General features: G+C 40.6%; 217 protein-coding genes, 3 tRNA genes, 4 pseudogenes and 1 other annotated feature (2 of these 225 only partly in view). Of the genes and pseudogenes, 160 read left to right on the forward strand and 64 right to left on the reverse strand.

The window, feature by feature from the left end; translation table 11 throughout:
• Nucleotides 1–267, forward strand: the 3' portion of a protein-coding gene (gene rplT / locus AC4CS8_RS03820; RefSeq protein WP_024531755.1) for a 50S ribosomal protein L20. The gene continues 93 nt to the left of window position 1, outside the view; 267 of the gene's 360 nt are visible here — the last part of the coding sequence; its start codon lies off the left edge, out of view; it ends in the stop codon at nt 265–267.
• A 312-nt stretch (nt 268–579) separates the two neighbouring features.
• On the opposite strand, the gene AC4CS8_RS03825 is transcribed toward rplT, so the two are convergent.
• Entirely contained in the window at nt 580–2,751 is a 2,172-nt protein-coding gene (locus AC4CS8_RS03825; protein ID WP_493893621.1) for an LTA synthase family protein, read from the reverse strand.
• Nucleotides 2,752–2,872: 121 nt separating this feature from the next.
• On the opposite strand from AC4CS8_RS03825, the gene AC4CS8_RS03830 reads away from it, so the two are divergent.
• From AC4CS8_RS03830 to AC4CS8_RS03880, 11 genes are all read left to right on the forward strand, one after another.
• Nucleotides 2,873–4,036, forward strand: a complete 1,164-nt coding sequence (locus tag AC4CS8_RS03830; RefSeq protein ID WP_493893622.1) for a class I SAM-dependent rRNA methyltransferase — start codon at nt 2,873–2,875, stop codon at nt 4,034–4,036.
• Nucleotides 4,033–4,707, forward strand: coding sequence for a type I 3-dehydroquinate dehydratase (aroD, locus tag AC4CS8_RS03835; RefSeq protein WP_493893623.1), 675 nt, complete (start codon nt 4,033–4,035; stop codon nt 4,705–4,707). The genes AC4CS8_RS03830 and aroD overlap by 4 nt, the downstream gene beginning before the upstream one ends.
• A complete protein-coding gene (gene aroC, locus AC4CS8_RS03840; protein WP_493893624.1) occupies nt 4,708–5,874 on the forward strand; it encodes a chorismate synthase in 1,167 nt (388 codons plus the stop codon).
• 8 nt (nt 5,875–5,882) lie between these two features.
• Complete coding sequence (locus AC4CS8_RS03845; protein ID WP_493893625.1) at nt 5,883–6,986, forward strand: prephenate dehydrogenase; 1,104 nt, start codon at nt 5,883–5,885, stop codon at nt 6,984–6,986.
• 9 nt (nt 6,987–6,995) lie between these two features.
• Nucleotides 6,996–7,334 (forward strand): YlbF/YmcA family competence regulator, encoded by a 339-nt coding sequence (locus tag AC4CS8_RS03850; RefSeq protein WP_493893626.1) that lies wholly within the window; start codon nt 6,996–6,998, stop codon nt 7,332–7,334.
• Nucleotides 7,335–7,810: 476 nt separating this feature from the next.
• Nucleotides 7,811–8,773 (forward strand): ABC transporter substrate-binding protein, encoded by a 963-nt coding sequence (locus AC4CS8_RS03855; RefSeq protein WP_493893627.1) that lies wholly within the window; start codon nt 7,811–7,813, stop codon nt 8,771–8,773.
• Between the two features lie 16 nt (nt 8,774–8,789).
• Nucleotides 8,790–9,764 carry an ABC transporter substrate-binding protein gene (locus AC4CS8_RS03860; RefSeq protein WP_493893628.1) on the forward strand — a complete coding sequence of 325 codons (975 nt, stop codon included), beginning with the start codon at nt 8,790–8,792 and terminating at the stop codon, nt 9,762–9,764.
• Between the two features lie 11 nt (nt 9,765–9,775).
• Nucleotides 9,776–10,753 carry an ABC transporter substrate binding protein gene (locus tag AC4CS8_RS03865; protein WP_493893629.1) on the forward strand — a complete coding sequence of 326 codons (978 nt, stop codon included), beginning with the start codon at nt 9,776–9,778 and terminating at the stop codon, nt 10,751–10,753.
• Nucleotides 10,754–10,814: 61 nt separating this feature from the next.
• Nucleotides 10,815–11,708 carry an ABC transporter permease gene (locus AC4CS8_RS03870; protein ID WP_493893630.1) on the forward strand — a complete coding sequence of 298 codons (894 nt, stop codon included), beginning with the start codon at nt 10,815–10,817 and terminating at the stop codon, nt 11,706–11,708.
• Between the two features lie 12 nt (nt 11,709–11,720).
• A complete protein-coding gene (locus AC4CS8_RS03875; protein WP_493893631.1) occupies nt 11,721–12,521 on the forward strand; it encodes an ABC transporter ATP-binding protein in 801 nt (266 codons plus the stop codon).
• A gap of 89 nt (nt 12,522–12,610) precedes the next feature.
• Nucleotides 12,611–13,944 (forward strand): IS3 family transposase gene (locus tag AC4CS8_RS03880; RefSeq protein WP_493893632.1). Its coding sequence is split into 2 segments (ribosomal slippage): nt 12,611–13,043 and nt 13,043–13,944, totalling 1,335 coding nucleotides; the frame shifts between segments, so codons are not numbered across the junction.
• A 53-nt stretch (nt 13,945–13,997) separates the two neighbouring features.
• Here AC4CS8_RS03880 and aroB read toward each other — a convergent pair.
• The 4 genes from aroB to AC4CS8_RS03900 are packed head-to-tail and all read right to left on the reverse strand — an operon-like array spanning nt 13,998 to nt 18,045.
• Complete coding sequence (gene aroB / locus AC4CS8_RS03885) at nt 13,998–15,065, reverse strand: 3-dehydroquinate synthase (RefSeq protein WP_493893633.1); 1,068 nt, start codon at nt 15,063–15,065, stop codon at nt 13,998–14,000.
• Between the two features lie 12 nt (nt 15,066–15,077).
• Complete coding sequence (locus tag AC4CS8_RS03890; RefSeq protein ID WP_493893634.1) at nt 15,078–15,947, reverse strand: shikimate dehydrogenase; 870 nt, start codon at nt 15,945–15,947, stop codon at nt 15,078–15,080.
• Nucleotides 15,948–15,990: 43 nt separating this feature from the next.
• The gene (locus tag AC4CS8_RS03895) at nt 15,991–17,016 is read right to left on the reverse strand and encodes a 3-deoxy-7-phosphoheptulonate synthase (RefSeq protein WP_493893635.1); all 1,026 of its coding nucleotides are present in this window, start codon (nt 17,014–17,016) and stop codon (nt 15,991–15,993) included.
• A gap of 9 nt (nt 17,017–17,025) precedes the next feature.
• Nucleotides 17,026–18,045 (reverse strand): 3-deoxy-7-phosphoheptulonate synthase, encoded by a 1,020-nt coding sequence (locus AC4CS8_RS03900; protein WP_493893636.1) that lies wholly within the window; start codon nt 18,043–18,045, stop codon nt 17,026–17,028.
• A gap of 211 nt (nt 18,046–18,256) precedes the next feature.
• Between AC4CS8_RS03900 and aroA the strand changes: the two genes are divergently transcribed.
• The 8 genes from aroA to msr(D) all read left to right on the forward strand — a co-directional run bounded on the left by aroA (nt 18,257) and on the right by msr(D) (nt 27,187).
• On the forward strand, nt 18,257–19,540 hold the full coding sequence (gene aroA / locus AC4CS8_RS03905; protein ID WP_493893637.1) for a 3-phosphoshikimate 1-carboxyvinyltransferase: 1,284 nt from the start codon (nt 18,257–18,259) through the stop codon (nt 19,538–19,540).
• A 3-nt stretch (nt 19,541–19,543) separates the two neighbouring features.
• A complete protein-coding gene (locus AC4CS8_RS03910) occupies nt 19,544–20,035 on the forward strand; it encodes a shikimate kinase (protein ID WP_493893638.1) in 492 nt (163 codons plus the stop codon).
• Nucleotides 20,026–20,853 carry a prephenate dehydratase gene (gene pheA, locus AC4CS8_RS03915; protein WP_493893639.1) on the forward strand — a complete coding sequence of 276 codons (828 nt, stop codon included), beginning with the start codon at nt 20,026–20,028 and terminating at the stop codon, nt 20,851–20,853. The genes AC4CS8_RS03910 and pheA overlap by 10 nt, the downstream gene beginning before the upstream one ends.
• A gap of 15 nt (nt 20,854–20,868) precedes the next feature.
• Nucleotides 20,869–22,176 carry an LCP family protein gene (locus AC4CS8_RS03920; protein WP_493893640.1) on the forward strand — a complete coding sequence of 436 codons (1,308 nt, stop codon included), beginning with the start codon at nt 20,869–20,871 and terminating at the stop codon, nt 22,174–22,176.
• 65 nt (nt 22,177–22,241) lie between these two features.
• The gene (gene rlmD, locus AC4CS8_RS03925) at nt 22,242–23,597 is read left to right on the forward strand and encodes a 23S rRNA (uracil(1939)-C(5))-methyltransferase RlmD (RefSeq protein ID WP_493893641.1); all 1,356 of its coding nucleotides are present in this window, start codon (nt 22,242–22,244) and stop codon (nt 23,595–23,597) included.
• A gap of 391 nt (nt 23,598–23,988) precedes the next feature.
• Nucleotides 23,989–24,159 (forward strand): hypothetical protein, encoded by a 171-nt coding sequence (locus AC4CS8_RS03930; protein WP_002941306.1) that lies wholly within the window; start codon nt 23,989–23,991, stop codon nt 24,157–24,159.
• A gap of 227 nt (nt 24,160–24,386) precedes the next feature.
• Nucleotides 24,387–25,604, forward strand: a complete 1,218-nt coding sequence (mef(A), locus tag AC4CS8_RS03935) for a macrolide efflux MFS transporter Mef(A) (protein WP_493893642.1) — start codon at nt 24,387–24,389, stop codon at nt 25,602–25,604.
• A gap of 119 nt (nt 25,605–25,723) precedes the next feature.
• The gene (gene msr(D) / locus AC4CS8_RS03940) at nt 25,724–27,187 is read left to right on the forward strand and encodes an ABC-F type ribosomal protection protein Msr(D) (protein ID WP_044679108.1); all 1,464 of its coding nucleotides are present in this window, start codon (nt 25,724–25,726) and stop codon (nt 27,185–27,187) included.
• A gap of 117 nt (nt 27,188–27,304) precedes the next feature.
• Here the strand turns inward: msr(D) and AC4CS8_RS03945 are convergent, their stop codons facing one another.
• Together AC4CS8_RS03945 and AC4CS8_RS03950 are read right to left on the reverse strand one after the other, a co-directional pair.
• The gene (locus AC4CS8_RS03945; protein WP_222309124.1) at nt 27,305–27,604 is read right to left on the reverse strand and encodes a DUF5960 family protein; all 300 of its coding nucleotides are present in this window, start codon (nt 27,602–27,604) and stop codon (nt 27,305–27,307) included.
• Nucleotides 27,591–27,812: pseudogene (locus AC4CS8_RS03950) on the reverse strand (hypothetical protein); the annotation flags it as partial. The gene AC4CS8_RS03945 and the pseudogene AC4CS8_RS03950, both read right to left, overlap by 14 nt.
• A gap of 56 nt (nt 27,813–27,868) precedes the next feature.
• On the opposite strand from AC4CS8_RS03950, the gene AC4CS8_RS03955 reads away from it, so the two are divergent.
• Together AC4CS8_RS03955 and AC4CS8_RS03960 are read left to right on the forward strand one after the other, a co-directional pair.
• Nucleotides 27,869–28,996: a glycerate kinase family protein gene (locus tag AC4CS8_RS03955; RefSeq protein ID WP_493893643.1), complete on the forward strand. Its 1,128-nt coding sequence runs from the start codon at nt 27,869–27,871 to the stop codon at nt 28,994–28,996.
• The gene (locus AC4CS8_RS03960) at nt 28,987–29,214 is read left to right on the forward strand and encodes a hypothetical protein (RefSeq protein WP_493893644.1); all 228 of its coding nucleotides are present in this window, start codon (nt 28,987–28,989) and stop codon (nt 29,212–29,214) included. The genes AC4CS8_RS03955 and AC4CS8_RS03960 overlap by 10 nt, the downstream gene beginning before the upstream one ends.
• A gap of 9 nt (nt 29,215–29,223) precedes the next feature.
• Here the strand turns inward: AC4CS8_RS03960 and AC4CS8_RS03965 are convergent, their stop codons facing one another.
• Complete coding sequence (locus AC4CS8_RS03965; protein ID WP_493893645.1) at nt 29,224–29,673, reverse strand: DUF1694 domain-containing protein; 450 nt, start codon at nt 29,671–29,673, stop codon at nt 29,224–29,226.
• Between the two features lie 148 nt (nt 29,674–29,821).
• Here AC4CS8_RS03965 and eno point away from each other — a divergent pair, with 148 nt between their 5' ends.
• The 11 genes from eno (at nt 29,822) to AC4CS8_RS04020 (ending at nt 40,662) form a co-directional block, all read left to right on the forward strand.
• Nucleotides 29,822–31,129 (forward strand): surface-displayed alpha-enolase, encoded by a 1,308-nt coding sequence (gene eno, locus AC4CS8_RS03970; RefSeq protein ID WP_099871461.1) that lies wholly within the window; start codon nt 29,822–29,824, stop codon nt 31,127–31,129.
• A 488-nt stretch (nt 31,130–31,617) separates the two neighbouring features.
• Nucleotides 31,618–32,937: an MATE family efflux transporter gene (locus AC4CS8_RS03975; RefSeq protein ID WP_493893646.1), complete on the forward strand. Its 1,320-nt coding sequence runs from the start codon at nt 31,618–31,620 to the stop codon at nt 32,935–32,937.
• Between the two features lie 49 nt (nt 32,938–32,986).
• Nucleotides 32,987–33,364, forward strand: a complete 378-nt coding sequence (locus AC4CS8_RS03980; protein ID WP_493893647.1) for a RidA family protein — start codon at nt 32,987–32,989, stop codon at nt 33,362–33,364.
• A 21-nt stretch (nt 33,365–33,385) separates the two neighbouring features.
• Nucleotides 33,386–34,273: an RNase adapter RapZ gene (gene rapZ / locus AC4CS8_RS03985; protein WP_493893648.1), complete on the forward strand. Its 888-nt coding sequence runs from the start codon at nt 33,386–33,388 to the stop codon at nt 34,271–34,273.
• Nucleotides 34,270–35,244, forward strand: a complete 975-nt coding sequence (locus AC4CS8_RS03990; RefSeq protein WP_493893649.1) for a YvcK family protein — start codon at nt 34,270–34,272, stop codon at nt 35,242–35,244. Before rapZ ends, AC4CS8_RS03990 begins: the two co-directional genes overlap by 4 nt.
• Nucleotides 35,241–36,152, forward strand: coding sequence for a DNA-binding protein WhiA (gene whiA / locus AC4CS8_RS03995; protein ID WP_493893650.1), 912 nt, complete (start codon nt 35,241–35,243; stop codon nt 36,150–36,152). Before AC4CS8_RS03990 ends, whiA begins: the two co-directional genes overlap by 4 nt.
• Before the next feature lie 263 nt (nt 36,153–36,415).
• Nucleotides 36,416–36,763 (forward strand): 50S ribosomal protein L19, encoded by a 348-nt coding sequence (rplS, locus tag AC4CS8_RS04000; protein ID WP_024380029.1) that lies wholly within the window; start codon nt 36,416–36,418, stop codon nt 36,761–36,763.
• A gap of 176 nt (nt 36,764–36,939) precedes the next feature.
• Nucleotides 36,940–37,566: an endonuclease III gene (nth, locus tag AC4CS8_RS04005; protein WP_493893651.1), complete on the forward strand. Its 627-nt coding sequence runs from the start codon at nt 36,940–36,942 to the stop codon at nt 37,564–37,566.
• A 310-nt stretch (nt 37,567–37,876) separates the two neighbouring features.
• Nucleotides 37,877–38,860: a GMP reductase gene (guaC, locus tag AC4CS8_RS04010; protein ID WP_493893652.1), complete on the forward strand. Its 984-nt coding sequence runs from the start codon at nt 37,877–37,879 to the stop codon at nt 38,858–38,860.
• Nucleotides 38,861–38,954: 94 nt separating this feature from the next.
• Nucleotides 38,955–40,307 carry an MATE family efflux transporter gene (locus AC4CS8_RS04015; protein WP_493893653.1) on the forward strand — a complete coding sequence of 451 codons (1,353 nt, stop codon included), beginning with the start codon at nt 38,955–38,957 and terminating at the stop codon, nt 40,305–40,307.
• Complete coding sequence (locus tag AC4CS8_RS04020; RefSeq protein WP_493893654.1) at nt 40,297–40,662, forward strand: hypothetical protein; 366 nt, start codon at nt 40,297–40,299, stop codon at nt 40,660–40,662. The genes AC4CS8_RS04015 and AC4CS8_RS04020 overlap by 11 nt, the downstream gene beginning before the upstream one ends.
• Before the next feature lie 34 nt (nt 40,663–40,696).
• Here AC4CS8_RS04020 and AC4CS8_RS04025 read toward each other — a convergent pair whose 3' ends face one another.
• On the reverse strand, nt 40,697–40,879 hold the full coding sequence (locus AC4CS8_RS04025) for a 4-oxalocrotonate tautomerase (protein WP_493893655.1): 183 nt from the start codon (nt 40,877–40,879) through the stop codon (nt 40,697–40,699).
• Between the two features lie 127 nt (nt 40,880–41,006).
• On the opposite strand from AC4CS8_RS04025, the gene AC4CS8_RS04030 reads away from it, so the two are divergent.
• The 13 genes from AC4CS8_RS04030 (at nt 41,007) to AC4CS8_RS04090 (ending at nt 54,371) form a co-directional block, all read left to right on the forward strand.
• On the forward strand, nt 41,007–41,576 hold the full coding sequence (locus AC4CS8_RS04030) for a thymidine kinase (protein ID WP_493893656.1): 570 nt from the start codon (nt 41,007–41,009) through the stop codon (nt 41,574–41,576).
• Nucleotides 41,577–41,892: 316 nt separating this feature from the next.
• On the forward strand, nt 41,893–42,972 hold the full coding sequence (gene prfA, locus AC4CS8_RS04035) for a peptide chain release factor 1 (RefSeq protein ID WP_493893657.1): 1,080 nt from the start codon (nt 41,893–41,895) through the stop codon (nt 42,970–42,972).
• A complete protein-coding gene (gene prmC / locus AC4CS8_RS04040; RefSeq protein WP_493893658.1) occupies nt 42,972–43,805 on the forward strand; it encodes a peptide chain release factor N(5)-glutamine methyltransferase in 834 nt (277 codons plus the stop codon). The genes prfA and prmC overlap by 1 nt, the downstream gene beginning before the upstream one ends.
• On the forward strand, nt 43,792–44,400 hold the full coding sequence (locus tag AC4CS8_RS04045; RefSeq protein ID WP_493893659.1) for an L-threonylcarbamoyladenylate synthase: 609 nt from the start codon (nt 43,792–43,794) through the stop codon (nt 44,398–44,400). Before prmC ends, AC4CS8_RS04045 begins: the two co-directional genes overlap by 14 nt.
• Complete coding sequence (locus AC4CS8_RS04050; RefSeq protein WP_493893660.1) at nt 44,397–44,828, forward strand: GNAT family N-acetyltransferase; 432 nt, start codon at nt 44,397–44,399, stop codon at nt 44,826–44,828. The genes AC4CS8_RS04045 and AC4CS8_RS04050 overlap by 4 nt, the downstream gene beginning before the upstream one ends.
• Nucleotides 44,829–44,852: 24 nt before the next feature.
• On the forward strand, nt 44,853–46,109 hold the full coding sequence (glyA, locus tag AC4CS8_RS04055) for a serine hydroxymethyltransferase (protein WP_493893661.1): 1,257 nt from the start codon (nt 44,853–44,855) through the stop codon (nt 46,107–46,109).
• 1 nt (nt 46,110) lies between these two features.
• Nucleotides 46,111–47,085 (forward strand): nucleoid-associated protein, encoded by a 975-nt coding sequence (locus AC4CS8_RS04060; protein ID WP_493893662.1) that lies wholly within the window; start codon nt 46,111–46,113, stop codon nt 47,083–47,085.
• A 1-nt stretch (nt 47,086) separates the two neighbouring features.
• On the forward strand, nt 47,087–47,686 hold the full coding sequence (locus tag AC4CS8_RS04065; protein ID WP_493893663.1) for a lysozyme family protein: 600 nt from the start codon (nt 47,087–47,089) through the stop codon (nt 47,684–47,686).
• 72 nt (nt 47,687–47,758) lie between these two features.
• On the forward strand, nt 47,759–48,520 hold the full coding sequence (locus AC4CS8_RS04070; RefSeq protein WP_493893664.1) for an SDR family NAD(P)-dependent oxidoreductase: 762 nt from the start codon (nt 47,759–47,761) through the stop codon (nt 48,518–48,520).
• 15 nt (nt 48,521–48,535) lie between these two features.
• On the forward strand, nt 48,536–49,348 hold the full coding sequence (locus tag AC4CS8_RS04075) for a DUF6287 domain-containing protein (RefSeq protein WP_493893665.1): 813 nt from the start codon (nt 48,536–48,538) through the stop codon (nt 49,346–49,348).
• 204 nt (nt 49,349–49,552) lie between these two features.
• A complete protein-coding gene (locus AC4CS8_RS04080) occupies nt 49,553–49,915 on the forward strand; it encodes a hypothetical protein (protein WP_493893666.1) in 363 nt (120 codons plus the stop codon).
• Nucleotides 49,916–50,103: 188 nt separating this feature from the next.
• Nucleotides 50,104–53,850 carry a ZmpA/ZmpB/ZmpC family metallo-endopeptidase gene (locus AC4CS8_RS04085; protein ID WP_493893667.1) on the forward strand — a complete coding sequence of 1,249 codons (3,747 nt, stop codon included), beginning with the start codon at nt 50,104–50,106 and terminating at the stop codon, nt 53,848–53,850.
• Between the two features lie 92 nt (nt 53,851–53,942).
• Complete coding sequence (locus AC4CS8_RS04090; RefSeq protein WP_493893668.1) at nt 53,943–54,371, forward strand: hypothetical protein; 429 nt, start codon at nt 53,943–53,945, stop codon at nt 54,369–54,371.
• A 45-nt stretch (nt 54,372–54,416) separates the two neighbouring features.
• Here AC4CS8_RS04090 and AC4CS8_RS04095 read toward each other — a convergent pair whose 3' ends face one another.
• The gene (locus AC4CS8_RS04095) at nt 54,417–55,223 is read right to left on the reverse strand and encodes a glycerophosphodiester phosphodiesterase family protein (RefSeq protein WP_493893669.1); all 807 of its coding nucleotides are present in this window, start codon (nt 55,221–55,223) and stop codon (nt 54,417–54,419) included.
• A gap of 10 nt (nt 55,224–55,233) precedes the next feature.
• Nucleotides 55,234–56,460, reverse strand: a complete 1,227-nt coding sequence (locus tag AC4CS8_RS04100; RefSeq protein WP_493893670.1) for an MFS transporter — start codon at nt 56,458–56,460, stop codon at nt 55,234–55,236.
• A 158-nt stretch (nt 56,461–56,618) separates the two neighbouring features.
• Here AC4CS8_RS04100 and AC4CS8_RS04105 point away from each other — a divergent pair, with 158 nt between their 5' ends.
• A complete protein-coding gene (locus tag AC4CS8_RS04105; RefSeq protein WP_493893671.1) occupies nt 56,619–56,849 on the forward strand; it encodes a hypothetical protein in 231 nt (76 codons plus the stop codon).
• Nucleotides 56,850–57,438: 589 nt separating this feature from the next.
• Here AC4CS8_RS04105 and glgB read toward each other — a convergent pair.
• From glgB to AC4CS8_RS04130, 5 genes are all read right to left on the reverse strand, one after another.
• Nucleotides 57,439–59,277 (reverse strand): 1,4-alpha-glucan branching protein GlgB, encoded by a 1,839-nt coding sequence (glgB, locus tag AC4CS8_RS04110; RefSeq protein ID WP_493893672.1) that lies wholly within the window; start codon nt 59,275–59,277, stop codon nt 57,439–57,441.
• 68 nt (nt 59,278–59,345) lie between these two features.
• Complete coding sequence (glgA, locus tag AC4CS8_RS04115; protein ID WP_493893673.1) at nt 59,346–60,791, reverse strand: glycogen synthase GlgA; 1,446 nt, start codon at nt 60,789–60,791, stop codon at nt 59,346–59,348.
• A gap of 13 nt (nt 60,792–60,804) precedes the next feature.
• Nucleotides 60,805–61,920 carry a glucose-1-phosphate adenylyltransferase subunit GlgD gene (gene glgD, locus AC4CS8_RS04120; RefSeq protein ID WP_493893674.1) on the reverse strand — a complete coding sequence of 372 codons (1,116 nt, stop codon included), beginning with the start codon at nt 61,918–61,920 and terminating at the stop codon, nt 60,805–60,807.
• 12 nt (nt 61,921–61,932) lie between these two features.
• Entirely contained in the window at nt 61,933–63,060 is a 1,128-nt protein-coding gene (locus AC4CS8_RS04125; protein WP_493893675.1) for a glucose-1-phosphate adenylyltransferase, read from the reverse strand.
• A gap of 143 nt (nt 63,061–63,203) precedes the next feature.
• Nucleotides 63,204–64,112 (reverse strand): LysR family transcriptional regulator, encoded by a 909-nt coding sequence (locus tag AC4CS8_RS04130; protein ID WP_493893676.1) that lies wholly within the window; start codon nt 64,110–64,112, stop codon nt 63,204–63,206.
• Nucleotides 64,113–64,319: 207 nt separating this feature from the next.
• Between AC4CS8_RS04130 and AC4CS8_RS04135 the strand changes: the two genes are divergently transcribed.
• The 6 genes from AC4CS8_RS04135 to AC4CS8_RS04160 all read left to right on the forward strand — a co-directional run bounded on the left by AC4CS8_RS04135 (nt 64,320) and on the right by AC4CS8_RS04160 (nt 69,924).
• Nucleotides 64,320–65,093 (forward strand): dihydroorotate dehydrogenase electron transfer subunit, encoded by a 774-nt coding sequence (locus AC4CS8_RS04135; protein WP_493893677.1) that lies wholly within the window; start codon nt 64,320–64,322, stop codon nt 65,091–65,093.
• An 11-nt stretch (nt 65,094–65,104) separates the two neighbouring features.
• Entirely contained in the window at nt 65,105–66,055 is a 951-nt protein-coding gene (locus tag AC4CS8_RS04140) for a dihydroorotate dehydrogenase (protein ID WP_493893678.1), read from the forward strand.
• A 159-nt stretch (nt 66,056–66,214) separates the two neighbouring features.
• Nucleotides 66,215–66,910: an orotidine-5'-phosphate decarboxylase gene (pyrF, locus tag AC4CS8_RS04145; RefSeq protein WP_493893679.1), complete on the forward strand. Its 696-nt coding sequence runs from the start codon at nt 66,215–66,217 to the stop codon at nt 66,908–66,910.
• 202 nt (nt 66,911–67,112) lie between these two features.
• The gene (gene pyrE, locus AC4CS8_RS04150; RefSeq protein ID WP_493893680.1) at nt 67,113–67,742 is read left to right on the forward strand and encodes an orotate phosphoribosyltransferase; all 630 of its coding nucleotides are present in this window, start codon (nt 67,113–67,115) and stop codon (nt 67,740–67,742) included.
• A gap of 216 nt (nt 67,743–67,958) precedes the next feature.
• On the forward strand, nt 67,959–68,615 hold the full coding sequence (locus AC4CS8_RS04155; protein WP_493893681.1) for a uracil-DNA glycosylase: 657 nt from the start codon (nt 67,959–67,961) through the stop codon (nt 68,613–68,615).
• A gap of 40 nt (nt 68,616–68,655) precedes the next feature.
• Nucleotides 68,656–69,924, forward strand: a complete 1,269-nt coding sequence (locus AC4CS8_RS04160; protein WP_493893682.1) for a dihydroorotase — start codon at nt 68,656–68,658, stop codon at nt 69,922–69,924.
• Nucleotides 69,925–69,937: 13 nt separating this feature from the next.
• Here the strand turns inward: AC4CS8_RS04160 and plsY are convergent, their stop codons facing one another.
• Nucleotides 69,938–70,582, reverse strand: a complete 645-nt coding sequence (gene plsY / locus AC4CS8_RS04165) for a glycerol-3-phosphate 1-O-acyltransferase PlsY (protein WP_493893683.1) — start codon at nt 70,580–70,582, stop codon at nt 69,938–69,940.
• 141 nt (nt 70,583–70,723) lie between these two features.
• Between plsY and parE the strand changes: the two genes are divergently transcribed.
• From parE to AC4CS8_RS04195, 6 genes are all read left to right on the forward strand, one after another.
• On the forward strand, nt 70,724–72,673 hold the full coding sequence (gene parE, locus AC4CS8_RS04170) for a DNA topoisomerase IV subunit B (protein ID WP_493893684.1): 1,950 nt from the start codon (nt 70,724–70,726) through the stop codon (nt 72,671–72,673).
• Between the two features lie 22 nt (nt 72,674–72,695).
• Nucleotides 72,696–73,298: a protein adenylyltransferase Fic gene (fic, locus tag AC4CS8_RS04175; protein WP_493893685.1), complete on the forward strand. Its 603-nt coding sequence runs from the start codon at nt 72,696–72,698 to the stop codon at nt 73,296–73,298.
• A 32-nt stretch (nt 73,299–73,330) separates the two neighbouring features.
• Nucleotides 73,331–73,825, forward strand: a complete 495-nt coding sequence (locus AC4CS8_RS04180) for a YkvA family protein (protein ID WP_493893686.1) — start codon at nt 73,331–73,333, stop codon at nt 73,823–73,825.
• Nucleotides 73,826–73,946: 121 nt separating this feature from the next.
• A complete protein-coding gene (gene parC / locus AC4CS8_RS04185; protein ID WP_493893687.1) occupies nt 73,947–76,400 on the forward strand; it encodes a DNA topoisomerase IV subunit A in 2,454 nt (817 codons plus the stop codon).
• A 275-nt stretch (nt 76,401–76,675) separates the two neighbouring features.
• Nucleotides 76,676–77,992, forward strand: a complete 1,317-nt coding sequence (locus tag AC4CS8_RS04190; RefSeq protein WP_493893688.1) for a hypothetical protein — start codon at nt 76,676–76,678, stop codon at nt 77,990–77,992.
• Nucleotides 77,993–78,106: 114 nt separating this feature from the next.
• On the forward strand, nt 78,107–79,129 hold the full coding sequence (locus tag AC4CS8_RS04195; protein WP_493893689.1) for a branched-chain amino acid aminotransferase: 1,023 nt from the start codon (nt 78,107–78,109) through the stop codon (nt 79,127–79,129).
• A gap of 48 nt (nt 79,130–79,177) precedes the next feature.
• Here the strand turns inward: AC4CS8_RS04195 and AC4CS8_RS04200 are convergent, their stop codons facing one another.
• The gene (locus AC4CS8_RS04200; RefSeq protein ID WP_493893690.1) at nt 79,178–80,116 is read right to left on the reverse strand and encodes a glycosyltransferase family 2 protein; all 939 of its coding nucleotides are present in this window, start codon (nt 80,114–80,116) and stop codon (nt 79,178–79,180) included.
• Between the two features lie 121 nt (nt 80,117–80,237).
• Between AC4CS8_RS04200 and AC4CS8_RS04205 the strand changes: the two genes are divergently transcribed.
• Entirely contained in the window at nt 80,238–81,569 is a 1,332-nt protein-coding gene (locus AC4CS8_RS04205; protein WP_493893691.1) for a tyrosine-protein kinase domain-containing protein, read from the forward strand.
• Nucleotides 81,570–81,583: 14 nt separating this feature from the next.
• Nucleotides 81,584–82,810, forward strand: coding sequence for a hypothetical protein (locus AC4CS8_RS04210; RefSeq protein WP_493893692.1), 1,227 nt, complete (start codon nt 81,584–81,586; stop codon nt 82,808–82,810).
• Between the two features lie 91 nt (nt 82,811–82,901).
• Here the strand turns inward: AC4CS8_RS04210 and AC4CS8_RS04215 are convergent, their stop codons facing one another.
• Nucleotides 82,902–84,386: a lipopolysaccharide biosynthesis protein gene (locus AC4CS8_RS04215; RefSeq protein ID WP_493893693.1), complete on the reverse strand. Its 1,485-nt coding sequence runs from the start codon at nt 84,384–84,386 to the stop codon at nt 82,902–82,904.
• Between the two features lie 178 nt (nt 84,387–84,564).
• Nucleotides 84,565–85,470: a glycosyltransferase family 2 protein gene (locus AC4CS8_RS04220; protein WP_493893694.1), complete on the reverse strand. Its 906-nt coding sequence runs from the start codon at nt 85,468–85,470 to the stop codon at nt 84,565–84,567.
• Nucleotides 85,471–85,562: 92 nt separating this feature from the next.
• On the opposite strand from AC4CS8_RS04220, the gene AC4CS8_RS04225 reads away from it, so the two are divergent.
• The 21 genes from AC4CS8_RS04225 (at nt 85,563) to lepA (ending at nt 112,536) form a co-directional block, all read left to right on the forward strand.
• On the forward strand, nt 85,563–86,333 hold the full coding sequence (locus tag AC4CS8_RS04225; protein ID WP_493893695.1) for a glycosyltransferase family 2 protein: 771 nt from the start codon (nt 85,563–85,565) through the stop codon (nt 86,331–86,333).
• Nucleotides 86,334–86,342: 9 nt separating this feature from the next.
• Nucleotides 86,343–87,161, forward strand: a complete 819-nt coding sequence (locus tag AC4CS8_RS04230) for a glycosyltransferase family 2 protein (RefSeq protein WP_493893696.1) — start codon at nt 86,343–86,345, stop codon at nt 87,159–87,161.
• Between the two features lie 102 nt (nt 87,162–87,263).
• Complete coding sequence (locus AC4CS8_RS04235; RefSeq protein WP_493893697.1) at nt 87,264–88,343, forward strand: sugar transferase; 1,080 nt, start codon at nt 87,264–87,266, stop codon at nt 88,341–88,343.
• Nucleotides 88,324–88,647, forward strand: coding sequence for a sugar transferase (locus AC4CS8_RS04240; protein ID WP_493893698.1), 324 nt, complete (start codon nt 88,324–88,326; stop codon nt 88,645–88,647). Before AC4CS8_RS04235 ends, AC4CS8_RS04240 begins: the two co-directional genes overlap by 20 nt.
• A 262-nt stretch (nt 88,648–88,909) precedes the next feature.
• Nucleotides 88,910–89,143 (forward strand): DUF2969 domain-containing protein, encoded by a 234-nt coding sequence (locus tag AC4CS8_RS04245; protein ID WP_493893699.1) that lies wholly within the window; start codon nt 88,910–88,912, stop codon nt 89,141–89,143.
• Nucleotides 89,144–89,194: 51 nt separating this feature from the next.
• Nucleotides 89,195–89,275: transfer RNA gene (locus AC4CS8_RS04250), tRNA-Tyr, on the forward strand.
• Between the two features lie 138 nt (nt 89,276–89,413).
• Nucleotides 89,414–89,485 (forward strand) — tRNA-Gln (locus tag AC4CS8_RS04255).
• Between the two features lie 124 nt (nt 89,486–89,609).
• Nucleotides 89,610–90,815 (forward strand): 30S ribosomal protein S1, encoded by a 1,206-nt coding sequence (rpsA, locus tag AC4CS8_RS04260; RefSeq protein WP_493893700.1) that lies wholly within the window; start codon nt 89,610–89,612, stop codon nt 90,813–90,815.
• Between the two features lie 36 nt (nt 90,816–90,851).
• Nucleotides 90,852–90,923 (forward strand) — tRNA-Arg (locus AC4CS8_RS04265).
• A 231-nt stretch (nt 90,924–91,154) separates the two neighbouring features.
• Nucleotides 91,155–92,645 (forward strand): nucleotide sugar dehydrogenase, encoded by a 1,491-nt coding sequence (locus tag AC4CS8_RS04270; RefSeq protein WP_493893701.1) that lies wholly within the window; start codon nt 91,155–91,157, stop codon nt 92,643–92,645.
• Between the two features lie 36 nt (nt 92,646–92,681).
• Nucleotides 92,682–93,710: a threonine aldolase family protein gene (locus AC4CS8_RS04275; RefSeq protein ID WP_493893868.1), complete on the forward strand. Its 1,029-nt coding sequence runs from the start codon at nt 92,682–92,684 to the stop codon at nt 93,708–93,710.
• Between the two features lie 207 nt (nt 93,711–93,917).
• On the forward strand, nt 93,918–95,678 hold the full coding sequence (locus AC4CS8_RS04280) for a PTS mannitol transporter subunit IIBC (RefSeq protein WP_493893702.1): 1,761 nt from the start codon (nt 93,918–93,920) through the stop codon (nt 95,676–95,678).
• Nucleotides 95,679–95,707: 29 nt separating this feature from the next.
• Nucleotides 95,708–97,660 carry a BglG family transcription antiterminator gene (locus AC4CS8_RS04285; RefSeq protein ID WP_493893703.1) on the forward strand — a complete coding sequence of 651 codons (1,953 nt, stop codon included), beginning with the start codon at nt 95,708–95,710 and terminating at the stop codon, nt 97,658–97,660.
• A gap of 1 nt (nt 97,661) precedes the next feature.
• Nucleotides 97,662–98,099 carry a PTS mannitol transporter subunit IIA gene (locus AC4CS8_RS04290; protein ID WP_493893704.1) on the forward strand — a complete coding sequence of 146 codons (438 nt, stop codon included), beginning with the start codon at nt 97,662–97,664 and terminating at the stop codon, nt 98,097–98,099.
• Nucleotides 98,100–98,113: 14 nt separating this feature from the next.
• Complete coding sequence (locus AC4CS8_RS04295) at nt 98,114–99,250, forward strand: mannitol-1-phosphate 5-dehydrogenase (protein WP_493893705.1); 1,137 nt, start codon at nt 98,114–98,116, stop codon at nt 99,248–99,250.
• A 232-nt stretch (nt 99,251–99,482) separates the two neighbouring features.
• Nucleotides 99,483–100,850, forward strand: a complete 1,368-nt coding sequence (nox, locus tag AC4CS8_RS04300) for a H2O-forming NADH oxidase (protein ID WP_493893706.1) — start codon at nt 99,483–99,485, stop codon at nt 100,848–100,850.
• Nucleotides 100,851–100,978: 128 nt separating this feature from the next.
• Nucleotides 100,979–103,252: a DNA helicase PcrA gene (pcrA, locus tag AC4CS8_RS04305; RefSeq protein ID WP_493893707.1), complete on the forward strand. Its 2,274-nt coding sequence runs from the start codon at nt 100,979–100,981 to the stop codon at nt 103,250–103,252.
• Between the two features lie 92 nt (nt 103,253–103,344).
• Nucleotides 103,345–106,581, forward strand: coding sequence for an ATP-dependent nuclease subunit B (gene rexB / locus AC4CS8_RS04310; protein WP_493893708.1), 3,237 nt, complete (start codon nt 103,345–103,347; stop codon nt 106,579–106,581).
• Nucleotides 106,578–110,174: a helicase-exonuclease AddAB subunit AddA gene (gene addA / locus AC4CS8_RS04315; RefSeq protein ID WP_493893709.1), complete on the forward strand. Its 3,597-nt coding sequence runs from the start codon at nt 106,578–106,580 to the stop codon at nt 110,172–110,174. Before rexB ends, addA begins: the two co-directional genes overlap by 4 nt.
• Nucleotides 110,175–110,192: 18 nt before the next feature.
• On the forward strand, nt 110,193–110,603 hold the full coding sequence (ndk, locus tag AC4CS8_RS04320) for a nucleoside-diphosphate kinase (RefSeq protein ID WP_493893710.1): 411 nt from the start codon (nt 110,193–110,195) through the stop codon (nt 110,601–110,603).
• 100 nt (nt 110,604–110,703) lie between these two features.
• Nucleotides 110,704–112,536, forward strand: a complete 1,833-nt coding sequence (gene lepA / locus AC4CS8_RS04325) for a translation elongation factor 4 (RefSeq protein ID WP_493893711.1) — start codon at nt 110,704–110,706, stop codon at nt 112,534–112,536.
• 40 nt (nt 112,537–112,576) lie between these two features.
• On the opposite strand, the gene AC4CS8_RS04330 is transcribed toward lepA, so the two are convergent.
• From AC4CS8_RS04330 to AC4CS8_RS04340, 3 genes are read right to left on the reverse strand one after another with little or no spacing between them, the layout of a single operon-like run.
• Nucleotides 112,577–113,770 carry a cation diffusion facilitator family transporter gene (locus tag AC4CS8_RS04330; protein WP_493893712.1) on the reverse strand — a complete coding sequence of 398 codons (1,194 nt, stop codon included), beginning with the start codon at nt 113,768–113,770 and terminating at the stop codon, nt 112,577–112,579.
• Between the two features lie 55 nt (nt 113,771–113,825).
• Entirely contained in the window at nt 113,826–114,281 is a 456-nt protein-coding gene (locus AC4CS8_RS04335; protein WP_493893713.1) for a threonine/serine exporter family protein, read from the reverse strand.
• 3 nt (nt 114,282–114,284) lie between these two features.
• Nucleotides 114,285–115,043, reverse strand: coding sequence for a threonine/serine exporter family protein (locus AC4CS8_RS04340; RefSeq protein ID WP_493893714.1), 759 nt, complete (start codon nt 115,041–115,043; stop codon nt 114,285–114,287).
• A 154-nt stretch (nt 115,044–115,197) separates the two neighbouring features.
• On the opposite strand from AC4CS8_RS04340, the gene AC4CS8_RS04345 reads away from it, so the two are divergent.
• Entirely contained in the window at nt 115,198–115,635 is a 438-nt protein-coding gene (locus AC4CS8_RS04345; protein ID WP_493893715.1) for a MarR family winged helix-turn-helix transcriptional regulator, read from the forward strand.
• A gap of 14 nt (nt 115,636–115,649) precedes the next feature.
• A complete protein-coding gene (locus AC4CS8_RS04350) occupies nt 115,650–116,009 on the forward strand; it encodes a DUF1304 domain-containing protein (protein ID WP_493893716.1) in 360 nt (119 codons plus the stop codon).
• 37 nt (nt 116,010–116,046) lie between these two features.
• Here the strand turns inward: AC4CS8_RS04350 and pepT are convergent, their stop codons facing one another.
• Nucleotides 116,047–117,267 (reverse strand): peptidase T, encoded by a 1,221-nt coding sequence (gene pepT, locus AC4CS8_RS04355; protein WP_493893717.1) that lies wholly within the window; start codon nt 117,265–117,267, stop codon nt 116,047–116,049.
• A 26-nt stretch (nt 117,268–117,293) separates the two neighbouring features.
• On the reverse strand, nt 117,294–118,106 hold the full coding sequence (locus AC4CS8_RS04360; RefSeq protein ID WP_493893718.1) for a Cof-type HAD-IIB family hydrolase: 813 nt from the start codon (nt 118,104–118,106) through the stop codon (nt 117,294–117,296).
• A 98-nt stretch (nt 118,107–118,204) separates the two neighbouring features.
• Between AC4CS8_RS04360 and AC4CS8_RS04365 the strand changes: the two genes are divergently transcribed.
• From AC4CS8_RS04365 to AC4CS8_RS04435, 15 genes and pseudogenes are all read left to right on the forward strand, one after another.
• Nucleotides 118,205–118,987: a class I SAM-dependent methyltransferase gene (locus AC4CS8_RS04365; protein WP_493893719.1), complete on the forward strand. Its 783-nt coding sequence runs from the start codon at nt 118,205–118,207 to the stop codon at nt 118,985–118,987.
• Nucleotides 118,962–119,609: a pyroglutamyl-peptidase I gene (gene pcp / locus AC4CS8_RS04370; protein ID WP_493893720.1), complete on the forward strand. Its 648-nt coding sequence runs from the start codon at nt 118,962–118,964 to the stop codon at nt 119,607–119,609. The genes AC4CS8_RS04365 and pcp overlap by 26 nt, the downstream gene beginning before the upstream one ends.
• Nucleotides 119,610–119,637: 28 nt before the next feature.
• Nucleotides 119,638–119,904: a hypothetical protein gene (locus AC4CS8_RS04375; protein WP_493893721.1), complete on the forward strand. Its 267-nt coding sequence runs from the start codon at nt 119,638–119,640 to the stop codon at nt 119,902–119,904.
• 120 nt (nt 119,905–120,024) lie between these two features.
• Complete coding sequence (gene rpsP, locus AC4CS8_RS04380) at nt 120,025–120,297, forward strand: 30S ribosomal protein S16 (protein WP_493893722.1); 273 nt, start codon at nt 120,025–120,027, stop codon at nt 120,295–120,297.
• Between the two features lie 21 nt (nt 120,298–120,318).
• Nucleotides 120,319–120,561, forward strand: coding sequence for a KH domain-containing protein (locus tag AC4CS8_RS04385; RefSeq protein WP_222289627.1), 243 nt, complete (start codon nt 120,319–120,321; stop codon nt 120,559–120,561).
• 153 nt (nt 120,562–120,714) lie between these two features.
• Nucleotides 120,715–122,457, forward strand: a complete 1,743-nt coding sequence (locus AC4CS8_RS04390; protein WP_493893723.1) for an ABC transporter ATP-binding protein — start codon at nt 120,715–120,717, stop codon at nt 122,455–122,457.
• Between the two features lie 9 nt (nt 122,458–122,466).
• A complete protein-coding gene (locus AC4CS8_RS04395; protein ID WP_493893724.1) occupies nt 122,467–124,236 on the forward strand; it encodes an ABC transporter ATP-binding protein in 1,770 nt (589 codons plus the stop codon).
• Between the two features lie 91 nt (nt 124,237–124,327).
• Complete coding sequence (gene rimM / locus AC4CS8_RS04400) at nt 124,328–124,846, forward strand: ribosome maturation factor RimM (protein WP_493893725.1); 519 nt, start codon at nt 124,328–124,330, stop codon at nt 124,844–124,846.
• Nucleotides 124,836–125,561, forward strand: coding sequence for a tRNA (guanosine(37)-N1)-methyltransferase TrmD (gene trmD / locus AC4CS8_RS04405; RefSeq protein ID WP_493893869.1), 726 nt, complete (start codon nt 124,836–124,838; stop codon nt 125,559–125,561). The genes rimM and trmD overlap by 11 nt, the downstream gene beginning before the upstream one ends.
• Nucleotides 125,562–125,590: 29 nt before the next feature.
• Nucleotides 125,591–126,652, forward strand: coding sequence for a pyridoxal phosphate-dependent aminotransferase (locus AC4CS8_RS04410; RefSeq protein ID WP_493893726.1), 1,062 nt, complete (start codon nt 125,591–125,593; stop codon nt 126,650–126,652).
• Between the two features lie 101 nt (nt 126,653–126,753).
• The gene (locus tag AC4CS8_RS04415) at nt 126,754–127,503 is read left to right on the forward strand and encodes a DeoR/GlpR family DNA-binding transcription regulator (protein ID WP_493893727.1); all 750 of its coding nucleotides are present in this window, start codon (nt 126,754–126,756) and stop codon (nt 127,501–127,503) included.
• Nucleotides 127,500–128,411, forward strand: a complete 912-nt coding sequence (gene pfkB / locus AC4CS8_RS04420) for a 1-phosphofructokinase (protein ID WP_493893728.1) — start codon at nt 127,500–127,502, stop codon at nt 128,409–128,411. The genes AC4CS8_RS04415 and pfkB overlap by 4 nt, the downstream gene beginning before the upstream one ends.
• A pseudogene (locus AC4CS8_RS04425) lies at nt 128,408–130,373 on the forward strand (PTS fructose transporter subunit IIABC). The gene pfkB and the pseudogene AC4CS8_RS04425 overlap by 4 nt, the downstream one beginning before the upstream one ends.
• 108 nt (nt 130,374–130,481) lie before the next feature.
• A complete protein-coding gene (locus tag AC4CS8_RS04430; RefSeq protein WP_493893729.1) occupies nt 130,482–130,895 on the forward strand; it encodes a hypothetical protein in 414 nt (137 codons plus the stop codon).
• Nucleotides 130,896–130,902: 7 nt separating this feature from the next.
• Nucleotides 130,903–133,584: a leucine-rich repeat protein gene (locus AC4CS8_RS04435; RefSeq protein ID WP_493893730.1), complete on the forward strand. Its 2,682-nt coding sequence runs from the start codon at nt 130,903–130,905 to the stop codon at nt 133,582–133,584.
• Nucleotides 133,585–134,155: 571 nt separating this feature from the next.
• Here AC4CS8_RS04435 and AC4CS8_RS04440 read toward each other — a convergent pair.
• The gene (locus AC4CS8_RS04440) at nt 134,156–136,483 is read right to left on the reverse strand and encodes an N-6 DNA methylase (RefSeq protein WP_493893731.1); all 2,328 of its coding nucleotides are present in this window, start codon (nt 136,481–136,483) and stop codon (nt 134,156–134,158) included.
• Between the two features lie 291 nt (nt 136,484–136,774).
• Here AC4CS8_RS04440 and AC4CS8_RS04445 point away from each other — a divergent pair, with 291 nt between their 5' ends.
• From AC4CS8_RS04445 to AC4CS8_RS04460, 4 genes are read left to right on the forward strand one after another with little or no spacing between them, the layout of a single operon-like run.
• Entirely contained in the window at nt 136,775–137,692 is a 918-nt protein-coding gene (locus AC4CS8_RS04445; protein ID WP_493893732.1) for an IS1595 family transposase, read from the forward strand.
• Nucleotides 137,682–138,140, forward strand: a complete 459-nt coding sequence (locus AC4CS8_RS04450; RefSeq protein WP_172066362.1) for a hypothetical protein — start codon at nt 137,682–137,684, stop codon at nt 138,138–138,140. Before AC4CS8_RS04445 ends, AC4CS8_RS04450 begins: the two co-directional genes overlap by 11 nt.
• Complete coding sequence (locus AC4CS8_RS04455; protein ID WP_024385310.1) at nt 138,140–138,427, forward strand: hypothetical protein; 288 nt, start codon at nt 138,140–138,142, stop codon at nt 138,425–138,427. The genes AC4CS8_RS04450 and AC4CS8_RS04455 overlap by 1 nt, the downstream gene beginning before the upstream one ends.
• Nucleotides 138,420–138,968: a DUF6036 family nucleotidyltransferase gene (locus AC4CS8_RS04460; RefSeq protein ID WP_493893733.1), complete on the forward strand. Its 549-nt coding sequence runs from the start codon at nt 138,420–138,422 to the stop codon at nt 138,966–138,968. The genes AC4CS8_RS04455 and AC4CS8_RS04460 overlap by 8 nt, the downstream gene beginning before the upstream one ends.
• Before the next feature lie 468 nt (nt 138,969–139,436).
• On the opposite strand, the gene metF is transcribed toward AC4CS8_RS04460, so the two are convergent.
• Both metF and metE read right to left on the reverse strand, forming a co-directional pair.
• Nucleotides 139,437–140,297, reverse strand: coding sequence for a methylenetetrahydrofolate reductase [NAD(P)H] (metF, locus tag AC4CS8_RS04465; protein ID WP_493893734.1), 861 nt, complete (start codon nt 140,295–140,297; stop codon nt 139,437–139,439).
• A 3-nt stretch (nt 140,298–140,300) separates the two neighbouring features.
• A complete protein-coding gene (gene metE, locus AC4CS8_RS04470) occupies nt 140,301–142,550 on the reverse strand; it encodes a 5-methyltetrahydropteroyltriglutamate--homocysteine S-methyltransferase (protein ID WP_493893735.1) in 2,250 nt (749 codons plus the stop codon).
• Nucleotides 142,551–143,044: 494 nt separating this feature from the next.
• Between metE and AC4CS8_RS04475 the strand changes: the two genes are divergently transcribed.
• The 20 genes from AC4CS8_RS04475 (at nt 143,045) to AC4CS8_RS04570 (ending at nt 162,462) form a co-directional block, all read left to right on the forward strand.
• Nucleotides 143,045–143,419 (forward strand): DUF1149 family protein, encoded by a 375-nt coding sequence (locus tag AC4CS8_RS04475; protein WP_493893736.1) that lies wholly within the window; start codon nt 143,045–143,047, stop codon nt 143,417–143,419.
• A 1-nt stretch (nt 143,420) separates the two neighbouring features.
• Nucleotides 143,421–144,272 carry a DegV family protein gene (locus tag AC4CS8_RS04480; RefSeq protein WP_493893737.1) on the forward strand — a complete coding sequence of 284 codons (852 nt, stop codon included), beginning with the start codon at nt 143,421–143,423 and terminating at the stop codon, nt 144,270–144,272.
• A gap of 8 nt (nt 144,273–144,280) precedes the next feature.
• Nucleotides 144,281–145,048 (forward strand): 4-hydroxy-tetrahydrodipicolinate reductase, encoded by a 768-nt coding sequence (gene dapB, locus AC4CS8_RS04485; protein WP_493893738.1) that lies wholly within the window; start codon nt 144,281–144,283, stop codon nt 145,046–145,048.
• The gene (locus AC4CS8_RS04490) at nt 145,045–146,256 is read left to right on the forward strand and encodes a CCA tRNA nucleotidyltransferase (RefSeq protein WP_493893739.1); all 1,212 of its coding nucleotides are present in this window, start codon (nt 145,045–145,047) and stop codon (nt 146,254–146,256) included. The genes dapB and AC4CS8_RS04490 overlap by 4 nt, the downstream gene beginning before the upstream one ends.
• Nucleotides 146,249–148,117, forward strand: coding sequence for an ABC-F family ATP-binding cassette domain-containing protein (locus tag AC4CS8_RS04495; protein ID WP_493893740.1), 1,869 nt, complete (start codon nt 146,249–146,251; stop codon nt 148,115–148,117). Before AC4CS8_RS04490 ends, AC4CS8_RS04495 begins: the two co-directional genes overlap by 8 nt.
• Nucleotides 148,118–148,453 (forward strand): hypothetical protein, encoded by a 336-nt coding sequence (locus AC4CS8_RS04500; RefSeq protein ID WP_493893741.1) that lies wholly within the window; start codon nt 148,118–148,120, stop codon nt 148,451–148,453. It begins immediately after the preceding gene.
• 91 nt (nt 148,454–148,544) lie between these two features.
• Entirely contained in the window at nt 148,545–149,504 is a 960-nt protein-coding gene (locus tag AC4CS8_RS04505; RefSeq protein WP_493893742.1) for an ROK family glucokinase, read from the forward strand.
• A 181-nt stretch (nt 149,505–149,685) separates the two neighbouring features.
• Nucleotides 149,686–151,452: an LPXTG cell wall anchor domain-containing protein gene (locus AC4CS8_RS04510; RefSeq protein WP_493893743.1), complete on the forward strand. Its 1,767-nt coding sequence runs from the start codon at nt 149,686–149,688 to the stop codon at nt 151,450–151,452.
• Between the two features lie 129 nt (nt 151,453–151,581).
• The gene (locus tag AC4CS8_RS04515) at nt 151,582–152,976 is read left to right on the forward strand and encodes a glycosyltransferase (RefSeq protein WP_493893744.1); all 1,395 of its coding nucleotides are present in this window, start codon (nt 151,582–151,584) and stop codon (nt 152,974–152,976) included.
• 265 nt (nt 152,977–153,241) lie between these two features.
• Nucleotides 153,242–153,646, forward strand: a complete 405-nt coding sequence (spxA, locus tag AC4CS8_RS04520; protein ID WP_493893745.1) for a transcriptional regulator SpxA — start codon at nt 153,242–153,244, stop codon at nt 153,644–153,646.
• A gap of 5 nt (nt 153,647–153,651) precedes the next feature.
• Complete coding sequence (locus AC4CS8_RS04525; RefSeq protein WP_493893746.1) at nt 153,652–153,930, forward strand: UPF0223 family protein; 279 nt, start codon at nt 153,652–153,654, stop codon at nt 153,928–153,930.
• Nucleotides 153,920–154,678, forward strand: coding sequence for an inositol monophosphatase family protein (locus tag AC4CS8_RS04530; protein WP_493893747.1), 759 nt, complete (start codon nt 153,920–153,922; stop codon nt 154,676–154,678). The genes AC4CS8_RS04525 and AC4CS8_RS04530 overlap by 11 nt, the downstream gene beginning before the upstream one ends.
• Nucleotides 154,678–155,982 (forward strand): RsmB/NOP family class I SAM-dependent RNA methyltransferase, encoded by a 1,305-nt coding sequence (locus AC4CS8_RS04535; RefSeq protein WP_493893870.1) that lies wholly within the window; start codon nt 154,678–154,680, stop codon nt 155,980–155,982. The genes AC4CS8_RS04530 and AC4CS8_RS04535 overlap by 1 nt, the downstream gene beginning before the upstream one ends.
• A gap of 135 nt (nt 155,983–156,117) precedes the next feature.
• Complete coding sequence (locus tag AC4CS8_RS04540; protein WP_493893748.1) at nt 156,118–156,987, forward strand: phosphate ABC transporter substrate-binding protein PstS family protein; 870 nt, start codon at nt 156,118–156,120, stop codon at nt 156,985–156,987.
• Between the two features lie 2 nt (nt 156,988–156,989).
• On the forward strand, nt 156,990–157,907 hold the full coding sequence (gene pstC / locus AC4CS8_RS04545; protein ID WP_493893749.1) for a phosphate ABC transporter permease subunit PstC: 918 nt from the start codon (nt 156,990–156,992) through the stop codon (nt 157,905–157,907).
• Nucleotides 157,897–158,781 carry a phosphate ABC transporter permease PstA gene (gene pstA, locus AC4CS8_RS04550; protein WP_493893750.1) on the forward strand — a complete coding sequence of 295 codons (885 nt, stop codon included), beginning with the start codon at nt 157,897–157,899 and terminating at the stop codon, nt 158,779–158,781. Before pstC ends, pstA begins: the two co-directional genes overlap by 11 nt.
• A 25-nt stretch (nt 158,782–158,806) precedes the next feature.
• The gene (gene pstB, locus AC4CS8_RS04555) at nt 158,807–159,610 is read left to right on the forward strand and encodes a phosphate ABC transporter ATP-binding protein PstB (RefSeq protein ID WP_493893751.1); all 804 of its coding nucleotides are present in this window, start codon (nt 158,807–158,809) and stop codon (nt 159,608–159,610) included.
• An 11-nt stretch (nt 159,611–159,621) separates the two neighbouring features.
• On the forward strand, nt 159,622–160,380 hold the full coding sequence (gene pstB, locus AC4CS8_RS04560; protein ID WP_493893752.1) for a phosphate ABC transporter ATP-binding protein PstB: 759 nt from the start codon (nt 159,622–159,624) through the stop codon (nt 160,378–160,380).
• 27 nt (nt 160,381–160,407) lie between these two features.
• Entirely contained in the window at nt 160,408–161,064 is a 657-nt protein-coding gene (gene phoU, locus AC4CS8_RS04565; RefSeq protein ID WP_493893753.1) for a phosphate signaling complex protein PhoU, read from the forward strand.
• A 117-nt stretch (nt 161,065–161,181) separates the two neighbouring features.
• Nucleotides 161,182–162,462 carry an O-acetylhomoserine aminocarboxypropyltransferase/cysteine synthase family protein gene (locus AC4CS8_RS04570; protein WP_493893754.1) on the forward strand — a complete coding sequence of 427 codons (1,281 nt, stop codon included), beginning with the start codon at nt 161,182–161,184 and terminating at the stop codon, nt 162,460–162,462.
• Between the two features lie 51 nt (nt 162,463–162,513).
• Here the strand turns inward: AC4CS8_RS04570 and AC4CS8_RS04575 are convergent, their stop codons facing one another.
• Nucleotides 162,514–164,046 carry an ATP-binding cassette domain-containing protein gene (locus AC4CS8_RS04575; protein ID WP_493893755.1) on the reverse strand — a complete coding sequence of 511 codons (1,533 nt, stop codon included), beginning with the start codon at nt 164,044–164,046 and terminating at the stop codon, nt 162,514–162,516.
• 299 nt (nt 164,047–164,345) lie between these two features.
• Here AC4CS8_RS04575 and AC4CS8_RS04580 point away from each other — a divergent pair, with 299 nt between their 5' ends.
• The gene (locus tag AC4CS8_RS04580; protein WP_493893756.1) at nt 164,346–164,843 is read left to right on the forward strand and encodes a GNAT family N-acetyltransferase; all 498 of its coding nucleotides are present in this window, start codon (nt 164,346–164,348) and stop codon (nt 164,841–164,843) included.
• A 179-nt stretch (nt 164,844–165,022) separates the two neighbouring features.
• On the opposite strand, the gene AC4CS8_RS04585 is transcribed toward AC4CS8_RS04580, so the two are convergent.
• From AC4CS8_RS04585 to AC4CS8_RS04595, 3 genes are all read right to left on the reverse strand, one after another.
• The gene (locus AC4CS8_RS04585; RefSeq protein ID WP_493893757.1) at nt 165,023–165,556 is read right to left on the reverse strand and encodes an NAD(P)H-binding protein; all 534 of its coding nucleotides are present in this window, start codon (nt 165,554–165,556) and stop codon (nt 165,023–165,025) included.
• A 141-nt stretch (nt 165,557–165,697) separates the two neighbouring features.
• Nucleotides 165,698–166,438 (reverse strand): amino acid ABC transporter ATP-binding protein, encoded by a 741-nt coding sequence (locus AC4CS8_RS04590; RefSeq protein WP_493893758.1) that lies wholly within the window; start codon nt 166,436–166,438, stop codon nt 165,698–165,700.
• Entirely contained in the window at nt 166,438–168,633 is a 2,196-nt protein-coding gene (locus AC4CS8_RS04595) for an ABC transporter substrate-binding protein/permease (RefSeq protein ID WP_493893759.1), read from the reverse strand. The genes AC4CS8_RS04590 and AC4CS8_RS04595 overlap by 1 nt, the downstream gene beginning before the upstream one ends.
• Nucleotides 168,634–168,803: 170 nt before the next feature.
• Here AC4CS8_RS04595 and AC4CS8_RS04600 point away from each other — a divergent pair, with 170 nt between their 5' ends.
• The 12 genes from AC4CS8_RS04600 (at nt 168,804) to AC4CS8_RS04655 (ending at nt 179,861) form a co-directional block, all read left to right on the forward strand.
• The gene (locus tag AC4CS8_RS04600; protein ID WP_493893760.1) at nt 168,804–169,712 is read left to right on the forward strand and encodes a CPBP family intramembrane glutamic endopeptidase; all 909 of its coding nucleotides are present in this window, start codon (nt 168,804–168,806) and stop codon (nt 169,710–169,712) included.
• Nucleotides 169,713–169,772: 60 nt separating this feature from the next.
• Nucleotides 169,773–171,758: an excinuclease ABC subunit UvrB gene (gene uvrB / locus AC4CS8_RS04605; protein ID WP_493893761.1), complete on the forward strand. Its 1,986-nt coding sequence runs from the start codon at nt 169,773–169,775 to the stop codon at nt 171,756–171,758.
• 23 nt (nt 171,759–171,781) lie between these two features.
• Nucleotides 171,782–172,273, forward strand: a complete 492-nt coding sequence (locus AC4CS8_RS04610; RefSeq protein WP_493893762.1) for a GNAT family N-acetyltransferase — start codon at nt 171,782–171,784, stop codon at nt 172,271–172,273.
• On the forward strand, nt 172,270–173,001 hold the full coding sequence (locus AC4CS8_RS04615) for an elongation factor Tu (RefSeq protein ID WP_493893763.1): 732 nt from the start codon (nt 172,270–172,272) through the stop codon (nt 172,999–173,001). The genes AC4CS8_RS04610 and AC4CS8_RS04615 overlap by 4 nt, the downstream gene beginning before the upstream one ends.
• 9 nt (nt 173,002–173,010) lie before the next feature.
• The gene (locus AC4CS8_RS04620) at nt 173,011–173,478 is read left to right on the forward strand and encodes an 8-oxo-dGTP diphosphatase (protein WP_493893764.1); all 468 of its coding nucleotides are present in this window, start codon (nt 173,011–173,013) and stop codon (nt 173,476–173,478) included.
• A 204-nt stretch (nt 173,479–173,682) separates the two neighbouring features.
• Entirely contained in the window at nt 173,683–174,495 is an 813-nt protein-coding gene (locus AC4CS8_RS04625) for a transporter substrate-binding domain-containing protein (RefSeq protein ID WP_493893765.1), read from the forward strand.
• A 115-nt stretch (nt 174,496–174,610) separates the two neighbouring features.
• Entirely contained in the window at nt 174,611–175,426 is an 816-nt protein-coding gene (locus AC4CS8_RS04630) for an ABC transporter substrate-binding protein (protein ID WP_493893766.1), read from the forward strand.
• A gap of 505 nt (nt 175,427–175,931) precedes the next feature.
• Entirely contained in the window at nt 175,932–176,063 is a 132-nt protein-coding gene (locus tag AC4CS8_RS04635) for a hypothetical protein (protein ID WP_493893767.1), read from the forward strand.
• Nucleotides 176,056–176,523 (forward strand): alpha/beta hydrolase, encoded by a 468-nt coding sequence (locus tag AC4CS8_RS04640; RefSeq protein WP_493893768.1) that lies wholly within the window; start codon nt 176,056–176,058, stop codon nt 176,521–176,523. The genes AC4CS8_RS04635 and AC4CS8_RS04640 overlap by 8 nt, the downstream gene beginning before the upstream one ends.
• 716 nt (nt 176,524–177,239) lie before the next feature.
• Entirely contained in the window at nt 177,240–178,091 is an 852-nt protein-coding gene (gene ylqF / locus AC4CS8_RS04645; protein ID WP_493893769.1) for a ribosome biogenesis GTPase YlqF, read from the forward strand.
• On the forward strand, nt 178,078–178,854 hold the full coding sequence (gene rnhB / locus AC4CS8_RS04650) for a ribonuclease HII (RefSeq protein WP_493893770.1): 777 nt from the start codon (nt 178,078–178,080) through the stop codon (nt 178,852–178,854). The genes ylqF and rnhB overlap by 14 nt, the downstream gene beginning before the upstream one ends.
• Nucleotides 178,854–179,861, forward strand: coding sequence for a YdcF family protein (locus AC4CS8_RS04655; protein WP_493893771.1), 1,008 nt, complete (start codon nt 178,854–178,856; stop codon nt 179,859–179,861). The genes rnhB and AC4CS8_RS04655 overlap by 1 nt, the downstream gene beginning before the upstream one ends.
• Nucleotides 179,862–179,882: 21 nt before the next feature.
• On the opposite strand, the gene trhA is transcribed toward AC4CS8_RS04655, so the two are convergent.
• Both trhA and AC4CS8_RS04665 read right to left on the reverse strand, forming a co-directional pair.
• Nucleotides 179,883–180,548 carry a PAQR family membrane homeostasis protein TrhA gene (gene trhA / locus AC4CS8_RS04660; protein WP_493893772.1) on the reverse strand — a complete coding sequence of 222 codons (666 nt, stop codon included), beginning with the start codon at nt 180,546–180,548 and terminating at the stop codon, nt 179,883–179,885.
• Nucleotides 180,538–180,984 carry a DUF1836 domain-containing protein gene (locus AC4CS8_RS04665; protein ID WP_493893773.1) on the reverse strand — a complete coding sequence of 149 codons (447 nt, stop codon included), beginning with the start codon at nt 180,982–180,984 and terminating at the stop codon, nt 180,538–180,540. The genes trhA and AC4CS8_RS04665 overlap by 11 nt, the downstream gene beginning before the upstream one ends.
• Nucleotides 180,985–181,223: 239 nt before the next feature.
• Here AC4CS8_RS04665 and AC4CS8_RS04670 point away from each other — a divergent pair, with 239 nt between their 5' ends.
• From AC4CS8_RS04670 to AC4CS8_RS04770, 21 genes are all read left to right on the forward strand, one after another.
• Nucleotides 181,224–181,796 carry a sugar O-acetyltransferase gene (locus AC4CS8_RS04670; RefSeq protein ID WP_493893774.1) on the forward strand — a complete coding sequence of 191 codons (573 nt, stop codon included), beginning with the start codon at nt 181,224–181,226 and terminating at the stop codon, nt 181,794–181,796.
• The gene (locus AC4CS8_RS04675; protein WP_493893775.1) at nt 181,780–182,733 is read left to right on the forward strand and encodes an ROK family protein; all 954 of its coding nucleotides are present in this window, start codon (nt 181,780–181,782) and stop codon (nt 182,731–182,733) included. Before AC4CS8_RS04670 ends, AC4CS8_RS04675 begins: the two co-directional genes overlap by 17 nt.
• Before the next feature lie 48 nt (nt 182,734–182,781).
• Nucleotides 182,782–183,624 carry a DNA-processing protein DprA gene (dprA, locus tag AC4CS8_RS04680; RefSeq protein ID WP_493893776.1) on the forward strand — a complete coding sequence of 281 codons (843 nt, stop codon included), beginning with the start codon at nt 182,782–182,784 and terminating at the stop codon, nt 183,622–183,624.
• Between the two features lie 110 nt (nt 183,625–183,734).
• A complete protein-coding gene (topA, locus tag AC4CS8_RS04685; protein WP_493893777.1) occupies nt 183,735–185,831 on the forward strand; it encodes a type I DNA topoisomerase in 2,097 nt (698 codons plus the stop codon).
• Nucleotides 185,832–186,005: 174 nt separating this feature from the next.
• Nucleotides 186,006–186,758: an HAD family hydrolase gene (locus AC4CS8_RS04690; protein WP_493893778.1), complete on the forward strand. Its 753-nt coding sequence runs from the start codon at nt 186,006–186,008 to the stop codon at nt 186,756–186,758.
• A gap of 168 nt (nt 186,759–186,926) precedes the next feature.
• The gene (trmFO, locus tag AC4CS8_RS04695) at nt 186,927–188,261 is read left to right on the forward strand and encodes a methylenetetrahydrofolate--tRNA-(uracil(54)-C(5))-methyltransferase (FADH(2)-oxidizing) TrmFO (RefSeq protein WP_493893779.1); all 1,335 of its coding nucleotides are present in this window, start codon (nt 186,927–186,929) and stop codon (nt 188,259–188,261) included.
• 118 nt (nt 188,262–188,379) lie between these two features.
• A complete protein-coding gene (gene relB / locus AC4CS8_RS04700; RefSeq protein WP_493893780.1) occupies nt 188,380–188,613 on the forward strand; it encodes a type II toxin-antitoxin system RelB family antitoxin in 234 nt (77 codons plus the stop codon).
• A complete protein-coding gene (locus AC4CS8_RS04705) occupies nt 188,606–188,884 on the forward strand; it encodes a type II toxin-antitoxin system RelE family toxin (protein ID WP_493893781.1) in 279 nt (92 codons plus the stop codon). The genes relB (AC4CS8_RS04700) and AC4CS8_RS04705 overlap by 8 nt, the downstream gene beginning before the upstream one ends.
• A 73-nt stretch (nt 188,885–188,957) precedes the next feature.
• Nucleotides 188,958–189,995 (forward strand): DNA glycosylase AlkZ-like family protein, encoded by a 1,038-nt coding sequence (locus AC4CS8_RS04710; RefSeq protein WP_493893782.1) that lies wholly within the window; start codon nt 188,958–188,960, stop codon nt 189,993–189,995.
• 81 nt (nt 189,996–190,076) lie between these two features.
• Entirely contained in the window at nt 190,077–190,901 is an 825-nt protein-coding gene (locus tag AC4CS8_RS04715) for an alpha/beta hydrolase (RefSeq protein ID WP_493893783.1), read from the forward strand.
• Between the two features lie 28 nt (nt 190,902–190,929).
• Nucleotides 190,930–191,676 (forward strand): esterase family protein, encoded by a 747-nt coding sequence (locus tag AC4CS8_RS04720; RefSeq protein WP_024376612.1) that lies wholly within the window; start codon nt 190,930–190,932, stop codon nt 191,674–191,676.
• Between the two features lie 19 nt (nt 191,677–191,695).
• A complete protein-coding gene (locus AC4CS8_RS04725; RefSeq protein WP_493893784.1) occupies nt 191,696–192,862 on the forward strand; it encodes an ATP-grasp domain-containing protein in 1,167 nt (388 codons plus the stop codon).
• 137 nt (nt 192,863–192,999) lie between these two features.
• Nucleotides 193,000–193,140: a hypothetical protein gene (locus tag AC4CS8_RS04730; RefSeq protein WP_493893785.1), complete on the forward strand. Its 141-nt coding sequence runs from the start codon at nt 193,000–193,002 to the stop codon at nt 193,138–193,140.
• A 12-nt stretch (nt 193,141–193,152) separates the two neighbouring features.
• Nucleotides 193,153–193,536, forward strand: coding sequence for a NisI/SpaI family lantibiotic immunity lipoprotein (locus AC4CS8_RS04735; protein ID WP_493893786.1), 384 nt, complete (start codon nt 193,153–193,155; stop codon nt 193,534–193,536).
• 16 nt (nt 193,537–193,552) lie between these two features.
• On the forward strand, nt 193,553–194,305 hold the full coding sequence (locus AC4CS8_RS04740; RefSeq protein ID WP_493893787.1) for an ABC transporter ATP-binding protein: 753 nt from the start codon (nt 193,553–193,555) through the stop codon (nt 194,303–194,305).
• Entirely contained in the window at nt 194,306–196,276 is a 1,971-nt protein-coding gene (locus AC4CS8_RS04745) for an FtsX-like permease family protein (protein WP_493893788.1), read from the forward strand.
• A gap of 91 nt (nt 196,277–196,367) precedes the next feature.
• On the forward strand, nt 196,368–196,607 hold the full coding sequence (gene relB, locus AC4CS8_RS04750; RefSeq protein ID WP_015646833.1) for a type II toxin-antitoxin system RelB family antitoxin: 240 nt from the start codon (nt 196,368–196,370) through the stop codon (nt 196,605–196,607).
• Between the two features lie 40 nt (nt 196,608–196,647).
• Entirely contained in the window at nt 196,648–196,863 is a 216-nt protein-coding gene (locus tag AC4CS8_RS04755) for a type II toxin-antitoxin system RelE family toxin (RefSeq protein ID WP_371314982.1), read from the forward strand.
• 32 nt (nt 196,864–196,895) lie between these two features.
• Nucleotides 196,896–197,570, forward strand: coding sequence for a DNA-binding response regulator (locus tag AC4CS8_RS04760; RefSeq protein ID WP_493893789.1), 675 nt, complete (start codon nt 196,896–196,898; stop codon nt 197,568–197,570).
• Nucleotides 197,567–198,508: a sensor histidine kinase gene (locus tag AC4CS8_RS04765; RefSeq protein ID WP_493893790.1), complete on the forward strand. Its 942-nt coding sequence runs from the start codon at nt 197,567–197,569 to the stop codon at nt 198,506–198,508. The genes AC4CS8_RS04760 and AC4CS8_RS04765 overlap by 4 nt, the downstream gene beginning before the upstream one ends.
• Nucleotides 198,509–198,584: 76 nt before the next feature.
• Nucleotides 198,585–200,093 (forward strand): phosphohexomutase domain-containing protein, encoded by a 1,509-nt coding sequence (locus tag AC4CS8_RS04770; RefSeq protein ID WP_493893791.1) that lies wholly within the window; start codon nt 198,585–198,587, stop codon nt 200,091–200,093.
• Nucleotides 200,094–200,160: 67 nt separating this feature from the next.
• Here the strand turns inward: AC4CS8_RS04770 and xerS are convergent, their stop codons facing one another.
• Entirely contained in the window at nt 200,161–201,231 is a 1,071-nt protein-coding gene (gene xerS / locus AC4CS8_RS04775; RefSeq protein WP_493893792.1) for a tyrosine recombinase XerS, read from the reverse strand.
• 149 nt (nt 201,232–201,380) lie between these two features.
• Between xerS and AC4CS8_RS04780 the strand changes: the two genes are divergently transcribed.
• Nucleotides 201,381–201,815 (forward strand): GNAT family N-acetyltransferase, encoded by a 435-nt coding sequence (locus AC4CS8_RS04780; protein WP_493893793.1) that lies wholly within the window; start codon nt 201,381–201,383, stop codon nt 201,813–201,815.
• A gap of 48 nt (nt 201,816–201,863) precedes the next feature.
• Here AC4CS8_RS04780 and AC4CS8_RS04785 read toward each other — a convergent pair.
• The 5 genes and pseudogenes from AC4CS8_RS04785 to AC4CS8_RS04805 all read right to left on the reverse strand — a co-directional run bounded on the left by AC4CS8_RS04785 (nt 201,864) and on the right by AC4CS8_RS04805 (nt 206,116).
• A pseudogene (locus AC4CS8_RS04785) lies at nt 201,864–202,617 on the reverse strand (DUF3307 domain-containing protein).
• Nucleotides 202,614–203,300, reverse strand: a complete 687-nt coding sequence (locus tag AC4CS8_RS04790) for a SatD family protein (RefSeq protein WP_493893794.1) — start codon at nt 203,298–203,300, stop codon at nt 202,614–202,616. Before AC4CS8_RS04790 ends, AC4CS8_RS04785 begins: the two are co-directional and overlap by 4 nt.
• A 148-nt stretch (nt 203,301–203,448) precedes the next feature.
• On the reverse strand, nt 203,449–204,987 hold the full coding sequence (ffh, locus tag AC4CS8_RS04795; protein WP_493893795.1) for a signal recognition particle protein: 1,539 nt from the start codon (nt 204,985–204,987) through the stop codon (nt 203,449–203,451).
• 11 nt (nt 204,988–204,998) lie between these two features.
• Complete coding sequence (locus tag AC4CS8_RS04800) at nt 204,999–205,331, reverse strand: putative DNA-binding protein (protein WP_493893796.1); 333 nt, start codon at nt 205,329–205,331, stop codon at nt 204,999–205,001.
• 86 nt (nt 205,332–205,417) lie between these two features.
• Nucleotides 205,418–206,116 (reverse strand): GntR family transcriptional regulator, encoded by a 699-nt coding sequence (locus AC4CS8_RS04805; RefSeq protein ID WP_493893797.1) that lies wholly within the window; start codon nt 206,114–206,116, stop codon nt 205,418–205,420.
• Nucleotides 206,117–206,390: 274 nt separating this feature from the next.
• Here AC4CS8_RS04805 and guaA point away from each other — a divergent pair, with 274 nt between their 5' ends.
• Together guaA and AC4CS8_RS04815 are read left to right on the forward strand one after the other, a co-directional pair.
• On the forward strand, nt 206,391–207,941 hold the full coding sequence (guaA, locus tag AC4CS8_RS04810; protein ID WP_493893798.1) for a glutamine-hydrolyzing GMP synthase: 1,551 nt from the start codon (nt 206,391–206,393) through the stop codon (nt 207,939–207,941).
• Between the two features lie 184 nt (nt 207,942–208,125).
• Nucleotides 208,126–208,868: pseudogene (locus tag AC4CS8_RS04815) on the forward strand (nucleotidyl transferase AbiEii/AbiGii toxin family protein); the annotation flags it as partial.
• 167 nt (nt 208,869–209,035) lie between these two features.
• Here AC4CS8_RS04815 and rplL read toward each other — a convergent pair.
• The 24 genes from rplL to AC4CS8_RS04935 all read right to left on the reverse strand — a co-directional run.
• Nucleotides 209,036–209,404 carry a 50S ribosomal protein L7/L12 gene (gene rplL, locus AC4CS8_RS04820; protein WP_222289773.1) on the reverse strand — a complete coding sequence of 123 codons (369 nt, stop codon included), beginning with the start codon at nt 209,402–209,404 and terminating at the stop codon, nt 209,036–209,038.
• Between the two features lie 67 nt (nt 209,405–209,471).
• The gene (gene rplJ, locus AC4CS8_RS04825) at nt 209,472–209,969 is read right to left on the reverse strand and encodes a 50S ribosomal protein L10 (RefSeq protein WP_493893799.1); all 498 of its coding nucleotides are present in this window, start codon (nt 209,967–209,969) and stop codon (nt 209,472–209,474) included.
• Nucleotides 209,970–209,996: 27 nt separating this feature from the next.
• Nucleotides 209,997–210,132: a sequence feature (ribosomal protein L10 leader region), on the reverse strand.
• 475 nt (nt 210,133–210,607) lie between these two features.
• Nucleotides 210,608–211,195, reverse strand: coding sequence for a ribosome biogenesis GTP-binding protein YihA/YsxC (gene yihA, locus AC4CS8_RS04830; protein ID WP_493893800.1), 588 nt, complete (start codon nt 211,193–211,195; stop codon nt 210,608–210,610).
• A gap of 60 nt (nt 211,196–211,255) precedes the next feature.
• On the reverse strand, nt 211,256–212,482 hold the full coding sequence (gene clpX, locus AC4CS8_RS04835) for an ATP-dependent Clp protease ATP-binding subunit ClpX (RefSeq protein WP_493893801.1): 1,227 nt from the start codon (nt 212,480–212,482) through the stop codon (nt 211,256–211,258).
• Between the two features lie 197 nt (nt 212,483–212,679).
• Entirely contained in the window at nt 212,680–213,192 is a 513-nt protein-coding gene (locus AC4CS8_RS04840; RefSeq protein WP_493893802.1) for a dihydrofolate reductase, read from the reverse strand.
• A 458-nt stretch (nt 213,193–213,650) separates the two neighbouring features.
• A complete protein-coding gene (locus AC4CS8_RS04845) occupies nt 213,651–214,490 on the reverse strand; it encodes a thymidylate synthase (protein ID WP_493893803.1) in 840 nt (279 codons plus the stop codon).
• Nucleotides 214,491–214,692: 202 nt separating this feature from the next.
• The gene (locus AC4CS8_RS04850) at nt 214,693–215,421 is read right to left on the reverse strand and encodes an ion channel (protein WP_493893804.1); all 729 of its coding nucleotides are present in this window, start codon (nt 215,419–215,421) and stop codon (nt 214,693–214,695) included.
• Entirely contained in the window at nt 215,414–216,337 is a 924-nt protein-coding gene (locus AC4CS8_RS04855) for a bifunctional riboflavin kinase/FAD synthetase (protein WP_493893805.1), read from the reverse strand. Before AC4CS8_RS04855 ends, AC4CS8_RS04850 begins: the two co-directional genes overlap by 8 nt.
• Nucleotides 216,338–216,359: 22 nt before the next feature.
• On the reverse strand, nt 216,360–217,238 hold the full coding sequence (gene truB / locus AC4CS8_RS04860; protein WP_493893806.1) for a tRNA pseudouridine(55) synthase TruB: 879 nt from the start codon (nt 217,236–217,238) through the stop codon (nt 216,360–216,362).
• 54 nt (nt 217,239–217,292) lie between these two features.
• Nucleotides 217,293–217,790, reverse strand: coding sequence for a YkgJ family cysteine cluster protein (locus tag AC4CS8_RS04865; protein WP_493893807.1), 498 nt, complete (start codon nt 217,788–217,790; stop codon nt 217,293–217,295).
• A gap of 201 nt (nt 217,791–217,991) precedes the next feature.
• Nucleotides 217,992–218,153 carry a hypothetical protein gene (locus AC4CS8_RS04870; protein WP_493893808.1) on the reverse strand — a complete coding sequence of 54 codons (162 nt, stop codon included), beginning with the start codon at nt 218,151–218,153 and terminating at the stop codon, nt 217,992–217,994.
• Nucleotides 218,154–218,720: 567 nt separating this feature from the next.
• Nucleotides 218,721–220,034: a GTPase ObgE gene (obgE, locus tag AC4CS8_RS04875; protein WP_493893809.1), complete on the reverse strand. Its 1,314-nt coding sequence runs from the start codon at nt 220,032–220,034 to the stop codon at nt 218,721–218,723.
• Between the two features lie 41 nt (nt 220,035–220,075).
• A complete protein-coding gene (locus AC4CS8_RS04880; protein WP_493893810.1) occupies nt 220,076–220,204 on the reverse strand; it encodes a DUF4044 domain-containing protein in 129 nt (42 codons plus the stop codon).
• 327 nt (nt 220,205–220,531) lie between these two features.
• Nucleotides 220,532–222,304 carry an excinuclease ABC subunit UvrC gene (uvrC, locus tag AC4CS8_RS04885; protein ID WP_493893811.1) on the reverse strand — a complete coding sequence of 591 codons (1,773 nt, stop codon included), beginning with the start codon at nt 222,302–222,304 and terminating at the stop codon, nt 220,532–220,534.
• A 54-nt stretch (nt 222,305–222,358) separates the two neighbouring features.
• Complete coding sequence (locus tag AC4CS8_RS04890; protein ID WP_493893812.1) at nt 222,359–222,805, reverse strand: VOC family protein; 447 nt, start codon at nt 222,803–222,805, stop codon at nt 222,359–222,361.
• 121 nt (nt 222,806–222,926) lie between these two features.
• Nucleotides 222,927–223,667: an LD-carboxypeptidase LdcB/DacB gene (ldcB, locus tag AC4CS8_RS04895; RefSeq protein ID WP_493893813.1), complete on the reverse strand. Its 741-nt coding sequence runs from the start codon at nt 223,665–223,667 to the stop codon at nt 222,927–222,929.
• 9 nt (nt 223,668–223,676) lie between these two features.
• Complete coding sequence (locus AC4CS8_RS04900; RefSeq protein WP_493893814.1) at nt 223,677–225,314, reverse strand: TcaA second domain-containing protein; 1,638 nt, start codon at nt 225,312–225,314, stop codon at nt 223,677–223,679.
• Between the two features lie 9 nt (nt 225,315–225,323).
• Nucleotides 225,324–226,547, reverse strand: a complete 1,224-nt coding sequence (locus AC4CS8_RS04905; RefSeq protein ID WP_493893815.1) for a hypothetical protein — start codon at nt 226,545–226,547, stop codon at nt 225,324–225,326.
• 188 nt (nt 226,548–226,735) lie between these two features.
• Nucleotides 226,736–227,500, reverse strand: a complete 765-nt coding sequence (locus AC4CS8_RS04910; protein WP_493893816.1) for a CPBP family intramembrane glutamic endopeptidase — start codon at nt 227,498–227,500, stop codon at nt 226,736–226,738.
• A gap of 103 nt (nt 227,501–227,603) precedes the next feature.
• Complete coding sequence (gene pynA, locus AC4CS8_RS04915) at nt 227,604–228,293, reverse strand: pyrimidine 5'-nucleotidase PynA (protein ID WP_493893817.1); 690 nt, start codon at nt 228,291–228,293, stop codon at nt 227,604–227,606.
• A 215-nt stretch (nt 228,294–228,508) separates the two neighbouring features.
• A complete protein-coding gene (locus tag AC4CS8_RS04920) occupies nt 228,509–228,967 on the reverse strand; it encodes a pyridoxamine 5'-phosphate oxidase family protein (RefSeq protein ID WP_493893818.1) in 459 nt (152 codons plus the stop codon).
• Between the two features lie 113 nt (nt 228,968–229,080).
• The gene (locus tag AC4CS8_RS04925; RefSeq protein ID WP_493893819.1) at nt 229,081–230,406 is read right to left on the reverse strand and encodes a DUF438 domain-containing protein; all 1,326 of its coding nucleotides are present in this window, start codon (nt 230,404–230,406) and stop codon (nt 229,081–229,083) included.
• On the reverse strand, nt 230,403–230,636 hold the full coding sequence (locus AC4CS8_RS04930) for a DUF1858 domain-containing protein (RefSeq protein ID WP_493893820.1): 234 nt from the start codon (nt 230,634–230,636) through the stop codon (nt 230,403–230,405). Before AC4CS8_RS04930 ends, AC4CS8_RS04925 begins: the two co-directional genes overlap by 4 nt.
• A 1-nt stretch (nt 230,637) precedes the next feature.
• Nucleotides 230,638–230,686 carry the 3' end of a DUF2130 domain-containing protein gene (locus AC4CS8_RS04935; protein ID WP_493893821.1) on the reverse strand. 1,205 nt of this gene lie beyond the right edge of the window, so the window shows 49 of its 1,254 coding nt (coding positions 1,206–1,254); the start codon falls outside the window, past its right edge; it ends in the stop codon at nt 230,638–230,640.

Raw genomic sequence — 230,686 nt, forward strand, 5'->3', positions numbered from 1 at the left:
TTCCGCACTGCGAAAGAACAAGTAATGAACTCTTACTACTATGCATACCGTGACCGTCGTCAGAAAAAACGTGATTTCCGTAAATTGTGGATCACTCGTATCAACGCGGCTGCTCGCATGAACGGTTTGTCATACTCACAATTGATGCACGGTTTGAAATTGGCAGAAATTGAAGTAAACCGTAAAATGCTTGCTGACTTGGCAGTAAACGATGCTGCAGCATTCACAGCACTTGCTGACGCAGCAAAAGCAAAATTAGGTAAATAAAAAGGTCCGGGGGACCTTTTTATCATGAGCCTGACAACAAAAAAGCGAATTAAGGTCCGGGGGACCTTTTTATCATGAGCCTGACAACAAAAAAGCGAATTAAGGTCCGGGGGACCTTTTTATCATGAGCTAAAAATTTGACAGCGAATCATGGTCTATCGACTGTTTAAGCCCTCGATTTTTAAATCTAGGCGCGAGAAAAAACTTGTGTCCAGTTTTTTATGTTTGGAAAAACTATTAGACTGGAGAATTGTATAAATAAAAACAAACAGATGTAGAGAATTTCTCTATATCTGTTTGTTTTGAGAAAGATTATTTTTTATTAGATGATGTACTGGTTGAAGTCGAGCTGGAAGTTGAGGTTGAAGAAGTCGAACTACCGTGTAATTCTAAGTAACTTGGAGCCTTGAATAGGTCCACGGTAGATGTATTTCCGTTCTGGCTGTATAGACTGGTTGATTTATCACCTAATTCTTTTTCAATTGTTAACTCTTGGTCTAGGGCATCGAGATACGAGAATTGGCTAGTATCCAGTTTATCAAGTCCGTTGTTTAGGAAGCGTAACAAGTCACCTGTTTGAACAGCATCACTAGCTGCCAGTTGTGCTGCTACAACTTCTTTAATTTTTTCAATTTCTTCCTGGGTTGTTTCATCAGGGTTCGTAATTTCTTCACCTGTCTCTGTAAAGTAAAGTTTTCCGCCGTAGCTAGTATATTTTGGAGTAATGAAGCTACCAGCTGTTCGAAGAGCTACAATTTGACTGTTATCTGGAGAGAGGAGATCCTGTCCTACTTGAATGTAGTTATCTGGTTTTATCCCTAATAGGTGTTCGAGTGTAGGGAGGGCATCGATTTCTCCTCCGAAAGTATCCCAAATTCCCCCATTGGTCATCCCGGGAATGACAATCATGTATGGAATGCGTTGGAGCATGGCATTATCAAAGTCTGACCAGGTTTGCGGGTCTTTGTTTAGTAAAGGAGCGAGATCTGGATTGCGAGAATTAGAGATACCATAGTGGTCTCCATATAGAATAATAATAGAATTTTCATAAAGACCAGTCGCTTTCAAGTAATCAAAGAAGGATTTGATAGATGAGTCAAGGTAGTTGGCAGTGGCAAAGTAACCATTTATAGTCTCGTCATCAGTATTGGCCAAAGGAAATCCTTTTTCATCCCCAATCAGACTAGTTGTATAGGGATAATGATTAGAAACAGTAATGAATTTTGCATAGAAAGGCTGTTGCATATGCTCTAAATATTGTATAGAATCTGCGAACATAATTTTGTCATTGAGGCCATATTGGAAGGAATTTTCCTCTGTGGCTTTAGAGAAATATGATTGGTCGAAGAAGTAGTTGTAGCCCCATTGCATGTAGGTGTTATTTCGATTCCAGAAACTAGCGGAGTTTCCATGGAAAACGGCTGAAGTATATCCTCCATTTTGCGAAAGAATGTAAGGAGCTGCTTGTTGCGTATTGGTTCCACCGTATTGAACCATGAAGGATCCTTGATTGAGTCCGAATAATGAAGTTTCAATCATAGTCTCTGCATCAGAAGTTTTACCAGCTTTTACTTGGTTAAAGATATTTGAAAAAGCTAGCGTAGAGTTAGAATGATATAGTGAATTGAGGAAAGGAGTAACCTCATAATCTACACCATCTACATTGAGTTTATAGTCAATAATAAATTGTTGCAGACTCTCTAAATGGATGTAGATCACATTACGTCCTTTTGCGATTCCAAAGTACTGGTCGTTTGGGACGGCATAGTGAGAAGAAACGTATTCTTGAACAGGAGCTAAATCTGTTGCACTTGCTTCAGATCGATCTTTGTGAGCGGAGTAGGTCTGAGTGGCATTGTAACCCAGAAAAGCAGGTAGGCCTAATGCTCTAACAATGTAAGTGTTTGAGAACCCACGAGATAGTAATTCCGGTCGATCAATTTCTGCAAGGAAAAGATTTGCAGAAAAAAGCATCACAGATAGAGCAGAGATAGCAAAGCTGGCACGCTTATTAAAAGGTCTGTTATCAAGAATAAATTTTTTACGTGCGATGAGGACAAACAAGAATATAAAGTCCAAGAAATAGACAATATCCCCAATACGAAAGAGCTTGAGAGCAGCCTCGCCCAATCCTGCGGATACACTGGAAGAAGCCATCATAGTTGAAATAGAGATATAATCTGAAAATTCCCGATAATAAACGGCGTTAGAGAAAAGCCAAGCAAAAAGTAAGAGGTAGATTGTATTTGCCAGTCCGTAAAAAATTTTTGTATTCTTGGCATAGAGAGCTAGTCCTATCAAGAATAGTCCCAAAGGAATAGGATTAATAATGACGATAAAATTTTGGTAGAATCCTTTTGTATCTAGATTGAAATCTATTAAGTAGGCCCACATTGTTTTTAGCCAGTAGCTGGTAAGGAGAAATAGGATAAATCCTAACCTTGTATTGATTCCTTTTAGGAAGGAGTATTTCAATTTTTCCACAAGTAAAACCTCATACTGTCTCTATTCAATAAATTTTAATCCATTATATCACATTTTCAAAATATACTTGTAGTGTAGCCGTTTTTTTGTGATAAAGCATGATTTTTGATATAATGATGCTATGAAGCAACTAGTCTTGAATTACTCTGCGGAGAAAAAGTTACAAAAAGGAATACAAGTTCTTGATGGTAAAGATTTTCCTGCTCACTTAGACTTAGATGAAGAAGTTATTCTTCGTTCTCAATCTGGTATTTTTTTAGGAAAAGCTTATTTATCCAAACAAAACAAGGGAATTGGCTGGTGTTATAGTCGGCATGAAGTAAGTTTAAATGAGAGTTTCTTTGTAGATTTATTTCAAAAGGCGAAGCAAAAACGTTCTGTTTTTCAGACTTCTGAATTGACAACAGCTTATCGGGTTTTTAATCAAGATGGTGATGGCTTTGGCGGTTTGACTGTAGATCTTTATAATGACTATGCACTTTTTTCTTGGTATAATTCCTATATTTACACCTTAAAGCCCCTAATTGTAGCTGCTTTCGGTCAGGTCTATCCAGAGATTGCTGGTGGTTATGAGAAGATTCGTTTCACTGGATTGGACTTTGACTCAGCACATTTATTTGGTCAGGAAGCACCAGAAGTATTTACTATTCGGGAAAATGGTGTCCAGTATCAAGTCTTTCTCGATGACGGATTAATGACCGGGATTTTTCTTGATCAGCATGATGTCAGAGGAACTTTGGTAGATGGTCTTGTAGCTGGGAAAAGCCTGCTCAATATGTTTTCCTACACTGCTGCGTTCTCTATAGCAGCAGCTATGGGTGGCGCACGAGAAACGACTTCTGTTGATTTGGCCAAGCGATCACGAGAATTGTCGCAAGCTCATTTTAAGGTGAATGGAGTAGAATGTGATACGCATCAGTTTGTAGTCATGGATGTTTTTGACTACTTTAAATATGCTAAGCGTAAGGGCTTATCCTATGATATTATCGTACTTGATCCTCCTAGTTTTGCTCGTAATAAAAAACAAACTTTTTCTGTTGCTAAAGATTATCATAAACTGATTGCACAATCTTTGGAAATTTTGAATCCAAGAGGTATCATCATTGCATCAACTAATGCAGCTAATCTTTCGTTGGACAGATTCAAAAAAGAGATTGAAAAAGGATTTGCTGGTTGCAAGCACCGCTATGTGAAAACTTATCGTTTACCCAGCGATTTTGTAATTAATAAATATGATGAAAGTAGTAATTACCTTAAGGTCTTTACAATACAGGTAGAAAAATGAAAATTGTAGTTCCAATCATGCCTAAATCAATAGAAGAAGTTGCAGCTATCGATTTAGAGCGCTTAGAAGACGCAGATATTATTGAGTGGCGAGCAGATTATCTCCCTAAGGAAGAGATTTTGACAGTCGCTCCAGCAGTATTTGAAAAATTTGTCGGGCGAGAAATTGTCTTTACAATCCGAACGCGTAAAGAAGGAGGAGAAATTGAATTAACTGACGAAGAATACGTCAAAATTATCAAGGAAGTCGCGACGTTGTATCAGCCAGATTACATCGATTTTGAATACTTTTCACATCAAGCTGTTTTTGAGGAAATGTTGGATTTTCCAAACTTAGTTCTCAGCTATCATAACTTTGAGGAAACACCAGAGAATTTTATGGAAATTATGTCTGAGTTAACCAGCTTGTCTCCTGCAGTGGTAAAAATGGCAGTGATGGCAAATACCGAGCAGGATGCATTGGATGTTATGAACTATACACGAGGTTTTAAAACTTTAAATGCAGAGCAAACTTTTGCAACTATGTCCATGGGAAAAATTGGCATGCTGTCCCGTATAGCAGGTATGGTCACAGGATCTTGTTGGACCTTTGCTAGTCTGGATGAAGCCAGTGCACCGGGACAAATTTCGCTTGCCAATACCCGTAAATTTTTAGATATTTTGGAGAAATAAATGAGATATTTAACAGCAGGCGAGTCCCATGGGCCTCGTCTTACTGCAATAATTGAAGGTGTCCCAGCAGGCCTTCCTCTAACTGCTGAGGATATCAATGCTGACCTCAAGCGTCGTCAAGGTGGTTATGGGCGAGGCGCTCGTATGCAGATTGAAACAGATCAGGTTGAGATTACCGCTGGGGTTCGTCATGGTAAAACGACAGGAGCGCCTATCACTCTGAATGTGACCAATAAAGATCACAAAAAATGGTTGGAGATTATGGCTGTTGAGGACATTGATCCTAAACTTAAGACCAAGCGGAAAATTACCCATCCTCGTCCAGGACACGCTGATTTGGTGGGAGGTATGAAGTATCGATTTGACGACTTACGCAATTCCTTAGAGCGTTCTAGTGCGCGTGAAACAACCATGCGGGTTGCTGTTGGTGCGGTTGCTAAACGTATTTTAGCAGAGCTAGATATCGAGATTGCCAATCACGTTGTGGTCTTTGGTGGTAAAGAAATTGATGTACCAGAAGGATTGACCGTGGCAGAAATCCGTGAACGTGCTGCCCAGTCAGAAGTATCCATCGTCAATCAGGAGCGTGAAGAAGAAATCAAAGCCTATATTGATCAAATTAAGCGTGATGGTGACACCATTGGTGGTGTGGTAGAAACTATCGTTGGAGGAGTTCCAGTTGGTCTAGGTTCTTATGTCCAATGGGATAAAAAGCTAGATGCTAAGTTGGCCCAAGCTGTTGTTTCTATCAATGCTTTCAAGGGTGTTGAATTTGGAGTTGGGTTCCAAGCTGGTTATCTCAAGGGAAGCCAGGTTATGGATGAGATTATTTGGTCGAAAGAAGATGGATATACTCGTCGCACCAATAACCTAGGTGGATTTGAAGGTGGGATGACCAATGGTGAACCTATTGTGGTTCGTGGTGTCATGAAGCCTATTCCAACTCTTTATAAGCCTTTGATGTCTGTTGATATTGAGACTCATGAACCTTATAAAGCGACAGTAGAGCGCTCGGATCCGACTGCTTTACCAGCTGCTGGTGTGGTGATGGAATCAGTTGTGGCAACAGTTCTTGCGACAGAAATTTTGGAGAAATTCTCTTCTGATAACATGGAAGAATTAAAGGTAGCAGTAGCCAGCCACCGTGACTATGTAAAGAATTTTTAGGAGTCTAGATGACAAAGACGATATATATTGCAGGTCTAGGCTTGATAGGCTCCTCCTTGGCTTTGGGCATTCGGAGAGATCATCCAGATTATCGGATTTTAGGGTATAATCGTGGAGAAGAATCGCGACGAATTGCCTTGGAACAGGGAATTGTCGATCAAGTAACAGATTGCTTTTCAGATTTTGCAGGTCAGGCAGATGTAATTTTCCTCTGTGTTCCAATCAAACAGACGATTTCCTTCATTGAGGAACTGGCTCATCTTGACTTGAAAGACAAGGTCTTAGTGACCGATGCCGGCTCTACAAAGTCTGAGATTGTTGCAGCAGCAGAAAAGTATCTTGCGAAAAAAAGTGTAAACTTTATCGGCAGTCATCCCATGGCCGGTAGTCATAAATCAGGCGCGATCGCAGCGGATGTAAATCTCTTTGAGAATGCCTACTTTATTTTCACACCAAGTATATTAACACAGAAAGATGCAATTCCACGCTTGACAGATTTATTGTCAGGTCTTCATGCTCGCTTTATTGAGGTTGATGCTGTGGAGCATGATCGTGTGACTAGTCAGGTATCTCACTTTCCTCATATCTTAGCTTCTAGTCTGATGAATCAAGCTGGTAGCTATGCCATGGACCACCCTCTGACAAATAACTTTGCAGCTGGAGGTTTTCGTGACATGACACGTATTGCAGAGAGTGAGCCAGGAATGTGGACCAGTATCCTTATGACCAATCGTGAAACCATTTTGGAGCGTTTGGAAGAGTTTAAAGGTCGTTTGGATCAGGTTGCTCAGCTCATGCGCGATGCGGATGAAGATGCGATTTGGAAGTTTTTTGATCAGGGACGACGGACACGTAAAGAAATGGAAATCCATAAGCGTGCAGGTGTTGATTCCTTCTACGACATTTTCATTAACGTACCAGACCAAGAGGATACAATTCTCAAAATCTTGGAAATCCTCCGAGGAATCTCTGTGGTCAACGTCCGTATTAATGAGGAAAATCGTGAAGACATCCACGGTATTTTACAAATTACGTTAAAAAATAAAGAAGATCAGCTAGCAGCTTTTGAACGAATTAGCCAAAAGACCAGCTACCCTGTCTTCATAGAATAGGAGAATGCTATGTCAACAAATATCTATGATATCGCCAATCAATTGGAGCGTGCGATTCGAAACTTGCCTGAATACAAGGCAGTAGAAGCTGTCAAGGTTTCCATTGATGCTAATTCTGAAGCTAAGGAAATCTTAGAAAGCTACGTGGCCTTCCAAAAAGAAATTCAAGCCCAGCTACAAGCTGGCGAGATTCCAGGAGAAGATGTACAGAAGAAGATGTTGGATTTCAATAAGCAGGTACAAGCCAACTCACTTTTAACAGAATACTTCAGCAAGCAACAACAGTTAGGAACCTACGTAGCAGATTTGGAACGAATTATTTTCCAGCCCTTGAACGAATTATTGTAGAAAAGTGGCCGAAAGGCTACTTTTTTCAATGGAAAATCACAGTATTTTCAAAAAAGTTGAAAAAATCTGACAATTTATCTATAAAAGTTCTTGACAAACTCATTAAAAAGTTTTATTATTTTAACTAACCTAAAGAAATGAGAAACGGAGACACAGTATGTTGTTGACTTGTCAAATACAATCAGCTAATCATTTGTATTTCTACGGCTACTTTAGATAGTGTTTGTAGACATTGGAAACATGGATGCAAACACGGGAACGTAATGTTTGTATCTATGTGGCTGTAGTTGTTTTGACATTGCCTGCATAGATGACATATCTAGACAGGCCAACAAGATACTCTGTTTTTAATTTACAGTGAAATGGGACCCGTTTAGATATAGCTAAACAGGTCCCGTTTTTGTTTCTTGGATCCCATTCGAGTGTTAGACGAGAATGACATCATTTCTAATCTATATGGTAAAAGGAGATGAAATATGGGGTTTAGGAATATTCTTGTAGGGTCTGTCGCATTTTTATCGGCAGTTACGTTGGTGGCTTGTGGTTCAAACTCGTCAGAATCAGAATCAGTTAAAGTGGGGATTATTCAATATGCTGAACATGATGCTTTAACAGCATCACGAGAAGGCTTTATTGAAGCACTGGCAGAAGCTGGTTATATTGAAGGAGAGAATTTAACGATTGATTATCAGAATGCGCAAGGAGATCAAGCTAATCTTCAGACAATGGTAACTCAATTTGTTGGAGAAAATAATTTGAACTATGCGATTGCTACGCCAGCTGCTCAGGCTCTTCTCAATGTCGATTCAGAAACGCCTGCGGTGTTTGCGGCTGTTGCTGCACCTGTTGAAGCAGGAATAGTTGAATCTTTTGAAAGTCCCGGGGGTAATATCACTGGAGCTAGTAATGTATCGAATACTGCGGAACAGATTGAGATGTTGCTAAAAGTTGTTCCAGATGCTGAAAAAGTTGGTATTTTCTATAATTCAAGTGAGGTCAACTCGGAAATTCAAGCTCAGCGAGCAATCAAGGCCTTGGAAGAAAAAGGTGTTACACCAGTTGTTAAAACAGTTACCTCTACCAACGATGTGCAACAAGTCATGACTTCTCTAGCAAGTCAGGTGGATGCCGTTTATTTTCCGACAGATAATACGGTTTCATCAACAGCAGCAACGATTGAGGAGGTGTTGAAAGAGGCGAAAGTTCCTGCGATTGGCTCAGATAAGGCTATTTTAGATGCTGTTCTCTTTACTTATAGCGTTGATTATCATGCACTTGGGAAACAGGCCGGCAATTTAGCAGTTAAGATTTTAGAGGGGGCAGATCCATCAGATCTACCTGTTGAGACACCAGCCGAAGCTTCGATTGCAATCAACGAAGAAACGGCAGGGATTCTTGGTATAGATGTTTCAAGTATTGAAACAGTAATAAGTGAATAATAATTAGGAGAAGAATATGTTTACAAAAAAATGGTTTAAAAAAGTGTCCATATTTTCAGCACTGGTAACCCTAACGGTTGCAGGTTTAGCAGCTTGTAGTTCCAGTTCATCTAGTTCAGACTCTGTTCGCTTGGGGATTATCCAGTATGCTGAACATGATGCATTGTCAGCATCACGGGAGGGCTTTTTGGAAGCTTTAGCCGAAGCGGGTTATGTTGAAGGTGAAAATTTGACAGTTGATTATCAGAATGCTCAAGGAGATCAAGCAAACTTGCAAACAATGGTTGATCAGCTAGCTGGTGAAAATGACATTAACTTTGCTATTGCAACACCTGCAGCTCAGGCGCTTTTAGGTGTAGATGCGGAAACGCCATCTGTTTTTACCGCAGTTACGGATCCAGTTGAAGCAGGTTTGGTCGCTTCTTTAGAAGTTCCTGGTGGCAACATGACAGGTTCCATTGATGCGACAGATGTAGAAGGTCAAATCGAGATGTTGTTGAAGGTTGTACCAGATGCTAAAACAGTTGGAATTTTCTACAACTCAAGCGAGGTCAACTCAGAAGTGCAAGCCAAGACAGCTCAAACAGCCTTGGAAGCAGCTGGTGTGAAAGTAGTTGTTAAGACCGTTACCTCTACCAATGATGTGCAACAGGTTATGACTTCCTTAGCAGGTCAGGTGGATGCCATTTACCTACCGACAGATAATACCGTTGCCTCGACAGCTTCAACAATCGGAGAAATTCTCTTGGAAGCAAAAGTTCCAGCAATGGCAAGTGATGAAGCTGTGTTGGATGCGGCCCTCTTCACCTACGGTGTTGACTACAAGGCAATTGGCAAACAAGCAGGTGAATTAGCTGTTCAAATCTTAGAAGGAGCAGACCCTGCAGAATTGGCAGTTGAAAAACCTGAAACAGCAGCGATTGCTGTCAATGAAGAAATGGCAGCAGCTCTAGGAATTGATCCTGAAACCATTAAAGCATTAGCAGAATAAAGGAGATTACTATGTATTCGTATAAAAAATTAGTGAAAAAAATAGCGGGAATTTCTCTTGTGGGCTTGAGTGCAATTGCTTTGGCAGCGTGCTCATCTAGTAGCACTGGTTCAGATGATACTGTTAAGGTAGGAATTTTACAGTATATGGAACATGATTCCTTAACAGCGGCACGCGAAGGCTTTATAGCAGAGTTGGAAGCCAATGGTTATACAGAAGGCGACAAGATTACCTTGGATTATCAAAATGCTCAGGGAGATCAAGCCAACTTACAGACTATTTCAGAGCAGTTGGTGGGAGATAACGATATTATTCTTGCTATTGCGACTCCTGCTGCTCAGAGTTTAGCAACTGTTTCGACGGAAACTCCAGTCCTTTTCACTGCAGTGACTGATCCACTGTCAGCTGACTTGGTAGAAACTATCGAAAAGCCAGGCGGTTTGTTGACAGGAACATCAGACCAAGCACCAATTGACAAACAGGTTGAGCTTCTTGGACAAGCAGTCCCAGATGCTAAGACAGTTGGGATTCTTTACACAACGAGTGAACGCAATTCAGAAGTACAAGTAGAAGAAGCACAGGAATTGCTTGAAAAAGCGGGCTATAAAGTTATTTTGAAAGGTATTTCATCAACAAACGAAGTACAGGATGCCGCAACTAGCTTGATGAAAGATGTTGATGCAGTCTTTGTTCCAACAGATAATACGGTAGCTTCAACGATGACAATGATTGGTGAATTGTCTGTTCAGTACAAGGTACCTGTTATCGGTGGTTCAACGGATATGGTGGATCAAGGTGGTCTCTTAACTTACGGAACCAACTATGAGGCACTTGGTCGTCAGACTGCAAAAATGGCCATTAAGATTATTGAAGGTGCAGATCCAGCTGAAGTTGCTGTTGAATATCCAGAGACAGTTGAATTGCATGTGAATACAGATATGGCAGAAAAATTGGGCATTGATGTTTCAAACTTGACCGTATCAGAATAATTTTAAGTCAAAACAAGTCTTAACAAGATCCAAACGTTAGGACTTCAAAAGGAGAAAAATCGTGGATCTTATTTTATCAAGTATTTCGCAGGGACTGCTGTGGTCCATTATGGCCATTGGGGTTTACCTGACATTTCGTATTTTAGATATTGCAGATTTGACAGCAGAGGGAGCTTATCCCCTCGGTGCTGCTATCTGTGCAACAGGGATTGTCAATGGAATCAATCCACTCTTAGCAACACTTTTGGCTTTTGGTGGTGGTATGTTAGCAGGTTTGGTGTCAGGCCTTTTGCATACCAAGATGAAAATTCCCGCACTGTTGACTGGTATTGTCACCTTGACGGGGCTATACTCAATTAACCTGAAGGTATTGGGAAAAGCTAACGTTGCTTTACTCAAGCAAGAAACCTTAGTAACTCAGTTGCAGGAGTTTGGCTTGTCCAAAACAAATGCAGCTCTGGTGATTGGTACTATCTTTGTTATTGTGGTTATTATCCTCTTGACCCTCTTGCTCAATACCCAGGTTGGTTTGGCCCTTCGTTCAACAGGGGACAATATTCCCATGAGTGAGGCCAATGGCATCAACGTGGACCGCATGAAGATTTACGGCTATATGTTGTCAAACGGTCTGATCGCCCTCTGTGGAGCTCTCTTGACCCAGAACAACGGCTATGCGGACCTCAACTCTGGTACAGGAACCATTGTTATCGGTTTGGCATCTGTGATCATTGCAGAGGTGATCCTGCGAAACTTGAAAATTGGACAACGCTTGGCTTCCGTGGTACTTGGTGCGGTCATCTACCGCTTGATTATCCTGACCATTTTGGAAATTCCAGGTATGGATGCTGACCTTGTGAAACTCTTCTCAGCTATTCTCTTGGCTGTTGTACTCTTTGTACCTGAATTGCAGAAGAAGTTGAAGATTCGTCGTCCCAAATTGACAGATGCAGCCTAGAAGGAGGACAAGATGACAAGTATTTTATCGATTAAAGATGTCCATAAGACTTTTGAGGCTGGGACAATCAATGAAAACCACGTCTTGCGTGGCATGAACCTAGACGTTGCAGAAGGCGACTTCATCTCCATTATCGGAGGAAATGGTGCCGGCAAGTCAACCTTGATGAACACCTTGGCAGGTACCCTGACGGTTGACCAGGGAGACATTTTACTGGAAGGCAAATCCATTAAATCCGTACCGGCTGCTAAGCGTGCCAAGTACATCAGTCGGGTCTTCCAAGATCCTAAAATGGGAACTGCCTCACGCTTGAGTATCGAAGAAAATATGGCTATTGCCTACCGTCGTGGTCTTTCACGTGGCTTGAGTTGGGGTGTTAAGGACAGCGAACGCAAGATTTTCCAAGAATCCTTGAAAGAACTTGGGCTGGGTCTTGAAAATCGGATGAAGGTGGATACCCAGTTCCTATCAGGAGGACAACGCCAGGCCCTGACCTTGCTTATGGCTTCCTTGGTCAAACCAAAGGTGCTCCTCTTGGACGAGCATACAGCGGCTCTTGACCCTAAAACCAGTGATATGGTCATGGAACTGACTAAGAAAATCGTCGAAAGTCACCAGTTGACTGCCTTGATGATTACACACAATATGGAAAATGCTATCCAGTACGGCAACCGTCTGGTCATGCTCCACCGTGGACAAATCGTTGTCGACGTCCGTGGGGAAGAAAAGAAAGACCTGACGGTGCAAGACTTAATGGACCTTTTCCACAAAAACAGCGGAGAAACACTCATCGATGATGAATTGATGTTGTAATGAATGAACAACAAAAAGACTAAGGGATCACGCTGAACCGCACCCCAAAAGTTAGAATGAAAAAATCTAACTTATGGGGTGCTATTTTTATGAAATTAAGTTATGAAGACAAAGTCCAAATTTATGAGTTACGGCAAAATGGTAACTCCCTCAATTCCTTATCAAAACAGTTTACTATTGCAGAATCTGTTATCCAATATATGGTTAGACTGATTGATCGGTATGGAATAAACATTGTCAAGAAAGGTAAGAACACCTATTATCCTCCAGAACTAAAGCAGGAGATGATTGACAAAGTACTTCTTGATAAGCAGTCAGTTCTCTCCGTCTCGCTTGACTATGCTCTTCCAAATTGGATAGCACAATACAAGAAAAACGGGTATACTATTGTTGAGAAAACAAGAGGGAGGCCACCAAAGATGGGGCGTAAACCAAAGAAAAACTGGGAAGAGATGACGGAGTTAGAGCGACTTCAGGAGGAAAATGAATGCTTACGCACTGAGGTGGCTTACCTAAAAAAGTTGAGGGAGCTTCGTTTAAGGGACGAAGCCAGAGAGCAAGAAAGGCTCAAACAGTTAGAGAGATGGTCGCAGAAGGATTCCGACTAGATATACTGCTGAATATTTCTCAATTAGTTCCCTCCACCTATTACTATCATGTCAACCAACTGGATAAACCCGATAAAGATAAGGAGCTAAAGGTTGAAATTCAAGCTATTTATGATGAACATAAGGGAAACTATGGTTACCGTCGTATTCACCTTGAGTTAAGAAATCGTGGATTTTCTGTCAACCACAAGAAAGTACAGCGGCTGATGAAAGACTTAGGATTGGCTGCTCGTATCCGTAAGCGCAAGAAACACAAGTCCTACAAGGGGGAAGTGGGAAAGAAAGCTCCAAATCTGATTAGGGGATCCTTTGAAGGAACTAAACCTTTTGAGAAGTGTTATACAGATGTGACCGAATTTGCCTTGCCTAATTATTCTGAAAAACTCTATTTGTCGCCTGTTCTGGATGGCTATAATAGCGAAATTGTTGATTTTACCTTGTCACGTTCTCCCAACCTCGTACAAGTCAAGACTATGCTTGAGAAGGCCTTTCCTGAGGAAACTTACCCAACTACCATTCTCCATAGTGACCAAGGTTGGCAATACCAACATGAAGTCTATCATCATTTTCTTGCCAGCAAAGGCATACGTCCTTCCATGTCTCGCAAGGGAACTAGCACGGATAACGGAATGATGGAGTCCTTCTTTGGCGTCTTGAAAACAGAAATGTTTTACGGATTTGAGAAGAATTTCAAGTCTCTGGATCAACTGGAACAAGCTATCACTGATTATATTTTTTTCTACAATAATAAACGCATTAAAGCAAAGCTAAAAGGACTTAGTCCTGTACAGTACAGAACCAAATCCTTTCAATAATATTTTTTGTCTAACTTTTTGGGGTCAGTACACGCAAACCCTCAGTCTTTTTGTTATTTTTCTAGGTAGTCCAGCATTTCTTCTATTGGAATTTGGTGGATAGCAGCCTGTCCTAATTGAGGGACGATGACAAGTTTGATGGTCTTGCCTCGTGCTTTTTTATCATGAGTTAGGGCTGCATAGAGTTCTTCCTTATTCCAAGATTCATGAACAGTTGGTAGTCCGAATTTTTCACACATGGCGACAATCTTTTCAGTTATTCCAGCTGGCATCAGGCCTTTCTTTTCGGCAATCCGTGAAATCTGTACCATGCCGATTGCTACAGCCTCACCGTGCATGACTTGACCGTAGCCAGCGGTAGCTTCGATGGCATGACCGATCGTATGGCCAAAGTTGAGATAGAGGCGGACTCCGTTATCGAGCTCGTCTTCAACGACTACCTTGCGTTTGACTTCGCAGGAGTGGTAGATGATGTAGTCAGCATTTTCTAGAATGCTCTCGATAGAACCATCTAGTTGGTCTAGGGTTTCCCAGAGTTCAACATCATCAATGAGACCGTATTTAACAACCTCGCCCATTCCTTCAATCAGTTCTCGTTTGCCAAGAGTTTTGAGGGTATCTGGATCAATGAGTACTCCGTCTGGTTGACAGAAGGTACCTACCATATTTTTAGCAAATGGAGTGTTCACGCCAGTTTTTCCACCGATAGAAGAATCGACCTGGGCTGTGAGACTGGTAGGAACTTGGAGGAAGTGGATGCCACGCATATAGGTGGATGCTACGAAACCAGCCAAATCTCCTACCACCCCGCCGCCGAGGGCGATAATGCCGTCACTTCGGGTCATACCATTTTTTACCAGGAATTCATAGGCCTGGTTGACAGTGTCTAGATTTTTTGAAGCTTCACCTTCTGGAAACTCGAAAACAATGGTCTCAAAACCGGCTTGCTCTAGGCTGGATGTGACAGTAGTGAGATAGAGGGAGGCGACATGGTCGTCGGTTATAATGGCAATTTTTTGAGGTTGCCAAAGTTGACTGACCCAGCTTCCGATGGTTGCTAGGCTTCCTTTTTCAATGAGAATATCATATGGATTATGGGGAAGGTTGACGCGTAGTTTCATCCTTGTTCCTCTCTATCTAATCTTGTATTTTTCTACCAATTTGTCCCAAATCATGTCTGTTGGCATCTCTTTTCCAGTCCAGGATTTGAAAGCTTCTGCGGCTTGAAATAATAACATTCCTAAACCGTTGATGGTTGGATTGCCTTGTGACTGGGCTAGTTTCAACAATGGTGTTTCAAAGGGTTGGTAAATGACATCAGCCACCAGCATATTCTCAGGAAATTGGGCGGTGGAGTGGATTGGTAGTGTTTTTCCGTCCATGCCGACACTGGTTCCATTGACCAAGAGTTCAGAACGACGGATGTGTTCTTGTAGTAGTTGTGCATCTTCAATGGGGAGGACTTGGATGGGAGTAGCAGTTGCCTGAGAAATCCTATGAGCAGTCGCTTGGTGTCTTTCTAAACTTTGGCTGCGACTGAAAATGATAATCTCTTTTGCTCCACTTAAGGCTGCTTGAGCGATAATAGCAGTAGAAGCTCCTCCAGCACCAAGAATGGTCAGTGTCTTGTTCTGCACTTGAAAGGACGCCAGCTTTTCCAAACTCTTGAAAAATCCCATACCGTCAGTATTGTGTCCGACCAATTGACCGTTCTGATGGATAACTGTATTGACTGCTCCAATCAGGTCAGCTACTGGTGTAAGGTCATCAAGGAAGGGGATAACAGCCTGTTTGTAGGGCATGGAGAGATTGATTCCAAACATGTCGTAGCGTTTGATATTCTCAAGTGTGACAGCCAAGTCTTCCTCAGGAATTTCCCAAGCCAGATAGACACCATTTACTCCTGTTTCTTCAAAGGCTAGATTATGAATGAAGGGGGAAATAGAATGTTTAATAGGCTTGGCGACTACGGCGGCAAGGCGGGTATGTCCGTCAATATTCATTTACTTCCTCCAATTCTTATCTTCTTTGATTTGCTGAGTAGCTTTATAGGGTCTGGTGGATTTCGCGGATAAGGGCTTCTGTTTTGTCCCAGCCCAAGCATGGATCGGTGATGGATTTCCCAAATACCTCAGGGCTATCTTGACGACCGTCTTCTAAGTAGGACTCAATCATAAATCCACGAACAGACTTGCGAATGGCTTCGTTCCAGTCTCGGTTAATTAAGGTTTGGCGGACGATGCGAATTTGTTCCAGATAGTTTTTTCCAGAATTGTCATGGTTGGTATCAATCACGATAAAGGGATGTTTCAGGCCAAATTGCTCGTATTGCTTGATAGTTTTCAAAAGAATATCATAGTAGTAGTTTGGCTCGTAGCTTCCTTGCTCTGTATTGGCACCACGTAAGATCGCATGGGCCAAAGGATTTCCGTCAGTATCGACTTCGGCGTCACGGTAGATAAAATTCTGCTTGTTTTGTGCGGCGTAAATGGCATTGAACATGACAGTTAGGTTGCCTGAAGTAGGGTTTTTCATCCCTGTCGGCATATCAATACCAGATGCAACGAAACGGTGTTCTTGGTCTTCAACAGAACGGGCTCCAATGGCATGATAAGATACCAAGTCTTCTACCAGAGGGTAGTTGGCAGAGTAGAGCATTTCATCTGCGGTGGTCAAGCCAGTTTCTGTAATGACACGGTAGTGCAGGTTCCGAACAGCAGCGATTCCGTTGATGAGGTCTGGTAGTTTAGAAGTATCTGGCTGATGAACCAGGCCCTTATAGCCTTCTCCGTTGGTGCGGGGTTTGGCTGTATAAACCCGCATGACCATGAAGATTTTGTCTTTGACTTCTTCTTGAAGCTTGGACAAACGGTTTGCGTATTCCAAAACAGCCTCTTCGTTATCAGAAGAGCAGGGGCCAATGACCAAGAGTAGTCGGTCATCTTCACCTCGAATAATGCCTTTCAATTCTTCATCACGCTGATTTTTTGCGGCTAGGAACTCCCCTTCTAACTTGGAGAGTTCTTTTACTTTCTCAATATCTAAACTGGTGCTTCGCTTGTGGATTCCCATAATCTTGTCCTATCTATTGTACATTTCTCGGATGAGTTCTTGCGTTTTTTCCCAACCCAAACATGGATCCGTAATGGATTTTCCATAAATATCTGGATTGTCTTGACGGCCGTCTTCGATGTAGGATTCAATCATAAATCCGCGAACATATTTGCGGATCGATTCATTCCAATCGCGGTTAATCAAGGTTTGGCGAACGATGCGGATTTGTTCTAGGTAGTTTTTCCCAGAGTTATCATGGTTGGTATCAATGATAATGAATGGATTTTTCAAGCCAAATTGATCGTAGAGGTCAATGGTTTCCAACAGATTATCATAGTAGTAGTTTGGTAGGTATTTTCCGTTTTCATTGACTGCACCACGCAGGATAACATGGGCCAGGGGGTTGCCAGATGTCTCAACCTCAGCATTATTGAAGAGAAAGGACTGTTTCTTCTGAGCAGCAAAAATTCCATTGAACATGACTTTTAGGTTGCCTGAAGTAGGGTTTTTCAAGCCTGTTGGGACATCGATACCAGAGGCTACAAAGCGGTGCTGCTGGTTTTCAACAGAGCGAGCTCCCACTGCGATGTAGGAAACCAAGTCATCAACAAGAGGCAGGTTTTCTGGATAGAGCATTTCGTCTGCAGTCGTCAAGCCAGTTTCCGTAATGACGCGGTAGTGCAAATTACGTACAGCCTTGATACCGTTAATCAAGCTTGGTGCGGCATCTGTATCTGGTTGGTGCATGAGGCCCTTGTAGCCGTCACCATTGGTGCGTGGTTTTGCAGTATAGACTCGCATAACCATAAAAATCTTATCCTTTACTTCCTCTTGGAGTTTAGCTAAGCGGTGGGCATAGTCCAAGACAGCCTCTTCATTATCAGAAGAGCAAGGCCCAATCACTAGAAGTAGCCGGTCATCTTCTCCTCTCAGAATTGCTTCAAGCTCACGGTCACGGGCTTCCTTTTTAGCAAGGGTTTCAGGGGACAGTTTTGAATGTTCTCTCACTTGATTGATGTCAATTTTTTCACTAATAGGTGTAAACACGGGAAAATCTCCTTATTTCTTCATAATTCCTTCAATTATATCATGATTCTAGCTAGATTGAAACTCTTAGTTGGGTATTTAGAGTAAATTTACAGTAAATTCTGACTATTTTGCGGAATACGTCTTGGTTTCTATCAGGAATTGTCATACAAATCTGAAAATTCCTTGAAAATATGGTAGAATAGAGACAAGACTGTTTTGAGGTAAGGCTATGCAATTAAGAACAAATGTAAATAAATTAAGCGGAATAATTCGCGTTCCAGGTGATAAGTCAATCAGTCACCGTTCCATTATCTTTGGCTCCTTGGCCAAGGGGGTGACCCGCGTCCATGATATCTTGCGTGGGGAGGATGTCTTGTCCACCATGCAGGTCTTTCGTGATCTGGGTGTCACTATCGAGGACAAGGGCGATGTGGTGGAGGTCCACGGTGTTGGTTTTGAGGGCTTACAGGCTCCCAAAAATCACTTGGACATGGGTAACTCAGGCACCTCTATTCGCTTGATTTCTGGCGTTTTGGCAGGTCAGGATTTTGAAGCGACCATGTTTGGTGATGATTCGCTTTCTAAGCGGCCTATGGACCGAGTGACCATTCCGCTACAAGAAATGGGTGTCGAAATCGCTGGACAGACCGAGCGTGATTTGCCACCTCTGGTCATCAAGGGCAGCAAGAAGTTACAAGCAATCCATTACCAACTGCCTGTCGCATCTGCCCAAGTCAAGTCTGCTCTGCTATTTGCAGCCTTACAGGCTGAAGGGGAAAGTGTCATCGTCGAGAAAGAGTTGACCCGCAACCACACGGAAGATATGATTGTCCAGTTTGGCGGGGAGTTGACGGTCAATGGCAAGGAAATCCGTATCCAAGGTGGCCAGGAATTTACAGCTCAGGAGATTACGGTGCCGGGCGATATTTCCAGTGCGGCCTTTTGGCTGGTCGCTGGTCTGGTGGTGCCGAATTCTACGATTGTTCTGGAGAATGTCGGCATCAATGAAACGCGGACTGGGATTTTGGATGTGATTAAAGCTATGGGAGGCAAGATTAGCCTGTCTCATGTGGATGAGCTGGCCAAATCTGCGACCATTACGGTGGAAACGTCAGACTTGCAAGGGACCGAGATTGCAGGTGATTTGATTCCACGCTTGATTGACGAATTGCCAATCATTGCCCTCCTAGCCACTCAGGCTAATGGTACAACGGTCATTCGGGATGCGGAGGAGCTGAAAGTCAAGGAAACCGATCGTATTCAAGTGGTGGCCGACGCCCTCAATAGCATGGGAGCAAACATTGAGCCGATCGCAGACGGTATGATTATCCATGGAAAAACTAACTTACACGGTGCGACTGTCAACACCTTTGGCGACCACCGGATTGGCATGATGACAGCTATTGCGGCCCTCTTGGCAGAGAGTGGCGAGGTTGTCTTGGAACGGGCTGAAGCGATCAATACTAGCTACCCAGCCTTCTTTGACCATTTGAACAGTTTGATAGAGGAGTAGCAAGTGGGAATCATCTTATTGGGATTTATGGGGGCTGGCAAGACAACGGTTGCCCGCTGTTTGAATAAGCCACTTTACGATATGGACACCATTATCGAGAAAAAAATCGGTGTGTCCATTTCAGACTTTTTTGCTCAAGAAGGAGAGCCAGCCTTTCGCAAGTTGGAATCGGAAACCTTGGAGGAACTCTTAGGTTTGGAAGGTGATATTGTCATCTCAACAGGTGGCGGTGTTGTGATTTCAGAGAAGAATAGAGAACTCCTGCGGGCCAATCGTAAGTACAATGTCCTTTTGGCAGCTTCTTTTGATGTGGTCTATGAGCGGATTCAGAAGGACAGCCAATCCCAACGTCCCCTCTTTCTTCGTACCTCCAGGGAAGAATTTCAAGCCATGTATAAAGAACGGATGAATCTTTACCAAGGGCTAGCGGATCTGGTGGTGAACACTGACAACCGAAGCCCAGAAGAAATAGCAAGGATTATCAAATGTATGTAGCTTATTTGGGGCCACGCGGGTCCTTTACGCATCAAGTAGCCCAGCAGGCTTTTCCGACCGAAGACTTGTTGGCTTTCACAACCATTACCGAGGTTATCAAGGCCTATGAGGCAGGACAAGTAGACTATGCTGTTATCCCTGTGGAAAATTCCATCGAAGGTAGTGTCCACGAGACTATTGATTACCTCTTTCATCAGGCGGAAATCCATGCGGTTGCGGAGGTTGTTCAACCCATTGCTCAACAACTTTTAGCAACGAGTGCAGACAAGTCAATCGAAGTTATCTATTCGCACCCGCAAGCCATTGCCCAAGGTAAGAAATACGTTCAGGAGCATTATCCGCAGGCAAGCTTAGAAATGACAGCCAGTACTGCCTACGCGGCACGTTTTGTAGCGGAACATCCAGAGAAACCATACGCAGCCATTGCTCCCCAAGCAGCAGCAGAGGAATATGGATTGGAAGTTATTGCCAAGGATATTCAGGAAATTAGCCAGAATTTTACTAGGTTTTGGCTCTTAGGTCACCAAGCTCCTACTCTTCAACTGATAGAAAAAGAGAGAAAGGTTTCCTTGGCCTTGACCTTGCCAGATAATCTCCCTGGTGCCTTGTACAAGGCAATGTCTGTCTTTGCTTGGCGCGGCATTGACTTAACCAAGATTGAAAGCCGTCCACTCAAAACAGCATTAGGAGAGTATTTCTTCATTATTGATGCAGAGAATCAACGAGCTGAACTGCTCAGCTTTGCCTTACAAGAATTGACAAGTCTCGGAATTTCTTATAAAATTTTAGGGGACTACTTGGTCTATCAAGCTGGGTAAAGTAAGGAAAGAATTATGACGAGAAATAGTGAAAACCTCAATCATCATGAGGAATTACGATTAGATTATCTCCGGAAGAACATTCACTATTTGAATGATAAGGAAAAAAGAGAATTAGAATATCTAGAATATAAGGCTAGTTATGCAGCAGATATGGAAGAAGTTTCTCAAAATCAGCCTAATATTCAAGAAGAACAAGAACATGTTTATTTTGAGGATGCGGCTGTCCCGGACTGGGAAGAAGAATTGCTTTTACCACCGTATCCGAAGGAAAGTCGAAGAAAGAAAAAGCAGAGACAGAAATCATTTGTGGCCCCTGCTTTACCGAAGACGAAACCAAAGCGGCCTAAAAAACGGTTTAGGTTTCTTAAGCGAATTTTCTGGATTTTACTCATTTCAATCATACTTTTTATTGGTTCACTTGGATTTATGTTCTATAAGGGATATTCCAGTGTTTCAGATCATCCTAAAGCTGAACTATTCAATGGAGAGGCGACTTCAGATGGTATCAATATCTTGATTTTGGGAACCGATGGCCGAGTTGGAGAAACTTCTGAAATGACTCGAACCGATTCTATTATGGTCTTAAATGTGAATAATAGTGACAATAAAGTCAAAATGGTCAGCTTTATGCGAGATACCTTGATTGATATAGGTGGCTATGATTACAAGCTCAATACAGCCTATACCTTTGGAGAGCAGAATAATGGTCAAGGTGCTGAAAATGTTCGTCAGGTTCTAAAGGAGAATTTCGATATAGATATTCAATATTATGCTATGATTGACTTTTCTACCTTTGCAACAGCGATTGATACTCTCTTTCCGAATGGCGTAACAATTGATGCTCAGTTTTCGACTATAGACGGAATGACCGTTAGCTCGGTTGAAGTTCCAGATGATTTAAATATGGAAAATGGGGTTGTACCGAATCAAACAATCTCCGTTGGTTTACAACAAATGGATGGTCGTACCTTGTTAAACTATGCTCGTTTTCGTAAGGATGATGAAGGTGATTATGGTCGTACGAAACGTCAACAGCAAGTTATGGCAGCGATTTTTACGCAGATTAAAGATCCGACTAAACTTTTTACAGGATCAGAAGCAGCAGGAAAAGTTTATGCTCTCACTTCTACGAATGTTCCGGGTAGCTTTTTGATGACTAATGGAATTTTTGTAGCAATGGATGGAGCAAATGGGGTTGAACGTGCCACCGTTCCAGAAAATGGAGACTGGGTTGATGAATACGATATTTATGGCGGTTCGGGTCTAAAGATTGATTTTGAGAAATACAAGCAACGCTTGGCTGAGCTAGGTTTCAGGTAGGAAATATGATATACTAGAAAGTGACTTCGGTCACTTTTTTAGTGGCCAAAATAGAAAGTAGAACTATGTTAAAGAAAAATGATATTGTTGAAGTAGAAATTGTAGACCTGACTCATGAAGGACAGGGAGTGGCAAAGTTAGACGGTTTTGTCTTTTTTGTAGATAATGCCCTTCCGGGTGAGAGGATTTCGATGCGTATTCTAAAGCTTAAGAAAAACATTGGGTTTGGTAAGGTGGAGGAATGGCAGCGCTTTTCACCAGACCGTAACCAAAATCTTGATTTGACTTACTTACGGACGGGTATTGCAGATTTGGGGCATTTAACCTATCCAGCTCAGTTGGAATTCAAGAAAAAGCAAGTCGAAACTTGTCTGCGAAAGATTGCTGGTTTGACAGATATAACAGTTGCAGATACGATTGGAATGGGCAATCCTCTTGCATATCGTAATAAGGCTGCTGTTCCAGTTCGTCGTGTCAATGGTCAGTTAGAAACAGGTTTTTTCCGTAAAAATTCACATGATTTAGTTCCGATTGAAGATTTTTATATCCAACACAAAGAAATTGATGCCTTGATCCTTGCAACTCGTGACCTGTTGAGAAAATTAGACTTGAAGCCTTACGATGAAAAAGAACAAACAGGGCTTATCAGAAATATTGTTGTCCGTCGTGGTCACTATTCAGGTCAATTGATGTTGATTCTCGTAACAACTAGACCTAAGATTTTCCGTGTTGAAACTCTGATTGAACGTTTGACAAATCAATTTCCAAATCTTGTTTCTATCATACAGAACATAAATGACCAGAATACCAATGCGATTTTTGGGCAAGAATTCCGTCTTTTGTATGGTAGTGAAACCATTGTGGATACCATGCTAGGTAACGAATTTGAGATTTCAGCTCCGTCGTTCTATCAAGTCAATACGGAAATGGCAGAAAAGCTTTACCAAACGGCTATTGATTTCGCGGCTTTATCATCAGAGGATGTTGTAATTGATGCCTATTCAGGTATCGGTACTATCGGTCTATCTTTTGCGAGACAGGTCAAGCATGTTTATGGTGTTGAAGTCGTTGAAAAGGCTATCCTTGATAGCCAGAAAAATGCTGCTAGAAATGGGATTGATAATGTTACCTATGTCTGCGATAGTGCAGAGTCAGCTATGCAAAAATGGGTGACAGATGGAGTCAAGCCAACTGTGATTTTTGTTGACCCACCACGAAAAGGTCTGACAGAAAGCTTTATCAAAGCAAGTGTATCTGTCAAACCAGATAAGATCGTCTATATTTCTTGTAACGTGGCAACGATGGCGCGTGATATTAAACTTTATGAAGAGTTGGGGTATAGATTGACCAAAGTCCAGCCGACTGATTTATTTCCGAGTACGCATCACGTCGAGTGTGTCGCACTGCTCGTAAAAGCCTAGAAACCTTGGAACGAAAGGGATAATGAAAAGCCTTTGTTGCAAGGCTTTTTGCTTTATGGTGGGTAAGTATCAGAGTGAGAAAATTTTTGGAATGAGTAGAAGTGATAGCTAGAAATTATCAGTTTCTATTTCCATTTACCCTGTGGGTACGTGTTTGTTTCCATTGACAAGGAGTTTGTGGGAATAGAAATGTACCCACCTTGTTTGAATCAAGTGAAGTGTAGTTGAAGGAAATCTGTTGAAAGCAATACTTCATTTTACCGAATAAGTAATAATTTAGGCAACTTCAAATCGATTAAAAAAAACTATTTTAAAGGTTAAGAGTAGACAAAAATTGTCCACTCTTTTTTGTAAACTCAATTTATCAATAAATGAAATGAGGGAATGTAAAATGAAATATTTTGAGGTTGAGTTAGAAAATCCTGATGAATTTTTAAAACTACAAACAGAAGATTTTGTGAAAGCTAATCGCTTGCTACTAAGGAAGATAATCCAGAGCGTTACAGTCTATGAAGAACACTTCGTCATATCCTTTAAATCTGGCATCGAATTGGAAGTATGAGACTCATTCCATAACTTTTATATTGAACATATCATCTTGTTGTGTTATACTATAAATTGATATAAACAAAGATGTAGGATGAACCGAAACTATGACAGCCTCAATGCGTTTAAGATAAGCTGGCAATAAGAAAAGCAGAATCTATACCCGATGATAGGCTTTTTTATTGCCTAGAATGCTATTCAAAATAGAAATTCAAGCAAAATAATATGCAGGAGATAATATAAATGGAAAAATACAACAATTGGAAACTTAAGTTTTATACAATATGGGCAGGGCAAGCACTATCATTAATCACTAGTGCCATCTTGCAAATGGCGATTATTTTTTACCTTACAGAAAAAACTGGATCCGCGATGGTCTTGTCTATGGCTTCACTATTAGGTTTTTTACCCTATGCGGTCTTTGGACCTGCAATTGGTGTGCTAGTGGATCGTCATGATAGGAAGAAGATAATGATTGGTGCTGATTTAATTATCGCAGCAGCTGGTTCGGTGCTTACTATTGTTGCATTCTATATGGAGCTACCTGTCTGGATGGTTATGATAGTATTGTTTATCCGTAGCATTGGAACAGCTTTTCACACCCCGGCTCTCAATGCGGTTACGCCACTTTTAGTACCAGAAGAACAGCTTACGAAATGTGCAGGCTATAGTCAGTCTTTGCAGTCTATAAGCTATATTGTTAGTCCGGCGGTTGCAGCACTCTTATACTCCGTTTGGGAACTAAATGCTATTATTGCCATCGATGTATTGGGTGCTGTGATTGCATCTATTACGGTAGCATTTGTACGTATTCCTAAGCTGGGTGATCGCGTGCAAAGTTTGGACCCAAATTTCATAAGAGAAATGAAAGAAGGAATGGCTGTACTACGGCAAAATAAAGGATTATTTGCTTTATTACTCGTTGGAACATTATATATGTTTGTTTATATGCCAATTAATGCACTATTCCCTTTAATTAGCATGGATTACTTTAATGGAACACCTGTGCATATTTCTATTACGGAAATTTCCTTTGCATCTGGAATGTTGATAGGGGGTCTATTATTAGGGTTATTTGGGAATTACCAAAAGCGAATCTTATTAATAACGGCATCCATTTTTATGATGGGGATAAGCTTAACCATTTCAGGATTACTTCCCCAAAGTGGATTTTTCATTTTTGTAGTTTGCTGTGCAATAATGGGGCTTTCGGTTCCGTTTTACAGCGGTGTACAAACAGCTCTTTTTCAGGAGAAAATAAAGCCTGAATATTTAGGACGTGTATTTTCTTTAACTGGAAGTATCATGTCTCTTGCTATGCCAATTGGGTTAATTCTTTCTGGATTCTTTGCTGATAGAATCGGTGTAAATCATTGGTTTTTACTATCAGGTATTTTAATTATTTGCATTGCAATAGTTTGCCCAATGATAAATGAGATTAGAAAATTAGATTTAAAATAAACAATATTGGAGGGATATTTATGTATCTTATTTTCATGTAATTCTTCCTGCTAAAATCGCAGGGTTTTTCCTGCGTACAAGCAAATGAAAGCATGCGATTATAGACAGGAGGAAATGTTATGGAATTAATATTAAAAGCAAAAGACATTCGTGTGGAATTCAAAGGACACGATGTTTTAGATATAAATGAATTAGAAGTATATGATTATGACCGTATTGGTTTAGTAGGAGCAAATGGTGCAGGAAAAAGCACTTTATTCAAGGTACTTTTAGGAGAATTAATTCCCCCAGGATGTAAAATGAATCATCTGGGTGAACTTGCCTATATTCCCCAGTTGGACGAAGTAACTCTGCAGGAGGAAAAAGATTTTGCGCTTGTAGGCAAGCTAGGTGTTGAGCAATTAAATATACAGACCATGAGCGGTGGTGAAGAAACAAGGCTTAAAATAGCACAGGCCTTATCGGCACAGGTTCATGGTATTTTAGCGGATGAACCTACGAGCCATTTAGACCGTGAAGGAATTGATTTTCTAATAGGACAGCTAAAATATTTTACAGGTGCACTGTTAGTTATTAGCCATGACCGCTATTTTCTTGATGAAATAGTAGATAAAATATGGGAACTGAAAGATGGCAAAATCACTGAGTATTGGGGAAACTATTCTGATTATCTTCGTCAGAAAGAGGAAGAACGTAAGAGACAAGCTGCAGAATACGAACAATTTATTGCGGAACGTGCTCGATTGGAAAGGGCTGCGGAGGAAAAGCGAAAACAGGCTCGTAAAATAGAACAGAAGGCAAAAGGTTCTTCAAAGAAAAAAAGTACTGAAGGCGGAGGGCGTTTAGCTCATCAAAAATCAATAGGAAGTAAGGAAAAAAAGATGCATAATGCCGCTAAATCCCTAGAGAACAGGATTGCGGCATTAGGAAAAGTAGAAGCTCCGGAAGGCATTCGCAGAATTCGTTTCAGGCAAAGTAAAGCATTGGAGCTCCATAATCCATACCCTATAGTCGGTGCGGAAATTAATAAAGTATTTGGGGATAAGGCACTGTTTGAAAATGCATCTTTTCAAATTCCGCTAGGAGCAAAAGTGGCATTAACGGGTGGTAATGGAACCGGAAAAACAACTTTAATCCAAATGATCTTAAACCATGAAGAAGGAATTTCTATTTCACCTAAGGCAAAAATAGGTTACTTTGCACAGAATGGTTACAAGTACAACAGTAATCAGAATGTTATGGAGTTTATGCAGAAGGATTGTGATTACAATATATCAGAAATTCGTTCTGTGCTAGCATCTATGGGGTTCAAACAGAACGATATTGGAAAAAGCTTATCTGTTTTAAGCGGTGGAGAAATTATAAAATTGTTGCTTGCTAAAATGCTCATGGGTAGATATAACATCCTAATAATGGATGAACCCAGTAACTTCCTTGACATACCAAGTTTAGAGGCTTTGGAAATACTAATGAAGGAGTACACCGGAACTATCGTGTTTATCACCCACGATAAACGATTACTCGAAAATGTAGCTGATGTAGTTTATGAAATTAGAGATAAGAAAATTAAGCTGAAACATTAAATTTTAGGTAGTCGCTGGTCAGTATAGTCTGTTCTGGCTGGCGACTCCATTGTTAAAGAGTATAAAGACTTGAGATTTTATGAAGATTAAAAATAGGAACAGTCAATTGAACTGCTCCTATTTTTCTGCTAAATATGTTGTAGTTTTCTTATATGTATAATGATAGATTAGCGGATTTTCATCTATGGTACTTACCTCAAAAATGAAGAAGTGATCACGATTATCTCTAGCTTTTTCCTTATTTAGGACAAAGTAATTCTTACGAGAAGTCGCCATTGTTTTGAGGATATCATCGGTCAAGAAGGTCAATGGAATATTCATATTGGAGTAGCGGTAGAAGTCACGTTCAAAATCTTGGTAGCTCTCACTGTAATAGTCCATTTGCAGGTGATTACGCTGAAACTCAAGCTGATTCATAGAGCACCTCCTCTACAAGTTCAATACTAATTATGTCTTTCAATTTCAAATTGATGTGACCTGTTGGAGTTTTTATCAAGATGAAATCTTTTGTCAGACTTGATATTGTGCTTATGTAGGCAACACACTCATTTTTCTCAACTACACTGATGCGCGTGGTGAGTGGACTAGTGCAAATATGGCTGAGTAGTGGTAATTTGCGGGAAATCTTCTTGAAAGGACAGAAATAGAATGCTATAATTTATGTATAAAGGAGGGATGGATATGCATATAGTGATTGCCCCAGATTCATTCAAGGAGTCTCTTTCAGCGATACAGGTTGCCGAAGCTATACAAAAGGGATTTTCCAAGATTTATCCAAAAGCTAGTTATGACTTACTTCCCTTAGGAGATGGTGGTGAGGGGACTGTGGATAGTCTCATTCAAGCCTTACAGCTCGAAAAAAGACAGACGAAGGTGACAGGTCCATTTGGAGACAAGATCAACATTCGCTATGCGATGAAGGATGATCTTGCAGTTTTTGAAATGGCTGAAATTGTTGGACTTGCAAGTATTCCAATTGGCAAAAGAAATCCACTTTTTATCAAAACACATGGGATTGGTGAGCTAATTGTACATCTTGTTCAGAATGGTGTACAACGCATCTTCATTGGAGTAGGTGGTTCTGCCAGTCATGATGGTGGCATTGGTATGGCATCAGCTCTTGGAGTGAAATTCTACGATTATGAAGGAATAGAGGTTGAGGCTATTGGTGCTAATTTAGGAAAGATTGTCAGTTTTTCCACAGAAGATTTACTTGTAGACTTATCGCAGGTTAAGATTGATTTGGTGACGGATGTGGATAATCCTCTTTGTGGTCCTCATGGTGCCACCAATGTTTTTGCAGGTCAGAAAGGTATGGTCTCTACTGAGTTTGAGCGTGTAGACGGAGAAATGGTATCCTTTTATAACCTTGTTAATCCTGTGATACTTGAGTTAGCAGGAGCAGGTGCTGGAGGAGGTATGGCGGCAGGGCTAGTGCAGTTCGCTGGTGCCCGCATTCAAAAAGGTATAGATTTTGTTTTGGACCAGCTTGACTTTGACGAACGTGTCCTTGAAGCTGATTTAGTCATTGTAGGCGAAGGGCGGATGGATGCACAAAGTTTGGCAGGTAAGACTCCAATCGGTGTCGCTCGCCGGACCCCAGATGATATTCCAATCATTGCGATTTGCGGTAGCCTAAAGGATGATCTTCCTGATTTTCCTTTTGAAAATATCTGCGCCGCCTTTCCGATTATCGCAAGTGTTGAGAGCTTGGAAAATACGCTCAAAAGTGCAGAAAAAAACCTGATCCGCACAGCAGAACAGGTAGCAAGAATTCTTCAGTTAGGGGGCCAACAAAGATGGAATTAGTGAAATATGTGGCCATCATTTTATTTATTTTTATTTGTATTGCAAAGCTAGTGTCCGTTATGAGACTTTCAGAGAACGAAAGAGGAACGGAAACGAATGTAATAAAGGCAAATGGAGCAATGTTCTTTTTCAATGAAAAAAATGAGTTGGGACGGTTTCTTGGGGTCCTGTTTCTAACCGGAGTTATTTTCATTCTTGTATTTATTGCAGCTAATTAACACATCAGTCTATCCAAATATTTTTTTCCAGAAGGAAGGCTTCGCATCTTCCTTTTTTTCTTCTTGAGAGATAAAATTTGGAAGTACTGCTTCTAAACTAACGTCTTCTTTATCTACGGCATGATCTGTATGAAAGACAAGCGCATAAGGACAATTAGCAGTCTTTTCATCGATGATAGAAGTCGTGATTCCCAAGTCTTGGGCCTCCTTCATTAAGCGAATCTGGATGCTATCTGGTAAGGTCGGAGCCAATTTGAGAAAGAGCGGGCTATAGTGAGAACTAAGTTGACTGGCTAAAACATGAAAATTAGTTTGAAGAAAGGGCTGCTGAATTTCTTCAAAGGTCACGATTAATAGAACACGTTCTCTGAACGTATTCATATAAAGACGTTGTTCATCAGGGTTGAGGCGGGTTTCGCCAGAGGCTTTTTGGAGTAGGTTAGTATTCAAATCTGTCATGAGAAAAGTATAGCATAAACTGTCTAGTTTGCAAAGGCAAGCGTTTACACATTTTCTTTCAGTAAAATATTTGTTTTTTCTTGAAAAATACCCTATTTTAAGGTATGATAGCAGTGTAACTATTTTAAACTCAAAGGAGAGTAATATAATGTCAATTATTACTGATGTTTACGCTCGCGAAGTCCTTGACTCACGCGGTAACCCTACACTTGAAGTTGAAGTTTACACTGAATCAGGTGCTTTCGGACGTGGTATGGTTCCTTCAGGAGCTTCTACTGGTGAGCACGAAGCAGTTGAGCTTCGCGATGGTGACAAATCTCGTTACCTTGGTCTTGGTACTCAAAAAGCTGTTGACAACGTAAATAACGTGATTGCTGACGCTATCATCGGTTATGACGTTCGTGATCAACAAGCTATCGACCGCGCTATGATCGCTCTTGACGGTACTCCTAACAAAGGTAAATTGGGTGCAAACGCAATCCTCGGTGTTTCTATCGCTGTTGCGCGTGCAGCTGCTGACTACCTTGAAGTGCCACTTTACACTTACCTTGGTGGATTCAACACTAAAGTATTGCCAACTCCAATGATGAACATCATCAACGGTGGTTCTCACTCAGACGCTCCAATCGCTTTCCAAGAATTCATGATCTTGCCAGTTGGCGCTCCTTCATTCAAAGAAGGTCTTCGTTGGGGTGCTGAAGTATTCCACGCTTTGAAGAAAATCTTGAAAGCTCGTGGTTTGGTAACAGCTGTTGGTGACGAAGGTGGTTTCGCTCCTAAGTTCGAAGGAACTGAAGACGGTGTTGAAACAATCATCGAAGCTATCGAAGCTGCTGGTTACGAAGCTGGCGAAAACGGCATCATGATCGGTTTCGACTGTGCGTCATCTGAGTTCTACGACAAAGAGCGTAAAGTTTACGACTACACTAAATTCGAAGGCGAAGGCGCTGCTGTTCGTACATCTGCAGAGCAAATCGATTACCTTGAAGAATTGGTTAACAAATACCCAATCATCACTATCGAAGATGGTATGGATGAAAACGACTGGGATGGCTGGAAAGCTCTTACTGAGCGTCTTGGCAAACGCGTTCAATTGGTTGGTGACGACTTCTTCGTAACAAACACTGACTACCTTGCACGTGGTATCAAAGAAGGTGCAGCTAACTCAATCCTTATCAAAGTTAACCAAATCGGTACACTTACTGAAACATTCGAAGCTATCGAAATGGCTAAAGAAGCTGGCTACACTGCCGTTGTATCACACCGTTCAGGTGAAACTGAAGATTCAACAATCGCTGACATCGCAGTTGCAACAAACGCTGGCCAAATCAAGACAGGTTCATTGTCACGTACAGACCGTATCGCTAAATACAACCAATTGCTTCGCATCGAAGATCAATTGGGTGAAGTTGCAGTCTACAAAGGCTTGAACTCATTCTACAACTTGAAAAAATAAAACAGTCCAGTGGACTGTTTTATCCCCGAGTTAGAATAACGAGGGTTATAGTAAGAATAAGTCTGGAGGCTTCCAGACTTATTTTTTCTTAGTATAGTGTACTAATTTATCCCCGAGCTAGCATAGTGAGGGTTATAGTAAAAACAAGTCTGGAAATCTCCAGACTTGTTTTTCAATGTCCGGTGAACTGTTTTATCCCCGAGCTAGCATAGCGAGGGTTATAGTAAGAATAAGTCTGGAGGCTTCCAGACTTATTCTTTCGTAGTACAGTGTACTAATTTATCCCCGAGTTAGAATAACGAGGGCTATATAGTGAAAGCAAGTCCGATGGATTTCGGACTTGTTTTTGTAGTCTAAGAGACTGCTGTAGGATCAAGCATTAGATCTTTTTCAGCCTGTTTCTTGTTTTTTCTATTTTATAATTGTTATAAATAGTTGAATTATTTATATCATTTATTTATAATTATTACAAATAATAAGGAGTGTTTATGAAAGAGAAAGGCATAGGAGCAGAAATTATTAGACTAGCCTTACCAGCTACGGTGGAAAATATTTTTCAGACCTTAGTCGGTTTTGTGGATACCCTTTTGATTGCCCAGTTAGGCTTAGTGGCAGTGACAGCAGTTGGACTAGCCAATACAATTTTGAATGTCTATTTAGCTGTCTATGTAGCTTTAGGGGTGGGAGCGACAGCTCTTATTGCACGTTCGATTGGTGCGGAAGACAAGGAAATGGTCACCTATCAGGTTCGTCAAGCGGTAGTTTTGTCTTTAGGAACAGGATTGGTATTTGGTTTCTTATCGCTTGTTTTTGGGAAACAGATGCTGGTCTTGATGGGGGCAGATACAGAGACTTTAGCTGGCAGTCAAGTCTTTTTCTACTGGGTTGGGGGCTTGACGATTTTCCAATCCCTGATGACTATTTTTGGAACATTTCTGCGGGCATCTGGCGATACAGTTTCTCCTATGAAAATCAGTCTGTTGACCAATGTTTTTAATGTGGGTTTAGATTATCTCTTGATTTTTGGTATTGGTCCTTGGTCAGGTTTGGGGATTGTAGGTACTGCTCTAGGAACTGTTTTGGCACGGTTGCTTGGGACTGTCCTACTCTATCGGAAGGTCCAAAAGACAGACTTGGCATTTGCTCCAAGCCAGCTTTTCCATATTGGAAAAACCAAGGAAATGATAGAATTAACCCTACCTGCTGCCACGGAACGTTTGGTCATGCGTTTGGGACAGGTTGTTTATTTCAGTTTGATAGTTGGACTAGGGACGACCGTTTACGCCTCTCACATGATTGCAGGCAATATCGAGAGTTTTACCTATATGCCTGCTTACGGGCTTGCAACAGCAGTGGCTGTCCTGATTGGTCAAGCCTTAGGTAAGGGAGATATTACTAGAACCAGAAGAGTCGCATTTCTCAGCTCTGCCTATGGAATTGCCATCATGTCCCTGCTGGGCATTATCTTATTTGTCGGAGGTCCGAGTTTTGCTTCTCTATTCACCAAAGACATCGAAGCAATCCAACAGGTCGTTATCGCCTTGAAAATAGATTCTTTCAACCAGCCAGGATTGGCCGTTTCTTTAATAATGGCTGGCGCACTGCAGGGCTTGGGGGATACTAAGTCTCCTCTCTACTCCACAGTGGTTGGGATGTGGGGGCTGCGCGTTTTAGGAGTTATCGTTTTAGGTCAGGTGCTCGGTTTAGGAATCGCAGGCGTCTGGCTGTCGATTCTGATTGACCTCCTGTTACGAGCGATTTTCTTATCATGGATATTTGTTGTAAAAACACGAAAGCTGGCTAATTAGACCAGTTTTTTGGTATAATATCAGTAGAACCAATAAAGGAGATTGACAGATGAAAACTATTCACACAGATAAAGCACCAGCAGCAATTGGACCATACGTACAAGGTAAGGTTGTAGGAAATTTCCTCTTTGCCTCAGGGCAGGTTCCTTTGTCGCCTGAAACAGGTGAAGTGGTTGGTGAAACCATTCAGGAACAGACTGAGCAAGTCTTGAAAAATATCGCAGCAATCTTAGATGAAGCAGGAACAGACTTTGACCATGTGGTCAAGACAACTTGTTTCCTCAAAGATATGAATGACTTTGTTGCTTTTAATGAGGTTTATAAAACAGCTTTCTCAGCAGATTTTCCAGCGCGTTCGGCCGTTGAGGTGGCTCGCTTGCCACGTGATGTCAAAGTTGAAATTGAAGTCATTGCAGTAATTGATTAGAAAAGAAAAGGAGGGAATGTCATGTCAGACAAACTCCATTTAGTAATTGTGACAGGGATGTCAGGGGCTGGGAAGACAGTTGCCATTCAGTCTTTTGAAGACTTAGGCTATTTTACCATTGATAATATGCCACCGACTCTTCTACCAAAATTTTTAGAGCTGATTCGTCATAGTCAGGATAATAATAAGATCGCTTTGGTAGTCGACATGCGAAGCCGTTCGTTCTTTTCAGAAATTCGAGAGGTTTTGGATGAAATTGAGTCGGCAGAAGATTTAGATTTTAAGGTCTTGTTCTTGGACGCAACAGATGGTGAACTGGTGGCTCGTTATAAAGAAACACGTCGTTCTCATCCCCTTGCAGCAGATGGCCGTGTTTTAGATGGAATCCAACTGGAACGTGAACTCTTAGCTCCTTTGAAAAATATGAGTCAGAATGTCATTGATACGACAGAGCTGACTCCTCGTAATCTTCGTAAGGAGATTTCCGAGCAATTTGCTAGCCAAGATAATCAACCATCATTCCGTATCGAAGTGATGTCATTTGGTTTCAAATACGGGCTACCATTGGATGCGGACTTGGTTTTTGATGTACGTTTCTTACCAAATCCGTATTATAAAGTAGAGTTACGCAATTTAACTGGATTGGATGCTGAGGTATTCGACTATGTTATGGAACATAGGGAGTCAGAAGAATTTTACAATCACCTGATGGACTTGATTGAACCAATTCTGCCAGGGTATCAGAAGGAAGGAAAATCTGTTCTGACGATTGCTGTTGGTTGTACAGGTGGTCAACACAGAAGCGTAGCTTTTGCCAAACGATTAGCAGATGATTTAGAGAAAAACTGGATTGTCAATCGTAGCCATCGTGATAAGGATAGACGGAAGGAGACGGTTAACCGTTCATGAGAAAGCCAAAAATTACAGTCATCGGTGGTGGAACTGGGATTCCAGTCATTTTAAAGAGCTTACGGGACAAGGATGTAGATATTACGGCCATCGTAACAGTGGCTGATGATGGTGGTTCCTCTGGAGAAATTCGTCAGGCTTTGCAGGTGACACCACCAGGGGACTTACGCAATGTTCTCTTGGCTATGTCAGATATGCCAAAACTTTATGAGCAAATTTTTCAATATCGCTTTGCAGACTCGGATGGTCCTTTGGCAGGACATCCTCTTGGAAACTTAATTATTGCAGGGATTTCAGAGATGCAGGGATCAACCTATAATGCCATGCGCCTTTTGACACGTTTTTTCCACACAACTGGTCGAATCTATCCTTCAAGCGAGCAAGCGCTAACCCTCCACGCTGTTTTTGTAGATGGAACCGTGGTTTCAGGTGAGAGTAAGATTGCTAAGCATAAAGGGATGATTGATCATGTCTATGTGACAAATTCATATAACAATGATGAGCCAATGGCAAGTCGACAGGTGGTTGAAGCGATTATGGCTAGTGATATGGTAGTTCTAGGCCCAGGATCACTTTTTACCTCAATCCTTCCAAATTTAATGATTTCAGAAATTGGGCAAGCGTTGAAGGAAACGAAAGCAGATGTGACCTATGTCTGCAATATCATGACCCAGCGAGGAGAGACAGAATTCTTCTCTGACGCGGATCATGTTCGTGTCCTCAACAATCATCTGGGAGAAAAATTTGTTGATACCGTCTTAGTGAATATTGAACCCGTTCCACTAGAGTATATGAATACTCATCAGTTTGATGAATATTTGGTCCAAGTCAAACATGATTTTACTAGCTTGCAAGAGCAGACTAATCGTATCATTTCTTCTGATTTTCTTCGCTTGGAAAATGGTGGAGCGTTTCATGATGGTGATTTAGTGGTAGAAGAGTTACTCAAGATATTACAGGTGCGGTCATGAGTTTTTCAGTCCATGTAAAAGAAGAAGTACTCAGTCAAAATAGTGGGACTAAGAGTGAGTTAGCAGCTATAATTAAGTTGTCAGGTAGTCTTGGCTTAGCCTCAACAGGCCTAACGTTGTCCATTAGTACAGAAAACGCTAAAATTGCTCGCCATATCTATGAGCTTCTCCATAGATTTTATCAGGTAAAAGCAGATATTAGGCACCATCAAAAAACGAACCTTCGTAAAAATCGAGTATATACTGTATTTTTAGATAGCGGTGTCAATGATATTCTCGATGATCTCTATCTAGCGGATAGTTTTTTTGGTTTAGAAACAGGAATCGCTCCAGCTATATTAGAAAATGACGAATGGAGCCAAGCTTATCTTCGAGGTTCCTTCCTAGCCAGTGGATCTGTTAAGGATCCAGATAAAGGCAAGTATCAGCTAGAGCTTGCATCTGTTTATTCTGACCATGCTCAAGACTTAGCTAAGCTTTTGCAAAAATTTTTATTGGATGCTAAGGTGATTGAGCGTTCTAAGGGGACCATAACCTACCTGCAACGGGCAGAGGATATCATGGATTTCTTGCTTGTCATCGGAGCAGAAGAAGCCAAAACAGAGTTTGAGAATGTCAAGCTTATGCGTGAAGCACGAAATGATCTTAACCGTGCAACTAATGCAGAAGCAGCCAATATTGCCCGAACAGTTAGCGCCAGCATGAGAACAATTAATAATATCGTCAAAATTATCGATAGTATCGGCCTTGATCAGCTACCTGTTGATTTACAAGAAGTTGCACAGTTGCGAATTCAGCATCCAGATTATTCCATTCAGCAATTGGCAGAAAGTTTAAGTAAGCCTTTGACAAAGAGTGGTGTTAACCATCGTCTACGAAAAATCAATAAAATTGCGGATGACTTATAAACACGAAAACCGCCTACAGTGGCGGTTTTCTAGGAGATTATATGAAAAAGAAGGTTCGCTATTTCTAGCTTGATATGAGTATACGATATAAAACTTAAAACATCCTAAATTATCAGACAGAAAAAGTCATCTTTTGACTGAGAAATCTCTTTACATTCCGAGAGATATCTTGTATAATATAGTTTGTGTGTGATGGACACACAATAAAACGGTTAATCCGCTAGGACAGAGTGCTCCTAAGATTAACAAGATAGGAGTAAAAAATGAATCCATTAATCCAAAGTTTGACAGAAGGTCAACTTCGTACTGATATCCCTTCTTTCCGTCCTGGTGACACTGTTCGTGTTCATGCTAAGGTTGTGGAAGGAACTCGTGAGCGTATCCAGATTTTCGAGGGTGTTGTTATCTCTCGTAAAGGTCAAGGTATCTCTGAAATGTATACTGTTCGTAAGATTTCTGGTGGTGTAGGTGTTGAGCGTACATTCCCAATCCACACTCCACGTGTTGACAAGATTGAAGTCGTACGTTACGGTAAAGTACGTCGTGCTAAATTGTACTACCTACGTGCATTGCAAGGTAAAGCAGCACGTATCAAAGAAATCCGTCGTTAAGATAGACTTAGAGGCTATCTTAGTCGGAATGAGAGAGGCAGCGATGGCTGTCTCTTTTTTGTCTTCCCTATTGACCGAAGTGGGGTGATGAAATGATAGAATTTTTGTACAAAGATCAATTATGGTTTTATATGGTATAATAATTTGGAAGATAAAATAAAAGAAAGTAAGGAAATATGGTCTTATCAAAAAAACGTGCTCGTAAGGTGATTGAGGAAATCATCGCTCTTTATCCTGATGCGAAACCTAGTTTGGATTTCCGTAATCATTTTGAATTGTTAGTGGCGGTAATGTTATCTGCGCAGACGACAGATGCAGCTGTCAATAAGGCAACGCCAGCACTCTTTGCAGCCTTTCCTACTCCAGAAGCAATGGCAGCAGCAGAAGTCAAGGAGATTGAACCCTATATCTCTCGTTTGGGGCTTTTTCGCAATAAGGCAAAGTTTTTGAAAGAGTGTGCTCAGCAGTTGCTTGAACAGTACGGTGGTGTAGTTCCGCAGACGCGTGAGGAATTAGAGGGGCTAGCAGGTGTAGGTAGAAAGACGGCTAATGTTGTCATGAGTGTTGGCTTTGGTATTCCAGCCTTTGCTGTGGATACCCATGTGGGACGAATCTGCAAACATCATGACATTGTCAAAAAGTCAGCTACACCTATGGAAACGGAAAAGCGAGTGATGGAAGTCTTGCCACCGGAACTTTGGTTGCCGGCACATCAAGCTATGATTTATTTTGGTAGAGAAGTCTGTCATCCTAAGAATCCAGAATGTACGAAGTTTCCACAATTATACAATTTCAATGAATAATTCATAAAAATTTTATAAAAATCTTCATTTTTTGGAGATTTTTTTACTTTTATTGAGAAAAGTATCAAGTAAAATCGGAACATTCTGCTCATAAGTTTATTAAAATCAAGTAAAAGACAAATAATATGAACGATAGATATAAAAATAGAAACAACAAACAATTAAAAACGAACATTTGCTGTGTGCAACTCTCCTGTATTGACAGAAACCAAACGATGGTCTATAATTATTACTGTTGGAAATGAGAAAAGCGAACAAGTCGGCCTTTTCTCGTCAATTAATTATTCAAAAGCGAACAGAGGAGAATCTCATGTTTAACGAAACACCTGTATTTGATTACGAAGATGTACAACTCATTCCGAATAAGTGTATCATCAATAGCCGTTCTGAGGCTGATACGACTGTTACTTTGGGCAAGTATAGCTTTAAGTTGCCAGTGGTTCCTGCTAATATGCAGACTATCATTGATGAAGATGTTGCTGAAATGTTGGCAAAAGATGGTTACTTTTACATCATGCACCGTTTTGATGAAGAGGGACGTATTCCCTTCATTAGGCGCATGCATAACCAAGGTTTGATTGCTTCCATTTCGGTTGGTGTAAAAGATTATGAGTACGACTTTGTTTCTAGTTTAAAAGCTGACGCGCCTGAGTTTATTACCATTGATATTGCGCATGGACATGCTGACAGCGTGATTAAGATGATCAAGCATATCAAGAAAGAATTGCCTGAGACATTTGTCATTGCTGGTAATGTCGGCACGCCTGAAGCTGTTCGTGAGTTGGAAAATGCTGGTGCGGATGCAACCAAGGTCGGCATTGGGCCAGGCAAGGTCTGCATTACCAAGGTAAAAACTGGTTTTGGTACAGGCGGTTGGCAGCTGGCTGCCCTTCGTTGGTGTTCAAAAGCAGCTCGTAAGCCGATTATTGCGGACGGTGGTATCCGTACCCACGGAGATATTGCCAAATCAATCCGCTTTGGTGCTAGCATGGTCATGATTGGCTCGCTCTTTGCAGGGCACATTGAAAGCCCAGGGAAGACAGTAGAAGTAGATGGCGAGCAGTTCAAGGAATACTACGGCTCTGCGTCAGAGTATCAAAAGGGTGCTTATAAAAACGTTGAAGGGAAGAAGATTTTGCTGCCAGCCAAGGGACACTTGAAGGATACCTTGGTGGAAATGCAACAAGACTTGCAGTCTTCTATTTCCTACGCTGGTGGTCGGGATATCGATAGTCTCAAACATGTGGATTATGTCATCGTGAAAAACTCCATTTGGAATGGGGATTCAATTTAATGATGTCGAAAAGGGCTGGGCAAACAGTCCTTTTCCGTTTGCACAAGTTTGTCAGTCCTGTTACAATAGAGGTAAGAACTATAAAGGACGATGTATGTATTCAACACAGACTATTCGGGAAAAATTTTGGTTATTTCTAAAAATCTTTCTTCCGATTTTAATTTATCAATTTGCCAATTATTCAGCTTCTTTTATTGACACCATGATGACAGGTCGTTATAGCACGGTTGATTTGGCAGGTGTTTCCATGGCGACGAGCCTCTGGAATCCCTTGTTTTCTTTCCTGACAGGGATTGTATCGGCCATGGTACCTATTATTGGACAGCATTTAGGACGTGGAGAGAAGGAGAAGATAAGGCAGGAGTTTCACCAGTTTATCTATTTGGCCCTATTCTTAGCAATCGGACTATTTTTGGTCGTCTATCTCGGTGCTATTCCACTGTTATCCCAACTTAAACTGGATAAGGAAGTCTTTACCGTCGCTCGTTCCTACCTTTATTTTATCTCCCTAGGTATTCCCCCCTTGTTACTATTCAGTGTTTATCGCTCTTTTTTTGATGCCTTAGGACTGACTAGACTTTCCATGTACCTCATGCTCCTATTGGTCCCTTTCAATAGCTTCTTTAACTATGTTTTGATTTATGGGAAATGGGGCCTGCCGGCCCTAGGCGGAGCAGGAGCCGGGCTTGGAACTGCTTTGGCTTATTGGACGGTACTGGGAGTGGTGTTAGTGGTCATGAGCAAGAATAAGACTATTGCAAGCTATCAGATTTGGCGTTGGAGTGCCTTAGACCTCCGACTCCTATGGTCAGGTCTGCGTTTGGGATTGCCGATTGGTTTGCAGGTATTTGCTGAAGTGGCTATTTTTGCTGTAGTTGGTCTGTATATGGCTAAGTTTTCCGCCTTAACTATTGCATCCCATCAGGCTGCTATGAATTTTGCGACCTTGCTCTATGCTTTTCCTGTTAGTGTGTCCATGGCACTGCCAATTGTGATTTCCTATGAGATTGGAGCCAAGAGAGAGAAGGCAGTTGCTCAGTATGCGCTTATCGGTCGCCTAACTGCATTTGCTTTTGCAGGTTTGACGCTTTCTTTTCTCTACTTTTTCCGTCTCCCTGTAGCAAGTTTGTATGGACATGATACGGACTTTATTCGGCAGACTGCGGATTTTCTGGTCTTTGCACTCTTTTTCCAGATGGCAGATGCCTTTACGGCACCCATTCAAGGAATCCTGCGGGGATATAAGGATACGACAATTCCATTTATCTTGGGTTTGATTGCTTACTGGTCGATGACCTTCCCAGTAGCATTTATCTTGGAATCTTGGACAGATTTTGGTCCAAAAGCCTACTGGGTGGGCTTGATTACAGGCATCTTTGTCTGTGGTCTCATGCTTAACTGGAGACTGCGCTTTATTGTAAAAAGGAGTTTGACGGATGAGATATAAACTAACCATTATTTCTTGTATTGCGATTGTTCTGAGTTTGCTGGTCTTTAGTCAGCTTAAGTCCTCAGTTGATTTGCCCGCGGCAGAAACTGTCGTGATTTATCAGGGAGAAGAAGTAGTCAAAGAAGTAACTGACTCAGAAGCTCAGCTATTTCTCATGGGTCTAGAAACGACCAAACCTTACTTTTTCAAGAACGGAAGCAATCAGGACACACCTACTGTTGAGAGTTTTTATACCATGCTGGTGGGGGAGGAAACCTTTTATCTTTATGAGGAGAATGACGGGCTCTACCTGATGAAGCCTTATGATTATACGGTGGAATTGGCGACTGACTTGGATACGGTTTTGGAATAAAAAGGGTTCTCCGTTTGAGTGGAGAACCTTCTTTTTATTTGCGTTTCATTTCACCTTGTGGGAAATAAGTTCCTTCTGGCATATCGTTGATGAAAACATGGATAGCTTCTTTTGGTGCGTTGGTGTTGCGGGAAACAACTTCAGTCACCTCACGAGCAAGAGCAATTTTTTGTTCTTCAGTGCGTCCTTCAAATAAATCAATTCGTACAAATGGCATAGTATTCTCCTTCTTTGTGATAAAGATAGTATAGCATATTTTTGACTTTCCTATCAAAAGTAAATGCCAAACGGTTTATTTTATGTTAGAATGGAAGGAGTGAAATTCAAAGATTTGGAGTGAAAAAGTGGCGCAATTATATTATAAATATGGGACGATGAATTCTGGAAAAACCATTGAAATTCTCAAGGTAGCCCATAACTATGAAGAGCAGGGGAAACCTGTTGTCATCATGACATCTGCCTTGGATACACGAGATGCCTTTGGTGTTGTTTCTAGTCGAATTGGTATGCGACGGGAAGCCGTAGCCATTGATGATGAGATGGATATTTTTGGATTTATTGAAAAAATGGAGATTCGTCCCTATTGTGTCTTGATTGACGAAGCTCAATTTCTTCTACGTCACCATGTCTATGACTTGGCACGAGTAGTCGACGAACTCAATGTTCCTGTTATGGCCTTTGGGTTGAAAAATGATTTTCGCAATGAGCTGTTCGAAGGTTCCAAACATTTGCTCTTATTGGCAGACAAGCTGGATGAAATCAAAACTATTTGCCAATATTGTTCAAAAAAAGCAACAATGGTTCTTCGAACACAAGATGGGAAACCTACTTATGAAGGGGAACAAATCCAAATCGGTGGTAATGAAACCTATATTCCTGTTTGTCGCAAACATTATTTTTCACCAGAATTATAAGTTACATTATCTTAGAAAGGAACTGAACACGCTCTAAAAACTACAATGCGGGGAGTTTCTTTCCTAAGAACTTTTATAGAGAGGAACTGAATATGCCTACGCCTCTGTGGAAATAGATAATTCTTCCTAGAAACCGAAGTTTCTTCGTCAGAATTCCTAATTTCCTTTGAGTCACTTAACGGCATTAATATCTTAGAAAGGAATTGAATACGGGCTACGAACTGTGCAAAAAAGATAGTTTTTCCTAGGACGATCGCGTCCTTCGTCAAACCTCCTATTTTTGCTTTGTTCGCTTTACGCCCTTAATATCTTAATCATGAATATCTACGATCAATTACAGGCGGTGGAAGACCGTTATGAGGAGTTGGGGGAGTTGCTGAGTGATCCGGAGGTTGTCAGCGATACCAAACGGTTTATGGAGTTGTCAAAAGAGGAAGCAGCAACGCGTGACACGGTGACGGCTTACCGTGAATATAAGGCTGTTTTACAAAATATCATCGATGCTGAAGAGATGATAAAAGAGGCATCTGGTGATGCTGACTTAGAAGAGATGGCCAAGGAAGAACTCAAACAAGCCAAGGCTGATAAGCTTGACTATGAAGAAAAACTCAAAATTTTACTCTTACCAAAAGATCCAAACGATGATAAGAATATTATCTTGGAAATTCGTGGTGCAGCAGGTGGAGATGAAGCGGCACTTTTTGCTGGAGACCTCTTGACCATGTATCAAAAGTATGCTGAAGCACAGGGATGGCGTTTTGAGGTCATGGAAGCTTCTGTCAATGGCGTCGGTGGTTTCAAAGAAGTAGTTGCCATGGTATCGGGCCAATCAGTCTATTCAAAACTCAAATATGAATCAGGTGCCCACCGTGTTCAACGTGTCCCTGTAACAGAAAGCCAAGGCCGTGTTCATACTTCAACAGCGACTGTGCTCATCATGCCAGAAGTAGAAGAAGTGGAATACGATATTGATCCAAAAGATCTTCGTGTCGATATCTATCACGCTTCAGGTGCTGGTGGACAGAACGTCAACAAGGTGGCGACAGCTGTTCGTATCGTTCACTTACCAACCAATATCAAGGTTGAAATGCAGGAAGAACGGACCCAGCAGAAAAACCGTGACAAAGCCATGAAGGTTATCCGTGCTCGTGTGGCAGACCACTTTGCCCAAATCGCTCAGGATGAACAAGACGCAGAACGCAAGTCAACGATCGGTACAGGTGATCGTTCAGAGCGAATCCGCACCTACAACTTCCCACAAAACCGTGTGACAGATCACCGTATCGGTCTTACTCTTCAAAAACTCGATACGATTTTATCTGGTAAAATGGATGAAGTGGTCGATGCCTTGGTCTTGTATGACCAAACTCAAAAACTAGAAGAGTTGAACAAATAATGAACTATGCGGAGTTATTTGCTAGCTACGAAGAAAGATTAGAAGCACAAGGTGAAGAGGCAGAAGCACTGTCCTTCACCTTTCGTGGCTTAAAGAAATTGAACTTGACTGACTTTGTCCTTCTTTTACGGCAAGAAATATCTGATTCTGATAAAGTTTTACTGGAAGATATTTTTCAGCAGCTGAGTCTACATATTCCTGCTCAGTACATTATTGGGAAGGCTGACTTTCACGGTTTGGAATTTGCGGTGGACGAACGCGTTCTCATTCCGCGACCAGAGACAGAAGAGTTGGTTGATTTGGTTTTGCAGGAAAATAGCAGAACAGGTCTTCGTGTTTTGGACATCGGTACAGGAAGCGGTGCCATTGCTATTTCTCTTGCTCATGCCCGTCCAGATTGGCAGGTCACCGCAGCCGACATCTCGCCACAGGCCTTGGAAGTTGCCCGCAAAAATGCTCAAGCACATGGCGTTCAGATAGACTTTATTCAGTCAGATGTCTGGGATAAGGTGACTGGTCAGTTTGACCTCATCGTATCCAATCCTCCCTATATTTCTCCTGATGATAGGGCAGAAGTTGGTCTCAATGTTCTTCTCTCAGAGCCTCATTTAGCCCTATTTGCAGAGGAGGACGGGCTTGCAATCTATCGGAAAATAGCAGAGCAATCAGAAGATTTTCTAGAAGAAAATGGGAAAATCTACTTAGAAATTGGTTACAAACAAGGTCCGTCTGTGAGTCAGCTTTTTCAAACTTATTTCTCTGACAAGCGAGTGCGAGTTTTGCAGGATCAATTTGGCAAGGACAGAAAGGTGGTTGTGGATGACGGAATTTGATGTTCAAGCAAGCCTTGAAGCTGGAGAAGCAGTGATTTTACCGACTGAGACAGTTTATGGTCTGTTTGCGAAGGCCTTGGATGAAGCGGCTGTCAATCGGGTTTACGAGCTCAAACAACGTCCTCGCGACAAAGCCATGAACTTAAATGTGTCAAATCTGAACGATATTTATTTTTTCAGCCAAAACCAACCTATTTTTCTTGAAAAACTGTATAATAGTTTTATGCCTGGTCCCTTGACCGTGATTCTACAGGCCAATGACAAGGTGCCTTTTTGGATTAATTCTGGTCTGGATACAGTTGGTTTCCGTGTTCCAAATCATGAGAAAACCCTAGATTTGATTAGAAAAATAGGGGTCTTGATTGGACCGTCTGCCAATCTTTCAGGAAAGGAAAGTGGCACGAATTTTGCGGCTATCCAGGCACAATTTTCAGTAGATTTACTTGGTATTGAAGATGACCAAGCTTTGACAGGACTTGATTCGACCATTTTAGACCTGTCAGGTGCGAAGGCTAAAATTCTCCGTCAGGGAGCTATTCGAGCGGAGGATATAGTGGCTCAGGTCCCAGAGATAGAATTTGAGGAAATGCTATGATTCGCCCGATGAAGCAAGGAGATTTGCCAGCCATTCAAGTAATAAACAGCCAATCCTTAGGTTATGATTGCTCCTTAGAACAAACAGAGCGGCAGTTTCATGGGTGCTCTAACAGAGCAGATCATATCTTGTTAGTGTATGCTGATGAGATTAGTAGTCAGGTGTTGGGCTATATCCATGCACAGGTCTATGAAAGTCTTTACTCGGATACAGGTCTTAACATTCTTGGACTGGCTGTTCTACCAGAGTTTCAAGGAAAGGGAATTGGGACAAGCCTCATAAAAGCAATCGAACAAGTTGCTCAGAACAAGGGCTATACCTTTATCCGTCTGAATTCTGCTGAAAGTCGTCACCTAGCCCATCTTTTTTATGAAAGAAATGGCTATCACTCTGATAAAATGCAAAAACGTTTTATCAAACACATTTAGCTCAATAAATAAGGAGTACCCTTTATGATTTTTGATAAAGTAGACTATAAAGATTTTGACAAAGAAGTTTGGGAGGCTATCAAGGCTGAAGAAGAGCGACAACAAAACAATATTGAATTGATTGCGTCTGAAAATGTTGTTTCTAAGGCTGTCATGGCAGCTCAAGGTTCTATCTTAACCAATAAGTATGCAGAAGGCTACCCAGGTCGTCGTTACTATGGCGGAACAGAGTGCGTTGATGTCGTTGAAAGTTTGGCTATCGAACGTGCCAAAGAAATTTTTGGTGCAAAATTTGCTAATGTGCAACCACACTCAGGTAGCCAAGCCAACTGTGCTGCCTACATGGCACTCATTGAACCAGGCGATACAGTTATGGGTATGGATTTAGCAGCTGGAGGTCACTTGACCCACGGTGCAGCAGTCAGCTTCTCAGGACAAACCTACAACTTTGTTGCTTATAATGTTAATGAAGAAACAGGCTTGTTAGACTATGATGCTATTCTGGCTCAAGCTAAAGAAGTACAACCAAAATTGATTGTTGCAGGAGCATCAGCTTATGCTCGTATCATTGACTTTGCCAAATTCCGTGAAATTGCTGATAGCGTAGGTGCCAAACTCATGGTGGACATGGCACATATTGCTGGTCTTGTAGCAGCAGGTCTTCATCCAAACCCAGTACCTTATGCTCATATCACAACAACAACAACTCATAAAACCCTTCGTGGACCTCGTGGTGGTTTGATTTTGACCAATGATGAAGACCTTATTAAGAAAATTAACTCTGCTATCTTCCCAGGTATTCAAGGTGGTCCACTTGAACATGTTATTGCTGCTAAAGCTGTGTCATTCAAAGAAGTGCTTGATCCAGCCTTTAAGGAATACACTCAGAAGGTAATTGAAAATAGTCAAGCGATGGCAGAAGTCTTTCTAGATAATCCAAACTTTAAGGTCATCACTGGCGGAACAGATAACCATCTCTTCCTTGTTGATGTAACTAAGGTTGTTGAAAATGGTAAAGTTGCACAACATCTTTTGGATGAAGTCAACATTACCCTTAATAAAAACTCAATTCCTTACGAAAAACTTTCACCATTCAAGACCAGCGGTATCCGTATTGGTTCAGCAGCTATCACAGCTCGTGGTTTTGGAGTGGAAGAGGCTCGCAAGGTTGCCCAATTAACTATCAAAGCACTAGAAAATGCTGAAAATGAAGCAGTCTTAGAAGAAGTCCGTCAAGAAGTACGGGTTTTGACAGATGCCTTCCCACTATACGAAAACTAATATGGATATTTACATTAAACAAGCCCTTATTCACCAATTCAGTCCTGATGATACAGAGCTGGTCCTTGCTGACCAGCTTTTGACTGTAACCCCTAAGATTGAAGAATACCTCCGTAAAAAAATTGAGCGGGTCTATTCTGATGAAGCCAAGACAGGTCAGTTTTCACCGGAAAATCCTTTCCTTGAGCAACTATCTGGCGATTTGCTGGAAAAATCTATCCGCATTGCTCAGCTCTGGAAAGAAGAATTTTCCATTTCAGAAAACCTCAAGACCAATGACTTGATTTTTGTGGCCTTTGAGAAGAATGGTGTGGAGCATTTTGCTTTCTTAAGGATTTCCCTGCGGGAGAGTTTGGTCCATAGCGGAGCAGATAGCGAGAGTCCTCTTACGCTGACGCAGAACAACCTGCCTAGTGCGGGCTCTGCACCGGACGAGGCCTTGATTGTCAACCTGCAAACCTACAAGTACCACTTGATTGAAAAACGAATCAAGTACAACGGTGCCTTTCTCAATTATTTTTCAGACAATCTCTTACAAGTTACGCCAGCTATTTCTGCAAAGAAATCCATAAAAGCTGTTGAACAGACGGCTCAGAAGATTGCGGACAATTTCAACCAGGGAGATTTCCAGTTTCAGTCCAAGGTCAAGTCGGCTATTTTTAACCACTTGGAAGAGGACAATGAACTGTCACCTGAAAAACTGGCTGACCAGCTATTTGACAACAACCTGACAGCCCGCCTCAACTTTGTAGATCAGCTGAAAGAAGTGGTACCGGACAAGATTTCCTTTGATGAGATTGATGCTAGTCGTCAGCTCAAGAAGTTTGAAAACCAGAAACTTTCTCTGTCCAACGGTATTGAGCTGATTGTACCCAATAACATTTACGAAGATGCTGAATCGGTTGAATTTATCCAAAATGAGAATGGAACCTACTCTATTCTTATCAAGAATATAGAAGATATAAAGAGTAAATAAGATGAAAAAACTAACAAGAACGATTGCCCTTGTCGTCCTTGTTTTTCTAGCCTATCAAATCTATAAGATACATGGTCAGGTCAAGCAGGTTATGACTTATCAGACTATGGTGCAGGAAGTCCTTGCGGAGAATGATACTCCAGCTAATGAGGAATTGATACTGGCGATGATTTACACGGAGACAAAAGGGCAGGAAGCTGATGTTATGCAGTCTAGTGAGTCTGCAACAGGTTATATTAATACCATCACAGATAGCAAAGAAAGTATACGGACTGGGGTGGAATACCTGAGTCAAAACTTATCCTTGGCAGAGGAAGCAGGTGTAGATGTCTGGACAGCTGTACAGGCCTATAACTTCGGACCTGCTTATATTGCCTATGTCGCAGAAAATGGTGGTGAGAATACGTTAGAGCTGGCCGATTATTATTCTAAGACGGTAGTTGCTCCAAGTTTGGGCAACTCGAGTGGCGAATCCTACACCTATTATCACCCTATAGCCCTTCTTCATGGAGGTAAACTTTATGTCAATGGTGGTAATATCTATTATTCCCGTCAGGTACGGTTTAATATGTACCTGATGCGGTTGATGAATATATTTTGACAACTAAGATTTTCTTGGTTGTTTTTTATTTGTATTCAAAAAGTGGTATAATATTAATAAAAGGAGGGAGCTATGGTAAGAACTGTATTGATTACTGGAGCGACCAGTGGCATTGGAAAGAGTATCGCCTATGCCTTTGCGGAGGCGGGTGATACGGTCATACTAACAGGGCGACGGACGGGCCTGTTAGAAGAAGTGAAACAGGATTTGCAGGCTCGATTTGGTGGACAGGTCTTGACCTATGCCTTAGATGTGACAGATGTTACTGCAGTAGAAGCGGTTTGTCAGGACATCATAGCAGATCTGGGACAGGTGGATATTCTGGTCAACAATGCCGGTCTAGCTTTGGGATTGGATAAATTTCAGGACTATGATATGGCAGATATGATGACCATGATTGATACCAATATCACAGGCTTACTAGCTGTAACACGCCAGATTTTGCCCCAAATGGTGAAAAATAATCGAGGGCATATCATCATGATCGGTTCGACAGCGGGGATTTATGCTTATGCGGGGGCTGCGGTCTATGCTGCAACCAAATCAGCGGTCAAATTTCTGAGTGATGGGATTCGGATTGACACTATTGATACCAATATTAAGGTTACGACCTTACAGCCGGGCATCGTGGAAACAGACTTTAGTCAGATACGCTTTCATGGGGATAACCAACGAGCTAAGCAGGTTTATCAAGGAATTGAGGCCTTGCAAGCAGAAGATATTGCAGCCTGTGCTTTCTTTGTTGCTAACCAACCAGATCATGTACAGATTTCGGATATGACGATTATGGCGACTAAGCAGGCGACAGGATTTATGATTCATCGGGAAAATTAAAAGGGAGGAATAGATATGAAAAAGAATAAATTATTGACAATGTCAGCTTTAGTGATGAGCATAGTGGCGCTTGGAGCTTGTTCAAGTAAAAAAACAGCCACCCAAACCAGCTCTTCTACCAGTAGTCAGAAATCATCGACAACTTCTTCAAGTGCGACCAGTAGCTCAACTTCCAGTCAGGCTAGCGCAAGTGATACGACGACAAGTTCTACTACCTCAACACCTGTTAGTCAAACTGGTATGGACATTCAGGCGATTCTTGCAGGCGATTACTCTAGTATCAAGGGAACGTGGCGCAACAAGGCTGGTCATACCATGATGTTTGATGAAACAGGTCTTGTGAGTGAGGCGGCGAATTTTGGTGATTATGCAGAGATTAAAGATGGCATGTACCAGACAGGTGTTTATTCGGTGGCAGGTCCTGGTTATGCTTTGGTCATGGTTCCAGCAGGAGTTACAATTCCAAATGCTTATTTCTATGATGGGAGCGACCCGTCAGATACTAGTCGGGATCGGATATATGGGGCACAGAACATCTCTACCGTTGCTAGCTTTGACCCTATGTATAAGCTGTCAGACATTGCCAGTGTAGAAGAGTGGAAGGCTGCAGATACAGGCATTGCTCTTGAAAATGGTCAATCTACGATTGACTATGCGAATACCTTCTTGTCAGACCAAGGCTGGTCTATTATAGAAGATAATTACAACCGTACAGAAGGAGTGCCTTATAGTCTGGTACAAGGTAGCGATAACTTCCCTTATCTCTACTATATCTACCGAAATGGTGTGATTGTATCGACTGACGGTACATTGGTTTATGCTCCGTAGGGGAAATAACTTATAAGTTTCACTGGATGCCCTTTGATGAGGGATCCAGTTTTTTGATGAGAGAAATTACATTCTAAACTAGCTAGGGGAGGAGTGCAATTTTTGTTCGTTTTGTCAAAAATTTGAGTTCTTTCTAGTCGCAAATTCATTTATAGGATTATATACTAAATTTACGATTATTTACTACAAGGAGTTTATACGAAAGTGAGAATTGACAGGCTTGTAGCCTTCTTAGTTTTGTCGGTTATGATTGGGCAGAACGTGTTAACAGCTAGTCTGACAGTATGGGCAGAAGGAGTAGGGTCCTCCTCGTCAGTGGAAACAAGAGAACCAGTTTTAACCAATTCTGATTCAGAAGCGAGCAACACAGAGCCTCTACCGGTTGAAGAAAGTTCTACCTCTTCCACAGAACCAGCTACTGAGGCTGAAACGCTGACAGGTCTAAGTCAAGAAGGAGTAAAAGAAACAACTTCTAACCTGCCGAGCTACTTGCCATTCTTCCTTTGGATGCTGATGGTGATATTTTGCGGTCAAGTTATCAGCAAGGCTACAATCAAGTTGCTCTAATCGGAAAGGATAGAAGTTTCTATCGAGTTTATCGCAATGGGGTCATAGCTTTTTTAATTATGTATTGTAAAGATGTTTAACCATTAGAGAAAGTTGTTGACTTTGAAAAAATCTTATTTGTCCTATTCGTAAATATTTATTAAGTATGATAAAATGGATATACTAATATTATAAAAGAAGGTATCTTTATGAAAAGGAGAAAAAATCGATTCCATGTCGTTTTGGTTTTATTCTTGTTTTTGGGGCAGATTGTACTTGCTAATGGGAACGTAGTATGGGCAGAGATGAACGATTCTTCTTCAACTACTGTAACTTCCCCACAAGAAACAACAGAAACGGGAGGAGAGACGTCGACAACTGAAGCTAGTTCAACAGAGGAAAGTTCCTCCACTTCAGAGGAGCAAGTGGAGGTAGAGGAAGATACTGTACCGAGCTTGAGTCAAGGTGAAACAGAAAGTACACAGAATTTGCCGAGCCACCTACTTACTATTCTTCCTTTGGATGCTGATGGTGATATTTTGCGGTCAAGTTATCACCAAGGCTACAATCAAGTTGCTCTCATTGGTAAAGATGGAAGTGTCAGCAAGGTTGCTGCAACAGCTGAATACACTTATCAACCCTTAAATACCAATGCCCAGCAACAATATGAGAAAATTCAGTCAGAGTTTGAAGCAGTCACATTTGAAGATTTATATGAATACCTTGTTCCTGCCTATCAGAGCTCGATTGAACGATTGCGAATCCAGACGGAATTGCAAAAGACCTTGGGACGAACACCGACAACAGCAGAAGTTGATACAGCTGTGCGGACTTACTACGTCGATCGCCTAGATCTTCGGAGCGCATTCGAAGAAGTCAAATTGCAATTACCTTGGCTGTTGACAGGGATTCTGGAACGGACTGCGACGGTGGATACTACGCAGGTTTTAGCCCAGAAGAAACGAATTCTCCTTGGTCTGACCTACTTAGAACGCCAGTATTCATTTGAATTCGAAGAGATTAGTGCCAAACGCTTGCTATTATTCTATCCAGAAGTATTTGGCACTCCGGTACGTACGAATCCTCTTGATAGAATTATTGCTATCGGGCAGGTAAACTATGCGGATTTAGAACTTCTCAATGCTGAAAAAACATTTGATAAAATCTTGTCAGGTTACAGTCAAAATCGGAGTTTGCAGGGATGGATTGATAGTACAGTTGCAAGGTTTGTTCCTTACTATGATGCTGCACGCTGGTTTAGTTTGACCAGTCAGGCTTATATTGTTGAAACGGATAGTTACCACGCAGAAACCCGAATCTACGAGAAAATGCGGACAGATGAGCGCCTGCGCAAGCATCTCATTGCTCTCTTGAATGTTAGTCCTGACACTATTTTTGCCATTAGTACTATGTCTTCTGTCAATTATGGCTTGGTTCAAACCTATGTTTCGCCAGGAGACTCTAATGGGATTACGCCATTCAAAGAACTGCTAAAAACTATCGCCCAACAACAAGAAGACTTCTTTGCTACTTGGGCTCGTATTACAGGAAAAACGCAAGAATTAGCTACTGCTAATATCTTAGTGGTGGATAGCTTGCGTCATTATGGCAATCAATACCAGAGCGCTCGCGACCTATGGTCAGCTGCAACTGGACCAACAGCAAACATTGGCGTTAAGGAGTTCTTTACTCCGCTCAGTCTCTATCGCACCTATCAACAAGTAGGAGCAGAAGCTGCACCAACCAGTCGCTCTTTTACCAATTTTATGGTAAAAAGTTTGACTCAGAGTGGTCAAGAAACCTTTACCCATGAAGTGACACACATCATTGATAAGAGCATTTATTTTAATGGTCAGGACAGACGAACTGGGCAGCTAGCAGAAGTCTATGCCCGTGGCTTGTTTGAAAGTATTGATAATAGTATCGGAGTCAGCTCTTATAAACCGGTTTTCAACTTAAATATGTCTTATGAACTGGGTGAACAGCGAACACAGAATGCTTCTTCAACACGCTTCCAGACTGCTGCCGACCTGCAAACCTATATGCAAGGTGTGATGGATGTTCTCTATACCTTGGATTATGCGGAAGCACAAGCAAGTCTAGGAAAAACTGCAGAAGAAAAAGCTTTACTTTATCACCAATTGACCTTAGTACCTGATACAAATGTTACTAAACGTGGGGAAAATCAAGTTAAGGATAATATTCAACCGATTAGCAGTACACAGGCAGATCAATTGACAAGCTTGAATCAGTTAATTGAAAATGGAATGGTATCCAGTCGCTTTACCTTCCAAGGCACAACTGGGACAGGTACAGTCGAGCCAAATAGTTACTATGTTATTCAGTTGTTCAACCCTATTTACGCTGCCATGCAAAACGATTTAGGATCTGTTGGAGAGCTGAGCTTTAAGCGAAATGCTTATGAATTATTAGCAGAATATGGTTATCAGAATGGTATGGTTGCTTATATTTCCAATCAGAACGGAGGAAGTGACCAAGCTGCCTTGACTGCTATTTTTGGCAACCAATACCAAGGACAAATGGTTGAGTTTAAGAAAGCCATGTTCCAACGGCGGATTGATAAGACAGAGCATTTGAAAGCTGTCGATGGCATCAACTCCTTCCAAGAATTACAAACCTTGATGCAAACAGCAGTGGATAAAGACTTAGCGCAGATGAAGCAGAATAAGGAAACAAGACGTCCTCAACTAGAAGGGGTAACCGCTGTTGAAAATCTAAAACTCCGTGTCTACCAAGGCTATCTGAAGTTAACAAATGACTTTACAGAATCTATCTATGAGCCAATTATGGGAACACAAACAGAAGAAAGTATTGTCCCAATTCCTATCCAGCGAGTAGAGCAAACAAAAGATGATCTCTGGGAGGGAGAAACTCAAGAAGTTCTTGGACAAGAAGGAAGTAAAAAAATCATCAAAACATGGCAAACACAGGATGGAGTGGTCATTGGTCAACCAACGATTACAGAAACAGAGTTGACACCGATGCGTCCCACCATTGTCTATCGTGGGACCAAGCCAGTAAACGGTCAAATCGTAATAAGCACGGTCGTTCCAATACCGATTGAAACAGAATACCGAGCAGATCCTACACTTGATGAAGGAAAAACACGAACAGTCGAAGGAAAGCTTGGTAGTAAGCGAGTTATTACTACTCAGCCTACCTATAAGGGACAGCCACAAGGACAGATAAGTGTAAGAGAAGAAACCATTACACCAATGACCAAAACTATTGTTTATCAAGGGATTAAGCCGATTGCTAAATACCGCGTGACCTATCAGTTTGTCAGTCAAGATGCTGGGCATATTCTGCCTCTTGAGGTCATGGAGCAGTTGCCCGCAGATTCCAAATTATATGCCAAGGCAGAGCCAGTGACAGCACAACAACCTGCCTTAACCAGCATAACAGTTTCAGCTGGCACATGGACCTTCTCTGGCTATCTAGCGGATAAACAAATCGTTGGAGAAGAAGATATCAGCTTCGTTGGACAATGGACTTTCACTGCTAAGCCGCAAGTTATTAATCCACTTCCTAATTCTTTGAAACCTGTTTATCGTCTTTACCATTCTGGCTTGAAAGTCCACCTCTATACAACAGACACCAATGAATTGACCGTTTTGAAACAACGAGGTGACTGGCGTTATGAGGGGATTTCTTGGAAAACTGAAACGAGCAAAGGAGACCCTGTCTATCGTCTTTATCACCCAACCATAAAAGTTCATCTTTATACACGTGATAAAAATGAATACACAGTCCTTGCCCAACGGGGATGGAAACAGGAAGGAATTGCCTACCGTTCTTACGGACCAGTACCAATCTACCGTCTCTACCACACAGGACTCAAAAAACATCTCTATACTCGCGATACCAATGAGCGTGACATTCTCAAAACACGCGGTTGGATCTACGAAGGAATCGCTTGGTATAGCCAACCATAAGAACAGAAAACGTGTGAACATGAGTTCACACGTTTTCCTTTGATATAGAATGTGGTACAATTTAAGTAACCGTTTTCTCAAAGGAGATTTCTATGAAAAAATCAGCAAAAATTCTGATACTAGTTTTATCTATAGTAATAGGAGGGATAGCGATAAGGACGAATTTATTTGGAGTAAGAGATTTTTTGAATCAACCAATCGTAACATCACAAGGGAAACAAATCGCCTACTTAAAAGAACACGAACAGGAAATTGTTGACTTTGTTAAATCACAAAATCCCAAGATTGAGTCGGTGCAGATTGACTGGGAGGAAACTCAATGGGAACAAATTGGTAATGGGACACCTCAAGGAGCAGGCTGGTATATCATTTTAACTGGTACAATTAATCATTTAAGCGAGACAGAATTTTCGGTTGAATTTTATATTGAAAAGAAAAAAGATATTCCAAATATAGAGGATATTAGCTTATCAGATGATATTTATACCTTTAAAGATGGGAACTGGTATGTATTTGAATAGTCATTGAGAATGAACGAAAAAGGTGTGAAGTCATTTCACACCTTTTTACTCGATTTCAAACCCTTCAAATATTTGCAGATCAAACAAGTCCTTATTTTTCTCGTATTCCTCAGGCGTTTTGACCGTATAGCAAACCAAGGGAATACCAAAGACCGATTTCATCAGTCTTAAGCTGAGATTGCCTTGGTAGCGGTGGTCATAGGCGACAAAGTCTGGTCTGGCTAGCACATTGGACAGCAAATGCCGAACAGCAGAGTAGTAAATCCCTCGCTTACCACCTAAATTTCCCGATAACTGTCCACGGATATAGTTGGGGCGGTGCTTTCTGAAATAAGCTACTACCAAGGGATTAAAGGACTCCACCATAAACAGCCCCTCATAAGCATCCAGCTCTGCTATAGTCCTCTGACACAGGTCAGCCACTTCCATAGCCTCAGATTTAAGCTCCACAATTAATGGAACACGCCCAGCCACTTCTGACAGGACCTGCGATAGCAGAGGCACTCCCTCTTGACTAGCAAACAACCGATAGCCGAGCAGCTCCTCATAGGTCAGGTCCTCGATGTTTTTGGAAATACCAGAGGTTCGCTTAAGATTGGCATCATGAAAGACGACCAGTTGACCGTCTTTTGACAAGCGAATATCAAACTCAATCCCGTATCCCTTCTCAACAGCCAACTGAATAGCGAATAAGCTGTTTTCAGGAGCAGGACCGGCATTGTCATGAAGGCCACGGTGGGCATAATCCCAGTTCAGAAAAGGCTGAAAATCGACCACCTTCCGACGAGGAGCTAGCAGATAAAAAATGAGCAGAACAAGAGCTAGAAAGAAGCACAATAACCAGTAGAACATGAAGCCTTTATCACCTTTCTTTATCAAATAGACTGTCACCATGTCGCACCAGACTCATGGTCACAAAGGACAGAAGAGAAAAAACAAGAGCATAGGGGAATAATATGCCAAAGCCAAGCGACTGCATGAGAAAACCGGACAAAATCGGTGTCACAATCTGAGCAGCCATAGAAGCAGTATAATACATCCCAGTAAATTTACCGACATCCGAAGTCTGACTCATCTCTACCATCATAGGAAGCGAATTGACATTGATAAAAGCCCAGCCTATTCCCATAATCGCAAACGAGAGATAGACTAATGGAGAAAAACTAGTAAAGATACTACCTAGTCCATAGGTCGTGGAAACCAGACAAATCCCAATTAGAATGGCTTTCTTTCGTCCCAAAACTGTCCCTACAAAACCTGACGGCATATAGCTGACAATTGCTACAATAGTTGCCACCATAAGTGCCGTAGCAACCTCTCCAGCAGACATATTCCAAACAGCAATAGCGTAACGTGAAAAGGCTGTGGTAATACCGTTATACGCCATGAACCAGAGGAAGATAGACCCCAGCAAGAAGAAGAGGGAGCCTTTGACTTCCCGAGGCAAGTCCTGACTGATCTGCTCTGCCATTTCCTCCGCAACCTCCTCTACCCTCATCTTGTTCTCATTAATTTTCCAACGTAAAATAGCAAAGCTGACCAACAAGATAAGCGCGACAGCTAGAAAAGCAGCAGTATAGTCTGGTTTGTCAGACTTTCCGACCAGCAAACGAATGGCCAGTAAAGCAAAGATTGCTCCAACCGCTCCCATTAGATTAATCACAGCATTTGCCTTACTCCGCAATTCTTTTGGCGTTAAGTCTGGCATCAGAGCCACAGCAGGAGCACGAGAGATGGACATGGCAAGAAGGGCAATCCCCAAACCCAAATTGAAGAGCCAGAAGGAGTCATGATTGGTCGCATAGGGAAGAAGCAGCAGTCCTAGAATAGATAGGACTGTTCCTACAAAGACAAAAGGAACCCGACGTCCATGTTTACAATTTATTCGATCGGAAATCGCACCAAAAAATGGTAGCAGAAATAAGGATAGAATATTGTCCAAGGACATCACAAAACCTGTCCAAGTCTTATCTAGCTCAAACTGATTTTCTAAAATCAAAGGGATAATGACATCGTACAATTGCCAGAAAGCAGAAATTCCCAAGAATGCCATACCAATATAAATGGTGCGTTTGTAATTGAGTTTCATAATTTTCTCCTCAAATGTAGTGGCTAGAAAGGACCAATCTTGTAAAAATTGAATGAGAAGGTTACCATTTTTATAATTTTATTATACACAATAAAGAAAAGGGTATCAAGAATGTTGTGATTACAGTTTTGGTATCTGTTCCCTTGCTTATGATGGTGATGCCGTCTATCCAAAATACTCTTGGCAGTGCATTTATGGTGTATAGTTTCTTTTATAATTCATTGAAGCTAAATCCAGATAGCTCTACTACAGATAATGGATTAGAGTACTATGCCCGCCTTTCTGCAACCAATAATAGTACCGGTAGCATAGAATACTCTTCAAAGAACTGGGATACAAGCAGTGTTTATGATATATATAGTTTAGTGGAAAATAGTGCATATAAATGAATTGTCAAAGTTGATGAAACTAGATTAACAGGGAATCCTGTAACTGGAATATACAGTACAACTTTGTTGTAACATGCACTTACAAGAGAGAAAATGTTACTTGATCGGATATTAGCAGTATCCTTTTCAGGAAAATTAGGAGCTGGAGAAATAGCAAGTGTAAACCTGCCATTAGCATGTATTTCATCTAATTCATAAACAGTTATTCTTAAACAGAGTCGCTACCTTCTGTAGGAGTGTTTATGCAACTGTTGTGAAAAGCGATTTAATCTATAGCCTGTTTAATTCCTTTTCCTAGTCTGTGTAGTAAGCTGAATTGCTTACAGGTAATCAATTGTATTGTAGCGGTTGTAGAAAAATCAGACTTAATTACTGCTAGTAAAAATGATTGTCAGGTAGCCCATAAAAAAAATAAAGGTAAAAATATCCTACCCAATACAGGTTCTCGTGCAAATCTATCAGTTTACTACTTGTTGTCTACTTTACTCTTGAAAAGAATATAAAAAATCAGTCATTGTAACGAGCTAAGTCAAATACAATGACCGATTTTTATGTTTTAAAGTAATTCTTTATGAAACACTATTTTGTGTTACTTCAAGCGTTCTAAGTAATAGGTTGTCAAACGTGGAATCGTCAATTTAGCACCATTCTCATCGGGAAGGAGCTCGAAAGGTTCGGTTGGAATGAAGTTAGAAGAAAATACCAGACGATAATGGCTGTCTGCTGGTAAGTCCAAATGAACATCAAAGAGTTCATTATCGTTGAAATTGTTAACAATTAAAATTTCTTCCTCATCGCTAGTCCGTTTAAATGCATATAGATTAGCCTCTGGATCAATTTTTACCCAATCAAATCCTTTTTCATATGCTTGGTAGTCATATTTCCAGAAAGAGTCATGCTCCTTATAAAAAGTAGAAAGTTCTTTCATCATTTGGGCAAAAGATTGGTGAACTGGATAGAGTAGAAGCCCCCAATCCATTTCTGTATATTCGTGCCACTCACGGATATGTCCCCATTCATTTCCCATGAAGAGCAGTTTCTTTCCAGGGTGGGCAAAATAGTAACTGTAATAAGCACGAGCTAAGTGGAACTTATCTTCATAGTTACCGTTCATCTTATCTATGATGGATAGTTTTCCATGTACCACCTCGTCATGTGACAAAGGTAGGAGGAATTGTTCGGTTTGGTTATAGTACATACCGAATGTTAATTCGTTAGAATGGTATTTCCGGTAGATAGATGGACGCTCCATGAATTTTAGGGTATCGTTCATCCATCCGAGGTCCCATTTCATATCAAATCCGAGGCCACCTTGGTCTAGCGAGTGTGTGACCTTAGGATAGCTGGAAGAATCTTCTGCAATCATGAGAACACCCTTGAATTCTTGGTGTACCAAGGCATTGACTCGTTTGATAAAGTCTATAGCTGCATGATTTAGTTTATCTTCTTCGGTTTCTCCACGCCAATAAAGTAAGTAGGAGAGAGCATCTACACGAATTCCGTCAAAATGAAATTCTTTGAGCCAATATTTGATATTGGAAAGAAGGAATGATCGTGTTAAACCTTTTCCTAAATCAAAATTTGCTGTTCCCCACTGGCGATTCTCGCGGTCATGCTCTTCTGGATATTCATATAACCAACTACCATCAAATTGATAGAGACCATGAGCATCCTTACAGAAATGTAGGGGAACCCAATCTAGAATAACTCCGATTCCAGCTTGGTGGCACTGGTCTATGAGATATTTCAGTTCATCAGGCTTACCGTAACGGCTGGTAGGACTATAGTAACCTGTCACCTGGTATCCCCAAGAAGCATCGAGTGGATGTTCTGTAATTGGCAAGAGCTCAATGTGAGTGTAATTGTTCTCTTTAACATAATCAATCAAGAGAGGAGCGATTTCCTTGTAGGAATAGAAAGCATCCGCAGGAGCTCCACTCTCATTTTTATTAGCAAAGCGCTGTTTCCAAGAGCCTAAATGGACTTCGTAGATAGAAACAGGGGATTGTTTGAAATCATAGTTTACCCGGTTATACATCCATATGTCATCTTTAAATTTGTAGCGGCTATTATAGGTCGTCGAAGCAGTGTTTGGTCGTAGTTGGCTAAACTGTGCGTAAGGATCTGCTTTATAGAGTTCCCAGCCTTGTTGAGTAATAATTAGATATTTATAATTGTTAAAAGACTTGAGATCAGCGACGTATAGCGAAAAAATACCATCGTGTTCATGTTCCATAGGATGTGTTCGTTGCCAAGCATTAAAGTCACCAATCAGAAAAACTTGGGTAGCATTTGGGGCGTAGACACGGAATTGGGTACCTAGAATTTTATTCCGTTCTTTAATAATATGAGCTCCCATCTTTTCATAAAGAGTCGTGTGCTCACCGGAATTCATATAATATAGGTCTAAATCAGTAAATTCTGTCATAGCAATCTCCATTACTGAAAAGGAGTGGACGGCAGTCGCACTCCAGTTCAGTTTTCATTTTTATAAATTTATCCGCTGATTTCGCGATAGAGCCAGATATATTTTTCTGCTGATGCAGTCCAGCTAAAATCACGATTCATAGCTTGTTCAACCATTTTCAACCAATCTTCTGGTCGATCGTAGTAGGTCTGAAGGGCTAAGTCATAAACTTGCTTCATATTATAGGCATCCTTGCCACCGAACGTGAATCCAGTTCCTTCTTTTGTTTCCATATGATAAGGCTGGACAGTGTCTACTAGTCCACCAGTTTCACGTACTAGTGGTAGAGTTCCGTAGTGCATGGAAATCAGCTGGCTGATACCACAAGGTTCAAACATGGATGGCATGAGGAATAAATCACTTGCTGCGTAGATTTGATGGGCTAACGGTTCATTGTACCCACGATAAAAGGCGAATTTATCAGGGTAAGCATGTTTAAAGTGATTAAATGCATTTTCTATGTCTGTTTCACCATTACCAAGGATTACAAATTGAACATGTGCCTGGAGTAAATGTCCCAAAACCTCAGTCAATAGATAAAATCCTTTTTGCCAAGTCAAACGAGAAACAATCCCCACCAAAATAACATTTTCGTCTTGAGGCAGACCAAACTGTGCTTGAAGAGCCAGTTTATTTTTTTTCTTATCAGCTAAGTTTGTTAAGCTGTAATTGGCTACTAAATAGTTGTCTGTGCTACTGTCCCAACTATCGTAATCAATACCGTTGACAATGCCGACTAAGTCATGTTTGCGAAGTTCTAACACATGTTGCATGTTTTCACCGAATTCTTCAATCAAAATTTCATGAGCATATGTTTCAGAAACGGTCGTCACTTTATCAGCATAGAGAATTCCTAATTTCATGAAACTGATGCATTCATCATGGAAACGAGCAATACCGTCTAAATAATAGCTGTAGTCCATTCCTAGAGCTGACCAAAGGGCTTGTTTGTGGAAAATGCCTTGAAAAGCTAGGTTGTGAATGGTGAATACATGTTTGATGTTCCGAAATTCTTCACGATAGCTATAAAAAGTACGACAAAGGAAAGGAAGAGCAGCAGTGTGCCAGTCGTGAGTATGTATGACATCTGGGAAGAAGTTCAAGGCTTCTAATAAACGACACGTAGCATGCTGGAAGAAACCAAACCGCATAGCATCATCGTCATAACCATAAAGCTCCTCGCGTTCGAAGAAATCACGATGTTCGATGAAGTAGAAGGTTACTCCTTCAATGACTTGACTATAAACATTAGCCATAGATTGAATATCACCTGCACGTACATCGTAGCTAGATACGTAATCAAAATCTGAATGATTATTAATTGCAATTTTTTTATAAAGTGGTAGAACTACTCGGACATCCAACCCCTGTTTTACCAATTCTTTAGGCAAGGAACCGATAACATCGGCCAAACCACCAGTCTTGATGAATGGAAGTCCTTCAGATGCTACAAAGAGAACAGATTTTTTACTCATAGAATCTCCTTAATTATATAATTTGGTGAGCCTTTATATAGGCTGGGGATTCTTGACTTCCCTTAATATCAGTTGGATGAATAATCTTGGTAGATTTGTCAATGATAGCATTCTCGATATTTGCACCACTTTTAATTGTAACACCATTCAATATGATAGAGTTTTTGATCGTTACACCATCTTCAATAATGACATCGCGGTCAATAACAGAGTTTTCGACTTGACCATTAATGTTAGCACCATTTGAAATCAAGCTACGTTTGACCTCTGCCAGAGGACCGTATAGGCTTGGTGAACTGTCACTAGTTTGTGTATGAATAGGCCAGTCATGCTTGAAGAGGAGTTTACGAGTATCTTGATCAATCAGTTCAATCTGAGTATTGAAGTAGGCGGAAACAGTATTGATACAAGCTACAAAGTCACGATGAGCATAACCCATGATTTTATATTGGTCCACGGTATCACGAAGAATATCTTTGAGCCAATAAAGCGAAGATACTTTGTTGGCACGTTTAATCAAATCAATAAAGGTTTCGCGTTTCATGATATAGGCTTCTAAGGAAACTGGACGATTTTTGTATTTACCATGATTTTCTTCAAAAGCTACAACTCGTCTGTCATCACCAAATTTAAGTGTTTGGCAACCAATGAAGTTTTCTTTAGCATTTGTTACATTTTTATATAGAACAGTTATATCTGCACCCGTTTTTAAATGCTCATCCATGACTTTTGTGAAATCTTGACCATAGATGAAGTAAGATGGTGCAATTAAGACATATTCTTTATCTGAGTTTTCGATATAGTGAATATTATCGGAAAAAGCGTTGATATCGTGCTGGTAAACAGAATTTGGGTCACTCGTACTGTTCAGCAAACGAAGTGAACCACGTTTACTATTGATATTATAATGTTTCCCAGTTCCGACGTGCTGAATCGTTGAACGCATTTTTACGGGCATATAGACTTGAAACTCTGTAATGCCTGAGTTGGACATATTGGATAATGGGAAGTCAATCAAGCGATAACGGCCGAGGAAACCAAAAGCTTGCACGCCACGGTGCCCCATAACATCACCAAAATGAACATTATTGCCGTCAATATTTACAATTCCTAGGGTATTTCTTAACATAGTAGTCCTTTCTTATTGGTTCACATTCTTGTCGATCAAGAGGATGTTGTCAGGTTCTCCAGAGAGTTTAATTCCGTCTGCAATTTTGATATTTTCAGCAACGATAACGTAATCAAGCTCTGCGTTTTCTCCAATGACAGCTCCAGGTAGAAGTACAGAATTTTTAACAACTGCACCTTTCTCGACTTGAACGTCTGTTGAAATAACAGAATGTTCAATGTTGCCATCGATGATAGCACCTTTGTCAATGTAAGCCGATTTAACAGTAGCAGTTGCACCGATAACCTGAGCAGGGGAACCTTTGTCTTCAGAGTAGATTCTCCAAGAACGGTCAGATAAGTCTAGGTCATTTGCATGATCAATCAGGTCCATATTTGATTCCCAGAGGCTATTAACAGTTCCGACGTCTTTCCAATAGCCACGGAAAGGATGAGCAATCAGAGTACGACCATCTGCTAAATATTTTGGAATGATATCATGGCCGAAGTCATGTGAGGAAGTATCCAATGCATCATCTTCCAGTAAGTATTTTCTTAGTGTTTTCCAAGTGAAGATGTAAATACCCATAGAAGCGAGATTGCTCTTAGGATTTGCTGGTTTTTCTTCAAATTCTTCGATGCGATATTCTTCATCAGTATTCATGATACCAAAGCGAGAAGCCTCTTTTATTGGCACTTCGATAACAGCGATAGTAGCATCAGCATTTTTCTGCATGTGAGTTTCCAAAAGTTTGTCATAATTCATCTTGTAGATGTGGTCACCAGATAGGATAAGGACATACTCAGGGTCATGCAAATCGATGAAATCGATATTTTGAGTAATGGCATCAGCTGTTCCTTTATAAAGTCCGAACCCTTCAATTTTTTCACTTGGTGGAAGAACAAAGATACCAGATCCTTGTACATCTAGTCCCCATCGTTGCGATTGGGCAACGTAGGAGTTAAGTAGAACGGGCTCATACTGTGTCAGGACACCAACGATGTCAATACCAGAGTTTGCACAGTTACTGAGAGGGAAGTCGATAATGCGGTATTTTCCGCCAAAGGCTACAGCAGGTTTGGCGACTTTTTTTGTCAAACCTTCCAGACGGGTGCCCCGTCCACCCGCAAGAATCATTGCTAACAATTTATTTTGAGCCATCTAACACACTCCTTAAAATTTGATACTTACATTATAGCATAAATAAAAAAAGAATGAAAGCGATTTCTGTAAAACAATTTGAATAATTTACAAACTATTTTACAAAAGCTTTCATTCTTATATGTAAGCCAAAAATTTAAAGACTATTTATCAAATTGAATTTCTTCAAGTAGAAAAGTAATGAAACGTTCCCCCATATCAGAAAGGGTTGTTTTTTCATGTTGGATATAAACTAGTTCGATTTGATCGTCGTAGTCTAGTGGTATGGAAATAATCTGATCTCCGTTGAGGTTGGAGTTAAGAATACCTGTAGCAATCGTATAACCGTCTAAACCAATCATTAGGTTAAATAGGGTGGCTCGGTCAGATACAACGATGGATTTTTTATGGTGTTCTTGTGATAGGATTTCTTCTGAGAAATAGAAAGAATTGTGAAGACCTTGCTCGTAACTTAAATATGGAAAGTCTACTAAATCCTCTAATGTTAGAATAGATTTTTTTGCCAATGGACTATTCTGGCTGACAAAGACATGAGGACGTGCAGTGAAGAGATGGGTATGACTGAGACGGTTGTCGTCTAAGAGCTTTAAGAGAACATCACGGTTGAAGTTATTGAGGAAGATGACCCCAATCTCTGAACGGAAGTTCTTCACATCATCGATAATTTCCCAAGTCCGTGTTTCCCGTAGGAAGAGTTCATAATCTTCCATTTCAGTCTCTTTTAAAAGAGAAACAAAGGCGTTAACAACGAAGGCATAATGTTGAGAAGATACGCTAAAGAGCTGTCGTTTTGCACCAGGATTTTTGTAGCGTTCTTCCAATAATTCGGTTTGCTCTACAACTTGACGAGCATAAGAAAGAAACTCAATGCCGTCCTTGGTTAATGTAATCCCCTTAGGGTTTCGGTGAAAAATCTTAATTCCCATTTCTCGTTCTAAGTCTCGAACGGCATTGGATAAACTGGGTTGAGTGATGAAGAGTTGCTTAGAGGCTTCATTCATGCTCCCAGTTTCGGCTATTTTGATAATGTAATGTAACTGTTGAATTCTCATAATCTTATTGTACCATTTGTACTAAGAATTGACAAAAATATAGAAAAAATGTATAATCCAAACAATCAACCTTTAATTAAGTTCAGAGAAGCTTAAAAGGATACAGGACAAAGGCAGATTCTGTCTACTTTTCGTGTAACCTTGCTGATTGGCAAGGTTTTTTCTATAACTGGTTGATAGATATTCTATTTTCTGGAGGATAGTCCAATGTTATTGCAAGAAATGATGACAGTCGTTGAGCAAGTGCAGATAGCACCACGAATTTTTTCCTTAATTTTAGAAGGAAAATTGGTTCAGGAAATGACGGCTGGTCAGTTTGTTCACATTCGCGTACCGGACAAGTCTATGCTACTTAGACGGCCCATCTCCATCTCTGATATCGACAGAGGGCTGAATCGTTGTCGTCTTATTTATCGAACGGAAGGGCAAGGAACAGAATTATTTTCTACCTTGCAGGTTGGACAAGAACTAGATGTAATGGGCCCCTTAGGAAATGGTTTTCCAACGGAGTTCCTCAAAAAAGGAGATAAAGTTCTGATTGTAGGAGGAGGAATTGGTGTTCCACCTCTAGTGGAATTAGCCAAGCAAATCAAGAATAAAGGAGTAGATATCCTGTCTATTATTGGATTTGCCAATAAAGATGCTACAATCTTAGAAAGTGAATTAAACCAGTATAGCAACGTTCTTGTTACTACAGATGATGGGAGTTATGGTCAAAAAGGTCATGTCGGTCACATTATTGACAATCTAGGCACGGAATTTCAGGCGATTTATGCTTGTGGAGCACCTGGAATGATGACTTATCTAGACAAGAAATTCCAAAATCACCCACATGCTTATCTTTCCTTAGAATCTCGGATGGCTTGTGGTATGGGAGCTTGTTATGCCTGTGTTGTCAAGGAAAAAGGTGGTCAAGACCATGAAAATAAACGTGTCTGTAAGGACGGGCCTGTGTTTGCAACAGGCAGTCTAGTTTTATAGGAGGTAGCAGGATGACAGAAAATCGATTAGCAGTTTCTCTACCAGGGTTAAATTTAAAAAATCCCATCATTCCAGCTTCTGGTTGTTTTGGGTTTGGTCAAGAATATGCTGGTTATTACGATTTGAATAAATTGGGCTCCATCATGATAAAGGCAACGACTAAGCAAGCTCGCTATGGGAATCCAACCCCTCGTGTCGCTGAGACACCATCAGGTATGCTCAATGCAATTGGGTTGCAAAATCCTGGTGTCGACGCTGTTGTATCTGAGAAGCTACCTTGGTTGGCCCATCATTTTCCAGAACTTCCTATTATTGCAAATGTAGCGGGTTTTTCAAATGAAGAATATGCTTATGTGGCTGGCAAGATTTCACAGGCTCCTAACGTTAAGGCTATTGAATTAAATATCTCTTGTCCCAATGTGGACCATGGAAACAATGGTTTACTAATTGGTCAAGTTCCTGAATTGGCTTATGACGCAGTAAAGGCAGCCGTAGAGAGTTCTTCGGTACCTGTATATGTTAAGTTGACACCAAGTGTGGCAGATATAGGTCTCATTGCCAAGGCTGTAGAAGATGCTGGGGCCAGCGGATTTACGATGGTAAATACTTTGGTCGGTATGCGATTTGACTTGAAAAATCGCATACCCATCCTTGCTAATGGAACTGGTGGTATGTCTGGGCCGGCTATTTTTCCGGTTGCTCTTAAGCTAATTCGTCAAGTAGCACAGATGAGCAAACTACCTATCATTGGTATGGGTGGAGTTGATTCAGCCGATAAAGCTTTAGAGATGTTTTTAGCTGGTGCATCTGCTATTGGTGTTGGTACAGCTAACTTCACAGATCCGTTCATTTGCCCCAAAATCATCCAGGAACTACCTCGTCGAATGGACCATTATGGTATAGGAAGCCTAGAGGAGTTTCGCCAAGAAGTTAGGATTATGTTGACAACTGCTAAACATTGACAGTAGTCAAACAAAAGAGTAGAATAGATAAAAGTAGAATAATCCTTTAACTAAGTCCAGAGAGGCGAAGAAGGGTCACAGGTTTTAAGGCATGTTTTGCCTACTTTTTGTGTAACCTTCGCTGATTTGGCGGAGGTTTGTTTTTGTGTAGGAGGTATCATGAAAGAAGAACGTCCCATTATTGCCCTTGACTTTGCTAGTTTTGCAGAAGTAAAGGAGTTTTTACAACAGTTTCCTACTGAGGAAAAGCTATATGTCAAAGTCGGTATGGAGCTCTACTACTCAGTTGGGCCAGAGATTGTCCGGTATATCAAGTCCTTGGGACATAGTATTTTTCTTGATTTGAAATTACATGATATTCCTAACACAGTCGAATCAGCCATGCGCATACTGGCGGAACTTGAAGTAGATATGACCAATGTTCACGCAGCAGGTGGTTTGGAGATGATGCAGGCGGCTCGTAGGGGGCTTGGAAATCAGGCACGTTTGATTGCGGTGACTCAGTTGACTTCCACTTCGGAGGAACAAATGCAGAGCGACCAGAACATACAGACCAGTTTACAGGAGTCCGTTGTTCGCTATGCTCAGCTAACGGAAAAGGCAGGTTTAGACGGTGTCGTCTGCTCAGCTCAAGAGGTTGGTCTCATCAGAGAAGCTACTCAAACAGGATTCATCTGCCTGACACCTGGTATTCGACCGACAGGTAGTGCAAGTGGTGACCAAAAACGCATCATGACGCCCCGTCAGGCTGCGGAGATTGGTTCGTCTTATATTGTTGTAGGCCGTCCTATTACCCAGGCGGAAAATCCCGTTCAAGTCTATCAGGCTATTAAAAAGGAGTGGAGTGGGGAATAAAGTAATATATAAGGCAGCTATTGACCGTCCGATTGGCAACGATTATCCATCGTCGTGAGGACAAGGAAGATAAATGGATTTTGACTAGACTTACTGAGCAAGTTAGTCTAACTTAAATTCAAATGACAAAACATTTTTTAGACAGTATTTCGCTTCAGGGATTGAAAAGATTGAAGAATAGTACGATACAAAGGAGAAAATTATGACACTTGCAAGCAAGATAGCATCACATCTTTTAGATATTAAAGCAGTTTATCTACGTCCAGATAAACCATTTACATGGGCATCCGGGATTAAATCACCAATTTACACAGATAATCGTATCACGTTGTCCTATCCAGACACGCGTAATTTGATAGAGACAGGTTTTGTAGAGGTTATAAAAGAAGCCTACCCAGAGGTAGAAGTTATTGCTGGAACAGCTACAGCAGGGATTCCTCATGGGGCTATCATCGCAGACCGTATGAATCTTCCTTTTGCTTATATTCGTAGTAAAGCTAAGGAACATGGGGCAGGAAATCAAGTGGAAGGCCGTATTGTTAAAGGACAAAAAATGGTAGTTGTTGAAGATCTGATTTCGACAGGTGGATCTGTCCTTGATGCTGTTGCTGCAGCGGAGCGAGAAGGAGCTGAGGTACTAGGTGTAGTAGCAATTTTCACCTACCAGTTACCTAAGGCTGAACGGAATTTTGATAATGCTGGTGTTGAGCTAGTGACCCTTTGTGATTATTCTGAACTGATAAAGGTTGCCAAGGTTAAAGGTTATATCGATGCTAACGGTTTGATGCTTTTGAAAAAGTTCCGTCAGAACCCTGAAAACTGGTTAGATTAATTATTAATATAGTCATTAGAAAAGATGAGATGTACTGAATATTGCATCTCCCATATTATTCAGAGAGCGGTATGGAACTTATGTAACTACCTGACAGGTTCCTGATGATTTTGAGGGCGGTAAGGCTCGTCATCTCTTGCAATTCTTATCACAAATCTTGTTATTAGCCAGTACAGGATTAGCTCAATCCCCGTTTCAGGTAAAAAGGAGTAAACGATGCACCATTCAACGTGGCATGACTTGATTAAGGCGAAATTGCCTGAACATTACTTTGGCAAAATCAATCAGTTCTTAGACCTTGTCTATGCAGGCGGAACCATCTATCCACCAAGGGAAAAAGTCTTTGCTGCTATTCAGGAAACAGCTTTGGAGGACGTTAAGGTGGTTATTTTGGGACAGGATCCCTACCACGGACCCGGTCAAGCACAGGGACTATCTTTTTCAGTACCTGATAGTATACCTGCTCCGCCATCTCTTCAAAATATCCTCAAGGAATTAGCAGAAGATGTTGGAGTAAAAACAAGCCATGATTTGACCTCGTGGGCAAAACAAGGGGTTCTTCTCTTGAATGCCTGCCTCACAGTTCCTGAAGGTAAGGCCAACGGTCATGCTGGGCAGATTTGGGAACCTTTTACAGATGCTATTATCAAAGTTGTTAATGAACTGGAGCAGCCTGTGGTCTATATTCTTTGGGGTGCTTATGCCCGCAAGAAAAAAGTCTTGATTACAAATCCCCATCACTTCATTATTGAATCGGCACATCCAAGCCCCTTATCAGCTTATCGAGGATTTTTCGGCAGTAGACCTTTTTCTCGGACAAATGACTATTTAGAATCGAAAGGTAAGCAAGCAATCAATTGGACACTATCGTAGCAAAATTGTGTGGTTATTATTTATTATAAAGGAGTGAAGTATGCTTTTAATCAAAAATGGACGGGTTATTGATTCAAAGACTCAGCTAGATAAGATTTGTGATATTCTTGTAGATGGAGAGAAAATTGTAAAAATTGCAGAACATATTGATAGTGTTGGTCATGAAGTGATTGATGCTACAGGATTAGTCGTTGCTCCAGGTCTGGTAGATGTACATGTACATTTTAGAGAACCAGGCCAAACTCATAAGGAAGATATCCATACGGGCGCATTATCGGCAGCTGCAGGAGGATTTACTTCTGTTGTTATAATGGCCAATACTAATCCGACGATTTCAACAGTTGAAACGTTGCAAGAGGTATTAGACTCAGCTAACAAAGAAGCGATTAATATTTATAGCGTCGCAACTATTACTCAGCAGTTTGATGGTCAAAATCTGACTGATTTTGCTAGTCTCATCAAGGCAGGAGCAGTTGCTCTTTCCGATGATGGTATTCCCTTAACCAATGCAGGTGTAGTTCGAAAAGCTATGCAGAAAGCTAAAGAACTTGATATTCTATTGAGTCTTCATGAAGAAGACCCCAATCTAAATGGAGTCTTAGGACTCAATGAACAAGTAGCTGAAAAGCATTTTCATGTTTGTGGAGCGACAGGTGTTGCAGAGTATAGTATGGTAGCTCGAGATGTCATGATTGCATATGAAACTGGTGCGAAAGTTCATATCCAACACTTGTCAAAAGCTGAATCGGTTAAGGTAGTCGAATTTGCTCAAGCTCTTGGTGCCACTGTCACTGCAGAAGTTGCTCCGCAACACTTTTCAAGGACCGAGGATTTACTTTTAACCAAGGGAGCGAATGCTAAAATGAATCCTCCTCTTCGACTAGAGTCAGATAGATTAGCAGTTATTGAGGGACTAAAATCAGGTGTTATATCAGTTATTGCTACTGATCATGCGCCTCATCATGCTGATGAAAAAAATATTGCGGATATAACTCAAGCTCCTTCGGGTATGACAGGACTTGAAACCTCTCTTTCTTTAGGATTGACTCATTTAGTAGCAGATGGTCATTTAACGCTTATGCAACTATTGGAGAAGATGACCTACAATCCGGCTCAACTTTATGGTCTGGATGCAGGCTATTTAGCAGAGGAGGGGCCGGCAGACTTGGTGATTTTTGATCCGATTATAGATCGCTTAGTTACAGCTGACTTTGCTTCTAAGTCAGCAAATTCTCCATTTATTAATGATCACTTAAAAGGAGAAGTATATTACACCATTGCTAGAGGGCAAGTAGTTTATAGAAAGTAAAAAATAGGTCAGGTTATACCTGCCTATTTTGTTTAGTTAAATTGAGTCCGAAGGGGACTAAGTTTTCTTCTTTTTTTAAGATACGTCGGATATTTTCCTTATGGCGAATGATGACAAAACTTCCAAGGAAAACAATGATTACTGTAAAAAGCCAGTCATAACCATCTAGCAAGAAGGGGATTATTGGAAAAATCAGAGCTCCGAGGATACCTGCTCCAGCAGCTACTACGCTTGACATGGAAACCATGGATGTTAAATAGAGACAGAGTATAAAGACGACAATCAAGTAGAGACAGAAGCTAGGAGCAAAGCCCATTAACATGCCAGCAGAGGTTGCCACCGCCTTTCCACCTTTGAAATTGGCAAAGATTGGGAAGGTATGACCTAAAACAGCAACCAGGCCAAAGACAATTGGGGAGATGCCTTCTGCATGCAGCAAGATTGGCAAAAAGGTCGCAAGTGTTCCTTTTAGAAAATCAATCAGGAAAACAACCAGACCAGCTCGTTTACCGAGAATTCGAAAGGTATTAGTAGTACCAGTATTGCCAGAACCATGCTCGCGAATGTTAATATTAAAGAATACCTGTCCAATCCAGAGACCGGATGGAACTGATCCCAACAAATACGCAACAATAATTAATATACAATTCAATAACATAGTTTTATTATACCATACTTTCAACTGATTTTACCTAATTGCTTAGAAATGCCCTGTTCCAGCCGAAAGAAAGCAGAAAAATTTTGCAAAATTACCGAAAAACCTGTAATATAGAAAGGATGACAAGTATGGAGGTCAGATTTGGCTAAGAAAGAAATTAATATAAATAATTACAATGATGATGCCATTCAGGTATTAGAAGGGTTGGATGCTGTTCGTAAACGTCCAGGAATGTATATTGGCTCGACAGATGGAAATGGTTTGCACCACATGGTCTGGGAAATTGTCGACAATGCTGTCGATGAAGCCTTATCTGGTTTCGGTGACCACATTGATGTAACGATAAATAGGGACGGCAGTCTTTCTGTTTCTGACCGTGGTCGTGGTATGCCTGTCGGTATGCATGCAACAGGCAAGCCAACCGTAGAAGTTATCTTCACTGTTCTCCACGCAGGTGGTAAGTTCGGTCAAGGTGGCTACAAGACCTCGGGAGGTCTTCACGGGGTTGGTTCTTCGGTGGTCAATGCCCTGTCTAGCTGGTTGGAAGTTGAGATTACCCGTGATGGAGCTGTCTATAAGCAACGTTTTGAGCAAGGTGGTAAGCCTGTTACGACATTGGAGAAGATTGGTACTGCACCAAAATCAAAAACAGGTACAAAGGTAACCTTTATGCCTGATGATACCATTTTCTCGACAACAGACTTCAAGTTCAACACCATTGCCGAACGTTTGAAAGAGTCAGCCTTCTTGCTGAAACAAGTTACCATGACTCTGACAGATGAGCGGACGGGTGAGCAGGAAGAATACCATTACGAAAATGGCGTACAAGATTTTGTTTCCTACCTGAATGAAGACAAGGAAACCTTGACACCAGTCCTTTATTTTGAAGGTGAGGATGCAGGTTTCCAAGTCCAAGTTGCCATGCAGTACAATGACGGCTATTCAGACAATATCCTGTCCTTTGTTAACAACGTTCGTACCAAGGATGGTGGTACCCACGAAACAGGTCTGAAACTAGCCATTACCAAGGCTATGAATGACTATGCTCGTAAGACAGGTTTGTTGAAAGAGAAAGACAAAAACTTGGAAGGTTCAGACTATCGTGAGGGTCTGTCAGCTGTTCTTTCAATCCTTGTTCCAGAAGAACATCTACAGTTTGAAGGACAGACCAAGGACAAATTAGGTAGTCCCTTGGCACGCCCAGTGGTAGATGGTATTGTTTCGGACAAGTTAACCTTCTTCCTTTTGGAAAATGGCGAGCTAGCTTCAAATCTAGTCCGCAAAGCCATTAAGGCGCGTGATGCCCGCGAGGCCGCTCGTAAGGCCCGTGACGAATCCCGAAATGGTAAGAAGAACAAGAAGGATAAGGGACTTTTATCAGGTAAATTAACCCCAGCCCAGTCTAAAAATCCAGCTAAAAATGAACTTTATCTGGTCGAGGGTGACTCAGCCGGTGGTTCTGCCAAACAAGGTCGTGACCGCAAGTTCCAAGCCATTCTACCCTTGCGTGGTAAAGTCATTAACACCGCCAAGGCCAAAATGGCGGACATTCTCAAAAATGAAGAAATCAATACCATGATTTATACAATCGGTGCTGGTGTTGGCTCAGACTTCACTATTGAAGATGTGAACTATGACAAAATTATTATCATGACCGATGCGGATACGGACGGTGCTCACATTCAGACCCTCTTGCTGACTTTCTTCTATCGCTATATGAGACCATTGGTTGAAGCAGGCCGGGTTTACATTGCTCTTCCGCCCCTTTATAAGATGTCAAAAGGTAAGGGAAAGACTGAAAAGATTGCTTATGCTTGGTCTGATGGGGAATTGGAAGACCTCCGCAAGGATTTTGGTAAAGGCTTTATCCTTCAACGTTATAAGGGACTTGGTGAGATGAATGCCGATCAGCTTTGGGAAACGACCATGAACCCTGAAACCCGTACTCTCATCCGTGTGACCATTGAAGATTTGGCGCGTGCAGAACGTCGCGTGTCTGTCCTCATGGGCGATAAGGTCGAGCCACGCCGTAAGTGGATTGAGGATAATGTTAAGTTTACCTTGGAAGAGGCGACTGCATTTACCAAATAATCTCAGGAAGTTGAGGTAGAGTATGGTATTAGAAAATAAATTGGGGATTGAAAATTCGGCTGAGTTGGCCCGTCTTGAAGAACAAATCAGCAAGAAAAAAGCGGCTCAACTATTTGAAACTGGTCAATTGTTCCAGCTTGAAGTAGGGACATTTGCAGGTTTGGCACAGATTCATAGAGCCTTGTTTGAAGAGATTTATGATTTTGCAGGAAAGATTCGAGAGGTCAACATTGCCAAAGATAATTTTCAATTTGCACCTCGGATTTTTCTAGAGCAATCCTTGGACTATATTGACAAACTACCGCATCAAACCTTTGATGAGATTGTTGAAAAATATGCGGATATGAACATTGCGCATCCTTTCCGTGAGGGAAACGGACGTAGTATGCGAATCTGGTTGGATTGCATGTTCCGAGCTAGTCTGGGGAAGGTTGTTGATTGGAATCGGATTGATAAGGCCGAGTATTTCAATGCTGTGGTCAGAAGTCATGTATCGACAGGAGAGCTAAAATATCTCTTGCTACAAGCTTTAACGGATGATCTTGGGCGAACTACCTATTTCAAGGGTATCGACCATTCTTATTATTATGAAGGCTACAACCTCTATCGGATAGAGGAATTATAAATCTAGCACAAACAAACTATGTGAGGTGTTTTATGCCACTAACCATTCCTAAATTGCCCCAGACAGCGAAGAACTGGGCAAGCAAGCAGAAGGCGCAGCTAAGCCAAGTGGACTTGAAGGAAAAGTTTGACTTGGCCCTTCAGTCGTGGAAGTCTAAAAAGACAGAAACAGAAGCGGCTCAACTTCTTGCTGATTCTGATAAAATGGAGGAATTTCTCCAAGATGTTGAATTGAAATTGAAGAAGGTTCCCCTTGCTGGTGAAAACCTGGCGGTTGTTCCGGGTATGATTTCTCTTGTCCGCAGTTATATCAAACGTGACTATCATGAAGTGCCTAAGGGCGTTCTTTTGGCAACAGTAGGAGCCCTAATTTATTTCTTTAGTCCTGTTGATGCTCTGCCGGATTTTCTTCTAGGAGCTGGTTTGCTGGACGATGCTTTTGTTCTAGGTGCTTGTTTAAAACTCATCAAGTCAGACTTAACGGACTTCCGTGACTGGCAAGCAAGCCAGCACAAGATAGAGGAGTAGCTTTGCTATTTTCAAAAAGGAAAATAAATTTCTAGTCAAGAAACAAAGAAAGGATTGTTGAGTTAGCAAGTCTAGCTTGGCAAGGGATCAGTGAAGAACTTGTCCCTTTGTATCTTAATTTATGTCTAACATTCAAAACATGTCCCTTGAGGACATCATGGGAGAGCGTTTTGGTCGCTACTCCAAATACATTATTCAGGAGCGGGCTCTTCCGGACATTCGTGACGGTCTCAAGCCCGTACAACGTCGGATTCTTTATTCTATGAATAAAGACGGCAACACCTTTGACAAGGGCTATCGTAAGTCTGCCAAGTCAGTCGGTAATATCATGGGGAATTTCCACCCGCACGGTGATTCCTCTATTTATGATGCCATGGTCCGCATGAGTCAGGACTGGAAAAACCGCGAGATTTTGGTGGAGATGCATGGAAACAACGGTTCCATGGACGGCGATCCGCCTGCGGCTATGCGTTACACCGAGGCTCGTCTATCGGAAATGGCTGGCTATCTCTTGGCTGACATCGAGAAAAAGACGGTGCCATTTGCTTGGAACTTTGACGATACGGAAAAAGAACCCACTGTGCTACCAGCTGCCTTCCCTAATCTATTGGTTAATGGAGCGACAGGAATTTCAGCTGGGTACGCTACTGACATCCCGCCGCATAATTTGTCGGAGGTCATTGATGCTGTTGTCTATATGATTGACCATCCGACTGCGAAGTTAGAAAAGTTGATGGAGTTCTTGCCTGGACCAGACTTCCCAACGGGTGCTATTATCCAAGGGGCTGACGAAATCAAGAAGGCCTATGAAACTGGTAAGGGCCGTGTCGTTGTCCGTAGCCGTTGTGAAATCGAGCAACTCAAGGCTGGCAAGAAACAGATTGTCATTACCGAGATTCCTTACGAGGTCAACAAGGCTGTTCTAGTCAAAAAGATTGACGACGTTCGTGTTAACAACAAGGTACCTGGAATTGCGGAAGTACGTGATGAGTCAGACCGGACAGGTTTGCGGATTGCCATTGAACTGAAAAAAGACAGCGATGAGCAAACTATTCTCAACTATCTGTACAAATACACCGATCTGCAAATCAATTACAACTTCAACATGGTGGCCATTGATAACTTCACACCACGTCAGGTTGGCTTGCAGAAGATTCTGTCTAGCTATATTGCCCACCGTCGTGAGATTATCATTGCCCGTTCTAAGTTTGACAAGGAAAAGGCAGAAAAACGCCTCCATATCGTAGAAGGCTTGATTCGTGTCATTTCCATTTTGGATGAAGTGATTGCCCTTATCCGTGCTTCTGAAAATAAGGCAGACGCCAAGGAAAACTTGAAAATCAGCTACGATTTCAGCGAGGAACAGGCAGAGGCTATCGTGACCTTGCAACTTTATCGCTTGACCAACACCGATATTGTGACCTTAGAAAACGAAGAAGCAGCCCTCCGTGAGCAGATTCAGATATTGGCAGCCATTATCGGAGATGAGCGGACTATGTTTAATCTCATGAAGAAAGAACTGCGTGAGGTCAAAAAGCAGTTTGGCAACCCTCGTTTGAGTGAATTACAAGATCAAGCAGAGACCATTGAAATCGATACTGCCAGCTTGATTGTGGAGGAAGAAACCTTTGTCAGCGTAACCAAGGCAGGCTATATCAAACGCACCAGTCCTCGTTCTTTCAATGCCTCAACCCTTGAAGAAATGGGCAAACGTGACGATGACCAGTTGATTTTCTTGCAGAATGCCAAGACCACTCAGCACCTCTTGCTCTTTACCAATCTTGGAAATGTCATTTATCGTCCTGTCCATGAATTAACAGATATTCGTTGGAAGGATATCGGTGAACACTTGAGCCAGACCTTGATGAATTTTGACACCAATGAAGAGATTATCTTTGCTGAATTGGTAGAGAATTTTGACGAAGGAACTTATTTCGCGGTGACCAAGTATGGTCAAATCAAACGTGTGGAGCGGAAGGAGTTTACTCCGTGGCGGACTTACAAGTCTAAGTCAACCAAGTATGCCAAACTCAAAGATACAGAGGATGTGGTTGTTACCGTATCACCTGTAGTATTAGATGACATTATGCTCATTACAGAAAAAGGTTACGCTCTGCGATTTAACATCGAAGAAGTGCCAGTCATTGGTGCTAAGGCGGCCGGTGTCAAGGCAGTCAACCTCAAGGATGAGGATATGGTGGTTGCGGCCTTTATCAGTAATACCAGCTCCGTTTATCTTTTGACCCAGCGTGGTAGCTTGAAGCGAATGGCGACGGAGGATATTCCTGTGACCAGCCGTGCTAAGCGTGGCTTGCAAGTTCTCCGTGAACTAAAGGCAAAACCACACCGTGTTTTTGCAGCTGGATCTGTCTTGACGGATCAAGGGGATTTCGATCTCTTTAGTACGGCTAGCGAGGAAGAAACAAGTAGCCAGATTTTACAGGTGACATCGAAAGCGGCTAAGGTTTACGAAGTCGATGTGACCCAGCTTAGCCTGTCTGAACGCACCAGCAACGGCAGCTTTATCTCGGAAACCATTTCTGATGAGGAAGTGTTATCGGCCTGGGTGAAATAGGAGAAGCCAGTGAAGAAGAAATACCTTGTACTCCTGATTCTGATAGTAGTCATGGTTTTGACATTGCTTGCTATGAATCTCTTTCCTGCTTTTGAGGAATGGCTTCACCAGCTGAGTGGTTGGTACTGACAAATGAAGAAATGAACCCGCTCAGGCGGGTTTTTCTATTACATAAATTATTTGAGCATTTTCTGTAAAATGATATAATTAGAATATATCGTTGAGTTATCATCGTTTGATTTATATAATTTTTAAAATTTTATAGAGGTGAGAATATGAAAAGATTTGTTCCGTTATTGATTTTGCTACTAATCTGTCTTTCAGCTTGTCAAACCAAAAAGGAAGATAATATAGATGATACAGCTGTTACTACTTCATATATTGACAACTCGGACGAACTATATGAAAAATGGCAGAAAAATTTCAGATATGCATTTGTGGCATCGGATACCTCCACTTTGATGACGGCGGGTTTTTCTTTAAGGGTTAATCAAGAGGTTGAACTCTATCGTTCAGGCAGTGAATTGTTGGCTTGGAATCAAGGAAAAACTGTGCGCGGAACCTATAGGTTGAAATACTATGATAAAAAAGAAAGTGTTGAAACGTATTTGATTTTGGATGCGAAAACGGCTACAGATACGGAACCGGAGAGGATAAAAGTTTTACCAGACTTAATTGTGCAAATTGATGTTTCTGAAGCAGAATTGCAAAAAGCAGAGCCTAACCGTGAAGGAGATGAGAAAGTTACTTTTTATGCCTATCAGACAAGCGACGGAATTTTTGTACTGACAAATGGTAAGACTGGTGAGGATTTGCAAGTTTTCATAGCCTCCAATGAGGTTGCGAAAACATCAACTTCAGTTTTTCCAGAGATTGTGCTTGGGACGTGGTATGGATATGACTTATATAATAATATTGCAGTTTATAGTCGTACCTTTCATTCTTCAGGCTTAGTTGAGGAACAGTTGCCAAGCGGAAAACTGGAAGCTTCAACAGTAAGTAATTTGATAGAAGTGGGTGAAAACTTATATAGATATGAATTAAAATCACAAGATAGTAGCGGTGTTTTTCAGGGCAATATTGGCGGAGTCGGTATCAAGTATGAATATGGTGTCTATATAAATTCAGATGGAAGCTATATAGAGCCAGTATTATTTTCAACTGAAGAAGGAAAAGAATTTGACTACCCAAATGATATTGTTCCTTCAGAACAATCAATGCGCATGTATAGAGATTTGGAGACATTGCGACTCAAGGAGGGAGAACATCTTAAAACTGATGGTGATTTTCTGAATACCGATACTAAAAATTTAACGAGTGAAGAGGTAGAAGATTGGGTTTGGCGTAATTTTAGTATTGGCATGGGAACTCCTGATTATCACTTCTATATCGAACAAGGTTGGAATGTAAGGAGTTACAAAAATCAAGATGATGGTTTAGTTTATGCTGATATTATAGATGAGAAGGGGCAGATTGTATGGTCGTTTCGAGTTGATGAGGAAGGATATCTTCAGACAAATAAAGGATTTGGATCCGGAATGGATATAGATTGGACTACTGTTGCTAGAAAATTTACTGATAGTGGTAGATGAGGAGAATGATAGGCTGGATTGGATTACTTGTTATATTCCAAAATATTCTGAATTTTTCTTGAAAATCACTTTCAAAAGTAGTAAAATAATAAAAAATACCTTTGGAGAAAACTTATGACAGTAAACATTGACTGGGAAAACCTTGGTTTTGCCTACATGAAATTGCCTTACCGTTTCATCGCTCACTTCAAGAACGGCCTATGGTCTGAAGGGCAGTTGACTGAAGATGCGGAACTTCACATTTCAGAAAGCTCACCAGCCCTCCACTACGGCCAACAGGCATTTGAAGGACTAAAAGCCTATCGTACCAAGGAGGGAAAACTCCAGCTCTTTCGTCCAGACCAAAACGCTGAGCGCCTACAACGAACAGCTGACCGCTTGCTCATGGAGCCTGTTCCGACGGAGCTCTTCATCAAGGCCTGCAAAGAAGTGGTCAAAGCCAATGCAGACTACGTTCCTCCATATGGAACTGGCGGGACACTCTACCTTCGTCCGCTCCTCATTGGTGTTGGGGACATTATCGGTGTTAAACCAGCGGATGAGTACATTTTCACAGTATTTGCAATGCCGGTTGGCAACTACTTCAAGGGTGGACTTGCACCAACCAACTTCCTTATTCAAGACAAATACGACCGTGCAGCACCAAATGGCACAGGAGCAGCCAAGGTCGGTGGTAACTATGCCGCATCGCTCTTGCCGGGACAATATGCTAAAAAGCAGGGCTTCTCAGATGTGATTTACTTAGACCCAGCTACCCACACCAAGATTGAAGAAGTAGGATCAGCAAACTTCTTTGGGATTACAGCTAATAATGAGTTTGTCACACCGATTTCACCATCAATCTTGCCGTCTATTACAAAATATTCTCTCTTATACTTAGCAGAGCATCGTCTGGGGATGAAGGCAGTGGAGCGAGAAGTCCTTGTCGAAGAATTAGACCAGTTTGTAGAAGCAGGAGCCTGCGGAACAGCAGCAGTCATTTCACCAATTGGTGGTATTCAAATCGCAGATAAACTCCACGTATTCCACAGTGAAACAGAAGTCGGTCCTATTACTCGTAAACTGTATGATGAACTAACAGGCATCCAGTTTGGTGATGTTGAAGCGCCAGAAGGCTGGATAGTGACGGTTGAATAATGCTAAAAATCCTAGCTTGCACAAAGTGCAGACTAGGATTTTTTTGTATTATCTAAACATCAATTTAGCAATCCAACGAGCCAAATAATAGTTGGCAGGTAATAGATATACTTTGATATAGTAGCGATGTAAACTGTATTCATTTTTATAAAAGGTAGGAATAAACGGATTTTTTAGATAGTTCAGCAGGCGAAGTTGCCGTACTGCTTCTAAGTAAGATTGCTTATCACCGATTTTCACCGCATTGGCAACCTTTTGCAACAAATCTTCTATCATTTTAAAGACAAAATAATCTTTGTATTTTGGGTTACGCTCACCTAAGATACGATTATTTTCTAGAGATTGACGATTTTTTTCTGGATTAGGTGTTGTGCTCAAAGACCCAGTTCTGGCACGATATACATATAGCTTTTCTGGTATAGTCGTAATATGTTCTGCAGCAATCATCAATTCAAAGTAAATACCTTCTCCCATATCAGGTAAAAATCGAAAATTAATCCGGTCAACTAATTGTTTTGCAACAATACGAGCGGAAGGTTGTGTGTTATGAAAAATATCTTGCAAAGTTGCTTTACCATAGATAGGTTTATACCAGACAGATTTATTTTTTCCGTTTGAAGAATAAGTATCTGTATCACATAAAACAAGGTCTGCTTTTTCTTCGATTCCTTTAGAATAAAGCTTAGCAAACATGTCCGGTTTAATAAAATCATCGGAGTCAACAAAGGCAATGTACTCTCCAGTAGCAATTTCAAGCCCCTTATTACGTGCCTCACCAACACCGACATTTTTTTCTAGATTGATGATATGCACACGATTGTCTCTTTGAGCATATTCTTCCATTATCGTTAAAGACCGGTCTGTAGAACCATCATTGATCAAAATAAGTTCTAATTCGGCTAAGCTCTGGTTCAAAACAGATTGAATACATTCTTCTAAATATTGTTCTGTATTATAGACGGGGGTTATTATTGAAATTTTGACCAAACTAATTCTCCTTTTGGTTATCATTATAGCATGTTAAGGGAGGGAGAGGAAGCGGATATTTTATTTTTTTTTTTAATGATGGTATAATATGGTGTTAAATTATGAATATAAGGAAGTAATCATGGACAAAGAATTACAGCTAAAATCAATTGTAAACTTACTCTTAGAGAAAATACGTTGGATTATTTTTTCGGTATTTGTTGCAATCCTCTTGGCAGTATTTTACACAAACTTTATTGCAACTCCTCTCTATAGTTCGACGACGAACTTATTGGTTAGTCCTAAATCACAGGATAATCTACAACTTAGTTTGAACCAATTACAGACAAATTCAAGGTTGATTGAAACCTATAAAAGTATTATATTTTCAGATGAGATTCTAGATGTAGTATCTACGGATCTTGGTGGAGACTATACTAACGAACAGTTAAAAAGTAATATTACTGTTTTGAGTGAAGAAGATGCGCAAACATTCAGTATTCGAGTAATTGATGAATCGCCAGAAAAAGCTGCTAAAATTGCCAACACAGTTGCTTCTGTCTTCCAATCAAAACTAGATGCTTATTATACTTCCGGTTTTGAAATTAAGGTTATTTCGGAGGCTAAGCCATCTGAACAACCAATCTCTCCGATTTTGTCCAAAAATATCCTTTTTGCAACTATTCTAGCTATTGTATCAAGTAATTTGATTATTATTTTGATGGAGTTGCTAAAGAAAACCGTAAGCGGGCGTTCTGTTATGGAACAATATGGCTGGCTTGAATTGGGAGATATTGGAGGTTATAGTTTTAAAGAGCGTACTCAGGGAGAACCGGATGGGATTGATTCAGACCAAAATACTAATTTCCTAGACAACATAGAAGCGATAAAAGCTCGATTACAGGTACAAATTTCGAAGAAATCAATCAAGACCTTTATGATAACAGGGATAGACGATTCAAAAGAAAAAACAGTCCTCTCGTTATATTTAGCTCAAAGTTTTGCTCAAGGTGGTAAAAAAGTACTATTGGTTGATGCTAATCTTCGAAATCCTAGATTACATCATCTGTTGCGGTTACCAAATGAACAGGGATTAGGAACCTATCTGAATCAACAAGGATCATTAGGTATCCATGCTTTTCAAGATGCGACTTTGTCAGTTATACTTGCAGGACCGAAAATTTCCAACTATGCGATGGTGTTCACTTCTGATCGACTAGGACGACTGGTTGAAGAATTGGAGACCAGATATGATGTCATTATTTTTAATGCACCACCTCTAGACGCTAATCCAGATGGTGAAATTTTATCAACTCGATTGAAAAATATTGTAACTTTGATAAAAAGAGATGTAACAAAATATGAAGATTTAAATGCAATTGAGCACTTTATAGATTCTTATGATGTCACTGTTTTGGGCTATGTAATGGATAACCGTGAGGCAAGAATATTTCCTAAGCGATTACGTAAGTAAGAGATGGGGGTTATATGGATAAAAAATACTTAAATCAATGGAGTATCTATTTCTTTTATCTCAGTATCGCAATCTATCCCTTAAATGTCCTGCTTTCGCTATCTTTAAAACTACTTGGTTTGGACTTTGTGGCGGCACGAACAATTTTCATTTGTTATGCATTAGTTTTTTTATTTGCTATTGTTTTACTGATAATTTTCCCAATTTCGCTCAAGCGAGTGGTAAGTCTGTTTTCCATCTATCTTTTATATTTTATCCTTTATTGGACGACCCCATCAGTCATGCAAGAAAAGTATTTTGGTGTGCAATTGCTCATGATTTATACTTTTTATCTACCCTACGCAGTTTTGATTTTGTCGCGGATTAATGACTTTAGCCTACTGTTTTCCAGTCGTTTCATAACCATTGTCAATTATTTTATCATTATTGGATCTTTTGTAGCGAAGTACGTTTTTAACGAATCGATAGGTTATATGCCCTACTCTTATAACCTTTTACCGATTTGGTTACTCTTTTCGTTTCACTTCATTGAACGTCCCAGTCTTGGAAAGTTGGGCATTGCACTAATTATGTTCTTGGAAGGAATTATTTACGGTGCTAGGGGACCGTTGATATGGTTGGCAGTAGGGAGTGTAGCTTATGGCATTCTACACTATAGCGAAAAAAAGAAAGAGCTTAAAATATCGATAATCGGTTTTGTTCGCTTTCTGCTATTTGTAGGTGTTGTTACTGGTTTCATCTTACTACTTTTTCGACTACTATCTTCTGTAGATGCCCCGACGTCCTATATTCTTTCGCGATTTGATAATGGGGTCATTAGCGAAAGTAAAGGTAGGAACTCTTTAACAGAGGCAGCTCTTCAATATTTGGGAGAGATGGGTGGTGCTGTCAATGGATTGTTCTTTGATCGAACGATTATGCCAGGCAGGGTTTATGTGCATAACCTGATTTTAGAAACCTACTTAGATTTTGGGTGGATTATTGGTAGTGTTATTCTAGGAGGACTTTTTTACTTCATTGGACGCACTTTTCAATTGGCTTCCTTTACTAATAAGAAAATGATGTTTTTCTTATTGTCGTCCTTCTTTTTAAAATATTCTTTAACAGGTAGTATCTATGAAGATTATCAGTTTATTATTTTTCTATCTTTAATTGTTGCTATATACAAGCAAGAGAAACCAGATAAGTTCGTTGTTTATGAACGCACTCAATCAAGAAAACCGCACAGAAATTCCATATAGTCTGTGCGGCTTTTTGATTATGTAACTTTCAATCCGTCACGCTCCGTAAGGTGCGTGACAAATAAACCACCCGTTTGACGGGTGGTCATGATTAGTGGCGAGTGCGAATGAATTCGAGTAGTTCCATTTTTGTAAATATGTAACTCATTATTAAACTGGTAAAAAGCGTAAATGTCATACTGATTATTGCATGTACTATCCATACACGTATATTGGAAATTGTGTTTAGGAAAGCAAAGAAAAATACATTAGAAAAAAGGAATACGGAGAGATTGATTGCCAGTTGTTTATAAACGAGTTTTGCAGAAGAAATTAGAATATGTTTGTAACAATACCAAATATAGTAAAACAGACTGAATAATTGAGAAAAAGTAGTCCCAATGGCAACTCCTGTAATACCAAAAGGATGTACAAGTAGTAGAGACAAGAAGAGATTGATAAATGCTTCTAAATAACTCCCCAGCTGTGTTTTCTTAAATTCTCCCTCTGCAAATACAAGCGTTCGATAAGGAAGACGGATAGCATATAAAAACAGAGAGAAGGTCATCACATAACCAAAAATAGGTTGATTGTAATCTGTATCAGTCACAGAAGCAGTATAGAGCAGTACAAATGGTGTAATTAGCTGGAAGGTTAGAGTTAACAACAATGTCGAGACCGTGTGTAACAACCATTCTAGCTTTCGAAATTGTTGAGTTAGTAGAACAGGATTCGTTGCATAAAGCGCTCTGCCCAGGAAAGGTCGAAGTCCACTGGTTGCAGCATTTAGAAGTGTCTTCATCCCTTGAAATACAGTATTGTAAATGGTGTAGATTGAAACATCTGTTAGACTAGCAAAGGTTGATAAAATAACAATATCTGTACTTTCTTGAATAGTGTAGGCAATATGCTGGCCGATGCCATACCATTGTTGTTTTATACGATAGTTTTTATCAATATTTTTTTTGGATATATTATAGTGTTTGTGTACGTAGAAACTGATATATATAGGCGGGAGTATAAAAACTAAGGCAGATACTAGACGGACAATCAGTATAGAGCTTCCTTGTTTGATAAGAAAATAGGATAAACAGAGGTTAGCAATGTTGGTTAGTCCCTGGAGTATCTCTTTTATGTAGTTTTTTTGATCAGAACCAAGGATAATTTGACTGGTAATGCCAACAAAAAATTGTAATAAATGAGATAGAGAGAGAATAGCTACAAAACTAATGATTTGTGTCTGGGAAAAAGGGCCTGATAAAATACGGGGAAGAAAGAAGCAGAGTCCTATGATATACAATATCAAGGCAAGGCCTATTTTATTAAAAAAATTCTGAGATTTGTAATAAATAGTTGAAAGAGATAGATAATCTTTTTCAACCAAGGGCTGGTAGACGTTTGCCTGTATCACTGCTCCCATTCCCATATCCAACAGACTGATTAGTGTCAGGTATTGACTAATACTGGACATAAGACCATTAACTTCTGAACCGTATGCTGTAATAAAGAGCCTAGGTAAAATCAGGCTACAAATAATAGAAATAAATCGATTCAGTAAAGAAATGATACCATTTAATTTGAGTGATTTTGTATTCATTTAGAAGTTATCTTTCGTGGTTAGTATGTTTGATAAAAAAGATCAATTTTGATACAATTATCAGAAGTACCGAAAGTACATTATGATAATTGATAATGATTGTCAAAAATTGAAAAGAGGAAATAGAACATTATAATTCCTAAACTGGCTCGTAGCTAGTTTCTATTTTTTTGACTATCTATTTAGTTAGCCACCGCCGTTTTATTTTAAGTAGCATATCGAGACAAGAATAACCCAATAGAGCGGCTACTAAATAGATAATAGGAACAAGACTAGGTTTGGTCCGAATAGATTTCCAAAGATATTTTCGGGTATGGTCAATATCCTTGAGACCAAAATAACGCATAGCCAGATAATATTCCTGGTAACGAATCAATTCTTTTTCAGGAATAAGTCCTAAAGAACGATTTATCTCTTTAGAACGTTGAGAGACGATTTGGTAGCCTTGAATAACCTTGGTGCTGTTTTTAGAAATACTATCTGCTTGTGCTTCATAGATAACTAAATTTTCTGCGATTTTATATCCCTTATGGCGCTGCAATAGTTTTAAAAATAAATCCCAGTCTTGACAGCTAAGTAAATCAGTATCAAGGCCACCAACTTCTAAAAAGGCCGACTTCTTGACCATTAGAGTTGAAAAACCACCTAGATTGTTTTGCTTAACGGTCTCTGCCAGAGGAATGAATCCTTCCGGTAGAGTGACAATCGTTTTGGCATCGAATCCTGTGACGACAAAGCCAACTTCAGGATAGGCTTCAAAAATAGTAAATTGTTTTGTTAGTTTATCAGGTAGAAAGTAGTCGTCAGAGTCTAAGAAGGCAATATATTCTCCCTTGGACAATTGGACTCCTTTGTTGCGACAGGCATTAGCCCCTTGATTTTCAGGAACTTGATAGAAGAATAGGTTCGGAATTTTATTGCTTAGTTGAGTTAATACTTCGATAGAGTTGTCTGTGGAACAGTCATCTACAATGATAATCTCGATATTTTGATATTGTTGTTTTACTACACTCTCAACAACTCCCTCTAAGAGGTGAGCACGATTATAGTTTGGAATGACAACGGAAATAAGGGGTAAATTCATTTTGTTTGTTTTTTCTTTCTTTTAGGTGATTGTTCTAATCTTACTATAATCATTACTAATTTTCAAATATAATTCATAAGGATATGTTAACGATGAACGTAAATCCGACTCCCTTGGTCAGTGTCATCATTCCCATGTATAACGCTGAAAAATATATTACAGAAACTATACAGTCTGTTTTGAAGCAGACTTTTCAAGATTTAGAAATTATTGTGGTAGATGATTGTTCTACAGATAATTCAATGACTATTGTTTCCTCACTGCAGAAAGAACTTGCTCCAATATTGTTTCTTTTGCAAAATAATCAGAATAGTGGGGTAGGAGTTTCCCGTAATAAAGGTGTAGAAGCGGCTAGAGGTCGCTATATTAGTTTTTTAGATGCAGATGACCTTTGGGAACCAACGAAACTAGAAAAACAAGTTGCGTTTATGCAAGCTCATAACTACGCTTTTACTTTTACAGGATATCAATTTGCTAATGAATCAGGGCAACCACTTAAATCCCCGGTTCGTGTGCCATCCGTGATTTCTTATAAACAATTGTTACGAAATCATACGATTTGGACATCGACAGTTATGTTTGATATGAGACAGCTAACGAAAGAACAGATTGCTATGCCTGATGTTCGGAAAGGGCAGGATATGGCGACCTGGTGGAAAGTATTAAAAGTGATAGAACACGCTTATAGTTTATCAGAGCCTTTATCGCTTTATCGACGGACGAGTCAATCTTTATCAGCCAATAAATTAGCAGCGATTAAGCGTACTTGGTTTCTATATAGAAAAGTTGAGGGGTTATCCCTATTTCAATCTATCATACCTTTTATTGGCTATGCCTTTAATGCAGTTAAACGGAGATTATAAGGAGATTTTATGGTTGTACTTGTTGCTACTCTGAAGAATGAGTGTGTTCCAGATTTGGTAAAGCAGATGAACCTGACTGCTACTGATACGATTGTTGTGAATCAATGGGGGACTGAAAGAAGTCTGACAGAACGTATTAGTAGCGGTAGGATGACAGTACTGGAAAGTAATCGTATCGGCCTTAGTGCTAGTCGCAATGACGCTATTTCATTAGCGAAAACAGAGGATATTTGTCAACTTGCAGATGATGATATGGTATTTGTTGATGATTACGATGATATTGTAGCGGAGGCTTACCAAAAAATACCTGAGGCAGACATTATTGTTTTTTATATCGAGTATGAATTATCTTCTCTTAGTAAAAAGAAATTACCTGCAAAAAAATTAAATTATCTGAGTGCGATGAAGGTTTCATCTTGTCAAATTACATTTAAAAAGTCTAAGATAGAGGAAAAAGAGCTTCGTTTTGATGAGCGATTTGGTATAGGAGCAAAATATACATTCGGAGAAGAAAATATTTTCTTATTCGATGCATTAAGAAGTGGCTTATCTGTATATAGTTATCCGGTTAAGATTGCTAGACTCCGTCATAGAGAGTCATATTGGGATAGGACTCCGAATAAGGCATTGAGTCGTAAAAGAGGTGCGGTGTATAAAAGAATGTCACCAGTCTGGTATTGGGTATTGATCTTGCAATTTGCAGTTCGAAAACGCAAGTTGGTGAAGCCTCACCTTTCTATGCTAGAAGATATAAAATACATGTTTCAAGGTGCTAGAGAATTTCAAGCATCATCAAAAATTAGTGACAAAACAAATCAAAAAAAGTAGAATTAAAGTACTGTAGATAGTTTGCTATAGAAGTCTTCATCAAAGTATGTCGTTGCACTATTTCTACATTTGTTTTTAAAATATAAGGAGGCGTTTTATAAAATGCTAGACAGGACTAGTGTCCTATCAAAGTTGGTTTATACAATTGAAGCTATTTCTATGCTACTAGCTGTACATTTCGTTGTTGCATCAAAACATATTGTTGGATTTATTGAAAATGGTCTGATCCAATTTGTGCCACATATAGTTTTTTTGGTCTTAATCTATGTGGTTATCAGCAAGGGGTTTGAAACGCAGGCCTATTTTAGCCGCACCCCCACAAGCATTGTGCTAACTTCTTTTATAGTACAGTTAATTTTTTCATTAGTTCTTAGTGCTACTTACTTTATATCTGTAAGTTCCTTTCAATGGCATTGGTCTTTTTTAGTCACTTATACCCTAGCAGGAACTTTTATTGTAAGCCTTCTCCATTTGTCTATTTATTATTACCTTACTAAGTATGCCAAGCGAAAATCTATTCTCATTTTAGGGAAAGAAAAGGCTGTTAAAATAGCACTTGAGAATATAGAAGACGTTATAAAACCATTTCAGCAGATTACTCATGTCGTTATCGGAAATTATCTATTGCATTTAAAAAATGAGATAGATAAAGTGGATATAGTTTATATTGCAGGTAAAATTGATCCTGTGGAAAGACAGGAGATTTACAATTATCTAATCACTAAGAACAAAACGTTATATATTACTACAAATATTGAAAATACTATGGCTCTTAATTCTAGTTTAGTCAATATATCAGATGAGAGTATTCTTCAATTATCACCTTATTTCTTATCAACAGAACAGGTTGTTATTAAGCGTTTATTAGACATCTTGATTTCGTTACTATTACTCCTATTCTTATCACCAGTTATGTTAATCACAATAATTGCTATTAAGTTAGAGAGTCCAGGTCCAGTTTTTTATCGCCAAGAACGCGTGACATTAAATCAGCAGGTTTTTTCAATCCTAAAGTTTCGTTCAATGGTAGTGAATGCTGAAGAGGCAACAGGACCAGTATTAGCCAAGGCAAATGATAGTCGAGTGACAAAAGTTGGTAGAATTATCCGTTCTACAAGGATTGATGAAATTCCACAATTGATAAATGTTTTAAAAAGGAGAAATGTCTTTAATTGGACCTAGACCGGAAAGAACATCATTTGTTGAACAATTTACTAAAGAAAATCAATTTTATTCTCTTCGTCACAATGTTAGAGCAGGTATCACAGGCTATGCTCAAGTTTATGGTAAATATACCTCGGGATTTGAAAGTAAACTAAAGTTTGATTTGCTTTATATAAAAAACTACTCAATTCTCTTAGATTTTAAACTGTTACTAAAAACTATTGTTGTGGTATTTGATAAATTAAGTTCTCAAGGAGAAATTGAAGAAAAATCTCCTTTGCAAAAGGCCACTATTAGCAAAGATATTTTAATATTACGTTAACAAATTTACCTGTTACAGTAAATTTATTTTATGTATAATATAATGAATTTTCACTAAAATCTGTAAGAGTGATCGTGAAAATACAATGAGACTATTCTTATAATGTAGTGGAAAATCTATCTGAAAGTAAAGAAAATGCATATATTAAATATACTCTTTTATGTATTTTCTTTATACAGATATGGTTAATTGAAGATGTTAGAACTTGCAAGCTGTTCTCTTTTTTTGTAGAATGAGAGAGATAGTTCATTCAGGAGGGATTATGGTAAAAAAAGATAAAAAAATTGAGATTCAAATCGAAGATAGTAAAGTAAAGGTCGGAGTACAAGAATTTTCAGGCTACCGTTTGAGCATCGGTAAAAAGACAATTGGTGAGATAGCAGAGTTAGCAGATGATCAATTTGCTGTTTTGAAAAATGGAAGTACCGACAGTCTGTATAAAAAATTGGAACAAGCAGTCGGAAATATTATTGAAAGTTACAATTTAAGTAATTAAGCCCTTGAAATAGTCACTTTTTTATGGTAAAATAGTGGCTGTTGGCGTTATGGAAAGATAGCGAAGAGGCTAAACGCGGCGGACTGTAAATCCGCTCCTTCGGGTTCGGGGGTTCGAATCCCTCTCTTTCCATGTCTAAGATACTAAGGGCGTCAAACGCACAGTAAAAATAGGAAGTTGACAGCAAATCCTGATTTGCTAGGCTACTTATCTTTTTTACACAGCGTTTAGCACGAGTTCATTTCAGATTACTATCTTAGAATAATGTTTTGGGGTATCGCCAAGCGGTAAGGCAAGGGACTTTGACTCCCTCATTCGTTGGTTCGAATCCAGCTACCCCAGTCAAGGTACTAGAGGAAACTCTAGTTCGTCAAAGATGTCATATTGTTGTTTGTCCTTGCGTGTGCCTTAATAAAATATATTTTATGTTAGGTCGAGAGGCCTGATTGTCGGAGGTTTATTTATAATGAACGAATTTGAAGATTTGTTGAACAGTGTGAATGAAGTAGCACCTGGTGATGTGGTAACTGCAGAAGTATTGACAGTTGATGCTGGTCAAGCGAATGTAGCTATCTCTGGTACTGGTGTTGAAGGTGTCTTGACTCTTCGTGAGTTGACAAACGATCGTGACGCTGATATCAATGAACTCGTTAAAGTTGGCGAAACTCTTGAATTGCTTGTCCTTCGCCAAGTTGTAGGTAAAGATACGGATACAGTAACTTACCTTGTTTCTAAGAAACGTCTTGAAGCACGCAAGGCTTGGGATAAATTGGTTGGTCGCGAAGGCGAAGTAGTACCTGTTAAGGTAACTCGTGCCGTTAAAGGTGGTCTCTCAGTTGAAGTTGAAGGGCTTCGTGGTTTCATCCCTGCTTCAATGATTGACAGTCGCTTTACTCGCAACACTGAGCGTTTTGTTGGTCAAGAATTTGACGCAAAAATTAAAGAAGTTGATCCAGCTGAAAACCGCTTTATCTTGTCACGTCGTGACGTTGTTGAAGAATCAGCAGCAGCAGCACGTGCAGAAGTATTTGGTAAATTGTCAGTAGGCGAAGTTGTAACTGGTACAGTTGCACGTATCACTAGCTTCGGTGCTTTCATCGACCTTGGTGGTGTTGATGGATTGGTTCATTTGACTGAATTGTCACATGAACGTAATGTTTCTCCTAAATCAGTTGTAACTGTAGGTGAAGAAGTTGAAGTGAAAGTTCTTGCACTTGATGAAGAAGAAGGACGCGTATCATTGTCATTGAAAGCTACACAGCCTGGTCCATGGGACGGCGTTGAGCAAAAATTGGCAACTGGTGATGTTATCGAAGGTAAAGTTAAACGTTTGACTGACTTCGGTGCTTTCGTTGAAGTATTGCCAGGTATTGATGGTTTGGTACACATCTCACAAATTTCACACAAACGTGTTGAAAATCCAAAAGATGCGTTAACTGTAGGGCAAGATGTAACAGTTAAAGTTCTTGAAGTGAATGCAACAGATGAGCGTGTATCGCTTTCTATCAAAGCTTTGGAAGAGCGTCCAGCAGCGGCTGAAGGCGAAGAGAAAGCTGAGAAGCGTGCAACACGTCCACGTCGTCAAAAACGTGAAGAAAAACGTGACTTCGAATTACCGGAAACTCAATCTGGATTCTCAATGGCTGATCTTTTCGGCGATATTGAATTGTAATTCGAGTAAAACTTGCTTCGTGCAAGTTTTTCATTTCCACCCTTAGTGTAATGGATATCACGTAAGATTCCGGTTCTTGAGATGGGGGTTCGATTCCCTCAGGGTGGATAAAAATATGCTTAAAACCCTTGATACACAAGGGTTTTTGTTATGTCTGCCCCAAATTTTGTCCAGAAAGGAATTTCGTAGGTTCTCCCTGTCGATTTTCCTTGTAATCGAAAGCTTCATTTGTGCGATATTTTAACAAATTAAGTATTATCTTTTATAGAATATATAATATTTGTTCGAAATTGAAACAAATGCTATACTATTGAGAGTAGAAATAAACAGGAGAATGACATGAATCGTACAAATTTTTCGATGAAACACTTAGCTAGCCTAGTGAAGAAACAACGTAAAGAAAAAGGATGGACTCAACAGGATATTGCAGAGAGGACTTCTATCCATCGTTCTATAATCAGTAAAATAGAGCAAGAAAAATATATTCCAAATGTTTTACAAATAGGAGAACTAGCGACTGTTCTAGACTTTGATATTTCGAAAGTCTTTCTTTTGGCGTGTGATAAGAAGGGAAATCAAGTTGAAAAACAAAAAGTTGCAGTTGCTGGAACAGGTTATGTTGGTTTATCTGTTGCTGTATTATTGGCACAACAACATGAAGTTGTTGCGGTAGATATCTTGCCTGAGAAAGTAAATGCTATCAACTCAAGGATTTCACCGATTCAAGATGACTATATTGAAGAGTATCTGGAAACGAAGGAATTGCAATTAACAGCTACTCTTGATGGCAAATGGGCGTATAGTCAGGCTGACATAGTTATAATTGCTACTCCTACTAATTATGATAGTAGGAGAAATTTCTTCGATACTAGTCATGTGGAAGATGTCATCCAGCAAGTTTTAGAGGCAAATAGTCATTCTCTCATTGTCATTAAATCAACTGTTCCAGTTGTATTTACAAATCAAATGCGGGAAAAATTTGATACAGACCGTATTATTTTTAGTCCAGAATTTTTGCGTGAATCAAAAGCTTTATATGATAATCTATATCCATCTCGTATCATTGTTTCTTATGAAAAGAGTGACAGCCAGAAAGTTGTAGAACAGTCTATCTTATTTGGTCAGATGTTAGCAGCAGCTGCGGAAAAAGAAGAAGTAGATGTATTGCATATGGGAGCGACAGAAGCTGAGGCGGTTAAGCTGTTTGCGAATACTTATTTAGCCTTGCGTGTGTCTTATTTTAATGAGCTTGATACTTATGCAGAAATCAAAAATTTGGATACAGAGGCAATTATTACTGGTGTTGGCTTGGATCCGCGAATAGGTAGTCATTATAATAATCCTTCCTTTGGCTATGGAGGATATTGTTTACCTAAAGATAGCAAGCAACTTCTTGCCAATTACGATTCAATTCCGCAAAATATGATGACAGCTATTGTTGAGTCCAACCGGACAAGGAAAGACTTTATTGCTGATCAGATTTTGAAGCAGGCTGGTTATTACGATTACTCTAAAAATAGTGAGTATTCTGAACAGGTTGAAAAAGAGATTGTTGTTGGAATTTATCGTTTGGCAATGAAATCCCAATCCGATAATTTTCGACAAAGTTCTATCCAAGGAGTAATGAAACGTCTAAAGGCAAAAGGTGTTCAAGTAATCATCTATGAACCAAGTTTAGAAAACGGAACTACCTTTTTTGGATCAAAAATTGTGAATCACTTAGGTGAATTTAAGAGGAAAAGCCAAGTTATTGTTGCAAATAGAAGTGATAAAATTTTGGATGATGTTCTTGATAAAGTATATACGCGTGATATCTTTAAACGAGATTAGCATTGAAATAGTCAAATGAAAGGAATATTGATTGTCATGCTACATTTTGAAAATGATTACAACAAAGGAGCTCATCCAGCATTATTGCAGGCCTTGGTGGAATCCAACCAAGAAGGTTTGTCAGGCTATGGTACAGACTGCTATACCCAGTCAGCTATTGAGAAAATTTGTCAGGCGACTAAGTGCCCCCAAGCTCAAATCACTTTTCTGACAGGTGGCACCCAGACCAACCAGGTAGCTATCAATTCCATGCTGGCTTCTTATGAGGGAGTCATCGCGGCAGACACAGGGCACATCTCCACCCACGAAGCAGGAGCGATTGAGTTTTCAGGTCATAAGGTGCTGGCCATTCCGCATCAGGAAGGCAAGATTTTTGCGGCGGACATCGAGCAGCTACTGGCTGACTTTTACGCAGATGCCAATCGCGAGCATATGGTGCATCCCGGCATGGTCTATATCTCCCACCCGACTGAGTACGGCACTCTCTATAGCAAGGCTGAGTTGACGGCTATTGCAGAAGTCTGTCGGAACTACCAGATTCCCCTTTTCTTAGATGGGGCACGTCTTGGCTATGCCCTGGCTTCTCGTGAGACAGATGTGGATTTGCAGGCAATAGCAGAGCTGACAGACCTGTTTTACATTGGCGGAACGAAAATGGGTGCTCTGATGGGAGAGGCATTGGTCTTTACCAAGAACAACCAACCCAAGCATTTCACCAGTATTGTCAAGCAACACGGAGCTTTGTTAGCTAAAGGCCGTTTGAACGGTGTCCAGTTTGACCGTCTGTTTACAGATGACTTGTATATCGAACTAGGTCGTCATGCAATCGCAATGGCAGAGCAACTTAAGGTGATTTTGGAAGAAAAAGGCTATCGTTTCTACCTCAAATCCCCAACTAACCAGCAGTTTGTTATCGTTAAAAGTGAAGAACTGAAGAGATTAACTGAAGCAGGAATTGCCTATGGATTCTGGGAAAAATACGACCAAGACCACACTGTTATTCGTTTTGCAACTAGTTGGTCAACCAGCCAAGAGGATGTGGACCAGTTGAGAGGAGTATTGTAAGAAACGCGAAGTGTCAGACGTGTAAAAAGGATGTTGGTCTTGATTAGACAGCAAAGAGAAGCTGACTATTTATATCAAATTGGAGTGGAGAGGCTAGGTGTTTGAGAACCTAGTCTCTTTTTTGTCACAATTTTTGTGACAAGATTTGAGTTTTGTTGTGACAAGAGGTTTTGTATAATAAACTTACAAAACAGGAGGAAAAATAATATGGAAAATTCTTCATTACGAGTTCGTCTCCAAAAACTCGGAACAACTCTTTCAAATATGGTGATGCCGAATATCGGTGCATTCATTGCTTGGGGTGTTTTGACCTCGCTCTTCATTGAAACAGGCTGGTTGCCAAATGAAACCTTTGCGACGATCGTCAGCCCAATGATTACTTACCTCTTGCCACTCTTGATTGGTTACACTGGTGGTTATAATGTCTATGGCCAACGTGGAGGTGTTATGGGGGCCATCTTGACCATGGGTGTGATTGCAGGATCTAGTGTTCCAATGTTTATCGGAGCTATGGTCGTAGGTCCTTTGGGGGCCTGGGTCATCAAAAAGTTTGATGAAAAAGTACAACCTAGCATTCGTCCTGGCTTTGAAATGTTGGTCAACAACTTCTCTGCTGGTTTGATTGGTTTTGCTTTGATGTTGGTGACTTTTAAGATTGTAGGTCCGTTCGTTGAAAGTATGACAGGAGTGATTGGTGATGGTGTACAAGCGATTGTGGACATGAAGCTCTTGCCACTTGCTAATGTTATTATCGAGCCTGCTAAGATTCTCTTCCTTAACAACGCCCTCAACCACGGTATCTTTACACCGCTTGGAACAGAGCAAGTCTTGGAAGCTGGTAAGTCTGTTCTCTTCCTCTTGGAAGCTAACCCTGGACCAGGTCTTGGTATTTTACTTGCCTATGCTTTCTTTGGAAAAGGTTCTGCTAAATCCTCTTCATGGGGTGCGATGGTCATTCATTTCTTAGGTGGGATTCATGAAATCTACTTCCCATATGTGATGATGAAACCAGCTCTTTTCCTTGCAGCCATCGCTGGTGGTGTATCAGGTACCTTTGTCTTCCAAACGCTCAATGCTGGCCTTGCAGCTGCGGCTTCTCCTGGTTCTATTATCGCAATCACAGGTATGGTGCCAAAAGGTGATGGTTACCTTGGGAATTTAATGGCTGTATATGCAGGTGTGTTTGCAGGTGCTCTTGCTTCCTTCCTTGTAGCAGCTATCATCTTGAAAGCGGATAAGTCAGAAGGTGAATCATTGGAAGCGGCTCAAGCGGCAACAAAAGCTGCTAAAGCTGTGGCAAAAGGCCAAGCTGTTGAAACAGTTTCTGCGGAGATCTCAGCAGATTCAGTAAAACAAATCATCTTCGCTTGTGATGCTGGTATGGGAAGCTCTGCTATGGGAGCATCGCTCCTCCGCGAAAAAGTCAAAAAAGCCGGCTTGGATATCCCGGTTACCAACAAAGCAATCGCTAACTTGCAAGATACTGATTATACCTTGATTGTGACCCAAGAAGAATTGGCCGACCGTGCTGCCCAACGTACACCGCGTGCGATTCACGTAGCTGTTGATAATTTCCTGACTTCACCAAAATATGACGAAATTGTTTCTCAATTAGCTGGCCAAGTCAAAGGAGCTGTATCTGAGGAAGTAAGCCAGGTAGCGGGTGCAGAAGTAGACTTGAACTACATTGACGAAGTGGTCTTTGCTTATGGTCAAGCTCAAGGTTCTGCAACCATGGGTCAAGCAACTTTGAGTGCTATCTTCCAGAATAAAGGGATTGGTATCCCAGTTGCGACTGTCCCTTATGAACACCTAGCAGAGCACAATGCTAAAAACATTCTGGTTGTTACGACTATTGCTCAACAAGCAGAAGTCCAGCAAGCTGCACCAAACGCTCAGCTCTTGGTGGTGGATAGCTTGGTGACAACGCCGGAATATGATAAGATTGTCGCTCGTATGCACAAGTAATTTTTTCAACAATGTAGTATAATAAACCTATGCTATTAACAAAACGTGAAGAACAATTGATGAAAGCTTTCCTCCAAGTAGGGAAGCTTTCATTGAAAGAGATGGCGGAGATTTTGCAGGTATCATCTCGGACGGTTTATCGGACTTTGTCTGATTTGACAGATTTTTTGGCCGAGCATGAAATCGACTTGGTTAAGGACGGGAAGAAGTATTATCTGGCTGGTGACTTATCAGCTCTGGAAGACTACAAGACCATGGATTCTTACTCTCCTAGTCAACGCTTGGAACTGATGACCTATCAGCTCTTGACTAGTCAGCAGGTGGTGACTAATGAGCAGTTTCAAGAGCAGTTCTTGGTATCCAATGTGACGGTCATTCAGGATATTGCAGCCATTGAAAAACGTTTGTCAGACTTTGGAGTGGAACTTGTCCGTCAAAAAGGATATGGTCTAGCAGGATCAGCCAGTCAGAAACGGCGAATTTTAGCCATTCTCCTAGCTAATGCGATTTCCATTCAGGACTTTTGGCAAGATGATTATGCTAGTTATCCAATTTTGGATAGGGAAGTGGTAGAAGAAAGCCGCCGTGTCTTCGAGAGCCACCAAGCTGCTTTGGGGGACATTGACTCCAAGCTCAAGCAGTTGCTGATTATTCTCTTAAGTCTGGCGGACAATCAAGGGGAGCTGGACCACCGAGTTGGTGTGTCCAAGGAAGCCTTGGATTTCTCCCAGAAGGTCTTTATGGACCTGGCCCAGACCAGCAAACGCTTCTACAATATCCAAGAAATCATCTTCTTTGCGACTATTTTAGATGAGCTAATCATCAAGCGGCAGGAGGTACCACTCTTCAGAGAAAGCTTTGACAGTGGTTTCTACTACAACATCTCCCAGCTGATTGACTCGGTCTCCCGCTTTACCAAGATTGATTTCATCAAGGACAGACTACTCTTTCCCCTTCTCTTTAATCATATTCGGCTGAGTTTGGCTGTCCCTATGCTTTTCCCAGACAATGCAACGACCAATGTGGCTTACCTGGTTACCCAGAAAAATCCTTTCTTGCATCGACTGGTCAGTCTGGTGATGCAGGACATTTTTCCGACTTACTTGCACAATGAATACGAGTACGAACTGGTTACCCTGCATTTTGCTTCTAGTCTTCGAAGAAGTCCCGATATTTATCCGATTCGCTTGCTCTTGGTGACGGACGAAAGGCCATTGACGACCAGTGTCTTGGTATCTAAAATCAAAAATATCGCACCTTTTGTGGAATGGATCGATGTGCAGAGTACGACCAATCTGTCTCAGTTGAACTTGGAGCACTATGATTATTGTTTGACGACTAAACCGCTGACGCAAGAAGGGATTCATCTGATTTCTACTTTTCCAAATACGCAGGAAATTCTAGAGTTACAGGATACCTTGCAGCTCATTCAAGAAAATCGAACAGTCTTGATACGGGAAGAAATCAGAGAGGAAAGACATTACGATTTGCAGGCCTATCTCGCTGCTAGTAGTCAGGTTTTGCAATCTTTTCGCTTGACTAGCATTGGTCAACAGACAAGTTTTGAAGAAGCTGTAACAGCTATTGTAGCGAATTTGGACTATGTGGAAGATAGGGCTTACTTAACAAACAAACTCTTATCTCGATTTGCTATTAGTCCGCTGGCCATCCCCCAGACAAATCTAGCCCTCATTCATACCCAGTCCAGCCAGGTAATCCGCAGTCAATTTATTATCGCTGAATTGGAGAATAGTGTCGCTGCACTTTCCATGAACAATCAACAGGAAGAAGTTCAGCGTATATTGGTCATGTTGACGCCGTTAGGCGAGGGTGCAGAAGTCCGCGAACTGATGACCGCTATCAGTCAGTCCATTATCGAAAACAAACTATACACGGAGATTTACCGTACGGGCAATCAGGAGATTATCTACCAGTTGCTCAATTCAATCTTTACCGAAACTATTAAGAAATTGGAGAATTAACATGGAATTACAAGAAAACCTCATCAAATTGAATCAAGCTTTCGTTAGCAAAGAAGATGCTATTTGTTTCTGTGGACGTCAGTTGGTGCAAGCGGGTCATGTCAATGAAGCTTATATCGAAGCTATGATTGAACGCAATGAAGAATTGTCTGTTTACATGGGGAACTTTATTGCTATTCCTCATGGAACAGATGCAGCTAAACAAGAAGTTCTTTCATCAGGAATTACTATTGTACAAGTACCTGCAGGCGTTAATTTTGGAACAGAAGACGCACCAAAGATTGCGACAGTGCTCTTTGGTATTGCTGGAGTGGGCGATGAGCACTTAGAGATTATTCAAAAAATTTCTATTTTCTGTGCGGATGTGGATAACGTTGTTAAATTGGCAGATGCCCAATCAGAAAAAGAAGTCATCGCCTTGTTGAACAGTGTAGGATAAGTGAGGAAGAAAAGATGAAACAAGCAGTTCATTTTGGAGCAGGCAATATCGGACGTGGTTTTATCGGAGAAATTCTCTTTGAAAACGGATTTGAAATTGCCTTTGTCGATGTTAATGAAACGATTATCGATGCTTTGAACGAGCGTCATGCATACGAGATTGAGATTGCAGAAGAAGGACAACGACACATTGCTGTATCAGGTGTGCGAGGAATTAATAATCGTCTCAATCCTGAAGAGGTTGTCGCTGCCCTTGCAACAGCTGACTTGGTAACGACAGCGATTGGACCAAACATTTTGCCATTTATCGCTGGATTGGTGGCTCAAGGGATTGAAGCACGCCGTGAATCTGGCAATAGTCAACCGCTGGATGTATTGGCTTGTGAAAATATGATTGGTGGCTCTGCCTTTCTTTATGAAGAAGTTAAAAAGCACCTGTCAGAAGAAGGCTTGGCTTACGCAGCAGAATATGTCGGTTTTCCTAATGCGGCAGTGGATCGTATCGTACCTGCTCAAAGCCATGAAGATCCATTATTTGTCGTGGTAGAGCCTTTCAACGAATGGGTGGTCGAAACCCGAGGGATGAAAAATCCTGATTTGAAGTTAGATGGTGTTCACTATGAAGCAGACTTGGAGCCTTTCATCGAACGCAAACTCTTCTCTGTTAACTCAGGACACGCGACATCTGCTTATACAGGGGCACACTTTGGAGCAACGACTATTTTGGAAGCCTTGCAAAATTCAGAGGTGAAAAGTAAGGTAGAAGCAGTTCTTGCAGAAATCCGTAGCCTTTTGATTGCCAAATGGGGATTTGATGAGCAAGCCTTGGTGGACTACCACAAGGTCATTATCAGTCGTTTTGAAAATCCTTATATTGTAGATGATGTAGCACGTGTGGCTCGAACACCAATCCGCAAGCTCGGTTACGACGAACGCTTTATCCGTCCAATCCGTGAACTCCGTGAGCGTGGCTTGTCCTACGACAACCTCCTAGCGACTGTCAGCTATATCTTTGGCTACAAGGATGAAACAGATGAGCAGTCTGTGCAACTCCAAACTCTTCTGCAGGAAAAATCCCTGCCAGAAGTTGTAGCAGAAGTGACCGGTGTGACCGACCCAGGATTGGTTGCAGAAATTGTGGAAAGTATATAAAAAAGAAAGCTAGTGTGAAAAGAACCGCTTATAATGGAAAGTCAAAAAGTTATATACTGTTTTTATAAGGAGGTTCTTTTTGTGCAGGGCCACTCTCTGTTTGTTTTGTAATAAAAAGATAAAAGCCTTTACAAAAAAATTGTGAAAACGTGAGCAATAATTTTGTAATCGGTAACAAAATTGGGTATAATATAACCTGTAAAAAATATTTTTTGAAAGTGAGATTTTCCTTATGGCTAAAATCGTTGTTGTCGGTGCTAACCACGCAGGTACTGCCGCAATCAAAACTATGTTGACAAACTATGGGCAAGAAAACGAAATCGTTGTTTTTGACCAAAACTCAAACATCTCATTCTTGGGTTGTGGTATGGCTTTGTGGATTGGTGAGCAAATCGGTGGTCCTGAAGGACTTTTCTACTCAAACAAAGAAGAGTTGGAGAGTTTGGGCGCGACAGTTTACATGGAGTCACCTGTTACAAATATCGATTATGATGCAAAAACAGTTACTGCACTTGTAAACGGTCAAGAACATGTTGAGTCATTTGACAAACTTCTCTTCGCTACAGGTTCACAACCAATCTTACCACCAATCAAAGGTGCAGCAATCAAAGAAGGTTCTCTTGAGTTTGAAGCAACACTTGAAAACTTGCAATTCGTTAAATTGTACCAAAACTCAGCTGATGTTATTGAAAAATTGAAAAACAAAGACATCAACCGCGTAGCAGTAGTTGGTGCTGGTTACATCGGTGTTGAGCTTGCAGAAGCATTCCAACGTAAAGGTAAAGAAGTTATCCTTATCGACGTTGTAGACACATGTTTGGCTGGTTACTATGACCGCGACTTGTCAGACCTTATGGCTAAAAATATGGAAGAGCATGGTATCAAACTTGCCTTCGGTGAAACTGTTCAAGAAGTTGCTGGTGATGGTAAAGTTGAGAAAATCATCACTGACAAGAACGAATACGATGTTGACATGGTTATCTTGGCTGTTGGTTTCCGTCCAAACACTGCATTTGCAGGTGAAGGAATCGAGCGCTTCCGTAACGGTGCCTTCCTTGTAAACAAACGCCAAGAAACTTCAATCCCAGGCGTTTACGCTATCGGTGACTGTGCAACTATCTACGACAACGCTACTGGTGACACAAGCTACATCGCATTGGCTTCAAACGCTGTACGTACTGGTATCGTGGCAGCTCACAACATCTGTGGCACTGACCTTGAAGGTATCGGTGTACAAGGTTCTAACGGTATCTCTATCTACGGTCTTAACCTTGTATCAACTGGTTTGACACTTGAAAAAGCGAAACGTCTTGGTTTGAATGCTGCGGTTACTGAAGTAACGGACAACCAAAAACCAGAATTCATGGAGCATGGTAACTTCCCAGTTACAATCAAGATCGTTTACGATAAAGATTCACGTCGTATCCTTGGTGCACAAATGGCAGCTCGTGAAGATATCTCTATGGGTATCCACCTCTTCTCATTGGCAATCCAAGAAGGCGTAACAATCGAAAAATTGGCATTGACAGACTTGTTCTTCTTGCCACACTTCAACAAACCATACAACTACATCACAGTAGCTGCCTTGGGTGCTGAATAATCTATTGAATACAAAAGCTCAGAGATAACTCTGGGCTTTTTTGGTTGTCATCTATCACATTGTCCACTGCCTATTGAGAGATTTTTTGGTATAATGGAGAGAATGAAAATTAGAGAGAGTATGAGAAAATGAATCCATTATTAAACGGAATGAATGACAGACAGGCAGAGGCGGTACGGACAACGGAAGGTCCGCTCTTGATTATGGCAGGGGCTGGCTCGGGCAAGACCCGTGTCTTAACCCACCGCATCGCCTACTTGATTGATGAGAAAATGGTCAATCCTTGGAATATCCTCGCCATTACCTTTACCAATAAGGCGGCAAGGGAGATGAAGGAGCGGGCCTATGCCCTCAATCCTGCTACTCAGGATAGCTTGATTGCGACCTTCCACTCCATGTGTGTCCGCATTTTACGTCGGGACGCCGACCATATCGGTTACAACCGCAACTTCACCATTGTGGACCCAGGTGAGCAACGGACACTAATGAAACGTATCCTCAAACAGCTCGACCTGGACCCTAAAAAATGGAGCGAACGGACCATTTTGGCCACCATTTCCAATGCCAAGAACGACTTGATTGATGATGTAGCCTACGAAGCCCAAGCGGGCGACCTCTACACGCAGATTGTTGCAAAATGTTACAAGGCTTACCAGAAGGAACTGCGGCAGTCAGAGGCCGTTGACTTTGATGACTTGATCATGTTGACGCTCCGCTTATTTGACCAAAATCCAGAGGTCCTGACCTACTACCAGCAGAAGTACCAGTACATCCATGTCGATGAGTATCAGGATACCAACCATGCCCAGTACCAGTTGGTCAAGCTCCTCGCATCGCGTTTCAAGAATATCTGTGTGGTTGGTGATGCTGATCAGTCGATTTATGGCTGGCGTGGGGCAGATATGCAGAACATCCTTGATTTTGAAAAGGATTATCCTGAGAGCAAGGTGGTGCTGTTAGAAGAAAACTACCGTTCCACCAAGACAGTCTTGCAGGCTGCCAATGAAGTTATCGAAAACAACCGCAATCGCCGTCCTAAAAAACTGTGGACACAAAATGCCGAGGGTGAAAAGATTACTTACTACAAGGCAAGTGATGAAAACGACGAGGCGATTTACGTAGCCAGTCAGATTGGCGAGTTGGTGCGGTCAGGCAAGACCTATAAGGACTTTGCAGTCCTCTATCGGACAAATGCCCAGTCCCGTACCATAGAGGAAGCTCTCCTTAAGTCCAATATCCCTTACACTATGGTTGGCGGAACCAAGTTCTACAGCCGTAAGGAAATCCGTGATGTCATTTCCTACCTGAATCTTATCGCCAATCCTTCGGACAATATCTCCTTTGAGCGTGTGGTTAATGAGCCTAAGCGAGGTGTTGGACCAGGTACTGTTGAGAAAATCCGTGACTTTGCCACCATGCAGGACATGTCTTTGCTAGAGGCCTGCCAGCATATTATGCTATCTAGTATCAGGGGCAAGGTTGCACAGGCTGTTTGGGATTTTTCAACGATGCTGTATAACCTGCGTGACCGCCTAGACAGCTTGACTGTGACAGAGTTGGTCGAAGAAGTCCTCAATCAGTCTGGTTACCTCAATGCTCTTACGATTCAGGGAACGATTGAGGCCAATGCTCGTATCGAAAACATTCAGGAATTCCTCTCCGTGACTAAAAACTTTGATGAAAAGGGAAGTGAGGAAGAAGAGACAGGTCTGGAAACGCTCAGTCGCTTCCTCAATGACCTAGCCTTAATTGCCGATACAGATGATGATAGCCGTGAGGCATCTGAGGTTACACTGATGACCCTCCACGCTGCCAAAGGTCTGGAGTTTCCAGTTGTCTTTCTGATTGGTATGGAGGAAAATGTCTTTCCGCTCAGTCGTGCTTCTGAGGAAGAGGCGGAGTTAGAGGAGGAGCGTCGTCTGGCTTATGTAGGTATTACGCGCGCCGAGCAGATTCTCTATCTAACCAATGCTAACTCCCGTCTGCTCTTTGGTCGTACCAACTACAACCAACCTAGTCGCTTCATTCGTGAAATTTCCAGCGACCTCCTTGACTACCAAGGTCTTGCCCGTCCTGCTAACACCAGTTTTAAGGCGTCTTATGTCAATGGCAGAGCGACTCAGTTTGGCCAAGGTATGAGCTTGCAGCAGGCCCTGCAAAGCCGCAAGTCCTCTGTTCAACCCAATCGCACACTTGGTGGTGAGTTACCATTTGGTAAGACTACTACCACTACGGGAACTAGTTGGTCGGTTGGCGACATTGCCATTCATAAAAAATGGGGACGAGGAACAGTTCTAGAAGTATCAGGCTCAGGTAATAACCAAGAACTCAAAATCAACTTTCCAGAAATGGGACTCAAAAAAGTCCTAGCTAGTCTAGCACCTATTGAGAAAGAAGAATAGACTTTAATTCTGAACCTAACTGTCCAGCTGATTGGGCAGTTTTTTTGTGATTTTTGATATAATAAACAGAGGATATTTTTAGGAAGTGACTTATGAAACTACATTACACAGGTATTCGCAATAACTTGACCCAGCTTCTGACGGAGGAAGCCAAAACCTATGCTAGTCAAGGCTATCGGGTCTTCTACATAGCTCCAAACTCCCTGTCTTTTGAGAAGGAGCGAGCAGTTTTATCCTATCTTGAGGAGGGGGCGTCGTTTGACATCATGGTGACGCGCTTTGGGCAAATGGCACGCTATTTGGTACTCAACGAGGCACAGGACCAGAAAACCATTGATGATTTGGGGCTGACCATGCTTTTTTTCCGTGTCCTTTCTCAGTTAGACGAAAGTGAACTGAAGGTTTATGGCAAGCTCAAACAGGACATGGATTTTATCGGTCAGTTGCTTGATTTATACAAGGAATTGCAGCGTGCCAACTTGTCGGTCTTGGACTTGGAAAAGATGGAATCGCCAGAAAAACAAGCAGACCTGGTGAAGATCTTTACCGGTCTGGAAGAGCTGCTTCAGGCAAATCAATTTAAAGCCCAAACCAAGTTGACTCAGTTTCGTCAGCTTGTTGAAACAGGGAAACTAGACCAAGAATTGAATCAGCTCGTTTTGATTGTCGACGGTTTTACGCGTTTTTCAGCTGAAGAAGAGGCTCTTATCACAGCCCTAAATGGTCGTGTCAAAGAAATTGTGATTGGGACCTATGCCAGTCAAAAGGCTTATGCAAGCACCTATATCGAAGGGAATCTCTATCAAGCTGGTGTGGAGTTTTTACGGCATTTAGCGATAGATTTCGCTACTAAGCCGACTTATCTAGGGGCTGAAGAGGTCATGGATAGTCTAGGCAAGATTTCCAAGAATATTGAAAGTCGTTATGATTTCTCTGATCAGCAGGTGGAGCTGACAAAAGAAGATAGGGATAGGATTATCCTCTGGGATGTCATCAATCAAAAAGAAGAGATTGAGCAGGTGGCGCGTAGCATTCGTCAACGACTCTATCAAGGTGCACGATATAAGGATATTCTGGTCCTCTTGGGAGATGTAGGGAGTTATCAGTTGCAGCTAAGAACTGCCTTTGACAAGTATGAGATTCCCCACTATTTTGGGAAGGCGGAAAGCATGAGTCACCACCCGCTCGTGCACTTTATCGAGTCACTGGAGCGACTGAAGCGGTACAATTTTCGATCAGAAGACTTGCTCAACCTCCTCAAATCCGGGCTCTACGGGACTTTCTCCCAATCTGAACTAGATCGGTTTGAGCAGTATATCCTCTTTGCTGATATTAAGGGACAGGCTAAGTTTACTAAGGATTTTTCGGTCAATAGCAGAGCTAACTATGATTTGGAGGGGCTCAACCAATTCCGTCAGGCAGTTATGGATCCATTGACCCAACTCTTCAAGGCTCAAGCCCAAACAGGTAGTAGTCTCTTGCAAAAATTGATGACTTTCTTAGAAGCTGTGCAATTACCAAAAAATATGAGCAAACTCTCGCGGGGCTTTGGTGACATTGAACAAGAAAAAGAAGAGCAGGTCTGGAAATCCTTCTGTCATATCTTAGAGGAATTACAAGCAATTTTTGGGCAAGAAAAACTGCGCTTAGATGATTTTCTAGCTATCCTAAAAACAGGTATGCTAGCGGCTACCTATCGGACAGTTCCTGCGACGGTAGATGTGGTCACTATTAAGTCCTACGATCTTATCGAGCCTCACACTGCTAAGTATGTGTATGCCATAGGCTTGAGTCAGGCTAATTTTCCTAAGATTGCCCAAAATACTAGCCTCTTGACTGAAGAAGAGAAAACCAAGGTCAATGAAGCAAGCGGTCAATTGGCGCATTTTGACTTGGTCAGTCAAGAAAATATCAAGAAAAACCATTCTGCTATGATTTCCTTGATTAATGCTGCTCGGGAACAGTTGGTGTTATCAACGCCTCAGTTGTATAAAGAAGCAGAGCAGGTCTTGTCCCCCTACCTCAAACTGTTATTGGACATGGAGTTCTCTCTGGAGGAAAAAGGTAGGGAAGGCTTAGAAGAGTCGGATGTCATGCACTACAAGGGGCTGCTGTCACGGCTGGTAGAGGCCAATCGAGATGAGTTTGATCCAGAGTGGACTAAGGAAGAAGCGACCTTTTGGTCGGTGGTGGTCCGTTACCTCCGTAAGAAATTAGAGAAAGAGGACATTCATATTCCTGCTATCTCAGCTGAAGCGTCTTCAGTTGCCTTGGAAGCAGATACCTTAGCCAGTCTGTATCCAGCGGATCAACCACTGGTATTATCAGCTTCTAGTTTGACAGATTTTTACAAGAATGAGTACCTTTACTTCATCAAGCACGTGCTACGTTTGCAGGAACAGGATTCCATTCATCCAGACGCACGAAGTCATGGGAATTTCTTGCATCGAATTTTTGAACGGGTGACCATGGATCAAACAGAAGCAGACTTTGACGAGAAGTTGACCAAGGCCATCTCTGAAACAAGGCAGGAAAAGACCTTCCAATCGCTTTATGGTGCGGATGCGAGCAGTCAGTTCTCAGAAGAAGTTTTGCTAGATATTGCAAAAGCTAGTTCCTTGGTTTTGAGAGAGGGGAGCCAGGTAGCTGTATTGGCAAACGAAGCCAGTTTTGGTCAGGAAGATGTAGGATTGCTCGATCTTGGTCAAGGACGGAGTTTGAAGATTGTTGGAAAAATTGACCGTCTGGATCAGTTGGCTGATAATCATGCTTTAGGAGTTGTGGATTACAAGTCCAGTAGCAATAGCTTTAAGATTGACCGTTTTTATAATGGACTCAGTCCGCAGTTGGTCACCTATATCGCAGCAGTTCAGCAGTTGCCAGAATTTAGCCAGTCAGAAAAGATTTTTGGGGCAATGTACTTGCATCTCTTGGATCCGATTGTGAAGTTGGCAGATACTAAGGGACAGGATCAGGTACTAACAGAGGCTTATAAGTCATTGGTTTACAAGGGCTTGTTCTTGGAGGAAGAGGCTAATCGTCTTAACCAGGTTTATTATAAGTCCAAGGCGTCCTTATATAGTCAGGAGGAGCTAGCCCTTCTCTTGCAACACAACCAAGCCTTGTACAAGGAGGCAGGTCAGACCATACTAACAGGTCGCTTTGCTATTAACCCTTACACCGAGGACGGAAAATCGGTGGCAGGGGAACAACTCAAGGCTATCACAGGCTTTGAGGCCAATCTGCACATGGGTCAGGCCAGACAACTAGTCAAGGGTGGCAAGCGTGAAGATTGGTTAGACCGTATGAAAGGAGGAGATGTTGAATGAGTTTTGAAGCATTTTTAAGTCCAGAAGCGATTGTAAAGTTGCAGCAAGAAGAAGCGGTGTCGGATAAAGTGCAAAAACGGACACCGGAGCAGATTGAAGCAATCTATACTAGCGGACAAAATGTCTTGGTTTCGGCATCGGCAGGGTCAGGTAAGACCTTTGTTATGGTGGAGCGAATTTTGGATAAAATCAAGCGTGGTGTGTCCATCGATCAATTGTTCATCTCAACCTTTACGGTCAAGGCAGCGGGTGAACTCAAGGAGAGGATTGAGAAGAAGCTGACAGAGGCCTTGGCAGCAAGCAAGGATGAAGCCCTGCGGCACCATCTATCCGCCCAGTTGACTGCCTTGGAAAATGCAGACATTGGGACCATGGACTCCTTTACGCAGAAATTAGTTTCGACTTATGGTTATACCTTGGGGATTTCTCCTAATTTCCGTATTTTGCAGGATAAGAATGAGCAAGATCTGATGAAACATGAGGTTTTTGCAGACTTGTTTGCGGATTACCTATCAGGTGAACAGGGAGTGATTTTCAGAGATTTGGTCAAGAATTTCACGGGAAATCGGAAGGATAATAAGGCTTTTCGTGAGGTTGTTTACACTATTCACGGCTTTAGTCAATCAACCAGTAGTCCAAAAAAATGGCTCAAGGAAAGTTTGCTGAAAGGCTATGAAAAAAATACCAGTCTATCTAGCCTACCTGACGATATAGTGCTGAGTTTTCTGGAAGCCATGCGTCAGGCTGCGGACGATTTGCAGGACGTGACGGATTTACCTGACTACAAACAAAAGACAGCCAAGGGGACAGACACAGCAGCCTATGTCAAGCACCAAGCTATCTTTAATCGCTTGCGGAATTTGGCAGATGAATACGATAGGCAAGCAGATAAGGAAAAGTTGCCCTTGGTCACGGCAGAGTTGGTAGAGCTTCTACCTGCTGGTAGTGAAGTGACAGTGGCAGGGGTCAAGTATCCTGTTTTCAAGGACTTAAAAGGTCGCTTGCAAGATTTGCAGCACTTGGAAACAATCTTGGTCTATCAACCCAAAGTCCTGCCTCTTTTGCAGGTTTTGCAGGCCTTTCTATTCGACTTTTCAGACCAATACCTACAAAGCAAGATGCAGGAAAATGCCTATGAGTTCTCTGATATCAGTCATTTTGCTATTGAGATATTGGAGAAGAACGAAGCCATTCGCCAACAGTTTCAGGACAAGTACCATGAGGTGATGGTGGATGAATACCAAGATAACAACCATACGCAAGAGCGGATGTTGGACCTGTTATCTAATGGTCATAATCGCTTTATGGTGGGAGATATCAAGCAATCCATTTACCGTTTCCGTCAGGCTGACCCGCAGATTTTTCAGTCTAAATTTGAAACCTATCAGGCAGATAGTCAGGCAGGGAAATTGATTCTCCTCAAGGAAAATTTCCGCAGTCAAAATGAGGTATTGGACGCGACAAATGCAATTTTTACGCGACTCATGGACCGTCAGGTTGGTCAGATAAAGTATGACCAAACCCATACGCTAGTTGCAGGAAGCGACCGTCAGAAGATTGCTCAGCCTCATCACCGTATGGACTACCTGATTTACAATACTGATGTGACAGAGGAAGATACGGAAATTTCTGGTGGCGAGGTTGAATTAGTAGCTAAGGAAATCATCCGCCTACATAATGAGGAAGGAGTTGCCTTCTCTGACATCACCCTCTTGGTACCTAGTAGAACACGTAACCAAGCTATTTTGGAGAGTTTTGAACGGCATGGGATTCCCTTGGTGGCTGACGGTGGCGAAGCCAACTACCTCAAATCACTTGAAGTCATGGTCATGTTGGATACCTTGAGGACCATTAACAATCCTCTCAATGACTATGCTCTGGTTGCCTTACTCAAGTCACCTATGTTTCATTTTGATGAGGATGAATTGGTACGGATTGCCCTGCAGGCAGAGCGAGGCTTCTTCTATGAAAAATTAGTTTTAGCCCAGACAGGTCGCGGTGCAAAATCTGCTCTCATCTCTCCACGGTTGAAACATAAATTGGACAACTTTCAGACTTATCTGACAGACTGGCGGGCCTATGCCAAGTTGCATTCACTCTATGATTTGATTTGGAAGATTTTCAACGAGAAGTTTTACTATGACTACGTGGGAGCCTTGCCAAATGGCCAAAAACGACAGGCAAACTTATATGCGCTAGGCATTCGAGCCAACAATTTTGAACAAACGGGTTTCAAGGGCTTGAGTCGGTTTATTGCCATGATTGATAAGGTCTTGGCTAGTGAAAATGATTTGGCAGATGTGGAGGTAGCCCTACCGCAAAATGCTGTCCAGCTCATGACTGTTCACAAGTCCAAAGGCTTGGAGTTCCAGTATGTCTTCCTGCTCAATATGGACAAGAAGTTTAATGCCATGGAGAGTAGGAGTCCGATTGTTCTCAGTCGGGAAAATGGTTTGGGTATTCAGTATTTGGCAGATATGAAGGCGGAGTTTGATACACCGTTACCTCATGTCCGAGTAGCGATGAACACTCTGCCTTATCAGCTCAATCAGAGGGAATTGAAATTAGCTAGTTTGTCTGAGCAGATGCGCTTGCTCTATGTTGCCATGACACGAGCAGAAAAGAAACTCTATCTGGTCGGAAAAGGAAGTAAGGAAAAGCTATCTGATCAGTATGACGGGAAACGAAAAGAGGGAGTTTTACTAGCAAGTAGCCGAGAAGGAATGACCAGCTTTCAAGACTGGGTCTTGGCGATTGAGGAGGCCTTTAGTGACGAGGAACTTTACTTTAACAAGATTTTTGTGGAAGATAGTGATTTGACACCCGAAAAGATTGGTCATCTAAAGCAGACCAAGCCAGTTGTGAAAGAAAGTCAAAAAGACAATCGTCAGTCAGACGAGATTCGTAGAGCCTTAGATCAGTTAGAGGCTGTGGAACGCCTCAACCAAACCTATAAATCAGCCATTGAGTTACCTAGCTTGCGGACACCGAGTCAGATTAAGAAACTCTATGAACCGGTCTTGGCAGATGAAGGTTTGGAAATTATGGAGTCTTACAAACCACAGATAGCCTTTGATTTACCTGATTTTTCTAAAAAACCTCGTGTAACGGGTGCTCAGGTTGGGTCAGCTGTCCATGAACTCATGCAGCGTTTACCTCTGGTATTTCCAATGACAAAAGATGTGATTGAGAAAGCCTTGCTTCAAGTTAATGCTGAGCAAGCAGTCAAGGAGAAAATCGATGTTTCCAAAATTCTTGCATTTTTCTCCACTGACTTAGGAAAGGAAATCTTGGAGAACAGGGACAAGGTTCGTCGAGAGGCTCCCTTTGCCAGTTTGATACAAGATCTGATTTCTCAAGAGAATTTTGTATTACGGGGGATCGTGGATGGCTTTATTCACTACGATGACCGAATCGTTCTTTTCGACTATAAGACGGATAAGTATGAAGTTGCTAGCCAGCTCAAAGAGCGTTATCGCGGTCAGATGCAACTTTACGTTCAAGCTTTGACCAAGGCTTACGGTGTTACAGATATTGCTTGTCATCTTATTCTTCTCGGAGGTGAGGAGATTGATGTGGTGCAGGTATTCTAATCAAGAAGGAGACTTATTATGGAACGGACATTTTTCATTATCAAGCCAGATGCAGTGGCGCGTGGTTTGGTTGGTCAGGTTTTGGCACGGATTGAGCGTCGTGGTTTTCAGATAGATGACCTTCGAATGATGACAGCCAGTCCAGACTTGATTGCGGCTCACTATGATCATTTGACCGACAAGCCCTTCTTTCCTCATTTGGTATCCTATATGACCAGTGGGCCAGTCATTGCAGGCATTTTGTCAGGGCCAGAGGTGGTACTGTCTTGGCGTGCTTTGATGGGAGCAACCAATCCTGTCAATGCCCTTCCAGGCACCATACGGGGAGATTTTGCAACGGCACCGGTCGATGATATTGTAGCCAACATCGTTCATGGCTCTGATAGCCCTGAAGCAGCAGAGCGAGAGATTTCCTTGTGGTTGAAGTAGGAAAATAGCGGAGCAGACACCTAGTTTTCTAGGTGTTTTTGCTGTGGCAAAATTCCTCTTCATCTGATATAATAAAGAGAATACCCTAAAAGGAAGAATCATGAATTTAGAAGAATTGAAACAACGTCAGGAGAAGATTCGGAATTTCTCCATTATTGCCCATATTGACCATGGAAAGTCAACTCTGGCTGACCGTATTCTTGAAAAAACAGAAACAGTTTCCAGTCGGGAGATGCAGGCTCAGTTGCTGGATAGCATGGACTTGGAGCGTGAGCGTGGGATTACCATTAAGCTGAATGCGATTGAGCTCAACTACACTGCTAAGGATGGCGAGACTTATATTTTCCATTTGATTGACACACCGGGACACGTTGACTTCACCTATGAAGTTTCGCGTTCACTAGCTGCCTGTGAGGGAGCGATTCTGGTAGTCGATGCTGCACAAGGTATTGAAGCCCAGACCTTAGCAAATGTTTATCTGGCCTTGGATAATGATTTGGAAATCTTACCAATCATTAACAAGATTGACTTACCGGCAGCTGATCCAGAACGAGTTCGTCAGGAAATCGAAGATGTGATTGGATTGGACGCATCAGAAGCTGTACCGACCTCTGCCAAAGCTGGTATCGGTATTGAAGAAATCTTGGAGCAGATTGTAGAGAAGGTTCCAGCACCAACAGGTGATGTGGAAGCTCCATTGCAAGCCTTGATTTTCGACTCTGTTTACGATCCTTATCGTGGGGTTATCCTTCAGGTTCGTATTGTCAATGGTGTGGTCAAACCTGGTGACACTATCCAGATGATGAGCAATGGTAAGACATTTGATGTCACAGAAGTCGGGATTTTCACTCCAAAAGCAGTCGGTCGTGATTTCCTAGCAGTCGGAGATGTTGGCTATATCGCAGCCTCTATCAAGACAGTTGCCGATACCCGTGTCGGTGATACGGTAACCTTGGCGGAAAATCCTGCCAGCGAGCCTTTGGCTGGATACAAACAAATGAACCCAATGGTCTTTGCGGGTATCTATCCAATTGATTCCAACAAGTACAATGACCTTCGTGAAGCTTTGGAGAAACTTCAACTAAACGACGCCAGCTTGCAGTTTGAGCCAGAAACGTCGCAGGCACTCGGTTTCGGTTTCCGTTGTGGTTTCTTGGGACTCTTGCACATGGATGTTATCCAAGAACGGATTGAGCGTGAGTTCAACATTGACCTCATTATGACAGCACCGTCGGTGGTTTACCATGTCAACATGACGGACGGGGAAATGATTGATGTAGCCAACCCGTCTGAGTTTCCAGATCCAACCAAGATTGCGACCATTGAGGAGCCATACGTTAAAGCACAAATCATGGTACCGCAGGAATACGTTGGTGCAGTCATGGAATTGGCCCAACGCAAGCGTGGTGATTTCGTGACCATGGATTATATCGATGATAATCGTGTCAATGTTATTTACCAAATTCCTCTGGCAGAGATTGTCTTTGATTTCTTCGATAAACTCAAGTCCTCTACTCGCGGTTACGCTAGCTTTGACTATGAGATTTCCGAATATCGTTCATCTAAATTGGTGAAAATGGATATTCTATTGAATGGTGACAAGGTCGACGCCCTTAGCTTTATTGTCCATAAAGAATTTGCCTACGAACGTGGGAAAATCATCGTGGACAAGCTCAAGAAAATCATCCCTCGTCAACAGTTTGAAGTGCCTATCCAAGCAGCAATCGGTCAAAAAATCGTTGCTCGTAGCGACATCAAAGCCCTTCGTAAAAACGTTTTGGCCAAGTGTTATGGTGGTGACGTTTCCCGTAAACGTAAACTCCTTGAAAAACAAAAAGCTGGTAAGAAACGAATGAAGGCTATCGGATCCGTAGAAGTTCCACAAGAAGCTTTCCTCAGTGTCCTCAGTATGGATGAAGATGAGAAAAAATAAACAAAAAGCTAATCAACCAATAAATAGGCTGGTTAGCTTTTTAGTTCTGTTTCTTAGAAATCTGATGAAAGACAACAGTCCACTCTTCATGTCTACGCCAAAGAGAAGTGTGAACATAGTCACCTATTTCAAAGGTAACCAATTTAGACTTTTGGCTGACTGAGGTCATTTGATAGTTGGAGAGGTAGTTTGATTGTACAGAGTGTGCTAGGAGCATTTGTTCTTTGTTGTGATAACGCCCCTTAGCATCAATCAGGAGATAGTCTTCATCAATTAAGTCCTCGTAGCCCTTCTCATGGGCTTGAATTTCTGATTCAAAACGATAAAGTTTATCAAAAACATGCTCGTAGATTTCATCGTGAGGGATTTCAGATGGTTCGACATGAATGTCTACATCAAATACTCCGTACTTGAGGGTTAGCAACTGTTCAACTTGTTCTGTAATCTCATGGCTTTCATAGACGGATAGATCAGGATTCATTTCTAGTACAATATCCAAATAGATATTGGCACCGTAAGTCCGACCACGTTGAGATTTGACTGCAACTACTTTAGGTAGTTTGAGAATATCCTCCACGTACTTGTGGAGGAGTTCCTCGTCAAATCCATCTGACAGGGTGAAGAAACTTTCCATAAAAATTTCATAAGCGGTTTTTAAAATGAAAAAGGTAATCACTATAGCTGCAATCTTATCAACGATTGGAAAGTTAAGAGCTGCGGCAAAGACTGCAATAGAAGTACCGATGGAGGTTACGGCATCAGATAGATTATCTTTAGCGGCTGCTTCTAGGCCTTTAGAATTAACTTTTTTTGAAAGTTGACGATTATAAGCATATACTCCGAGCATGATAGCTGCTGAGATTATTCCTACCCAAGCTCCCATGATATCAATATCTACAACCTCATCGCTCAATAATTTGAGTATGGTAGAATGGAGAACCTGAAAACCAACGACAAACATGATAAAAGAAGTGATAAGGCTGGCCAGATCCTCCATTTTCCAATGTCCAAATTTATGGTCGGTATCTGCAGGTTTTTGGGCCATTCGCAGACCGATAAGGACAGCGACATTTCCTACAATATCTGAAAGATTGTTGAAGGCATCAGCTGTCAGAGCATCAGAGTGGAATAGTTGACCAGCAGCTAGTTTAGCACCTGCTAGAATGATATATGCAAAAATTGAGATAAGTGCTCCACGTTCTGCCAGTTTGAGATTTTGAACTTGTTGCTTCATAAAGTCTCCTTTAAAATTTGATTATCATATAAAAAACCTCTATTTTTCAAGGAGGTTAGATTCTAGTTTTATGACGGATTTTTATGTAATTATACAGTCTAAGAAGGATAGTACCACTAGCCATGCCGATTGGAATGACCAAAGCTAAGGTGATGACGGTTGTCACGTTGACCAAGGCAGTAGCGTGTTCACCAGATACAAAGTAAGTAGTCGTCATGTAAGCTCGATATCCTGGCACAAGTGGCGCTAAGATAGCTAAAGAGAAAATAACAGACGGTGTTTTGAGAACAATACTCATAATCTGACTGATACAGGAACCTATAATAGCAGCAATAAAGGTTGCAATGATTGTATTGGTTGGCTCAAGAAGGAGCAGATAAAGTAACCAGACCACCATACCTAGCAATCCAGCTGGAAGCAGTAATTGTTTCTGGACATTTAATACGATTAAGAAAGCAATAATAGCGATAAAACTAGCTAGCGATTGTAATAAAAATAGTTGTAAATCCATAGATTACCCCACAATAAGCAGTGCGACTGCTGTTCCAGCTCCTAGTGATAAAATACTTAGTAAGGTCTGGAAAATTTTAGTCATACCTGTATTGATGTGATTTGTCATTAAATCACGGACGGCATTGGTAAAGGCAATTCCGGGTACAAAGGGCATGACAGCTCCTGCATTAACCATATTAGGATTGATTTGAGATGGAAAGTACTTATTTACTGTATAGGAGATGAGTGAAAAAACCAGAGCTCCAGCAAATGCAGAGACAAGCTCTATTCCAATTAACTTTTCTATCCAAAGCGAGAAAGGAAAAGCAAAAATGGTTGCTAGTGCGGTTACCAAAGCATCAGCAGCGCTGCCTCCAAACATTATGGTAAAGAATGGAGCCGCCACTACAGCTGCAGCTATTACTTGGTATTTAGTGTAGGGGAGAGGTTGTTTTCGAATATATTTTAGTTCATCTAGCGCTTGCTCTAATTCAATTTGGCCGACAACTAGAGAGCGTGATATTTGGTTAACCTGACAAACTTTTTGCATATCATGGTTTGGACTTACGATACGTTTCATTCGAGAGATGTTTGTATGGTCAATCGAAAAGAAGACAGCTGCTGGAATGGCCAAAACATTTGCATTTTCAATCCCCTGTGAATGAGCAATACGAATCATGGTATCTTCAACTCGATGAATTTCAGCTCCGCTTTGTAATAAAATGGCTCCGGCTAACATTAACACATCAATTGCTAAGTTTAGTTCTTTTGACTCTTCCATGACTGCCTCCTTTACACAATGTAGTCATATTATACCAAAAAGTTTTTATGTTCTAAACTATTCTCTGAAAACCAAATAAAATTCTTGACAATCATTCGTTTTTTAGTATAATTGACTAGTCAACAATTGATTAATCAACAGATTAGAGGAAAGTATGGAAAATATAACTCAGTTACTTTATCAGATAAAGCTGGCTGATGAAACGATTACTAGTTTGTTCGAAAAGCAACTGGGAATCAGTCTCACTCGCTATCAGCTCTTACAGTTTTTACTAGAAGATTATCCCTGTTCTCAACAGGTTTTACAGGAGAAACTTAAGATTGATCGTGCAGCCATTACCCGACATTTAAAAATTTTAGAAGGCAATGGCTACATTAGCAGAGAAAGAAATCCTGTGAATCAAAGAGAAATGCTAGTGGAACCTACTCAGCGGGCCTTGAATGATTTACAACTGAGTCCGCCAGCTCATCATCAGATGATAAAGTCGGAGATGGAAAATATCCTGTCTAACCATGAAGAAGAAGACTTGACGAACCTTTTGATGAAACTGGTATCAGGACTTCAAAACTTATCTGTTGAAACATTTTTTTAAAAAAGGAGCATAATATGTCAATTTTTACAACTATTTTAGCCAGTCTTGTTGCCCTTGAGCATCTTTATATCATGTATCTTGAAACCTTTGCGACACATTCAGATTCGACAAGTCGTGTTTTCAATATGACAAAAGATGAGTTACAAAGAAAGTCTGTCACTACCCTTTTCAAAAACCAAGGGATTTACAATGGCTTGTTGGCCATCTTCCTCTTGTATGGAATTTTCACTGGTAGCCTAGAAATCACAACTATTTTTGTTTTATTTGTTATTGGTGCAGCTTCTTATGGTGCAGCAACATCAAGTCCCAAAATTATCTTGACCCAAGGAGGTCCAGCGATTTTGGCGTTGATTTCTATTTTGTTATTCAAATAAGTAAAAAAAGCCTTCCGTCAAGGAGGGCTTTTAACAATTACTGATAAGAAACAATTCCAAGAATGACATCAACGGCTTTTTCCATGGTTTGTAGGCTGACAAACTCGAAGCGGCCGTGCATATTTTCACCACCAGCGAAGATGTTTGGTGTTGGAATACCCATGAAGGAAATCTTGGAGCCGTCTGTTCCTCCGCGAACAGGCTCAATAAGAGGCTTGATACCTAGATTTTCCATGACATCTTTAGCAATGTTGATAGGTGTCATATCTTTTTCGATGATTTTCTTCATGTTGTAGTATTGATCGTGCAGGTTGACGATAACTCGTGGTGTATCAAAGTTTGCGTTCATCTTTTCTGCAATGTCCAACATGAGCTGTTTGCGGGCTTGGAAATCCTCTTCTTCAAAATCACGGATGATGTAGGTGGTGGAAGCAGTATCTACGCTTCCTTCCATATTCATCAAGTGGAAGAAACCTTCATAACCTTCTGTTTTTTCAGGGCGGTCTGCTTCAGGAAGTGCATTGTGGAAGTCGATAGCCAGTTGGAAGGCATTGATCATCTGGTCTTTAGCAGAGCCTGGGTGAACATTGCGTCCAAGAAAGTCAATCTTAGCCCCTGCTGCAGAGAATGTTTCGTATTGGAGTTCACCAAGCGGTCCACCATCCATGGTATAGGCAAAATCGACATCAAAATCTTCCACGTCAAACTTGTCAGCCCCCACACCGATTTCTTCATCTGGACCAAATCCGACACGGATTTCGCAGTGTTTGATATCTGGGTTTTGTACCAAATACTCAATAGCGGTCATGATTTCCGCAATTCCGGACTTGTCATCAGAGCCTAGCAGAGTTGTGCCATCTGTGGTAATCAAGGTTTGTCCATGGTAGTTGGCAAGTTGAGGGAAATCTTTTGGATGCAATTCATAGCCAGAAGTTCCCAAGGCAATGGGATTACCGTCATAGTTTTCAATGAGTTGTGGATTGACCCCTTCAGCATTGAAGTCAGCCGTATCCATATGAGCGATGAAGCCAATCTTGCGTGTCAAGCTTGGGTCGTTGGCAGGGAGTGTTCCAACCGCAAAACCATTTGGCAAGTAGTGAACATCCTGCAAGCCAATGCGTTTCATCTCTGGCAAGAGGATGTTCTGAGCAAATTCAACTTGGTTCTGAGTAGAAGGAGTAGTCGTTGACTTCTCGTCTGAGCGGGTATTTTCTTTGACATAAACTAAAAAGCGGTCTAAAAGTGTAGGGTATTTCATAGGTTTCCTTTCTTGAGTTGGAGCTGTTATTTTAAAATATATTTTGCGATTGCCTTGGCAACACCGTTATTTTCATTGGTATCCGTGATGTCTTGAGCAATAGCTTTGACCTGCTCGTTGGCGTTGCCCATGGCAATCCCAAGTCCAGCAAATTCCAGCATTTCGAGGTCGTTGTTAGCATCACCGATAGCCATAATTTCCTCAGGGAGAATACCGAGGCGGTCTGCTAGTTGTTTCAAACCGGATGCTTTACTTGCACCGTTAGGTAAAATTTCCAGCAAATAGGGAAGAGAGCGAACAGTAGAATAGCTTTCCTCTAAATGAGCTCGGTGTGTCTGCTCAAAACGTTCTACCACCTCTGGTTTGCCCACAAACATGGCTTCAAAGAAGCGGTGCTGACCGGATACTGCTTCTGTTAAACTGATAGGCTGTGGTATCATACCAACTAGACTTGCATCTAGGGTGACTTGTTCGTTAGCCTTCTCTGCCAGAACGAAGTAATCTTCCACATCAAAGAGTGAAATCTGTAATTCCTTTCCGTCAGCCAATTGGTTCAGATGTGTAATGTCGCTCGGAGCCAACTCTGCCCAGTCAATCAGGCTCCAATCTTTTGTCGAGTGGGTCGAGCAACCATTATTGACAATGACGAATTCTTCTTCAGCATCAAACCCGAGTTGTTTTATGAAAGATTTGACACCCGCCAAAGGACGGCCAGTGCAAAGAACAATTTTGACACCAGCTTCAACAGCCTGATGAATAGCATCAATCTGTGGTTTCATTAGTTCTTTACGATTATTTAGTAGAGTACCATCCATATCGAGAGCGAGTAATTTTATCATAGATTCCTCCTTTCGCTTGTCAAATCTAGTATAGCACAAAATAGTTATTAGTTGGTGAATACAAGGACGCAGTAAAGAAATTATGCTATAATCTAGCTATGAAATTAGTTGTAACGACAAGTTTAGGAATGAATGAAGCTCTAGTAGCACGGGCGAGGGAAATCGCAGAGCAGTTGCAGATAGAGTATCAAGAACGTAAGAAACGGTCTGTCCAGTTGATTTTAACAAAGGCTGACGCGGTATTGATTGTCTATCAAGACCAGCTCATTTTGGAACAACAAAATGGAAAAAGTCTTTTTTTCCACCCTGATACCGCTATGCTCCGTATCAAATCTGGTCGGGATCCGCTTTTGGAATTGGTCGGTTCAACTCCGAAAACAATTTTAGACTGCACTATGGGACTGGCATCAGATAGTTTGGTCTTAGCGAGTGGAGGACATAGGGTCACCGCCTTAGAGTCATCATTCTGGACACACTTTATCGTCAGTCAAGGTCTGCAAACTACAGATACAGGAAATATGAGATTAAACCAAGCCATGCGGTCCATACAGACGGTTTGTGTTGATAGTTTATCCTATCTGCGGGCTCAGCCCAGTAAGTCAGTTGATGTCATCTACTTTGACCCTATGTTTTCAGAAGATATTAAGGAGTCGAAAAATTTAGCAGGACTAGAGGACTTAGCTAATCTAGAACAAGTGACGAAAGAGCTAGTGATAGAAGCCAAGCGAGTAGCTAGGGAGAAGATTCTTCTCAAGGCTCATTTTCGTGATAGAGTATTTGAAGAGTTGGGATTTGTTCGGCATACTAGACCTAATCAAAAATTTCATTATGGCGAGATTATTATGGAGGGAAACAATGAAGATAGTAGTAACAGGGTTTGATCCATTTGATAAAGAGGTTATCAATCCTGCTTTGGAAGTTGTCAAGCAACTGCCAGATAGGATTGCAGGAGCAGAGATTATCAAGCTGCAAGTACCGACTGTTTTTCATAAGTCGGCAGCAGTCTTGGAAGATAAAATGCGGGAGTGTCAGCCAGATATGGTGCTCTGCATTGGTCAAGCAGGGGGAAGAGCAGAGCTAACTCCTGAGCGCGTAGCTATTAACCAAGATGATGCACGAATTGCGGATAACGAAGGACAACAGCCGATCGATGTCCCTATTCGTGAAGATGGGAAAACTGCTTACTTCTCTACTTTACCGATTAAAGCTATGGTGGAGGCTATCAGACAAGTAGGTTTGCCGGCCTCTGTATCCAATACGGCAGGTACCTTTGTCTGCAACCATTTGATGTACCAAGCTCTCTACTTGGCTGAGAAAGAATTTCCAAGAACCAAAGCAGGCTTTCTGCACATTCCTTTCCTACCGGAGCAGGTAGTCAATAAGTCGGGAGTTGCATCCATGTCCCTAGCGGATATGGTGAAAGGAGTAACAGTAGCGATTGCTGCTATTGTAGAATATGCGGACAAGGAAGATGTCAAGACTGTCGGAGGGGCAACGCACTGACAGTTCTAGCAGTCGGAGGAGGACAAGGATGAAAAAGTATTTTTTAGCGATTAAAACTGACTACCTAGAAACTAGAAGTCATCCCAGCGAAGATTTTATAGAATGGCTGATTAAAAGAAAAATGACTTGGGAAATGCGGTGGTGTCTGGTGCTGGTATTGATGTTTGTCGCACAGCCACTTACCTTTCACCCGCTGTTTCTTCTTTACTGTTTTTATCTTGGGCTCTTTCTTCTAATCTTTTATCTTGTAGGGAAATTGTTTTTAGTATTGAGGAAACTTTGCAGAAAAGGATAATTTTTCTTCTGTCAAGTTTTTTTCTTGACAGGGGGAAATAGTGTGGTATAATGAATACTGTGCTAAATAGCTCTGCTATTTCACCAAAATGAAAAAACATAAAGAAAAGAGAAATTAAAAATGGCAGTAAAAATCCGTTTGACTCGTATGGGTTCTAAGAAAAAACCTTTCTACCGTATTAACGTAGCTGATTCACGTGCACCACGTGATGGTCGTTTCATCGAAACAGTTGGTACTTACAACCCACTTGTAACTGAAAACCAAGTAACTCTTAAAGAAGAGCGCGTACTTGACTGGTTGGAAAAAGGTGCACAACCTTCTGATACAGTTCGTAGCCTTCTTTCAAAAGCTGGCGTGATGAAGAAATTCCACGAATCAAAATTCTCTAAATAAGACAGTTAAGCGAGAACACTTATGGACATGATTGAAAATCTGATTATTGCGATTGTGAAACCCTTGATTTCACAGCCTGATAGCTTGACGATAAAAATCGTTGACACACCTGAATTTTTGGAATATCATTTGGACTTGGATCAGTCTGATATTGGCCGTGTGATTGGTAAGAAAGGTCGCACAATTTCGGCAATCAGAACAATCGTATATTCTGTTCCAACAAGTGATAAAAAAGTCCGTCTTGTGATAGATGAGAAAGAATGATAAGTCACCACTCTGGTGGCTTTTTATCGTCATTCAGTTTATCTTTTATTACTGCGTTAACTCGCTTTGCCGTACTCCAGTACTGCCTGCAGCTCGTTGCCTAGTATTAAAAGCAAACTGAAAGACTATTACAGAACATGAAAGGGGAGAGGTATGAAATTAATTTGGTCTTATTTGAAGAAGTATCCTAGGTGGTTGTTTTTGGATATGTTAGGAGCCTTTTTATTTGTCATTGTCAATTTGGGCTTGCCAACCTTTTTGGCGCGAATGATTGACCAAGGAATTACAAAACAAGATCAAGGACAACTCTATTTTTGGGCTTTAATGATGCTCTTGATTGTAGTCTTGGGAATTTTTGGTCGGATTGTGTTGGCCTATGCGGCAGGACAACTGACGACTAACATTGTAAAAGACATTCGTAATGACCTATACGAGAAGATACAAGATTATTCGCACCATGAATATGAACAAATCGGGGTCTCGTCCTTGGTGACACGCATGACCAACGATGCTTTTGTTCTCATGCAGTTCTCAGAACAGGTCTTGAAGTTAGGGATTATTACTCCCTTGATGATGATTGCTTCTGTTGTGATGACCTTGTTGACTAGTCCAGGTCTTGCTTGGACGGTAGCAGTAGCCATGCCTTTCTTGATTTGGGTCATCGTCTATGTGGCTGTAAAGACTCGTCCTTTGTCTGAACAGCAGCAAAAGCGGTTGGATACCATTAACCAGTATGTGCGTGAAAATCTCATGGGCTTGCGGGTCATTCGTGCCTTTGCTCGCGAGGATTTTCAGGAGGAGCGGTTTGAGGAGGTCAATCAGGATTATACTCAGACGTCTAAGCGCTTGTTTAACCTGACGGGTCTGACAGAGCCGCTTTTCGTACAGATTATCATTGCCATGATTGTGGCGATTGTATGGTTTGCCCTTCCACCTTTGGCAAATGGAAGTTTGCAGATTGGGGACTTGGTTGCTTTTATTGAGTATAGTTTCCATGCTCTATTTTCGTTCTTGCTATTTGCTAATCTCTTTACCATGTATCCGCGTATGGCAGTTTCGAGTCAGCGGATTCAGGAAGTTTTGGATATGCCCATTTCTATTTCAAAAAATGAGGATGGGATTACCGAAACAGAAACGCGTGGTTACTTGGAGTTTGACAATGTGACCTTTGCCTACCCTGGTGAAACCGAGTCACCTGTTCTGCACAACATTTCTTTTAAGGCAAAACCGGGAGAGACGATTGCCTTTATCGGTTCAACAGGCTCTGGTAAGTCATCCTTGGTCAACTTGATTCCACGATTTTATGATGTGACCTTGGGACGTATCTTGGTGGATGGTGTAGATGTCAGACGCTACAATCTCAAGGCTCTTCGTAGTAAGATAGGCTTTATACCGCAGAAAGCTCTGCTATTTACCGGAACAATCGCTGAAAACCTTAAGTACGGAAAGATAGATGCGAGTTTGGTAGAATTGCATGAGGCGGCGGATGTGGCGCAGGCTAAAGACTTTATCGAGAGTAAGGAAGAGCAGTTTGAGACCCACTTGGCAGAGGGAGGAAGCAATCTATCTGGTGGACAAAAACAACGTTTATCTATTGCACGCGCTATCGTTAAGCAACCAGATATTTATATTTTTGATGATTCTTTCTCAGCTTTAGACTATAAAACGGATGCGATTTTGCGTAGCCGTTTGAAAGAAGTGACGGAGAATGCGACTGTGTTGATTGTGGCACAGCGTGTCGGGACCATTATGGATGCGGACCAGATCATTGTTCTCAATGAGGGAGAGATTGTTGGTCGTGGTACTCATAATGAGCTCATGGAAAGCAATGACATCTATCGTGAGATTGCCAATTCGCAACTCAATCGCCAGTCACTAACAGGAACAGAAGAATAGGAGGAAATCATGAAAGAACAGAATGTATTTGGCCGTATTTGGCTCTATTTAAAAAACTATCAGGTTTCCATTTATTTAGCTGTTTTGATGAAGGTTGTGAGTGCCGTGATGAATGCCCTAGAACCTTTTATCTTAGGACTAATTATCACGGAGTTGACTGCTAACCTATTGGATATGGCTAAAGGAGTAGAAGGTGCAGCAATCAACATCAACTACATTGCAACTATGTTAGCTGTTTATGCTCTCCGCGCCTTATTTTATGAACTTGGTGCTTATTTCTCCAATTATTTCATGACTAAGGGTGTTCAATCGGCTATTCAGCAACTTCGTAATGATCTATCTGAAAAGATCAATCGAATTCCCGTTGCTTATTTTGATAAGCATCAATATGGTGATTTGTTGGGTAGATTTACCAGCGATGTGGAGACGGTTTCCAATGCTTTGCAACAGAGTTTTTTACAGATTGTTAATGCTGCATTGACATTAAGCTTAGCCTTAGCGATGGTTTTCTATCTCAATGCTTCCCTTGCAGTAGTGGTCTTGCTTTTAGTACCCGTGACTTATTTTTCATCCAAATTCATCATCGGTAAGTCTCAGCCTTACTTTAAGCAACAGGCAGATGCACTTGGTCGCCTCAACGGTTTTGTGCAGGAAAACTTGACAGGGTTTAATGTTTTAAAACTTTATGGGCGTGAGGAACAATCCACACAGGAATTTCGCCAGATAACAGCAGACTTACAAAAAGTAGGATTTAAAGCAAGTTTTGTATCTGGTTTGCTTATGCCAGTTGTACAAGGATTTTCTAACTTGACATATGTAGTTGTTGCCCTTCTATCGGGTCTCAAGGTTTTATCAGGACAACTCACCATTGGTAATATGCAGGCATTTGTTCAATACGTCTGGCAGATTACCCAACCAGTCCAAACATTAACCCAGCTTGCTCCCCAGTTGCAGTCTGCCAAATCCTCCTTGGAACGCATCTTCTCTGTCTTAGATGAATTAGATGAATCTACCGGTAATATGCAAGAATTAGAACAATCGTTGACTGGACAAGTTAGCTTTGAAAATGTAGAGTTTGGCTACTCACCTGACAAACCCCTCATCCGCAACTTCAATCTAGAAGTCAAACCAGGTGAAATGGTAGCAATTGTTGGACCAACAGGTGCTGGTAAGACGACCCTGATTAACCTCCTCATGCGCTTTTACGATGTAAATGCAGGTTCTATTAAAGTGGATGGTAAGGATATTCGGGACTTGTCTCGTCAGTCCTACCGTCGCCAGTTTGGTATGGTCTTGCAGGATGCTTGGCTCTACGAAGGAACGATTAAGGAAAACCTGCGATTTGGTCGTCTGGATGCGACAGATGAAGAGATTGTCGAAGCAGCAAAAGCAGCCAACGTTGACCACTTTATCCGTACTCTTCCAGGTGGCTACAATATGGAGATGAACCAGGAATCTAGCAACATCTCCCAAGGTCAGAAGCAGCTTTTGACCATTGCCCGTGCGCTTTTAGCAGATCCAGCTATCTTGATTCTAGATGAGGCGACCTCTTCAGTTGATACCCGTTTGGAACTCTTGATTCAAAAGGCTATGAAGCGTCTTATGCAAGGTCGCACCAGCTTTGTCATTGCCCACCGCTTATCGACCATTCAAGAAGCCGATAAGATTTTGGTCTTGAAAGATGGTCAGATTATTGAACAAGGCAATCACGAAAGCCTTCTGGCTGATAAAGGATTCTATTATAACCTCTACCAAAGCCAGTTTAGTGGGAGTAAATAAATGAAAAGTCATCTGTGGATGGCTTTTTTCAACTTGAGAAATAGCCTTTATCGTGGTAGAATGATAAGATAGAAATTCAAAGGAAGATAGTATGGATTATTTTAACGTAGGAAAGATTGTCAATACCCAAGGGCTACAAGGAGAAATGCGTGTTTTGTCTGTGACGGATTTTACAGAAGAACGCTTCAAAAAAGGAGCAAAGCTGGCTCTTTTTGATGATAAAGACCAGTTTGTCATGGAAGTTGAAATTGCTAATCACCGCAAGGCCAAGAACTTTGATATTATCAAGTTCAAGGGAATGTACCATATCAATGACATTGAAAAGTACAAGGGTTTTAGTTTGAAAATCGCAGAAGAAAACCTATCTGACTTGGATGAGGGTGAGTTTTATTACCATGAGATTATCGGGCTAGATGTTTATGAGAATGATAGCTTGATTGGGCAGGTTAAGGAAATCTTGCAACCTGGTGCTAACGATGTCTGGGTTGTGAAGCGCAAAGGGAAGAAAGACTTACTTTTACCGTATATTCCACCTGTTGTTCTCAATGTTGATATTGAAAACAATCGGGTAGATGTTGAGTTGCTAGAGGGACTGGATGATGAAGATTGATATTTTAACCTTGTTCCCAGAAATGTTTGCTCCATTAGAACATTCGATTGTTGGTAAGGCACGAGAAAAAGGGCTTTTGGAAGTCAACTACCATAACTTCCGCGAACAAGCTGAAAAAGCTCGTCATGTTGATGATGAGCCTTACGGTGGTGGTCAAGGGATGTTGTTACGAGCTCAACCGATTTTTGATACAATGGACCAGATTGAGCAGACCAATCCTCGTGTGATTTTGCTCGATCCTGCTGGACGGACGTTTAACCAAGCTTACGCTGAAGAATTGGCTAAAGAAGAACAGCTAATTTTTATCTGTGGTCATTATGAAGGTTATGATGAGCGGATTAAGACCCTGGTAACAGATGAAATCTCTCTCGGAGATTATGTTTTGACAGGTGGAGAGCTAGCAGCCATGACCATGATTGATGCCACCGTCCGCTTGATTCCAGAGGTTATTGGTAAGGAAGCAAGCCATACAGATGATAGTTTTTCATCTGGTTTGTTAGAGTATCCTCAATATACTCGGCCTTATGAGTATCGTGGCATGGTGGTTCCAGATGTTCTCATGAGTGGACACCATGAAAATATCCGAAAGTGGCGATTAGAACAGAGTTTACGCAAGACACTTGAGCGTCGACCAGATTTGTTAGAGCGTTATGAATTTACGGCAGAAGAAGCCACTTTATTTGAGAAAATAAAAGCAGAAAAGGCAGCAGAATAACTGTCTTTTCTTGATAGGAGGAGTTACATATGGTAGAGTTTAGAAAAGACTTTGAAACAGCAGAACCCTATAAAGTCGCAGGGAGAACAACCTATAATTTAGGTGACAATGAAAATCGTCTAATTGATTGGTCTTTCTTGGCAGCGGAAACCTTGCAGAATTTGGAAACCAAAGAATTGACCTTCTATGGTGATAATCGCTATGCAGACTTATTGGAAGCTTATGCAGCTTATGTACATGTTAGACCGGAGCAGCTAACTGTTGGTGTGGGTTCGGACTTTCTCATTCACATGATTATTACAGCCTTTCTAACGAATGAAGATATCTTTTTGACTGTCAACCCAGATTTTTTCATGTATCAGGTTTATAACACCATGCACGGTAGTCAGTTTGAAAGTGTAGACTTGGATTGGGTAAATGGTAGTCTCAGCTTGTCTGCTGATAAAGTTCTAGCACATGCTCAAGCAGTTGGAGCCAAAGTTATCATGTTATCCAACCCTAATAATCCATCGTCTATTGCTCATGACCCACAAGAATTGGAAAAAATTATAGCAAACTTTTCGGGTTTGGTCGTGATAGATGAAGCTTATATCGAATTTGCAGATTGTCCAAGTTTTGTAGAAAAAATTAATGATTACGATAACTTAATCGTGCTACGCACCTTGTCCAAGGCCTTCGGTTTGGCCGGTGTCCGCTTGGGATTTGCGGTTGCCAATGAACGATTGGTATATGAAATCAACAAAGTCATTCCTCCCTACAGCCTGTCTAACCTAGCCTCTCGAATGGGCACAGTTGCTCTTGGACATACAGGTCAAGTCCTAGATTGTATTGAAGATATCAAAGGACTGCGACAAGACTTCTTGGCCTTTTTGAACAATTTACCAGGCGTTCAAGTTTTGCCAAGTCAAGCGAGTTTTGTAGCCTTTACAGCACCTTGGGCGGCACAACTGCATCAAGAAGCAACTAGCAAGGGCTGGAATTTCAAATACTATCCTCAAGGTCGTTTGACTAACTATATTCGGATGTCCATCGGTCGTCCTGAAGAAGTGAAATTGATGAAAGAAATGATTGAAAAACTAGTGGAAGCGTAAATTTCACTAGTTTTTTATTATTTTTGAAAGTTTTTGATAGAAAATGATTGACGATGATTGAAAAACGTGTATAATATTTTTGTAAACGATTGCAGGAGGTGTTGGACATTCTCAAATCAGAACGCAAACAAGTTATATTGGAACGCATACAGGCTCAGCAATTCGTCCGCTTGGAAGAATTAGTTGACATTCTAGAAACATCAGAATCCACTGTTCGTAGGGATTTGGATGAATTAGAAAACGAAGGAAAACTTCGTCGTGTGCATGGTGGTGCAGAAGCACCAGTCAATTTGCAACTGGAAGAGTCCATTCTAGAAAAATCTGTCAAAAACGTTCAAGAAAAACGCATGATTGCTGAAAGAGCTACACAGTTGATTTTGGACGGCGATGTGATTTTCTTAGATGCAGGAACAACAACAGGGATCTTGATTGATTATCTTCAACAGGAAAACCTGACAGTCGTGACCGACTCCATTCACCACGCTGTGAAGCTGGTTGAACGCAAAATCAAAACCATTATTATTGGTGGTTTTGTTAAGCAGTCAACGGATGCTTCCATTGGTGCGGTGGCTTTGGAACAAATTCGTCAGCTCAATTTTGATAAAGCATTTCTGGGAATGAATGGTATTGATAAAAATTACTTGACAACCCCAGATATTGAGGAAGCGACCATTAAACGAACCATCATAGAAAATGCCAAAGAAAGCTATGTTCTAGTAGATGCTTCGAAAATTGGTCAGGTCTCTTTTGCCAAAGTTGCTGCTATCGAAAAGACCAACATTATCTGTCAATCTTCGGAGAGCAGTTTGTTGGATATTATAAAGGAGAAAACGAGGGTAATCGAGGTATGATTTATACAGTTACGCTCAACCCAGCCATTGACTACATCGTTCGCTTAGATCATGTTGAAACAGGTAGTGTCAATCGTATGGAGAGCGATGATAAGTATGCTGGCGGTAAGGGGATTAACGTCAGTCGTATTTTGAAGCGTTTAGGTTATTCAAATACAGCGACTGGTTTCCTTGGTGGTTTTACCGGGCAGTTCATCAAAGATGGATTGGTTGCTGAAGGTATCGCTGCTGATTTCGTTCAGGTTGATCAAGATACACGTATCAATGTGAAAATCAAAGCGGACCAGGAAACAGAAATCAATGGTTTAGGGCCGATTGTAACGGACTTGCAGTTGGCGGAACTAGAAACGATTTTAGCTGGCTTGACCAAAGATGATACAGTTGTCTTTGCTGGCTCTGCACCAGCTAGCCTTGGAAATGAGGTCTATAATAGATTGATTCCAGTGGTGAAAAAAGCTGGAGCAGCAGTAGTCTGTGACTTTGAAGGTCAAACGCTTCTAGATTCACTAGCTCATCAGCCACTTTTAGTTAAACCAAACACTCATGAACTTGAAGCAATCTTCAAGGTTAAATTGAATGGCATTTCAGACATCGAGACCTACGCTAAGAAAATCTTAGACATGGGAGCTCAGAATGTTATCATTTCTATGGCAGGGGATGGAGCCTTGTTGGTAACTCCAACAGCTACTTACTTTGCGAAACCAATCAAGGGAACAGTGAAAAATTCTGTTGGAGCTGGAGATTCCATGGTGGCAGGTTTTACTGGCGAATACGTTCGCTCACAAGACCCAATCGAAGCTCTTAAATGGGGCGTTGCTTGCGGTACGGCAACAGCCTTTTCAGATGATTTGGCAAGTATCGAATTTATTAAGGAAACTTATGAAAAAGTTGAGGTAGAAACACTATGAAAATTCAAGACGTTTTAAGAAAAGATGTCATGTTGCTTGATTTGCAAGCAACAAGCAAAGAAGCAGTTATTGACGAAATGATTGCTAGCTTGGTTGATAAAGGTTATGTAACTGATTTTGAAGTCTTCAAAACAGGTATTCTTAACCGTGAAGCAACCGTGAAGCGCAAACAACAACAGGTCTTGGCGACGGTATCGCAATGCCACACGCTAAGAATGCAGCTGTAAAAGAAGCAACAGTTCTTTTTGCAAAATCTAACAAAGGTGTTGATTACGAGAGTCTTGATGGTCAACCAACTGATTTGTTCTTCATGATTGCTGCTCCAGAAGGTGCTAACGATACACACTTGGCTGCACTTGCTGAATTGTCAAAATACTTGATGAAACCAGGTTTTGCTGACAGACTTCGTGCCGTAACAAATCCAGAAGAAGTGATTGCAGTCTTTGATACCGCTGAAGCAGCAGATAAGGCAGCTGAAGAAGTAGTTGTAACTCCAAGTGGCGATCGTCCATTTATCGTTGCAGTAACAGCATGTACAACAGGTATTGCTCACACTTATATGGCAGAAGAAGCTCTTAAGAAGCAGGCTGCTGAAATGGGTGTTGACATCAAGGTTGAAACAAACGGCGCTTCAGGTGTTGGAAACAAACTAACCGCTGAAGATATCGAGAATGCAGCAGGTGTTATCATCGCAGCAGATAAGGCTGTTGAAATGCCACGTTTCAATGGTAAACCATTGGTATCTCGTCCAGTAGCAGCAGGTATCAAACAAGCAGAAGAATTGATTAACATTGTCTTGGATGGTAAAGCAGCTACCTACACAGCGACAGAAGGAGCAGCTACAGTGGAATCTGCAGAAAAATTGAGTCTTGGTAAAGCCTTCTACAAACACTTGATGAGCGGTGTTTCTCAAATGTTGCCGTTTGTTATCGGTGGTGGTATCTTGATTGCCTTAGCTTTCCTATTTGATGGAGCTTTGGGCGTACCGAGCGATAGCCTTGGTAACTTAGGTTCATACCATGAAATTGCTGCCATGTTCATGAAGATTGGTGGAGCAGCGTTTGGCTTCATGTTGCCACTTCTTGCTGGTTATATTGCTTACTCAATCGCTGAAAAACCAGGTTTGGTTGCAGGTTTCGTAGCTGGTGCGATTGCTAAAGAAGGTTTGGCATTTGGTCAAATTCCTTATGCAGCTGGTGGTGAAGAAACTCTTGCCCTCGCTGGTGTATCGTCTGGTTTCTTGGGTGCCCTTGTAGGCGGTTTCCTTGCCGGTGGTGTGGTTCTTGTTCTTCGTAACGTATTACGGAACATGCCAAAATCATTGCAAGGTTTGAATGCTATCTTGCTCTTGCCTCTTTTGGGAACAGCTATCACAGGTTTCTTGATGTTCTTCGTTAACATCCCAATGGCAGCTATCAACACTGGTATGAACAACTTCCTTGCTGGTCTTGAAGGTAGCTCTGCGGTTCTCCTCGGACTTGTCCTCGGCGGTATGATGGCTGTGGATATGGGTGGTCCAGTCAACAAAGCAGCTTATGTCTTCGGTACTGGTACCCTTGCAGCAACTGTTGCAGACGGTGGTTCTGTTGCCATGGCAGCAGTTATGGCTGGTGGTATGGTTCCACCATTGGCAGTATTCGTTGCAACACTTCTTTACAAAAATAAATTCACTCAAGAAGAGCGTAACTCTGGTTTGACAAACATCGTTATGGGTCTTTCATTCATCACTGAAGGTGCCATTCCATTTGGAGCTGCTGACCCAGCTCGTGCAATTCCAAGCTTCATCGCTGGATCTGCACTTGCAGGTGCCTTGGTAGGTTTGTCAGGTAACAATTGATGGCACCACACGGAGGTATCTTCGTTATCGCATTAACATCTAACCCATTGCTTTACATCCTTTATGTATTGATCGGTGCGGTTGTATCAGGTGTTCTCTACGGAGCTCTTCGTAAAGCTAAATAATCTTTAAAACCTTGTCTTCGGGCAAGGTTTTTCGTATCTATACAAAATGAAAACGTTTACTTTGCGAGGTATTTTTTGATATGATAGTAAGCAAAGGAGGGGCTGAATATGGGAAAGAAGTTTAAATTATTCACTATTTTAGGGTTTCTAGTTTTGCTATCATTATTCCTTGGATACAATGTAAAAGCAGATACAGGCATATATCGGTTATATCACTCTGGACTACAGGTTCACTTATTTACGACGGATAGTAACGAGTATAAAGTACTTGGAACGAGAGGTTGGAAACAAGAAGGTATAGCGTGGAGTACATCAGATGATAGTGGAGATAATGTTTATAGATTGTACCACCCAGGTTTAAAAGTCCATTTGTATACCAAAGATACAAACGAGTATAAGGTTCTTGCTGGGAGAGGCTGGCGCCAAGAAGGTGTCGCTTATCGATCATATGGAAGCTTACCGATTTATCGACTCTATCATGCGGGAATAAAAAAAAAAACACCTCTATACAAAAGATGCTAACGAATATATGATATTGGCACAGCGTGGCTGGAAACAAGAAGGAATAGCCTTTTATGGTTTATCCTCCGAGGATAAAACTACACATGCAGACCCTGGTAATAAAGAGATACTCGTTTCGGGTTATGCTATGAATTCAAGTGATAAACTGATTTCAAATGAGACACTTACCTTAGAACAAGCTGGGAAAACAGTTGAAACAGTTTCCGTTTCTTCAGAGGGTTACCTCTATTTCCACATAGAAAAAAATAAAATCTATACGCTAAAAGGAAGTCATTTTTCGGTAGAAATAACTGCTAAAGCAGAAAATGATATTCAGATAACGAATCGAATAGGGAAATTGAATCTAGGTCGTCAATCAAGTTCTGCAGATGGAAGTGTCATGCTTCAACCATCTACAGCTGAACTGACAGAGGTTACAACTTATCAGGTCAATGAAGCTAAAAATCAAGTTACTCTTCCTCTTAATAGTGAACTTCAAACAGGAGATGACATTATCTTGCCCCCTTCAAAAGAATATCCGAATGGCTATGCTTTTGAAGTAGTCTCAGCAACAAGTAACAATGGTCAAACAACGATTCAGACAAAAGAGACAAGTTTTGATCAGCTAGTCAGACAAGCCGGTGTTGAGAAAAAGCAGGAACTGAGCATGGAGGAATTTATTCCGGCACCTGGAGTTCAAGTTGTCTCATCAAATAATAATGGAGAATCAGTACAACAAGAAAATACAGCAGCTGCACGAACAGGCATAATCAATATTAAGGTAAGTAAAGATGAACTATCAGCGGAGTTAAGTTTTTCAGGTGAAATAAAAGCTGGATTGGAATATAGTATTTTTGAGTTGCAAAAAACGAAAATCTATATATCTCCAAGTTTATCAAGTAAAATAAAACTCACCTATACACCAAAAATTAACAAAACGAAGACAGTTGTACCTTTAGGAACCATTCCAATTAGTTTATACAATACTTTGAGAGTAAATGCTCAGGTGAATGCCGTTATTACCTCAGAGGGGAAAGTTGAGCTTGCCGTTTCTACTGAATATAAAATTTCTGGTGAGATTGGATTAAAAGAAATGCAACCCTATTCAACTGTAACCAATACTCTTACGACCAGTTTAGAGTTGACACTAAGTGGAGAAGAAGCTTCAGGATTGTCACTTGATTTTAAGCCTGGTATTGCTCAGATTGATTTAGCTACCTTTGATATTGGAAGTTATGTAGGAGTTGAAGGAGAGGTTTCTGCTAAGTTTGTGAGTAAAAATTTTAGTAAACCAACTGTTGAATGGCTAACAGGGAAAGCTACACTTTTTTCAAAGTTAACAGCTGGATATGAAGTTGAAATTAGCATCGGAAATTTTAAAGCTATTGACTTAGAGGGTCGTTTTACGGATAAAAAATTAATGGAGTTTGAGTTATCTAGTTCATCAGATGATTCTGGAAGTATTACAACGACACAGGATACTACGGATTCTAGCACCAGCACACAACCAGGAAGTGAGCAAGTCGAAGTTAGTACGCAGCAACAAACAGTCAGTCAAGGAGCAACCGTTGATCCAATAAACAGCATTGCAAATCAGGATAAACTCCCTTCCGGTATGCTCTATTCCTGGAAAGAAACTCCTGACACTTCTAAACCAGGAACCCTGCAGCCAATTTTGATTGCTACCTATCCAGACGGTAGTAAGAAAGAATACTCTGTAACCATTATTGTGACGGAAGTAGATGATATTGCGATACCAAACCAAGAATCGGATTTTGTTTGGGAGTCTACTAGTGGTGGAGTGGCTATCAAGGAATACCACGGCAGGAGAAAGAACGTTCACATCCCAGCTTCTCTGGGAGGTCAACCTGTCGTCGAAATTTCTGACAAGGCGTTTTTTGATAATGAATATTTTGTCCTTAATCAAGAACCAGGTTTAGTTACGGTTGAGGGATATACTTTTTTAGAAAACCTAGTTATACCGTCAACAGTTCGGACAATTGGTGAATATGCCTTTTTTGGAAATTGGTTGACCAATGTTGTTATTCCAGATTCGGTCGTTAGTATTGGGATTAACGCATTTTCTAATAATCAGCTAACTTCAGTTAGCCTTCCGTCCTCTATGACCAGTATTGAAGGTGGTGTATTCTCTCACAATCAACTAACTTCAGTTTCTATTCCAAACTCAGTCATTAGTATTGGAAATGGTGCGTTTTCTTACAATCAGCTAACTTCAATTAATCTTCCAAATACGGTTGTTAATATAGAAGATTTAGCATTTTCTAGTAATCAACTAACTTCAGTTAGCCTTCCGAATTCACTTTCTTATATAGGAATTAATGCCTTCCGTCATAATAAGCTGACCACAATCACTATTCCAAATTCAGTCACTAGTATCAGAGAAGGTGCATTTTGTGATAATCAGCTAACTTCAGTCAGTATTCCAAATTCAATCACTACTATTGAAAGAGAGGTGTTTTCATCTAACTTATTAACAGATATTGTTATTCCCAATTCAGTCAAGTATATTGCAACAGATGCATTTTTAAATAATAAATTGACCTCCATCACTATCCCGTCATCAGTCATCAGTATCGGAGAGCAGGCATTTGCAAACAACCAACTGAGCTCAGTCACCCTTCCATCCTCTGTTACTAATCTCGACTCAGATGCTTTCGATCCTTCTGTGACTATTTCCTGTCTTCCTTGATAGGTGTTGGTATAGTTGGGGAGCATAAGATGAGGAATCACTCTGTTCTAAAAGACAAGGTATCAATATAAACAAAAAATGCATGTAACCTAGACAGTTGCATGCATTTTTCGTACGTACAAGCTAGTCTACAAAGTAACAATTAGCGGCTGGGCAAGAAGCCCAGAGCCACTTATCATAGTTCGTGTCAACATCTCAGCGCAGTGGTTGATTGGCAGATTCGTTCGCGTTTCACACTTCGAATCTGACCTATACGGCTGTTGCGAACTACATTCGCTTCATTTCCAACCTCAAACTGTCTCCCAGACAGTTTGAGCTATGCGGGGTGGGAGGTCAAACAGTCAGAGTAGTGACTGTTTGAGTGTGGAAATAAAATAAACGAAGTTTGTATTAAAATAGTCCAGTGGACTATTTTAGCCCGAACCTACATGTTTGGAAGTGAGGGGAACTTTTTTCATTTGTCGAGTTCTTTCCCACTCCCTGCTTACCTATAAAAATATAGGGAACTATATACCAGTTTACACCAACCACAAGATATGGAAAAATGCGACCTCATAAAAGTCGCATTTTTTTATAAATTATTGCCATGTGGAAGTGTTTTTATGTATTTTTCCATAAATTCCCAATCTGGTTCAATTTTACCTTTTGAGACAGATTTGGCAGGTAATTTTATCATAATCTTTGTTAGGTTTGTTTTGTATTTTCTTCCAAAAGAATAGCGGTATCTTTCTTTATCTAAAACAGTGACAATAAAAATTGCATTGTATTTGTTTAGTTTTTTATTTCGTCCAACAGATAATGTAGTAGAACCAATGAAGTCATGGTCTATATAGTTTGTATAACCAACTGAACCTTGTCCATCACATATAAAAACAATACAGTTCCCTTTTGTAGTTAAATCAGGTGCCTCTTTGCACCATTGCATAAAACCACCATCTAATTTTTTAGCTCCGATGTATTCAATATCTGTTCCTTCTTCTAACAATTCAGTGGCGTTTTTACATTTGCAACTTTCTAAATCAAAAAGTCCGTCTTTTCCTGCTAACTTGAAATATTCCCAATTAGATGTATCTATATCAATCGAGTTAGCTGTCAAAGAACTATCTTGGTGTCGCAAAGAGTATGCTCGGTAATCATTAACAGATTTTTGAAAATCTAGGCTATGTGTATCAGAATAATCGGTTTCCATATATGCTTCTGCAAGCCACTCATCTGTTTCGTTGACTTGCTTAACAACTGATTTCCCAATTCTATCTGTTCTATTCCAAAATAGTTCTAGCCACTCATTCTCAATTTCTTTCCATATCCCTTTACCTGACTGGTCTGTTTTTTCAACTCTTCCTAGATTTTTCTTTTTGACAAAACCATCATCTTTGTAATATCCAAAAAAAGTTTCCTTGATATTAGATTTAGAATGTCTAACACCTAAATTAAACACCATACAGCAAGCAGAAGCGTTAGCACCGGGGTGGAATACATCTGGTGGCAAGGAAAAAACCGCTTCTAGCGTATGCTTTTTCAACATTTCTTTTTTGTAGTGTCTTATTTCCTTTTCTTTTGGACTGCCGATTGCACATTGCATAGGCAGCAATACAACTAATTTTCCTGTTTTTACCTTCTCTGCTATTTCATAAACAAAATGAAAACCTTTCGATGGGTCTGTCTTAGTTTTTGCAGACCATTTAGCAACATATTCCTTTTTGCAATGTTTACGTTGAGCATTATATGGTGGGTTCATTAGAACAACATTTACACCTTTATCAACATAATTTTCCTCTTCAAAGCAACTGCCTTTTACTATATTTGAATTTCCATCTCCATGTATTAACATATTTGTAGTCGAAAGTCCAAATGCTGTATCCTCAAATTCAATTCCATAAATTTGTTTTCTTTTTACATTTTCTTTTTCCTCTTCAGTATCACAATCATCGAGTGCTTCTGTCATTGCCCTTACTAAAAAAGCACCACTTCCGCAACAAGGGTCTAGCACAACAGAATTTCTATTTACACCAGCGATTTTACACATAAAATGCACAATATGGTCAGGAGTAAATGCTTGATTTTTATCCGCTTTTCCAACGTACTTATTGAAAGTTGTAAAGAAAAGATTTAATAAATCTTGACCTGCTGTGTTCTTATCGTTTATGTATGGCAATATTTTTGATTTAATTTCCCTTAAAATAACTGCAAATTCCTCTTTTGGAAGTTCTCTTATATCTTGAGAGTCAAGTACGTTGCTTTTTAAGATAGTTAGTTTGGTGGCTTTATTTAAGTCTTTTTCCAGTAAATTGGTTAGGATAATCTCAATACCAGAAATAATTTGCTTAGTTTCTAAACCTTCGAAAGTGAGATGATATTTCAAAGATAATAAGCAAGTGCCTACGAATTGACTTCGTATTTTTTCATTCACTCCATATTTGTGCAATAATTCATTCAAAGCATATGTGTTTTGTACCAATTTTAGTCGATTATTTTTAGTGCCAAAAAACAAGTCGAAGTAATACTCTAAATTTTGAATAACACGTTCGTTTGAATTAGCATTATCAACATCAATTACACCGCTATTGTCAGTCCATATGAGGAAATCATCGTTTTTAGTGTTGGCTAGTATAGCAACTACTTTATTATTTGTAAGTTCTTTTTCGTAATTGACATAGGCTTCTAACTGTTCAAAATCGTTATCGGTATATGAAGCCTTTGTCTCCACAAGTATAGACAACCCTCCGTTTTCAAATCGGATGTCTATATCTTTATATTTCCTCTTATAGTATTCCTTTTGATATTCAGTAATATCCTTGCCGATTTCTTTGAGAGCTTTTTGGTAGCTAAATTCCTCGTTTTCAATGTTTGAAGTAAGGTAATCTTTTCCGATGGTTTCGATAATGTCCATACGTTTCATCATGCCACCTCACTTCCCAAGACAACATAAAAAACTTTCCCACAAAAATGTGAAAAAGCCTGTTTTAGGGCTTGACAAAAAACACGTCCGGTTACATAATCAGTGCGAGTTGCGAGTTGCGAGTTGCGAGTTGCGAGTTGCGAGTTGCGACCATAATACTCAATTTCCTTTACTTTTTGATAGTTCTATTATATCAAAATTTTGGAATCTTGTATAGTAGAAGTTTACATTTTCGTTGACATATATTCTTGTTTTCGATATAATATAATCAAGAAATAAGGAGTACCAGTTATGAAGTTTGAATTTAAGTCACTATTTGATTTACAATCTGCTTTTCCTGACGAACAGTCATGTATAGACCATTTAGAAAATATGATTTGGGGCGATGTGATTGTCAGCCCTTTTGATGCTACTTCAAAAGTCTATAAATGCAAGGGAAATAAATATCGTTGTAAAAATACTGGCAAATATTTCAATGTCAAAACTGGCACTCTTTTTGATAATACTAAGATTGAACTTCGTAAATGGTTCATGGCGATTTGGCTTGTAACTTCTCACAAAAAAGGGATTTCTTCTGTGCAACTATCAAAAGATATTGGTGTTACTCAAAAAACAGCATGGTTTATGTTGGAGCGTATTCGCAAATGCTTTGGTACTGAAAACGGCAATAGTCTTGATGATGTCGTAGAAGTCGATGAAACCTATATTGGCGGTAAAAACAAGAACCGTCATAACTCTAAGAAAATCAAAAATGCTCAAGGGCGTTCATTGAAAGATAAATCTGCTGTAGTAGGTATGGTGCAACGTCAAGGTAAAGTCAATGCTCATCATGTGCCAGATACTAAAACAAAAACATTAACCGAGCAAATCGTTAAATATGTAAAAGAGACTGCTCAACTTTACACAGACGAATGGCTAGGTTATAATAAAGTGGCTAAGATGTATCAACATGATTTTGTAAATCACGGTGCTCGTGAATATGTTCAAGGTGATGTTTATACCAACACGATTGAAGGATTTTGGGCTGGTTTGAAACGTGGAGTATTAGGAATTTATCACTCATGGTCTAAGAAATATCTTCAAGACTATATAGATGAATTTGTTTTCCGTTATAACACTCGTGATTATTCGGATAGTCAGCGTTTTAATCTCTTACTTTCAAATGCCTGTGTCCGTACTAAATATAGGGAGCTGATTTATGGCTACTAATACACTAAATGATTTACATTTTGAATTGGAAAGGTCTATTTCTCGAAGAGTTGATAGTAAACTAATTGGGTATCAGGTTAGTCTTTCTGATAAATTTTATGACAAGTATACAAAATTCTGGAATAAGAAGTACAGTTTTGATTTTGTTACTAACCATCGTTCTTTTTACGCTCAACTAACAAAGACTTGTGTCTACGATGCGTTGAAAGAAAGCCTCAAAAAAGTAGATAGAAAAGCAATCGCTAAACACATGGCAGAGCTGGAAGCCTTGATTGATGTCGCAGAGAATAAAGAGGAGTTCCAAAACTTTTTTGAGAAAAAGTATCGTCTCAAATTCCCTGATTTGAATGACTGCGTTTATCCAAAGGAAAAAGAACTATCTGATTTTGATAAGAAACTTTGGATAGCCATGCACTATAACCCTAGAGAAAATAAGGGGGAACAGTAATGACAACTTGGTATGATTACATGGTAAGAGCCAGCGAACACGCTGGAAGTGATGGTGATTTATGGTTTCGCTATCTCTATAAGGTTATTCAAGATGATGGTACAAAGTTAACCACCGATGATGTTAAACAGTTGTTAAAAAATCCTACCCTGACACCTTTTCAAAAGACCACCCTTCAAGATGCCTTAACAGATGGTACACATACAAGGGAACACGTCTTACAAGCCAATCGTAAGAGCCAACCAAAAGATATTCTGAAGCTGTTTAGAGAGGGGAATTATGGATAAGAAAGTTTTATTTGAAGCTCTCAACACAGAATTATCCAAGGAAAATATAGACCTTGAAATCATTTGTGTTGGTGGTTTTGTCCTTGAGTATTATAATCTTCGAGGAACACAGGATGTCGATGCTTTTTATCAAGAAGATGCTAAAATCAGAAGTATTATTGCAAAAGTTGGTGATGATTTTGGTGTGAATGAACCTGATGAATTATGGCTGAACAACAATGTTGCAAATTTGAATAAAATACCGCCACGGTCTATTTGTGAGAAGGCATTTAACTATTCAAATCTAACGATTCTTGTACCACCACTATCTTACATTCTCGGAATGAAGCTAGAAAGTGGACGAGATAGGGATAGACAAGATGCTGGGGAAATTATTAAACTAGTGAAAATTCGTTCTATAAAAGAGGTTATCAATAAACTCAAAGAATACGGATTTCAACCTGATATTTCAATGGTTTTAGAAGTGTTTGAAATAGCCTATGGTATGGAATGGTTGGCAGAGTATATGACCGAACATCCAGAAGAATTTAGATATTATTAAAAGACGTTTTCCAAAAGGAAGTCGTCTTTTTTGATATTCACACCAATACTATATCTTGTGGTTGGTGTAAACTGGTATATAGTTCCCAAAATATAAATACTTATTCCGAATTATTAGCACCGAGAAAGGTTACTAGAATTGATGCAGTATTTTAAATACAAAATAGTATCGCTTTGTTTAAATTAGGGAGGAAATTTTTATACTCTTTCTTCTTTTCGTATAAAACTCAATTAAAAAAATATTGTGGCGCTTACAGCAAAAAAAAAAAAACCTAAAATAAATATTTTTAGCAATATGATTTTAGGTGTTTTTCTATTTGTAGATTTGTTGTCCGCTGTCTTCAATCTAAAGGAATTTTTGGATGGTATAATGCACAAAGCTTACTAATTCGTTCCTGTCCTAACTTTTATTGTCAGTATGTGATAGAATATCCAGAGGTATTCATTAAACTTTTGTTCTAAGGAGTAGCTAACTAAAATGTTTAAATAGCGAATGAGTTGCTTGATGAATGGTGCGGGCCGTTTCGGCATTGTTCATGGTATAAAGATGAACGCCTGCGACATCGTTGGTTACCAAATCGACAATCTGATCAACGGCATAGGCTAAACCCGCTGCACGAAGAGATTCAGGGTTGTGTTCATATTTTTCTAAAATGGCTTTAAACTTACGAGGGAGGCGAATATTCTCACAGGTTTTTAAGAAGCGAAGTGCCTGATTCCTGTTGATAATCGGCATAATACCTGCGATAATAGGTACTTCAATGTCTGCGAGAGAACATTTCTCTTTAAAATCATAGAAAGCTTCATTATCGAAAAAGAGTTGAGTTACTAGAGTTGAGCAACCTGCATCAACTTTCTTTTTTAGATTCTTGATATCAGATACAGAATTTGGTGATTCGGGGTGTACCTCGGGATAGCAAGCTCCAATAATGTCGAAGTGTGGTACTTCCTCCCTGATAAAAGAAATCAAGTCTGTTGCGTAACGGAAGTCGCCTTTTGGAGCGGTGCCATCAATAATATCGCCTCTAAGAGCTAAAACCTGATGGACACCGATTTCATCCAAAGAATGAAGAACGGATTTAGCTTTTTCTTTGGCCAGATAAGCTGCTGGTAGATGAGCAATCGTTGGAATGTGTAACTCATTGCGGACATGGTTAGCTAATTTGACAGTTGTTTCTTCTACATTCAGGTTATTATTGCTACAGGTAACACTGATAAAATGAGGGGCCAAACCTTGCATCTCATCAAGAGTTTGGAGTATCTTTTCATTGCCTACTTCTGGTTTTGGAGGAAAAATTTCAAATGAGAGACTTGGGGTTTGACCAATCATAAATTAGAGTTCCTTTCTGGCTGCCTTAGCTGCTTGAGTCAAGTGGATAAGGCTTGCTTTTGTTTCAGATTCGCCACGAGTTTTCAGACCGCAGTCTGGGTTAATCCAAACTTTTTCTTTCGGTACTTTAGCAAGGATGGCTTGAATTGTGTGCGCAATTTCATCAACTGCAGGTACACGTGGAGAGTGGATATCGTAGACACCAGGGCCTACCTGGGTTTGGAAGTTCTTAGCCTTGAGTTCATCTAGGATAACGAGGTTTGAACGGCTAGCTTCGAAAGAGATGACATCTGCATCCATATTGTCGATGGCAGGAATGATGTCTGTAAATTCGCTATAACACATGTGAGTGTGGATTTGAGTGTCTGGTGCGACAGTTGAGTGTACCAAACGGAAAGCTGGGATTGCCCAATCAAGATATTCGCTGTACCAATCGCTGCGACGGAGTGGTAATTTTTCGCGAAGGGCTGCTTCGTCGATTTGGATAATCTTGATACCAGCAGCTTCAAGGTCAAGAACTTCTTCCTTGATAGCAAGAGCGATCTGGAGAGTTGATTCTTTGATAGAGATATCTTCACGTGGGAATGACCAGTTGAGGATGGTTACAGGACCTGTCAACATACCTTTAACTGGCTTGTTTGTCCGGCTTTGAGCATAGCTAGACCACTTGACAGTAATAGGGTTTAAGCGTGTAACATCACCCCAGATGATTGGTGGTTTAACCCCACGCATACCGTAAGATTGTACCCAACCGTTTTTACTGAAGAGGTAACCAGACAAGTTTTCACCGAAGTATTCTACCATGTCGTTGCGCTCAAATTCACCGTGAACCAAGACGTCAAAGTCAACTTCTTCCTGCCATGCAATCCACTCGTCTGTTTGTGCTTTGACAAAGGTATCGTATTCTTCTTCTGAAATATTTCCTTTACGGAAAGCCAAGCGTGTGCTACGGATTTCTTTAGTTTGAGGGAATGAACCGATAGTAGTTGTTGGAAGAAGTGGCAAGTTCAATTTCTCCCGTTGAATAGCTTCACGCTCTGCGAAAACTGGAAGACGAGTGTAATCAGCATCTGTCAATCCTGCAAGGCGGTCAGCAAGAGTAGCATCACGACCAACACGCTCAAGGGCAAAGAGTTCCTTGTTGGCTGTAAGAGCAGCATCACCTTGACCATTACGGATAGCATCTAAATCACGAATTTCGCTCAATTTTTCAACCGCGAAAGCAAAGTGATTGAGAATAGCTGGCTCAAATTCTTCATTAGCAGTTGTAAATGGTACATGAAGAAGCGAACATGAAGTTGTTAAAACGACATTTTCAGCTGGAATAGCTTCTAAAATAGCTAGGCTCTTTTCATAGTTGTTGCGCCAGATATTCTTACCATTGACGATACCCGCGTAGAGAGTTTTGTCAGCAGGGAAGCCTGTTGCGACAAGCGCTGCTGTTTCTTTACCTTCTACAAAGTCAAGACCAATAGCATCAACAGGCAGGGTAGTCAACTCTGTGTAAATGTCACGAACATCGCCGAAGTAAGTTTGAATGAGAACTTGCAAGCCTTTTTTGTCTGCCAAGAGTGTTTGGTAGATATCTAGGAACAGAGCTTTTTCTTCTGCTGTTAAATCTTTTACCAAGCTAGGCTCGTCCAACTGGATTTTTTCAGCACCAAGTTCTGCCAATTTTTCAAAGACTTGTCCATAAGCTGCTACCAGGTTCCCAGCAACATCAGTAGCCGTCAAACCTTCTTCAAAATCAGTCAATTGTAGGAGGGTGAAAGGACCAATCAAAACTGGGCGAGTAGTGATACCTAAGTCTTTTGCTTCTTGGAATTCGTCGAATATCTTGTGACCTGCTAGTTTGATTTCAGTATCTTTTTCAATAGCAGGAACGATGTAGTGGTAATTGGTGTTGAACCATTTTTTCATGGGTCTAGCACGAACATCTCCCTTTTCACCTTGATAGCCACGTGCCAATGCAAAGTATTTTTCAAGGTCAGTCAATTCAAGCTCTTGAACTGCTTTTGGCACAATGTTGAAAAGTACAGCCGCATCCAACACATTGTCATAGTGTGAGAAGTCGTTACTTGGAATTTCAGTAATGCCAGCTTCTTTGACAATATTCCAGTGCTTAGCACGCAAGTCTTTAGCTGTTGCCAAGAGCTCTTCTTGTGGAATTTCATTTCTAAAGTATTTTTCAGTGATAAATTTTAATTCACGGTGTTCTCCGATACGTGGGAAGCCAATAATAGTTGTTGTCATAGGATTTCCTCCAAAAATATTCTACCTCTTTATCCTATCAAATTCATTTCAGTCTGTATAATTGAAAATAAATAAGGAAGTGTATAGTTTAAAACTATACCTCCCTTTTTTTGAATGCCCCGTTTATAGTTAAGTCATCTTTCATCTGTAGAATTTGGAAAAATAATTATTAATTAGCCTAGCTTTATATCTAGTTTTCCTTGATCAGTCCAGCTCAAAAGTTAGATTTTTATGTCTAACTTTTTGGGTGTTATTCATTTACAGAATCATTCTTTTTTCTTTGTAAACTTATTTATAGTAGTGTTGAATTAAGTAAGAAGAATAGTAATAGAAAGTTGGTTAAAATTGGAAGGTTGGTTAATGATTGATACTCAAAACACCAGAGTGCATATGTGAGAATAAGATATGCGCTTAATACAGAGGCTAGCAAGGTTTTTTCGCATTTCTACAAAAATATGGTATAATAAACCTATTATCATTTTGAGGAGAGAAAAATGGAAATTATTCGTGATAAAGAATTTGTCAATCAATTTCATTTTGACGCTCGTAATTTAGAGTGGGAAAAAGAAAATGGTGAACCTAAGACACATATGAAAGTTGATTTTCAATTACTAGAAAAAAATAACGAGAAAAATCAAACTCATTTGGTCACCATTTTACGCTTTATGGTTGTCATGGAAAGCCATGTTATCTCTGGAGCGGTTAGTCAAGGAGTTAAGCTGTTGGATCGCATCCTCAATGAACCTAGTGAATTTTCTGAGAACGAGAGAAGGGAATTAGTAGCTCCTCTTTTTGATATTGTCAAAAGGTTGACCTATGAAGTTACAGAAATAGCATTTGACGCACCAGGAGTGAATTTGGAGTTCTAAAATGAAACTAGCAGTTATTACAGATTCATCAGCTGTTTTGGAAGTAAAAACTATAGAACGAGGTGACTTGTTTGTATTGAGTATTCCAGTCAGTATTGATGGAGAAAACTATATTGAAGGTCAAAATTTGACAGTTGAGGAATTTTATCAAAAAATGTCTTCATCAAAAGAATTGCCCAAAACCAGCCAACCAAGTTTGATGGAATTGGAAGAAATTCTTGGAAGCTTGAAAGAGAATGGTTATACACATGCTTTAGGGTTGTTCTTATCTTCAGGTATTTCGGGCTTTTACCAAAACATCCAATACCTATCAGATGAATTTGAGGGCTTGACTGTTGCCTTTCCTGATACAAAAATCACCTCAGCACCCTTAGGGATGATGGTAGAAAACGTCTTAAAATGGGCTGATGCAGGGCTTAGTTTTGAAGAAATCACAGACAAATTAAACCAAGAGATTGGTAAAACGACAGCTTTTATCATGGTTGATGACCTCAATCATCTAGTAAAAGGAGGTCGCTTGTCTAATGGTGCGGCCTTATTGGGCAATCTTTTGAGTATCAAGCCAATTCTTTACTTTACAGGAGAAGGAAAGATTGAGGTTTATGAAAAAGTTCGTACGGAGAAAAAGGCTATTAAGCGTTTACTAGAAATTCTTCAGGAACAGACCAAAGAAGGGCAGTACCAGATTGCTATCATCCACGCCAATGCACCAGAAAAAGCTACAAACTTTAAGCAACAGTTGGAAGAAGCAGGAGTGGGGAGCGATTTACCAATCGTGTCATTTGGTTCAGTTATCGGTACGCACTTGGGAGAAGGGGCTGTGGCCTTTGGTATTTCTCCCATCATTGAATAGGAGTTTGCATGACAATTAAGGTTATTATTGCAGGATTCAAAGGAAAAATGGGTTCAACAGCTGTTGAGATGGTCAAGGGAGATACAGAACTTAGTCTGGCTGCCTTGGTCGATCCATTTGCGACAGAGACAGAAGTAGATGGTGTGCCTGTTTTCAAGACAAAAGAAGAAGTGGCTGGTCTAGAGGCCCATGTCTGGGTTGACTTCACAACACCTAAATTTGCTTATGAAAACACTCGCTTTGCCTTGGAAAACGGATTTTCCCCTGTAGTTGGAACAACTGGTTTCACACCCGAAGAAATTGATGAATTAACTGCCTTGTCTGCTGAAAAAGGACTAGGTGGCTTGATTGCTCCTAACTTTGCCATTGGTGCAATCTTGCTTATGCAATTTGCGGTGCAGGCAGCCAAGTATTTCCCAAATCTTGAAATTATTGAACTGCACCACGATAAGAAGAAAGATGCTCCGAGTGGAACTGCTGTGAAAACAGCAGAACTCATTTCACAAGTTCGTCAGTCACAGGTTCAAGGCGCAGCAGATGAGGAAGAATTGATTGCTGGTGCTCGTGGTGCAGAGTTTGACGGTTTCCGTATTCACTCTGTACGCTTGCCAGGTCTTGTTGCGCACCAAGAGGTTATCTTTGGAGCACAGGGTGAAGGCTTGACCATTCGTCATGACTCTTACGATCGTATTTCCTTTATGGGTGGTGTCAATCTCGGCATTAAAGAGGTGGTCAAGCGCTCACAACTCGTTTATGGTTTGGAACACTTATTATGAAATTAAACAATCTGCCTTCTGAGTTTCAGGAGGCTTTGCCGATTTTAGAGAAAATTAAAGCAGCTGGCTTCGAGGCTTATTTTGTTGGTGGCTCCGTACGGGATGCTATTTTGGGCAGAACTATTCATGATGTTGACATTGCCACATCTAGCTACCCCCAAGAAACCAAGCAGATTTTCCCGCGGACCATTGATGTGGGGATTGAGCATGGGACGGTCTTGGTCTTAGAAGGCAGCAAAGAGTATGAAATCACGACCTTTCGGACAGAGGAGGAGTATGTGGACTTCCGCAGGCCTAGTCTGGTTTCTTTCGTGCGCTCTTTAGAAGAAGATCTCAAGCGTCGAGACTTTACGGTCAATGCTTTCGCCCTAAATGAAGACGCTCAGATTGTTGACCTCTTTGATGGACTGACCGACTTAGACAAGCGTACTCTACGTGCAGTAGGTATTCCTTCCGAGCGATTCAACGAAGATGCCCTCCGTATCATGCGTGGATTTCGCTTCGCAGCAACATTAGACTTTGAGATTGAGCCACAGACATTTGCAGCCATGGTCGAAACTGCGCCACTCTTAGAAAAAATCTCTGTGGAGCGTAGTTTTATCGAGTTTGATAAACTATTGATGGCTGATTTTTGGCGAAAAGGCTTGCGTGCTATGATTGATTCCAGGGCCTACAATTTCTTGCCTGATTTAGCTGGAAAGGGTGAAGAACTGGAAGTCATGCTAACAAGTTTGGAGGAGAATTTCCAATTTTCAACTTCAGAACAAGCTTGGTCCATGCTCTTTGTCTGCCTAGACATCAATAATATCAAGTCCTTCTTGAAAAAATGGAAAACCAGCAATGATTTTCAACGCATAGTGGTTAAGCTGGTTGAAATCTATCAAATCCGTCAGTCAGGTCCTGTCACTAAACAAATCTGTTTCAAGTATGGCAAAGACCTTTTGAACTTGGTAGAAGAACTCCGTCAAGCACAAGGACTGGAAACGAATTTTGAAGCAATCGAAGAGGTGGATAATTCCCTGACCATCCATGATAAACATGAAATTGTTGTTAATGGAGGTCATCTGATGAAGGCATTTGACTTGAAACCTGGTCCTGTTTTGGGGAAATTGCTTAAAGAAGTTGAATTTCAAATTGTCGAAGGAAATCTCCCTAATGAGAGAGAAATGATTATGATGTTTGTGAAAGGAATCTTAGACAATGAGTGATTTTATCGTTGAACACTTGACCAAGTCAGTTGGAGATAAGACGGTTTTTGCCGATTTGTCTTTCATTATTCATCAAGGGGACCGTATTGGTATCATCGGAGTGAATGGTACAGGAAAAACAACTCTTTTAGATGTCTTATCTGGTCGAATTGGTTTTGATGGGGATGTGTCGCCATTTCGAACCAAAAATGCTTATAAAATCGCCTATCTGACACAAGAACCTAATTTTGACGAAAGCAAGACAGTTTTAGACACCGTTCTCTCTTCTGACCTTCGTGAAACTCAGTTAATTCGTGAGTATGAACTGCTCTTATCTACTTATGATGAAGCTAGTCAAGCTAGGCTGGAGAAAGTCATGGCAGAGATGGACTCGCTCAACGCTTGGGAGATTGAAAGCCAGGTCAAGACTGTTTTATCCAAACTTGGTCTGACAGAGCTGAACAAAACCGTTGGAGAGTTGTCAGGTGGTCTACGCCGCCGAGTGCAACTGGCTCAGGTTTTGCTTGGTAATGATGACTTGCTACTCCTAGATGAACCAACCAACCACCTAGATATTGATACTATTGAGTGGCTGACAACTTTCTTGAAAAATACCAAAAAGTCTGTTCTCTTTATCACTCACGACCGCTATTTCTTGGATAATGTAGCGACACGGATTTTTGAACTGGATCGTGCTAGTTTGACAGAATATCAAGGCAATTATCAAGATTATGTCCGTTTAAAAGCAGAACAGGACGAGCGAGATGCGGCACTTCGTCATAAGAAAGAACAGCTTTACAAGCAAGAGTTAGCTTGGATGCGTAGGCAACCACAGGCCCGTGCCACAAAACAGCAAGCCCGCATCAATCGTTTCCATGATTTAAAAGGTGACTTGGCTCACAAGGTGGACGATAGCGAACTGGAAATCAACTTTGAAACCTCACGGATTGGTAAAAAAGTTATTAACTTTGAAAATGTCAGCTTTTCTTATCCAAATAAGCCGATTTTGTCTGATTTTAACCTGCTCATTCAGAACAAGGATCGTATCGGAATTGTCGGTGAGAATGGTAAAGGAAAATCAACTTTGCTTAATCTGATTGCTGGTGATTTACAGGCTGATAGTGGAAAGGTGGACATTGGTGAAACCATTCGTATCGGCTACTTCTCACAGACCATCAAGGGCTTAGATGAGAGCAAGAGGGTCATCAATTTCTTGCAGGAAGTGGCAGAAGAAGCTAAGACAAGCTCAGGTATGGTATCTATTGCAGAACTATTGGAACAATTCCTTTTCCCACGCAATACACATGGCACTTTGATTGAAAAGCTGTCAGGTGGAGAGAAGAAGCGACTTTACTTGCTCAAAATCCTCTTGGAACGGCCCAATGTTCTCTTATTGGACGAGCCGACCAATGACCTAGACATAGCGACTTTAACAGTTTTGGAACATTTCTTGCAGGGCTTTGCTGGACCTGTTATTACAGTCAGCCATGACCGTTATTTCTTGGATAAAGTTGCGACTAAAATCCTTGCTTTTGAGGATGGTGGTATTGAAATCTTTTTCGGAAATTATACTGATTATCTAGATGAAAAGGCCTTTCTGGCTTCTAGCTCTGCCATTTCCTTGGAAAAACCAAAGGAGAAAACCGAGAAGGTCAAAGAGAACAAGAAGCGGATGTCTTACTTTGAGAAGCAGGAGTGGGCGACCATCGAAGACGACATTGCTGGCCTTGAAGACCGGATTGCGACAATTGAAGAAGAGATGTTAACTTGTGGCAGTGATTTTACAAAATTGTCCGATTTGCAGAAGGAATTGGATGAGAAAAATGAGTTGCTCCTGGAAAAATATGAGCGGTATGAATACTTGAGTGAGTTGGAGGGCTAGATGAAAGTTCTTGTTATGGCTTACATGGTTATCTATCTTTTGGTAACTTTGGGAGCAGCCTTGTTCAGTTTTTTAAAAACGAGAAAAATGAGTGCCTTGCGCTTGATGTTAACGGTCTTATCCATGTTTTTATTGGCAGTTACTCTCTATTTTTACAGTCAGTCGTATCATGATTTGCAAATGGTAGGCTTTGCCTTGGGCTTTACCTTCACTTCCACTCTATTTCTTTATAATGGCACCAAGGAAGGTAGTAATTTTACAACAGTTATGCTCTTTTCTGTCGGACGATTTATTTTACATATTCAATTTTTAATCTTGCTCTATCTGTTCAGATAGGGCATTTTTTATACGTACAATTTTATGAAAAGGCTTTACGCAAACCTTTGCATTGTGGTATAATAAAGAAAATAGATTTGAGGAGAAGATTATGTCAAAAAAAATTATCGGTATCGACCTTGGTGGAACTTCTGTAAAATTAGCCATTTTAACAACTGAAGGTGAAATTCAAGAAAAATGGTCTATTAAAACAAATATTTTGGATGAAGGAAGCCACATTGTGCCAGATATTATCGACAGTATCAAGCATCGATTTGAAACACATGGTTTAACTAAGGAAGACTTTTTGGGTGTTGGTATGGGGTCTCCCGGTGTCGTTGATAGCGAAGCTGGTACAGTCATCGGAGCCTATAACCTCAACTGGAAGACTTTGCAATTAGTCAAAGAGCAGTTTGAGTCAGCACTTGGCTTGCCTTTCTTTATTGATAACGATGCCAACGTAGCAGCTCTTGGTGAGCAATGGGTTGGTGCTGGTAACAACAATCCAAACGTTGTCTTTATGACACTTGGTACAGGTGTTGGTGGCGGTGTTATTGCTGCTGGAAACTTGATTCGTGGTGTTAAAGGTGCTGGTGGAGAATTAGGACATATTACTGTTGATTTTGATGCACCATTTGCTTGTACTTGTGGTAAAAAAGGTTGCTTAGAAACAGTTGCCTCAGCTACAGGTATTGTCAATTTGACACGTCGCTATGCTGAAGAATACGCTGGCGATGCTAAACTCAAGCAAATGATTGATGATGGACAGGAAGTAACCGCTAAGGATGTCTTTGACTTAGCAAAAGAAGGCGATGATTTGGCTTTGATTGTCTACCGTCATTTCTCAGAATACCTAGGTGTGGCTTGTGCTAATATCGCAGCTGTCCTTAATCCTGCCTATATCGTTCTTGGTGGCGGAGTATCAGCAGCTGGTGAATTCTTGTTGGACGGTGTTCGCAAGGTCTTTGCTGAAAATAGCTTCCCACAAATTAAGGAAAGTACGCAAATTGTATTGGCGACGCGCGGTAATGATGCGGGTGTATTAGGTGCGGCGTCATTGGTTTTGAAATAATCGCTACATTAGAGAAATAGATTGAAGAATAAGTTCGTTTCGGACAATTTTCTTCAATCTTTTTTTGTTATCAAGTCTAAAATGTTGAGATTTTAATATTATTTTTATTAAAGTTATTGAATATATTATTATTTTTTGTATAATAATACTGTAATTTATATTTATTTTAGGAGAAGTTACTATGGAAAAGAAAGAGAAATATGGTTTTCGTAAACATAAGGCTGTAAAAGGTCTGGGTGTTGCACTATTAGGTACGGTAAGTGTTCTTGCTGGGCCATCATTGATTTCTGCTAATGAAGTAAGCATTTCTGAAGCAGTTCGGCCTAATCAAGTGATAGATGCAAAGGTTAGAAGAGTAAATGTCAATGATTTAACAGCGGAACAAAAGGCACGTATTAAAACAGGAAAGATTGACGAGCAGACATCTTGGGTTAATACTGAAACAGGGAATTTTGAATGGATTACTGGTTTTGTTGCTGTGTATAAATCAGCTGAGAGTAGTCAGATTGTTCCGATTGAACCAGATACACAACAACCAAATGATTCCTCGGCTTCAAAAGTAACAGTAATCCCAGCAAGATCCGTGCACTCTATTTTGCCGAAGGCAGGTTCTGCAAGCTCTAAAGCAATTATGGTTACTGGATTTGGACTGTTGACTTTTGGTGGATACTTACTATTTAAAAATCGTAAAACCGGCAAAAAAGTCGCTATTGCACTCTTAGTTGCAGGAGGTGTGGGAGTTTCTACACCAACTCTTGCTAATTCTACTACTTTCCTTGATTTAGTTGAAAACGTCACCCTGCAATTAGATTCTCGTTTCACACATACACCTGGTACTGATACTGGTTGGGAATATGTTGGATATTATGTAGAAACGGCTTCTGTACCGGTAGATAGTCCACCAAAAACTGACAATCCAACTCCTCGTACAGAAACGAATGTCACCGAAACGAAAGGTTCTGTCGTAGTTCGTTATCAAGATGATGCTGGTAACACACTAAAATCAGATTACCAATTAGTAACGGATCGGGTTGTTACTAGAACAACTGTTAATAAAACTTACTTGAATGATGTCTTAGTAGATACAGATACAAAAGTAGAAAATATAGGCGGAGTCTATAATGCTAGTGTTGTTAAGGAAGAAAAAATAACAACAGACGACGGAGTATATGTTCTTACAGGGATAAAAGGCGTTGAAATTGATTCAGTAGTTGAAGGTACTACCGAAGTCATTTATGTTTACAGTAAGCTTGAAACTTCAACCAAAGAAGTTCGAGGAACAGTGATTACTCGTTATATAAATGAAGCGACGGGTGAAGAGATTGTACCATCTACTACCATTATTGATAATCAAGTCGTTGCGACTGAAGAAGTTACTGAAATTAAAGCTGCAGATGGCACAGTTTTAGATACTCAAACTGTAACTACACCAACATATTTGCTTTATAACACAACACTTGATAAGGCAGCTAAAGATAAGACAATCGCTCAAATGCTCACTTCTCCAGTAGAATTTTTAAATACGAATACTGGCGTTACTGAACAAATTGTTAATAACACCATTACTACGGGGACACGTAAACTTGCTATCTATGTTGTCAAATCAGACTTAGCTGTGTTGGAGCAGAATAGTGATTACCAAGAACAAGCAACTGCTCGTGGATTTGATGTAGCCACAGAAGTTGAAACATTTATAGAAGACAGAACTGATATTGTTGATGGTGTTCTAATAACAAGTAAGGTTTACAAGTATACTTATACAAAAGAAATCACAGAAGAAGCACCAAAAGTTCCTTATGTCTTTAGTCATGTAGATGTCGTAGAAGTTGATTATGTAAAAGAAGGCCAGACGGTTGTTACTTATTACTATAAACCTGCTAGCCTATCGGTTACACCTACTGTTGAATATGACTCAATCGGTCTTACTCAATCGACAGTAGCGGCCTAACCTCAAAAATTAATGGTATTATTGTTACTTTAGAAGCAGTCAGTTTGTAAGCATTCAAAAGGATTTAGGATGTTCTTTCATCGCTAAATCCTTTTCGTTATTTGCTAATAAAATATTAGGAGAAAAAAGGTGACCGTTTATACATTACGCTATTGGCTAACAGATAAGTCTTTTGGCTATGAAACTTCACAAGTATTTCGACAAAATGTCCTAAATGATTTAGGAATTGAAAATAAACTTCTTGTACCCAATCCTTATTCTGCTCCTTATTGGCGTGAACAGATGCAACACATTGGTTTTAATCCTGACCAAGTTGTCATTCTTCCGCATCTCTATTCTGACATTGATGTTGAGATTTATAACTATAGTGTGGCAGAGTTCGAAGAAGATTTGCAGGCAAAAGGAATTTCTTGGGAAACAAAAAAAGAACTTGGTCCGAACGAGCTTATCTATTCCACAGATAGTGGCTATCTTAATGTGAGTTTAACACCGTCAGGATTTGTAAGGATTATTATTGAGCGCAGTCTGTCATTAGTTCATATTTCTACAACTACTGTCCATGAACGTCCGTTTTATATTAGCTATGCTGATGGTCGTTTTGAGTATCTTAACAAGTCTGGTGAAAGTATACTAAGTGGGCAGATTGGTAAAGACTTCTGCAATTACTATTGGAAAGATAGATTCCTTACTCCTGAAGATCTTTTTCTTCAATATCTTCAGAATTACCTTGATCCCGTTGAGGATATTGTTTTGAATGATCAACTTCAAGCTGCCTCTGACAAAATAAAGAAATACTGTAGTTCTGTAGGTTTGAAGTATCGAGATGTCCTTCACTACAATCATGTTGAGGCTATAAGAAGTCGTGAAACTTATACAACGGTTTTAGATAAAGAAATATATGTTGCAAGTCCTTATATTATTCCAAATTTGGCTGAAGAAGGAGTGACTGGGACCTTTTTGCCACCCACTGCAGTAAGAATTGCCCAGAGTCTACCAAAAGGATTGTCAACTAACAAGCTACTACTTGTAGGAAATTTCAGTAAAGGGAAAAGAATAGCTATGGCTGTAGAAGCTATGCGGTCTGTTCCAGAATTAGAATTGCACATTTATGGAGGTAAGTTAGATGAAATACAAGCATTCAAAGATGAAAATACTATCCCTGATAATGTCATAATAAAAGGTTTTGTTCCTAGCACAACTATTCAACGCAGTGAATATCTGGGCTATCTCTCTTGCTCAAAAACAGAAATGTTTGCGAATGCGATGGTAGAATGTCTAGGTGAGGGACTGATTCCGATACTTTCTAGAGTGGATTATGGACATAATCAAGTCTTAGAAGAGTTAGATATTTATGAACAATGTGGTTTCGATACGGTTGATGATCTTGTTAAGGTCTTAAAGTATCTTGCGAACCTGACATTAGAACAGCGACAACAATTATCTAGTCAGATACTTGATTATGCACAGAAATTTAGCTATTCAGAGGCACGTAAGCAGTATAAAGTTGCTCTGGGTTACAACTAAGATAGGAGTATCTGTCATAGCTAAATATGAAGCATATAAAATTTGAGAATGGATTGATGCAAAAAAGCGTTGAGAAGATTAGTATGGTCTTCTCTTTCATTATCCAGGAACAAGCTAAAATGAATGAGGAGACTCATTTTCACCATTCAATATAGGCTAGACTTATTTTTAGTGAGAGGGAATCTAATCGCTCCTAATTTTTCTTGTCATTTGCAATTTCTTGGTGTATAATGTAAGTAAGAAGTATTGTGGAAAGGAGCTTACTATGATTACCTTGTTTTTATCACCAAGCTGCACTAGTTGTAGAAAAGCAAGAGCTTGGCTGACCAATCATCAAGTTCCCTTTACAGAGCACAATATTATGACAAGCCCTTTAACAGCTGATGAGCTGAAGGCTATTCTAGCTTTGACAGAGAATGGAACAGATGATTTAATTTCAACACGTTCGAAAATTTTTCAAAAATTGAATATTGATGTAGATGAATTGTCTGTCTCTCAACTGATTAGCTTAATTGAAAATTATCCAAGTTTACTTCGTCGTCCAATTATTTTAGATGAAAAACGGATGCAGATTGGATTCAATGAGGATGAGATTCGTGCTTTTTTGCCGAGAGATTATCGCAAGCAAGAGTTGAAAAATGCAACATTAAGAGCAGAGATAGGACAGTAACAGATATGAACAAACAATATTCATATCCACTTGATTTTTCGTGGAGCACTGAGGAGATTTCCTCCGTGCTTTCTTTTTTGAATCAAGTGGAAGCAGCATACGAAGGTGGGACTCAGGCAACGGCAATTTTATTTGCTTACAAAGAGTTTAAAAACGTTGTCAAGAGTAAGGGGGAAGAGAGACAAATTGACAGGGAATTTGAAGCCAATTCAGGATATTCATGTTACCGTGTCATTCAACAAGCCCAGAAGCAGCAGAAGGGGGTTGTACGCCTTGGAAGCTAAGTATAGATTTGCCCAAAAGATGATTTTGGATGCAGGGGATTTTCTTCGTTTGCATCTACATGATGAACTTGATATCGAAATAAAGGGACATTTCACAGATTTGGTTACCCAATTGGATCATCAAGTTCAACATTTAATGGTCAATCAAATTCTGACTCGCTATCCCAATGATTCAATCTATAGTGAAGAAGATGAACGTCGTAGCCCCATTAAAAAAGGAAGGGTGTGGGTTATTGATCCGATTGATGGAACATCTAATTTTATTGCACAAAAAAATGACTTTGCGATATTGTTAGCTTATTTCGAAGAAGGTGTTGGACAATTTGGTTTGATTTACGATGTCATGGCAGATAAATTGTATCATGGTGGAGGAAATTTTCCAGTTTATGAGAATGATAGTCTTCTGCCGATTGTAAAAAACAAGCCACTCACTCAAAGTTTGATTGGTATTAATACAGGACTTTACGCACAGAATGTTGCAGGAGTAGCAAATTTAGCTGATCGGATGTTGGGGACGCGGTCGTATGGCAGTGCGGGGATTAGTTTTTCTCACGTTCTATCTGGACGATTGCTTATTCATGCCTCCTACCTGTTTCCTTGGGATTATGCTGCTGCAGCTATTTTAGGTGAAGCATTGGGATATCAAATCATGCGACTTGATGGTAAACCTCTTTCTTATGAGGGGAGAGAATACCTCATTATGTTGCCTAACGGACAAAAAGAAGAAATTCAAAGGTATTTAAAGTGATACAATTACCACATGATTTTATAGATAAATATAGCCAAATGCTTGGAGCGGAAGCACAAGCATTTTTTGAGAGTTTTGAAGAACCAGCTATTTCAGGTTTTCGTACTAATCCACTCAAGGAGAAACAGCAAGAGTTTGCAGATGCCATACCAGATATGCCTTGGTCTTACTATGGTAAGATTTCGGGAAAATCTCCTGAGCACGTGACTGGATTGGTTTATTCCCAAGAGCCGGCTGCACAGATAGTTGGTCAAGTCGCTGCTCCGCAAAAAAATTGGAAGGTACTGGATCTAGCTGCAGCTCCTGGCGGAAAATCGACTCATCTTCTTTCTTACTTAGACAATACAGGCATCCTGATTAGTAATGAAATTTCAACCAAACGTTCCAAGATATTGGCAGAAAATATCGAACGATTTGGTGCTAGAAATGTTATTGTAACCAATGAATCCGCAGATAGATTGGCAAGTTTTTTTCCAAGTTATTTTGACCTAATTGTACTAGATGCTCCTTGTTCTGGCGAAGGAATGTTTCGCAAAGATCCAAAAGCCATGCAATACTGGAATAAAGATTATCCTGCTCAATGTGCCAAACTGCAAAAAGAGATTTTGACATCTGCTATTGATATGCTAGTACCAGGTGGTCAGCTCGTTTATTCTACTTGTACCTGGTCACCAGAAGAAAACGAAGAAGTAGTTGCGTGGTTGTTAAAAGAGTATGATTTGGAATTGCTCGACGTTCCTAAAATTAACGGCATGGTAGAAGGGATTGACTTTCCCCAAACAGCTCGTATGTATCCGCATCTCTTTAAAGGTGAAGGACAGTTTGTTGCTAAATTTCAACTTTCTGGAGATAAGAAAATTAAGAAAATCAAGTCTGGAAAGTCTAATCTTAATCGTGAGCAAATCCAGATATGGCGGGAGTTTGCAGAGCAGAATCTAGCTGCTAATCTAGATGGACTCTTACAAGTTTTTGGAGACAATCTTTACCTCTTGCCAGAAGGTTTGCCAGATCTTTCTAAGATTAGAATTGCTCGTAATGGTTTGCACCTTGGAATTTTCAAGAAAAAGCGGTTTGAACCAAGCTTTGCTCTTGGACTTGCCTTAACCAGCAAGGAAGTGAGAAAACGAGTGGACATCTCCGTAGAAGATTTCGATCTCTATGTGGCGGGACATACAGTTTCAGTTCCTACGGATTTGCCCAATGGTTGGTATCAAATTGCTGTAAAAGGCAATGGTTTGGGCTTTGGAAAAATAGTTGCTGGAACCCTTAAAAATAGCTTTCCAAAGGGACTACGAATTTCTTGAAAAATCAACAAAAATATTTTGCAGTTTGGAAAGTTATATGATATAGTGGATTAGTGGAAAATTCTTGTAAACACGATGTAAAACACCAAGAAAATCAAGGACATTTCCATTGAAAAATGTAAAGGAAATACACAAATGAAAATAAAGCATAAGCTTGGAATGGCTGTCGGATTACTGGTGGCTAGTCTGTCTCTTTCTGCTTGCTCATCTTGGATTGACCGAGGAGAATCTATTACCGCAGTTGGCTCGACTGCTTTACAACCTCTAGTCGAAGCAGCCGCAGATGAGTTTGGTTCAACCAATCTAGGTAAATCGGTGAATGTCCAAGGTGGTGGATCAGGTACGGGGCTTTCTCAGGTGCAATCAGGTGCGGTACAGATTGGTAACTCGGATGTATTTGCTGAGGAGAAAGAAGGTATTGATGCGACTGCTTTAGTAGACCATCAAGTTGCCGTTGCAGGTCTTGCTGTTATTGTCAATGAAGAAGTGACAGTTGACGATTTGACAACAGAAGAACTCCGTAAAATTTTCACTGGTGAAATCACCAACTGGAAAGAATTAGGAGGAAAGGATCTGGAAATCTCAATCATCAACCGTGCAGCAAGTTCTGGATCACGCGCGACTTTTGATAACGTCATTATGGACGGAGAGACTGCGATTCAAAGTCAAGAGCAGGATTCCAATGGTATGGTTAAGTCTATCGTAGGTCAAACACCAGGAGCAATTTCTTATCTTTCATTTGCCTATCTTGACGATAGTGTTAAAACCATCAAATTGAATGGTTTTGAACCTACTGCAGAGAATGTCACGACAAATGATTGGCCAATTTGGTCTTATGAACATATGTACACCAAAGGAGAGCCGACAGATTTGACCAAGGAATTCCTTGAGTATATGATGTCAGATGAAGTGCAGTATGGTATTGTCGAAAGCATGGGCTACATCTCTATCCATGACATGAAGGTAGAGAAGTCAGTTGATGGAACTGTAACGGTTAAGGAGTAAACATGAACAAGCAACAACTTGCAAAAGAATTGAGTTCACCTTCTAAAAACTCACGACTTGAGCGGTTTGGTAAGGTGATTACCTTCCTTTGCCTCTCGCTGATTGTTTTCATTGTGGCAATGATTTTAATCTTCGTTGCCCAGCGTGGTCTGTCCACTTTCTTTGTAGATGGTGTTAGTTTCACAGACTTCTTATTTGGTAGCAAATGGGAACCAAGTTCAAAAATATTTGGGGCTTTGCCAATGATTTCTGGTTCCTTCATCGTAACGATTTTATCAGCTCTGGTAGCGACTCCGATTGCGATTGGTGCAGCGGTCTTTATGACTGAAATTTCGCCAAAACGAGGAGCAAAAATCTTGCAACCTGTCATCGAATTATTGGTCGGTATTCCATCAGTTGTGTATGGTTTCATCGGTTTGCAAGTCGTTGTACCATTTGTCCGCTCAATTTTTGGCGGTACAGGTTTTGGTATCTTGTCAGGTGTTTTTGTTCTCTTTGTTATGATTTTGCCAACGGTGACTTTTATGACTGTAGATAGCTTGCGAGCTGTTCCACGTCATTACCGTGAAGCAAGTCTGGCTATGGGAGCAACTCGCTGGCAGACTATCTGGCGTGTTATTCTGAATGCTGCTAAGCCAGGTATTTTCACAGCAGTTATCTTTGGTATGGCTCGTGCCTTTGGTGAGGCTTTAGCTATTCAGATGGTTGTGGGGAACTCAGCGGTTATTCCGACTTCACTGACAACACCTGCAGCTACTTTGACATCTGTTTTGACCATGGGTATCGGTAACACAGTTATGGGTACTGTTCAAAACAACGTTCTCTGGTCTCTTGCCCTTGTACTTTTGGTCATGAGTCTAGTCTTCAACTTAGTTATGAAATTTATTACAAGAGAGGGTAAGAAAAACTATGCACGCTAAAAAAATGGACAAGCTTGCGACGGGGATTCTTTACTCCATTGCAACAGTTATCGTCGTTATCTTGACTGCTCTTATTCTCTACATTTTACTTAGGGGTATCCCTCATTTAAGTTGGAATTTCTTGACAGGCAAGTCTTCATCTTATAAAGCTGGTGGTGGTATTGGTATTCAGCTCTATAACTCATTTTTCCTTTTGGTAGTTACGCTGTTCATATCAGTACCACTTTCAACAGGAGCTGGTATCTATTTAGCAGAGTACGCTAAAAAAGGTCCTTTAACGAATTTTATTCGTACCTGTATTGAGATCTTATCATCGCTCCCTTCGGTGGTCGTTGGTTTGTTTGGTTACTTGATTTTCGTAGTACAATTCGAATATGGTTTCTCTATTCTATCAGGTGCTTTGGCCCTGACAGTCTTCAATTTGCCGCAGATGACGCGTAATGTCGAGGATAGCTTGCGTCACGTTCACCATACACAACGCGAGGCTGGTCTTGCCCTCGGATTGTCACGCTGGGAAACAGTTATCCACGTAGTTATCCCGGAAGCTCTCCCAGGTATTGTAACAGGTATTGTTTTGGCATCAGGACGTATCTTTGGTGAAGCTGCTGCCCTTATCTATACTGCGGGTCAATCAGCTCCAGCACTCGATTGGTCTAACTGGAATCCGCTCAGCGTTACCAGCCCAATTTCTATCTTCCGTCAATCAGAAACCTTGGCTGTACACATTTGGAAGGTTAATAGTGAGGGTACAATTCCAGATGGAACAGAAGTAGCAGCAGGAAGTGCAGCTATTCTCCTCATCTTCATCTTGATTTTTAACCTTTCTGCCCGTTACATCGGTAAGAAACTACATTCAAAAATGACCTCAGCCTAAGAAGTCAATGCTATAAGGAGAAACAATGGCAGAATATAACTGGAATGAACGCCATATCATTACTTTTCCAGAAGAAAAAATTGCCCTTTCAACCAAAGATTTGCACGTTTACTACGGTAAAAATGAAGCAATCAAGGGCATTGATATGCAGTTTGAAAAAAATAAAATTACAGCCCTCATCGGTCCTTCTGGCTGCGGAAAGTCAACCTACCTTCGTAGTCTGAACCGTATGAATGACACCATCGATATTGCTAAGGTGACAGGGCAGATTCTCTATGAGGGAATTGACGTTAACCGCCCAGATATGAACGTTTATGAAATTCGTAAGCACATTGGCATGGTTTTCCAACGCCCAAACCCATTTGCCAAATCGATCTATAACAATATCACTTTCGCACATGAACGTGCAGGTGTAAAAGACAAGAAAGTTTTGGATGAGATTGTTGAAACCTCACTCAAGCAGGCAGCACTTTGGGATCAGGTGAAAGACGATTTACATAAGTCAGCCTTGACATTATCAGGTGGTCAGCAACAACGTCTTTGTATCGCTCGTGCTATTTCTGTAAAACCTGAAATTTTGCTCATGGATGAACCAGCTTCAGCTTTAGATCCAATTGCAACTATGCAGTTGGAAGAAACCATGTTTGAGCTGAAGAAAAATTATACTATCATCATCGTGACACACAATATGCAACAAGCAGCTCGTGCTAGCGATTACACGGCATTCTTCTACCTTGGTGACTTGATTGAATACGATAAAACCACCAACATCTTCCAGAATGCTAAGTTGAAATCCACCAACGACTACGTTTCAGGTCACTTTGGTTAGAGAGGTAAAAAATGACATCACCTATTTTGCAAGTAAAAGATTTGTCTGTTTACTATAACAAAAAGAAGGCTTTGAACAATGTTTCTATGGAATTTTATCCAAATGAAATAACAGCCCTGATTGGTCCATCAGGTTCTGGAAAATCTACTCTTTTGCGTTCTATTAACCGTATGGGAGACTTGAATCCTGAAGTAACTTTGACAGGTGCTATTGATTACAATGGTAAGAACATTTATAGTCCGCGTACTGATACAGTTGATCTTCGTAAAGAGATTGGTATGGTCTTCCAGCAACCCAATCCATTCCCAATGTCTATCTATGAAAATGTAGTGTATGGTCTGCGTATCAATGGAGTTAAGGATAAGAAAGTTCTTGATGAAGCAGTAGAAAAGTCTTTGATTGGTGCATCTATCTGGGATGAAGTGAAGGATCGTTTGCATGATTCAGCTATTGGTCTTTCAGGTGGTCAGCAACAACGTGTCTGTGTGGCCCGTGTACTAGCGACAAGTCCAAAGATTATCTTGTTAGATGAACCAACATCAGCACTTGATCCTATTTCAGCTGGTAAGATTGAAGATACATTGTATGGCTTGAAGGATAAGTATACTATGATTCTTGTAACACGTTCAATGCAACAAGCCTCTCGTATCTCAGATCGTACAGGTTTCTTCCTAGACGGAGATTTAATTGAATATAATATGACAAAAGATATGTTTTTAAATCCAGCTCATAAGGAAACTGAAGACTATATCACGGGTAAATTTGGGTAGTCCGCCCCTACAATTAAGGAGAAAAATATGTTACGCTCACAATTTGAAACAGAATTGGATAAATTGCATAATCAATTTTACGCAATGGGAAATGAAGTTTTAGCCCAGCTTAATAATGCAGTTCGCGCTTTTATTACACATGACCGTGAATTAGCTAAGGAAGTCATTGAAGCTGATAAGAAAATCAATGAATTTGAAATCAAATTAGAACAAAAATCGCTTGAAATTATCGCTTTGCAACAGCCTGTATCAACAGATTTACGTACAGTTATCACTGTTTTAAAAGCAACTAGTGATATGGAGCGCATGGGAGATCATGCAGTATCAATCGCAGAAGCTACTATTCGAATGAAGGGCGAAGTACGTATCGAAGTTGTAGAAGAAGAAATTAAGAGAATGGGGCGTGAAGCTCGTAAATTGGTAGAGGCTGCATTGGAGCTTTACTTAAACTCTAGCGATCTCGAACAAGCTTATGAAGTTGCTGCTCAAGATGAACTTATAAATGATTACTACGATAAAATTCGTGATTTAGCGACAGAAGAAATTCAAAAGAATCCAGAATCTCTTATTGCAGGTCGTGATTATTTCCAAGTCATTTCCTACTTGGAACGGATTGGAGATTATGCAAAAAATATCTGTGAATGGGTTGTTTTCCTAAAAACAGGAACGATTACTGAATTGTAATACAGTATTTTATTCAAAAGGTATAGCTGTTAGCTATGCCTTTTTGAACGAAAATTCTATTGGTCAAATTTCTGAATTTAATGTACAATACAATAAAATGCAAGAGGAGCTACTATTATGACTAGAGAATTTTCATTTGAAACCCTTCAACTCCATGCAGGACAAGAGGTTGATTCCGCTTCAAAATCACGTGCTGTACCTATCTATCAAACCACTTCCTATGTTTTTGAGGATGCTCAAGAAGCGGAAGATTTATTTGCATTACGTAAATCAGGAAATATCTATACCCGTATTACCAATCCTACGGTTGCTACTTTTGAGAATCGCCTAGCAGCTTTAGAAGGAGGAATCGGTGCTTTAGCGACTTCTTCAGGGATGGCTGCTATCACCTATACTGTTCTAGCATTGGCACATGCTGGAGATCACATTGTGGCTGCAACGACACTCTATGGGGGCACATTTAATCTCTTCAAAGAAACGCTTCCTCGTTACGGTATTACAACAAGCTTTGTAGATATTGATGATTTTGAAGCGGTAGAAGCTGCTATTCAAGACAATACAAAACTTGTGTTTATTGAAACCTTGGGTAACCCTGTCATCAACATTCCTGATCTTGAAAAATTAGCAGATATTGCTCACAAGCACCAAATTCCACTCGTTTCAGATAATACTTTTGCGACACCTTATTTGATTAATGTATTCTCACACGGTGTTGATATAGCAGTTCATTCAGCAACCAAGTTTATTGGTGGACACGGGACGACAATCGGTGGTGTGATTGTCGATAGTGGTAAATTTGACTGGGCAGCCTCTGGTAAGTTTCCGCAATTTGTTGAAGAAGACCCAAGTTACCACAATATTAGTTATACTCGTGATGTTGGTGCAGCTGCCTTTATTATTGCGGTCCGTGTTCAATTGCTTCGCGATACCGGTGCAGCCCTTTCTCCGTTCAATGCTTTCTTACTTTTACAAGGATTAGAAACCTTATCCCTTCGTGTAGAGCGACATGTGTCCAATGCTGAACAGATTGTTGATTTCTTGCTCAACCATCCTAAAGTTGAGTCAGTCAACTATCCATCGCTTCCGGATAGTCCATACAAAGCCTTGGCAGATAAATATTTACCTAAAGGTGTTGGATCCATCTTCTCTTTCCAAGTAAAAGGCGGAGCAGAAGAAGCTCGTAAGGTTATTGATAGTTTGGAAATCTTTTCTAATTTAGCGAACGTTGCTGATGCCAAATCGTTGGTAGTACATCCAGCAACGACAACACATGCGCAATTAGCACCAGAAGATCAACTTGCAGCAGGCGTGACACCAAATCAAATTCGTTTATCTGTTGGCCTTGAAAATGTCAATGACTTAATTGAGGATTTACAGCTTGCTCTTGATAAGTTGTAACATTATTTACTATATAAGAAAAGGGATTTGGCATGTGCCAAATCCCTTTTCTTATATCTGTTCTAGTTCTTCAAGTCCGTTCTCAGTTAAACGGTAAATTCTTTGGCAAACTTCTTTTAAAAATCGTCTATCATGTGATACGCAGACCAGTCCTCCAGTATAGTTAGCAAATAGTTGGCGAATATAAGGCTGGGAAGTAGGTGAGAAGTTTCGACTTGGCTCATCTAATAACAAGAAATTAGCTTGCTCAAGTACCATTTTCAATAAGAGTAATTTGGCTTTCTGTCCGCCTGATAGCTCACTAATCCTGTGATGAACTTCTTGGCGTGTAAATTGCAGGCTGGCTAGGTGTGTTAAGATGACTTGTTCTTTTTCACGACCACCATCTTCTAATAAAAATTCAAGTGGTGTGCTATCGCCATCAAGGATTTCTGAATAATGCTGGGGCATGTAGCCTAAGTTTATATCTATTCGTTGTCCGAGTTTTTGAGCAATCACCTTTAGAAAACTGGATTTCCCCACTCCATTTGGACCAATGATACCAATTTTATCTTGTCCTTTTAGGCTAAAGTTGATTCCTTTTACTAATTGTCGTCCGTCAACATTCAACTGAAAATTCTCTAATTGTAGCACTTGTTTTCTAGCTGGTAGGGGTGAAATATCTGAGAAGAAGAGGGAGATGGCATCTTCATGGAAAGGGATTTGAGTGAGATTATCCTTCATTTTTTCATAGCGTTTTTCACGAGATAGGACATTCTTCATTTTCTTTGCAATAAGCCTTCCCATCGTAGCATCATGTGTGTTGAGCAAGGTGTGACGAACCTGCGATTTTTGACGTAGGTGTTTATTCATGACTTTGTCAAATTCCTTTTGGTCATTCCTAGCTTGTTGGACTTGCTTTTGATAGGCCTGTTGGCGTTTTTGTGCATAGTCTTGGTAGTCCAATTCTACTACCCTAGTTTGAGCAAGTGTTTTCTTTTTGACAGATTCAAGGTGAATGATTTTTGTGGCTGTTTTACTGAGAAAATCTTCGTCGTGAGAAACAAATAGAATTGTTTTAGGGATGGTAATCATGTGATTTTCGAGCCAAAGTAAGGTATCTAGATCCAGGTCGTTGGATGGTTCATCTAGAAAGATGATGTCAGATAGGCAGGCAAGAGATTTTATCAATTGAATTTTCAATTTTTCTCCGCCTGACAGGCTTCTGATAACTTGTTGGCTGGCAAAACGGTCGCTATTAAATTGAAGCTGGTCAGCATAGAGGTAGAGTAGGCCATAATCTATATCGCTATCTATATCTCCAAAGAAGTAGTCGTTCAAAGTCTGCTCTGCTATTTCCATAGAAAGACTTTGGGGAATGTAGACTGGTGAATGGAAGTGCCGCTGAATACTGCCTGATAGGAGTAGGTAATCCGTAACGAGAGAAGTATCCATCAAAGCTTGTAAGAGACTGGATTTACCGTTTCCTTCTTCGCCGATGATTGCGATTTTGTCGCCAGGATTGACGATAAGGTTTAAGTCGTAGACTAGATTTCTTAGGTCTTTTTGATGGTCAAGGGTGAGGTGATGGGTCGTTAGTAGCATAAGGCCTCCTTTATGAGAAAAAACACACTACCTATTTAGTAGTGTGTCGAAGTCTGCTCAAAAAGACCCTATTCAAGAAATAGAGGGAACAGAAAAATGGACGCAAGAAAACTACTAAATAAGTATAGAACTTAAATTGAGTTTACTTGTTACTGTCCATTTCTCCTTACCTCGCATGCTTTATTTGCTTTAGTATAGCACATTGATAAAATCTTGTCAATCAGCATGCTATAACATTTGTTGATATTGATAGAGCTGTATGTTAAAATGAACTTAATGTTAATGAGAGAGGATCCGAAATGGCAATTACTGGAATTGAGCAAGCAGATATTTTAGAAATAGACAAACAGGTTCGTCTACGTCGGTATGATGGCCAGCATGATTTTGCTTTTGAATGGCACCAGAATGAAGAATTGGTTTGGTTAATCGATGGAGATAGGAAACTTTATACTCTAGACCTACTCAATCGTATGTATGACTATCTATCAAGTAATGGAGAGTGTTATTTCATTGAAGTTTTTGAAGATGGAGAGTTTCGACCAATCGGTGATGTGACACTTTTCAAGGATGATTTTGCTATTGCGATTGGAGATAAACGATATTGGCATAAGGGAATTGGTTTTAAGGTATTAAACACCATGATAAAGCGAGCCAACGAAATAGGCTTCAAAGAAATTCTTGTCGAAGAAATCTATGATTGGAATATAGGTTCTCGAAAATTATTTGAAAAATGTGGCTTTGAAGCAGTAGATAAGACTGACAAAGGTTGGAGCTATAAGAGAAAACTAACCAATTAGTCATTGAAAGTATATTTCTAGAAAGTAGAAAGCAGAGAACAGAGGGAAGATCTCTGTTCTCTGCTTTTCGTTGCGGTTTACAACATATCTCCGTTTTCAAAGACTATCTGATTTGTAGCACCGGAGACAATAGTTACGATTGTTTGTGCGACTTTTTCAACGGCAATTGGTTGACTGCGTCATGTCGGACTAGTTGGGCTTAGTTTGGTAAGAATAGCCTGAGCTCGCTCTGTCGTCCCTTCTTTTCCGTGACCATACATCATACTTGGTCGAACAATGCTAGTTTTGAATGCTTGTTTCAACAAATATTCCTCAGCAGCCTTTTTCGCTTTACGATACCCGTCAGACGTAGCAGTACCGTGTAAATCTGTTGAAACGTAGATGTAGTGGTAATCTGGTTTATCTACCATGGGAGAAGCAATAGCCTTTGCGGCACCCGTGATGACTTTTTCAAAAGTCAGTCCTTTTTCAGGATTTTCTTGCACCATGCCAATCAAATTTATGACAATGAAATTTTCTTTTAATAAATTTTTCCAGTCCTCTACTTGATAGACATCGGATGTTACCCATGTTACATCTGGCCGAAATTTTTCTGTATTGGATGGGTTTAAGGATCGTGTGACAGCAGTTAAATGGTATCCTTTTTTGATTAATTCTTCCATAACTACTTGACCTAGAAAACCACTTGCTCCAAATAATAATACATTTGTCATTTTGCTTCCTCCTTTTATCACTATATAGTAATTATATACTTTAATATTAGGATTGTCTTGTATTTTGTCGGAAAACAGATATGAGTTGATAAAAAAAGTACCTGGCAAGAATGGATTTGCTAGGTACTTTGTGATTGATAGTTACACGTTCAAGACTTTATCAAGGAAGTCTTTGAGACGTGGATGTTGTGGATTATCAAAGATTTGTTCTGGCGTTCCATCTTCAAGGAATTCTCCACCATCTGTAAAGATAACACGGTTGGCAACTTTACGAGCAAATCCCATTTCGTGTGTGACGATTAACATGGTCATACCTTGCTCAGCCAAGTCTTTCATAACGTTGAGTACATCTCCGACCATTTCAGGGTCAAGAGCAGAGGTTGGTTCATCAAAAAGCATGATGTCTGGATTCATAGCAAGAGCACGAGCGATAGCTACACGTTGCTTCTGACCACCAGAGAGGCTGTCAGGCATAGCATCACGTTTATCTGCCAAACCAACTTTTTCTAATAATTCCATACCAACTTTTTCAGCTTCGGCCTTATCTAATAGTTTATGTTCAATAGGAGCAAAGGTGATGTTGTCAAGAACAGTCATGTGCGGGAAAAGGTTGAAGTGTTGGAATACCATACCGACATTGGCACGAAAGGCGTCAACGTCGGTTTTAGGATCTGTCAAATCATATCCATCCACGGTTACTTGACCGCTTGTAATGGTTTCAAGCAAGTTCATTGTACGTAGGAAAGTTGATTTACCAGAACCGGAAGGACCAATAATACATACAACATCACCTTCATAGAACTTGGTAGTGATACCTTTTAAGACTTCGTTTTTTCCATAAGACTTGTGTAAGTCATGGACATTAATTTTTAATTGAGCCATTATTTGCCTCCTTTCTCAAGTTTGCGAGCCAAACGTGTCAAGAGAGTGATAACTATCAAGTAGATGATGGCAAGGATTGCGTACATGCGGAATGATTGATAGTTACGAGCGATAATGATTTTACCAGCTTGGAAGAGTTCAACCAAACCAATTGCTGAGATGATAGTCGTATCTTTCAATGTGATAACGAACTGGTTGATGAAGTTTGGCAACATGATTTTACCAGCTTGAGGTAAGATAATCTTACGCATAGTTGTTCCGTAAGAAATACCCAAACTGCGTGATGCTTCCATCTGACCAGCTGGAACGGCCTGAATACCACCGCGAACAATCTCAGCAATATAGGCGCCTGAGTTAAGTGACAAAGCAATAGTACCAGCTACAAAATCGTTGATTGGTGACTGTTGACCTGTGATGGATTCAATCAAGTTTGGAATTCCCCAGAAGATGAAGGCTGCAACAATCATCAAAGGAATACCGCGAACCACGTCAACGAAAACGGAAGCAGTAACACGGAGTGCTTTGATTGGGCTAACTGCAAACATACCGAAGATAATACCGATAACAATTGCTATTGCAAAGGAAAGTAGGGCAAGACCAACTGTGATTCCTAAACCAGAAAGCAATTGGCCGTAGTTGTTTTTCAAAAGACCAATAATAGTTGTTTCATCTACAGTTGAAGTAGTTGAACTTGTTTCTTCGGTTGAATTGAAGTACTTGTTCAAAATCTCGTCGTACTTGCCTGATTCGACAAGTGCAGCCAAACCATTGTTGAACATCTCAATTAACTCTGGGTTTGCTCCTTTTTTAACAGCAAATCCGTACTCACCAGATTTCTCACCTGGAATTGGTGTTGCAAAGTCACGTCCTTGTTGAATTGCATAGAGAAGCACAGCTTCATCATCCATAAGGGCATCAATAGAACCTGAATTCAAGCTATCATACATACCAGAAGCTTCATCAAAAGCTTTCAATGTATAACCGTATTTATCTTTATTACTTTCTAAGAAAGTATAGGAAGCAGTACCATTCTTAGCGCCGACAGTTTTACCTTTTAAATCTTCATAAGAGGCAATGTCACTACCATTTTTCACAGCTAGTAAGATATTGGATGTGTAATAAGCATCTGAGAAATCAAAGATTTCTTTACGAGCATCTGTAATAGACATTCCTGCAATTACAGCATCTGCTTGTCCTGCTTGAACAGCATTCAATGCAGCATCGAAACCAGGATTTTGGATAGTGATAGTGAAACCTTGTTGTTCAGCGATAGCCTTAATCAATTCCATATCGATTCCGACATAGTTACCAGATTCATCTTGGTACTCGAATGGCGCAAATGAGGAATCAGCTACAATTGTGTAGCTTGATTTAATAGGTGTTGCTTTAGCGGTTGCGCTACCAGTCAAACTAAGACGAGATGAGTAATCTGTACTTTCACTACTTGAAGATGAACCCAACCATCTATTCATGATAGTCTCATAAGTACCATCCTCTTTCATTTCAGCAAGAGCCTTATTAAAATCTTCAACAAGGTATTCGTATTGGCTTCCTTTTTTTACAGAGAAACCGAATGAGCCGATCGCCTCGCCTTCGATGTCGATGCTAAGGTCTTGTCCTTGTTGAATTGCATATTGGATAACAGCTTCATCATCCATAACAGCATCGACAGCACCTGCAGAAAGACTGTTATACATCAAATCACCAGTATCGAACGTTTTAATGGTGTAACCGTACTTGTCCTTGTTTTCATCAAGGAAAGCCTGAGCGGCGGTACCGTTTTTGACACCAACAGTCTTACCTTTTAAATCCTTATAAGAAGAAATAGTATTGGCCTTTGTTGTAGCGATGACGATTTTGGTGTCAAAATAAGGGTCTGAGAAAGTAAATACCTTCTTACGTGCATCAGTAATAGTTGTACCTGCCATCAGGGCGTCAGCAGAACCTGATTGAACAGCATTGACCGCAGCGTCAAACCCAGGGAAAGTTTTGTTTACAGTCCAACCAGATCGTTTTGCAACTTCGTTGATAATATCAACATCTAATCCTTTGTATTCTTGGTCTGAGTCTTTAAACTCAAATGGTGCGTAAGAATTGTCAAATACAATATCAATTGCATCATCAGCTTTTATGCTCGTAAAAATAAAGAACACTGGCAACATACTTGCCAATAAGATGAAAAATTTTTTCTTCATTTCATAACTCCTTCTAAAAATATAATCTATAGTATATCATAATTTAAGGTATTTTGCAAAACAAACCGACTTACATGTCAGAAGATATAACATACACTGGAAATATTCTTCTTGCCTTTTGCTGCGTAAAAGGATAAAATACATATATGAAGAATGCAAGGAGAGCTTCTATGAAAAGAAAGAGAATGTTTGATGCTGTCAGAATATCGAACAATAAATGGCAGAATTGGCTGTATGCAATTGTGGTCATTGTACTTGTTTATTTATTTATAGAAGTAGGAAGATGGATTGGTCAGTTAGTTGTACTGTTTGGAATGAGCACAATTCCAAGTCATATTATCCAATTTCTTTTTTATAATTTGGACCCCCTCTTTGTGCAATTAATTGTTTTTTTATTTATTGCTATCATTTTATTTATATGGGTGAAGTTTATTGAGAAGCGGCCAATCAGAGATTTGGGACTTTATCGTAAGAAAGCTTTTGTTCAGTTGCTGTTGGGATGGTTGATTGGAGTAGCAATGATATCAACGGTGGTAGGCCTACAGTTGGTAACAAAGTCATTACAAATTTCTTTAGTCGTTTTTACTAGTGCAAGTTTTATAAATCTTTTAGGAATGGCCCCTTTTTGGTTCATTCAGAGTGGAACAGAGGAGTTGCTGACCAGAGGTTGGTTATTTCCAACCGTTAGCCGAAAGACAAATCTTTTGATTGGGACAGCAGTATCTAGCTTGCTTTTTTCCATGCTACACATTCAGAATCCGTCTATTAGTTGGATATCCCTTGTAAATATCGGCCTATTCGGTCTTTTGGCTTCTCTTTATGTTTTAGTAACTGATAATATTTGGGGGATTTCAGCTCTACATGCTGCTTGGAATTGTTTTCAAGGTAATTTTTATGGTCTCTCAATAAGTGGTATTCAGCCTGCTTATAGTTTATTCTATCTATCTCCTACGAATAAACCAGACTATCTAACAGGGGGGCTGTTCGGGCCAGAAGGTAGTATTTATTCCTCTTTAGTTATGATTGTTGTCATCATTCTATTGAGCATTATATTATGGAGAAAGAAAGAGGTCGTTTGACCTCTTTTTGTCTGCACTTATGGTAGAATAGAAGAAATATGTGTAGAGAAGAGAGAAATCATGATCAACCGAAATACTGAAAACCAATTTAAACTAGTGTCAAAATATTCACCGTCTGGTGACCAGCCTCAAGCCATTGAAACCTTGGTGGACAACATCGAAGGGGGTGAAAAAGCCCAGATTCTCATGGGGGCGACTGGTACTGGTAAGACCTACACCATGAGCCAGGTCATTGCTCGTGTCAATAAGCCTACTCTGGTCATCGCCCACAACAAGACTCTAGCTGGTCAGCTCTACAGCGAGTTCAAGGAATTCTTCCCAGAAAATGCGGTCGAATACTTCGTATCTTACTATGATTACTACCAGCCAGAAGCCTATGTGCCATCTAGCGATACCTATATTGAGAAGGACAGTTCGGTCAATGATGAGATTGACAAACTTCGTCACTCAGCTACCTCAGCTCTTCTCGAACGAAATGATGTCATCGTAGTAGCGTCTGTCTCTTGTATCTACGGTTTAGGTTCGCCAAAAGAGTATTCTGATAGCGTAGTCAGTCTGCGACCAGGTCAGGAGATTTCCCGTGACCAGTTGCTCAATTCTCTGGTAGATATCCAGTTTGAGCGCAACGACATTGACTTTCAACGGGGGCGCTTCCGTGTGCGTGGAGATGTGGTGGAGATTTTCCCAGCTTCTCGTGATGAACACGCCTTCCGTGTGGAGTTTTTCGGGGATGAAATTGACCGCATTCGTGAGATTGAAAGCCTGACAGGTAAGGTTTTGGGCGATGTGGATCACTTGGCTATTTTCCCTGCCACCCACTTCGTGACCAACGATGACCACATGGAAACGGCTATTGCCAAGATTCAGGCGGAACTGGAAGAGCAACTCAAGATTTTTGAGGCAGAAGGCAAACTCTTAGAAGCTCAGCGATTGAAACAACGGACCGACTACGACATCGAGATGCTTCGAGAAATGGGCTATACCAACGGAGTTGAGAACTATTCACGACACATGGACGGGCGAAGCGAGGGCGAGCCTCCTTATACCCTGTTGGACTTTTTCCCTGAAGATTATCTCATCATGATTGACGAGAGTCACATGACCATGGGGCAGATTAAGGGTATGTACAATGGTGACCGCTCACGCAAGGAGATGCTGGTCAACTATGGTTTCCGCCTCCCGAGTGCACTGGACAACCGTCCGCTGCGCAGGGAAGAATTTGAGAGCCATGTCCACCAGATTGTCTATGTATCTGCGACGCCGGGTGACTATGAAATGGAGCAGACTGATACCGTTGTCGAGCAGATCATTCGGCCGACCGGGCTTCTGGATCCAGAAGTGGAAGTCCGTCCAACCATGGGCCAAATGGATGACCTTTTAGGCGAAATCAATGCCCGTGTTGACAAAGGTGAGCGAACCTTTATCACTACCCTGACCAAGAAAATGGCAGAGGACTTGACCGACTACCTGAAAGAAATGGGCGTCAAGGTCAAGTATATGCACTCGGATATCAAGACCTTGGAGCGTACGGAGATTATTCGTGATCTTCGCTTGGGTGTCTTTGATGTTCTGATAGGGATTAACCTCTTGCGTGAAGGGATTGACGTTCCAGAAGTAAGTCTGGTTGCTATCTTGGATGCTGACAAGGAAGGTTTCCTCCGTAATGAACGGGGCCTCATCCAGACAATCGGTCGGGCGGCCCGTAACTCTGAAGGTCATGTGATTATGTATGCGGACAAGATTACCGAGTCTATGCGAAAGGCTATGGACGAAACAGCCCGCCGCCGTCAAATCCAGATGGCTTATAATGAAGAACATGGTATCATTCCACAGACTATTAAGAAAGAAATCCGTGACCTGATTAGCGTGACTAAGGCTGTCACTCAGGACAAGGAAGAAGTGGTGGACTTCAATGCTCTCAACAAGGATGAACGCAAGGCTATGATCAAGAAACTGGAAGGTCAAATGCAGGAAGCGGCAGAAGTGCTGGACTTTGAACTGGCAGCCCAGATTCGTGATATGGTCATCGAGTTGAAGAATATGTAGGAATAATTCACGGAGGTAGGGATATGCTGATCAAACCCATGCAGACTGAGGAGGAAATCAGGGGCAAGGCTTATGTTCATTGGAAGTCTTGGCAGGAGGCCTATGCTGACTTGTTACCGCAGGATTTTCTCCAAAAGACCTATACGCTAGAACGCTGTCAGGACTGGGCCTTTCGCTATCCTCAAAATATCTTGGTAGCAGTGGTGAACGAACAGGTGGTTGGCTTTGCCTGCTACGGTGCCAGCAGTCAGGAGGACTTGCAGGAGGCTGGTGAGCTCTACGCCCTCTATGTTTTGGCGGACTACTACGGCCAGGGGATTGGCTACCAGCTCATGCAGGCGGCTTTGGAGCAAATGCAGAGCTATAAAACGATTTCCCTCTGGGTGCTAGAAGGGAATGAGCGTGCTATTTCCTTCTATGAACAGGTTGGTTTCCGCTTTGACGGTGTGACCAAGACAGTCAAGCTAGGAGCAGAACGCACCGAACACCGTATGGTTTTGAGGAGAAAATTTTGAAGGATTTATTTTTGGTTAGCGATGAGAAGCAATTGGCAGATTATACAGATTTTGTTGAACGCCATAGAACTGTATTAAAAAATTACCTCGTATATTTACAGACACATTTTCAAGTGGAAGACTTACCCGATGTAATTATCTGGTCGGATAAAGAAGCGGCAACTGGCTTCATCCGAGAATGCCCTATCCCAGCTTATACAAATGATGTTCGTATGGTGATGACACCGGATTTGGAAGTTTGGAAGGACATCTATCTTAAACAAGTGGAGAATTATTCTACCAAAGATACACAAGAAATTGTAGCCTATTATCATTCTCTATCAGATAACCATTTGTTACAAATTATTGGACATGAATTGGCTCATCAGAGTGAACAGTTTTTGGACTATGAAGAAGAGACGATGTGGTTTGAAGAAGGCATGGTAGAATATATCAGTCGCAGTTATTTTCTAACGAAAGAAGAGTTTGATAGAGAAAAGCAGATTAATCAGCAATTAGTTCACCTCTTTCAAATAAAAAATGGTCATCACCCCTTGTCTCAATTTGGTCAAGCTACCTATCAAGAAGATTATGCTTCTATGTTTTATGAATACTGGCGTAGTTTTTTAGCGATTGATTATCTAGTAGAAAAATTTGGAACGGCAGAGGCAGTATTTGCTGAATATCACCGTTGGAATAATGAAAATAGACCAGTAGATTTGTTGACTTGGTTTGGAATAGAAATATAAGGAGTTTGAATGTCAAGGAAAGAAGTGGTCACTTTGACTAATATGTGTTTAATTGAAAATGAGGACGGTAAGGTTCTTGTACAGATTCGTGACCCTAGACGCTATCGTTGGTCAGGTGTTGCCTTCCCGGGAGGACATGTTGAGGAAGGCGAGAACTTCCACGATTCTGTGGTCCGCGAGGTTCAGGAAGAAACTGGCTTGACCATTCACAAGGCTCACCTAGTTGGCATCAAGCATTGGCCTGACCAAGATGGCCATCGCTACATGGTCTTGCTCTACAAGGCGACTGACTTTTCAGGGGAAATTCGCTCCTCGGAAGAAGGTGAGGTTTTATGGGTGAACAAAGCAGAGCTGGCAAACATGGATCTGGCCTATGACCTACTTGAAGTCCTGGCAGTTATGGATAGCCCTAATCTATCCGAATTTTTCTACACTCAGAAAGATAGAGATGGCGAGTGGGATAAAAATTACCGATAAAGAACAGTTTTGGAATCTGTTCTTTTTATATTAGAAAAAATGCATAAAAATACAAAAACAGGGTTGACAAATGTATAAAAATAAAATATACTGAGAACATCTTTTGAAAGAAAGGTGAAAAATATGGGAAAAATTGCATTCAAAGCCCGATGATTTGTCTAAATAAGAATAAATATTCAATCGAGGGAAATAAGGAGAAAAAATATGAAAATTACAAAGTATATGATGTCAGGTTTAGCAGTATTAACAACACTAGTGTTAGGAGCATGCAGTAGCTCAGAAACGACAGAGGATACTTCTTTGTCTAAGGTTGAAGAAAAAGGAGTACTGGTTGTTGCTTTAAATCCAGAGTTTGCACCATTTGAGTTTAAAGCATTAGTTGATGGGAAAGATACGCTTGTTGGAGCAGATATTGAATTAGCTAAAGCGATTGGTGAGGAGTTGGGAGTTGATGTTGAATTTTCGACTATGAGCTTTGATAATGTCTTAAACAGTGTTCAAAATGGCAAAGCAGATATTGCAATTTCAGGTATTTCAGCTACGGAAGAACGCGCAAAAGTCTATGATTTTTCGGTTCCTTACTACACATCTACAAACAAACTGATTATCAACAAGGTCAACGCGGAAAAATATACAGACTTGGAATCCTTAGCCACAGCTACAATTGGAACGCAAAAAGGGTCTATTCAAGAACAGATTGCAACGGAGCAGTTTTCAACAGGTACGATCCTCTCACTGACTTCTAATGGTGAATTGGTTAACGAATTAAAGTCACAAAAGCTAGATGCACTGATTTTTGAAGAACCGATTGCTAAGGCCTACGTTGCTAAAAATGATGATTTAATGATTCTTGATGTCGAAATTACTAGCAATTATTCAGACGCATATGCCATTGCCTTGCCAAAAGGAAGCACAGCCTTGAAAGAAAAAATTGATGTAGTTATCACGGAATTGGTCGAATCTGGAAAGATGGATCAACTGGTTCAAGAAGCCTACGATCTTTCCATTAGTCAGTGAAGTGTTATTTTATACAACGAAACAGAATAAATAATCAATTACACTTGACAAATGAATAAATATAAGATAAACTAATCTGGTATTTAAAAAAGTATAGAAAACAAGAGGAATTTTTATGAAATTGAAAAAAATTGTTACCGCAGCAACTGCAATTGTAGCAAGCTTGACCTTGGCTGCTTGCTCTTCATCAACAACTGAGTCGTCGCAAAGCACTCTTGAAAAAATTCAAGAAAAGGGGACACTCGTGGTTGCAACAAGTCCAGATTATGCACCATTTGAATTTCAAGCACTTGTAGACGGTGAAAACCAAGTTGTCGGAGCAGACATCATGTTGGCGCAAAAGATTGCAGATAAACTAGGTGTCGAACTAGAAATCTCTTCGATGAGCTTTGACAATGTCTTAAGTAGTGTACAAAATGGCAAAGCAGATATCGCTATTGCGGGGCTTTCATATTCCGATGAACGTGCTAAAGTCTTTGATTTCTCCGACAGTTATTATCAGATTCAAGATGTCCTTTTGATTAAGAAATCTAATTTGGATACTTACACAGATTTAGATTCATTGGCAGGTAAAAATTTGGCAGTTCAAAAGGGGTCTACTCAGGAAACCTATGCTAAAGAAAAAATAAGCAGTTCCAATATTGTATCTTTGACGCTTATGGGAGAGGCAGTCAACGAACTAAAATCAGGTCAAGTTGAAGCGGTCCTTATGGACTCACCAGTTGCGGCAGGTTATGTTTCTCAAAATTCAGATCTTGCTATTGCCAACATCAGTTTCCCAACTGTTGATGAAAATTCAAAAGTAATTGCTATGCCGAAAGGTAGTGATGATTTGAAGGCTGAAATTGATGCTGTCATCAAAGAGATAGTAGAAAGTGGAGAATTTGATACCTTCTTAGAAAAAGCAGCAACCTACACAGCAGTTGAATAAACATAAGTAATTAACCTTATCACGGAAGTGATAGGGTTTTATTATGGCTTCGAGCCAGTTTTTCTCGAAGAGAAAAATAAGAAAACCACCAGCTATACTGGTGGCTGACGAGGCTTTGAGAATCAATTTTTTACTGTTATTATCTCTTGTTCAGGTCAGATTTAAGAGTAGTAGGCTAGTTTAGTACATATTAAATGGAGATGCGCTATCATATAGTTTTCATACCAAAGACGTTAGCCCAGTTTTCAAAAGAAGTTTCAATGGCGACTCATTATAGAAAATTGTACGATTGTATATTACTTCACTCAGTTTGTATGATACTGAGATAAAGGGATAGAATGCTGGAGATGATAAAAGCCATTTTGTAAGAAAAGTGGTACAATAGGTAAAAATTTAAAACGAGGTGAAATGTGAGAAAAAAGTCTTATTCTTGGTCACTTTAGTGAGTATCATCATAATAGTATTTGTATTTATACAACAAAAAAATAGGAGTACAGACAAACAGGTGACAACTCAATTGTCCACTAGTAAATCAGCGGTAGAACAATCGTCAACTCAAAACATTGATACAACAACTTCCTCAACTTTTGAACTACAAGCATCAGACGATATTGTTTCTGAAAAACTATATGGTTAAAAGTGAAGATGTTGACTTATATGGGATAGTGACTGCAACTCGGAACTATAAGAACGAGAAACGACCACTCGTCATCATTTCGCACGGTTTCAATAATACTTTAGAAATGTATGAAGAATATGCGGATTATCTTGCTCGACTTGGTTTTATCGTCTATCGTTTTGATTTTTATGGTGGGAGTCAGAGTTCCAAAAGTGGAGGAACCGATATGTTATCCATGTCTGTTCTGACTGAGAAACAGGACTTATCAGCAGTTGTCGATAAACTTTCCAAAGAATCGTTTGTAAATGCAGATGCTATTACTTTACTTGGCGCTAGCCAAGGGGGAGTTATTTCAACACTTTACGCTGCAGAAAATCCAACAGCAGTCAAAAATATGGTTCTCATTTTCCCTGCCTATGTCTTATTTGATGATGTCAAAGAAACCTATGCAAATTTGGGTGTTTCATCAATATTCTGAATTAGTGACTGTTGAAGGTGGTGTGCATTGGATTGATAACAATTTTAATCAAGTTGCCATTCCAGCGATAGAAGGATTTTTGACAAAGTAGTTTTTATATTGATCACTGGTGAAAATTATCAGTTTCTATAATGAATTGTTTTAAGAAATAAGCTAGTAGTTCAACACTGCTACGTTAATACTCGATTTGAGAACAAAACAGAAATGGATTTTAGGTTGATATCGTTGAGCCCATCGCATGGTGGGCTCCTATTTTATATCAAGTTTGAGGTAGTTTTTCTGTAAATTAATTTTCTTACGAATTTTGCCCAGCCTCCGATATAGTTTTTTCCTGGAATTGTAATAATGCTATACAATTGATTGAGCAACAATAGCTTATCAGCTAAAGTCAGTTCATTCGAAGAATCAATTCTATTCCGTTCTTGTTTCAAACCTGATAAAAACTCCGTCCATTTGGCCATTTTTCTAAACATTAGTTTGAAGTTATGATAAAATAGTTAAAGTCAGTTCTTTTAGCAATCATTAACTCTCTTTCAAAAATTGAAAGAGAGTTAATGATGTTTCAAATAAGATAGAAATGCAAGTTCAACACATAAGAAGCAGCATTTGAACTGCAAGATAAATTGAATTGAAAAAAATTGGTTTGTTTTTTGATTTTTAGAGAATATTGAAAACCAAGGGCCTCAAACTCTAACTAGGAAAGGAATTATACACTCATGGCAATTATTCAATGGTTTCCGGGCCATATGTCCAAGGCGCGCCGTCAGGTGCAGGAAAACATCAAGCACGTTGATTTTGTGACCATTCTGGTCGATGCTCGCCTGCCCCTATCTAGCCAAAACCCTATGCTGACCAAGATTGTCGGCGACAAGCCAAAACTCATGATTCTTAACAAGGTCGATTTGGCTGACCCTATCCGTACGAAAGAATGGCAGAGCTACTTTGAAGGTCAGGGGATTCGCACCTTGGCTATCAACTCAAAAGAGCAGGCTACCGTAAAAAAAGTGACCGACGCAGCCAAGAGTCTTATGAAAGATAAGATTGAGCGACTACGCGAAAGAGGCATTCAAAAAGAAACACTGCGGACTATGATTATCGGTATTCCAAACGCGGGTAAATCTACGCTGATGAACCGTCTGGCAGGCAAAAAGATTGCGGTTGTTGGCAATAAACCTGGTGTGACCAAGGGACAGCAGTGGCTCAAGTCCAATAAAGACCTTGAAATTCTTGATACACCGGGGATTTTGTGGCCTAAGTTTGAGGACCAGGAAGTTGGACTTAAGTTGGCTCTAACTGGTGCGATTAAGGACCAGCTATTGCCTATGGATGAAGTGACTATTTTTGGTTTGGACTATTTTAAGGCCAACTACCCAGAACGTTTACAAGAGCGGTTCAAGGGCATGGATTTGGAGCAGGAAACGCCTGAACTCATCATGGAATGGACTAAAAAGTTAGGTTTCCGTGATGATTATGACCGTTTTTACAATCTCTTTGTCAAGGATGTACGAGATGGTCGCTTGGGAACTTACACATTAGACAAGGTGAGTGACTTAGATGGCAACGATTAAAGAAGTGACAGCTCTGCTGGCTCAGGTGGATAGTCTAGACAGTCCTGTTTGGGCAGACTTGGCTCAGGACGTACGAGCAGGTGTACAGGCTGCTATCAAGAAACGCCAAAAGGAGTTGGAAAAAGAAGCAGCAGAAGATGCTCGCTTAGAGGCTATGCTATTTTACGAAAAAGCCCTTTATGAAAATGGGGTGGAGTGGATAGCTGGTATCGACGAAGTCGGCCGAGGGCCTCTAGCAGGTCCAGTAGTGGCAGCAGCAGTCATCTTGCCAAAAGGCTGCAAAATCCGCTACCTCAACGATTCCAAGAAAATTCCCAAGTCCAAGCATGAGGCAATCTATCAAGAGGTGATGGAGCGGGCTCTGGCAGTCGGTGTGGGTATAAAAGATGCAGGAGTCATCGACCAGGTAAACATCTACGAGGCGACTAAGTTAGCTATGTTGGAAGCTTTGGGCAAACTGAGCCAAGAGCCTGAACACCTCTTAATAGATGCTATGAAGTTGGACACGAAAATTCCGCAAACCTCTATCATCAAGGGGGATGCCAACAGCCTGTCTATCGCAGCAGCCTCTATTGTGGCCAAGGTGACGCGGGACAAGATGATGGCTGACTATGATAAGGAGTTCTCAGGCTACGGCTTCGCTAAGAATGCTGGTTATGGAACGGCAGAGCATTTGGAAGGCTTGAACAAGCTAGGCATCACGCCCATTCACCGCAAGACCTTTGAGCCGATTAAGTCAATGGTAGAGGGAGGAAGGAAGTAGTGACAGTCTTTTTTTGGCTTTTTCTAGCTTCAGTGGGCTTATTCGCTCTTCTGTATTTCCGTGAACGTCGATCTATCTTCATTTCTCTCTTTGCCTTGAATATACTGATTTGGGCATTGGCATGGATTATTTCAACAGGTGTTTTAGAAAACAATGAGCTGTTGAGATTGTTGGCTATTGCAGTAGCTATGCTTTTGGCCTTAGCCTTGTTAAGTGGTCCATTTGTGCTCTTGATAACGCTCTATCTGAATGGTTTTCAGATTTTAAAGAGAGAAGGAGTTCGCTTCCATAATTTCTTGTCCTTGGGCTTAGCGATAGCTTTAACTTTCTATCTCTTTATTGCTCCCTTTGTGGTCCAATCCCTTTCAGGCATCAGCTTTTTCAACATGCTGTTCGTCTACGTTGGTTTTTTGGTGTCCTATGCTATTATCATCAGCATGCTCTATACCACGTCTAGCTTTGTCAATCTGGTCAATCTCTTCCCAGGAAAGCTTGATTATGTGGTAGTCTTAGGTGCTGGCTTGATTGGTGATAAGGTAACACCACTTTTGGCTTCGCGGATTGAAAAAGGCATAGCGATCTACCAGAAACATCCTGGCAGCAAGCTCATCATGTCAGGCGGACAGGGTCCTGATGAACTCCTGGCAGAGGGGCAGGCTATGGCACATTATGCCATGGAGCAGGGCATTCCTGCGGAAGATATTGTGATAGAAAACCAATCAACTAACACCGAGGAAAATTTGAAATTTTCCTATGCCCTGATGAAACCTGGCAGTCGATTTGCCCTTGTAACCAATTACTATCACGTTTTCAGAGCTCTGCTATTGGCACGAAAACTGAAAATAAAATGTATTGGCTATGGAGCAAAAACCAAATTTTACTTTAGCCTTAATGCCTTCATTCGTGAATTTGTTGGCTATGTGGTCATGAGCCGAGAGGCGCATTTGGTATTTTTGGGAATCGTGTCAGTCCTTTACTTGCTTGGTATGATAGTTAGTTTAATGTAGTAAAAACAGCCTCTAGCATGACTAGAAGCTGTTTTCTGATAGCATAAAATACACAATCGCAATGTACTGAAGGGCTGAAGCAAGTAGGATGAAAAGATGCCAAATCATGTGGAAATAAGGCTTTTTCTTAGCATAAAAGAGAGCACCAATAGTATAAGACAATCCTCCAGCCAGCATAAGAATGCCAAATACCATTCCAGTCTTTTGCAGAATAGCAGGCAGAATAAACACAACTAACCAGCCCATAAAGAGGTAGAGAAAAAGACTGAATTTTTCGTTTATTTTTTTAGCAAAAATTTTATAGAGAATTCCAAAGATGGTCAATCCCCACTGCAAACCAACAATCAGATAGCCCAGCCAGCCACCGACTAAGGAAAGGGCAACAGGTGTGTAGCTCCCAGCAATGGCGATGTAAATCATGCTGTGATCGATAATGCGGAGAATGTACTTGTGAGTGGAGGCGTAGGGCATGGAGTGGTAGATGGAGGAGGATAAAAACATGAGAAATAGACTGATGACAAAAATAGACATTCCAACCACTGCAGTTAGGTTATAGTCTTGAAAAGAATGAATAGCCGTAATCGGCAATAAACCCAACATGAGCAAGGCTCCAACAGCATGTGTTACGCTATTTGCGACTTCCTCTCCGAAAGAAAGTTGAAGGCTTAATTTTAAACTAGGATTCATGGTGGCTCCTTTCTAACTCAATGGTGAGCTGACGTGTTTTGTAATAGAGTTTGACGGACTGGCAAGCATAGCGAATGATTTCAGGTGTCTGCTCACTCTCCTTATCAAGCATACAATCTACAAAATGATTGTATAAGGTTTCTGAGTCGCTTGATAGGAGAAGAAGGTTTAAGGTTTGGCTGATTTCCTGAATAGAAAAGACATTTTTTAAGATAGACAAGGCGATTAACCTTGCTAATTGATGTTTTTGATATTTTTTCTTTATCGGTTTCTCAATCTGTTTATGCTTCACATAGTTATTTATCATAGCTGCCGTCAAACTTTTCTGGTCAAGGTCATCGGATGAACTGGTTGCTTGATTGACATATAAGAGTACTTGATCTAGGTATAAATCTAAATCAGGAAGGTCTTGCCAGTAAGGGATTTTGTAGGTCATTATTATCAACTCTCTTTCATCTAGTATTGATAACTAGATTATAAGGTATAAACGATAAAATGTAAAGAAAAAACTATTCCGCAATAAAAGTATCTTGTTATATTTAACCTTCATTACCTATTCAATGCCTAAAATTAATGAGCACATGGCTATTATATCGATAGACTGTTTGAAGGTTTGACTTTTATAAAAAGAAGTTCTATTATAGGAGAAAGATACAAAATAGAAAAGAGAAAACGATGCCAACAGAAAAAGAAAAAATGATTGCTGGTCAGTTATACATTGCCGCCGATCTAGAATTACGTCAAATGCGGACAATTGCTCGTAGAAACATGCAAGAGTTTAATAATGAATTAGATGGTGATAGCCGTTCAAGAATATTGAAAAGCTGGTTTGGACGCACAGGTGAGCGTATTTATATGGAGCCAAATTTCTACTGTGACTACGGTAGTAATATCCATGTCGGAGAGGATTTTTATGCCAATTTCAATTGCACTATGTTGGATGTTTGTCCGATAACGATTGGGAAAAATGCTATGCTTGGTCCAAATGTACAATTATTGACTCCTTTGCATCCGCTAGATCCTGACGAGAGAAATTCGGGTGCAGAGTATGGTGCACCCATCACAATCGGTGATAATTTTTGGGCAGGGGGCGGAGTGACCATCCTTCCTGGTGTAACATTAGGTAATAATGTTGTAGTTGGTGCAGGTAGTGTTGTCACCAAGTCTTTTGGTGATAATGTTGTTTTAGCAGGCAACCCTGCGCGTGTTATCAAGGAGATTTCTGTCGATAATGAAACAATATCTTAGTATCGATATCGGAGGTACCTTTATAAAGTACGCTCTACTAACAGAGAGTGGAGAATTCTCTGAACGAGATAAAAAGTCAACTCCAGCAACTAAAGAGGAGTTCTTAAAACTATTAGAAGGATTAATCGAGACGTATCGTCCCTATATTTCTGGTGTTTGTATAGCATGTCCAGGCTCTATTCAGACTAAAACAGGCTATGTTCGTTCAGGTGGGCTCATTCCCTACTTGAAAGCTATACCTTTGGGATCCTATCTATCAGAATGTTCAGGCCTACCTGTAACAGTTCTCAATGATGCAGATGCTGCTGGTTTGGCGGAAGCAATTTCTGGCAATCTTGTTCAGTCTTACTGTGGAGCAGCTTTAGTGTTAGGAACAGGTGTGGGCTTGGCTTTAGTCTCTGAAGGACAGCTTACCAATCTCGCTCAATTACAAGCCAAGGGATTACTTACTCGACCGCTTAGCCATTTTAAAGAAGGAGAAGAGGGAAATATTTTGCAAAATCTAGGGCATATTCTAGATCTTAACTGGCGTGGGATTCGAAGTTTGGTAGCCAATTCAGGATCAGCTGTTCGTTTTATCACACAGGCTAGTTACCGATTAGGTTTAGAGACAGAAGATGGCCCCGAAGTGTTTGCTCGCTTATCGGCAGGAACCGATGTAGAATTGACAAATTTATTTAATCAGTACTGCCAAGAGATTGCCTATCTCATTCTTAATCTAAGAATTTTGTTTCAGTTGGATAAATTGGTCATTGGTGGCGGTATTAGTAACCAGATCCTTTTAATTGATCATATCAATATTGCTTATCAAAAAGTGATTAGTAACGAGGGAGTACCAAGTACATTCTTAGATTCTCCTCTTATTACTTCTTGTCATTATCACAATGACGCCAATATTATTGGAGCGCTCTATTTTCATCTTCAAGAAACAGCTTAGAGCTGTTTTTTGTTTTTACTTGCGAATTGATAAGTTGAGGTGATAAATATGAATAATTTTGAAATTTTTAAATTGAAAAAGGCTGGATTGACGAATCTTCACATCAATAAAGTCCTATCCTATCAGGAGCAGTGTAACAAGAAGTTATCCCTTCGCAATATAGCAGTTGTATCCGAACATAAAAATCCTCTTGTATTTATAGAGAATTACAAAAATCTGGATATTAAAGCTTGTCGTGAGGAATTTAATCAATTCCCGTCCTTTTCTATCCTAGATGATATCTATCCTTTGGAGCTCAAGCAGATTTACAATCCACCTGTTTTGCTATTTTATCAGGGAGATTTGGAGTTGCTGGCTAAGCCCAAGTTGGCAGTAGTTGGGTCTCGTCGATCCAGTCAGACAGGCATCCAGTCTATTCAGAAGATTATAAAGGAATTGCAAAATCGTTTTGTCATTGTTAGTGGATTGGCACGGGGGATTGATACAGCGGCTCATGTAGCTAGTCTAAAAAATGGAGGGCAAACTATTGCAGTGATTGGAACAGGACTAGATGTTCATTATCCTAAGGAAAATACTGCTCTACAAGACTACATAAGCAAAAAACATCTAATCTTATCAGAATACCCACCAGGCAGTCAGCCTCTTAAATACCACTTTCCAGAACGAAATCGAATCATTTCCGGCTTAGTAAGTGGAGTTGTCGTTGCTGAAGCTAAGCAGCGTTCAGGAAGTTTGATAACCTGTGAACGAGCCCTAGAAGAAGGTAGGGAAATTTTTGCCATACCGGGTTCGATATTGGATGGAAAATCAGATGGATGTCATCACCTAATCCAAGAAGGTGCAAAGTGCATCACAAGTGGGTTTGACATCCTTTCCGATTATAAAAATTAAATCGAGTTTTCCTATAGGAAATTAAAACTCTTGACACGTAATAAAAAATAGTTTATTCTTTTCTGAGTTGTGGTCAGTTACTAACTACAAATTCAATCAAAGGAATAAGAATGGCAACAAAAACTGCAAGCAAGAAAAAAACAACCAATACTAAGAAAAATTTAGTTATCGTAGAGTCTCCTGCCAAAGCTAAGACTATCGAAAAATACCTAGGTCGTAATTATCGTGTAGTCGCATCGGTTGGCCATATTCGCGACTTGAAAAAGTCTAGCATGTCTATTGACTTTGAAAATAATTATCAACCGGAATATATCAATATAAGAGGTAAAGGGCCGCTGATTAATTCTCTTAAAAAAGAAGCTAAAAATGCTAAACAAGTTTACCTAGCGAGTGACCCGGACCGAGAAGGAGAAGCGATTTCGTGGCATTTAGCTCATATTCTCGGACTAGATGAAAATGATAAGAACCGTGTTGTCTTTAACGAGATTACCAAAGATGCGGTAAAAAATGCCTTTAAGGAGCCACGCGCCATCAATCAGGATTTGGTTGATGCTCAACAAGCCCGCCGTGTCCTAGACCGTATCGTAGGATATTCTATTTCACCAATTCTTTGGAAAAAAGTTAAAAAAGGTTTATCAGCAGGTCGGGTGCAGTCAGTAGCACTCAAATTAATTATTGACCGCGAGAACGAAATCACCAACTTCAAACCAGAAGAATACTGGACAATCGATGCTATCTTTAAGAAAGGAAACAAGAAATTTCAAGCTGCCTTTTATGGCATGGATGGTAAGAAGGTCAAAATTGAGAATAATGACCAAGTTAAAGAGATTTTGGCCCGTCTTGAAGGAGATGACTTCTTGGTTGAGCAAGTGGAACGCAAAGAGCGTAAGCGCAATGCACCACTTCCATATACAACCTCTACTATGCAGATGGATGCAGCTAATAAAATCAATTTCCGTACCCGTAAGACTATGATGGTTGCCCAGCAGCTTTATGAAGGAGTTAATTTGGGAACTGGTGGTTCTCAAGGTCTGATTACCTATATGCGTACAGATTCGACGCGTATTAGCCCTGTTGCACAAGCGCAGGCTGCAGACTTTATTACTGAACGTTTTGGAGCAGACTACTCCAAACATGGTAGCAAGGTCAAGAATGCTTCAGGTGCTCAAGATGCCCATGAAGCAATTCGTCCGTCTAATGTTAACTTAACGCCTGAATCCATTGCCAAGTATTTGGATAAGGATCAGCTTCGCCTTTATACACTGATTTGGAATCGTTTTGTGGCTAGTCAGATGGCTGCTGCTGTATTTGATACCATGAGTGTTCGCTTGGGGCAAAATGGTGTTATCTTTACTGCCAATGGTAGCCAGATCAAATTTGACGGTTATATGGCTGTTTATAACGACGCAGACAAGAACAAGATGTTGCCAGATATGGAGAAAGGCGATATAGTTGTTCGTACAACGACAAATCCTGAACAGCATTTTACTCAACCACCAGCACGTTATTCAGAAGCAACCTTGATTAAAACTTTAGAGGAAAACGGAGTCGGACGTCCGTCAACCTATGCACCGACAATTGAAACGATTCAGAAGCGTTACTATGTCAAGCTGGCTGCCAAACGATTTGAACCGACCGAATTGGGCGAAATAGTTAATAAACTCATTGTTGAATTCTTCCCAGATATTGTCAATGTTAAATTTACAGCTGAAATGGAGCAAAAATTAGACGACATTGAAATCGGTAAGGAAGAATGGCAGAAGATTATCGATAGCTTTTACCAGCCGTTCAAGATTGAGTTGGCTAAGGCAGAAGTTGAGATGGAAAAAATCCAAATCAAAGATGAGCCAGCTGGTTTTGATTGTGATGTTTGCGGACATGAAATGGTCATTAAACTTGGAAAATACGGTAAGTTCTATGCTTGTAGCAACTTTCCAGATTGTCGCAATACCAAACAAATCACTAAGGAAATTGGTATTGTCTGTCCAGACTGCCACAAAGGGCAAGTTATTGAGCGCAAGAGCAAACGAAACCGTCTCTTCTACGGTTGTGACCGTTATCCAGATTGTGAATTTACTTCATGGGACAAACCAGTCGGACGTTCTTGTCCAAAATGTTCTCACTATCTTGTAGAGAAAAAAGTCCGTGGCGGAGGTAAGCAAGTAGTTTGTCCAAACGGGGACTACGAGGAAGAAAAAGTCAAATAGATTTTCCACCCAAAAGGGTGGTTTTTTGCGTTCTGGCAATCTATTATCAATACTCTGTAATATAAAAATACATGTTTTAGATACAAATTTTATAGGGAATTTTTACAGAAATGTTGCAAACGATTTCACATAGTGCTATACTGTATATATAATGTTACTGGTGAGGAGAGTATCATGAAAATTTACAAAAATTATATCTTTGACTTTTATGGGACATTAGTAGATATTAGAACAGATGAAAACAAGCTAGAACTTTGGGAATACCTTGCGGATTTATACAATTCTTTTGGGTGCACCTATCGTGCGAGACAATTAAAAAGCTGTTTTGAGACTATCGCAAGCGAGGAAGAGATAAACTTGATTCGCACCAGTCCCCATGAATTTGTTGAAATTGACTTGGAAAAAGTGTTTGTCCGTCTTTTGACGGATGCAAAATGTACTCGCCAAACTTTAAATACTCCAAAAGATTTGAAAACCTTTGGACAAATGATAGCTAATATATTCAGAATTTTATCAAGAGAAAAATTAGAAGCTTATCCAAATACTCTTTCCGTCTTAGACACTTTACAGGAAAAAGGAAGCCATTTGATTATTCTTTCTAATGCCCAACGAAGCTTTACTCAACCAGAAATAGAAATGACTGGTTGTGCAGACTTTATGGAAAAAATTTATATTTCCTCTGACTATCACATGAAAAAGCCTGAACCTGCCTTTCTCCAAATGGTCATGAAGGAAAACGACTTAATACCTGAGGAGACGCTCTTAGTAGGAAATGATTTGACAACCGATATTGCAATCGCTCAGGAATTAGGGATAGATTCAGCATTATTAAATACATTCTATTACAGTGACCAAGAAATTGATGCTTATCGGAGTAAAGGCTGGGACTTCATGGTCATTGAAGATATAGCAGAACTGGTTCAGTGATTGTTCGTAAATAAAATTATGTAAAAACTACTTTCGTTTCCATGAGAGTAGTTTTTGTCTTTTCCAGCCATTTTCTGATATACTGGATAGGTATTAAAATTTAGAAAGGTTCTGTTTTGGGTCATTCCCAAACGGTAGCCAGTAATTCTGGCTAGAGGTATTAGTTTCATGTCTCAAACCCACATTAACGTTATCGGAGCTGGCTTGGCTGGTTCTGAAGCTGCTTATCAGATTGCAAAGCGTGGCATTCCTGTCAAACTCTACGAGATGCGTGGTGTCAAGCCGACGCCCCAGCACAAGACCGACAAGTTTGCCGAGTTGGTCTGTTCCAACTCTTTCCGTGGTGATAGTTTGACCAATGCAGTAGGACTTCTAAAGGAAGAAATGCGCCGTTTGGATTCCATTATCATGCGGGCTGGAGAGGCTCACCGGGTGCCTGCCGGTGGTGCTATGGCCATGGACCGCGAGAATTTCTCCCAAGCGGTCACAGATGAGATTCACAATCATCCACTGATTGAGGTCATTCGCGGTGAGATTACAGAAATCCCTGAAGATGCTATCACAATTATTGCGACGGGACCTTTGACGTCCGACGCCTTGGCGGAGAAGATTCACGCACTCAATGGTGGCGACGGTTTTTATTTCTACGATGCGGCAGCACCGATTGTGGATAGCTCGACCATTAACATGGACTTGGTCTATCTCAAGTCCCGTTACGACAAGGGAGAAGCTGCCTATCTCAATGCTCCGATGAACAAGGAGCAGTTCACCGCTTTCTATGAGGCCTTGATTTCAGCCGAAGAGGCGCCGCTCAATTCCTTTGAAAAAGAAAAATACTTTGAAGGCTGTATGCCGATTGAAGTCATGGCCAAACGTGGAATCAAAACCATGCTGTATGGTCCGATGAAACCTGTTGGACTAGAATACCCAGAAGACTACAAGGGACCTCGTGACGGCGAATACAAGACACCTTACGCAGTTGTGCAACTCCGTCAGGACAATGCAGCAGGTAGCCTTTACAATATTGTCGGCTTCCAAACCCATCTCAAGTGGGGTGAGCAGAAGCGGGTCTTCCAGATGATTCCAGGACTTGAAAATGCTGAATTTGTCCGCTACGGCGTAATGCACCGCAATTCCTACATGGATTCGCCAAACTTATTGGACCAGACCTTTGCGACCAAGAAAAATCCAAATCTTTTCTTTGCTGGTCAAATGACAGGAGTAGAAGGCTATGTCGAGTCTGCCGCCTCTGGCTTAGTGGCCGGCATCAATGCTGTTCGCCGTTTCCGTGGCGAAGACCCAGTCATCTTCCCACAGACCACAGCTATCGGAGCTCTGCCATTTTACATCACCCACACTGAAAGCAAACACTTCCAGCCTATGAATGTCAACTTTGGCATCATCAAGGAGCTGGACGGGCCGCGTATCCGCGATAAGAAGCAGCGTTATGAGGCAATAGCAGAGCGTTCCCTCAAGGACTTGGAAGAGTTTTTGGCTTACTAAGATAATCAGCTAGCTCCAGACACCTTCGGGTGTCTTTTGTGTTGTCTGGAAAGTTGATTGACATTTTTCCTATTTCAGACTATAATGTTTACATAGTAAACATGAAGAGGTGATAGAAATGCCAACCTTATCAAAACCGATTGCGGTGCGCTTTGACGAAGATTTGGTCCAGTTAATCGAGGAAGTGTCTGCTGGTCAGCATATGACCAAGACGGATTTCATTCGGGAAGCCGTTTTAGAGAAATTAGAGGATATGTACGATATTGCCAAGGCAGAACAGACCTATCAAGAATGGTCTGATAGTGGTAAGAAAACCTATAGTCATGAAGAAATGATGAAACGCTATGGCTAAGTATCGTGTGGATTACGCACCTAGTTTTTTCGATGATATGGACAAGTTAGACAAGGGAACCAGTCGGCAGATTGCAAGGTGGATTGATAAGCACCTGGTAGATGTGGATTTCCCACGTTCTCCTGGAAAATATCTGACGGGCGATTTAGCTGGCTATGTCCGCTTTCGTGTTGGAAACTATCGTATCATTGCTGTCGTTGACGAAGGAGAACTGGTCTTGCTCAATCTCCATGTCGGACATCGCTCCGATATTTATAAGAAGTTGAAATGAGAGAATTTCATGCCAGACACCTTCGGGTGTCTTTTGTGTTATACTGGGATTAGAAGAGCGGAGGAGAAATACGATGCACCACGATACTTGGAAGGGAATTATTCTGCAGAAACAAGGTCTGTTGAAACCCCAGTCTGTTCAGCAAATCTGCCAAAATCTCAATGGTTTGCAGGCTCAGTTTCAGCCCTATGTTCATGTCGGATTTCGTAACCGTATGACAGTGGAGGATTTTTATGAGAGTAGCTGGCAGGAGGAGCTGACTCGCCAGTGGTCCATTCGGCGAACAGTCCATGCCTATCTCCAGTCGGAAATTCCCCTCTATATCCACGAGGGGCGGCTGGCCAGCACCGACTACCTCAAGACAGAAGGACGAGACGGGTTTAGCCCTCAGACAAAGCAGAAGTACCACCAGCTGATTTTAGAAGCCCTTGGTCAAAGTCCTATGACCCGCGAGGAGCTCAAGACCCTCTGTCGTGCAGAAAAGATAACTCAGGAAGAGGAGAAGCTGGTCTTTAATGCTTGGGGCGGTCTTTTTCGCTACATGGTCGAGCGTGGGGAAGTCTATCAAGAATACGGTGCCAAGCGTTTTCACCGTCTGACAGACTTTCAGCCACTTTCGCGGGAAAAAGCAGAGCTGGAAATCGCTCGACGGTATTTTGCAGGTTTTGGACCTGTCAGCCTAGCCGATGCCCGTTACTATTTTAAGGAAAATAAATCGACGGTCCTAAAATGGATGAAGCAATTAGACCTGAAAACTCTTGAAGTAGCTGGAGAAGAACGTTATTATCTAGGAGAATTAGAAGAAGCTCAACTGCCTGACTGCCTCTTCATAGCAGGATTTGACCAACTCTTACTAGGCTATGAAAAGAAAGCCAACCCTTTCTTTGACCCCAAGCATATCCGCCAGATGTATACACTGACAGGTATTGTCAAACCTGTTGTTTTCTATAAGGGACGACTGGTTGCGACCTGGAGAAGAGATAAGGACAGAATTGAACTGGCTATCTTTGAAAATCTGACCAGTCGTGAACTGAAAGAACTGGAAAGTTATCGCCAGAGCTATGAGGAGCATTTGAAAACGGAGCAAAAATTGTTCGGAAAATCAGAATAATGTAATAAAATAACTAAATTTTCTGAATATTTCACAAAAACTATGGTATAATACTAAAAATACTGTTAGAAAGAGATGTATATGAATAAGTCCTATTTTTATTTGGATATGAAAACCCATGAATTAGACGTTCCATTCACTGGTCGAAAGCGTCGTGTCCGTGTCTTATTGCCAAAAGGTTACGAAGAAAATACGGAAACGACCTATCCAGTTGTCTACTTCCATGATGGACAAAATGTTTTGTACAGTAAAGAAGCCTTTTCTGGACATTCTTGGAAAGTCATTCCGACAATCAAGCGAAATCCAGATATTGCCAAGATGATTATTGTGGCCATTGACAATGATGGTGCTGAACGGATGCATGAATATGCCGCATGGAAGTTTAGCGAAATGGGGATTCCAGGCATTCAGTTTGGTGGCAAGGGAACCTTATATGCCGAATTTGTCATGGATGTGGTGAAGCCCTTTATCGATCAAGAATACCGTACTAAGTCTGACAAGGCCCACACAGCTATGATTGGTTCATCTTTAGGGGGTAATATCACACAATTTATGGGATTGGCTTATCAAGACCAGATTGGCTGTCTGGGTGTCTTTTCATCAGCCAACTGGCTTCATCAAGATGCTTTCGACCGTTATATTGAACGTCAACAATTAGACTCAGAGCAACGAGTCTACATCTACGTTGGGACAGAAGAAGCAGATGATACAGATAAAACGCTGATGGCAGGTAATATCAAGCAAGCTTATATCAATTCCTCTCTGACTTACTATCGCCAATTGATCGCTGGCGGAGTGGATTTGGACAATATCGCCTTGGAAGTCGTTTCAGGTGCGGTCCATAATGAAGAGGCTTGGGCAACTTATTTGCCAGATTGCTTGCGCTTTTTAAGTGAAAAATGGTAATAGATTAGAAATTGTTAGGAGTATGAATATGCATGTAGAATTTTTAAGTCACTGGTCTGGAAATCTAGGCCGTGAAATGAATCTAAATCGTTATGGTCACGCTGGGATTCCTGTGGTAGTTTTTGCCTCATCAGGCGGTTCTTATAATGAGTATGCGGATTTTGGGATGATTGAAGCTTGCCGTGGATCTATCGAGGCAGGTCATGTTCAATTTTTCACCTTAACGAGTTACGACAGTGAAAGCTGGTTGGCAGACTGGAAATCTATTCATGACAAAGCAGAAGCTCACCGCGCCTACGAACGCTATGTGATTGAAGAAGCGATTCCCTTTATCAAACATAAAACTGGCTGGTTCGATGGGATGATGACGACTGGTTGCTCTATGGGAGCCTACCACGCGCTGAATTTCTTCCTCCAGCATCCGGATGTTTTCACGAAAGTTATCGCCCTTTCAGGTGTCTATGATGCTCGTTTCTTCAACAACAATCAAGACTATGGCAATGACGATGCTGTTTATCAGAACTCACCATCTGACTACATTTGGAATCAGAATGACGGTTGGTTTATTGACAAATACCGTCAAGCTGATATTATCGTTTGTACCGGTTTGGGCGATTGGGAGCAAGACGGTTTAGACTCTTTCTACAATCTTAAACGCGCATTTGAAGAGAAAAATATCCCAGCTTGGTTTGACACTTGGGGCACCGATGTGGCCCACGACTGGGTATGGTGGAGAAAGCAAATGCCATTCTTCCTTCACTCCATCGGACTATAAAAATTAGAAAGGACTGCCTATGAATTATCTCGTTATTTCCCCTTTTTATCCTGAAAATTTCCAACCCTTCACCATTGAATTGGCTAAAAAAGAAGGCGTTACGGTTCTAGGTATCGGGCAAGAACCTTACGATCAATTGCCAGAAGAACTCCGCAACGCTCTTACAGAATACTTCCGTGTCAATGATTTGGAAAATATTGATGAAGTCAAGCGTGCAGCTGCTTTCTTGATATACAAGCATGGTCCAATTGACCGTGTAGAATCCCACAACGAGCACTGGTTAGAAAATGACGCCGCACTCCGTGAACAATTTAATATTTTTGGAGCTAAGCCAAGTCATCTTAAAAAGACAAAATTCAAGTCTGAAATGAAGAAATATTTCTCCAAAGCAGGTGTTCCTGTAGTTCCAGGTATGGTTGTCAAATCGGAGAAAGACATTGATAAGGCTGTTAAGACAATTGGTTTTCCAATGATTGCTAAGCCTGACAACGGTGTTGGGGCATCTGGTACCTTTAAACTCACAAAGAAAGTAGATTTGGAAACCTTTAAAGAAGCTTGGGATGGTCAAACAGCCTATTTCTTTGAGAAATTTGTCAACTCAAGCATTATCACAACCTATGATGGATTGGTGGACAGCAAGGGAAATGTTGTTTTCGAAACAGGCTTGACCTATGTACACACACCGTTTGAACTCATGCAAAGCAAGAAAGACAATGCTTATTTCATAGAGAAGGAGTTGGATCCTAAATTAGTAAAATATGGTCATGCGATTATCAAAGCCTTCGGTATGAAAGAACGTTTCTTCCATATTGAATTTTTCAAGAACGGCAAAGATTACATCGCGATTGAATACAACAACCGTATGGCAGGTGGCTTCACTGTAGAAGCTTACAACTATGCTCATTCGATTGACCTTTTCCGTGACTATGCCAATGTGGTGACTGGTGCTACAGTTGAGGAACGTCGATTTGAGCCTCAATATTGTCTGGTAGCAACTCGTCGTGATACGACTGACTATGTTCACTCAGCAGATGACATTCATCAGAAATTCGCTGGTAAGATTAAAACCGTCAAACGCATGCCAGATGCCTTTGCGGAACTTCAGGGAAATGATGCCTATCTACTTGTAACGGAAAGCAAGAAAGAGTTAGATGAAATGATTGCTTTTATCGGAGAGACAAAATAGAATAGATTGAAAGATGCCAGAATGGTGTCTTTTTTCTTTCCTTACAAAGTTGTAAGTTTTTTTATCAGAACTGTAAGTGAGTACAGAAAGAATATTTTCTATAATAGACTCATAAGAAAACGAAAGAAGGAAATCATATGTCATTCAAATTTTTACAAGCCAAGAAAATGGAAGAAGTGGTATTCTCAGAAAAAGAAAAGGCTGAACTCTTGGAACAGGCAGAATTCTTAGAGGAATTATCCCAGAATTTGCAAAGTATGCGATTTATGGCATACTAGAGGGAGGAAACTATGAAAAAGAAAGTATTTTGTCTGCTGGCTTTTGGTAGTATAATGCTAACCGCTTGCTCTTCCTCTTCAGCAGGTCTTAGCTTTGATGAGGGCTATCAAACTTTCCATTACAAGGGAAAAGACTATGCCGTTAGCAAACAGGAAGTTGCCGAAGATAGTATTCGAGGAACAGAAGGCAAGTTTATGGAATGGCCCGTTGTCAAAGAAGAGGGTTCTGTCAAAGAAACAGTTTCCTTGAATAATCTTTACACTACTTCTAACAAGGAATGGGCCATCGGTGTCCAGGATGGTTATTATAAGGTAGATTTAGAAGATAATATTGCTGAATCAGACCGAATCGACTATCAAACAGTTCTTGACCAAGTTGATTTAGACAGTGAATAAGGAATTAGGAGTAACTATGTTATTAGAAATCAATCATTTAGAAAAAGTTTACCGCACGCGCTTTTCAAAAGAGGAAACTCGTGCCTTGCAAGATGTGGATTTTAAGGTAGAGGAGGGCGAGTTTATCGCCATCATGGGGGAAAGTGGTTCTGGTAAGACGACTTTGCTCAACATTCTAGCAACCTTGGACAAGCCGACGAGGGGTTCGGTTATCTTAAACAATCAGGATATTACGAAAATTAAGGAAAGCAAGCTGGCGGATTTCCGTTTGCGTAACCTAGGCTTTGTCTTCCAAGATTTTAATCTCTTGGACACCCTATCCATCCAAGACAATATCTTTTTACCTCTGGTATTGGCGCGTGAGAGCCATCAAGAAATGGAGAAAGGTTTGAAAGTTCTGGCTCCCAAACTACGCATTCAAGATTTGCTGAAAAAACGTCCTTTTGAGCTGTCTGGTGGACAGAAGCAGCGCGTGGCCATTGCCCGCAGTTTGATTACCCAGCCACAGATTGTCCTAGCAGACGAACCGACGGCTGCCCTAGATTATCGCAATTCAGAAGACTTGCTGAATTTGTTTGAAGACATCAACCGTGACGGTCAAACTATTCTCATGGTGACCCACTCAGCCAATGCAGCCAGCCATGCCAAACGGGTTCTCTTTATCAAAGATGGTCGCATTTTCCATCAACTGTACAAGGCAGACAAGAGCAATCAAGACTTTGCCAAGGAGATTTCGCTCAACATGTCTGCACTTTTAGGGGGTGAGTAGATGTTTTACCTCAAACTTGCTGGGCAAAATATCCGAAAATCCATGGGTGTTTTTGCTCCCTTCGTTTTAGCCAGTCTTGTGCTATTTACTCTGATTTGTTCCATGTTCTTACTCATGCTGAGTCCAGTTATAAAGACCATGGGCTCTGGTGCCGTTTCTATCGGTCTTGGCGTGATTGTTCTGACCATTTTCTCGGTCATTATGGAGATTTATAGTTTTAATTTCCTGATGAAACAACGGGCGAGAGAATTTGGTCTCTATAACATGCTGGGGATGAACAAGAAAAAAGTAGCCTTGATAGCCAGCATCGAATTGATGATGATTTTCTTGCTAGTTGTGGTTCTTGGTTCTGTCTTAGCTGGTGTGTTTGCAAATGTTCTCTACTTGATTTTTGTAAATCTAACACATTATAGTGATTTGCATTTTGGAATAGCCCCTCTGGCATTTGCCATGACCGCCTTTCTCTTTGCAGGCATCTTCTTCCTCTTGGAATTGCTAGCCATTCGGACCATCGGTAAGACCAGTCCACTGATTTTGTTCCGAGCTAGTGAAAAAGGAGAGAGGGAGCCAAAAGGCAATGTCCTTCTGGCTGCCCTTGGTGTAGTGGGACTGGGTGTTGGATACTACCTATCACTTTCATCGAAAGCAGCAGGTCTAGCTCTTATCTATCGGTTCTTTATCGCTGTGCTCTTTGTCATTGCGGGGACCTATCTGTTCTACATCAGCTTTATGACTTGGTATTTGAAGGCTCGTCGGAAAAACAAGCGGTATTTCTATACGCCAGAGCATTTCATTACGACATCGCAGATGATTTTCCGGATGAAGCAGCACGCAACGGGTTTGGCCAATATCACACTGCTTGCGGTCATGGCCTTTGTAACCATTGCGACCACAACGTCCCTTTATACAGGTATAAGCAGTATGACAGGTGCACTATATCCCAAGGAAACATCGATTACCTATAAAGTTTCGGATAGAAGTCAAGGTGAAGCTGCCTATCAGCAATCGGTGCTCAGCCATTTTCCAGAAAAAGCCAATGACAATTTATCCTACCTAACCTATCAAGCTGGGTTGGTCTATGATGGTGGCGAAGAGATTGTCATTAGCCCAGAAACTATTGCCAATCCAGACTTTAGCAAAATGGCCTTTACCTACTTCATCACCCAAGATGATTTCAGAAAATTGGGCAATGACCTGCCAGAGCTTGCTGCCAATCAAGTGGTCTTTATGCGTCCGAGCGAAAAACCATCGCTGAAGAAGCTTGTTTTGGGCGATCAAACCTTTGAGAATGTAGCCAATCTTGATAAGGCAATCTTCCCGGATATTACCAATACAATAGCCGCAGCTATTATGGTGGTTAAAGATGATACAGTTTTAAACGTTATTCGTGAGTACTACGAATCATATAATCCTCAAGGCTATCTAACCAGTCTGGACTACCGTGTCTTTACCGATTTGACTGATGAAGAGGTACTCTCTCTTGGAGAGCAATCTGGTGAAATATATGAAATTCTCGATGAAAATGGAGAATATCTTGGAAATGTCATGCAACGCACGGATTTCAACAATTTACTGATGGGCTTTACAGGCGGTTTCCTCTTTACAGGTTTCTTGCTGGGAATTAGTTTCCTACTGGGTGCGGCCTTGATTATCTACTACAAGCAGTACTCAGAAGGGCATGAGGACAAGAAATCCTACAAGATTTTACAAGAAGTGGGCATGAGTACAGCAGCGGTCAAAAAGACAATCAACTCTCAAACGCTTTTGGTCTTCTTTATGCCACTGGCTATGGCGACCTTGCATTTCGTGATTTCTCTTGTCATGCTCAAGCAAATGCTACTGAGTTTTGGTGTCACCTCTTCGCTTATGATTTATACGGTCAGCGGAATTACCCTACTGGCAGTCGCTCTGATTTACTTCGTCATTTACAAGTGGACTAGTCGCACCTATTACCGCATTATTGAACGGTAGCAGAAGTCTCGCCTTGTGCGAGATTTCTTGCATTTTTAGGGAAATGGTGTTACAATGGTAATACCAAAGAAATACTCGAAGAGGTGAGAAAATGGCGGCTATCACATTGAAAGTTTCTGAGCAGGACAAGCTCTTTATGCAGGCTATGGCAAAGTTTGAAGGTGTCAGCTTGTCAGAACTCATTCGAACTAAAACCCTTGAAGCCCTTGAAGATGAATACGATGCGCGTGTGGCAGACATTGCTTGGGCAGAATACCAAGAAGACTTGGCGAATGGAATTGAGCCGATAACATTAGAACAAATGGCTGAGGAGTTGGGCATTGAGTTATAAGGTTATTTTGTCTGCTAAGGCCCAAAAGCAAATTCGAAAGATGGATAAAACCGCTGCAAGTTTGATTTTGCGCTATCTTTATAAGCATATTGACGGGTGTGACAACCCCAGACAATACGGAAAAGCTTTGACTGCCAATCGTTCTGGCCAATGGCGCTATCGTATCGGCAACTACAGGGTTATCGTCAGCATTGAAGATGATAAATTGATTGTAACAGCCCTTGAAGTCGGGCATCGGAAAGAAATATATAAATAGAAAGCCAAGACCTGTGTCCTGGCTTTTACAGAATGAAGAAGATGAAAAAAGAAAAGATTTATATTGTTGAAGACGATGAAATGATTGTACAGCTCTTAAAACAACATCTAGGAAAAACTTATCAGGTGGAAAGTGTGCAGAATTTCCGAGCTGTCAGTCAGGAAGTGGCGGAAATTAAACCAGACTTGGTGCTGATGGACATTAGCCTGCCTTATTACAACGGTTTTTACTGGACGACTGAAATTCGTAAAACCATGACCATGCCCATTATCTTTATCTCCTCTAGTGATGATGAGATGAATGCAGTCATGGCTATGAACATGGGGGGCGATGATTTTGTGTCCAAGCCCTTTTCATTGGGAATTTTAGATGCCAAAATCGGTGCCTTTCTGCGTCGGGTCAATCAATTCAGTAAATCAACTGATTTGTCAATTGACCAGTTTCAACTTAGTTTAGACGGACGATTTTCAAACGAATCGGATCAGGTTCAATTGTCTCCTACGGAAACTAAGATTTTGTCCGCCTTACTAGAACGACAAGGGCAGATTGTTAGCAAGGAAGAACTCTTGGAAAAACTCTGGGAAAATGAAGAGTTTATCGACCAGAATACGCTCAATGTCAACATGACCAGACTGCGTAAGAAGGTGAGTGAAGTGGGATTTGACCGTATTCATACCGTTCGTGGCGTGGGGTACTTGGTCAAATGATAGCAAAATTTATCCGTGAATATAGGAGTTTTTATTTCTCATATATTGTTTTATCTGGCAGTTTTATCTTGCTTTTCTATCTCTACCAATTGCCCAGCGAATTTCTGCAAAACGCTCTGCTATTGTCCCTAACCCTCATCATCCTACTGACTGTAGGCCTATTCTGGAAGTTTCGCAACCGCATGAGAGCCTTGGAAGACTATGTTCATGAAGAAGCTTTGCCCCTGCTCAATAAGCCTGTGGACCTTGCCTATCTCAACTTGATTGAAGCGGAGAAGGAGACGACGCGGGAGCAGCTCCTGGATTATAAGTCACGAGAGGAAGACTTGCAAGCTATGGTCAAAATGTGGTCTCACCAGATGAAAGTGCCTTTGGCTGCCCTGTCTTTGATGAGCCAGACTGACAATCTCAACCAGCAGGATGTCAATCATCAGCTCTTACGCTTGGACAATTATATGGCAAATCTCCTCAACTACCTCAAGCTGACCAACCATGCCAGCGATTTTCGCTTTGAGCAGGTGGAAGTGAGAGAAGTAGTGGTCGATTTGGTCAAAAAATACCGCAATCAGTTCTTGCAAAAAGACATTTCGGTGACCATCGATGGAAAGTGGCTACTGAAAACCGATAAGAAATGGCTCAGTTTTGCCCTGTCACAGATAATCGACAACGCCCTCAAGTACAATAAGACTGGTGGTAAGGTGGCTATTGAATTGAATGGGGGAATTTCCGTTACTGATACGGGAATTGGCATTTTGGCAGAAGATATTCCTCGCCTGTTTGATGAGGGATTTACAGGTTTTAATGGCCGTGAACACCAAAAAGCCACAGGATTTGGCTTGTATCTGACCAAGCGGGTCTTGAATCAGTTGGAACTAGTTATTTCAGTGGAAAGTCGAGTAGACGTCGGCACCACCGTAACCATCACCAAAGTACAATAGGAGCTGTACTTTTTCCTTTTGAAAGCGTTTTGATTTTGTGATATACTGAAGCTACTAGATAAATTAGGAGGTTACTATGTCACACCATCACGTCTTGCAAAACGGATCGGATATTCGTGGAATTGCTATCGCTACAGACGAATATGCTGTCAATCTCACTCCACAAGCCACCAAGGAAGTGGTTCGCGGACTAATTCATTGGCTGACCCAGAAGCCTGAACTTGCTCAAGCCTATCAAGTAGGACAACTCAAGATTGGTATCGGCCGAGATAGCCGCCTCAGTGGTCCAGACTTGGTCGCCGCCTTCACAGAAGAAGCAGTGCGTTTGGGCGTTCAGCTGTTCGACTTCGGTATGGCCACTACGCCAGCCCTCTTCATGAGCACCCAGTATCCGCAGTTCAAGTGCCACGCAGGTGTCATGATTACTGCCAGCCACCTGCCGTATTACTTCAACGGCATTAAGATTTTTTCGGAAAATGGCGGAGCAGAGCATGAAGATATTGACTTCATCCTCTCACATAGTGAAGACTTGCCAGCTACTTCTCTTGGAAGTGTGACCCACGCAGACTTGATTACGCCTTATGCCCAAGACTTAGTTGGCAAAATTCGTACCGCTTGTGGCGGACAAGAAAAACCACTTGCCAATCTCAACATTATCGTTGATGCTGGAAATGGTGCAGGCGGATTTTTTGCTGAGAAAGTGTTGGCAGAGTTAGGAGCAGACACTACAGGCTCACAATTCCTAGACCCAGACGGCACTTTCCCAAATCATGTTCCAAACCCTGATAACAAGGAAGCTATGGAAAGCATTCGTCAGGCTGTCTTGAAGCAAGGTGCAGATCTTGGTATTATCTTTGATACCGACGTTGACCGTGCCGCCCTGGTCACCAAGTCAGGTCAAATTCTCAATCGTAACAACCTGATTGCCGTGCTTAGCCAGATTATCCTAGCTGAACATCCAGGAACCAGCATTGTAACCAATTCCCCAACGACTGAACACCTTAAGGTCTTTATAGAAAGCCTGGGAGGCAAACAAATTCGCTATATTTCAGGCTACCGTAATGTCATCAATCGTGCTATTCTTGCCAATCAAGAAGGAATCGACTGCCAGTTGGCTATTGAAACATCAGGACATGCAGCCTTCAAAGAGAATTACTTCCTTGATGACGGAACCTATGTGGCGGCTAAGATTCTCATGCTCTTACCAAAACTGCAAGCTCAAGGCAAGTCCTTGGACGACTTGATTGCCCAGCTTAAACAACCGCTTGAAACCCAAGAAGTGCGTTTCAAACTAGAAGCGGCAGACTATCGAGCACTGGGTGAACAGGTCATTGCTGAACTTCGTAAAACCAAGCTCGTAGGCTTTGCTTTTAACCCAGAAAACGAAGAAGGAGTACGCTTTGATCTGGCTGCACCTTATGGTGATGGCTGGCTCTTGCTTCGCATGAGCCTCCATGAGCCACTTCTCGTTTTACAGGTAGAAAATGACCTGACAGGTTATATTCCAACTGTCCTAAAAACAATTTCTTCATTCTTGGACCAGTACCCAGCTGTTAATCAGGAAAAATTGAAGGAATTACTATAGCAAAAGAAACTAGGAGTAAGTTGTGCTTACTCCTAGTTGTTGTTTACATAATTCATTTTATGTAACATTATAGTTGGTCCAGAGCATTCTTCTGCTCATCATTGACAATGTGGGTGTAGAGGTCTGTTACCTGAGTGTTGGCATGACCCAGCTGGTGACTGACCAAGACTTGCGACTTGGTAGCATCATAAAGTCGAGTGGCTAATGTGTGACGGAGTTTGTGGGGTGTTACTCGTATCTTGAAGTCGGCGGAGTATTTAGCCACCATTTTCTCGATAGAAGAGGCATCGATACGATTTGGAAGACCACGATATTCGGACAGGAAGAAGGCGGTATCTGTTTTTTCAGCCTTATAGCGTTGCTGACGGATACTCATGTAGGCTTCTAAATAAGGTTTAGCAAAACCTGCCACATTGACCGAGTCCCGCTTACCACCCTTACGTGTGACCTCTATCACCATCATTTTTAGGTTAACATCGCGAAGGTCTAGATTAACAGCTTCAGAGAGACGGACACCAGATGCCAAGAGAAGTGCCAAAATCGCTAAATCTCGCTCCTTGTTTTTCTGGAAGGAGGAGAGGGCACGTTTAGAAAGATTGACCTGGTATTCCGTATCGACATAGTCTAAGAACTCCATGGTCTCATCACCCAAAAAGAGCTTTTGCTTGATATTTTCCGCCCGAGCAGCCAAGGTTTCTTTCTTTTTCTTGGTGGATACCTTTTTCATGACATTACGATAGAAGTAGGGCTCGCCTTGCTCATTCTCCACTTCTTCGGTTAAATACTTGAAGAGACTAGAGAGAGCCGACAGGGTACGGTTAATGGTGGTCTGCGACACACCATTCTGTGTGGTATTGGCGTTCAGCAAAGGACGCTCCCGCAGATAAAGTATGAAAGCCTCCATATCTTTTTTTGTCAAATGTTCCAAAACATCCAACGGAATGTCAGCAATCTGTTCAACCGATACCAAATCGGAATCCTGTAACCACTCAAAAAAACGTCTGTATTCTTTCAAGTATTCGTACAAGGTTGTAAAACTATAAGGAACGGACAGCTTTGATTGATAGTATTCCAAGACATACCAAGGCATGATTTCTTTTAGTTGATCAATTTTTTCTAGTAATAACTCACGTCTCATCATTTTCTCCTGAATGTATCTATATCAGTAGTATAGCATAGTCTTATACAAGTTTCAAGAAAATTATAGTTTTTCGGAAAGATGTATATAGGGAAATTTAATTAATAAAAAAATATGATATAATACAAACAAATACGAAAGGATGTTTTATGCTAGATTTTGTTCCTGTCAGTCCTGATAATTGGCGAGTTCCGTTATCTGTTTCTCCTGACCAAGCGGAGTTTGTCGCCGATAAGGTAACTACCTTGGCACGTGCCTTTGCTTATCGAATGTTTGATAGCCAGGCTTATTTGATTTACCAGCAAGATTGTCCTGTTGGCTTGATTCTATACCATGATTTTCCTGAACGACAAGCCTATCTCATCTCTGAATTTTTTATTGATGTGAATTTTCAGCGACAAGGTTTGGGTCGTCAGACTATGACACAGTTGCTGGAAAAATTCCGCACAGAAAGAAAATTTTCAGCTGTTCAGCTCTGCATTTTATCCCAAAACACCCCAGCCAAAGCTTTATATCAATCACTTGGCTTTGTTGAAACGGGCGAATACGATGAAGATGAGATTGTATTGCGATTTGAATTCTAAAAAAAGTTTACACAAAATAAATTATGTAAACTTTTCCTTTTATAAATTTTATAAAATCAATAAAACGTATAATACCAAGACGCTAATAATACTAAACAGCGAACCAATCAAATAGTATTCAGCAAATGCTTGACTTTTTGAAATTTTATCATAGCGTGCGATAGATTTTGCTGTGAATACTAAACCAATAGCTGTGAATTGCCCTAATAGGAGCAAAATTCCCATTATCAAGCGTTCCAATTGTCCTATTAAGGCTCCTGCACCAGAAATTGTTTGTTCTGTCTCTATCGCTTCTTCTACTACTTGGTATTTGCTAAAAAAGAGTTTGAAGATAATATTAACCGGTTTGGTGACAGTAATCAAAAAGAGCAACTGTTGGCTGAAGTAAACAAAGGAAGGGGCCTGAGCTAAGGGACTTAGAGTCGAAAGATTGCCTCCAATTTGCTGATAAAGAATCACAATAGCAAACAGATGCAAGGCTTGGTCCACTAGAAAAGCAATTCCTTCCCACGCATCCTTGATTAGCCCACGCTTGCTGAGAAAGTATTTTCCATAGTCAATCGCCACGTGGCTCAACCAAACTTGGAAGAGTAAATCATTGTTTTGACGGGGAAATAGCAAAGCGAGCAGTCCGAGCGGTAGCAACCAAGAAAAGATGGACAAGAAGGGCAGAGAACTGTTCTTTTTTATTATCTGCAAGTGTCTGGTTTTGGAGTACAAAATCGCTGATAAGATGGGCTAAAATCAGCATGATTAGAATTGGTTGATTCATCAGATAGGAAGATAAAGGTAAAAAACTCATGTCTGGTCACTCCTTTTCTTTAAGACTCTGGCACTCTGTAAAATAAGATTGATGGCTGTTTGTCGATTGCGAAGATAGAGTTTGACTCCACTTGATTTAAGACGTTTGGTAAAGGCACTTTGACTGATTCCAAAAGCTTGCGCCAAGGGTTTTTGCTTGAATTCTTCAGAATAAACGCCAGCACCTAGAAGGAGTTGAAAAAACTCATGCTGAGTCTTATTCCAACCAGCCTTGATATAGTCGCCAGAGGTTAAAAGTGCATTTACGGCCTGGTTAAGCTGATTGACATCCGATGAGAAAGCTATCTGGCTACTGCCGTAATCATTGTGGTTATGAATAAAGTCAATCGCTTCACGGGCCTGCCAATAAGCTGGACCATCAGCTCCGATACTTTGTTTGGGATTGATTTCTGTCAGAATTTCCCCTAAACCAATGCCAAAACGGATGCCGATTTGCCCATAAAATACCTCTTGAATCCGATCGATTATCAGAAAGATATGAGGATTTGGCAGACAGAGAGCTTGGAACTCATCTCCCTTAGTAATGGTAAAAGGGGAGGCAAAGTGTTCTGCGTAGTCTTTGTTGACTTGCTGCAAGATAGTTTCTAACTGTGTTTGGATAAGGTGACGCTCCAAGGCTTGTTTGGATTCAATTATATCACCAATCACTGCAATGTACTGCATAAACTCCCTCCTTTTTCTGTATATGTCTATTATAACGGACATTTTTTAAAATGTCTGTAAAAAAGGACATTTTTTGTTATTTCCTATATAATGGACATTTTTTAGATTTGCGACTGCTTCTCTTTCTAAAAATAAAAAGAAAGAAGAGTTATTTCCTCTTCTTCTTAGCTTTTTTAATCTTATTAGCTTGGCGTTTCATGGCTTGTTTCATTGCAAACTCACCAATTTTACCACCAATACCGCCACCGAACATTTGGCTCATATCAGGCATTGCTCCGCCTCCCATCATGCCTTCTAAGGCAGACATATCCATGCCATTCATATTTGGCATGTTCTTTGGAAGCTTAGCAGGGTTAATTCCCATTTGTTTCATCATTTTGTTCATATCGCCTGACATAACACCTTGCATCATGGTTTTGGCTTGGTTGAAATCTTTAATAAACTTATTGACATCAACAAAGCTATTTCCTGAGCCAGCCGCGATACGGCGACGGCGACTTGGGGTTAGCAAGTCTGGATTTTCACGTTCTGCTGGTGTCATAGAGGATACAATGGCACGTTTACGGGCGATTTCTTTTTCATCAACCTTAATGTTAGCCAGGGCAGGATTACCAGCCATGCCAGGAAGCATCTTGAGCAAGTCTTCCATTGGTCCCATGTTTTGTACTTGATCTAATTGATCGATGAAATCATTAAAATCAAAGGTATTTTCTCGCATCTTTTCAGCAAGTTCCAGTGATTTTTTCTCATCATAATCTTTGCTGGCCTTCTCAATCAGAGTCAGCATATCCCCCATGCCCAATATACGAGACGCCATACGGTCTGGGTGGAAGGTTTCAATATCTGTGATTTTTTCACCAGTACCGGTAAATTTAATCGGTTGGCCAGTGATATGACGGACAGATAATGCAGCACCGCCACGAGTATCCCCGTCGATTTTAGTTAGGATAACCCCTGTGATAGCTAGCTGATCGTTAAATTCTTTTGCTACGTTGGCAGCTTCTTGACCAATCATAGCATCAATCACCAAGAGAATTTCGTTTGGTTGAGCAAAAGCCTTAATATCACGTAATTCAGCCATAAGCTCTTGGTCAATTTGCAGACGACCTGCCGTATCGATCAAGACATAGTCATTGTGATTAGCCTTGGCTTGCTCCAAACCTTGACGAACAATCTCAAGAGCTGGAACTTGGTTGCCTAATTCAAAGACGGGTACATCAATTTGCTGACCAAGTGTTTTTAATTGGTCAATGGCAGCTGGGCGGTAAATATCCGCAGCAATCAAAAGCGGACGAGCGTTTTCTTCCTGCTTCAGTTTATTAGCTAATTTACCTGTAAAAGTTGTTTTACCAGCACCCTGCAAGCCGACCATCATGATAATGGTTGGAATTTTTGGTGACTTGATAATTTCAGCGGTATCTGCTCCTAAAACTGCAGTCAGTTCTTCATTGACAATTTTAATGATTTGTTGAGCTGGATTGAGCGTATCGATGACCTCGTGTCCAATTGCACGCTCGCGGATTTTCTTAATAAAGTCTTTGACAACTGGTAGTGCAACGTCGGCTTCTAAGAGAGCCAGACGAATCTCCTTGGTTGCTTCTTGAATGTCGCTTTCAGTGATTTTGCCCTTACGGCGTAGGTTTTTAAAGACGGATTGTAAGCGTTCCGTCAAGTTTTCAAATGCCATTTTCTTCTCCTTTAATCTCGGTTATCAATGCTAGAAAGAATGGAAATCTTCTCCTTGAGATAGTCATCCTCTGGGTATTGTTCCAAGAGCTCATCTAAAATCTGGCTACGGACAACGTAGTCAGAATACATATGGAGCTTCATTTCATAGTCTTCTAATAATTTTTCTGTTCGCTTAATATTGTCATAAACAGCCTGACGGCTAACTTGAAATTCTTCTGCAATCTCTGCTAAGCTGTAATCATCAGCATAGTACAATTCGATATAGTTCATCTGCTTGTCAGTTAACAGAGCAGCATAAAATTCAAACAAGGCATTCATGCGATTGGTTTTTTCAATTTCCATAAGGTTTATTATACCAAAATCTCTGTTATAGAGGAACTAGTAGGTATAGCTTTTTATCAATTGTTACATAATAAATGTTATGTAAATTAATTATTTTCCAGATAAAATTCAAAACGCTCCCCAACGTACTGACTATTTACAAATTCAAAGGCGCGTCCATCTTCAAGATAAGATACTTGTTTCAAAGCGAGAATAGCTTGATTTTTTGTAATTTGTAAATATTGTGCAACCTTTTCATTGGCTAATCGTGCAAAAATCGTCTGTTTGCTGGTTCCAATCCGATACCCATTTTCTACCATTGTTTTAAAAAAATGATTTGTCACATCCTCTTTCGGAACATCCTCAATCAGATGTTCTGGAATGCTTGCAACTTCATAAACAACAGGAATATCATCAGCGTAGCGAACGCGTTCCATCCTAATGATGTGCTCGCCCTTTGCTAGCCCTAGCTGTTCCATTTCTTTCTCATTTGGCTTGGTCCGAGTGTAAGACAAAAGTTTACTAGTGGGTACTTTTCCTTGTAATAGCATAAGTTCTGTAAAGGAAGTTGTTCCACGCATTTTTTCTTGTACTCGCGTGCTAGCTACATAGGTACCTGACCCGACCTTACGTTGTAGCACTCCTTCTTCAACTAAGAGTGTGATTCCTTGGCGCAGGGTCATTCTAGATACACCAAATTGGTCTGCTAAATCACGTTCGCTAGGTAGCCGTTGACCAATCTTCCAAATTCCCTTGTCAATTTCGTCTTTTATTCGATCGTGAATGGTAATATATGCTGCTGTCATTCAATTGAACCTCTCTGATTATTAGTTTACCAAAATTTATTCTTTTTGACTAATCTAGACCAGTTTTTTGGTGTAAGCATCAATTCATGCAAACATTCTATATAGTTCACCTTTAATAACGTAGGTAAAATTAGATAAAAACGAACACTTTAATATCAAAAAAGCCCCTTAGTTTGTATCGCTAATGTTTCGCAAATATTGCTTGGAAAATGTTCGGTTTTATGGTAAAATTAGCATTAGTGTCTGATATATTTCAAAAACGAAAGGGAAAAACATGACAAAACAAGATGTCCAAAAAATTATTGTGCTGGATTACGGTAGCCAGTACAACCAACTTATTTCACGTCGCATTCGTGAATTTGGTGTCTTTTCAGAATTAAAAAGCCATAAGATTACTGCTGCAGAAATCCGTGAACTTGCTCCAATCGGTATCGTATTATCTGGTGGTCCAAACTCTGTTTACGCAGAAAATGCCTTTGATATTGATTCAGAAATTTTTGAGTTAGGAATTCCTATCTTAGGTATTTGTTACGGTATGCAGTTAATTACTCATAAATTAGGTGGTAAAGTTGTACCTGCTGGCGAGGCTGGAAACCGTGAATATGGTCAATCAAATCTGCAATTGAAAGCTGAGTCAGCCTTGTTTGCTGGTACGCCTGAAGAGCAACTGGTACTTATGAGCCACGGGGATGCTGTGACAGAAATACCTGCAGATTTCCATTTGGTGGGTCTTTCAGCAGATTGTCCATATGCTGCGATTGAAAATACTGACCGTCAAATTTTCGGTATTCAGTTCCACCCAGAAGTCCGCCATTCTGTCTATGGAAATGATATTTTGAAAAACTTTGCTCTCTCTATCTGTGGTGCCAAAGGCGACTGGACAATGGAAAACTTCATTGAAACAGAAATCGAAAAAATTCGCCAAACTGTAGGTGATAAAAAAGTCTTACTTGGTCTCTCAGGTGGTGTTGATTCTTCTGTCGTTGGTGTTTTGCTCCAACGTGCTATTGGTGATCAGTTGACTTGTATCTTCGTTGATCATGGTCTTCTTCGTAAAAATGAAGGCGATCAGGTTATGGAAATGCTAGGTGGTAAATTTGGCCTCAATATTATTCGTGTAGATGCTTCTAAGCGTTTCTTAGACCTTCTCGCTGGCGTATCTGATCCTGAGAAAAAACGTAAAATCATCGGTAATGAATTTGTTTACGTCTTCGATGATGAGGCGAGCAAGTTGACTGATGTTGAATTCCTAGCGCAAGGAACACTTTACACCGACATTATCGAATCTGGTACTGATACTGCTGAAACCATTAAATCTCACCACAACGTTGGTGGTCTTCCTGAAGATATGCAATTCAAGTTAATCGAGCCACTTAATACCCTCTTCAAAGATGAGGTACGCGCTCTTGGTACTGCTCTTGGAATGCCGGATGAAGTCGTGTGGCGTCAACCGTTCCCAGGTCCAGGCCTTGCCATTCGTGTCATGGGTGAAATCACCGAAGAAAAACTCCAAACTGTGCGTGAATCAGATGCAATTTTGCGTGAGGAAATCGCCAAAGCTGGACTTGATCGAGATGTATGGCAATACTTTACGGTCAATACCGGTGTGCGCTCTGTAGGTGTTATGGGAGATGGTCGTACCTACGACTATACGATTGCTATTCGTGCTATCACTTCTGTTGACGGAATGACAGCTGACTTTGCCAAACTTCCATGGGAAGTTCTTCAAAAAATCTCAGTTCGCATCGTAAACGAAGTAGATCATGTCAACCGCATCGTCTATGACATCACCAGCAAACCACCTGCAACAGTTGAGTGGGAATAATGGAGAGGCTTGATTTACCTTCAAAATAGCGATTCTACAGCAGTTTAGCAGGAACAAACTAGTCTATAAAGAGTGAATCTTCGTTTGATTCCCCCTAAATCTTCCCGAAAAAAAGAATTAGCCAGAAAAATTTTCTAGCTAATTCTTTTTGTATATTCTATTTTTTTTTTTAACCCAATTTGTAAAATTAAGTCAGAGTACCTATTCAAATCACTATATCTTCAAAGGAGGATTCCTACTGTCAAATGTTTTTGGAGTTGAATCTCGTAGCACAGTTGATATTGATTTTTTGTTCCATCAAATAACACTCTCAGAAGATACTGTGAAGCAGCAACTTAAAGAAATTTTAGCAGATTCAGAAGAAGGTATATCTTTTGTGATTCAATCCATCACAGCTATTAAAGAAAGTGATGACTATGGTGGCGCTATCGAGCAACAATTTTGTGCCAACTTGAGAATATTAAACAAGTTATCCATTTGGATATTGCGACAGGTGATGTTGCAACTCCTCAGCCGATTACATACGATTATAAAGCTATTTTTGATGAAGATAATTTTCCAATCATTGCTTATACAATTGAAACAATCCTAGCTGAGAAACTTCAAACCATCTATTCACGAAACTTTTTGAATAGCCGAAGCAAAGATTTTTACGATGTTTATATTCTTTCAAAACTGAAGAAAGAAGATATTAATTTCATTCAGTTGAAAAATGCTTGTCAGAGAACATTTTCATATCGCGAAACAGAACTCGATTTTGATAAAATGATTGAACTACTCGAGAGGTTCAAATCTGACTCTATTCAGAATAAACAATGGCAAAATTATTCAAAAAAATATAGCTATACAAAGGGGATTCTATTTGCAGATGTGCTTAATGAGATAATTCGTCTCATAACAATTCTCATTTCTACAAATTCTGATTAAAACTTCTAGGAAATCGTGACCTAAAATAAAAACAAAAATCCTGCCAAAAATTTTTGTTGGCAGGATTTTTGGCAGGAAACCAAATCGATTTATCAGTTTCTATCAATCGCTTATCGCTCTCAAAGACTGGTAAATAGGGATTCCGCAATCTAATTATGATGTGACTCTTATTTAAGAGTAACTGAAGCACCAGCTTCTTCCAATTTAGCTTTGATTTCTTCAGCTTCTGCAGTTGCAACGCCTTCTTTAACGACAGCAGGTGCACCATCAACAAGTTCTTTAGCTTCTTTAAGACCAAGACCAGTGATTTCACGTACAACTTTGATAACGCCAACTTTTTTGTCACCAGCAGATGTCAATTCAACGTCGAATGAATCTTTAGCAGCACCAGCATCGCCAGCACCAGCAGCAGCTACAGCTACAGGAGCAGCTGCAGTTACACCAAATTCTTCTTCGATAGCTTTTACAAGATCGTTAAGCTCAAGGATAGTAGCTTCTTTAATTTCAGCAATAATGTTTTCAATGTTCAATGCCATTGTTATTTCCTCCAAATTTTAATAAATAATGTGATGTGGTTGTAGCCTCAGGCTACCAATTGACGCATTAAGCTGCGTCTTCTTTTTCTGCAACAGCTTTGACAGCGTATGCAACGTTGCGTACAGGCGCTTGAAGTACAGAAAGGAGCATAGAAAGCATTCCTTCGCGGTTTGGCAATGTAGCAAGGGCTTCGATTTCTTCTTTTGTAGAAACTTTACCTTCTACCGCACCACCTTTGATTTCAAGAGCTTCTGCAGTTTTCGCAAAATCGTAGATAACTTTTGCTGGTGCTACTGCATCTTCGTTTGAGAATGCAACAGCTGATGGTCCTACGAACAATTCAACAAGTCCTTCAAGACCAGCTTTTTCAGCAGCACGACGCAAGATTGAGTTCTTGATAACTTTGTACTCAATGTTTTCGCCACGCAAGTTACGACGAAGAACAGTATCTTGTTCAACAGTCAAACCACGTGCGTCAACTACGACGATAGATGTAGCTGCTTTCATTTGCTCAGCAACAGCGTCTACTAATTCCGCTTTCTTAGCAATAATAGCTTCACTCATTTAGTTTACCTCCGTTTTTATTTTGGGCTAGGTACAAAAAAATCGCACCTAAACCTAGACACGAAAGTACAAAACTGTTTATAATCCATAATCGTTTTGTGCCTCGGTAGGATGTTTATGAGTCCAGCTCCCCTACTGTCTTAGGTCAGTTTTTTCAAACCTTAGCTATCATACCATATCCCAAAAGAAATTGCAAGGATTTTATTCAAAAAAATGAAAAAATCCGAAATCAATTTTTCGGATATGGTATCAATGACTAAAGATTTCATAAAGCAGGTGTATAGGAAGTCCTATTAAAATAAGCAAGACTATCAAAAAGTATACTGCTATGGCAAGGTGTATCTTGTAAATTGTCGAATTGCTTAGTCTGGTTTGTTTTACAGCAAATACTAGTTCTATCCCCATCAAGAAGGTTGTAAGCAAGAGAAAAAAGTTTACTAGAGCAGACTTCAAAACAATACAAAGCAATGTGAAAGGAAGTAAAATCAAAAATTCAACCGCTAGAGTATACCAAATTATTTTCCTATTAAACTCTTTCTTATGCGTTACCAGAAAATGTAAATTGTATACAAGAAGAACTAAACTAATCATTCCGATACAAATCATCACTGAGGCTCCAATAACAACAATCCCCATTTTTACAACTCTCCCAAAATAGCATCCCAAGCCGCATCGTATCCATGACGCGTTTCTGATGAAAAGACGACAAACTTGTCTGACGGATCAAAGTCTAATTTCCGTTTAATCGCAGCTTCGTGCTTGTTCCACTTACCACGCGGAATCTTGTCTGCCTTTGTCGCCACGATAATCACAGGGATTTCATAATACTTGAGAAATTCATACATCTGAACATCGTCAGCCGATGGCTCATGGCGCATATCAACCAAGCTAACGACCACGCGCAGATTTTCACGACTTGTCAAATATTCCTCAATCATCTTGCCCCATTTAGCTCGCTCAGCCTTGGAAACCTTGGCATAGCCATAACCGGGCACATCGACAAAACGAATCTTATCATCAATATTGTAAAAGTTTAACTGCTGGGTCTTTCCAGGTTTTCCCGAAGTACGAGCTAGATTTTTTCTTCCCAAAAGGGTATTGATAAAGGAAGATTTTCCAACATTTGACCGACCAGCTAGGGCGATTTCAGGAATATCATCTTCTGGATATTGTGCCTTTGAAACTGCACTTAGCAGAATTTCAGCATTATGTGTATTAATTTCCATTGTTTACCTTTCATAAATAAGGGGAGAAAGCTAATAGCTCACACCCCTCCTTGTACTTCTTTAAGCTGTTTCAAGCAAAGGCTTTTCCTTACCATCAACTGCATCTTTTGTCACTCGAACACGTTTGACATCATCTTGACTTGGAACTTCAAACATAACATCCAACATGGTCTCTTCGATGATAGAACGAAGTCCACGTGCACCAGTTTTACGCTCGATGGCTTTTTTGGCAATTTCCTGCAAAGCATCTTCTTCAAATTCCAACTCGACATCATCATAAGAAAGCAAGGTCTGGTACTGCTTAACAAGAGCATTTCGAGGCTCTGTCAGGATACGCACCAGGTCATCCTCAGTCAATTGGTCCAGAGCTGCAAAAACAGGCAAGCGACCAATCAATTCTGGAATGATACCGAATTTCTGAATATCATCCGCGATAATGTGCTGCATGTAAGAATCTTTTTCTTCAATAGCACGGTTGTTTTGACCGAAACCAATGATTTTCTCACCCAGACGCTGTTTAACAATTTCTTCAATGCCGTCAAAGGCACCGCCAACGATAAAGAGAATGTTCTTGGTATCGACGTGAATCATCTCTTGGTTTGGATGTTTGCGTCCGCCCTGAGGTGGTACACTGGCAACCGTTCCCTCGATAATTTTCAGGAGAGCTTGCTGGACCCCTTCGCCGGATACATCGCGGGTGATGGACACATTTTCACCTTTTTTGGCAATTTTATCAATTTCATCCACATAGATAATCCCTCTTTCTGCACGGTCAATATTGAAATCCGCCGCCTGCAAGAGTTTGAGGAGGATATTTTCCACGTCCTCACCGACATAACCTGCCTCAGTTAGAGCTGTCGCATCCGCAATGGCAAATGGTACATTGAGACTTTTAGCCAAGGTTTGGGCCAAGAAAGTCTTACCAGAACCAGTCGGACCAATCATCAGAATATTGGATTTTTGTAAGTCCACATCGCTATCATCGCGACTGTCTTGAAAGTTAATACGTTTGTAATGATTATAAACCGCTACTGCTAAAGCACGCTTGGCACGGTCCTGTCCAATGACATAATGATTTAAGATGTTGAGCAATTCTTGTGGTTTTGGAGTATCAGTCAAGTCTGTCAATACTTCCTCAGCCAACTCCTCACGGATAATTTCCTGGGCCAATTCCACACATTCATTACAAATAAAGACATTGTTTCCTGCGATGATTTTTTTAACTTCTTCTTGATTTTTCCCGCAAAATGAGCAATAAATTAACTCATGGTTATGCTTAACAGCCATTTATCTCCTCTTTCATATCTCTTATCTAAACAAAAATCCATATACAGCATGGATGCTATTGACTAAATTGGTAAAAGCGTTCAATAGAAACAAAATCGCTAAACCAAATCTTTTCTTTTTAAAGGCTTGAATTGCACAAAGAACACAGATTCCACACAGAAATGCTGTAAACAAACCGAATAAACTTCTCTCCATGCCTATTTCTCTCTTCTTTTATAGTTTTTAATGATGAAATCAACTGGATTGGCTTCATCTTTTGGACGAAATTGTTCACTTTGTAACTGGAAATCTTCCATTGGAAAAACTTCTGGAAAGAAAATATCACCGTCAAATTGCCCCTGAATATGTGTTACAATCAATTCTTCGATGTAGGGTGCAAAAGCAGTGAAAATTTGACCACCACCAAGTACAAATAGAGTTCCTTCTTGTTGATGGTACCAGTCTAGAACATCTTCTACATTGTGTAAGACCGTGACTCGGTCATTCTCAACTTGATAGGTTTCATCACTAGTCAGTACTAAGGAATGACGATTAGGAAGAGCACGCTTACCCATGCCATCAAAAGTCACACGCCCCATTACAATAGTATGACCAGTGGTCGTTTCTTTAAAATGAGCCATGTCAGCAGGTAAAGCCCATGGAAGCCTATCCCCTTTTCCAATCAATCCATTTTCATCTTGTGCCCAAATTGCAACTATCTTCTTTGTCATTTTCTCTCACTTTCCGTCCTATCATTTTATCAAATTTCAAAAAAAAATGCACTTTCCAAGTAGGGGCTGTGCATTTTTTAGAAAAGGATGCTACGTATGTTGAAATACCTGATGAGAACAGCCATCTTGGTTAATTGGGAAATAAAAGCTGTTAGCAAGCAAGTCTCTTCTTAAATTGCTAAATCAAACTTAAGTTGCTGTAACATTCTGAGAGAATGTTACAGGTTATAAATAGGGACTGTTGGTAAACAGCCTTCAACTTAAATCCAAATCGAATTTTAACTGCTTTCACAGTCTGGGAATAGACTGTGAAAGGTTGGAAATAGGGACTGACGGTAGTCAGTCCACATATCAAATTGCCAAGTCAAACTTCAACTGCGGTCTAACTGGCTTTGAAGGTCTGGGAGACCTTCGAAGGTTGGAGATAAGAAGAACGAAGTTCTTCACTGCTAATCCAGTTAAATTGCTAAATCGAATTTTAACTGCGGTTTAACTGGATTGTAGTCCACCAACTCAAAATCTTCTGCCCGAATATCAAAGAAATTGGTTCCGTCTGGGACATTCAAGACCAAACGAGGCTCAATTTCTGAAGGCGTTCGACGGAGCAATTCCTCAGCCTGTTCAAACTGATTATCATAGATGTGGAGATTGTTGATGAAATAGAAAAACTTCCCTACCTTCCAACCAAAATGCTTGGCAATCATCATTTGCAATGCAACATACTGCATAGCATTGATATGATGGGCTACCAACATATCATTTGACCGTTGAGTTAGAGTTGCATCAAGATAAATCTCTCCGTCCACTCGGCGAACATCAAACATGGTCTGAAAGGCACAAGGCAATAGGCCTGGCGATTGGTCAAAAGCCTCATAATCCCACAAAGAAATCACATTGCGGCGATTCCATGGATTTTCCTCCAGCTGTTTGAGGATTTTTGAGATGATGTCATGCTTTTTAACAATTGCACCATAGCGTTCACCGATGGTCCCTGTTCCATCTACTTCCCAGTCATTCCAATATTGAACACCGTATTTTTCCTGCAAGACAGACAAGTCATTGGTCTGGTCTTGGTAAATCCAGAGAATTTCTTTAATGGCTGATTTGATAGGAATCGGTCTAAGCGTTGTAATTGGGAACTCGCCTTTAGCCAAATCATACTCCGCAAAAGCCCCGGTAATGTACTTGGAATTGGCGACATTACCGTCTTTGTAGCGCGGACGAGCATTTTCTGAAAAAACGCCCTCTCCCATAATCTTACGAATGTTTTCTTTAAAAATAATATCTGCTTTTGTCATGTTTTTAGTATAGCAAATTCTAAGCAAAAACTCCAGTTTTGAACTGGAGTTCCCATTAAGTCAGTAAGGGAATTATGTCAAAATAAAAAAGACGAAATAGGGTGCTACTTTTATGAAATTAAGTTATGAAGACAAAGCCCAAATTTATGAATTGCGGAAAATCAGTACATTACACAATCCTTGTTTTTTTATCTATATAGAGTTACTTGTCTTCTGATAAAGCATCAATCTTAGCTTCTAGGCGCTCTAACATTTGATACTGTTGCTCTAATTGATTCGAAAGCTCCCTCATCCGCTCGTCTTTTTCTCCTTCAACAAAGAAGCGAGTGATTGAGGAAGTAATCATACCGAAAGTACAGATACCAACTAGCATCAAGATAATAGCAATCGCTTTTGAAACAGCATCTTGGGGAACAATATCACCGTATCCAACCGTTGTCATGGTTACAATGGACCACCACAGTGAATCAAAAATAGACTTATTTTCTAAAATTGACAAAAGAAGACTGGAAACCAGAACTGCTGATATATTTAGCAATAGAACTTTATACAGACCATTCGTTTTTAACAAACGAACGATTGTATCCCAAAAGCGATTAGATAAAGCGATGACACGAGTCAACTTAACCAAACGGAAAACACGTGCTATTCTTCCCAATCGAAATAGTCCAAATAATTGATCAAATGGGATAATGGCAATTAAATCCAAAATATGACTTTGTGCAAATTCTCTCTTATTCTTAGCATAGAAAAGATTGGCTGCATAATCGAAAACAAAGATGCACCAAAAAATCAGGTCTAAACCTTTATAAAAGAAGGTTGTTGCAGATACCAACGATAAAAATTCGCTTACAATCAGAAAGATATAAAAGATAGCAAAACTAGTCATCAAAGCCTCATAACGAGGGTGTTCAATTATCTTCTTAATCATCATGCCCCCAGGTTAGTGCTATTTGTTCGTCTAATTTCATCTGATTCATCAATGAATCAATGCCATCAAATTTTACCATATCACGAATTTTGTCAAGCCAGTAAATTGTTATTTTTTCACCATAAATAAAGCGATTAAAATCGAAAATATGAGCCTCAATCCGCATCTCAGTGCCATCAAATGTCACATTTTTTCCTACGCTAGCCATGGCTCTATAGGTTTTTCCAGCTACTTCTACATCAGCTATATAAACACCATCCGAGGGCAAATGGACCCGATCGAAGGGGGTCAGATTCGCCGTTGGATAACCAATTGTACGCCCTCTAGCATCGCCATGCACCACGATTCCCTCAGTTGAAAAAGTATAGCCCAACAGTTGATTAGCTTCCTTAATTTGTCCTGTTTGAATAGCTTGGCGAATGCGTGTCGAAGATATCTTTTTGCCTTCCATCTGCACTTCTTCAACAATGGCTACTTGCCCATTAAAGAGTCTGGTTAGCTCTGTGACATCGGCTCTGCAATTTCCAAAATGATAATCAAAACCTGCTACTAATATTTGTGCGTTGAGTTTATCGACATAGCGTTCTAAAAATTGCTGAGGAGTATTAAGTGCAAATTCGCTAGTAAAATCGGTCAAAATCAGTCGGTCTACTCCATGAGATTCAAATAATTCCAATCGTTTTCCCTGACTTGTTAAATGTAGTAAGAGATCAGGAGTAAAACGAGTAAAAACTAAACGTGGCGACTCTGGGAAGGTCAGGACAGTTACTGTCAGCCCTTTTTCATCAGCTAGCTGTCTAGCTTTTCTCAAGAGGGCTTGATGCCCTATATGTATACCATCAAAATACCCCAAAACCAACACGGTTGCAGGTTGATGAATAAGTTGTTTGTAATCTTCTAAATAGGTAATTTCCATATTTCTCTCGTATCTTAATTGTTTAAAGAAAGACTTTTCGTGGCTTATAATCAAAGTTACGTTTTTCAAGAATAGCAATTAATTTTCCTTGAGAAACTCCTGCCACTAAGTCTGCCTGACTATCTAATGTAAAGAAGCGCCCGAAACTTGCTTCTTTCACTTGTTCTTCAGTTAATTCTATAACAGGCATATCTCCAATCCCGCACTCAATTGGCTGAAGAAAAGAAAAATCATTTTGTGAAACCTTCTCTGCTATTTGCTCTATTGTCAGAGAATCTTCCAATTTCATACCAGCAGCAGCTGTTCGTTCTAAACGAGACATGTGACTGGCATATCCTAGTTTTGCTCCCAAGTCAACAGATAAGGTGCGGACATAGGTCCCCTTGCTACAACGAACACGAAAGTTAAATCGAGCGCATCCATCTATTAACTCTATCGGACTGGTCCGTTCAAAGTTGTAAATGGTCACCTGGCGTTGTGGTCGTTCAACTGTCTCTCCAGCACGGGCATATTCATATAATTTACGACCATTCACTTTGACAGCAGAATACATAGGTGGAATCTGGTTTATGGTACCAACAAAGGTAGACATCGCAACATCAACTGCTTGCTCTGTTATAGCCAAAACAGGAGTCATCTCTAAAACTTCTCCTGAAGCATCCTCTGTAGTTGTAGAATATCCAAGGGTAATCTGTCCTTCATAGATTTTTCCTGCGTCTTGCATGTATTCAATCATGCGAGTAGCCTTACCGACTGCAATAGGCAATACACCTGTTACTTCTGGATCAAGTGTCCCCCCATGCCCAATCTTTTTTTCTTGCAATATCTTTCGAAGTTTGAACACAACATCATGTGAAGTCATGCCGGCCTCTTTTTTTACATTGATAATTCCTGAAATCATGAGAACATTATACCATAATTTTAATCGATTAAGTGAGAATCCGTTTCCGTAAGTCTAAGATAGTCGATTCTTTAATTTTTCTACAAAAAGGTAGGCTGCTGGACATGTTAGTGTATTTTTCATAGTCAGGTGGTTAATCTGATAAATTTTCTTGCGGTCTGTGTGGGGGAATTCTCGACAAGCCTTGGGGCGAATATCGTAGATAGAGCAAAGATTATCTCCACCTAAAAAGGGACAGGGCATGAATTTGAATACCTTATCCTTATCTTCATCAACCTGAAGATACATCTCTTCAAAGACAGGTAACCTCATTTTCAAATACTTAGCAATTCGCGTAATATCTGCCTCAGTAAATAATGGACCTAGTGTTTTACAGCAGTTAGCACAAGCTGTACAATCAATTTCCTCAAAAACTTCTGTATGAACTTCTTTTACCAGTTTATCCAAATTTTTTGGTGGTTTCTTCTTTAAAACTGTCAAAAATTTTCGATGTTCTCCTTGCTTTTGGAGAGCAAGTTGGTGATATTTTTCTAAATCAACTTCTTGATTCATTTATTGTTGCTCCTAACTATAAAGAAAGAGACTCAAGTTTTGAATCTCTTAGTAATTTTTACAAATATTTAAACATTACTGCTATTTGTCATAGTGAAATACACTGCTCAAAGAACTTCTATCTCATCGATTATCGTAAAATCGATTATTTCATAAAACATAGATGTTTCAATTTTCGTTATTAGATATTGGAAAAAAATTCTAATCTTTCATTTCTTTAGTTAAACGTTCTCTTTCCAAACGTAATTTTCGATTAGGATTGAGTTTATTGAACAATTCTTCTAATTTTTCAGCATTCCAAACATCTGCTGCCGAAACAAAATTGCCATCCTTATCCTTGAAGGATATTGGTTTATCACCCATATAGACCTCTAAATTTCTACAATAACTTAATTTAATGCAACTATTATTTGTTGCACTATTTTCTAGTTGACCAGCTGAAACAGTTCCCCTAAACTACCTCGCTCTCGAATTTCTGTGTTCATACTAAACTAATTTACTAGACAGGTTACGACATGGAGTGCAGGCTGTCGATATTACTGCCTGAACGGAATTAGTAAGTTTGGTAGGCAGACTGCCATAGCGGCTACCGTATCACATCGAGTCCTTTAGGACTTAGATGTGATTCCAACGTCACGACACGGCACCCAAATGGTCGATATTACCATTTGGGTGAAGTTAGTAAGGTAGCTAGCCAAGGCCCCATAGGACTTGGCGTAGTTTGACTGCAAGTTAACTTGCTAGTCAAACTGCTTACCTCGCTTTCGAATTTTCAGGCTCCGGTTAAAACTGTCGTACGGACAAGTTACGACATGGAGTACAGGCAGTCGATACTACTGCCTGTACGAAATTAGTAAGGTTGGTAGGTAGTTCGCCATAGCGGCTACCGTACTACATCAAGTCCTTTAGGGCTTAGAGGTAGTTCCAACGTTAATCAACAAACTCAAATTCGAACTTGCCGATGCGGACGGTGTCTCCGTCTTTGGCTCCGCGAGCACGAAGGGCTTCGTCAACACCCATACCACGCAACTGGCGGGCGAATTTCATGACCGATTCGTCACGGTCAAAGTTGGTCATAGTGAAGAGTTTTTCGAGCTTGTCGCCTGACAAAATCCAGCTAGCATCATCTGCACGACTGATATCAAATTCTGGCTCATCTGGGTTAAATCCATAGTAAGCTTCTTCCTCTTGGAAATCTGATTCGTCATAGAGCAAGAATTCTGGAGTTTTCTCAAGCAACTCGGCTGTCGCTTCCAAGAGATTTTCCAAACCTTGGTGGGCAATGCCTGAGATTGGGAAAATCTGTGGCAGTTCGTCAAATTCATCGTAGTTGGCCGCCAATTTTTTCTTAAATTCTTTCAGATTTTCTTCTGCTTCTGGCATATCCATCTTATTGGCAACGATAATCTGTGGGCGTTCCATCAAACGAAGATTGTATGTTTCCAATTCATTGTTGATAGCTACGTAATCCTCATAAGGATCACGTCCCTCACTAGCAGACATATCCAAAACATGCAGAATAACACGTGTCCGCTCAATATGACGGAGGAACTGAGTCCCAAGTCCCACACCCTGACTAGCACCTTCAATCAAACCTGGAAGATCTGCCACTGCAAATGATTCACCTGATTTGGTACGCACCATTCCCAAGTTTGGAACAATGGTTGTAAAGTGGTAGGCACCAATTTTTGGTTTTGCGGCTGTAATGACGCTGAGAAGTGTTGACTTTCCAACCGAAGGAAATCCGACAAGACCCACATCAGCAAGAACTTTCAATTCTAATTCAAGATTCCGTTCCTCACCTGGTTCACCATTTTCAGAAATCTCTGGTGCTGGATTTTTCGGTGTCGCAAAACGAATATTTCCACGACCACCGCGACCACCATGGGCAATGACAAATTCTTGACCATTTTCAACCAAGTCAGTAATAACCTTGCCAGTATCAGAGTCACGAACTGTTGTCCCCTGTGGTACTCGAACAATCAAATCTTCCGCTCCACGACCATGCATACCTTTGGTCATTCCTTTTTCACCATCGTCAGCCTTAAAACGACGATTGTAACGGAAATCCATGAGGGTACGCAAGCCTTCATCTACGACAAGGACAACATCTCCACCACGACCGCCATCGCCGCCCCAAGGACCGCCATTAGGAACATATTTTTCACGACGAAAGGCTACCATGCCATCGCCACCTTTCCCTGCCTTGACCTTAATCTTGGCAGTATCTAAGAACATACTCATATCTTACCTATTCTTTTCTAGAAAAAAACGCTTAATAGCGTTTAGTTCATCAATACATCAATTGCTGGCAAAATCAAACCAGCTAATGTTATTAATACCATTATAACAACAATAACTAAAGTTATTTTTTCAAATGTTGTTTTCTTATGTTTTACTTCTCCAAAGGCCATCTTCTTCTCCTTATTCAGTCATCGATAGCTAATTTTACCATAAATTAGTAAAGCTTTCAAATTTCATATCTATCTGACATAAAAGAAGATTTCCAAAATTACCTTAAAAGGACTGCTTCCAGCTTTTGACTAGAAGACAGTCCTCAAATATTTCAAAAATGTTAGTTATCTAGAAACTAAACAGATAGCAATCGTCTCAAATTTAACCCAATTCCAGCTGTCAATGGATATCCCAATAGTAATTATAGAACGAATTCATCAAGTTCCTAATGGATATATAATGATAGCTGGAAAGTGTTTCAATGAGTTTTTTTGCTTCTTGAATAGTTAATCGTTTAACTTTTCCTTCACCTTCTCCGCCACCTTATAAGGTACACCTGCTTCAGCGATTTCTTGCAGGCTTGCTGACTGGATATTGCTAATGGACTTGAAATGCTTCATAAGAGCTTGTTTGCGCTTTGGCCCCAAACCTTCGATGCCGTCCAATTTGGATGAGAAGGAATTTTTAGAACGAACTTGACGATGAAACTCAATGGCAAAACGGTGAACTTCATCTTGAATCCGATGTAGAAGGAAAAATTCCTGAGAATTTCGTAGCAACTCGACCACTTCCAGCGGATTGCCAAAGAGCAATTCGTGGGTCTGGTGCTTGTCATTTTTCTGTAATCCTGCAATAGGAATAGACATGCCCAGCTCCTGCTCAATCACCTGCTTGGCAACATTGACTTGTCCTTGACCACCATCAATGATAATCAAATCAGGCGGTGTCAAACCGTCCCGCAGCACCCGACTGTACCGCCGCTGCAAAACTTCTCGCATGGATGCATAGTCATCTGGTCCCTCAACCGTCTTAATCTTGTACTTGCGGTATTCTTTCTTGTTGGGAACCCCATTTTCAAAAACCACCATGGCAGATACAGGACTGGTTCCCATGATATTGGAGTTATCAAAAGCTTCAATCCGCACAGGCGTTGGAATGCCCAAAAGCTGACCGATATTCTCCACAGCACCGTAAGTCTTCTCCAGATTTTTCTCCAAGAGATTGAACTTCTGCTCTAAACTAACACGCGCATTCTTAGTCGCCAGATTGATAAGTTGCTTCTTCTCACCACGTTGGGGCTTAATCACCTTAGTATCCACCAGAGCCTCAACGGCTTCTTGGTCAATATCCTGCGGTATTAAGACCTCCGACGGAATCAAATGTTGCTGGTCCCTGTAAAATTGACCGATGTAGGTCAAAAAGTCTTCGTCCGCATCATTATAGTATGGGAAAAGATTGACATTCCGCTCAATCAGTTTCCCCTGACGAACAAAGAAAACCTGCACACACATCCAGCCCTTATCGACATAGTAACCAAAGACATCTCGATTTTGCAAGTCATGAGCCATGACACGCTGCTTGGTCCGCAGGGTTGAAATAGACTGGAGAACATCTCGGTATTCCGCAGCCTTTTCAAACTCCAGATTGCTTGCAGCCACCTTCATCTTGTCCTGCACTTCCTTGACAATTTTATCATCGTGACCTGTCAAGAACTGAGCTACTTCTTTGGCCATCTTGTCATAGTCAGACAGGCTAGGCAGGTTTTCTCCATGAGCCAAACATTGCCCTAAATGATAGTAGAGACAGTACTTGTTCTCAGGTAATTTACACTTACGGAAAGGGTAGAGTCGCTCTAACAGTTTAAGCGTTTGGTTGGCGGCCCCCACATCTGGATAGGGACCAAAATACTGCCCTCCGTCCTTTTTAATCTGCCGTGTGATGATGAGTCTTGGGTGGCGTTCCTTGGTAATCTTGATGAAGGGATAGGACTTGTCATCCTTGAGCATGATGTTATAGCGTGGCTTGTTCTCCTGAATCAGATTGATTTCTAGCAAGAGTGCCTCTATGTTGGAATCCGTCACAATAAATTCAAAATCCGCAATTTCCGATACTAAAGCCTCGGTCTTGGTATCATGGGCACCACGAAAATAAGACCGCACCCGATTGCGCAGGTTTTTGGCCTTGCCCACATAGATAATCTTACCGTACTTGTTCTTATGGAGGTAGCAACCCGGACTGTCTGGCAGCAACTCCAACTTATGCTTGATTAAATCGTTCATAGGTCTATTATAACAAAAAAAGAGCTGAGAGTTTTATCCCAACTTATCTTTCTCTTAGTCTTGCTCTGCGTAGTATTCTTGACCATAGCCAGCTACTTCTGCATTAACTTGCCAGTGAATACCGAATTTATCTTGCAATGATCCGTAAGCAGGTGACCATGGCACAGCTTGTAAATCCATTTCGATTTTCATTGCCCCTTCAGATAATTTAACAAACAAGTCTTGTGCTGTTTCGGCATCGTCTGTCACCAAGGCAACTGTAATGTTGTTTCCTACTGAGTAAGGCATTTCTGGGTTGTTATCTGACAACATGAAGCGTTGACCGTTCAAACGGAATTGTGCATTCATAACAAAGTTTTCCAACTCTGGTGGACAGTTTGGCACAAAATCCTTATACAGGTTTACTTGTTCAACCTCTGCCCCTAGTGCACGTTTATAAAATTCAATCGCTTCTTGACCGTTACCATTGGTAACCAAATAAATTTCCATTGCTTTTAGCATTATGATTCCTCCTGCCACATTTTAAGGCTCCTCATTATATCATAGTCGATTGGTACGTACAAATATTTGATACGGAAAATTTTTCGGAAAAAATCAGGAAGCATCTACTTCCTGATTTCCTTTACTGATAGTCACCACCCGAAACACCGTAGTATTCCTCGAGGGTTAAACCTGAATTGTAAATATCTGTTGCTTCCTGACCAATGTAGCGTATATGCCAACTCTCAGCCATATAGCCTGTTACCGACTCTTTTTCAGGAAGATAACGCACAATGAAGCCGTAGAGATGAGCATTTTGTGCTAACCACTGGCAGGCCGACGACTCTGTTAATAAAGAGCCATTGGTATCCATCAAATCAAAAGCCAATCCTGTCTGGTGCTCGCTGTAGCCAGGCCGAGCAGAATAACGATCTGCATTAGCTTGCCCATCTCTATTAACATAGCTCTGATAAAGATCACTCTGAGTTTCATAAGACCTGTATCCACTATAATTATAAGAAATTGCAAATCCTTGAGCCTGCATATCTTCAATAATTTTTAGAAAAGCTGCTTGAGCAATTGCATTTTCTCCCGGAGCATAATCGCTTGCTAGTGGATGCTTTTTATTCACAATAATAACTTCGCCATACTTACCTTGAACAGAATAATAAGAACCGTTATAGGTCGCTTTATCCTCTGTACTTGCCACTGTCTGACTAGAATCCGTTGATGCTTGAGTCTGTTCATTGCTACTTGACTCTACGATAGTAGTGGTTTGCTGGGTAGTTGTAGATGTTGTAGTTGATGGTGTCACCTGCTCAGTTTTACCACATGCAACCAGTACAAAAAACACAGAGGGAAAAAGTAAATATCGTATTTTCATTTTAACCCCTTAATTTGATGATAACTGATGTAATTCATAAATAACGTAGGTACCATTCGTCGGACGAAGATGATACTGCTTAGTTCGTTTAAAGACTTTATCCGGATTGCCGTTAAGGTAACTCGAATTGAATTCTTCATAAGTTTCAACAATCAGATTGTCACCGTCTTCTTTTACGCTATTAATTTCTAGTGCCAATGGTGTATATTCATCAATTTGGGCTTTAGCGGCACCTCCACCTTCTGTAAACTCAACCATTGCTTTATAAGCTTCACTCGCTGTATCGTAATATTTAGCATAGGTATTCGTTCTGTATTCAACAGAGTAAAATACTTCTGAACGATATTCATAAATAAAGTTATAAATTTTTGTTTTACGTTCTTCAATAGCTTTTGTTGCAGCTGTCTTATCTGCTTTTGCTTTTTGTGCTTCAGATAATTTTTCAGCTTCTTCATCAGATAATTCCAAAGTTACGGCTAAACTGTCATCCAATGGGTCTACTACAACAGTTGAAGTTTCTGTCTTATAGGTCACTCCCTCAAAAGTGAAACTTACGTATATTTCTAAACTCTGATTCTCAATAACTTCCGCAGTAGCTTTCAAACTATTGGCAATCTGTTTATCGTTTGACATAACCTTAATATCGCTAATATCTTTGACATCATCAGGTAGAGTCACTTTTATATCCTTTTTAACCAACATCAAAGAAAGAAGTAATTTATTGTCTGATGCAGTAAATAAATTAGGTGTGACTGTCGTTTCAAATTCTCCCAATTTAGTACTTCCAGATGCAGTCAGTGATTGATTCGCAAAATGATACTCACCAATGACTACTTCTTCATCCGACTCTACTTTCTGTCCTTCAACAGTTAAATCTGTTACATCGCTTATGACAGAAATTTCAACTGGGTAACTTACAACCTGATACTTAGGGAAAAGTAGGAATTGTCGTGAGGTTTCTTTCAAACCGAACAACTTATTTCCATTTTCATCATTGTACGTATTTGTCCCTCCTGATGCTTCGATTTTTTCTAACTCTTCTTCAATATCGATATCTAATTCTTTGAGATAATTTAAAAAATCACGAGCTTCAGACTTAGTCCATTTATCTTTATCTGTTGAAAGCAATTTCGCAACTTGATCATAATCATTACTATCCACTGCTGTTGAAAATTGCTCAATAGCAACATCCATTCCTGTAACAGAATCAAAGTAATAATAAGCTGCGGCTAAACCCGCACCAACTGTTAATATCAATCCGATTAAAACAGCAATTAGGGCCTTTTTCTTTTTGGAACCACCTTTTTTGACAGGTAGGGAAAGTGGCTGCTGTTCAGAAATAGTTTGAGTTGGGACAGGTGAACTTTCTTTGTCAGGAGCCGATATTGGCTTGGACATCATTTCAACTTTATCAGTCACGTTTGTTGCTTCCGAACCAATTACTGATTCAGAATGCATACTTTCTGAAGTTGCTACCTCTTCTTTATCAGTAATTGGTGCTGTACTACTTTCACTGCTAAGGCCTGCAATTCGTTTAATCTGCTTGAAATCGAAGTCACATTCCTTTCCTTGCATATATTCTGCAGGACTAGGTTTGCGTCCGATAACTTGTTCAAATAAGGCTACCCATTTTTCTTTTGTTTCCATTATTTTCTCCTATATTGAGAATGCGTAATAGATATCTTCAAATGCATTTATCATGCTTCCGTAGATTAATCTATTTGTAGCTATAGTGATAACAAGTAAAATACAAACTAAACCGACTGAAATATAGAATGCATCCAGTTTCTTATGCGTCACACGAATATTTTTAATGAAGGCTACAAGTAAAATCACAAAACCAACTACAGCAAAGAAAGTAATGTAAGACCCTACTTGCATAATAGACTCTAGGGCAGGTACTTCTTGCATCAATTCTGCAAATTGAGCTACGGCACCTGCAGAATTATCTCCTGCATTGTATAAAATGCCTGCAAGTTCGTATGGTGTATCCTCAGAGATAACCAAATAAGTTTTCATCAAGAAGGTAGTCAAAAATGCTAAGAAGTTAATGATAAGAAGTAATGGTGCAAATCGGCTTGAGCTAGCTAGTTTCTCTTTTATTTCATTCAATTTATTTTGTGCCAAACCATTTACCAAGGCTGGAATAAGGAGTGAAATGATGTAAAAGACTAACAAGATAAGAGCAACTTTTATGACAGCAAACACTCCAAGTCCACTGTTAATAGAATCCACCATGTGATCATAAAGCTCAGGTTGAGAAAATTCAATACTCTCACCACCTATTGTTAGGTTCGCAAATGATAAGAGGATATTCCTGAAAAAGAATACAATAGCCATCGCCATAAAGATAGCTGCAAAGGCTAGTGTCAATGCCGAATAAATAATATTTCCGTTTTCCGTATCTTCTGTAGGCGCTTTTAGAGATTTCAATACCCAGCTAAAATAATCTAGACCTTTCTGTTTCAACTCTTGCACTTGTGGATTTGTTTTTATGTTTTCAAACATAGGCTGAGTAGGAACAGCTTGGGGAATAGTAACTGGATTTGGCTCACTCACTGATGATGAAGTAATAGATTCTGAAGCTAGATTAGTCTCTGTAGTAGAATCAGATACCGTTTCAGATTCTGCAGTGACTATGGAAGAATCTAATTTATCTTCAGTTTCAGACTCCAACAATTCGCTCTCTTGAGGAGCGACTGGATGGCTTTTTTCCTCTACTTTACTCACTGTTTCTGTTGATTCACTCTCTACTGCAGGAACTTCTTCTGTTGATTCGTCCTCAAATTCACCTGCTGCAAGCGCCGCAGCTAATTCTTGTTCTTCTGGAGAGCGACCATTTACCGCCTCAAAATAATCAATCCAATCTGACTTTTTCATCAATATTCTCCTTTTATTATAAATATATCTAACCATATAATTATAGCATATAGCAACTTAAATTAAAAGAAAAATGAGGGGGAGATTTCCCTCATTTTTCTTTATTTTGTACAAATTCTCTTAGATTCTTCTTATAAAGCTAATCCGTTTAGCTAGACCGAGCAATTCGCAGAATAATTTATTTAGTATTATCCTGCTACAAATAGGTAGAAGAAACTAGTTCCGACCATATCTGCTAAAGCATGACCAAGGAAGAATGGTAAGAGATTATCATTTTTACGAGTATAAAGGAAGTAATAGAACAGCCCCAATACAACGCCGATTACAAGAGCTGATGGCAACCCCTGGTAGGTATGGAAGGAAGTTCTCACAATTGTAGAGAACAGTAAGACCCACGGCCGATGTTTTTTATTAGTACTCAACAACAAACCTAGGAAGAAAAATTCTTCGTAGAAACCATTCATTAGTGAGAAAAGAACACGACTGAGGCTCAGGGAGGCAAACTTATCAATCACCGTTCCAATCCCCCAATCATAATAAGGTAAATAGCCTAAATAGGAAAAACCATCTGTCAAACTTGGAAACAAATCATAAAAGTCAAACGCTAAATCACATAATATCCCCGCACCAATGAAAATTGCCGGTGCCCAGAGAAGAACATTCCAGTGCAATTTCACTTTTAATTGCTTGAAATCAAATCGACGAATGAAAAGGTAAACCAAGGCAATAGCCAAAAGTTTTACTTCATTTCCAATAGCCCACCAATCATCTGATGAACTAAAGGAGCTAACGCTTGCATCAACTGCTTCTGTTGCTGAAAAAGAGGCAATCCACATTTGTGTCGAAGTAATAATTGAGTTACCCCAAATAATCGCTGTTAAAATAATGACATCAAACCACTTCAATTCCTTTAAAGAATGAGCAGGACGGATTTTCTGTAGTAAGTTTTTCACCTTACCCTCCTTAATTTTTTATTTTTTAACCAATTGTTTAGGTTTCGAAGGTTAGTATAAAGCAAAAAACTTAAATTTTGCTTAGAACATCAGGCATTCGTTCTCAGTTTAGCAATAGTTCTAATAGTTCCTGATAAGTCGCTACCGTGTAAGTCGGTTGAGCAGTGCTTGTGTTAGCCACATTCTTAGGATTGTACCAAACCGAATCGATACCAGCATTGTTGGCTCCTTGTATATCTGCGGTTAAGCTGTCGCCGATCATCAGAAAATTGCTCTTGTCTGAACAGCCAATTCGCTCTGCTATTTTTTCAAAGAAATCAGCCGAAGGCTTCTGGGTTCCCATTTGTTCGGAAATAAAGACATCCTTGAAATAAGTCTGAATAGGAGAGTTTAGTAGACGGTTAATCTGAATGTAGGTAACACCATTAGTTGCAGCATAAATCTGATAGCCACGCTCTGTTAGTTCTTGTAAGAATTGGTCAGCTCCAGCATAAATCTGTCCTTGCTTCCCCAAAAACTCTTGATACCGTTCTGCCATTTCTTTCCCATCTACTTGGTGTCCAAAATGGGCAAAGGCACGAGAAAAACGAGTGTTAATGAGGTCTTGCTTTTTGATAAGGCCTTTTTCTAGGTCTTTCCACATAGCCTGATTCATGGGGCGATAGTAATTCTTAAATGCCTGGCTGTCCTCTATTTTCATGGATTCCAGTAATTGTGTAAGAGCTACTTCTTCTCCTTGGGAAAAATCTAGGAGAGTATGGTCAAGGTCAAAGAGTAAGTATTTGTAATGCAATTTGGTGATTTCCTTTCTAGGAGATATGGGTATGAACTCATATTTTTTAATCAAAATTACCAATGCGGCAGAAAAAATAATTCCCTTATTGCCGCACGATTATAGTGAATATCTTGACAATCTGAAGATAGGTCTTGATGATATTTTTCAAGTATCCTTCCAATTATACCATAGAAGTGTATGTATTTATGTCACAGCACACTGCCTCAATAAATTTAGTAAAATATACTTTCTCTAGGTTCAATTCTAAAGCTATCTCTTTGTGGTGGTAAGACAGATAAGTCATAAAATTCACCCTGTGCTTGTATCATTTTAAATACCTCTAGTACTTGACGACTCTCTTCAGATGGATAGATATCATACATATAGGGATTTCTTTCCAGCAAAATGTCCAACTTCTTTTTCCCAAGTGATTGAACACGACCTTTAAGAGAGACCATTTTACGACCTAGGGTCTTTTCGCCGCTGGTCATACCAGTTATTGATACATTAGAATTATCTAATAGTTGCTGGTAAAATGGCTTTGTATTAGCAGTAAGAAAATATACTGACTCTCCATCTTGATACATCATATCGATTACACGAGTTGCTGGTTTTCCTTCTTTATCAACAGTCGCAATAACGACTGAATGAATTTCGTCAACTAATAGAGCTAAATATTCCTGTGTTTTCATTCATTTTCTCCCCTGTGTATCATTCTATTCTTTTAGAACATACCAATTCATCTGGTTACAAATTGCTCTTGTAACTTTGGGGCTACTATCCCTCAAGCTCATCAACAATCCATTTAGATATCCCTATGAAAATCGCTGTCAATATCAAAAAACGGTTGAATATCTTGGACGTATTCCAAGACGCCTTGAAACTCTCCCTGGTCATCACGCACGGCCTTATAGACCACATAGACAAACTTGCCCATACTTTCGGACTTGAACCACATGGTCACCTGTTCTTTTTGCCCTGTGCGGAGCAATTCAAAAATCTTCTTGACCTTGTCTATGATTTTGGGTGGATGGCAGAGCTCCACATGACGTCCAATCTGGCTCGGAGTTCGTTTGAAAATCATGTCTTCTACTGGGTGGCTATCATTGTAATATTGGAAAATATCGTCCTTGTTGACAAAGGTTAATTCCAATGGTAAATGATTGAGAATCAGATTGGCCTGTTCGACAGACAAATACCCGTTTCCAAAGGTCTGCGGACAGGTTCTGTCCTGAACAGATTCCGATTTTTTCTTGGGTGTGAAGGTAATGGTGAACTGGCCTTCTGGCGTATCGATAATCTGCTGGTTTGGACTGGCTACCTGCGAAGAAACACTTTCTGCTTCCTGCTCTGCTATTTCCCCAAAAGACTCCCGATGAGGTACCCACTTGGCTGTCGGCTTGATAATGGCATAACCATAGGCATCGCTATCTTCTGCCACTTGGAGCCAGTCGTCTTGAGTGAAAATCTCCAGCAAAATCATGAGAAGTATGGCTTCTTCCTTGAAAATCATCTTCTCGAACTCCTTGGCGAAGTTTTCAAAGTGGGCACGTGTCGCAGCTATGTCGCCTCCTTCAAGTGCCTTGCGAGCCGCCTTAAAGAGGTCGCGAATCTCGTCGTCCACGCCCCACATGACCTTAGGCGGTGCATCGTGACCGTAGCGTTCCATAATGGGAAAGAAGACCCTCTCCTTGCGGGTATAGTGGTTTTCAAATTGACCGAGGAGGCCAAACTGGCGTGTCAAACCTTGTTGGAGCTGGTCTTGCAGTTCTGCATCTTCTGTCTGCTCATACTGGTCAAGGATACGGCGGATGCGTAAGAGGGCCGCTCGCAGTGCTAAGTTTTCTTGCTTGAAGACATAGACAGGGTGCCCTTCCTGGTCCATATCCGCCACTTCCACATCTGCAATGGCTCCTTTGAAAAGGTTGGCGTGGATATTGCAGAGACTCATGACGTCTTCAAAAGTGATGCCCGTGTCGCTAGACATGAGCTCATGCTCCATTAGGGAGATTTCGAGGGCAGAAACTCCCGTAAAATGCTGATTAAACTGATCTTGTACAGACTCTGGACTGGCACCATTGTGCAAGTCCAAGAGAATATTCTTCAAAATCTCAATCCGTTGGTCACTCATTTCTCTCCTCCAATCACTTCATATCCATTGCATTCCAAAACCTGCTGGATACGTTCTAGTGGAATCTTGGTCATCTTGGATCCTGTCTTAAGACTGGTCACCTTGCCAACTGTGTTGAGCATGGCTGGATTGCTCAGTGGCTTGAAACCAAGTTCCACCAAAATGTCCTTAACTTCTGGGTGTTTGTGAATAATCTCTGCAACAGGCAGATTTAGGTCGATTGTGTTCATCCTAGTCCTCTTTCAACGCCTCAAACTTGGCTTTCATGGTAGGGTTATTA

The organism is Streptococcus sp. NSSLK0004 (assembly GCF_059039125.1).

Bases quoted from the DNA above. Each gene is read 5' to 3' on its own strand.
- eno (WP_099871461.1), top strand. From the start codon at position 29,822: ATGTCAATTATTACTGATGTTTACGCTCGCGAAGTCCTTGACTCACGC.
- pyrE (WP_493893680.1), top strand. From the start codon at position 67,113: ATGACACTTGCAAGCAAGATAGCATCACATCTTTTAGATATTAAAGCA.
- aroC (WP_493893624.1), top strand. From the start codon at position 4,708: ATGAGATATTTAACAGCAGGCGAGTCCCATGGGCCTCGTCTTACTGCA.
- AC4CS8_RS03830 (WP_493893622.1), top strand. From the start codon at position 2,873: ATGAAGCAACTAGTCTTGAATTACTCTGCGGAGAAAAAGTTACAAAAA.
- AC4CS8_RS03890 (WP_493893634.1), bottom strand. From the start codon at position 15,947: ATGAATATTGACGGACATACCCGCCTTGCCGCCGTAGTCGCCAAGCCT.
- AC4CS8_RS03860 (WP_493893628.1), top strand. From the start codon at position 8,790: ATGTTTACAAAAAAATGGTTTAAAAAAGTGTCCATATTTTCAGCACTG.
- AC4CS8_RS03895 (WP_493893635.1), bottom strand. From the start codon at position 17,016: ATGGGAATCCACAAGCGAAGCACCAGTTTAGATATTGAGAAAGTAAAA.
- uvrC (WP_493893811.1), bottom strand. From the start codon at position 222,304: ATGAACGATTTAATCAAGCATAAGTTGGAGTTGCTGCCAGACAGTCCG.
- AC4CS8_RS04365 (WP_493893719.1), top strand. From the start codon at position 118,205: ATGAAATTAGTTGTAACGACAAGTTTAGGAATGAATGAAGCTCTAGTA.
- AC4CS8_RS04345 (WP_493893715.1), top strand. From the start codon at position 115,198: ATGGAAAATATAACTCAGTTACTTTATCAGATAAAGCTGGCTGATGAA.
- AC4CS8_RS04025 (WP_493893655.1), bottom strand. From the start codon at position 40,879: ATGCCATTTGTACGAATTGATTTATTTGAAGGACGCACTGAAGAACAA.
- AC4CS8_RS04675 (WP_493893775.1), top strand. From the start codon at position 181,780: ATGAAACAATATCTTAGTATCGATATCGGAGGTACCTTTATAAAGTAC.
- AC4CS8_RS04360 (WP_493893718.1), bottom strand. From the start codon at position 118,106: ATGATAAAATTACTCGCTCTCGATATGGATGGTACTCTACTAAATAAT.
- AC4CS8_RS04580 (WP_493893756.1), top strand. From the start codon at position 164,346: ATGGCAATTACTGGAATTGAGCAAGCAGATATTTTAGAAATAGACAAA.
- AC4CS8_RS04220 (WP_493893694.1), bottom strand. From the start codon at position 85,470: ATGAATTTACCCCTTATTTCCGTTGTCATTCCAAACTATAATCGTGCT.
- AC4CS8_RS04475 (WP_493893736.1), top strand. From the start codon at position 143,045: ATGGAAATTATTCGTGATAAAGAATTTGTCAATCAATTTCATTTTGAC.
- AC4CS8_RS04235 (WP_493893697.1), top strand. From the start codon at position 87,264: ATGCTAGACAGGACTAGTGTCCTATCAAAGTTGGTTTATACAATTGAA.
- AC4CS8_RS04495 (WP_493893740.1), top strand. From the start codon at position 146,249: ATGAGTGATTTTATCGTTGAACACTTGACCAAGTCAGTTGGAGATAAG.
- clpX (WP_493893801.1), bottom strand. From the start codon at position 212,482: ATGGCTGTTAAGCATAACCATGAGTTAATTTATTGCTCATTTTGCGGG.
- ylqF (WP_493893769.1), top strand. From the start codon at position 177,240: ATGGCAATTATTCAATGGTTTCCGGGCCATATGTCCAAGGCGCGCCGT.
- AC4CS8_RS04735 (WP_493893786.1), top strand. From the start codon at position 193,153: ATGAAAAAGAAAGTATTTTGTCTGCTGGCTTTTGGTAGTATAATGCTA.
- AC4CS8_RS03865 (WP_493893629.1), top strand. From the start codon at position 9,776: ATGTATTCGTATAAAAAATTAGTGAAAAAAATAGCGGGAATTTCTCTT.
- AC4CS8_RS04215 (WP_493893693.1), bottom strand. From the start codon at position 84,386: ATGAATACAAAATCACTCAAATTAAATGGTATCATTTCTTTACTGAAT.
- AC4CS8_RS04760 (WP_493893789.1), top strand. From the start codon at position 196,896: ATGAAGAAGATGAAAAAAGAAAAGATTTATATTGTTGAAGACGATGAA.
- AC4CS8_RS04710 (WP_493893782.1), top strand. From the start codon at position 188,958: ATGCACCACGATACTTGGAAGGGAATTATTCTGCAGAAACAAGGTCTG.
- relB (WP_015646833.1), top strand. From the start codon at position 196,368: ATGGCGGCTATCACATTGAAAGTTTCTGAGCAGGACAAGCTCTTTATG.
- AC4CS8_RS04770 (WP_493893791.1), top strand. From the start codon at position 198,585: ATGTCACACCATCACGTCTTGCAAAACGGATCGGATATTCGTGGAATT.
- AC4CS8_RS04285 (WP_493893703.1), top strand. From the start codon at position 95,708: ATGCTATTAACAAAACGTGAAGAACAATTGATGAAAGCTTTCCTCCAA.
- AC4CS8_RS04590 (WP_493893758.1), bottom strand. From the start codon at position 166,438: ATGGCTCAATTAAAAATTAATGTCCATGACTTACACAAGTCTTATGGA.
- AC4CS8_RS04690 (WP_493893778.1), top strand. From the start codon at position 186,006: ATGAAAATTTACAAAAATTATATCTTTGACTTTTATGGGACATTAGTA.
- AC4CS8_RS03965 (WP_493893645.1), bottom strand. From the start codon at position 29,673: ATGACAGATTTGAATACTAACCTACTCCAAAAAGCCTCTGGCGAAACC.
- trhA (WP_493893772.1), bottom strand. From the start codon at position 180,548: ATGAATCCTAGTTTAAAATTAAGCCTTCAACTTTCTTTCGGAGAGGAA.
- AC4CS8_RS03945 (WP_222309124.1), bottom strand. From the start codon at position 27,604: ATGAATCAGCTTGAGTTTCAGCGTAATCACCTGCAAATGGACTATTAC.
- AC4CS8_RS04920 (WP_493893818.1), bottom strand. From the start codon at position 228,967: ATGAAAACACAGGAATATTTAGCTCTATTAGTTGACGAAATTCATTCA.
- metF (WP_493893734.1), bottom strand. From the start codon at position 140,297: ATGATTGGTCAAACCCCAAGTCTCTCATTTGAAATTTTTCCTCCAAAA.
- fic (WP_493893685.1), top strand. From the start codon at position 72,696: ATGGTATTAGAAAATAAATTGGGGATTGAAAATTCGGCTGAGTTGGCC.
- AC4CS8_RS04210 (WP_493893692.1), top strand. From the start codon at position 81,584: ATGGATAAAAAATACTTAAATCAATGGAGTATCTATTTCTTTTATCTC.
- glgA (WP_493893673.1), bottom strand. From the start codon at position 60,791: ATGAGTAAAAAATCTGTTCTCTTTGTAGCATCTGAAGGACTTCCATTC.
- AC4CS8_RS04190 (WP_493893688.1), top strand. From the start codon at position 76,676: ATGAAAAGATTTGTTCCGTTATTGATTTTGCTACTAATCTGTCTTTCA.
- AC4CS8_RS03955 (WP_493893643.1), top strand. From the start codon at position 27,869: ATGCATATAGTGATTGCCCCAGATTCATTCAAGGAGTCTCTTTCAGCG.
- rpsP (WP_493893722.1), top strand. From the start codon at position 120,025: ATGGCAGTAAAAATCCGTTTGACTCGTATGGGTTCTAAGAAAAAACCT.
- obgE (WP_493893809.1), bottom strand. From the start codon at position 220,034: ATGAGTATGTTCTTAGATACTGCCAAGATTAAGGTCAAGGCAGGGAAA.
- AC4CS8_RS04225 (WP_493893695.1), top strand. From the start codon at position 85,563: ATGAACGTAAATCCGACTCCCTTGGTCAGTGTCATCATTCCCATGTAT.
- AC4CS8_RS04090 (WP_493893668.1), top strand. From the start codon at position 53,943: ATGAAAAAATCAGCAAAAATTCTGATACTAGTTTTATCTATAGTAATA.
- truB (WP_493893806.1), bottom strand. From the start codon at position 217,238: ATGATTTCAGGAATTATCAATGTAAAAAAAGAGGCCGGCATGACTTCA.
- AC4CS8_RS04410 (WP_493893726.1), top strand. From the start codon at position 125,591: ATGGTAGAGTTTAGAAAAGACTTTGAAACAGCAGAACCCTATAAAGTC.
- AC4CS8_RS04340 (WP_493893714.1), bottom strand. From the start codon at position 115,043: ATGGAAGAGTCAAAAGAACTAAACTTAGCAATTGATGTGTTAATGTTA.
- AC4CS8_RS04385 (WP_222289627.1), top strand. From the start codon at position 120,319: ATGGACATGATTGAAAATCTGATTATTGCGATTGTGAAACCCTTGATT.
- AC4CS8_RS04570 (WP_493893754.1), top strand. From the start codon at position 161,182: ATGACTAGAGAATTTTCATTTGAAACCCTTCAACTCCATGCAGGACAA.
- AC4CS8_RS04905 (WP_493893815.1), bottom strand. From the start codon at position 226,547: ATGAAAAAGTCAGATTGGATTGATTATTTTGAGGCGGTAAATGGTCGC.
- AC4CS8_RS04130 (WP_493893676.1), bottom strand. From the start codon at position 64,112: ATGAGAATTCAACAGTTACATTACATTATCAAAATAGCCGAAACTGGG.
- lepA (WP_493893711.1), top strand. From the start codon at position 110,704: ATGAATTTAGAAGAATTGAAACAACGTCAGGAGAAGATTCGGAATTTC.
- AC4CS8_RS04630 (WP_493893766.1), top strand. From the start codon at position 174,611: ATGAAATTGAAAAAAATTGTTACCGCAGCAACTGCAATTGTAGCAAGC.
- AC4CS8_RS04245 (WP_493893699.1), top strand. From the start codon at position 88,910: ATGGTAAAAAAAGATAAAAAAATTGAGATTCAAATCGAAGATAGTAAA.
- AC4CS8_RS03875 (WP_493893631.1), top strand. From the start codon at position 11,721: ATGACAAGTATTTTATCGATTAAAGATGTCCATAAGACTTTTGAGGCT.
- AC4CS8_RS04070 (WP_493893664.1), top strand. From the start codon at position 47,759: ATGGTAAGAACTGTATTGATTACTGGAGCGACCAGTGGCATTGGAAAG.
- glgD (WP_493893674.1), bottom strand. From the start codon at position 61,920: ATGTTAAGAAATACCCTAGGAATTGTAAATATTGACGGCAATAATGTT.
- AC4CS8_RS04275 (WP_493893868.1), top strand. From the start codon at position 92,682: ATGCTACATTTTGAAAATGATTACAACAAAGGAGCTCATCCAGCATTA.
- AC4CS8_RS03845 (WP_493893625.1), top strand. From the start codon at position 5,883: ATGACAAAGACGATATATATTGCAGGTCTAGGCTTGATAGGCTCCTCC.
- AC4CS8_RS04625 (WP_493893765.1), top strand. From the start codon at position 173,683: ATGAAAATTACAAAGTATATGATGTCAGGTTTAGCAGTATTAACAACA.
- rplJ (WP_493893799.1), bottom strand. From the start codon at position 209,969: ATGAGTGAAGCTATTATTGCTAAGAAAGCGGAATTAGTAGACGCTGTT.
- aroB (WP_493893633.1), bottom strand. From the start codon at position 15,065: ATGAAACTACGCGTCAACCTTCCCCATAATCCATATGATATTCTCATT.
- AC4CS8_RS04585 (WP_493893757.1), bottom strand. From the start codon at position 165,556: ATGACAAATGTATTATTATTTGGAGCAAGTGGTTTTCTAGGTCAAGTA.
- AC4CS8_RS04510 (WP_493893743.1), top strand. From the start codon at position 149,686: ATGGAAAAGAAAGAGAAATATGGTTTTCGTAAACATAAGGCTGTAAAA.
- AC4CS8_RS04135 (WP_493893677.1), top strand. From the start codon at position 64,320: ATGTTATTGCAAGAAATGATGACAGTCGTTGAGCAAGTGCAGATAGCA.
- AC4CS8_RS04460 (WP_493893733.1), top strand. From the start codon at position 138,420: ATGGATAAGAAAGTTTTATTTGAAGCTCTCAACACAGAATTATCCAAG.
- AC4CS8_RS04450 (WP_172066362.1), top strand. From the start codon at position 137,682: ATGGCTACTAATACACTAAATGATTTACATTTTGAATTGGAAAGGTCT.
- AC4CS8_RS04880 (WP_493893810.1), bottom strand. From the start codon at position 220,204: ATGGCCTTTGGAGAAGTAAAACATAAGAAAACAACATTTGAAAAAATA.
- rlmD (WP_493893641.1), top strand. From the start codon at position 22,242: ATGTTAAAGAAAAATGATATTGTTGAAGTAGAAATTGTAGACCTGACT.
- AC4CS8_RS04445 (WP_493893732.1), top strand. From the start codon at position 136,775: ATGAAGTTTGAATTTAAGTCACTATTTGATTTACAATCTGCTTTTCCT.
- AC4CS8_RS04105 (WP_493893671.1), top strand. From the start codon at position 56,619: ATGCCGTCTATCCAAAATACTCTTGGCAGTGCATTTATGGTGTATAGT.
- AC4CS8_RS04100 (WP_493893670.1), bottom strand. From the start codon at position 56,460: ATGAAACTCAATTACAAACGCACCATTTATATTGGTATGGCATTCTTG.
- AC4CS8_RS03850 (WP_493893626.1), top strand. From the start codon at position 6,996: ATGTCAACAAATATCTATGATATCGCCAATCAATTGGAGCGTGCGATT.
- AC4CS8_RS04665 (WP_493893773.1), bottom strand. From the start codon at position 180,984: ATGACCTACAAAATCCCTTACTGGCAAGACCTTCCTGATTTAGATTTA.
- AC4CS8_RS04670 (WP_493893774.1), top strand. From the start codon at position 181,224: ATGCCAACAGAAAAAGAAAAAATGATTGCTGGTCAGTTATACATTGCC.
- AC4CS8_RS04290 (WP_493893704.1), top strand. From the start codon at position 97,662: ATGGAATTACAAGAAAACCTCATCAAATTGAATCAAGCTTTCGTTAGC.
- AC4CS8_RS03930 (WP_002941306.1), top strand. From the start codon at position 23,989: ATGAAATATTTTGAGGTTGAGTTAGAAAATCCTGATGAATTTTTAAAA.
- AC4CS8_RS04095 (WP_493893669.1), bottom strand. From the start codon at position 55,223: ATGTTCTACTGGTTATTGTGCTTCTTTCTAGCTCTTGTTCTGCTCATT.
- ffh (WP_493893795.1), bottom strand. From the start codon at position 204,987: ATGGCATTTGAAAACTTGACGGAACGCTTACAATCCGTCTTTAAAAAC.
- AC4CS8_RS03975 (WP_493893646.1), top strand. From the start codon at position 31,618: ATGAAAGAGAAAGGCATAGGAGCAGAAATTATTAGACTAGCCTTACCA.
- pstA (WP_493893750.1), top strand. From the start codon at position 157,897: ATGCACGCTAAAAAAATGGACAAGCTTGCGACGGGGATTCTTTACTCC.
- trmFO (WP_493893779.1), top strand. From the start codon at position 186,927: ATGTCTCAAACCCACATTAACGTTATCGGAGCTGGCTTGGCTGGTTCT.
- AC4CS8_RS04780 (WP_493893793.1), top strand. From the start codon at position 201,381: ATGCTAGATTTTGTTCCTGTCAGTCCTGATAATTGGCGAGTTCCGTTA.
- AC4CS8_RS04500 (WP_493893741.1), top strand. From the start codon at position 148,118: ATGAAAGTTCTTGTTATGGCTTACATGGTTATCTATCTTTTGGTAACT.
- guaA (WP_493893798.1), top strand. From the start codon at position 206,391: ATGACAAAACAAGATGTCCAAAAAATTATTGTGCTGGATTACGGTAGC.
- AC4CS8_RS04125 (WP_493893675.1), bottom strand. From the start codon at position 63,060: ATGGCTCAAAATAAATTGTTAGCAATGATTCTTGCGGGTGGACGGGGC.
- AC4CS8_RS04800 (WP_493893796.1), bottom strand. From the start codon at position 205,331: ATGGAAATTGAAAAAACCAATCGCATGAATGCCTTGTTTGAATTTTAT.
- AC4CS8_RS04375 (WP_493893721.1), top strand. From the start codon at position 119,638: ATGAAAAAGTATTTTTTAGCGATTAAAACTGACTACCTAGAAACTAGA.
- AC4CS8_RS04595 (WP_493893759.1), bottom strand. From the start codon at position 168,633: ATGAAGAAAAAATTTTTCATCTTATTGGCAAGTATGTTGCCAGTGTTC.
- dapB (WP_493893738.1), top strand. From the start codon at position 144,281: ATGACAATTAAGGTTATTATTGCAGGATTCAAAGGAAAAATGGGTTCA.
- AC4CS8_RS04755 (WP_371314982.1), top strand. From the start codon at position 196,648: ATGGATAAAACCGCTGCAAGTTTGATTTTGCGCTATCTTTATAAGCAT.
- dprA (WP_493893776.1), top strand. From the start codon at position 182,782: ATGAATAATTTTGAAATTTTTAAATTGAAAAAGGCTGGATTGACGAAT.
- ndk (WP_493893710.1), top strand. From the start codon at position 110,193: ATGGAACGGACATTTTTCATTATCAAGCCAGATGCAGTGGCGCGTGGT.
- AC4CS8_RS04050 (WP_493893660.1), top strand. From the start codon at position 44,397: ATGATTCGCCCGATGAAGCAAGGAGATTTGCCAGCCATTCAAGTAATA.
- pstB (WP_493893752.1), top strand. From the start codon at position 159,622: ATGACATCACCTATTTTGCAAGTAAAAGATTTGTCTGTTTACTATAAC.
- AC4CS8_RS04180 (WP_493893686.1), top strand. From the start codon at position 73,331: ATGCCACTAACCATTCCTAAATTGCCCCAGACAGCGAAGAACTGGGCA.
- AC4CS8_RS04850 (WP_493893804.1), bottom strand. From the start codon at position 215,421: ATGATTAAGAAGATAATTGAACACCCTCGTTATGAGGCTTTGATGACT.
- AC4CS8_RS04840 (WP_493893802.1), bottom strand. From the start codon at position 213,192: ATGACAAAGAAGATAGTTGCAATTTGGGCACAAGATGAAAATGGATTG.
- AC4CS8_RS03920 (WP_493893640.1), top strand. From the start codon at position 20,869: ATGACGAGAAATAGTGAAAACCTCAATCATCATGAGGAATTACGATTA.
- AC4CS8_RS04765 (WP_493893790.1), top strand. From the start codon at position 197,567: ATGATAGCAAAATTTATCCGTGAATATAGGAGTTTTTATTTCTCATAT.
- AC4CS8_RS04330 (WP_493893712.1), bottom strand. From the start codon at position 113,770: ATGAAGCAACAAGTTCAAAATCTCAAACTGGCAGAACGTGGAGCACTT.
- nox (WP_493893706.1), top strand. From the start codon at position 99,483: ATGGCTAAAATCGTTGTTGTCGGTGCTAACCACGCAGGTACTGCCGCA.
- AC4CS8_RS04620 (WP_493893764.1), top strand. From the start codon at position 173,011: ATGTCAAGGAAAGAAGTGGTCACTTTGACTAATATGTGTTTAATTGAA.
- AC4CS8_RS04730 (WP_493893785.1), top strand. From the start codon at position 193,000: ATGTCATTCAAATTTTTACAAGCCAAGAAAATGGAAGAAGTGGTATTC.
- AC4CS8_RS04060 (WP_493893662.1), top strand. From the start codon at position 46,111: ATGGATATTTACATTAAACAAGCCCTTATTCACCAATTCAGTCCTGAT.
- phoU (WP_493893753.1), top strand. From the start codon at position 160,408: ATGTTACGCTCACAATTTGAAACAGAATTGGATAAATTGCATAATCAA.
- rplL (WP_222289773.1), bottom strand. From the start codon at position 209,404: ATGGCATTGAACATTGAAAACATTATTGCTGAAATTAAAGAAGCTACT.
- rplS (WP_024380029.1), top strand. From the start codon at position 36,416: ATGAATCCATTAATCCAAAGTTTGACAGAAGGTCAACTTCGTACTGAT.
- trmD (WP_493893869.1), top strand. From the start codon at position 124,836: ATGAAGATTGATATTTTAACCTTGTTCCCAGAAATGTTTGCTCCATTA.
- AC4CS8_RS04350 (WP_493893716.1), top strand. From the start codon at position 115,650: ATGTCAATTTTTACAACTATTTTAGCCAGTCTTGTTGCCCTTGAGCAT.
- AC4CS8_RS04865 (WP_493893807.1), bottom strand. From the start codon at position 217,790: ATGAATCAAGAAGTTGATTTAGAAAAATATCACCAACTTGCTCTCCAA.
- rnhB (WP_493893770.1), top strand. From the start codon at position 178,078: ATGGCAACGATTAAAGAAGTGACAGCTCTGCTGGCTCAGGTGGATAGT.
- AC4CS8_RS04015 (WP_493893653.1), top strand. From the start codon at position 38,955: ATGTATTCAACACAGACTATTCGGGAAAAATTTTGGTTATTTCTAAAA.
- AC4CS8_RS04845 (WP_493893803.1), bottom strand. From the start codon at position 214,490: ATGACAAAAGCAGATATTATTTTTAAAGAAAACATTCGTAAGATTATG.
- glgB (WP_493893672.1), bottom strand. From the start codon at position 59,277: ATGACAGAATTTACTGATTTAGACCTATATTATATGAATTCCGGTGAG.
- AC4CS8_RS04455 (WP_024385310.1), top strand. From the start codon at position 138,140: ATGACAACTTGGTATGATTACATGGTAAGAGCCAGCGAACACGCTGGA.
- AC4CS8_RS03980 (WP_493893647.1), top strand. From the start codon at position 32,987: ATGAAAACTATTCACACAGATAAAGCACCAGCAGCAATTGGACCATAC.
- AC4CS8_RS04045 (WP_493893659.1), top strand. From the start codon at position 43,792: ATGACGGAATTTGATGTTCAAGCAAGCCTTGAAGCTGGAGAAGCAGTG.
- AC4CS8_RS04065 (WP_493893663.1), top strand. From the start codon at position 47,087: ATGAAAAAACTAACAAGAACGATTGCCCTTGTCGTCCTTGTTTTTCTA.
- nth (WP_493893651.1), top strand. From the start codon at position 36,940: ATGGTCTTATCAAAAAAACGTGCTCGTAAGGTGATTGAGGAAATCATC.
- AC4CS8_RS04640 (WP_493893768.1), top strand. From the start codon at position 176,056: ATGGTTAAAAGTGAAGATGTTGACTTATATGGGATAGTGACTGCAACT.
- AC4CS8_RS04600 (WP_493893760.1), top strand. From the start codon at position 168,804: ATGAAAAGAAAGAGAATGTTTGATGCTGTCAGAATATCGAACAATAAA.
- pstC (WP_493893749.1), top strand. From the start codon at position 156,990: ATGAACAAGCAACAACTTGCAAAAGAATTGAGTTCACCTTCTAAAAAC.
- rpsA (WP_493893700.1), top strand. From the start codon at position 89,610: ATGAACGAATTTGAAGATTTGTTGAACAGTGTGAATGAAGTAGCACCT.
- AC4CS8_RS04720 (WP_024376612.1), top strand. From the start codon at position 190,930: ATGCATGTAGAATTTTTAAGTCACTGGTCTGGAAATCTAGGCCGTGAA.
- relB (WP_493893780.1), top strand. From the start codon at position 188,380: ATGCCAACCTTATCAAAACCGATTGCGGTGCGCTTTGACGAAGATTTG.
- pcrA (WP_493893707.1), top strand. From the start codon at position 100,979: ATGAATCCATTATTAAACGGAATGAATGACAGACAGGCAGAGGCGGTA.
- AC4CS8_RS04430 (WP_493893729.1), top strand. From the start codon at position 130,482: ATGGGAAAGAAGTTTAAATTATTCACTATTTTAGGGTTTCTAGTTTTG.
- AC4CS8_RS04745 (WP_493893788.1), top strand. From the start codon at position 194,306: ATGTTTTACCTCAAACTTGCTGGGCAAAATATCCGAAAATCCATGGGT.
- pepT (WP_493893717.1), bottom strand. From the start codon at position 117,267: ATGAAATACCCTACACTTTTAGACCGCTTTTTAGTTTATGTCAAAGAA.
- parC (WP_493893687.1), top strand. From the start codon at position 73,947: ATGTCTAACATTCAAAACATGTCCCTTGAGGACATCATGGGAGAGCGT.
- addA (WP_493893709.1), top strand. From the start codon at position 106,578: ATGAGTTTTGAAGCATTTTTAAGTCCAGAAGCGATTGTAAAGTTGCAG.
- AC4CS8_RS04020 (WP_493893654.1), top strand. From the start codon at position 40,297: ATGAGATATAAACTAACCATTATTTCTTGTATTGCGATTGTTCTGAGT.
- pcp (WP_493893720.1), top strand. From the start codon at position 118,962: ATGAAGATAGTAGTAACAGGGTTTGATCCATTTGATAAAGAGGTTATC.
- pstB (WP_493893751.1), top strand. From the start codon at position 158,807: ATGGCAGAATATAACTGGAATGAACGCCATATCATTACTTTTCCAGAA.
- glyA (WP_493893661.1), top strand. From the start codon at position 44,853: ATGATTTTTGATAAAGTAGACTATAAAGATTTTGACAAAGAAGTTTGG.
- ldcB (WP_493893813.1), bottom strand. From the start codon at position 223,667: ATGAAAATACGATATTTACTTTTTCCCTCTGTGTTTTTTGTACTGGTT.
- AC4CS8_RS04085 (WP_493893667.1), top strand. From the start codon at position 50,104: ATGAAAAGGAGAAAAAATCGATTCCATGTCGTTTTGGTTTTATTCTTG.
- AC4CS8_RS04610 (WP_493893762.1), top strand. From the start codon at position 171,782: ATGCTGATCAAACCCATGCAGACTGAGGAGGAAATCAGGGGCAAGGCT.
- AC4CS8_RS04805 (WP_493893797.1), bottom strand. From the start codon at position 206,116: ATGACAGCAGCATATATTACCATTCACGATCGAATAAAAGACGAAATT.
- AC4CS8_RS04280 (WP_493893702.1), top strand. From the start codon at position 93,918: ATGGAAAATTCTTCATTACGAGTTCGTCTCCAAAAACTCGGAACAACT.
- AC4CS8_RS04335 (WP_493893713.1), bottom strand. From the start codon at position 114,281: ATGGATTTACAACTATTTTTATTACAATCGCTAGCTAGTTTTATCGCT.
- AC4CS8_RS04725 (WP_493893784.1), top strand. From the start codon at position 191,696: ATGAATTATCTCGTTATTTCCCCTTTTTATCCTGAAAATTTCCAACCC.
- AC4CS8_RS04870 (WP_493893808.1), bottom strand. From the start codon at position 218,153: ATGGGTGATAAACCAATATCCTTCAAGGATAAGGATGGCAATTTTGTT.
- AC4CS8_RS04075 (WP_493893665.1), top strand. From the start codon at position 48,536: ATGAAAAAGAATAAATTATTGACAATGTCAGCTTTAGTGATGAGCATA.
- AC4CS8_RS04155 (WP_493893681.1), top strand. From the start codon at position 67,959: ATGCACCATTCAACGTGGCATGACTTGATTAAGGCGAAATTGCCTGAA.
- AC4CS8_RS03990 (WP_493893649.1), top strand. From the start codon at position 34,270: ATGAGAAAGCCAAAAATTACAGTCATCGGTGGTGGAACTGGGATTCCA.
- metE (WP_493893735.1), bottom strand. From the start codon at position 142,550: ATGACAACAACTATTATTGGCTTCCCACGTATCGGAGAACACCGTGAA.
- prmC (WP_493893658.1), top strand. From the start codon at position 42,972: ATGAACTATGCGGAGTTATTTGCTAGCTACGAAGAAAGATTAGAAGCA.
- AC4CS8_RS03960 (WP_493893644.1), top strand. From the start codon at position 28,987: ATGGAATTAGTGAAATATGTGGCCATCATTTTATTTATTTTTATTTGT.
- AC4CS8_RS04195 (WP_493893689.1), top strand. From the start codon at position 78,107: ATGACAGTAAACATTGACTGGGAAAACCTTGGTTTTGCCTACATGAAA.
- AC4CS8_RS04790 (WP_493893794.1), bottom strand. From the start codon at position 203,300: ATGCAGTACATTGCAGTGATTGGTGATATAATTGAATCCAAACAAGCC.
- rexB (WP_493893708.1), top strand. From the start codon at position 103,345: ATGAAACTACATTACACAGGTATTCGCAATAACTTGACCCAGCTTCTG.
- AC4CS8_RS04140 (WP_493893678.1), top strand. From the start codon at position 65,105: ATGACAGAAAATCGATTAGCAGTTTCTCTACCAGGGTTAAATTTAAAA.
- AC4CS8_RS04395 (WP_493893724.1), top strand. From the start codon at position 122,467: ATGAAAGAACAGAATGTATTTGGCCGTATTTGGCTCTATTTAAAAAAC.
- AC4CS8_RS04925 (WP_493893819.1), bottom strand. From the start codon at position 230,406: ATGAGTGACCAACGGATTGAGATTTTGAAGAATATTCTCTTGGACTTG.
- AC4CS8_RS04440 (WP_493893731.1), bottom strand. From the start codon at position 136,483: ATGAAACGTATGGACATTATCGAAACCATCGGAAAAGATTACCTTACT.
- AC4CS8_RS04715 (WP_493893783.1), top strand. From the start codon at position 190,077: ATGAATAAGTCCTATTTTTATTTGGATATGAAAACCCATGAATTAGAC.
- AC4CS8_RS04160 (WP_493893682.1), top strand. From the start codon at position 68,656: ATGCTTTTAATCAAAAATGGACGGGTTATTGATTCAAAGACTCAGCTA.
- AC4CS8_RS04540 (WP_493893748.1), top strand. From the start codon at position 156,118: ATGAAAATAAAGCATAAGCTTGGAATGGCTGTCGGATTACTGGTGGCT.
- guaC (WP_493893652.1), top strand. From the start codon at position 37,877: ATGTTTAACGAAACACCTGTATTTGATTACGAAGATGTACAACTCATT.
- AC4CS8_RS04435 (WP_493893730.1), top strand. From the start codon at position 130,903: ATGATATTGGCACAGCGTGGCTGGAAACAAGAAGGAATAGCCTTTTAT.
- pfkB (WP_493893728.1), top strand. From the start codon at position 127,500: ATGATTTATACAGTTACGCTCAACCCAGCCATTGACTACATCGTTCGC.
- AC4CS8_RS04390 (WP_493893723.1), top strand. From the start codon at position 120,715: ATGAAATTAATTTGGTCTTATTTGAAGAAGTATCCTAGGTGGTTGTTT.
- yihA (WP_493893800.1), bottom strand. From the start codon at position 211,195: ATGGAAATTAATACACATAATGCTGAAATTCTGCTAAGTGCAGTTTCA.
- AC4CS8_RS04270 (WP_493893701.1), top strand. From the start codon at position 91,155: ATGAATCGTACAAATTTTTCGATGAAACACTTAGCTAGCCTAGTGAAG.
- plsY (WP_493893683.1), bottom strand. From the start codon at position 70,582: ATGTTATTGAATTGTATATTAATTATTGTTGCGTATTTGTTGGGATCA.
- spxA (WP_493893745.1), top strand. From the start codon at position 153,242: ATGATTACCTTGTTTTTATCACCAAGCTGCACTAGTTGTAGAAAAGCA.
- pyrF (WP_493893679.1), top strand. From the start codon at position 66,215: ATGAAAGAAGAACGTCCCATTATTGCCCTTGACTTTGCTAGTTTTGCA.
- aroD (WP_493893623.1), top strand. From the start codon at position 4,033: ATGAAAATTGTAGTTCCAATCATGCCTAAATCAATAGAAGAAGTTGCA.
- rimM (WP_493893725.1), top strand. From the start codon at position 124,328: ATGGATTATTTTAACGTAGGAAAGATTGTCAATACCCAAGGGCTACAA.
- AC4CS8_RS04480 (WP_493893737.1), top strand. From the start codon at position 143,421: ATGAAACTAGCAGTTATTACAGATTCATCAGCTGTTTTGGAAGTAAAA.
- pheA (WP_493893639.1), top strand. From the start codon at position 20,026: ATGTATGTAGCTTATTTGGGGCCACGCGGGTCCTTTACGCATCAAGTA.
- prfA (WP_493893657.1), top strand. From the start codon at position 41,893: ATGAATATCTACGATCAATTACAGGCGGTGGAAGACCGTTATGAGGAG.
- AC4CS8_RS04930 (WP_493893820.1), bottom strand. From the start codon at position 230,636: ATGAACACAATCGACCTAAATCTGCCTGTTGCAGAGATTATTCACAAA.
- AC4CS8_RS04740 (WP_493893787.1), top strand. From the start codon at position 193,553: ATGTTATTAGAAATCAATCATTTAGAAAAAGTTTACCGCACGCGCTTT.
- xerS (WP_493893792.1), bottom strand. From the start codon at position 201,231: ATGAGACGTGAGTTATTACTAGAAAAAATTGATCAACTAAAAGAAATC.
- uvrB (WP_493893761.1), top strand. From the start codon at position 169,773: ATGATCAACCGAAATACTGAAAACCAATTTAAACTAGTGTCAAAATAT.
- AC4CS8_RS04855 (WP_493893805.1), bottom strand. From the start codon at position 216,337: ATGGAAATTACCTATTTAGAAGATTACAAACAACTTATTCATCAACCT.
- AC4CS8_RS04240 (WP_493893698.1), top strand. From the start codon at position 88,324: ATGTCTTTAATTGGACCTAGACCGGAAAGAACATCATTTGTTGAACAA.
- rapZ (WP_493893648.1), top strand. From the start codon at position 33,386: ATGTCAGACAAACTCCATTTAGTAATTGTGACAGGGATGTCAGGGGCT.
- AC4CS8_RS04525 (WP_493893746.1), top strand. From the start codon at position 153,652: ATGAACAAACAATATTCATATCCACTTGATTTTTCGTGGAGCACTGAG.
- whiA (WP_493893650.1), top strand. From the start codon at position 35,241: ATGAGTTTTTCAGTCCATGTAAAAGAAGAAGTACTCAGTCAAAATAGT.
- AC4CS8_RS04705 (WP_493893781.1), top strand. From the start codon at position 188,606: ATGGCTAAGTATCGTGTGGATTACGCACCTAGTTTTTTCGATGATATG.
- AC4CS8_RS04230 (WP_493893696.1), top strand. From the start codon at position 86,343: ATGGTTGTACTTGTTGCTACTCTGAAGAATGAGTGTGTTCCAGATTTG.
- AC4CS8_RS04900 (WP_493893814.1), bottom strand. From the start codon at position 225,314: ATGGAAACAAAAGAAAAATGGGTAGCCTTATTTGAACAAGTTATCGGA.
- AC4CS8_RS04490 (WP_493893739.1), top strand. From the start codon at position 145,045: ATGAAATTAAACAATCTGCCTTCTGAGTTTCAGGAGGCTTTGCCGATT.
- topA (WP_493893777.1), top strand. From the start codon at position 183,735: ATGGCAACAAAAACTGCAAGCAAGAAAAAAACAACCAATACTAAGAAA.
- AC4CS8_RS04575 (WP_493893755.1), bottom strand. From the start codon at position 164,046: ATGCTACTAACGACCCATCACCTCACCCTTGACCATCAAAAAGACCTA.
- AC4CS8_RS04295 (WP_493893705.1), top strand. From the start codon at position 98,114: ATGAAACAAGCAGTTCATTTTGGAGCAGGCAATATCGGACGTGGTTTT.
- AC4CS8_RS04890 (WP_493893812.1), bottom strand. From the start codon at position 222,805: ATGCTAAAAGCAATGGAAATTTATTTGGTTACCAATGGTAACGGTCAA.
- AC4CS8_RS04205 (WP_493893691.1), top strand. From the start codon at position 80,238: ATGGACAAAGAATTACAGCTAAAATCAATTGTAAACTTACTCTTAGAG.
- AC4CS8_RS04505 (WP_493893742.1), top strand. From the start codon at position 148,545: ATGTCAAAAAAAATTATCGGTATCGACCTTGGTGGAACTTCTGTAAAA.
- aroA (WP_493893637.1), top strand. From the start codon at position 18,257: ATGCAATTAAGAACAAATGTAAATAAATTAAGCGGAATAATTCGCGTT.
- AC4CS8_RS03855 (WP_493893627.1), top strand. From the start codon at position 7,811: ATGGGGTTTAGGAATATTCTTGTAGGGTCTGTCGCATTTTTATCGGCA.